The sequence below is a fragment of the Mycolicibacterium lutetiense genome, from assembly GCF_017876775.1.
In the GTDB taxonomy this organism is placed as follows: domain Bacteria; phylum Actinomycetota; class Actinomycetes; order Mycobacteriales; family Mycobacteriaceae; genus Mycobacterium; species Mycobacterium lutetiense.
Window position 1 is genome coordinate 1 of sequence record NZ_JAGIOP010000001.1, and the last position, 226,876, is coordinate 226,876.

Consider the following 226,876-nt stretch of genomic DNA (forward strand, 5'->3'; position numbering starts at 1 on the left):
GGTCCACGCTGCTGGACGTCGAGGTGCCTTCATCCGACGGTGGCGCGTCGCTGGTGCTGGAAGCATTGCGCGAAGAATGAGCGTCGCCGGCGGGTCTATATCCCGGCCTCGACCGTCAAGGCCGTTGAACTCTACCGCGGCACAGAACGCAATCCCTTGTCCGCAAGGCTCAGAATGCTCTGCGGCGGAATGCTGCCGACACTGGCAGTCGTCACACATGTTGACCCGGCGGCAGGCAAGCTCACCTACCGGTACAAAGGGATCGATAAGCGCGATGAGTTCGCTGCGATCCCTCCCGACGTGCGCCGTCTCTTGGTCAGAATCGACGAGGCTGGCTCCATCGAGCCCATGTCGCTCTTTGTGGGCAAGGGCAGGCCGCCCGCCGTCACAGCGACGCTGGCATCAGTCCTTCCAGGACGCCAACAACCGCCTCGCCGCCTTCGGCAGCGCCACGCCCACCATGCCCCCGGCCGTCACACCCCATGACCTGAGACACACATTCGCCGTCGTCATGCTGCGAAGCCTTCAACGGAGAGCGGCGCAGTTCGAGCAGTCCCGGCCGAGAACAGGATTCGGCACCATCAGCGAACATGTCGTCCACAATCCGCTGCTGACACTGCAACGCCTGCTCGGGCACGCCAGCCCGTCCACGACGATGGTCTACCTCCGCTATGTCGACGAGTCAGATGAGTTGATCCAGCGAGCTTTTGAATCCTGGAACGACGACACCCGCGACTACTCCACGTACGTTCTGGACGAGCTGGAGGCGCAATCGTCGTGACACCGATGACCGTGAACCGCGAGTCGTTATCTTCCCGCCTGGTGGTCCGATGAAGTCCGCCCGCATCAGTCCGAGTGACTATGTGGCCACGCGACTGGTCGCCGAGCTCGCCGATGCGTGGAAGGAGAGCGCTGAGACACTAGATCTCACCCCCGGAACGATCTCCCGGCAAGGCGGGGTCATCAGACGGGTCGGCGAGTTCTTAACCGATCGCGCCGACCGATTTCTCACGTTGTCCGGCGATGGGGCGGATGTTGCACGTCGGCTACACGACTGGGAATCGGCGATGATCGTGCGCTTTCCGCCGCCCAGCGTGCACGCGAAAGACCTCGGTATGGAGCTGCGCAATCACGTCGCTCGATATCTCCAATCGCACGAGATATTTGATGGAGTGCTTGCGGACTGGGCCAGCGGATGGGTCTTGGACGGCAGCGTGTGGGAGGGATTGCCGCTCGACGAGTTCAACAACAACGAACGCCTCCAGCTCGAGCAGACATGTCGAACGATCGTGCGCGATACCGAAGAACGGCTCGCCCACGGCAACGCCCTCCTGGCGGCCGGTACGGATCCTCGCCCGGACGGATGGAATCGGGTCGAGAATGTTCTGTGGGCTCTGCGGAACCTTCCCTACGACGACTCGTTCCATGTCCATCTTGCCGGGCCGCGTCGAGCGCTGAATGGATGTGACGTCGACCAAGAGTCAGGCGTCAACCGGGATGCCCGTTTGAAGGCCCGCCCGCTGGTGACGGCCGTGGGCGCCTACCTCACGCCAGAGGACGAATACCTTCTCGCCATCAGAGTGCTACTCCACCTGCAAACGGGGTGGGCACCCGAAGAGAGCCGCCGACTCCTTCGCAGCGACATCGAGTTCGGAGACTCGTCTGTCAGGGTGCGAGCGACCAAGCTGCGGGCGCAACGAATCCGTTGGCACACCCTGCCCTCGACGCAACAGCCGCCGTGGGGATGGAAGGCCGGCGACCTCATTCGACGCGCCGCACACGCGATGCAGCATGCGCACGCACTCACGCCCGACGAGCCCCTGTTCTGGGTGACAGGGATTCGCTCAGCCCGGAACCGGCGCGCCGACGAGTATCCTCAATATTTCATCCGTGCAAGGCATTTCGGCGGCCCCAACTCGCTCAACAAGCTGATCGGGCGCTATGGACTGTCAATCAGCGAACCACACGACATGCGTAGGATCCGCAAGACGGTGAAAAGCGCGCGAGCCGCGTTGCTCGGTACTCTCAACGGCGCAGCCGGCGACGACCACTCCGTCGAAGTCTTCAGGGGACATTACGCCCAGACCACCACGGTTCACACCATCGCCGCGCAGACGGTCCTGCGCGCCCAACGCAAAGTCCTCGACCGTGCATCAAATGGACCGACGTTTATCGATGCGACGGCCGCCGACGTCGCCGCCAGCCCAATTGACTCCGATGTAGCTGCCCTCGTCGCGTCAGTCGCAGAAGAATCACCGACCGAGCAGCAGCTGACACTTTCAGCGTGCCGAGACCCCTACGAACCGCCCGTGGGACAGACAGGTTCGTTGTGCCACGCATCGCCGTCGCTGTGTCTGCAGTGTCGCAACGCGGTCATCTTCCGCGACCACTTACCACGCCTCGTCATATACCGCGACCTGCTAGATGACATCGAAAAGACCATGCCACCAATACAGTTCAGTGAAATCTACGGCCAGCAACGAGTCAACATCGACGCCGTGCTCAATGAATTCACCAGTGACCACATCGAAGCAGCGCGCCAACAAACCGCTCACCTTCATCGACCGCTCGGACAGAGGGCAGAACAGTGACCCGCCAACTCACATCACCGATCTCGGCGGCGTGGGATCCACCCTTCGCCGCCGACGAACCGGTCCTACCGGCTTCCCGCCGCATTGCACCCGGCCCTGAACCGCGATTCGGTGACATGCCCCGCTGGGATCTGACCGCCGGCGGAATCGCCCCCAACTTGAGTCCGTCTCGTGCGCATCTGCGGTTCGATGGTCTCCCCGAGGCATGGGTGCCGATCGCCAAGACGTTGGCAATGGCCATGCTGCAGCCGACCCACAGCATCCTTCGGGAAGCGCACGTCTACCGGTCCAACCGGCCCTACAAGATCAAGTCGATCCAGCACACGCTCGCCGAGCTCCGATACCTCGCGAGATGGGCTGAGGACCATGATCGCACCGCTGATCTGTCGCAATGGATCGACGACGACAGCGAGGCCTATCTCGCATCGGTCCGCGCCACCCGCGCGCCCACCGCCGAGCATTCCGCCAAGGATCTGCTGCGTCACCTGGTGGAATTCGGACCCCTGATGCACAACGGTGGGTTGCGGGTGACGGTGGGGGCGTCCAAGACCGGGAGCTCGGGCGAGATCAAGACCCCGGTTATCCCCCCGGACGCATTCTGGCCGCTGATCCGCGCCTGCTGGACCTACATCGATGTATTCGCCCCCGATGTCCTTGCGGCCCGCGAAGACATCGAAACCCTGGATGCCAGTCCGCATCCCGCAAAATGGCCAGCAGCACAAACCATCGACAAAGCGATCAACTCCTGGCTGACCTCGCCCGATGCCTTCATTCCATTGCACATCTACACGCTTGGACGCGGAAAAGCCGGCGAGATCAACTGGGACGGCCTGGCACTATGTACCACGCCGCGGATCCGGGCAGTCAACTTCTACAACGGCAGCGGACCAGCCCGACGGCAACGAGTCCGCGACGCGATCGCCGGCGGCGTGCCCACCAAGTTCGGCTACTCCTCCGTTCCACCCACCGTCGTTGATCGACCCGACGGGACACGTGGGCCATGGATCAGCGGATTCGACCGCGTCATCGTAAGCAAAGAGCTCACCCAAATCCGCAACGCTGCTTATATTTTCGTCGCAATCATGACGATGATGCGGGACAGCGAAGTCCAGGGAATCGCCGCCGGAGCGATCGGCACGCACTATGGCGCCCCCGCGATCACCAGCACTGTCCATAAAGGCCAGACGGGTGCGGGTACACCACAGCGCTGGTGGGTAAGCCCGCCGGTCGTTCGCGCCCTCGAAGTCGCAGAACGCATTACCCGTGACCCAGGCAGACTGTTCGGCAGCGTCCGCACTGGCGTCAACCGTGACCTCGCCGGGTTCGACCAGCACGAACAGATCCGGTTGTTCATCAACTGGGTCAACGACCACTCACCCCGTAACGGGCTGGAACCGATCCTCGCAACAGCGTTGGCGCCGCATATGTTTCGCCGAACCATGGCCGTCATCACCGCCAACGAACCTGACGGCGAGATCGCCCTCGGAATCACCCTCAAGCACAACGCCACACGAGCACTAGCCAACGCGACTACCAGTGGGTATGGGGCACCCACACCGGAGTGGGCCAAAGAGTTTGAACACCACGCCAAGGAGGCCGCCGCCGCAGAACTCGTCGCCGACTGGGCACGGCACGCCAACGGTGACCGAGAAGTGCGCGGCCCCGGCGCGACCACATTCGTCAACAGCCTCGACAGCGTCACCGACCGTGCGGGCAGCACCGCCGCGGTAGGCAACGAACGCATGCTCCGAAACCTGCTGCGCGACGAATTCGCCACCATCCGCCTGGGCACCCTCAACCACTGCCTCGGTGACCCGAGCAAGGCACTCTGCCTGGAAGGCGCGTCCGCCGCAGTTAAAGCTGGCGGACCCATCCCGAGCATGTGCCAACCGGCCACCTGCCGAAACTCGGTCATCACCGACAAACACCTCCCGGTCTGGCGCCACGAGGAGGCCGACCTCGTCGAGAAACTCAAGGACAAGAAGATGGCCACCGTCCACCGCCAGCGCCTCGAAACCCAACTCGCCGACGTCCGACGAATCACCCAGCAGGACCCCAAGTGACCGCCGTCAGCCCTGCGACGGAGAAGAAGCTGCGCGACGCCATGCAGCGACTCCTCACAGGCCAATCCAGACGGACCGACGGGCGGCTCACCAAAGCCAACCTGCACGTCGAAGCCGGTGTCAGCCGCGCCACCATGAACCGGGCCGACGCCGTCCTCGCCGACTGGAATACCGCTGTCGGCGCCCGGGTCGCACCGCGGGACTCCCAGATCATCGAGTTGCAGGGAACAGTCACCAAGCTCAAGCAGACCATCGCGACGTTGCGGCAAAGCAACACCGACCTCGAACGCAAGAACCAAGCCGCCGTCACGGTCATCGCAGAACTTCACGCACAGTTGCGTGCAAAAAATGGAGAGGTGCCGACTGGCACCGTCACGCCCTTGGCTGCCAGACGGAATCGTAGACGCTGGTAATCCACGTGCTTGGGGACATCTCAGGTCACGACTTCAGTAGTTCTGCACGAGGATGCGCAAGTCACTTGCTAATGTCGACGTTATAGAGTCGACATCTCGGATTGGAGGTAGCCATGACTGACGAGCAACGTAGACGTCGCCCCCACGGCGAGGTGAAGAACGCGATGCGCGAATACCTGGCTGGCAAGAAGGGGGAGCCCGCCAGCATCGCCGAAATCACGGCAGCCCTCATGCCACAGATCGGTGAAGCGCCAAAATCCTCGTACCGCTCCGCACTCCAGGATGAACGGTACTTCGAGCGCGTCTCACCCGGCGTCTTCCGTATCCGTGGCTAGGCGCATCGTCACCTCCTCGTCGGTGGTAGGTGAGACGATCCCGGGTATGGGCGGCGTGAACTCTCTTAGCGACCTCGCACGTCTCTGCGTGGACCTTGGCGCGGACACCGTGGGTGAGCTGTCTTCCGACGAGAAGGCGCTTGTCTCCGCAGCGGAATCCCCGTTGGTATCCGCCGCGGTGGCGCGTGCACGTGCAGCGATCAAACGCGGGGCTGATCCACTCGGTGACACGTACTGCCGCCTGTTATCTCCCGCCGAGCGCCGTCCACTTGGGCAGACATACACCCCGTCGCCGATCATCGCCGCGATGACCGCCTGGGCATCGGCGCAGGGCACTCCCACCCGCGTCGTGGACCCCGGCGCAGGCTCTGGACGGTACCTAGTCGCGGCAGCCAAGAAGTTCCCCAGCGCCTCGGTGGTTGCCGCCGAGGTGGACCCTGTTGCCGCACTAATGCTCCGCGCCAACATCGCCGTGCACGAGCTAGGTAACCGCACTGAGGTGCGCCTCGGCGACTACCGCGCACTAGATCTCCCTGAAGTTGATGGATCGACCCTGTTTATCGGCAACCCACCGTACGTCCGTCACCATCAGATCAACTCCGAATGGAAGCAGTGGCTCGTCGACACTGCTCGGGCACGTGGCCTGAAAGCGAGCGGACTAGCGGGACTGCACGTGCATTTTTTCCTTGCCACCGCGCAACTCGGCAGGCCTGGCGACTTCGGGACATTCATCACAGGAAGTGAATGGATGGATGTCAACTACGGCAGCCTGGTTCGTCAACTCCTGCTGGACGGGCTGGGCGGCGAGTCGATCCACGTCCTGGACCCTTCAGCCGCGCCATTTGCCGATGCAGCGACCACCGGCGCGATCACGTGCTTCAAGGTGGGCGATGCCCCAGCGTCGATGAAGTTGCGTCGTGTCGAGAAAGTGAGCGACCTAGGCAATCTGAGCAAGGGGCGCAGGGTGTCCCGCCAACGGCTAACCGAGTCGAGTCGCTGGTCCGTGCTAACCCGGGTTACCCCGAAACTGCCGACCGGGTACGTCGAACTCGGAGAGCTGTGCCGAGTGCACCGCGGCGCGGTGACGGGCGCCAATGCTGTTTGGGTGCAGCGTCACACCGACATTAAGCTCCCTGAAAGTGTCCTGTTCCCGTCCATCACGAAGGCTCACGAACTGTTCAGCGCAGGTGACCGTTTGGCGTCACCCAACGGGTTGAAGGTAGTCATCGACCTGCCCGTGGACCTGGACCAGTTCGACAGCAATGATCGCAGGCAGATCGACCAGTTCCTCCGAATTGCCAAGGGACGCAAGGTGCACGAAGGATATATTGCCGCCACACGGAGAGCGTGGTGGAGCGTTGGTCTTCGTAACGCAGCACCACTACTTGCGACCTACATGGCGCGGCGCCCACCCGCGTTCGTGCGTAACGAAGCGGACGCCCGACACATCAACATTGCGCACGGGCTGTACCCGCGGCAAGAGCTGAGCACCACAGTGCTGGACAACCTTGGCGCGTACCTGCGCACTGCTGTGTCGCTTACTGAAGGACGTACGTACGCAGGCGGATTGACGAAGTTTGAGCCGAAGGAAATGGAACGCATCGTGGTGCCCAACATCGACATGCTCACAGCAGGTGTCACCGCGTGACCCCAGCACCGTCACCCCGCTGGACCAAGGAGCAGTTCGCTGCTGCCGCCGAGGCTGCGCGAAGGGAATTCGTGGAACTGCGAATGCAGGAGCCGTTGGAGCAGTACCTGGATCGCTTTGAGGAGTTCCGCTTGACCATTGAGGAGCTGATCGAAGGCACAGTTGACCTGTCACAGATAACTGAACAAGCCGTAGACCTTCTCACTAAATCTTCCGACATGCTGACCTCCATCAGGTATCTCGCCGCTCCACCCATCAGCGAGGACGACCTCAAGGAGATCGCGGATACGCGACTGAGCACCAAACAGCTCACATCTGAGGATGGTGCTGGGGCACAACGGGTCATCGAAACGGTGATGCAGGGTCTCGACCGCAACCGATTCCCTTGGGTATCGGAGAACCGCGAGCCCACACCGACAGAGCGGGAAGTCGCCGTAATCTCCACGGCAGCGCTCATCGCTGCCCGAAAGGTGGAGACGGCACGGCGCAACGAGTCGAAGAACGAGCAGGAAGACCACGTCGCCGAATACTTGATCAGTCAGGGGTTCGTCCAAGTTCCTACCCGAACGGTGACCAACCTCAGCGAGTTACCGTCGCAGGGTGAATTCTGCCGCGAGAGCCTGTTCGGAGAACGCAAGGCCGACCTGATCGTGCGCCTCTGGGACGGTCGCGCTATGCCCATCGAGTGCAAAGTTTCCAATTCCTCCACCAACAGCGTCAAGCGCCTCAACAACGATGCAGCGGTGAAAGCCGTTCGTTGGATCGAGGACTTCGGAAGGAAGCTCGTCGTGCCCGCCGCCGTGCTTTCCGGGGTATTCAAGGTGCACAACTTGGAGTCCGCGCAGCAGGACGGCCTCACGATCTTCTGGGCGCACAATCTCGATGCTCTCGGCGCGTTCCTCGACGCGACCAAGCCAAAGGGGATATGACGCTTCGCTTCTGAACCCGGGATTTCAAGTTGCGCGTTCTCCGCAGAATTAGCGCGAAACCACGTCTAGGCGCAGGCCGTTTTGATGTCTCTTGAGACGTCAAAATTTCGCATAATGAACGGGTCGAGGACGTGTACGGCGTCGTCCGTGAGTCCGCGGCCGAAGGCTTCGCGGGAAGCGTGGTCGGCGCCGCGGAGGATGAAGTCGACGATCTCGACAGGCGTGTACACGATGCCAAGCGCCTCAGCCTGCTTGGCGAACCCGACTTTAAAGAACTTCTCGTACAGTTCGGCGATCACTTGCTGCTTGCCGTCGGCAGTGGTGACTTCCGAGGCGCGAACCCGCACCGAGTCGTAAAAGCCTTGGAGGTGCCCGGTCTCAGCCTCCAAGCCCGCCCCACCGAGTTGGTCGACCATCGCCTGCATCGTCTTCGAGACAGGATTGTGGGCCGCGAACTCGTGGCCGGCGAACAGAGCGTCGAAAACCGGCGCGGTGATTAGGTGCTGCGCGAGCATCGAGATTGCGTCGTCACGGGTGATGGAATCGTTGAGGTTGTCCTGCAGCCCCTTGTGGAACTTCGCGAACGCCTCGGTTACTGCTGGGTCGGCGCCGTCGATCAGGACTTTGATCCGAGCGATTAGGGCCGCGGCGATATCGGCGACGTCCTTGGCCCAGTCCTCCCAGTAGGTGCGGGTGCCGACCTTGTCGACGATGCGGGTGTAGATCGCCTCCTGCCACTCCGACAGGGAGAACAGCGCCATCTGCGACGCCAACCGCCCACCGTCAGAGCCACCACCGTCTGCAACTCCAGCAGCAGGGTCCGAAGCGGTGTCGCCACCGCCGGTGGAGCCGGTGCTCTCACCGTTGCCGATGCTCTCCGGGTTCTCCGTCGTCGGACCGATGTGTCCACCGAGTAGTTGATCGGAACCCTGCCCGGTGGCTTGCAATTCCGAGGAGGTATTCAGTGCGATCGAGTTGACCATCGCGTTGAAGCGGTCGTCGTGGGCGCGCAGAGCGTTGAGGACCTGCCATACCACCTTGAAGCGGCGGTTGTCCGACAGTGCCTGTGACGGTGAAACACCGGCCGGGACCGCGACCGGCAGGATGATGTACCCGTAGTCCTTGCCCTCGGACTTGCGCATGACCCGGCCCACCGACTGGACCACATCAACAACGCTGTTGCGGGGATGCAGGAACATCACCGCGTCCAGTGCTGGAACGTCGACGCCCTCGGACAGGCACCGGGCGTTGGACAGGATGCGACATTCGTTCTCCGGCAGCGGCGCCTTGAGCCATTGCAGCTCTCGGTTGCGTTCCAATGCGTTGTAGGTGCCGTCGACGTGGCGGACCTGTACGGCGAGATCCAGGTTGGTGGTGTTCACATCGTGGCCGTCGTCGATGCTGTCGGTGAGCATCTCGCGGTAGGTCTCCACGACTCGGGGGAACAGATCCGCGACTTTTTTCGACGCGGCGATGTCCCTCGCGAACGCAACCGCCCGGCGCATCGGCGCCTCACCCGGAGCGAATCCCTGACCGTCCGGGGTCTTGCCGGCACGTTTGGCTAGGCCGTTCCAGGCACCGACGATCTTCGTCGCGTCGTCGAGGCGCAGTTCTCCGTCGGGGCCAGCAAGCTGGGCCTGCAACGGCGCGGCGACCATCTCCTCGTCTACGGTGAGCACCAGGACCTTGTAGTCGGTGAGCAGGCCGCGTTCGACGGCTTCCCCGAACGACAGACGATGGAACTCCGGGCCGTACTTCGTCTCGTCGTCCATCGAGGTGATCTCGGCGGAATGCTCGTCAGCCTTCGCCTTCACCGTCTCGTCGTAGATCCGCGGCGTCGCGGTCATGTACAAGCGGCGCGTCGCGTGGAGGTAGTCCTCGTCGTGGACGCGCACGAAGTTCGACTCGGCCGCGTCCTCCAGCGTGACGCCAGTGGTGCGGTGCGCCTCGTCGCAGATCACCAGATCGAACGGGGCCACACCCAGCTTCTGAGCATCGGCGATGACCGGTAGCGACTGGTAGGTGGTGAACACCACCGTCAGGCCCTTGGCCCGCTTGCGGTGCTCCATCTCGTGGACCAGCGTCGCCGCGTTCGTGGTCACTGGGATCGCCACGTCGTAGGTGTTGATGTCCTCCGCCGCGCGGGACACCTTCGTATCCGAGCAAACAGCGAACGCACGCAGGTCCAGCTGTGTTTGCGCCGTCCACTCCCGCAGCGTCTGACTCAGTAGGGAGATCGACGGAACCGCGAACAGAATCCGTGCGCTGCCACCATTCTCGGTTGTGGTGCGCTCGGCGATCTTGAGCGCGGTGAACGTCTTGCCGGTGCCGCACGCCATGATCAGCTTGCCGCGGTCGTTGCCGGCGGCGAAACCCACGAACACCTTCTCGATCGCGGTGGCCTGATGCTGACGCGGCTCGTGACGGGTCGCTTCTGAGACGTCGATCTGTAGGTCGCCGTCTACCCAGGCGATGTCCCAGTCGATCGGCGAGTCAGCGATCTCTGCCAGACCGATTCGCTGCACAGGAATCGTCTGATCCTCAAGGGCGTCCTCGGCGTTCTTTCCCCATCGGTCAGTGGTGGAGATGATGATCCGGTTGTTGAACGGGTTCTTACCCGACGCGGTGAAGAACGAGTCGATGTCCTCTTTGCGCAGCGTGTGCGTCGGCTCGTAGAACTTGCACTGGATCGCCGTGTACTCACCGCTGTCACGCTCACGGGCAACGAGATCAATTCCGGTGTCGGGCTTGCCTTTACGGCCAGGCCAGTCGATCCACCGCCACACTTCGTCGTACTGTTGCGACAGTAGCGGATCAAGGTCGAAGTAGCGGACCATGAGCTTCTCGAACTTGGTCCCGCGTTCCGAGTTCGACGGCGCTTCGCGGAACGCGTCCATCACCTCGTGGATCGAACCCATTCTTCCCCCAACCTATCGGCGCGTGCGTCAGAGAGCCTAGGCGGCGGAGGCGGTCGAGACTGAGGGTTCAAAGCGTACGCGTGTCGCGAGTTCTGTCGGCCCGCAGCGATAGCCTGCTGCGATGGCAGCGAGCACCATCGCACCGTTTGGTCACGGCTCGATCGAGAACATCGCCAGGATTATCGGAGAGCTGTACACCGGACCCGAGCTGACACGGATCCTCGCGTCGGTAGGGATGCCGGACCCTCTCGGCGAGGGCCAGACGAAGTGGAAGCGCCTCGCCGCCAGCATGCAGGAGAAGCAGTATTCGCAAGGGGATGGCCGTCCGATCGTGGCCGTTATCACCGCGGCGATGAAACCCGACATGGTCTGGGATCGCCAGCCCAAGGCCGCAGTGGCTCGTGACGAGCTGACGCAGGTGCTGTCGCTGTCGGGCTACCGTGTCCGCGATGACGGGCGCATCGGCTCCGCGAAGACCGCCACCACCGCCTCGGAAGCGTCTGCCCGAAGCGAGCGGTTGCGCAAGTTGTTGGAGGAGCGCCGTGCACACCCGGAGGTCATACGCCACTGCCGGGAGGAGCTGTTGCGTAAGGACCACTACGAAGCCGTGTTCGAGGCGGTCAAGGGACTCGGTGCCCGGCTGCGGGAGAAGTCCGGGCTCGATGAGGACGGGCGACCGTTGGTGCAGGCGGCACTGGGAGGCAATTCGCCCCGGGTGCTTTTGACCGCGTGTACGACGGTCACCGAACGCAACGAGCAGCAAGGTGTTGCGCTGCTGGCTGAAGGAATCTTCGCCGCATTCCGGAACCCAGCCGCTCACGAACCACGGCTGGTCTGGGAGGTGTCCGAGCAGGACGCGCTCGACGTGCTGGGAACCTTGTCGATGATCCACCGTCGCTTGGACGCAGCGCGTACGAACATGGTGCGCTGACGGCACGCCAGTGACGCTCAGCCGGTTGGAGCGTCCAACATTAGCGGGGCGACGGCGTCCTGAGTAACAGCCTGCAACCCCTCGCGGGTGCTGTGCACCCGGCTGTTGACCACGACTGTCTTGCGCTCGCGCGCCCACTGCCACGCCTCGTCCAGTACCTGGGGGGACACGTTTACGGAAACGCTGGCGGTCCGCCCGTTGCGGGCGATCTCCACCGTCACCCTCCCGGTGTCGGCGTCGTGGTCGCGGTGGACACCCTGGATCGGTCCGACGAACTGCTCCACTCGCGGCGTGGTTCGCGATTTCAGACGTCTGGCCACGTTCCCGATGCGCTCACTCGCCGTGGCAGGCACCGACACCGCAGTGACACCCTTCGGGGCGGGTCCACCCAACGGCGTCCACTCGAAGGTCGCGCTGAACTCTTCGACGGACTCTTCCGTGAGCACCCGGTGCAGGGCGGCCACGAACTGGTGGCTGACGCCTGAACGGATCAGGTCCGGGTCGACACTGGCACGGGGCTCACGCTCCGGCTGAACGACCTCCCTGTCCAACGTCGCGAGCGCCTCGGCGAAGGTGCGCATTACACGCCGCTCGGGTGGCTCCGGCACGGTGGTGATGCCCATGTCCGGCAGAGTCGGCGATTCCTGCTTCTTGGCTGGGGGCGGCTCGCTGAGCGGCAGCACGATTGGGATGATGAACGATCCCTTTCGCGTGTGAGCCATCCGCGCGGAGGCGATCAGCTCGTCGCCGGACTTGCTGTAGTTGCGGATCAGCGCCCGCTGTCCCAGAGCAGTCGTTGCCGAGGACCGCAGCATCGTCCAGCTCGACTGCACGAGGGTGACGCCCGCGGCGTAGGGAATTGTGTCGCGGATGACGAGGTCCTTGGCCGCGCGCAGATTGGCGATGTCTACCGCTTCGCCGCCGAGCCGCCTTGCCACATCCGCGGCGGTTGCGCCTTCGAGCATCCCGACGCGCTCCGCGATCACTTGCCAGTCGATGCCGCCCTCGACCAACTCGTTCGGTACCGGCAGCAGGTGCTGTGACTGCGGGTGGCGCCAAAGGCCCCCGACCTCACCGACCTCATCGGGTGGTAGCCAGCCAGTCGCGGCGAGGTAGCGGACGACACGGTCATGCGCTGTTGAGGTCACGCGCTCGCCGCCTTTCCCCACTCACTCGGCTGGTCGAACTCGCCGGCCCACGTTGCGAAGGTCTCGGCGGTGAGCCGATTCTGCGCTGGCAGTCTGACACTCTTGCCCTTCACCGAGTTCACCCGGGCCCACAGCGCTCGCGCGTGGACAACGGTGTGCCGGTCAGGGTGCTCAATCCACTCGGTCGGCGTCGACTTCTCCAGGCGGACGTACACGAGGAACACCGGGACTTGCGCAGCGGACCACTTCGCTTTCCAGGCTTCGGTCACCGGCACGGTGAGGCTGCCGTCCTTGTTCGTCGCCTTCGTGCCGGTCTTGATCTGGACCCGGACACCGCCAGCAATGAACTCCAGCGTCATGTCGACCGCCAGGTGGTCCTCGCCGCTGGATGTCTCGGCATGCACGACGCCAGCCTGCGCGAGCAGCGAGCGCAGGTACATGACGCCGAGACGACCAATCTGGTCCGCCGACTTGATGGACTGTGCCCCCGCCACGGCGTCAGGCTAGGTCGACACCGTGACGCGCGGATGCCACCAGCATTGATTGTGCTGGATCTGTGATCTTTCTGGCCGCCTACCGGCTGGGCGGCAGTCGTGTCCACCGGCTGTGTCATTCCTGTGTGCAAGGCTGCGTGCACATCCGGTTGTGAGGGGGCATGAAGTGGACGCTGCGGGGCTCGGCGGTTCGGTCGAGGCGGAAATCTGGGAGCTACTGGCAGACAACGAGGCGGTTACCGACGAGACCGTCTACCTCGTCGCCGCGTCGATGCGGGGAGACGACGAGTTCGCCGATCAACTCGGTGGGGACGCACCGCCACCAGAGCAGCCGAAGATCGAGACGACCAGCGCTCCGCCGCCGCTGCGCGCCTTCCTCCGGTCCATCACGGTGTCGGGGTTCCGCGGCGTGGGCCCGCGCGCCACCTTGGAGGTGAACCCCTACCGCGGGATCACAGTGATCAGCGGCCGTAACGGCTCCGGCAAGTCCAGCTTCGCCGAGGCGCTGGAGTACGCGCTCACCGGCACCAGCTACCGGTGGGAGGCCAAGAAGGGTCAGCACTGGCAGGCATCGTGGCGAAACCTGCACGCTGGCGAACCGGCATCCATCAAGGTCGATTTCGCGATGGAACCCGAGGACGGCCGCGCAGGGACCGTCGCCACCGTTGGTGTGGACTGGTCGCCGGGCTGCAACCTGAACGCGGCCGAACGCTGGTCGCAGATTAAGGGACAGAAGCGTGCGACGGTTGCCGCACTGGGGTGGGATCAGGCGCTCAAGACTCACCGGCCGCTGATGTCGTACGACGAGCTCGGCGGAGTCTTCGAGGAGGGGCAGGCCGCGTTGTACGACGCGCTCGACACGCTGCTCGGGCTCGACGACGTCGCCGCGGCCGAGGGCCGGCTCAAGGACGCCGAGAAGCGGCTCGGTGGGGCGCGCAAGACGGCGAACGACGCCCGCACTCGTCTGCGCAACTCCCTGAGCGAGGTCACCGACCCGCGCGCAGAACAGGTGAAGAAACTCACCGCACGGGTGCCGTACGACCTCGGCGCGATCAAGGCGACGACGTTGGGCACAGCGACTGAGCAGGCCGCCACCATCGCGAAGTTGCGGAAGATCGCGGCGCTCGAAGTCCCGCCGATAGCCAGGGCCACCGAGGTCGCCGACGAGTTGCGCGCGGCCATCGAGGCGCACGTGGCCGGGGCCGACTCCGCATTGAAGGCGCTGGCCTCGCGGGCGGCGCTGCTACGCGATGCTCTGCACCTGCACGCCGACACCGGCGATGGGGCCTGCCCGGTGTGCGAGACCGGAACCCTCGACGCCGACTGGCGCGCCGCGGCCGAGGAACGCCTGAGGGCGGCTGAAGCGAGCACCACGAAGCATCAGGCCCTGGCGTTGCGACTGAAGCAGGCCCGGTCGGCGGCCGACGACTTCTTCGGAGAGGTCGCCGATGTGGCCGCAGTTGAGGGAGTCGACCTGGCCGCGCTGGGACCGTTCGCCGAGGCGCTGAAGGACGCGCGCACTGCGCCGGGCACCCTTACCGACCAGCCCGGCCACGTCGAGCTGGCCGCCATGGAACTCGACGAGGCCGCCGCGGCGCTGCGCAAGGAAGCCGCAGAGCGGGCGGACAGTCTGGAGGACGCGTGGGCGCCCACCGCCGGTGCGATCGTCGCCTGGGCCGAGCTGGAGACCGCGGCGCGCAAGGACGACGCCAGCCTCGACGAGGTCAAGCGGGCGTTGAAATGCCTGCGCGAGGCAGCCGACACGCTGCGGGAGCGGCGCCTGGCACCGATGGTGGAACAGACCGGTGAGTTCTGGGAGCGGATGCGGCACGAGAGCAACGTCGATATCGGCAGTATCAGCCTCGAGGGAGTGGCCAACCGCCGTCACGTCGTCGTCGACGGTGCTGTGGACGGGGTGTCGACCGGCGCGCTGACGGTGATGAGCCAAGGCGAGCTGCACGCGTTGGCGCTCGCCATGTTCATTCCGCGTGCCACCACGCCCGCGAGTCCATTCCGCTTTCTGGTGCTCGACGACCCGATCCAGGCCATGGACCCCGCCAAGATCGCGGGGTTCCTCGACGTGCTCGTGGAGCTCGGCAAGACGCGGCAGGTGATCGTGTTCTCGCACGACGACCGGTTGCCGGCTGCGATCCGCGCACGATCGGTGCCGGCCCAGTTGCTCGACGTCACTCGCGAGCAGGGGTCGTTGGTCGTGGTGAAGGCGAACGACCTACCCGCAGACCGGTATGTCGCCGACGCCGAGGCCCTCATCCTCGACGACGACATCGACGACCTGATCAAGCGGAAGGCGGCACCAGGCCTGTTCCGGATGGCGATCGAAGCCGCCGCCCACCAGCGGTACTTCGGTGAACGCGCGAAGGCCGGCGCCGCATACCACGAGACCGACACTGCGTGGGAGGAGGCGAAGACCACCCAGCGGAGAGTGGCGTTGACTGTTACCGGGACCGCCGACGGGGACGTGTCCGGCTGGAAGTCGTATCGGGCACACAGATTCCCGACACTGGCGATTTCCGCGTCAGGCACCCACCGCGGGGCCACGCTGGACTGCGGCACCATCCAGAACCTTCGCGACACCGTCCGCGACATCGTGGAGGGACGGTGACCAGCGACGCCGAGGTCCTGCTCGCACGGGCCGACAAACTCCTCGACTCCCCGGACCGCACCGCGTTGGGCAACTCCGCCCGGTTGGCGGCGTTCCTCGCACGGCAGGCCGTGGAGGACCTGATCGACGCCCGCTGCGCAGAGCTGACGGGAGTTCAGGTAGTTGTCGGGACCGCTAAGGCGAGACTGGCCGTGCTCAAGTCCCTTGACAAGACACCGGCGGGCCCGGCGCTCATCGACGCGTGGCACCAGCTGACCGGCTTCTGTCACCACCATGCTTACCAGCTGTCGCCGACGGTGCAGGAGGTGCGGGCGCAGTGCGCCGCGGTCGAGCGGGCCTGCCTCGGCGGAATGCCGGAATCGTCGTCAGGTTCCGCGCCTGGCGATACGGTCAGCCCGTGATCGCCGCGTTCAAACGTCCCAAGCTCACAACCCAGCAGGTCGGCTCGGCTGGGGAGCATTTCGTCGCTGCCGAGATCCACCGGCGCGGTGGCTACGCCGTGACGTTCTCCGGGAACATGCACGACATCGACCTGCTAGCCAGCGACGCCGGCCACGACCGCGTGATCAGCATCCAGGTCAAGACGAAGACGGCCGGCGCGTGGCAGACGAGCACGAAGCGGGGTAAGAAGCGGAGGGCACCCGAGGTCGAGACGAAGTACTGGGTACTCGTCGACCTCGGAAAGGCATACCCCGAGTTCTACATCGTGCCGGAGTGGTGGATGGAGAACGATATCCACACAGCGCACAGCAAGTACCTCGCGGACTCCGGCGGCCACCGCGTCAAGAATGACGCGAGCACCCACCACGCGATCCCGGTGGCCCGCATCGCCGAGTGGAAGAACCGGTGGGACGTGCTGGGCATCCTCCCTGCGGAGTAAGCCGGGACGCCTATTTACGTCCCCGCTGGAACCGCCAGATCGCGTGGTCGAGGGCCGTCGCCGACATGTCGAGCTCTGGTGCCGCGGCGGTCACGATCTCGGCGGCGAACTCTGACCCAACGCTGCGGCGCGGTATCTCCAGCGCGTCGGCCACGTACCTCGTGATCATCCGGTCCGGCTTCACCCCGGGGACGCCCGCAAGCATCAGCACGTAGCGCCACGTGATCCCGGAGCGCTGGCCCTTCACCGCCCCCCACGCCTTCCGGATCTGTTCCAGCCGCACCTCGTCGTCGGCAGCTGCGCGGAGCGCGGTGGTGGTGTCGATCCCCGCCTCGGTGAGCACACGGGCCGCGTCTCGGATCGCCTCCGCCTTCAAGATCCCACCGCGGGTGGACGTGCGGTTGCGGGTGCCGATCCGGCTGGCCCACGGGTCCGGGCCACTGCACTCGTCAAAGCTGGCCAGCAGCTCTGCGGTGCCATCGGTGGCCGGTTCGCCGCCCTGTTCCCGGCGGTAGGCCCGGTAGCGGTCGAGCACCTTCCCGACGCTGGCGTAGTTGACGCCGGTGGACTGCACCGAATCGATCACGCAGAGGGCGAGTCCGTCGCGGTAACCGCCAGGCGCCTCGGCACCGCGGAACTGTTCGCAGGCGGCGATGAGGGCTTTCAGCTGGGCGTCGGTGTGGGGCATGGGCGACAGCGTCGCACGGGGCACCGACGTAGGCGGGAACCTTCTCGGATTCGCAGCCGTCGCGTCGGGGACCGGTGAGACCATTGCGACATGGCGACGGACACCAGGCGGAGGCGGTTGAACCTCATCGCCCGGCGGATCAGCACCTGCCGGCAGTGCCCGGGCATGAACCGGCCCGGGGTGACCGAGTCGGCGCCGGGACGTGGGTCGGCGCACGCGCCCGTCGCCATAGTTGGGCAGAGCCTCTGCCGCAAGTGCATGGAGTCGGGGATCCCGTTCACCGGCGGCAGCGGTATCTACATCGACCGGGCGCTGGAACTCGCCGACCGGAAAAAGCCCGAGCTATTCATCACGAATGTGGTGCACTGCCACCCCGAGGACGACAGGAAATCGCGTCCGTACGAGATCGAGAACTGCTTGCACTTCCTCCACGCGGAGCTGGACGTCGTGTCGCCGCGGCTGATCATCGGGCTGGGCGAAGACGCGGAGAAGGTGCTCGCGGAGCGCTACCCCGATGTGCGGCGCCTGCCGTGGCCGTTCGTCAAGCCGCGCACCCCGAGGCTCGCGGCGACGTACCTGCTCTTCCCGGAGCACCCCGGGTCCCTGCGGTTCAAGAAGACCGCCGACCGTGGCTACTACGCGCCGAGTCTTGCCCGCGCGATCAGGTGGGGGTTCGAGGTCGGGTAGCTGTGGTGTGCCTACTGGTCGCCCGGCGGCACCGCCGCGGCGGGACTAGCTGCGATGCCGATGACCACGTCGTATCGGAGTGCCGGATCGATGTCGAGGTGCATCCCCAGCTCGGTGATCCTGCCGTCGCGGGGGTTCCATGGGCGGAACGGCTGCTCATGGCTGAGGAGGGCGCCCAGCGAGTCGATGGTCGGCTTCCACAGGTTCTGCCAGTTCCTGCTCGGCCCGACGGTGAAGGCCAGTTCGAGCCTGACGGGTCCATCCGGCAGCGCCGGGACACCGGCGAGGGCCGAGCGGATCTGCTCCTTCGCCGCGGGTCCGTCCCATGAGGCGGTTGTCGTCGCTTGCAGAACTTCGGTCGACGGCGCGGCCACCTCGCGTGCTGCCTCGGTCCTCACGGCGGAGTGCCCACCGCTGCGCTTGGTGCACCAGACCGACACCAGCCCGTCGTCGGACAGTCGGGAGGCGAGGGGCTTCGCGTAGTTGTCTAGGTCCCGCTTGTCCAGCAGGTCCAGGTGCGGCGCCAAGCCGACGTCGAGCCGCAGCGCCCACGGGCCGTCGATCCGCGACGCCGCGAGCAGCGTGTCTGCTTCGTCCAGGAACTTCCCCAACTGCACCTGGCTGCGGTTGTCAGCCCGGTCCCAGGAGTCGAGCTGAGGCGCGAGGTTCAGCCGTGCGCAGTCACCGTCTGGGCGCGCGTACCACCGCATCAGCACACCGTAATCCGACGTACAGAGCGCAGCCGGGCGCACCGCCGCTTCCGTGCGATTTCAGTGTTTCCGCGGGGCGTGGGCAAGCGGGGTGAATACCGGTGAGACGATCGCACCATGGCCCGCCGCGCCGACTCCGACGAGCACTACGTCCTCGATTTGTGCGACGAGATCCTCGGGATTCGGGGACGGCGCCAGCAGCGGTTCGACTGGCTCCGCGGAGACCCGTCACCATCGCGACCGCGCGGTACGGAGCTTCCCGTCGACGGGTACTGGCCCAGCCTTGGGCTCGTCGTGGAGTTCCAGGAGGAGCAGCACTCAGAAGCGGTGGAGTTCTTCGACCGTCGGCAGACCGTCTCCGGGGTCGGCCGCGCCGAGCAACGCCGCCGCTACGACGAACGCAAGCGCACCGAGATCCCCGCACACGGGATGCAGCTCATCGTCATCGAGAAGTCCGACTTCACGGTGAAGTCGAAGCGGATCGCCCGTGACCGCGCCCGTGACCTCGCGGTTGTCCATGAGCACCTCGACTCGCGCTGTTGCTGATCCCGTGCTTGTCATGCAACTGGCCCACAGGCTGCACTTCCCCGCGTTAATCGGTGGGTTCACCGACCAGGTAGAGGCGGATCTGTTGAAGCTCACGAAGAGCGTGCCCGCAGACCTGTGGTGATTGCTCGCCGATTACGGCGCACGTATCCCTCGCTCTTGGGTGGTTACCTGGACGCATCCGCGACGGCAGCGAGCACATCAGCTGCAAGCGCGGCGACAGAAGCTGCCACCAGGTCGGGGTCTCCGATCCCTTCCTCTGCCCGACCTGCCATGACCGATCCAAGTGCATCGGGGCCGTCGGCGAAAAGAACGGGCAGCCAATCGAGAGCCTGCTCGGCCACCGTCTTGCAGATCGGGTCGGACAGTAGGCGCTGAAAGCTCGATCCGAGTGCCGCCGTGTCGGTTGTTGCTACGAGCAGGCGGTAGACGTCGTGAGCGTCCTTATCGTTGAGGCGGTCAGGTTGGTCGCGCCGTTCATGGATCTTGTGGACTTTCGCAATCAAGAGTGCGGCTCGCCCGGCGACTCGGGCTTCGAAAGTCCTTGTGTCGTCAGGGTCGAGCGCAGATATCGTACGGAGCTCGTTGTCCACTACGGCGGCTTCCAACCCGACGGTCCGCCTTGTTGCTTGGTTGGAGTGGGGTGGGATCCGGGCACCGCGATGAGACCTACCGCCTTGCGACAAAGCATCTGGAACCATCAGATCGACCGGGATGCCTGCCGGGTTTAGCCATGCTCCAGGCTGCCCGTTCACGTTCGGGTAGAAGCCAGCTCGTTTCATCGCTTCTTCAAGAAGTGGCTCTTCGGGGAGTCCCCGCGGGTCGACCGCCAGATCGCTGTCCTTCGTTGCCTCGGCGATCGCAACGTCTGCGTGACCACTGTGCAGATAGATGGCCTGCGCGCCGACCACGACGATCGAATCGTGTTGCTCGGTCAGGGCTTCGAGGGCGTCCAGCAGGGCTGAACGGGCTTTGATGAGTAAATCATCCACGGCGCCAATCACTTTCGTTGCGCTCCATCCATGAGATGAGTTCTTCTCCCTCGGAGGGGTTTCGGCCCGGACCCGTGAGTAGGTCTACTGCCGCCTGTTCAATCGCGACAATGACCGCACCGTCGCGATTGGTACCGGTTCCGGTGAACACGACGTCGTACTTAGGTTCGGCGAGAATCACATTCGCGCCCTTATCCGCTGGCCGTAGGCCCCATTCCTTTGCTGCGCGCGCCGCATCATCGACGTAGACCATCGCCGCGCGGGCGGGAGCGTAAGGCGCCCACTGCGCTGCCGCGATCGTTCCGGTTATTGCGTACTGCGAGTACTGAGAGTTGGCAGCTTTGCTCTGCAGCGCTTCTAGGCCGCGAGGCTCGATGTAGCTTGATGTGCGGTTGGTGCGGAAGAAGCTGTAGTCACGACTCCATCGGCGTAGGAGGGTTGGCCAGTCCTTCAGGACGTAGTCCGTTCCCATCTTCTGCACCAGCCCCTCTTCTTGAAGGAACTCCAACACCCGATACGTTGCGCCGGTGGATGCCCCGGACGTGCCGACGAGATCGCGTGCCGACCACGGACCCCGCTTTGCGATGAGTGCCCGGACTACACGAGCGGCGGGCTCACCTGCCAGCGATCCGCGTGGCCGGCCCGGGCTTCGCCATGGATCTTTATCGGCGCCCCGATCGCGAACGAATAGCGTGGGACGTGACGACTGGATCAAGACGTTGCCGGTGGCGTCGATGAACGACATGTTCTCTTGCGACAGCCGCTCGCGCACTGGGGGCGCGAGGTATCGGGACATGACCATGGTCTTGGTGTCGATGAGCTCGCGATCTGCTGCCCACCGCAACTGTTCAGAGACTCTCGGAACGTCGCGGCCGACGAGCAGCCTCTTCGCCTCCACGAGGAAACGAACCTGCTCACCTGAAGGTGCGGTGAGTGCCAGGATCGCGTCTATCGCGGCGTCCATCGGCGGTCTCTGAACGTCGACTCGCCAGTCGTCAGGTAGACGATCGCGGAGTAGCTCGGTGCACTTGGTCAAGATCTCCGCCTCCGTGCCCGGCGGTGAAGTGATTGGTTCAGTCATGAGCATCTCCTGTTCGGGAAATATATCAGTTCCGATGGTTTCGGAACAAGGGATTTACCCGAACGGGTTGAATATGCCCACGTCATAACGCATGCAGGCTGAACGAACTTCGCGCGTGTTCGCGGTATGAGGGTATTCCGTTGCCAACGGAACTGGCTCGTAACCCGAACGGTTCAGTTGCATAAGCCTGCGCTGGCACCGTCGTGCCGTAGAAGCTATGACGCCGCTTGCCGTGCATGGATATCGGTAGATCGAACCTCTGGGTGTTCAGAAACTGAACACCCGAACCAGATCCGACCTCTGGGTGTTCAGAAACTGAACACCCGAACCTCGGCCCAGGGGCTTGTCAGGAGAGGTCCTACGCGGCGCGATACACGTCGGAGACTCTTTCAGACGCCGCGGACGGTCAACGCTTGCGTTTCGCCTTGGCGAGTAACTCGGCGACCTCGTCGGCGTCGGCATTCGCGAACTCCTCCGAGCTCTCGGCGATGAACCGGTTGCGTCGGGCGGGGAGCTCCTCGCGGTAGGCAAGGACATCGGCGAGCCGCAGCTTGCGTCGGACCGCGCCGGGCACGTGCGCGTCTAACTCGCCGTCTTGGATAAGGCGAACAACCGTGGGCCGGCTGAGACCGAGGATCTCGGCGGCCTGCTGGGTGGAGATTTCCTGGTCGCGGGTCAGGATGCTGATCGACTGGCCGTGATTAAGAGCGTGCGCGACGCGCTTGAGAACGTCGTATAGCTGTTCGGTGAGTTCGACACGGTCGTGTTCGCCCGCGCCGGACAGGAAGAAGGCAGACTCGGGTGAGGCCCTGTGACGGGCCTCATGCGCCTCGATGAAGCTGAGGACATCGGCAAGTCCATTGGCATCGGCCGGAATCGGGTTAAGAATGTCCGCGGACGCGCTGCTCATGGGTCTCACTTCCTTTAATCCCACCGCAGGAACGCGACTAATCCTTGATCCACCGATGAATGGGCTGGTTGTTGGGGTGTCGGAATGAGGAAAGTGCCCTCTGAGCTGGAAAGATTGGTGTTCTCTACGCAACAATCCGACCAGCACAAGAAAGGCACTTCCAGTGCGAGTGTCCCACACGTTCGGTCCCGACTCCGCGGTGTTCGACGAGGACAACCTCGTGTCGTGCGCCGGGCTGGTCCCGGTGATGGCCCTGGCCGAGCAAGCTGGCCTGACACGGTTGTTGGACAACACAATTCACATCAGGTCGTCTCGGGTCAAGTCCGGGGCGGCTAACCCTCGATCCACCGATGAATCGCCTGTTCGGAGGGTGTTGATGTAAGGAAAGTGCCCTTTGAGCTGGGATGATTGGAGTTACCACACTTCGATCAGCCCACGTTCAGAAAGGCGCTTCCGGTGCAAGTGTCCCATAGGTTCGCCGTGTCGTCGGCGGTCTTCGATGATGCACATCTCGTGTCGTGCGCCGGGCTGGTGCCGGTGATGACCCTGGCCGACCAGACCGGTCTGTCGCAGCTATTGGCCGACAAGATCCGGTTCACCTGTGAGCGGATCCGTTCGGCCGCGGCCCATCCGTCACCGAAGCTGACCACGCTGATCGCCGGGATGTGCGCCGGCGCGGACAGCATTGATGACCTAGACGTTGTGCGCTCGGGTGGGATGAAGACCCTCTTCGGTGGTGTGTACGCCCCGTCGACGATCGGAACCTTATTGCGGGAGTTCACCTTCGGGCATGCCCGCCAGCTCGAATCTGTCCTGCGCGAACACCTGGCCGCGCTGTGCGGGCGTGTCGATCTGTTGCCCGGCGCCGACGGACGGGCGTTCATCGACATCGACTCACTACTACGCCCGGTCTACGGGCACGCCAAGCAGGGCGCCAGCTACGGACACACCAAGATCGCCGGCAGGCAGATCCTGCGCAAAGGCCTCTCACCGTTGATCACCACGATCAGCACCGACCACGGTGCGCCGGTGATCGCCGGGGCGAGGTTGCGGGCGGGCAAGGCCAACTCCGGCAAGGGCGCAGCCCGCATGATCGCTCAAGCGGCCGCTACCGCCCGTGCTGCCGGGGTCACCGGGCAGATCCTGGTGCGTGGCGATTCGGCCTACGGCAATAGCACCGTGGTCACCGCCTGCCACCGAGCAGGTGTCCGGTTCTCGCTGGTGCTGACCAAGACCGCAGCAGTTGCCGCCGCCATTGACGCAATTCCCGAGACCGCGTGGACCCCGGTGAACTATCCCGGTGCTGTGCGTGACCCCGACACCGGCGCCTGGATCTCCGATGCCGAAGTCGCCGAAACCACCTACACAGCCTTCGGTTCCACCAAGACTCCGGTGACCGCCCGGTTGGTCGTGCGCCGGGTCAAAGACGCGCGGTTCCTCGATGCGCTGTTTCCGGTGTGGCGGTACCACCCGTTCTTCACCAATTCCGACGAACCCGTCGACGCCGCTGACATCACTCATCGCCGCCACGCCATCATCGAAACCGTGTTCGCCGACCTCATCGACGGACCTTTGGCGCACATGCCCTCGGGGCGGTTCGGCGCGAACTCGGCCTGGATCCTGTGCGCCGCGATCGCCCACAACCTGCTGCGCGCCGTCGGCGTCCTGGCCGGAGGTGCCCACGCGGTCGCCCGCGGGGCGACACTGCGCCGCAAGATAATCACTATCCCGGCCCGCCTGGCCCGTCCGCAACGCCAACCTATCCTGCACCTACCAGCGCACTGGCCCTGGACAGAGCACTGGCTCACGTTGTGGCGCAACACCATCGGCTACAGCCCACCAGAAATCGCCACCACCTGACCATATGCCGAAAGGCCCGACCGGAGCGCACAGGAACAGCTGGACAGACCAGCAGATACCCCCTGCCCGCGACCAGGACCAGCCCTCAACAGCCCAGCGAGGCACACCTACCCCAATTCATCAGTGGATCGAGGCTAATCCCACCGCAGGAACGCGACTAATCCCACCGCAGGAACGCGACTAATCCCCGCAGGAACGCGACCAAGTGTAGCGGAGTTACGAAAATAGGGTAAACGTCGGGCCGTATGTGAACTGGTGCCGCACCCGGCATCAACGACGACTCGCTTTGCCGTTCTCGTTCAACGTGCAGGTCAACATGGCGCGAATCTGCTTCGTCACACGGACAGTTGCCCACCGTTAATCGTAAGTAACGCGGTCGGAGCCAGCGGCTTTCAGCAGCTCGTCGCGTGCTTCATGAAGCCTGTCGAGAGCGGACCTTAGGTCGAGAGCGGCATCGGCCAGCTGGTAGCGAGCCGCCGGGTTCCCCTGCGCGGCAAGGATTCCGGTTGCACGCCTGAGGCTCTGCACGTAGTGCAGTGCGTCGACGGTATAGCGAGCCGTCTGCATTGGGGTGGCGCCGCCGGATCGTTCGAGGTGGCTCTTCATGAGCACCGCCCAGTCGTCGATCGTGTATAGGTCAAAGTTGTGCAGCGCGTTGAGCACCCAGCGTTGCCAGGCTGGTGGCCGTCGTGCGGCTGAACGGAATTGCGATGAGGAAGTAGTCACGCTCGGAACCCTAAAACCCGTTGCGCAGGGATAGCTACGTCCCAACGGATCGAATTTCCGGATAATCCGGCAGCCAGGCGGGAAGCGAACTGCGGCCCGTCGTTCACGAGTGCATAGCCGCCGGCAAGGCCGCCTTGATTGCAGAGCGTTCGACGTCGCCGAACCCGCCGATGCTTCACAACGCCGGTGTCGCGATTGATCCGGGTAACCAGGCGCGTGGCCGTGCGCGGCACCACGGCGGTGGGGAAGTGACTGGATGGGTGGCCATACACCGCCTGGTTCCGCGACCACCGCCGCAAGATCCGGCGAGCAGCGATATATATGTCCTGGGCAACCTCCACGACTGCAAGGGCCTTCTTGAGCCCGTACACGCCCCAGAACCGGCCCGGTCCTCGACCCGGCCGCCGCCAAAGTTCAGGCACGATGTGCTGGTATTCCTTGTCGCCATGCAGGTTTGGCGATGAATGCTTGGTGAAGTAGATAGCCAACCGTTTTGGGTCGCAGGCTTTCAACCCGGTGCGCACGTCGATGGCGGTACCGGCGAGCCGGTGTCGGGCCTTCTGCTCAGGGTCAGGGTGGTCGACGATCTGTGCCCAGGTGTTGGAGAGCCAATGAGCGAAGCTGAGGCCAGAGCGCCCCGGCGACAGTGGTGGCGTCATCCACAAATGGATGTGTGGCGCGCCGCGTCGCTGAAACTCCAGCTTCCAGATGTAGCGAGCCAGCTCGCCATATTCGCGTTGAAAGCGCTTGCGCCACAGAACCATATGTCGCTTCACGCTGGCCCCATCCGGAGCGACCACCTCCCAGTGTCCGGGGTAGGTGAGTGTCACCATGGCAGGCACGCGGCCGGATTCGACGAGTGGGCTGTAATCGAGTTCGGCGAAGGTGCGGCACATGGACGACCGTGATTTCCGGGACCACTCGGTGATGACACCGCCAGTACTGAACTGGTCATCTTCCGTATGACTCCGTCCTGTCGAAGACACGACGGCCCTATCACCGTGCCTGGCGTCGCCTTCGAGGTCATTTCGGATATGGAACTTCGCGTCGTCAACATCCCGTTGGTGATGACCGACGGTCCGTTCGGCTGTTTTTTCGGCCCGGACAGGATTGGTCCACCCGAGTCGCACGACGCCGGGACCGATGGAAATGCGAAACCGTCCGGATTCAGGTTCGACGCCGCGGCGCCTAGCACCACAGGCCCACGGTGGCGCCGGTTCGAACAGTGCCGCGGCCCCGGTGACCATCTCGGGCGTCGGGAACCGAAGGCCCAACGCGTCGACGGCCCGCAGCTCGCCGGTCGAGATCCCGTCGCGAACCGACTCGCGGACATTTTCGGCACATATAACAAGCCCGTCGGCCAAAGCCGGGTTGAGGCCGGGTGCCTCGGTCGACGTACGGCCGACCGCTGTCGCTCTCCCGCCCTGCGGCCTGGCGGCCTCGGGCGCTCGCGACCTCCCGTCAACCGAGGCACCCGGGGAACCAGGCCCTAATGGCGGGCCGACAGTTGCAGATGTCGAGCCGTCCAGCGACGGTTTCGAGTCGGTGGCTGATGATGCGATGCTGGGCATCGGGGTACCTGCTCCCCGGAGCCGCTTAGGCCGCCCACAACGCAAACGGCAGCACTGAAGCTCCTGGTCAGGAGCGCAAGCATCGTGTCCGGTCTATGTCCGTTCGTCGGACAGACTGAATACGTCAGCGCAGCTCAATGCGGCGCATACGACGCATAGACTCAGATAAACCGCAGGTCAGTGGCTATTCCGTCCGCCTGAAAAGCGGAAGGTCGCCGGTTCGATCCCGGCCCTGGCCACTGAGAGAACCCACTGGAAACGGTGGGTTTTTCTGCTTTTTGGGGCAGCGAGGATCTCCCAGCGGCGGAGGCCGGGCCCCGACCCCGATGAGCTCTCGCGGGCCGACGTTCTTGTGATCGGTAGCGGTGGTCGCGGGAAACTATGTCTGACAGACGGAATGTCACACACCTTCGTCGACGTCGGCATCTTCCATGATGTCCCGTTCGACGGTTCCCAGGTGCTGACTCGAAGCGGGGGGCCAGGTCATGAGCACTGCGCCACCCGAGGAGCTTCAGGCGCGCATACGCCGCTGGTCACGAATACAGAACCTGGCCGGCGGGATGGCGCTCGTCGGAATCGCGCTCCCTTTCGCCACATTGGGGATCGCAGTACTGGTGCAGCAGGTCACCGGGGACGACGGTGTGTTTCCTGTTCTCGTCTGGATGATCTGGGTAGGCATCGCGCTGCTTGTCGTCGGTGCATTCCTGGAGACCGAAGCGCAGGACCGTGTCCGCGAGGCGAGTTTCGCCGCCGGCTACCAGTCCGTCGGCATGGTCGAGTTCCGGAACGAGGAACCCTCCTCGGATATTGGCGGACCCGATACGTTCACGCTCGTGATCAGCGCCGACGTGCCCGGACAGATAAAGCTCCACCGGCGGCTCCACAGCCAGGACTACCCGGCCGACGCTGACGTGCATATCGGGCAGATCGTGGTCTTCCGCCACACCAACCACGATCCCGACGATCTGGACGACATTCAGTTCGTGCGGTTCGCCGGCATCGGCGGCCGGAAGGGGCAGTCGTGACCGGGGCGTGCGGAATCCCGACGTACCCTCTCCAGGCATGACCGACGGGTTCCTCGAGGAACTGGAAGCCCATGCCGAAGTTCGTTTCGGATTGCCCGCGGCCAACGCATTGGGGATGCTGCGCGATCGGTGGGTGATCATCGGGGACGACCACCATGTTCTGCGCGCGCTGACCGAGCAGCTCAGCCAGGACCCCGGATACCTCGAATTCGCGCGCAGGATCCTCACGATCGCGGACTCGCGGCTGGCCGCTATCTATGAAGGAACCGAGCCGTTTGTCGCCGACAAGGCGTTCACAGCCGCCGACGCGCGGGTGATCGAGCGCGCTGCGCTCGTTGCACTCACTCTGGACGCCGACTGGGCGGAGCCGATTCCTCGAATTCTCGGCCGAGCCGCCATCGCACCCCGGGCGGCTGCCAAATCGGCGCCGTCCCAGGCGGCGGCTTTCGCGCTGGCCCGTGCGATCATGGCCGCGCCGACCCCTGAGAGTGTGGCGGGCCTCGCGGACACTACGCGCGACGTACGGCACGCCGGGATCAAGAAGAAGTTCACCAGGTATGTGAAGGAGGCCCGTCGCGCAATTGGCGGGCGCCCGGACGTCGCCTTGCGGCTGCCGTTCGACACTGCCCCCTCAAAGGCCCAATTGACCACGTGGACCAAGGCACTGGAGGCAGGGTGGCTCGTTTCCGCGTCGTGGTCGTATTCGACGTGGATCGACGCTGCATTCGCCGTTCCGGTCGCTCCGATCAGCAAGAGCCTCGTCTGGCAGATCGTCGACGGGCCGGCATTCCTCGGCGAGCCGGGCGACTTCGCTGACGCGGAGGGCCGCCCGGTCGGCGTCTTGGACAGCGCCCGGATCCGACTCTGGCACCCCGCTGCGGCGACTCACGCCGAACGGAGCGCGTGGCGTCTTCGCGTCCGAAACCTGAAACTGGTGCAGCCTTTTGCGCAGGTGTTACGCGAGCACTACACCAATGCCGACGCCGACCGGTTGATCGCCGATCACGCGATTCTGAATGTGCGACAGCTGACCGGTCTGTATCGAGCAGAGGGATGGACCAGCGGAGGCCACGAAACGATCACCCGACGGGTGGGGACGGTGGGCGCGGAGATGTGGTTCGACGGCTCGGTGTACCCGGGCTCGGGTCTGGAGACGTGCAGTGCAGCAGGCCTGCGCGTCGGAGCGCTGGGAATGGCCGCGGACGGCTCCGTGACGATCGCAGTCGAGGGATGCGACGACGTGCCTGCCGTGTCCGAGATCATTCGCTCGGCAGACCTGATCGTCAGCGCCTCAACTGTTGCGGCCCTTCGCGATTAGATCTGCCAATCGTTGGAGCCGTCGTACCGGGAGTAGGTGCCGGTTGAGTTCTGAACGATGATGGGATCGCCGGGCTTGAAGTTGTCGAAGAACCACTGCGCGTTGGCGGGGCTGATGTTGATGCAGCCGTGGCTGACGTTGCGCTTGCCCTGATCGGCCACCGACCACGGGGCGCTGTGCACGAAGTCGCCGCTGTCGTCGAAGCGGACGGCCAGATCGACCGTCAGCTTGTATCCGTTCGGCGAGTTGACCGGGACGCCATAGGTCGACGAATCCATCACCACCGAGGGCATCTTCTCTTGAACGTAGAAGGTGCCGTTCGGCGTCTGGTGGCCGCCGGATGCCTTACCCATCGACATCGGGATGGTTTTCTCCACGGTCCCGTTACGGGTCACGGTGAGTTGGTGGGTGGTGTCGTTCGCCGTGGCCACCAGCGTGTCCCCGGTGTTGAAGTTGGACACCGTGCCGCCGGCGTCGACGGTGACCGCGGTGTGGGCGGGCCAGAAGCTCAGCGGACGCCAGCGCAGTTGCGTGGGGGTGATCCAGTAGAACTTGCCGGGGACTTCCGGGACCGACGAGACATGAATGGCGTTTTCGGTTGCACCGGCGTCATCGACGGGTCCCGGGAAGTTGATGATGATCGGCTGGGCCACACCGACGGTCGAGCCGTCGGCGGGGACGAGCCTCGGCGGCTCGAACGGCGCCGGATCTGCCTGCGCGGTACCCGCACCCAGGATGAGCGCGCAGCCCACCATCGACGCCGCTCCGGCTGCTTTCACAGCGCCGAAAAGTCTTTCCCTCGTCCAGTCACCCATCTCACCATCGTGTCACCTCCGTCAGCCCTGTCTGGCGAAGCGGGCCGCAGACGAGACCACCACGGGCGTCGCCGGGTGGCAGCCCCCGAGTGCGCGTCCCGTTTGTGACGGCACACCTCGCCGGCGGCGGCCACTGCCGTCGGATCGAATCCGGGCGGCACCGGGCCATCGGCCACCAACGCCCGGACCAAGGCTTCCTGCCGCTGAGCCAGGTTGTCTGTCATGCCCACGCCTTTCGCGCGCAGGTGGTGATCGGCGCGGCCCCGGCGGCCGTGGCGATCGCGTCCAGTTCGTCGAACAGTTCGGCCGCCGGTGGGTACCGTCCGTCACGCTCGAGCATGAACGGGGTGTCCACCCGTTCACGCAGGGCGGTGACCAGGTCCAGCACCTCCGGTGGCGTCCGATCGGTGTGGGTGTCGTGATAGAAATCGTCGTCCTGCCGGCCGCCCGCGACGTGGCTGTAGGCGACCCGCTCGATAGGGAGCCGGGCGAGCTCGCGGTGCGGGTCGAGACCCCGGTTCCGGGCATTGGCATAGACATTCGCCACGTCGAGCACCAGCAGCACGTCGGTGCGCTCGATCAGCTCGGTGAGGAACTCCGATTCACTGAGATCCGACTCGGGCCATTCCACGAACGCGGCGATGTTCTCGACCGCCAGTGGTACCGGCAGCTGCCTGCAGGTCCGGGTGATGTTCCGCGCCAATACATCCACTGCCTCCCGGGTGCGGGGCACCGGCAGCAGGTGCCCCGCCTCGATCCCGCCGGCCCGCACGAAGGCGATGTGCTCGCTGACCAAGGGGGATCCCAGCGCCTCCGCGCAGGCCGCCAATCGGTGGATCCGGGCGGGCTGCACCGGTTCCACACCGCCCAGGGACAGCGCGACCCCGTGCGGGATCACCGGGACCCCGGCGGCGGCAAGCCCGGCGAGCAGGGGATCCGGCCGGGCCCGACGGCGCCGCATCGGCACGGCCTCGGCGATCACCTCACAGAACCCGGGCGTGAGGTCGGCCATCAGCCCGGCGATTTCGCGGCGCCACCCCAGGCCCACGTCGCCCAGCGCGGGCACGGTGCGGGCGGTGACCGTCATCCGCCACACCCACCGCAGCCGCCGCACCCACCACAGCCGCCACCCCCGCCGCCGTCACCGCCGCAGGAGGCGCCACAGCCGCCGCCGTCGCCGCCCCCGGAGGGATCCCCGGCCAGCTGTACCGAACTGGAGTAGTCGGGGTCTACCGCCCACAGTGCTGCGGTGCCGAACAGCGCCGCGGAAAGGGCCACCGCCGCCGGCCCATACGTTTCGAACGCCGGGCGCTTGGCCGGATCGAGGTAGGCCAGGTGCCCCTGTTCGGCGGCGAGACGTTGCCGGCCGGCTCGTGTCAGCCGGCCCACTGTGAGCAGTCGGGGCAGCACGAGGGCGCTGTAGGAGACGGTCGCCAGGGTCAGCACCACCAACGGCACCACGTAGCTCGGCTGTTCCTCGACATGGGTCGCCAGGTACACGCAGAAGGCGATGCCGACCGCCAGCACGAGAAACGACGGTGCCGCACCCCACCGCATCCGGGTCCGCTCGGACCGGCTGCGGAGCAGGCCGCGCTCACTCAGCTGTTCTTCCAGCGCGGCGAGGTCGGCCTGGGAATCGTTGTACAGGCTCGGCACGGTGTGCCCCGCGTCGGCGGCGACCCGCGCCAGCGTCTGCTCGGTGAACCGGTCGTCCTGCGGGCCGGCCGGCACCGCGCGGTCCACCCGGCCGTTGCCGGTGATCCGTCCACTGGCGCGCAGCCCGGCCAGGGCGGCGACCACCGGAGCGACCTCCGATCGCAGCAGCGCGAGCTCGGTCGGGCTGATCGGGTCCTGGTTGACCGGGCGCCGCGGCGCAGTGGCGGTCCGCCAGAGCACCGCGAAGACCGCCGCTGCGACCAGAGCGGCCAGATACCACTTCGCCTCTGCGGTCATCGCCGACGCGTACCTATCAATCATTTCCTCGATCGACATCACAGTCACCTCCTGGTGTTCGGTTCAGACCACCGTGCCGGGGCTGTGCCCGTTACCGGTCACAACTTTCAGTCAGATCGCGGTATCGCACGGCCTGGCTGAACCAGCAAGCGTGCACGGCGGAGGACAGGGGTTGATGAGGACTTGATGGCTGATGGCTGAGGAAAATCCGTGCTTCCGCGGCTAAGCTGGCACTGGTTCAGAAGATGAAAGCGTGGCGACGATGTCCCGTGCGGTTTGGTTTCCCCGACTGCTGGTCGGGTGTTGTGCCGCTGCAATGGTCTTTGCCCCGTCAGCCACCGCCGAGCCGGCAGCGTTGGATCCGACCGGGAACCGCTCCGGTGGACCGGTTCCGACCGTCAATGGGGTGCCGTGTGTGGGCGGCAATCTGGGGGTCTGTCTGAGCTTCCGGCAGAACCGGCCACCGGCCGCCAGCCCGGGTGCGCGGTCCAGCGTCGGCCATAGCCCCACCGTTCGCCGCTGACCGGCATTACCATGGCAGCCCGAGATGAACAGTCCCACGACGTCGGTTGAAACCGACAACAGCGCGTTCCGGTCGCGGTTACTCGATGCCATGATTCAGTCGGTCATCGAGGACGGATATCAGAACACCACGGTCGCCGATATCGTGCGCCGGGCCAAGACCTCGCGGCGCACCTTCTATGAGCACTTCGCCAGCCGCGAGGAGTGCTTTGTTGCCCTGCTGACCTCGGTAAACACCAAGCATGTGGGTGAAATCGCCGGAAAGGTCGAGAGACAGGCGCCGTGGCAGGATCAGGTTCGCCAGGCGGTCGAGGCGTGGATCGGTTCCTATCAGGCCCACCCCGAGTTGATGCTGGCCTGGATTCGCGATCTGCCGACCATGGGGACCGCGGCGCGGGCGCTGCAGCGCGAGTCGATGGAGAACTTCATCACGATGGTGGAGGTGATGACGAGCTCCGAGGCGTTCCGCTCGGCCGGAGTGTCGATCTCACGGCGCCGCACCATCATGATGATCGGTGGGTTGCGTGAGCTCACCGCGATGACCGTCGAGACCGGCGGCGAGGTGGGGGAGATCATCGAGGACGCGGTGCAGGCCTGCACCGCGATGTTGACCCCGCTCAGCTGACCGCGACCTGGGCCTGCTGGTGGCGGCGCTGCCGTTCGATGGTGGCGAAGTAGAACGCGAAGGCGAAGGCGAAGCTGGTGAACAGGCTCGCGACAAAGAACAACCAGGGGTGACGGATGCCGCGTCGTAGCCCGTCGATGATCGTAAACAGCGGCAGCAGAATGACATTGGCGATCGTGTAGTCGGCGCTGGCCGAGCCCGCGGCGGGGTTGGCGTACCCGAGCGTGATGAATTCCTGCCAACTTCCGGGGCCCCAGATCGGATTGCCGCCCGGTTGGGCGTACTGCGAGACGAACTGCATGTTGAAGTACCAGCAGATCGGGATCGATGCGAGGCCGACGACGTAGAAGGCCAGTTCGACCCGGGACAGTGCCGGCCCGGGCGGGCGGGCAAAGATCCCGGGGTTGAGACGGACCACGAGCGCGACGACCGTCACGCCCAGAATTGCATGAACGATGAGCGACACCATGGCGTGAGCACACTCGCGATCTGAAGTTTTGTCAATATTGACATTTCTGGCCGCCGGGCGACGGCTCGGCGATGCGGTAATTTCACTGACATGGTCAGGCCCGCGCAGACCGCGCGCAGTGAGCGCACACGCGAGGCGTTGCGGCAGGCCGCGCTGGTGCGATTCCTCGCCCAGGGGGTCGAGGACACCTCGGCCGAGCAGATCGCCGCCGACGCCGGGGTTTCCCTGCGCACCTTCTATCGGCATTTCACGTCCAAACACGACCTGCTGTTCGCCGACTATGACGCCGGCCTGCACTGGTTCCGGGCCGCGCTGGCCGAACGGCCGGCGTCCGAATCGGTCCTCGACTCGGTGCAGTCGGCGATCCTGGCCTTCCCTTACGACGTCGATGCGGTGACCAAGATTGCAAGCATGCGCGCGGTGGAACTCGACCCCGACCGGATCGTGCGCCACATCCGCCAGGTCGAATCGGACTTCGCCGACGCGGTGGCCGAACTGCTCGTGGCGCGTCGGGGCCGGGTGCCGCTGGGGGATGACCGGCTGCGGATCGTGGTGACCGCCCGATGTGTCGCGGCTTCGGTGTTCGGGGCCATGGAGTTGTGGATGATCGGCAACGAGGCGGGGGAGCGGTCACTGCCCGAGCTGGCCCGGATGTGCCGGGCCGCGCTGGAAGCGCTGCGATCGGGGCTCGATTGATGTTTTGTCATTATTGACAAAACATTGGGCTCGGTGTCAGCCTCAGTCGATGGCGGAATACGACGCGATCGTGATCGGTGCCGGGCACAACGGGCTGGCTGCGGCGGCCCTGTTGGCGCGGGCCGGAAAGCGCACCCTGTGCCTGGAGGCCAAGCGATATGCCGGCGGGATGGCATCGACCGTCGAGCTTTTCGACGGCTACCGCTTCGAAATCGCCGGGTCGCTGCAGTTCCCCACCTCGGCCGTGGTCAGCGCCGAATTGGGGTTGGATGCCTTGCCGACCGTGGACCTGGAGGTCATGTCGGTATCGCTGCGCGGAATCGGTGACCCGCCGGTCGTCTACTACGCCGACCCGATGAAGATGCTGGGCCACCTCGGTGAGGTGCACGGCGCCGACGCGGTGGCCGGAATGGCGGGCCTGATGGCCTGGAGTCTGGCGCCCACCCGGGCCCTGGGCCGGTTCGACGCGGGCCGTCCGCCTCGCACCCTCGACGAGATGTATGCCTGCGCGGCAACTGAATCCGAGCGGGCGGCCATCGATGATCTGCTGTTCGGATCGGTCAGCGATGTCCTGGACCGTTACCTGCCGGACAAGGACAAGCACGGCGCGTTGCGCGGCATGCTGGCCTTCCTGGCGGTCAACACCACCTACCGGGGACCTGAAACGCCGGGCAGCGCGGCCGCCCTGGCCTACGGCCTGGCGGTGCCCGACGAGAACGCCGTGCTGATGAAGAAGCTGGCGGGCGGGATCGGCGCTCTGACCGACCATCTGCATGCCCTGCTGACCGCCGCAGGGGGTGAACTGCGGTTGCGCAGCAGCGTCGACCGGATCACGGTCGACGCCGGCCGGATCACCGGAGTGCGACTGTCCGACGGCACCGCGATCACCGCGCCCGTCGTGGTGTCGGCGATCGCCCCGGACACCACGGTCACCAAGCTCATCGACCCCGAGGCAATACCGGCCGAGGTGCGTGAGCGGTTCACCCGGATCGACCATCGCGGAAGCTATCTGCAGATGCATTTCGCGCTCGACGGGGCACCCACCTTCGACGCTCCCTACGAATTGCTCAACGACCCGGAAATGCAGGCCGCCATCGGCATTTTCAGCACGCCGGAAGAACTGCAGCAGCAGTGGCAGGACGCCCGCCGCGGGATCGTGCCCGCCGATCCCGCGATCGCCTTCCAGATCCCCTCGGCCCACGATCCGACTCTGGCCCCGGCGGGCAAGCATGCCGCCTCGGCGTTCGCGTTGTGGTTCCCGGTCGAGGAGTCGGCCTCCGGCTACGGCGAACTCAAGGACGAGATGGGCCGGCGGGTCATCGAGAAAATCAGCCGGTTGGCACCGGATTTCGAGAAGCGGATCATCCGGCACACCACCTTCACACCGCGCCATATGGGCACGATGTTCGGTGCGCCGGGCGGCGACTACTGCCACGGCCTGATCCATCCCGAGCAGATGGGCCCCAACCGTCCCGGCCCCAAAGGGTATGTCGGTCAACCGATTCCCATTGACGGTCTGTATCTGGCCAGTGCGGGCTGCCACGGCGGGCCGGGGATCACCTTCATCCCCGGCTACAACGCCGCCAAGGCGGTGCTGGACGACTAACGGTTGTTCAGCTGGTCGACCCAGTCCTTGGGTACCTGCCCCTTCGGCCCGGGCGCCGGCTGGTCCACGGGATGATGCTGCGGCGGCGCAAGCTCGGGCCCGTCGTAGTACTGGTTGGTCTCGAAGTCCCAGAACCAGTCCTCGCCCGGCTCGAACGAGCGGATGATCGGGTGCCCGGTCTCGCGCCAATGCGCCGACGCGTGACGGGCCAACGAATCATCACAGCAACCGATATGCCCGCACGCCGCACAGCGTCGCAGATGGACCCACCAGCCCCCAGCGGCGGTGCACTCCGCGCATCCGGTTCCGCTGGGGAGGGCGGTCTGATCGACCGGATTAGTCATATCGGTGAGCGTAGCCCCGGGTAATCTCGCCGCATGGCAACCAGCGATTCCCGTGAAGTAGTGATCGAGGCGACCCCACAGGAGATCCTCGACGTCGTCGCCGATGTCGAGGCGACGCCGAGCTGGTCGCCGCAATACCAGCGTGCCGAGATCCTCGAGTCCTACGACGACGGCCGGCCCAAGCAGGTGAAGATGACGGTCAAGGCCGCCGGGCTGACCGACGAGCAGGTCATCGAATACACCTGGAGCGAGAACAAGGTCAGCTGGACGTTGGTGCGCGCCGGTCAGCTCAAGGCGCAGGACGCCAGCTACACCCTGACCCCCGATGGCGACAAGACCAAGGTTCGGTTCGACATCTCCATCGATCTGTCGGTGCCGCTGCCGGGCTTCATCCTCAAGCGGACCATGAAAGGCGGCGTCGAGACCGCCACCGAAGGCCTCCGCAAGCAGGTGCTCAAGGTCAAGAAGGGCTAGCCCGTCAGCTCGAGTTGGCTTCCGACGCGGACTGCGCCAACTCGGTCAGCAGTGGCGGGATGTCCATCCGCCCCAGCATCACCTCGACGAACACCATGCGGTCGGGCGTGGCCGCCGCGGTGCTCAGTGCATCGTCGAGTTCGCCGTAGGTGCGGGCCCGGAACGTCAGCGCATCGGAGACACCCAGTGCTGTGGGCAGTTCGGTCCAGCGCCATCCGGTGATGTCGTTGTATTCGGCGGTGACACCGTGGATTGCGCGTTCCACGGTGTAGCCGTCGTTGTTGACCACCACCACGACGGGTGCCAGGCCCTCGCGGCCGAAGCTGCCCAACTCCTGGATGGTCAGCTGCGCGGCGCCGTCACCGATGAGCAGCACCGTGCGGCGGTCCCGGTCGGCGAGTCCGGCACCGAGTGCGGCGGGCAGGGTGTAGCCGATCGAACCCCACAGGGGCTGGCCGATGAACGTCACGCCCGACGCCAACCGGTGGCCGGCCATCCCGTAGAACGACGTGCCCTGATCGGCGAGCACCACGTTGCCGGGTGTGAGGGCTTCAGAAAGCCTGTCCCACAGGATCTCCTGGGTCAACGCGACATACGGTCCGGGCGGGTCGGTGTGCGTCCGAGTGGGAAGCGGGGGCAGCGCCGGTGAGGTGATGCCGCGCTCGGTGAGGATCGCCGTGACGGCCCCGAGCGCGGCCGACATGTCCAGCGGAGCATAGACCTGCCCGGCCACCACGCTCTGGTTCACGCCGATGTCGATGGTGCGGGCCGGGTCGATGCGTTGGCTGAAGAACCCGCTGACCATGTCGGTGAACAACACGCCCGCGGTCACCAGCACCGGAGCGTCCTCGATCGCCTCGCGTACCGAATCTTCGCTGGCCGCACCGGCATAGATACCCAGATAGTTGGGTGAGCTCTCATCGACCAGGCTCTTGCCCCACATCAATGTGGCATGACCGACCGTATCGGCTGCCAACAGCGCGCTGAGTTCGTCGATGCAGTCCAGCCGGTGCACCAGGAAATCGGCGAGCACGGTCAGCCGGTGATCGCCGATCATCTCGGCGGCCGCCGCAGTGAACATCGACAGCGCGCGCGGACTGGTGCCGGCGGTGTAGCGGGGTAGCGGTGCGGTGGGAGGCTCGGTGGGGAACCGGGCCACATCCGTCGCGATCAACAGATAGCCGGGCCGCTTCTGCTCGCGCACCTCGGAGAGCACCCGGTCGATCTCGCGCGTCGCCGTCGCCGGCACCAGATTCGCCTGGGCACAGGTGATCTCGCGACTGATCCGCAGAAAGTGATCGAAGTCCCCGTCGCCCAGGGTGTGGTGAACGATGCGTCGCGCTGCCTGCGAATCCTTGGACGGCGCGCCGACGATGTGCACCACCGGCACATGTTCGGCGTAGCTGCCGGCAACCGCATTCGCCGCCGACAACTCACCGACCCCGAACGTGGTGACCAGGGCGGCCATGCCGCGCAACCGACCATAGCCGTCGGCGGCATAGCCGGCGTTGAGCTCGTTGGCGCCACCCACCCAGCGGAGTGTGGGGTGGGCGAGGATGTGGTCGAGGAACTCGAGCTGATAGTCGCCGGGCACGCCGAAAACCTCGGTCACCCCCAATTCGGCAAGCCGGTCCAGCAGGTAGTCGCCGACGGTGTAGCCGCTTTCTCCCATGCCTTAGTGTGCCTCGCATGACCAACACCGGACCGCTCGCCGGAGTGCGAGTTATCGAACTCGGGGGCATCGGCCCGGGACCGCACGCCGCGATGATGCTCTCGGACCTGGGTGCCGACGTGGTGCGGGTGCGTCGTCCCGGCGGCCTGACCATGCCCGCCGAGAACCTCGATCTGATGCACCGCGGCAAGCGCATCGTGGACCTGGACGTCAAGTCCGAGCCCGGCAAGCTGTTGGACCTGGTCGCCAAAGCCGATGTGCTGCTGGACTGTTTCCGTCCCGGCACCTGCGAACGTCTCGGTATCGGGCCGGCTGAGTGTGAGGCCGTCAATCCGCGCCTGATCTTCGCCCGGATCACCGGCTGGGGCCAGGACGGTCCGCTGGCCACGACGGCCGGTCACGACATCAACTACCTGTCGCAGACCGGCGCGCTGAGCGCGATCGGTTACCGCGACCGCCCGCCGGTGGCCCCGCTCAACCTTGTCGCCGATTTCGGCGGCGGCTCGATGCTCGTCGTCATCGGCATCGTCACCGCGCTGTACGAGCGGGAACGCTCGGGCAAGGGGCAGGTCATCGATGCCGCGATGGTCGATGGCGTCAGCATGCTGGCGCAGATGATGTGGACGATGCGGGCCACCGGATCGCTGCGCGACGAACGCGAGTCGTTCCTGCTCGACGGCGGCGCCCCGTACTACCGGACCTACGAGACGTCCGACGGCGGCTACATGGCGGTCGGGTCGATCGAGCCGCAGTTCTTCGCGCAGCTGGTGGCCGGTCTCGGTCTGGACGCCGCCGCGATCCCCGGGCAGTTCGAACTGGCGCGGTATGACGAGATGCGGGCCATCTTCACGGAGCGGTTCGCCACCAAGACCCGCGACGAGTGGACCAAGATCTTCGCGGGTACCGACGCGTGTGTGACACCGGTGCTCACCTGGGGTGAGGCTGCCGAGGGCGAGCATCTGCTGGCCCGCTCCACCCTGGTCACCGTGGACGGTGTCGCGCAGGCCGCCCCGGCCCCGCGGTTCTCCCGGACCTCGCCTTCGACACCCGGCCGGCCGCCGCAGTCGAGCACCGACATCGCCGACATCGGCTGGACCTGACCGGTGCGCAGGGCCTTTGTACCCTGGCAATCGGGCTCGGAAGCAGCCACGATGGGGGTGTGACTTCCACGGACGCACCAGTAGTAGTCGGAATCAACGGCAGTGACGGGGCGCTCGGCGCGGCCCGCTGGGCCGGCGCGGTTGCCGCGCGGTTCGGCGCGCCGCTGCGCATCGTGCACGCCCTGCCGTCCATCGGCCGCAATCTGACCCAGACCGCAGCAGCCCTGACCGCGGCGATGATGTCGTATCAGCGCGACATGGCCCAGGCGTTCCTCAAGGCCGCGGAGGAGGCCGTGCGCGCCGATCATCCCGAGCTGTCGATATCCACGGTCTCGTTCAACGAACCCGCCGACCAGGTGCTGATCGAGGCCAGCCGGGAGGCGCGGCTCGTCGTCCTCGGCGGTAAGACGGTGACCCCCGCGGCAGCCCTGTTGATCGGGTCGACGGCGCTGTCCGTGGCGACGCGGGCCGCGTGCCCGGTGGTCGCCTTCCGCGGGGATCGGGTCGCCCCGGGGGACGGCCCGGTCGTCGTCGGGGTCGACGACAGTCCCGCGGCCCAGGCCGCACTGGAGACGGCATTCCAGTTCGCCGATCGGTTCGGGTTGGCGCTCAATGCCGTGCGCTCGTTGTCGTTGGCTGCACCGGCGGAGACCGGTGTCTCCATCCCGCTGCTGATCGACTGGGACGGTGTGGAGTCCGCCGAACTGCTGGCGCTGACCGAGACCGTCGACGTCCACAACAAGAACCATCGGGGCGTCGACGCCAAATGTTTCGTCGAGCCCGACTCGCCCGGCAAGGCCCTGTTGAAGCACGTCGAGGACTCCGGACTTGTGGTGGTCGGATCCCGCGGGCGCAACGCGCTGGCCGGTGTGCTGCTGGGTTCGACGAGTCTCAACCTGCTGCACCACAGTCCGGTACCGGTGATGATCTGTCGGGCACAAGGAGATTCGGATGAGTGAGCACGGCGTCCGGCGCGGCATCGTCGTCGGGGTTGACGGGTCGCCGGCATCGGACAACGCGGTGGCGTGGGCTGCTCGGGACGCGACACTGCGGGGCGTCGAGCTCACGTTGGTGTACGCATTGCCGGGTGCCATGTCGCCGGTGTGGTTGGATGTGGCGCTGCCCCAGGAATACTGGGATTATCAGGACCAGCAGGGGCAGGACGTCCTCGATGCTGCCCGCCGGGTCGCCGTGGAAGTGGCCGGGACGCACCCGCTGGACATCATTGCCAAAGCTGTTCCTGGGCATGCGGTTGCGACGCTGATCGAGTACTCGCGGCAGGCTGAGCTGGTGGTCGTGGGTTCCCGCGGCCTGAGCAAATGGGGACGCCGACTGCTCGGATCGGTGAGCTCGAGTCTGGCGCACCACGCCCACGGTCCGGTGGCGGTGATCCCACACAACGAACGCCCGCAGACGGCGCCGGTGGTAGTCGGGGTCGACGGGTCACCTGCGTCTGAGCTCGCCACCGCGATGGCGTTCGACGAGGCGTCGCGTCGCGGTGTCGAGCTCGTGGTCCTCCACACCTGGGCGGACCTGAACTTCGAGTTCCCCGCCGTCAGGTGGGAGGACCTGAGCTCCCAGGCCGAGCGTGCGCTGGCTGAACAGCTGGCCGGGTGGGGTGAGCGGTATCCCGATGTCGCCGTCCGGCGGGTGGTCATGCCCGATCAGCCGGCCCGGCAACTACTGGCTCAGGCGGAAAACGCGCAGCTCGTGGTGGTCGGTAACCGGGGTCGGGGTGGATTCGCCGGGATGTTGCTCGGCTCGGTCAGTTCCGCGGTGGTGCATTCATCCACCGCGCCGGTGATCGTTGCGCGGCAAACCAACTGATTGTTGATAGTCCTCAACACGAAGAACCGCACACGGGACGGCACGCTTCGCTAGATTTGGGGGCGTGGCTGTGCAGGCATCACGCGAGGCGGTTTTCGACGCCTCGCCGGAGGCGATCATGGAGGTGCTCGCCGACGTCGACGCGCTGCCGTCCTGGTCGGCGGTGCACCGTCGCGTCAAGGTCATCGACCGCTATCCCGACGGCAGGCCCCACCATGTCAAGACCACCATGCGGCTGCTGGGCATCACCGACAAAGAGCTCCTCGAGTTCCACTGGGGCGACCACTGGATGGTGTGGGATGCCGAACCCAACCTGCAGCAGCGTGGGCAGCATGTCGAATACAACCTGACGCCCGAGGTGGATCGGACGCGGGTGCGGTTCGACGTCATCGTCGACCTCGCGATGCCGGTGCCGGAGTTCCTCATCAAGCGGGCGAAGACACTCGTTCTCGACGTCGCCATCGAGCGGTTGCGTCAGCGCGTCATGCGGAATCCACGGCACCGACTGCCCTAATCGGTGGGTATCCGGTCCCGCATCGCGTAGGCGACGGCGACGGCCAGTGACGGCTGCTTGGTGCCGCACACGTCGACCGCCATGACGATATTGGACTTGGCGGACAGGGCCTGCGTGCAATCCGGGGGCGCGCTCGACGAGGCCGAATCAGGCATGGACAGAATGCGTTCCTGTACTCCCAGGGTTCCGAGGGTGCGGGCCTGTGCCTCGCCGCGGCGGTTCACCGAGGCAGCTTTGCCCGTGCATTCGTTCCAGCGGTCCAGCGCGCCGGCCATGAACTCCTCGGCCTGGGTAGGGTTGTCAAATCTCATGGCGCGTTGACGTACCCACGTGCCGTCGCCGATGAACTCACGTTCCCGAGAATCCGGTGTTCTCGCCCGATAGTTTTCGGGGACACAGTCTTTGGGCGCCGCAGGGTTGTCACGGGCGGGCGTGATCGTGTCGGGGCCGGTGGCGTTGAGGCGTCCTGTGCCCACCAGTGTCTGGGTGGTCTCGGGGCTGAGCAGGACGGATTCGAGGTCGGACTGCTGGAAGACCCGCACCACCTCGGGGCACTGCCAATACGGGTCGACCGTGCCGCCTTTTGCCACCGGGGTCGAGTTCACGACGCCGGTGATGCGGTGCGACGCATCGGGTGTCACCGTGATGGCGTAGCCCTGCTCGCGCGACCACCGGGCCGGCACCAGAACATAACGACCGCCGTGCGCTTCCAGGACACGTAGGCATTGGTAGCGGTAGACCGGCGCAGCAGGCGGACCTTCGGCGGGCAGGGTCGATTTCTTGACGAGGTAGCCCGGAATGCCCAGTACCTCGGTGGTATCGAGTTGCACTGCGGTGTAATCGCCGTCAGCGGCCCACAGTCCGCCTGCGGTGAAGGCCCCGTCGCGCTTGCCCTGATCGGACGCGTAGATCCTCGTGACCCAGAACAATGCCCCGACCGTGGTTATCACCGCGAGCACGAGCACCGTTCGCTCGGCGATCCTGGGTAGCCGCCCGAGGCTGCCGAGGCCACCGGTGAGGGCCAGCACCGAATAGCCTGCGACGAGCAGCGCGATGCCCGCCACGATCAGCCCCGCCATATAGATCGGGGGAGCACCTTCGATGACCCAGTTGATCATGCTGTACTCGGACGTCAGCCAGACGACGGCCACGATCAACCCCGCTGCACCCACAGCCGCGGACAGCCACGCGATGGTGCGTAGCAATGGGATTCGACGTTCTGAGGCCGCCCACCGCCGCACGCCCACAGTCAGAACCACGAGCAATGCCATCGCGATGAGTACGCGAAAGGCTGCGAAGAAGAACACCCTGATGGTGGTGACGGCGTAGTCGGCCGACGTGTATCCCAGCGTCGACGGATCGACACCGAAGTAGTGGAGTCGGTCGTGGATGAACAGCAGACCGTAGAAATAGCACAACCCGGTGATCACTGACGTCGGTGCCACAACCAGGGCCGCCAGGCTCAGCCACCGTTCGGCGGATTGAGAGAGCGACTTCGTCTCGTCGCTCACGATGGCGGTGTCGCCGGCACGGACGGGGTCGTGGTGGTGGTCGTCGTTGTCGGAAGCGTCGTGGTTGTGGTTGGGGTTGTGGGCGCAAGCGTCGTCGTCGTTGGCGGTGTCGTCGTCGGCTGGGTGAACCCCTCACCCGTGGTCGTTGTCGGGTCCGAGTACGCGGTCGTCGTTGTCGCGGCGGTCGTCGACGGCAGCGGAACCGTCCCGGTCGTCGGGGTGTGTGTCGTCGTGGGGTCGGTGTGGGTCTCGCTATTGCAAGCCACGGCCAACACCGCCGCTGCGGTGATCGCCGCGAGCCCGATGGCCCGCCCAACCGTTGTCGATCCGAGGTTCATCACGGCCTCCCACCAGTGTCTTTACGATGGTGGCAAATTCGGCGACGTCGCGCGCGAGTATCGGGCTACTCGAAATTGAAGCCGGCGCCTGGTCAGCGTCTCCGGAGCACCTCGAGCCGGCGGATCGCCTCTTCCATGGTGTCGTCGCGTTTGCAGAATGCGAAGCGCACCAGGTGATTCCACAGATCGGCGTGCGGAGCTTCGGCGTCGCAGAACGCCGACATCGGGATTGCGGCCACTCCCGCCGTGTGCGGCAGCTCGGCACAGAACTGCGTGCTGTCCGAATAGCCCAGTGGCCGTGGGTCGGCGCACAGGAAGTAGGTGCCGTCGCTGTCGTGCACCTCGAACCCGATGTCGGCCAGTGCATTGCTCAGTCGATCCCGCTTGACCCGGAATGACTCCCGCAGGTCGGCCACCCAGCCGTCCTCGTGATTGAGGGCGTGGGCCACCGCGGGCTGGAACGGCCCGCCGCCGACATAGCTCAGGTACTGCTTGGCGGCGCGCACCCCGTTGATCAACTCGGCCGGCCCGCAGGCCCAGCCGATCTTCCAGCCGGTGACGTTGAACATCTTGGCCGCGCTGGAGATGGTCACGGTGCGTTCGGCCATACCGGGGTACCCGGCCAGCGGCAGGTGCTCGACGCCGAACACCAGCTGCTCGTACACCTCGTCGGTGATCACCAGCAGGTCATGCTCGATGGCCAGCGCAGCGATGGCGCGTAACTCGGCATCGGAGGCTACGGCGCCGGTCGGATTGTGCGGTGAGTTGAGGATCAGTGCACGGGTCTTGGGTGTGACAGCCCCACGGAGTCCGTCCACGTCGATCCCGAAGCCCGCGCCTTCGGCGACCAGCGGCACCGCGATGCGCACACACCCGGCCATTGCGATCACCGGGGAGTAGGAGTCGTAGAACGGCTCGATCACCAGAATCTCCGAGCCCGGTTCGACCAGACCGAGAACCGACGCGGCGATGGCCTCGGTGGCGCCGACGGTCACCAGAACCTCGGTGTCGGGGTCGTAATCGATACCGTAGTGCCGTTTGCGCTGAGCGGCGATGGCATGGCGCAACTCGGGGATGCCGAGGCCAGGCGGGTACTGGTTGTGGCCTTCACCGATGGCCCGCTGCGCCACCTTGAGCATCTCGGCCGGGCCGTCCTCGTCCGGGAAACCCTGGCCCAGGTTGACCGCGCCCAGTCGGCCGGCCAGCGCAGACATCTCCGCGAAGATCGTGACGGCGAAGGGCTGGAGCCGTGTGACAGTCATGTTGCATGAGGCTAATGCGGGAATGATTGCCGCGCTCACGACGCTTTAGAGCGGCGTGACCTACAAACTGAACGCCGACGCCGCACTGCTTCAGCCGATCCAGGTCGGTGACACCGCCGCCGCCAACCGTCTGTTCATGGCGCCGCTGACACGTTCGCGCGCCGATGCCGACGGCACCCCGTCGCCGCTGGCCGCGCAGTACTACACACAACGTGCCGGTGCGGGCGTGATCATCAGCGAGGCCACCGCTGTCGCCGAGACCGCCAACGGCGCCTACCTGAACACCCCGGGCATCTACACCGACCGCCATCAGCACGGCTGGGCCGAGATCGCGGATTCGGTGCATGCCGCCGGCGGCAAGATGTTCGTCCAGTTGTGGCACGTCGGCCGGATGGCGCACCCCGAGATCAGCGGGTTCGAACCTGTCGCACCGTCGGCGATCGCCGCCGAGGTGGTCACGCACACACCCACCGGCAAGAAGCCGCTGCAGATGCCGCGGGCACTCGATATCGCCGAGATTCCGGTGATCGTCGAGCAGTTCCGGGCCGCCGCGCGCCGGGCGATCGACGCCGGCATGGACGGCGTGGAGATCCACGGCGCCAACGGCTACCTGCTGCACCAGTTCGCCTCCGATGTGGTCAACCAGCGGACCGATGCCTATGGCGGTTCGCCGGAGAACCGGGCCCGGTTGACGGCCGAAGTGGTCGAGGCCGTCGTCGCCGAGATCGGAGCGGGTCGGGTCGGGCTGCGTATCTCGCCCGGCAACACCGCCGGGGACATGCACGAGAACGACACCGTCGGCGCCTATGAGGCATTGCTGGCGCGAATCGCCCCGCTGGGTCTGGGCTACCTGCACGTGCTCATCGACCCGGCCACCCGCACCTTCGGGGTCATCCGCGCCTTGTGGTCGGGGACGTTCGTCCTCAATACCGGTCGCGCCTCCGGCACCGACTTCTCGGCACTGGAGGGTTATGCGGAGTGGGGCGCGATCAGCGCGGCAGCGGTGGGGCGGGCGTACTTGGCGAACCCGGACCTGATCGACCGGCTGATCCTGGGTGCCGAACTCAACGAGCCCGACGTGTCGACCTTCTACGCTCCCGGGCCGAGCGGGTACACCGACTACCCGTCGCTGATCGAGATCGAGGAGCCCCGCTCGGCGTAAGGACTGTGCCGCGAATGTAGCGCTGTGGCGATTTTCGGCGGGCGGTTTTCCGCCACAGCGCTGCATGCGTGGCGATGAGCGACCGCCCGCCGTCTCTATACAGTGGCTTCGGATGCCCGACAGCGAAATAACAGCCGACTTGGTCCGTGACCTGCTGCGCGATCAGCATCCAGACCTTGCAGGGCTGCCCATCCGCGAGGTGGTGGGCGGCTGGGGCAACCAAATGTGGCGCCTTGGTGACGAGTTCGCCGTGCGTATGCAGCGCATGGACCCGACTCCGGAACTCCAATTCAAGGAGCGGCGGTGGTTACCCGTATTGGCCCCGCGCCTCCCGCTACCGGTACCCACCCCGGTGCGGTTCGGCGAACCTTCCGAGCGCTTCTCCAAGCACTGGACCGTGATGACGTGGGTTCCCGGAGAACCGCTGGACCGCAGCGCAATCAACCGTGGAACCCACGCGGCGGATACGTTGGCGGACTTCCTCCGGGCGCTTCATGTGAACGCGCCGGCTGAGGCGCCGATTGGCATAGACCGCGGAGCCCATCCCAGGGACTGCACGGACGGATTCGAGCATTTCTTGCAGGCTGTTGCTCCCGATGACGTCGCGACAAATGTGCGGACAGTCTGGTACGACGCTGTTGAAGCTGGCGCTTGGGAGGCTCCGCCGGTGTGGGTCCACGGCGACCTTCATCCCGCGAATGTCATCGTCTCGGATGGAACGCTGGCGGGCATCGTCGACTTCGGAGACTTGTTCGCCGGCGATCCGGCTTGGGATCTCGCTGCTGCGTGGGTGCTGCTGCCCACGGGTATGGCCGGACGGTTCTTCGACAAGTACGCCCGAGCCGACGAGTCGGTGATCCGGCGTGCTCGCGGTTTGGCTGCCATGAAGAGCCTCTTCCTGATGCTCATGGGACAGCACGGAGATCGGGGCCTTCCTGGCGGTAAGTCGAACTGGGGGCCGGCAGGCAGGGCGGCGCTTGATCGTGTTCTGGCGGGCGTTTGAGGCTCGCCCTGTCTGCGCAGAGGAGATGCTGAGCACAGGCCCAACCAACGGGTTGGGCGAGGCTGCTACGCTGCCGTCCAGAGGACTGTCCACATTCGCTGGGCGGTTCCACAACCCAACCTGAACCTGGACGCCGATACGGCAGGGGAGCAGACATGTCCGAAGAAGCCTTCATCTACGAGGCGATCCGTACGCCGCGTGGCAAGCAGCGCGGTGGCGCACTCAACGAGATCAAGCCCGTCAACCTGGTGGTCGGCCTGATCGAGGAGATCCGCAGCCGTTACCCCGACCTGGATGAGACGCTGATCAGCGACGTCATCCTGGGCGTCGTGTCCCCGGTCGGCGATCAGGGCGGCGACATCGCCCGCACCGCCGGGCTGGTGGCCAAGCTGCCCGAGACCACCGGTGGATTCCAGCTCAACCGCTTCTGCGCGTCGGGCCTGGAGGCCGTCAACCTGGCCGCCCAGAAGGTCCGTTCCGGCTGGGACGACCTGGTGCTGGCCGGCGGCGTCGAGTCGATGAGCCGCGTCCCTATGGGTTCGGACGGCGGTGCCTGGGCGTCTGACCCGGAGACCAACTACCGCATCGGCTTCGTCCCGCAGGGCATCGGCGCGGACCTGATCGCCACCATCGAGGGCTTCTCCCGCGACGACGTCGACGCCTACGCGGCGCGGTCGCAGGACAAGGCCGCCGCGGCCTGGTCCGGCGGCTACTTCGCCAAGTCGGTCATTCCGGTCAAGGACCAGAACGGCCTTGTCGTCCTGGACCACGACGAGCACATGCGTCCCGGCACCACTGCGGCTGATCTGGGCAAGCTCAAGTCGGCCTTCGAGGGCCTGGGCGCCATGGGTGGCTTCGATGACGTGGCGCTGCAGAAGTACCACTTCGTCGAGAAGATCAACCACGTCCACACCGGCGGCAACAGCTCGGGCATCGTCGACGGCGCCGGCCTGCTGCTGATCGGCAGTGAGAGTGCAGGGGCATCCCAGAACCTGACCCCGCGCGCCCGCATCGTGGCCACCGCCACCAGCGGCGCCGACCCGGTCATCATGCTGACCGGTCCCACTCCGGCCACCAAGAAGGTGCTCGACCGGGCCGGCCTGACCGTCGATGACATCGACCTGTTCGAGCTGAACGAGGCGTTCGCCTCGGTGGTGCTGAAGTTCCAGAAGGACCTCAACATCCCGGACGAGAAGCTCAACGTCAACGGTGGCGCCATCGCGATGGGTCACCCGCTGGGCGCCACCGGCGCCATGATCACCGGAACCATGGTCGACGAGCTCGAGCGCCGCGGCGCTCGGCGTGCCCTGATCACGCTGTGCATCGGCGGCGGCATGGGTGTGGCCACCATCATCGAGCGCGTGTAGGGAGACGAGACAACATGGCTGAGAACACCATTCAGTGGGACAAGGATGCCGATGGCATCGTCACCCTGACGATGGACGACCCGACCGGTTCGGCCAACGTGATGAACGAGCACTACAAAGAGTCCATGCACAACGCCGTGGAACGGCTTGTTGCGGAACAGGATTCGATCACCGGTGTGGTCATCACCAGCGCGAAGAAGACCTTCTTCGCCGGTGGCGATCTCAAGGGCATGATGGATATCGGCCCGGACGATACTGCTGAGGCATTCGAGATGGTCGAGACCATCAAGGCTGACCTGCGCAAGCTGGAGACCCTGCCCAAGCCCGTCGTCGCCGCCATCAACGGTGCGGCGCTGGGCGGCGGTCTGGAGATCGCGCTGACCACCAATCACCGCATCGCCGCGGACGTCAAGGGCAGCCAGATCGGCCTGCCCGAGGTCACCCTGGGCCTGCTGCCCGGCGGTGGCGGTGTCGCCCGCACCGTGCGGATGTTCGGTATCCAGAAGGCCTTCATGGAGATCCTGAGCCAGGGCACCCGGTTCAGCCCGGCCAAGGCCAAGGACACCGGCCTGGTCGACGAGCTCGTCGGTTCGGTCGAGGAACTGGTACCCGCCGCCAAGGCTTGGATCAAGGCCAACCCCGAGGCCCACACCCAGCCGTGGGACGTCAAGGGCTACAAGATGCCCGGCGGCACCCCGTCGAGCCCGGCGCTCGCCGCGATCCTGCCGTCGTTCCCGGCACTGCTGCGCAAGCAGCTCAAGGGCGCCCCGATGCCCGCACCGCGGGCCATCCTGGACGCCGCTGTCGAGGGTGCGCAGGTCGACTTCGACACTGCGAGCCGCATCGAGAGCCGCTACTTCGTCCAGCTGGTCACCGGCCAGACCGCCAAGAACATGATTCAGGCGTTCTTCCTGGACCTGCAGGCCATCAATGGCGGCGCATCGCGGCCCGAGGGCATCGCCAAGCAGGAGATCAAGAAGATCGGTGTGCTGGGCGCGGGCATGATGGGCGCCGGTATCGCCTACGTGTCGGCGAAGGCCGGCTATGACGTCGTGCTCAAGGACGTCACGCAGGAAGCCGCTGACAAGGGCAAGGCGTACTCGGAGGCCATCGAGGCCAAGGCGCTCAAGCGTGGCAAGACCACCGAAGAGAAGTCGGCCGCGCTGCTGGCGAAGATCACCCCGACCGCCGATCCGCAGGATCTCAAGGGCGTCGACTTCGTGATCGAGGCCGTGTTCGAGAACCAGGAACTCAAGCACAAGGTGTTCCAGGAGATCGAGGACATCGTCGAGCCCAACGCACTGCTCGGCTCGAACACCTCCACGCTGCCGATCACCGGTCTGGCGACCGGCGTGAAGCGCCAGGAGGACTTCATCGGCATCCACTTCTTCTCACCCGTCGACAAGATGCCGCTGGTGGAGATCATCAAGGGCGAGAAGACCTCTGACGAGGCGCTGGCCCGGGTGTTCGACTACACCCTGGCGATCCGCAAGACCCCGATCGTGGTCAACGACAGCCGCGGCTTCTTCACCAGCCGCGTGATCGGCACCTTCGTCAACGAGGCGCTGGCCATGCTGGGCGAGGGCGTTGCGCCCGCGTCGATCGAGCAGGCGGGTTCGCAGGCCGGTTACCCGGCGGCACCCCTGCAGCTGTCGGATGAGCTGAACCTGGAGCTCATGCACAAGATCGCCCTTGCCACCAAGGAAGGCATCGAGGCCGCCGGCGGCACCTACGAGAAGCAGATGAACGAGGTCGTCGTCGAGAAGATGATCGAGCTCGGTCGCCCGTCGCGCCTGAAGGGTGCGGGCTTCTACGAGTACGTCGACGGTAAGCGCGTCGGCCTGTGGCCGGGGCTGAAGGAGACCTTCAACTCGGGTTCGGTCGAGCTGCCGCTGCAGGACATGATCGACCGCATGCTGTTCGCCGAGGCACTGGAGACCCAGAAGTGCATCGACGAGGGCGTGCTCACCTCGACCGCTGACGCGAACATCGGCTCGATCATGGGTATCGGCTTCCCGCCGTACACCGGTGGTTCGGCGCAGTTCATCGTCGGCTACGAGGGTGCCGGTGGAGTCGGCAAGGCGGCGTTCGTCGCCCGCGCCAAGGAACTGGCCGCCCGCTACGGCGACCGCTTCCTGCCCCCGGCCTCGCTGGAGAGCTAAGCCAGAACGTCAAAAGCCCCCGGCGCAAGTCGGGGGCTTTTGCGTACCTGGGTGTTGAAATTGCACTCAGGGCTGTCGATCTCGGCATTCCACGACCCTGTGTGCAATCTCAACCGGGATTCGAGTACACCCGGGTGGGTGAGATCAGCACCGCGGTGCGACGCTCTTCGCGCATGACGCGGTCGTAGGTGTCCCAGTCGTCGTGAGTACCGCCCGCAGCTTCGAAGATCGCGCGCAACAGCAGGCGCAACGTCTCGGCGTCGGTGCCGGATTCGGGGTCGTCGGGCCCGATGATCTCGGCGGTGCCCTCGACCGTCACCCACTGCCAGCCGGAGCGGGCGACGACGGTGGCCCGGGGATCGGCGCGCAGGTGCTGGAGCTTTCGCGCCCCGCCGATGGCGACGAGGGCAACCACCGGTTCAGTGGTCCGCGGGTGCGCCATCACGCCCGCATTCACCACTGAGGACTGGATGCTGCCGTCGCGACGCAGGGTGCTCAGCACACAGAGCCCGTGGTCGCGGGACAGCATGCCGGCGAACTCGGAGACTTCGGTTCCCATCAGGCACCTCAATCCGCCACGTCGAACGCGGCATGGACTTTCGTCGGTTTGACCCGCACCACGAGTTCCCCCGGCACCCCGTTGCGCCGGCCGAATTCCTTGGCGCGGTCGGCGCCCATGTAGCGGCCGCCGGTGCGGGTGGCGATGTCGAGAAGCTCGCCGGGATCCTCGCTGATCGACGCGACGCCCTGGATCTGGACGAACCCATACGGCGGGTTGGAATCGTCGACGCACAGCACCACGCGCGGATCGCGGGCCAGAGCGTGTCCTTTGGCGGTGTCCTTGCCGGTGTTGAAGACCAGTTCGCCGTCATCCACCACGAACCACACGGGCGCCGCCAACGGCCGGCCGTCCGCCGCAACCCAACCCATCACCGCGGTGCGGCTGCCTTCGGACAGGAACGCGATCACATCGTCGGAGAGTTCGCCCATGCGGCCACGCTACGCCCGCTTGCGCGTGCCGATCACGGAAGCGTGGCGGGCCAGGTGGGCAGCGGCATCGTGTCGTAAAGCCGCACGCCCTTCGTGTTGAGCCGGGCGAGTGACTGGACCAATCCGAGCGGCAGCAGCGAGATCACCTGCCCGGCACCCACGAGTGCGCGGATGCCCCAACCGCTCATGGGGACCACGGTTCTCGCATTCACGCGGGCCAGCTTTCGGCTGCTTTGAACGGGCGCGAGCATCGTGCGTTCGTAGTTGGCGAAAGCCGCGGCGTAATCGTCACCGGCCCGGACCATCTCGGCGGCCAGGACGTAGGCGCCGTACACCGCGAGGCTGGTGCTGCCGCCGACGGCGGGTCCGGGGCAGTAGCCCGCATCCCCGACGAGGGTCACCCGTCCGCGCGACCATGTCGTCATCTCCAGCTGCGTGATGGCGTCGAAGTAGAACGTCGGCGTCCGCGGCACCTCGTCGAGCCAGCCGTCCACTTCGGAACTCATGTGCTCGAACGCGGCGCGCAGTTGCGCCTTTTGACGGTCCGCATCGCGGTAGTCGTAATCCAGCGGCCGGCTGGGGCGGAAGATGTACACCGCGCGGGCGTCGTCGAGATGGTCGGCGGTGTAGATCCCGGCCATGTGGCCCGGTTTGAAGTAGCCGGTCATCTCGCCGTCACGGGCCAGGGTTTTCGGTACCGATACCACCGACAGATAGCCGCCGAGGAAGCTCTCGGAAACGTTGTCGCCGAACGTCAGGCGGCGCACACCGGAGTGCAGCCCGTCGGCTCCCACCACGACGTCGAAGCGCCGGGGTGCGTTGTGCTCGAACGTCACGTCCCCATCGGGCGAGATCGAGGTGATGGTGTCCCCGAACAGATACTCGACGTCGTCACGGGCGGCTTGAAAATAGATCTCGCTGAGATCATCTCGCATGATCTCGACGTGCCGGTCGGACATGGCGCCGATGATCTTGAGGTAGTCGAGGCGAGCGGGGCGGGACGCACCCGGCCGATGGATAACCATCTCGGTGGTCCCGGTGGCGTGCGCCTCGATATCGGACAGCACGCCCATGCGTTCGGAGATCTCCATGGCGGGCCGGAACAGGTCGACGGCGTGGCCACCGGTCTTGCGCAGCGCGGGCGAGCGTTCGACCACGGTGACGTCGAAGCCATGTCGAGACAGCCAATAGGCGAGAACCGGCCCGGCGATGCTGGCGCCGGAGATGAGTACTTTCATGTTGCCCCCTTACTTAACGGTCGGTAAGTGCTTCGTTCGTCAGCTTACCGACCGTTAAGTAAGTTAGGGTGGCTACGTGGTCAAGCCTGCATTGGATACCCGGCAACGCATCCAGGATGTGGCGCGTGAACTGTTCGCCGAGAAGGGCGTGGTCCGCACCAGTCTGCAGGACATCGCCGACCGCCTCGGCATCACCAAACCCGCGTTGTACTACCACTTCCGGTCACGCGAGGAGCTGGTCCGCAGCATTCTGCAACCTCTCATCGACGAGGGTGAGGCCTTCATCGCGGAGCAGGAACGCAAACGCGGGGCGGCCCGGTCCACCGCCCGAGAACTTCTGGAGGGCTACTTCGACTTTCATTACCGGCACCGCGCCGACCTCATCCTGATCGTTTCCGAGCTGACCACCTTGGTTGATCTGGGATTGATCGACCAACTGCTGGCCTGGCGGGCCCGGCTCGGGGTGCTGGTGTTCGGCCGCAACCCGACCCTCGAACAATCGACCCGCGCCGTCATCGCGTTCGGTGGGCTGCAGGACTGCTGCCTGCAGTTCCCCGATGTCCCCGGCGAGCAGTTGCGCACCGCCACGGTCGACGGAGCGATGGCTGCGCTCGGGTTGTGAATCAGCCGAGATTGCCGACGAGCTGGTCGACGACTGCGGTGACGATGTTCGCCGGTGCCGTCGAGGAGGCTCCCACGATCGCGGTGCCTGCCGGCCGTTGCTTCCTGGCTCCCGCGGGTGTATCGGATCGTTTCTAGGCTCGATGACACGAACTCTGTTGTGGCAGAACCGATGTGAAGTATCTGCAGGATTTCCTGCGGGTTGTTGCCGTGGGACGTAAGGCCGCGCGGAGTAACCGCTGCGAGTCCTAGACGGTCCGTTCGAACAGATAATGCCGCGCGGGGTTCTTCCCGTTGTGATCCATCGCGGGCTCATCCCCGCTGGAAATCAGCTTCCAGCGGGCGCCGAAGAGTCGTTGCACTTCCTCGAACCCTATGCCGGGCACACCCATCGATGCGCCCGGGATGAACGCCACGATCAGCAGTTGTGCATCGGGGGAGGCAACCGCGCTGACCTCCCGGACGTAGGCGTCACGGTCGTCGGCGTCCATGCCGTGCAGACAGCCACTGTCGATGATGAGATCGAAACCGTCCCCGATGCCCGACCAGCTCAGTTGTGTCACATCGGCTTTGGCGAAGACCGCCGGCAGTCCGGTGGCCTTGGCGCGCGCTTTCTTCAATGGCTTGGCCACGTAGTCCACACCGGTGACCCGCCATCCGTGTCTGGCCAGGTACACCGCGTTGTCCCCGGTGCCGCACCCGAGATCGAGTGCGGTTCCGGGCGGCAACGGGTGTGTGGTGCCTTCGACGAGCATCGTCAGGCTGTGCGCCAACGGGTGGCCGTCCCAGGGGGTGAACCCCAGCCGGTAGAGCCACCGGAACAAGCGTTGGCGCGAGCTCACGGAGCTAGAGCGCTCCGAGGTCGGAGGACAGCCAGTGCTCGGGCTTGAGGAACACCGCGACGCTCTCGCCGTGCTCGCGGCGGGCGAACTCCAGATACGGTTCCACCTTCTCGGGAGCCAGATAGCGCTTGGTCATCTCGATGAGCTGCTCGTCGGTGCCCGGCTCGATGCGGTCGACCGCGCCGTCGACGGCCACGTAGCGCACCGTCGGCTCAAGCCGCTCGACCATCAATGACAGATGTCCGGCCGCCTCGATCAGCCGGTGCTTGCGCGACCCCGCCCCGGTCGAGAACCACGGCTGCCCACCGGGGGTGTACTGGTACCAGATCGGCACGGTCAGCGGACCGCGTTTGTCGCCTGCAAACACCGACAACGCGGCGATGTGTGGTTCGGCCAGAAACTGTTCGCGTTCTTCTTTGGATAGGGGCATGAAATCGAGGCTAGCCTCGTGCCGCGACACGCGCCTGCGTCGTAGAGTCGGGGGTCATGCGCTTCGGACTTTTCATCCCGCAGGGTTGGCGGCTCGACCTCGTAGACATTCCCGCTGAGAAGCACTGGTCGGTGATGCGTGACCTGGCCGCCTACGCCGACGCGGGTGCCTGGGACTCGCTGTGGGTGTACGACCACTTCCACACCGTTCCGGTGCCGACCGACGAGGCCACCCATGAGGCCTGGTCGCTGATGGCTGCGTACGCGGCGACGACGTCCCGCATCAAACTCGGCCAGATGTGCACCGCGATGTCCTACCGCAACCCCGCCTATCTGGCGAAAGTCGCCGCCACCACCGACATCATCTCGGGTGGCCGGGTGCAGATGGGCATCGGTGGCGGCTGGTACGAACACGAGTGGCGTGCCTACGGCTACGGATTCCCGTCGGCCGGGGTGCGGCTGGGCCGGCTCGACGAGGGCGTGCAGATCATGCGAGACGCCTGGCGTGACGGGCGGGTCAGCTTCGACGGCAAGCACTATCAGGTCGACGGCGCCATCGTTGCCCCGAAGCCACTGCAGGACAACGGTATTCCGATGTGGATCGCCGGCGGTGGGGAGAAGGTCACGCTGCGCATCGCGGCCAAGTATGCGCAGTACACCAACTTCACGTCCGAGCCCGAGGGATTCGCGCACAAGTCGGAGGTGCTCGCCGGCCACTGCCGTGACGTCGGTACCGACTACGACGCGATCGTGCGGTCGGCCAACTTCAACGCCGTCATCGGCGCATCCGAGGCCGACGTCGCCGCGCGCGTCGCACGGTTGCGGGCCCGGCAGGCGCCGGTGGCCGGGGAGGCCGCCGTCGATGCCATGCTGGCCAACGTCACCGCACCCGAATCGGCCAGTGGCACTACCGAACAGGTCATCGAGAAGCTTCAGCGGATGCGGGATCTGGGCTGCGAGTACGCCATCCTGTACTTCCCCGAGGCTGCGTACGACCGGTCCGGTATCGAGTTGTTCGAGCGCGAGGTCATCCCGGCACTGGGCTGACCTGATAGAACGCGATGTGCCAGCCGGCATTGCCAGTCAAAGGCATTGCTGCCGGGCTGAGCACCAATACGATAAGCGAAACCCGGCAGGCTGGCATCGAACGGGACAACCGGGGTGAGAATGCCCCGGCAACCGCACCCACGAGATAGCCGACGTAGTTGGCGGTGGCCAGGTGTCCGGCCGCCTGCGGGTTGAGGCCTGCGTGCGCGGTCATCAACGGCAGGATCGGGGTGTAGACGAAGCGTCCGATCCCCATCGCGGCGGCTAGCACGGCGGCCGTGCGGACGACGTGCATCCAGGGGGCTGTGGGCATTGTCCGATGATGCGTCAGGTGTGGCGGCACCTGCCACATCCAATTGTCTTGCAGCTGTGAGGTTCAACCTCCCACTCCGGGTGGGTCAGTTCGTCATTGCGTGCCGTGATCCGCGTCGTGCACCTGAACGCAGCAGTGCCCGGGACGTGGATTGAGTTCTGCCTTTGCAGTGTTCGATGAACTGGCGGCGATCGCGCCCCGGATCAGTTCCAGATTCAACCCACACACCACGTCGAGGTGATCACGGGCCACCGCGTGAAACGGGCAGTTCCGCAGCGAGATTCCCCCGTCCGGTTCTGTGCGGGGTAGGTATCCGCAGCCGCGCAGGGCATCGATCAAATCGCCGCCTGCGTCGTGAGCCGCCCGGGTACCCGCATCGCGCGCGGCCTGCTCGACCACCGCTCGCACCGCACCGTCGGTGTCCTGTTCGATCGAGGCCACGAGTATTCCGGCGAGCAACTGGTAGTCGCGTGGCGGCACGCTGATGGCCAGCTCACGTTCGGCCAGGCTGTACAGCTTGGCGGGCCGTCCGGCGCCGGGGCCCGATCGTCCGTCGGGTCGCTGGTAGGTGACCGCAAGGAGTTCGGCATCGGCGAGCTTGTCCAGGTGGTAGGCCGCCAGGGTGCGTCCGATCCCGGTTGTTGCCGCGGCGTCCTCGCGGGAAACCGGCTCGTCGCTGTCGGCGACCACTTGGTAGAGCCGGCGGCGCAACGGGTCATCGAGCGTGCTCAGGGCTGACATGGCCGCCGGGTCGGCAGGCCGGGAGAACATCACCCCATTCTAACACCAAAAACTCTTGACAAAATCTGCGAGCGGGGTCGATTCTAAAAATATCGAAGTTTATTTTTAGAAAGGAAAGGTCATGACCACCTCAAATGTTGGTATCGGTCAATCTGCCGGTTGGGCGGCCGCGGTTGAGCGGGCCCGCACGGACCCGGCGTACGGGGCCTACGCGTTGCTGCGGTTCGGCTTTACCGTGTTGCCCATCGTGTTCGGGATCGACAAGTTCACCGACCTGTTGACCAACTGGGACGGCTATCTGGCGCCGTGGATCGCCGATCTCAGCCCGTTCGGGGCGCACTCGACCATGCTCGTGGTGGGAGTGATCGAGATCGTGGCCGGCGTGGCAGTGGCCGTCAAGCCGAGATATGCGGCCTACATCGTCGCTGCCTGGCTTGCCGGGATCATCGTGAACCTGCTGAGCTATTCCGGTTTCTACGATATTGCGCTGCGCGATTTCGGGCTGCTGCTGGCGGCGCTGACCCTTGCCCGGTTGGCCTCGGTCTATGACCCGTCCTGGCATCGTGCCGGCACGCATTGATGGCGCCCGCGCCGAACGGCCGTCAAACGTACATCGCATGACTGGCAGATGACCGGAGAAGGTATGTCGGCTGAAAAGTCCGGTGGATTGGAGCAGAAATGTGCTCCATGATCCCCACGTGACGCTGACATCACGGGAATTCGGGACCGGACGCGTATCCGCCCCAACGGTCGGGGCCGGCGTGGCCGCGGTGTTCAACCCCCGGCCGCGCGTGGCCTCCCGCGCGGCTGACTCGGTTGACTGTTCCAGGCCTGTGCACAGCGCTGACATCGCTCAATCGCGCCTGTTCGAGGAGATTCTGCTCGGTGAAATCGTCGAGCTGCGAGACCATCTCGCCGCTACTGAACTCCGGTGGCGGCAGCTTCGGGAACGCAGCCGGGTGGCCGATGCGCCGATGCCGGAAGCGCTCGTCCGGCTGCACGCGCGCATCGCCGAGGCCGAACGGTTGCTCGTCCAACTGCGGTGCCGCTTCGGCTACGACGGAGATTCACTCCGGGTGATTTGAAGAATTCGATGACGCACTTGCCGGCGGCGAGCGGTCCGATCCCACACTGTCCCTGTCAATACCAGTATCGACAGGGCCGGGCCGGCGGCTCAATTGGCGGAATTGGCGACCGGTGCAGGGCGGTTGTTGGGTCCATCGATGACTACACCCCAGTTGAAAGGACCCCGCAATGTCCATCATCCGATTCCACGAGACGACCACTGCCACAGCCGAACAGTTCGTCGCCGGGCTCACCGATTTCGGGCCCGGTAGATCGCAGCTCTTCAAGAACAGCGCCGACGGGTACCTCAAGGTGCACATCTTCCGCGCTGAACCGGGAAGCGACTCAGCTGCCCGACTGGGCGATTGCGCCTGCTCTAGTGGTGCCCAAGCACGATCATTTGATGTGTCGGTGCTTCGTGGTCCCGCGCCATCTGGCCGTCGGTTACCGAGCCGGCCAGGTGGTGCGGGGTGCAGGACCCGCGGGCGGCTGCGGCTTCAGGTTCGCACCGGGCTGCGTGCCGTTCTGTGCCGCGGCCAGGCACGTTCCGAGCCGGCCGGGAATGCAGGGTGCGGTTCCGCCCGTGCTTCGCGGCGTGCCGATGATGTTCCGGTCGGTCGTCGACCAGCACATTCCGGTGCGGGGATCCAACTGTTGGTTGGCGGCGCACGCCGCGTATGCCGGTGGAGCGGTGATGACCGGGCCTGACAGGAACAGCACGAAGCCGACCAGTGCCAACAGCAGCGTGGAAGCTTTGATTCGGGTCATTCTCAGGGTCTCCATCATTTGCGGATGTGACCGCGGCCGGGCGCTAGGCGGCGGTAATCGTCGTGCGGTCATTGATCCACTGCATGGCGTCGAGCACGATCTGTGAATCGCTCTCCATCGCCGTGCCGTTCAGTTGGACGACGAAGAGTGCATCCGGACCGGGCACCACAACCGTTTTCTGGGCGACGAAACGCGTTTTGCCGTCATGGAGGTACGTTCCGGCGTAGTCAACGGAATTGAACCCGCCGATGGTGCGCTCGGTGGCCTCACCGCGCGGTTTGAAATCAGGCATGTTGTCCAAAAGTCCCGACGCATATTCGAGCACTTCGGGGGCCTCCACGTCGCCGGTGAGTTTGTTGGCGATCGCGGTAATGGTGGGGGGATCCGCGGCATCCCGGGGTTGGTCGTAGACGATGGCTCCGAAGGCCCAATCCGGTATCTCGGTGGCCAAGCTCCAGTTCTCGGGGAGGGCGAGGTCGAAGGTCGGGGCCCCGGGATCGCCTGGCGCGAAAGGAACTTCGGCGATGTTGTGCTCGACGATATAGTCATGCAGGGTTTCGTCGAGACCGTCCTCCAGCTTGGGCGGTTGATCCTGCACGGCGGTCACCGCTGTCGATTCGGAGGTTGAGGATTTCTGTTCGCCGGACGGTCCACAACCCGCGACAGCGAAACTGAGGGACGCGGCCATCAGGCCGGTCGTTGTCGCCACCAACATTTTTCTCATGGGATCGGTTCCCTTTTCGTCGTGGTAAGGCTCGAGTCGAGAGTATCGGCACCGGTGTTGCGTGAGCGTGTTTGCGCGGAATTTGATTTGCGAACTCGGAAACGGATCGGCGTCGTGGTATCGCCGTCCGGGCGGACGCGGGCTACGCGACGGGGGCGATAGTCTGCCAAGGGGTCACAAAACCGGTCGCCGGACCGGCTTCGTCAGCCCGACCCCGTCGGAAGGGAATGCACCGCCATGGAGAAGATCTCGCTCACCGCGATTGCCCGTCAACAGTTGAGCTCCGCCCGTGCGGCCAGCAGTGGACGCAGTGCAACCACGGTCTACGGCGGGCATGAGCACCAGTTGCGTCAGACGGTGATCGCTCTCAAAGGTGACACCGGTCTCGACGAGCACGAGAGCCCGGGCGAGGCGACCCTGCAGGTGATCGAGGGCCGGGTGAAGCTGGCCACGGCCGAGGCCAGTTGGGAAGGATCGCCGGGCGATCACATCGTGATCCCGCGTACCCGCCACAGCCTGCATGCACTCGAGGATTCGGTGGTGCTGTTGACCGTGGTGAAGCCACACGCCTAGATCGTTAGATGGGGGGGCCGAGCAGGTCGTCGGCGTCCTTGATGACGTAGCCGTAGCCCTGCTCGGCCAGGAAGCGCTGGCGGTGTGCGGCGTACTCGGCGTCCAACGAATCGCGTGACACCACGGAGTAGAACACCGCACCGCCGCCGTTGGCCTTCGGACGCAGCAGCCGGCCCAGGCGCTGTGCCTCTTCCTGGCGGGAGCCGAAGGTGCCTGAAACCTGAACGGCGACAGATGCTTCCGGCAGGTCGATGGAGAAGTTCGCCACCTTGCTGACCACCAGCGTGGAGATCTCGCCGCGGCGGAATGCGTCGAAGAGGGCCTCGCGCTCGGAGTTCTTCGTCGACCCCTGGATCACCGGGGCATCCAGCTCCTGGCCGAGTTCTTCGAGCTGATCCAGGTAGGCGCCGATCACCAGCGTCGGCTCGCCGGGGTGACGTTCCAGGATCGATCGGACCACCGCGATCTTGGTGTGCACCGTCGAGCACAGTTTGTAGCGTTCCTCGGGCTCGGCGGTGGCGTAGAGCATCCGCTCGTTGTCGGTCATCGTGACCCGGACCTCGATGCACTCGGCGGGCGCGATCCAGCCCTGGGCTTCGATGTCCTTCCACGGCGCGTCGTAGCGTTTCGGCCCGATCAGGGAGAACACGTCGCCTTCGCGGCCGTCTTCGCGGATCAGGGTCGCCGTCAGGCCCAGTCGCCGCCGGGACTGCAGATCGGCGGTCATCCGGAACACCGGTGCCGGCAGCAGGTGCACCTCGTCGTAGATGATCAGCCCCCAGTCACGGGTGTCGAAGATCTCCAGATGCTTGTACTCGCCCTTGGTGCGGCGGGTGATCACCTGGTACGTCGCGATGGTGACCGGCCGGATCTCCTTCTTCTCACCCGAGTACTCGCCGATCTCGTCCTCGGTCAGCGAGGTGCGGGCCACCAGTTCGCGCTTCCACTGCCGCCCGGCCACCGTGTTGGTGACCAGGATCAGCGTCGTCGCGCCGGCCTTGGCCATCGCGGCCGCTCCGACCAGGGTCTTGCCGGCGCCGCACGGCAGCACCACCACGCCGGAGCCGCCCGCCCAGAACGAATCGGTGGCCATCTGCTGGTAGTCGCGCAGCTCCCAGCCGTCCTGGGCCAGGGCGATCGGATGGGCCTCGCCGTCGACGTAGCCGGCCAGGTCCTCGGCGGGCCAGCCGATCTTGAGCAGCATCTGCTTGATGTGACCGCGCTCGCTGGCATGCACCACGACGGTGTCGTCGTCGAGGCGCGCGCCGAGCATCGGGGCGATCTTCTTGTGCCGCAGCACCTCGGTGAGCACCGCTCGATCCAGGCTCACCAGGACCAGGCCATGCACCGGACTCTTCACCAGTTGCAGCCGTCCGTAGCGGCCCATGGTGTCGACGACGTCGACCAGCAGTGGCTGCGGCACCGGGTAGCGGGAGAAGCTGACCAGGGCATCAACCACCTGCTCGGCGTCGTGGCCGGCCGCGCGGGCGTTCCACAGTGCCAGGGGCGTGATGCGGTACGTGTGGACGTGCTCGGGGGCGCGCTCCAGCTCGGCGAACGGCGCGATGGCGGCGCGGGCCGCTCCGGCCTGCTCGTGGTCGACTTCGAGCAGCACCGTCTTGTCGGACTGCACGATCAGTGGGCCGTCAGTCATTCTCGGCTCCTCGCAGGAATCATCTGGTCCATTATCCAGAAACCTAGTTATCGGCCGAAACCACCGAGGTGACGCGGTGGATGGCGAACTCGCGGACCCGCCCGGCGGCCGGATCGAATGCGGTCAGCTGACCGCCGCGCACATTGATGGGGGAGACCACCCGCTGCGTGGCCACCCCGGCCGGGTCGACGTATCCGATCACCACGGAGGTCTGGTTGATCGCGGCCTCCTGTAATTGGGTGATGGCCATCGCCGGGTCCAGGCGCACACTGGCGAACGGTCCCGACGCCACCTTGCGCAGCACCGCGACGATCGCGCCGAGAGTCTGGGCTGTCGGCGCGGTGGGTGGGCGGTAGACGCGGCGCCGGGTCGGTGCGACGACGCGCGCGCCGCGGGCCCTGATGTCGACGACGGCGCCGGTGGAGTCTTCGGCGGCGGGCGCGAACCCGGCTTCGCGTAGCGCGGTAAGCATGTCGGCGATCGGTGCCTGCGACACTGCCACCGTCGGGGCCAGCAGTCGCAGCTCGAGGCGGTCGGCGCCCGGCGAGGCGACTGCCTGGGCCAGCAGTGCCGGATCCTCACACCGCAGGAACGACGTGGCCATCCCGACGCGCAGCTGACCGTGGCGGCGGGCGACGTCGTCGATGAGATAGGTCAAGCCTTGCGGCACCGGGGTTTTCGAATGTTTCTCGAACAGGGTGTGCAGCTCGCTGGCGGTGCGCCCGGCATCGAGTGCACGCCGGATGGACGCTTCGCTGATCCGGTAGACCATCGCCGCGCCCGCCGATTCGACGGTGGCCACCTCGGCCAGATGTTCGGCCAGCTCCCGCTCCAGCGGTCCGGGCACGATTACCGTGAGGTCGGCCTGTAGCAGGAAGTGGTCGAGTGGTTTGGGGAGCGCCTTGGCCATCGCGGCCAGTACGTCCACGTCGGGGTCGCCGGCCAATATCCCGCGCGCCGGGGTGCTGATCGCACCGCGGCCCACCATGCCCAGGGCATGCGCTTCGGCGAGCAGGCCGCCGACCGTGGCCGGCTGCAGGCGCACCGCCCAGCGCGGCCGCCGCCAGACCATCGCGCGAGCGGCTTCGGCGCTGTCGACCCCGCTGCCCGGTGCCAGGTCGGCCAACACGCTCAGCAGCAGTCTGCGGTCCAGGGGAGCTGCGGTCGAATACAGCGAATCCGACAGTGCAGCAAAGGGTTTGTTGTCCGGGCCGCGGCTGCCGATCAGCGCTGGCCGGGCCGGCAGGTCCAGCCAGGTCGAGGCCAGCAGCTGCCAGCGGGTGGCAGTCGGGGATTCGACGAACCGGTCTGCGGCCACCGTCGGCGCCCAGTAGGGTCCGGTCCCGTCACCCGGGTCCGGTTCGGGCATCCCGGCCGCGATCAGCCCCGCGCCGGCAGCCAGTTCCAGGAGGAGCCCCAGCCGTGGTTCGTCGATACCGGTGGTCTTGGCCAGCCGTTTGACGTCACGCACCCCGAGCCCGCCGTTGCGCAACTCGGGAACCGGTGTGATGCCGAGGGTTTCGATGATCAGGTCAATCTCGCGCAGCAGATCGATGGCCGCACCGGCGGCCGCTGCGTTCACATCGGCAGGCGTTGTCGAGGACGTCTGGAGTACCGGCGCGGTCAACTCCGTCGGGCCGGGCGCCTCACCGCGCATCACCTGACCGATGATCCGGGGCAGGATCACGGTCTCAGCGTCGATCCGCCGCAGCAGTCCGGCCTCGAGCAGTCGCGGCACCGGCCGGTCCGGCGGGGTGTCGGGGGCCGCGTCGCGGGTGCGGCCCATGGGTGAGCCCTCCAACAGGCGGGCCAGCAGATCGTTCTGGGCGTCGTCGAGCTCCCCGAGCAGGCCGGCGATCTCGTCGGCGCTGCGGTCGGACACCTCTTCGGTGGCCTGCCCGACGAACCACGGCAGGCCGGAAGCCACCTCGGGTGCCACCCGGACCGCAGTGTCGCCCCAGACCAGGGCCCGCTCACGCAGATCGTCCAGCGCGGCCATCACGTCCCCGGCGCCGACGCGCTCGCCCAACAGTTTTCTCACCTCGGATACCGGGACGGCGTGCGTGTCGGCGTGCAGGACCAGCAGTGCGTCCAGCACAGCCAGCTTCAGGAAGTCCAGGGAATCGGTGGCAGCCTTGACCGACTGGCGTGAGGTGGCACGCGCGGCAAGCGCGGCAATCGTCCCCGGGGGTGGCTGGCTCAGGTCGGGCCGCAGTTCCAGCAGGCGGATCAGGGCCTTGTCATCGAGGTCGGACAGCCAGGCACCCAGCGGGAACCCGGGAGTCTGTGCAGCGGTCATATCCTGACCAGGGTAAAGCAGCCCGCCGGTCTCGCCACCGGATGAGGAGCCTGCCACAATGTGGGGCGTGGCTGACAACAAGAAGAACCATTACGTCGACAACGGCTGGCCCGTGCTCTCCGACGGCGATGATCACGCCGTCAGTGAGCTTGCCACCGACCGCACCGGCGCACTGTCCCCGTTCGGCGACCTGACCTTTCCGTTGCCGGCGGAAGACCTGCCATTCATCCAGTCGGCCACCGTCGTCAACAGGTAACAGTGGGACTGTCGCACCTCGACGAGTCCGGCGCGGCACACATGGTCGACGTCTCGGCCAAGGCCGTGACCAAGCGCACCGCGGTGGCCGTGGGCACGTTGCACACCAGGCCGGATGTGGTGGCCCTCATCGCCTCGGGTGGCCTGCCCAAAGGTGATGCGCTGGCCACTGCACGGATCGCCGGAATCCAGGCGGCCAAGCGGACTCCCGAGCTGATTCCGCTGTGCCATCAGTTGGCGCTGACCGGCGTCGACGTGGCCTTCGACGCCCGTGACGCCGAGGTCGCCGTCACTGCCACCGTGCGCAGCACCGACCGCACGGGGGTCGAGATGGAGGCCCTGACCGCGGTGAGCGTCGCCGCGCTGACGCTGTACGACATGATCAAGGCCGTCGACCCCGCCGCGCGCATCGACGACATCAAAGTGGTGCGCAAAGAAGGCGGTAAAACGGGATTGTGGGAAAGAACTACTCAGTGACGCGTTCGGCGCGGGTCATCATCGCCTCCACCCGTGCCGCTGCAGGGGTGTACGACGACCGGACCGGCCCGCTCATCGTCGGCTGGCTCTCCGATCGGGGATATGACGTCACCGAGCAGATGGTGGTCGCCGACGGACATGCCGTCGGCGATGCCCTGCGAGCCGCCCTGGCTGAGCGCGTCGACCTGATCATCACGTCCGGTGGCACCGGTATCTCGCCCACTGACGCGACACCGGAATCCACCTCGGCGGTACTCGACTATCAGATACCCGGCCTGGCCGATGCCATCCGGCGGGCCGGCGCACACAAGGTGCCCACCGCGGTGTTGTCCCGCGGCGTCTGCGGCGTCGCCGGACGCACCCTGATCGTCAACCTGCCCGGGTCGCCGGGCGGGGTCAAGGACGGGCTGGGCGTACTGGCCGGCGTCCTGGAGCATGCATTGGACCAGCTGGGCGGAAAGGATCACCGATGAGCGCCTGTGCGAAGAGGAGAAGGACCTGCCGGTGAGCGCATCTGTCATACGCGTCGATCTGACCGACACCCCGATCTCGCTGACCGAATACGAGGCGCTGGTGGCCCATGAGGCAGCCGGAGCCGTCGTTGGGTTCTCCGGGGTGGTGCGTGATCACGACGGTGGCCGTTCGGTCATTCGGCTGGACTACTCCGCGCACCCCCACGCGCTACAGACGTTGGAAGAAGTTGCCGCCGAAGTCGCCGCACAGGCCACCGGGGTACGTGCGATCGCGGTCAGCCACCGCATCGGCACCCTGCACATAGGAGACGCCGCCCTGGTGGCCGCTGTGGCAGCGGACCATCGCAAGGCGGCGTTCGAAACCTGTGCCCGCCTCGTCGACAGCGTCAAAGAGCGGCTACCGGTGTGGAAGCACCAGTATTTCTCCGACGGTACCGACGAGTGGGTCGGTTCGGCCTGAAAATCAGCCGTTGATAACGATGTTGCCGTCGAGGCCCTGGTTCTCGATGGCCTGCTGGATCTGATCGTAGTAGCTGACCTTCTGCGCGGGGGCAGGCGCCGCTTCGGGAGCCGGGGCCTCAGGGGCGGGCACCTGCAGTGCAGCGTCGGCGATCGGGGCGGCCTCAGGGGCCGGGGCCAGCGCGGCGTCCATCGGGGCTGCCTCGGGTGCCGGGGCGGGGGCCTCGGGTGCCGGGGGCAGGTTCTCCGGGGCAGGCGGCAGGTTCTCGGGCGCGGGCGGCAGCGGGGCGTCCATCGGGGCTGCCTCGGGTGCCGGGGCCGGAGCGTCCGGGGGCGGCGGCAGTTCGCCGTTGACCGCGGGTGCGTCCAGCGGCGCGGGGGCGGGCTCGTTGACCAGGTTGCGCGGGGTGGCGCTCGAGAGGCCGCGGCCGCAGGTGGGCCAGGCGCCCTTGCCCTGAGTGGCCAGAACGCGCTCGGCGACGGCGATCTGCTCTTCCTTGGTGGCCATGAAGGCAGTGGGTGCGTATTCACCACCGCCGTGACCGGACCACGTGCCGGGGGAGAACTGCAGGCCACCGTGGTACCCGTTGCCGGTGTTGATGGCCCAGTTGCCGCCTGACTCGCAGCGGGCGACGGTGTCCCACTCGCCGTCGGTCGCGGCCATTGCCTGGCTGGCCATCGCGAGGCCGCCGCCTGCGATGGCAACGCCGGTCACCGCGATCTTCGCGGCGTTCTTGGCTGATGAAGACGTGCTGGGCTTGCGATGCCGTCCGCTCATAAGCGTGAAGGTCCTCTCGTATGCGCCCACGAGGTCAGCTGTCGGGTTCGGGTGGGAGAGGTTACCCGGCCGTCGTCGTCGAAACTCTGACGGCTTCACCCCAAGGGGCCGCAAGCGGCTCCTGGTCCTGAGATAAATCGGTGGACCGGTTGGGTCCCCCGTCTCCATCCTTGTTGTTTGTCGTTAACCCCTGCCCGATGGATGGAGCTCGGCGCGTCGGTTCGGGGTGGGCCAACCGATTAGGGTCGGTTGACTTGGAAATGAACGTTAACTGCTGCCGGCTATCCCGTCACGTTTAGCGGCCTCGGGCGTTTTGGCTCGGAGCAAACTCTAAAAGTTGTTTAAAGGTGCAGGTTATTTTGGCGTTGTCGCAGGTGGGCGAAGGGCTCCACCGCGCCGTAGCCAGCTCGTGACCATTTCGTTATGTGATGCAAATCACGTTATCCTCCGGCGAAGGGGGGTAACACATCGATGGTCTGAGGCGTTGACACCGGCTTGTTCAGATCGCGGACGGCCACTCCGTCGCACAGGTATGAGCAGCGCTTTAGGACGTGCGCGAGGTCTGAGCCGCGGCCGCTGAGTTGCTCGACGAGCGACGCGATCGTCGCATCTTCTGCCAAATCTAACGTTTCCGTATCAACTCCGGCAGCCGCGGCCGCAGCAGCGAAATAGCGGACCGTCACGGCCACGGTGTGCCCTGTCATCTAGCCGCCGATCGCGCTCATGGGCCGCGCGGGCTGCACGAAATCCGGGTTGTTGATGCCGTGCCCCGCGGGCTTGCCCCACATCGCGGTCCGCCAGGCTGCCTCGATGGCGGCGTCGTCGGCGCCGCCGCGCAGAAGCGCACGCAGGTCACTCTCCTCGGTGGAGAACAGGCAGCTGCGGATCTGGCCGTCGGCGGTCAACCTGGTGCGGTCACAGGCGGAACAGAAGGCGTGTGACACCGAGGCGATCACCCCGACGGTGCCCGCGGGATGCTCGGCGCTCTCGGCGACCTGCCACAGCTCGGCCGGGGCCGAGCCGCGCGGCTGCGGATCGGGCCGCAGATCGAAATGCTTCTGCAGCGTGGCAAGGATGGTGTCCGCGTCGATCACCCTGCCGCGCTGCCAGGTATGTCCGGCGTCCAGGGGCATCTGTTCGATGATCCGCAGCTGGTATCCGTGGTCCAGGCAGTAGGCAACAAGGTTCACCGCGTCGTCGAGACCCGATACCGGGTCCAGTACGGCGTTGACCTTCACCGGCGCCAGCCCGGCCGCCTTGGCGGCCGCCAGACCGCCGAGCACGTCGCCCAGTCGGTCTCGACGCGTGATCCGGGCGAAGTGGGCGGCGTCGACGCTGTCGAGCGACACGTTGATCCGGTCCAACCCGGCCGCTTTGAGAGCCGCCGCCCGGCGGTCCAGCCCGATGCCGTTGGTGGTCAGCGTGATCTCCGGGCGGGGGCGCAGTGCTGCCACGGCGGCGACCACATCTTCCAGATGGCGGGTGACCAACGGTTCGCCTCCGGTGAACCGCACGCTGGTGATGCCGAGGCGGGTTACGGCGATGCGCAACAGCCGGTCCAGTTCGGGGGTGCTCAGCAGCGCCTCGCCGGGCAACCAGTCCAGGCCTTCGGCGGGCATGCAATAGGTACAGCGCAGATTGCACTTGTCGGTCAGCGAGACCCGCAGATCGGTGGCCACCCGGCCGTAGGTGTCCACCAGCGGGCCGCTGGCCGGGGCCGGCCCGGCGGCCGGGTGACTGGACCCGCCCACCGCGGGCAGGCCGAGTGAGGTCAGCGTCATGCCGGCACCTTCACCGAGTCGACCGGGACGATTTCCTTGCCCAACGGGACCAGCGAGACCGGGATCATCTTGAGATCGGCCAGCGCCAACGGGATTCCGATGATGGTGACGGCCATGGCCACCGCGCTGACCAAATGTCCCAGTGCCAGCCACCAGCCGAACAGGACGATCCAGATGATGTTGCCGACGAGGGCGCCGGGCCGGGTTCCCGGCTTGTCCACGATCGTGCGGCCGAATGGCCACAGGGCGTAGGACGCGATACGCAACGAGGCGAACCCGAACGGAATGGTGATGATCAGGACGAAGCAGATCAGTGCGGCCAGCAGATATCCCAGCGCCAGCCACAGGCCGCCGAAGATCAACCAGATGATGTTCAGTATCACTCGCATTACCGGCGCAACTCTCTCCCAGAGGTGGTTGCAAGCCTACCGAGTAATAGGGGTGAAGCACCCGGCCAGGTCCGAGTAAGATCGCTCCATCGCGTCCCGGCGCTAACGGGACGCGACCTTTATGTGTGTAGTAGTTCTGACAAGACGAGCGGGTGAGTGCAGTGCCGACCGGCAAGGTGAAGTGGTACGACGCCGAAAAGGGCTTCGGCTTTGTGTCCCAGGAGGATGGCGAGGACGTCTATGTGCGTTCCTCGGCGTTGCCCGCGGGCGTCGAGGGCCTCAAGGCCGGTCAACGTGTGGAGTTCGGCGTGGCTGCCGGCCGTCGTGGCCCGCAGGCGTTGAGCGTCAAGCTCATCGATCCGCCGCCGAGCCTGAGCCGGTCCCGGCGCGAGGCGGAGCGTCCCGAGCACAAGCACACTCCCGATGAGCTGCACGGCATGGTTTCGGACATGATCACGCTGCTCGAGGACATTGTGCAGCCCGATCTGCGCAAGGGTCGCTACCCCGACCGCAAGGTCGCGCGCCGGGTGTCCGAGGTCGTCAAGGCTGTCGCGCAGGAGCTCGACGCCTAGTACGGGCTTGTGCGACGGGGGACACTGAGGCGATGGCCCAGGGTTCCTACGTCGCAGGCACGTCGACGTCCGGTGAGTTCAACCGCGACACCAACTACATCACCACCCGCATTACGCGCGATGGCGCTGACGGCTATCCCGTCGAGGCCGGCCGGTACCGGCTGATCGTGGCGCGGGCCTGCCCGTGGGCCAACCGCACCATCATCGTGCGACGCCTGCTGGGCCTGGAAGGTGCTCTGTCGATTGGCTTCTGTGGCCCGACGCATGATGCACGCAGCTGGACGTTCGACCTCGATCCGGGCGGGCTCGACCCGGTGTTGAAGATCCCGCGGTTGCAGGACGCGTATTTCAAGCGCGACCCGAACTACCCGAAGGGCATCACCGTGCCCGCCATCGTCGAGGTGGCCACGGGTGCGGTGGTGACCAACGACTTCGCCCAGATGACACTGGACTTCTCCACCGAATGGACCGCGTATCAGCGCGACGGCGCCCCGCAGCTGTATCCGGAGCCGTTGCGCGGGGAGATCGACTCGGTGGCCAGGCGCGTCTACACCGAGGTCAACAACGGTGTGTATCGCTGTGGATTCGCCGGCTCACAGCAGGCCTACGAGGCCGCCTACGATCGGTTGTTCGTGGCGCTGGACTGGTTGAGCGACCGGCTGAGCACCCAGCGTTTTCTGGTGGGCGACACCATCACTGAGGCCGACGTCCGGTTGTTCACCACGCTTGCCCGGTTCGACCCGGTCTATCACGGCCATTTCAAGTGCAACCGGTCCAAGCTCACCGAGATGGATGTGCTCTGGGCGTACGCCCGGGATCTGTTCCAGACACCGGGCTTCGGCGACACCGTCGACTTCGTCCAGATCAAGGCGCACTACTACATCGTGCATTCGGACATCAATCCGACGCAGATCGTGCCCAAGGGTCCGGACCTGGCCGACTGGCTGACCCCGCATGGTCGGGAAGCCCTGGGCGGCAGGCCTTTCGGCGACGGCACTCCGCCCGGCCCGACGGCGCAGGGTGAGCGGGTACCGGCCGGTCACTCAGCGGGTTAGCGCGGGCTTGTCCGGCCAGACGGTGCTGATCGACCATTCGGCGTGGGGCAGCGCGAACTCCTGGCCGTCCTGGTCCTGGACCAGGGTCAGCAGCTGTACGGCCAGGCCGGTGAGCCGGCCCCGGTCGGGATCGACCGTGGGGATGGTGACGGCGAGCGTGGCTTTGGGCGGGAAGTACGTCACCGTCGTGTCGATGGGGTTCTCGTACACCCGCAGCAGCCGCCAGGGTGCGCGGGATACCGCGCTGGGCACCGAGAGCTGCACCGGACTGTTCTCGGTGACGGCCAACTCGCCCGCGTCACGCGGTTCCTTGCAGTCGTCGAGGTTGAGCACCTCGCAGTACTGGAACGGGCCGACCCGCACCGAGTGTCCGTGGGAGTACGCGCTGATCTCGGGCAGTCGATCGCCGCGCGCACTGTGCAGGCGCCAGACCCCGACCGAGGTGCCGGCGATGGCCAGCACGATCACGGCAGCCAGGACTGCCAGGGTGCGCTTCATCGGGACTCCCACTGTGTTGTCGGGGCTGCCGCGGAACGGCTGCCGCCTTCTTGTGCGGCATGGACCGGGCGATTACCGCCCAGGCCGGGAATCAGTGATTCGCCGCGGTAGCTCACGATCGTCTGCGCCAGTCCGAGTATCAGCACGGCCGTGATCGTAGTGAACCCGACCGTGAGGTCCGTATAGATCAGCACCCCGGTAGCGCCGCCGATCACCCAGGCCAGCTGCAGCACCGATTCCGACCGGCCGAATGCCGAGGCCCGCGAGGCCTCGGGGAGATCGTCCTGCAGGGATGCGTCGAGTGAGGCCTTGGCGATGGCGCTCGCACCCGAGGTGATCAGTGTCGCACCGGCGGCCACCAGCAGGTTTCCGGTGAGCGCGGCGGCCAGCGCGGCAACGGTGACGGCAGCCGCGGCCCGCACCACCAGCTGTGCGGGATGGCCGAGCTTCAGTCGGGCGGCGGCAATGTTGCCGCCGAAGTTGCCGATCCCGGCGGCCACCCCGATCAGGCCCAGGATCAGTAGCTGCTCCCAGCCGCTGGCATCTTGCGATTTGGCGACGAACGCCGGGTAGAGGAACAGGAATCCGACCATCACCTTGATGGTGCAGTTGCCCCACAGCGCGGTGATGGTGTTGCGGCCCAACGGCTGCCGTACGGGCTTGGGCTTGCCGGGGCGACGACGCACCTCACCGTGGCCGTCCGATTGACCGTGGTAACTCAGCGTGGTGGGCACCTCGCCCTCGGTGACCTCGACCCACTTCGGGATCCGCATCGACAGCACCGCGCCGGCGACGCTGACCGCGACGACGACGTACAGCGCCCCGGGCAGTTGAGCGACGTTGAACAGGTATTCGGCCCCCGCGGCGATGCCGCCACCGACCACGGTGCCGCCGAGCAGGCCGAAGGTGGTCAACCGGGAGTTCACCCGGACCAGGTCGATCGACGGGGGCAGCACGCGCGGGGTGACCGCGCTGCGCAGCACCGAGAACGATTTGGACAGCACCATCATGCCGAGCGCGCAGGGATAGAGCACCCAGGACGGGTAGCTTCCGGTGGCGCCGTCGTAGTTGGCGATCAAGATCACGATCAGTCCGGTGCGCAACGCGAACGAAGCCGCCAGCGCCATCCGGCGACCGTGCTGCAGGCGGTCCAGTGCAGGCCCGATCAGTGGGGCGATCACCGCGAACGGCGCGATGGTGATGAGCAGGTACAGCGCGACCTTGCTCTTGGACTCGCCGCTGGCCGCGGCGAAGAACAGTGTGTTGGCCAGTGCGACGGCCATGGCCGCGTCGACGGCGAAGTTCGCCACCACGGGCCAGGTCAGCGCGGTCAGTCCGGATTTGTCGGCGCCGTCGGCGGTTGCCGCGCGGTGCACGAAACCGTACATCCGAGAACCCATTTCGCGGCTGCGCGCCGCGGCGGCCCGGGTGACCGTGACCTTCTCTCCGGCCGCTGACCCGACCCCGTAGGAGCTTTGCGAGTCGTCGTGCCGTGGGTGCTCGGCCGTGTGCTGATCGTCGAGCGGTGGCAGCCAGCGGTTGGAGCTGGGCACCGATTGTCTACGTGGCCGCCGAGGCGTCTCGTCGCTGGGGTAGTTGGCCATTCCGGGATGTTCCGCGCCGTGATCGGCCGGCGGCCGCGGCGGGTAGTAGGTCACTCCCCGATTCTCTCTTATCCGGCGCGCAGTTGGCCGACAGGCAACCGGTGTGGCCTGCGGTCGTCCCGATCAGGCACTATGGAGGCGATGGAAAGCGTGACCGAATCTGCCGAGCAGACCCCACAGATCAGCCCGGCGTCACCGTCGCAGGAGCAGGAGGCGGTGCTTCTGGGCGCCGCCGAGCAGGCTCGTGCGGCGTTGATCGAGTTCAGCGACGAGGGCGCCGTGGGTGAATACCTCGGCGTGAGCATCGAGGATGCTGCCTCGGCCACCTACCGGTTCCTGGCTGACTTGCCTGGTTACCGAGGCTGGCAATGGGCCGTCGTGGTGGCGGCCTACCCGGGTGCCGACCACGTCACGATCAGCGAGCTGGTCCTGATTCCGGGTCCGACGGCTTTGTTGGCGCCGGAGTGGGTGCCGTGGCAGGACCGGGTTCGTCCCGGTGATCTCGGGCCCGGCGACCTGCTCGCCCCCGCGCCGAATGATCCACGTCTGGTTCCGGGGTATGTGGCCACCGGGGATCCGCTGCTCGACGACGCCCCGCTCGATCTCGGCTTCGGTCGGCCCCAGGTGCTCAGTGAGTGGGGTCGGGCGCAGGCGGCGCAGCGCTGGTACGACGGCGACTACGGGCCCGGTTCGGCGATGGCCCGCTCGACGAAACGGGTCTGTCGCGACTGCGGCTTCTACCTACCGCTCGGCGGTGCGTTGGGCGCGATGTTCGGTGTGTGCGCCAACGATCTGTCAGCCGACGGGCATGTGGTGGAGGCCGAATACGGTTGCGGGGCCCATTCAGACACCCCGCAACCGCCCGGCACCGGATCGCCGATGTACGAGCCGTACGACGACGGTGTGCTCGACACCGCCGACTGAGGCGCCCCTAGTTCTCGGCGGCGGCCTTGATCCGCGCCAGCGAGGAATTCATCCCGTCGACGAGTTCGTCCTCGAAGCTGGGGACTCCGCCGAACAATGCGCCGACCACAGCGTTGGACACGGCCGTGGTGCCGTTCTCGGCGTGGCGGGATTCGGTCACCCGGGTGCCGGTGGTGGTCGGCTCCAGTTCGTAGCTCCACACGGTGTTGTTGCCCTCCACCAGGAAGGCCAGCTTCTTGTTGTCGACGACCTCGGTCAGGCGTGACGTGGTGGGCCAGAACATGAACTTGCGCCGGTTGAGGTTGAACGTGCGGGTTCCCGGACGCAGCGGGCCGAGTGGCTTCATCAGCCGGCACTGTGGGCTCCACTGCGGCATCCGGCTCAGGTCTGAGATCAACCCCCAGACCTTGTCAACCGGTGCGTCGATGTCGATGGTGGCTTGCAGTAGGGGTGCGGCCATGGTGTCTCCTCAGGTCAATCCGCTCTGCGCGCCGCGGGATCCGCGGCGCACGGCGCGGCGCTGGATCAGAAAGATGGTCGTGCCGAGAACGCCGATCGCCAGTCCGGCGAGTGTGAACGGCCGCCAGTGTTGCAGACCGCCGACGGCGAAGGTCAGGACGGTCGCGATCAACCAGCCCGTGGCGATCGTGGCAATCACCGGCCAAGGCTCCAGCAGGGCGTTGGGCAGGGCCGGCGGCTGGGGGGCCGGTGTGTCGTTATTGTCCTCGGTCATCGATGACCAACGTATCCGATGCGGTGGGGATTCAATGGTCTTGGTTCTAGCCCTTTACGGTCAGTGCCTCAGTACTATTCCCGATGTGAAAGATCTGGAGTCGCGGCTCGCGAATGACCTGGCCCTGGCGATTCTGCGTCTCGCGCGTCAATTGCGCACGCGGCGTGCGGAATCCCCGGTTTCGCTGACCCAGTTCTCGGCGCTGGCAACGCTCGCCAAGGAGGGTGCGATGACGCCAGGCACCCTTGCGTTACGGGAACGGGTACGCCCCCCGTCGATGACGCGGGTGATCGCCTCACTGGCAGAGCAGGGCCTGGTGGCCCGCGCCGCGCACCCGGTGGACGGACGCCAGATCGTGGTGTCTGCCTCTCCGGCCGGGATGGATTTCGTCGAGGCGGAGCGCCGGGCGAGCCAGGAGTGGCTCCAGATGCAGCTGTCGCGACTGGATCCGGATGAGCGCCAGACTCTGCTCGATGCGACCGATCTGATGTCTGCCATGGTTCGAGAAGGCGTGTGAGTCTGCTGCAGGTAATCGACATCGAGGATCCGGCCGATTCCCGGTTGGACGACTTTCGTGATCTCAACAGTGTGGACCGGCGGCCCGATCTGCCCAGCGGCAAGGGTTTGGTGATCGCCGAGGGGGTGCTCGTGGCTCAGCGCATGCTGGCTTCCAGGTTCGTGCCGCGCGCGCTGCTCGGCACCGACCGGCGCCTGGCGGAGCTGGCGGCCGACCTCGAGGGCGTCGATGTGCCGTTCTATCGGACCGATGCGGACGTGATGGCTGCCGCGGTCGGCTTCCACCTCAACCGTGGAGTGTTGGCCTCGGCGTCGCGGGCGCCGGAATTGTCGGTGGCCGAGGTGATTTCCGGGGCGCGCACCGTGGCGGTGCTCGAAGGCGTCAACGACCACGAGAACCTCGGGTCGATCTTCCGTAACGCCGCCGGGCTCGCGGTCGACGCCGTGGTGTTCGGTGCGGGGTGTGCCGATCCGCTGTACCGGCGGGCCGTGCGGGTGTCGATGGGGCATGCTCTGCTGGTTCCGTTCGCCCGGGCCACCTCGTGGCCCGGTGATCTGGAACTATTGCGGGACAATGGGTTCAGGCTCATGGCGATGACGCCGGACCCGGCGGCCGCGACCCTGTCGGAGGCGATGACGCAGCTCGACGGGGACCGGGTGGCGGTCCTCGTCGGCGCCGAAGGCCCGGGGCTGACTGAACACACGATGCGTGCCAGTGATGTGCGCGTGCGCATCCCGATGTCGCGCGGCACAGATTCGCTCAACGTCGCCACGGCCGCGGCGCTCGCGTTCTACGAGCGCGCCCGGTTCGGAGGCTGACGTCGGGTTAGATTGACACCGTGACCGACGATTCCACGCCGTGGGGGACTGGCCTGACCGTGGCCGGTTTCGTGGCCGCGGTGCTCGGCGCGGCGATCGTGGTGCTCGGGGTGGGACTACTGCGTGTGCATCCACTGCTGGCGCTCGGGCTGAACATGGTGGCCGTCGGCGGATTGGCCCCCACTGTGTGGGGCTGGCGGAACCGGCCGGTGTGGCGCTGGTTCGTCCTCGGTGCATGCGTCGGTGTGGCGGGCGGCTGGTTGGTGCTCGTGGCCGTCGGGCTGACGCAGGGCTGACCTCGAGAGAAAGCACTACACCGAGGATCACAGCCACATGCTGACTGGAATCCTCGGTGTAAGCGGTCAGACGGTCAGGGCTGGGTGCCCGACGAGCGCACGCCCAGCAACACGTCCTCCCAGGCCGGAACCGTCGCACGTGCCTTGCGGCTGCGCTTGGGTGCCGGGGGAGCGGGAGTGGGTGCAGATTCGGCCGGTCGGCTGTACTGCTCGGGCGCTGCGGCGGGCAGCTCGTGCGCCTGATGCGTCTCGTGGTTGTCGAACAGGTGCGGAACCGCGGCGACGGGGCGCAGTGACCGGCCGAAATCAGGGTTGATCAGCTGACGGGCCGCATCGTCCGACGCGGAGACGGTGCCGCCGTGAGCCCCGGGGCTGTATCGGAAATGCGCAACATTGTCCGACCGTCCGGCCTTCCAGGCCAGTTGCACGGTCCAGCGGCTGTCCTCGTTGCGCCAGGCGTCCCACCCGATCGAATCGGGGTCGAGGCCTCGCGCCACGATGGCCTGCGTGACGGTTTCGAGCAACGTCAGCACTGCGGGTCCGTCGGCAAGCACCGGATGCGCCGCGGTGGCCAGCTCGGCAGCGCGGGCACGCTCCAGCAACACCGGATGTGCGAACCGCTCGACCCGCTCGATGGGCACCCCGGCTGCCGTGGCCAGCTGCTCGACCGACGCCCCGGCGCGGATCTTCGCCTGAATCTCCTTGGGCCGCAGCATGTTCTGCACCTCTACATCGATCTCGGGCTGATTCGAGGCGGTCTTGTCTCCACGCATCGCAGCGCGCAACCGGTCATCGACACGCAAGCTGAACGTCTCTTTGGAGTCGTCGTCTTCGCAGATGATGCGCCTGCCGTCCACGTTCAGTCCAACGACTCTGAGTTCTCGCATACCGACCTGACCTCCTTCGCGAACCCTACTGCGTTATCAGCCCGTTACCGGGCTGACACGCTGGCGGAGCCGACGGAGATCGAAGGCTGACTCAGAGCTGGCCGACGACCCAGTCGACACAGGTGGTGAGGGCGCTCACGTCGTCAGGCTCAACGGCCGGGAACATACCGATCCTCAGCTGGTTGCGGCCCAGCTTGCGGTAGGGCTCGGTATCCACGATCCCGTTGGCGCGCAGCACCTTGGCGACTGCGGCGGCGTCCACCGAATCGTTGAAGTCGATCGTGCCGACGACCTGCGAACGCAGGGCCGGATCGGTGACGAACGGGGTGGCGAACGACGTGCCCTCGGCCCATGAGTACAGCCGCTCGGAAGAATCCGCCGTCCGCTTCACGGCCCAGTCCAGGCCGCCGTTGCCGTTGAGCCAGTCGAGCTGCTCGGCGAGCAGGACGAGCGTGGCGATGGCCGGGGTGTTGTAGGTCTGGTTCTTGAGGCTGTTCTCCACCGCGATGGGCAGCGACAGGAAGTCGGGCACCCAGCGGTCCGATGCGCCGATGGCCTCGATGCGGGCCAGCGCCGCAGGGCTGACGATGGCCAGCCACAGGCCGCCGTCGCCGGCGAAATTCTTCTGCGGCGCAAAGTAATACGCGTCGGTGTCGGCGATGTCGACGGGCAGGCCGCCGGCGGCCGAGGTGGCGTCGATCAAGACCAGGGCATCGCCGGCCGGACGCTGCACCGGCACCGAGACGCCGGTCGAGGTCTCGTTGTGGGCCCAGGCGACGGCGTCCACCGACGGGTCGGACTGCGGCTGCGGCGCGGTGCCCGGGTCGGTCTTGACGATGATCGGGTCGCCGACGAACGGGTTCTTGGCCACGCACGAGGCGAACTTCGCGCTGAACTCGCCGTAGGTCAGGTGCAGTGAGCGCTTGTCGATCAGGCCGAACGCCGCGGCATCCCAGAATGCCGTCGAGCCACCGTTGCCCAGGATCACTTCGTACCCGTCGGGAACCGAGAACAGCGTGCGCAGTCCGTCGCGGACGCGACCCACCAGGTTCTTGATCGGCGCCTGCCGATGCGACGTGCCGAACAGATCCCCGGCAGCGGCCAGCGCGGTCAGTTGCTCGGGGCGGACCTTGGAGGGGCCACATCCGAATCGGCCGTCGCGGGGCTTGAGGTCGGCGGGGATGATCAATTCAGCCATGGGACCAGCCTAAAGTCGGCCGCTACCGCGTCAAAATTCGGGCATCGTCGGCGGTGGCGGCGACGGTGTGTGTGTAGCGTCCGCCGTCGGCTTGTACGGCGAGTGAGCGCAATGTTTCTGCGATTGTTTTTCCATCGCGTCCAGGGCTTTCACCTGGTCTTTTATTGTGAAATTGACCGCGTGGGGCACCTATCGGCAACCGATGCAAATCAGGCATGGACATATACTCGATACCTGCGGTACCGTTTGGACAACAAGTGGGTAGATGTAAACCTCAGTCCACTATTAGGAGGTCTGCAACATGGCTCGGACCAAGATGGTCAGGCGCTGGCGCAAGAACATGGACGTCAGCGACGACATTGAGTACGTCGACATGCTCGCAACATTGTCCGAGGGGTCGGTGCGACGCAATTTCAACCCCTACAAGGACATCGAGTGGGATTCGCCGGAGTTTGCCGTCATCCCCAACGATCCTCGGTGGGTCCTCACCGACACCGATCCGCTGGGTGGCCACCCCTGGTACCAGGCCCAGTCCCTCGACCGGCAGATCGAGATCGGCATGTGGCGCCAGGCCAACGTTGCCAAGGTCGGCCTGCACTTCGAGAACATCCTGATCCGCGGACTGATGGAGTACTCGTTCTGGGTGCCGAACGGTTCGCCGGAGTACCGGTACTGCCTGCACGAATCGGTTGAGGAGTGCAACCACACCCTGATGTTCCAGGAGATGGTCAACCGGATCGGCAAAGACGTGCCGGGCATGCCGCGGCTGCTCAAATGGCTGCAGCCGATCATCCCGCTGGCCGCGGGCCCGCTGCCCATCCCGTTCTTCTTCGGCGTGCTCGCCGGCGAGGAGCCCATCGACCACACGCAGAAGAGCGTGCTGCGCGAGGGCGCGAACCTGCACCCCATCATGGAGCGGGTGATGGCGATCCACGTCGCCGAGGAGGCCCGCCACATCTCGTTCGCGCACCAGTACCTGCACAAGCGGGTGCCGAACCTGCGCCGCCGTCAGCGCTGGATCCTGTCGATCTTCGTGCCCCTGACCATGCGCATCCTGTGCTCGGCGATCCTCGTGCCGCCGCGTGCGTTCTGGAAGGAGTTCGACATCCCGCGCTCGGTGCGCAAGGACGTCTTCTTCAATGCGCCCGAGTCGCGCAAGATGCTGCGTGACATGTTCGGCGATGTCCGTATGCTGTGCCACGACACTGGCCTGATGAACCCGATCGCCAAGCTGATGTGGCGCATCTGCAAGATCGACGGGCCGCCGAGCCGCTACCGTAGCGAGCCCCAGCGTGAGCACCTGGTCTCGGTCGCCTGAAGCTCGCCCCCGGAAAGTCGCAAGGTCTACAGAGGTTCTAGATGCCCCACGTGATCACCCAGTCGTGTTGTAGCGACGGGTCGTGTGTCTACGCGTGCCCGGTGAACTGCATCCATCCCTCACCGGATGAGCCGGGCTTCGCGACGGCCGAGATGCTCTATATCGATCCCGAGGCGTGCGTGGACTGCGGCGCGTGCGTGAGCGCGTGCCCGGTGGGCGCAATCGCGGCCGATACCCGGCTGACCGAGAAACAGCTGCCGTTCATCGAGCTCAACGCCGCCTTCTACCCAAAGCGCGAAGGTAAGCTGCCGCCGACCTCGAAGCTGGCCCCGGTGATCGCGGCCCCGAAGGTGACGGCGCGTTCCGGCGGGCCGCTGAGGGTGGCCATCGTGGGTTCCGGTCCGGCCGCCATGTACGCCGCCGACGAGCTGCTGACACAGCGCGGCGTACGGGTCAATGTCTTCGAGAAGCTGCCGACCCCCTACGGGCTGGTGCGTGCCGGTGTAGCACCGGACCACCAGGGCACCAAGCGGGTGACGCACCTGTTCGACACCATCGGTAAGCAACGCGGATTCCGGTTCTTCCTCAACGTCGAGGTCGGTAACCACCTGTCGCACGCCGACCTGCTGGAGCATCATCACGCCGTGCTGTACGCGGTGGGTGCGCCCAACGACCGTCGGCTCGACATCGACGGCATGGACCTGCCGGGTACCGGGACGGCGACCGAGATGGTGGCCTGGATCAACGGGCATCCCGAGTTCACCGGTCTACCGGTGGACCTGAGCCACGAGCGGGTGGTCATCGTCGGCAACGGCAACGTCGCATTCGACGTGGCCCGGGTGCTCACGACCGATCCGGATGTGCTGGCCCGCACCGATATCTCCGATCATGCCCTGGCGGCCTTGCGCTCATCGAAGGTTTCCGAGGTGGTGGTCGCGGCCCGTCGTGGCCCCGCCGAGTCGGCCTTCACCCTCCCTGAGCTGATCGGACTGACCGCCAGCTGTGATGTCGTGCTCGATGAGGCCGATCATCAGCTGGTGGTCGCAGATCTGGCTCGTGAGACGGATCCGCTGACCCGCAGCAAGCTGGAGATCCTGACCAAGCTGGGTGATTCGTCCGTACCGCCGACCCGGCCGAGGATCCGGCTGGCGTACCGCCTCACTCCGCAGCGCGTGCTCGGCGAGGGCCGGGTGACCGGCATCGAGTTCGGTGTCACCGGAACCGACCAGGTGCGGATGCTCGACGCCGGTCTGGTGCTGACCTCAATCGGCTACCGCGGCAAGGCGATTGCCGATCTTCCGTTCGATGACGACGCCGCGGTCGTGCCCAACGACGGCGGCCGCGTCCGCGATACGACCGGGGCCTACGTGGCCGGCTGGATCAAGCGCGGACCCACCGGCTTCATCGGCACCAACAAGTCGTGTGCGGCGCAGACCGTGCACGAGCTGGTCGACGATTACAACGCCGGTGTGCTGACCGATCCGGCGCACAAGCCGGCCGCCCTGGAGAAGCTGGTGCGGACGCGCCAGCCCGCCATGATCGACGCCGCCGGGTGGCAGGCCATCGACGCAACCGAGATCGCGCGCGGTGGCGAAGACCGGCCGCGCGATAAGTTCACCTCGGTGGACGAGATGATCGCGGTCGCCGCGACAGCGTCGAAATCGAGTGTGCGACAGAAGGTTCTGGGCAGTCTGCGCTAATCGGGCGCGGTGAATTCGAATCCGCCCGCGGTCAGTACCGCGATCAGATCGGCGCACGCACTGGGCTGGAACCGCGCGATGAACGCGTCCTCCTGGGCGGCCCACCGGTCCCAGTGCGGCCGGTAGGTCTCGCCGTCGCGTTCCAGTGCCCGACGCTTGCGCTCGGTGCCGTCGGCGTCGACCCAGATGCCCAGATCGGCCAGCGCGCGGGTGGCCGGGGTGAGCGCACCGATGCCCTCGACGATCAGACGTTGTCCGGGTGCGACGGTGTGCCAGGCGCTGGGGGCGGCGGTGTCCCAGTCCCATTGCCGCCAGCGCCCGGTATGCCCGGCCGCCCGCGGCTCGAGCAGTGATCGCCGCACATGTTCTGCGGCCCAGGACAATCCATCCCATCCCGGGTAGATGTCGTCGAGACGTACGATCGCGCTGTCGGTCCATTTGTCGTGCAGCTGAACCGCCAGCGTCGACTTGCCCGACCCGGAACGGCCGTCGATCAGGACGGTCGTCGCCGTGGGGCCCAGGCGGCCCAGGATGTCATCGAGTGCCAATGAAGTTCCAGGTTCCATAGGCCACCGACACGGCGACGGCAACTGCCGCGATGACGAATCCTGCCGCGATCAGAGCGAATTCGCGGATGCCGAACGGCGACGGGCGGGCCCAGGTGCGGGTGGGGTAGGCGCCGAACCCGCGGGCCTCCATCGCGGTGGCAAGCTTCGATCCGCGCCGCACGGCGAATACCAGCAGGGCGAAGGTCTGCCCGGCGATCCGGCGCACCCGGGCGTGGTCGGCAACTCCGCGGGCACGCCGGGCGTAACCGAGATACCGCCAGTCCTGCCCGAGTAGTCCGACCAGACGCAGGCCGGCCAGTGCCCCGAGCACGAACCGGGCCGGCAGTCGCAGAACCTGCCCCAAACCGTCTGCCAATTCGGTCGATTCGACGTCGATGAACAGGATGACCGACGGTAGCGCGATGGCCAGGACCCGCAGGAAGGTGGCTGCGGCCAGGGCGATGGATCCGTCACTGATCGTGACGAGGAAGAAGTGCCAGTACACGGTTCCGCCGGCCTGCCCGTAGAGCAGGATGGTGACCGCGGTGAGCGTGGCTGCGAGGGCGACCACCGCGCCCCGGGTCAGCGCCGCCCGCAGTTTCACACCGATCACGGCGAACAGCACGATCTCACCGACCAGCGCGGTCAGCGCCGACACCCAGTCGACCGACAGCACCAGGACGCCCGCGATGATCAGCGCGGTGAGCAGTCGCGCGACCGGGTTGATCGTGCGCGTGGTCATGGGCACGTCTCCGCGGTGGGATCCCAGTCGGGCAACACGATTCGGGCGTCGGCGAGCAGGCCGGCGAAGTCGAGATCGTGGGTGGCTGCGACGACGGCCGTACCGTCATCGGCGATTTCGGCCAGCAGCCGGGTCAATTCCTCCCACGTGCGACGGTCCTGGCCGAAGGTCGGCTCGTCGAGGATCATCACCTTGGGCGCGGTTGCCAGCATGGTTGCCACCGACAGTCGGCGCTTCTCTCCACCGGAGAGGGTGTAGGGGTTCACCGCGGCGAGATGTGCCAGGTGCAGGCGTTCGAGGAGTTCGTCGGTACGGGTGGTGATTTCGGCGGCGCCGAGCTTGATCGCCCTGGGGCCCAACGAGAGTTCGTCGCGCACCGTGGCAGCGAGGAACTGGTGCTCAGGATCCTGGAACACGCTGCCGATCCGGGTGAGCAGTTCCTTGGAACGCCATCTGACGGGATTGCGGCGTGACGGGGAGGGGGCGAAGCCGGGGTCCGCCTCAAGACGTCCGGCAGGCACGGGTAACAGGCCGCCGAGAGTGAGGGCCAGCGTCGACTTGCCTGCCCCGTTCGGACCCGTGATGACCGTGGTCTGGCCGGCCTCGATCTCGAAGTTCAACCCGACGTGCATCGGGGGATCACCCGGATGTGCCAAGGCGAGATCCACCGCATGCAGCAATGATTCACGTGCTCCGGGCCGGTGGCGGGTGATTTCGGGTAGCGGGGTGTCGGGTACCCAGACGCCTGATCGGACCAGGTAGTCGTGGTTGCGTCGGACGGTCGCGTCCGGTGATCCGTCGGCGATCACCTGACCGTCGGCACCGAGCACGACCACGCGGTCGATGACGGGCAGCCACACCTCGGTGCGGTGCTCGATGACGATGAGCGTCGCGCCGGTCCGCGCCGCCGAAGCGGCAACTGCGTCCCGCACCTCGAGGACACCGACGGGGTCGAGGTTGGCCGTCGGTTCGTCGAGCAGGATCAGCCCGGGATCCATCGCGATCACCCCGGCCAGCGCGAGACGCTGCTTCTGGCCGCCGGACAGCTCCGAGGTGGATTGGGACAGCGCCAGATTCAGCCCCACGGCATCGAGAGCCGTTGCGACCCGCGGCCAGATCTGTTCGCGCGCGACGCCGAGGTTTTCCATGCCGAAGGCGACGTCGTCACCGACCCGGGACAGGATCACCTGGGCGTCGGGATCCTGAAGCACCATGCCGATCCGGTGGCGTTGTTCGGCCGGCGCGGCGCCGTCGACCCGTATAGCGCCGGCCTGCCTGCCCTCTTCGGCGCCGCCGAGCAACCCCGCGATACCGTGCAGCAGAGTCGATTTCCCGGCGCCGGACGGACCCAGCAGCAGCACTCGCTCGCCGGGCTCGATCCGCAGATCGAGGTCGCGAACGGCCCAGGCCGCGCGGCCGGCATGGCACCAACCCCAGTTGTGCGCCGTGACGGCGGCCCCGGTGCCGTGCGGTGAGCTCATCGAGCGTCGGGGCCGATCCGCCCCGAGGCGAACCGGCTCAACGCGCCGGTTTTCGCCAGACCCCTGACCGCGAACCAGGACAGGAGCCCGGCGACGAGCGCGCCCGACACGATCGCCGAGACGGTGTAGATCGCGGCGAACGCGTTGGCCGCACCGGGATACCAGAGGATCAGGTCGTTGACGGCCAGGGCCAGCCCGGCGACGGCCCCGGCGATCAGTGCGACCGGCAATCCCCAGCGGCGGTAGAGGAACACGGCGAAGACCAGTTCGGCGGCGAGCCCCTGCACCAGTCCGGATTCGAGGGTGAGCACCCCCCACTGGTTGCCGACCAGCGCCGATACCGTGGCCGCGACGAGCTCGCCGTACAGGGCTGCGCCAGGCTTGCGGATCACCAGGGCGGTGAGCACGCCGGCGAACAACCATCCGCCGGCGAGCAACGCCTGCAACCCCGGAAGCGCCGCCGTCAACGGTGCGCCGATCGGGTTGGACGCGATGTTCCACACCACGAACACCAGCCCGGCCGCCGTCGCGAGGACGCTGGCGACGACGATGTCCACGACCCGCCAGCGCAGCGCGCGGGCGGCCGGCGTGGTGTCGGTGGGCTCGGGGGTCATCGGTCTCCTTGGTGCTCCTGCATGCCCATTGCGACGGCATGCGCGGCACTCAGTATGAACGGTGCGGAGCCGGTCAGACGTCGGCTACCAGAGGTCGCCGATACGCCAATCGCAGATCAGGGGCACGGACTTCGCGAAACTGTGCGTCGTGGCGTCCGTCGGCAGCAGGAAGATTCGGTCGGCCGCGTCGTAGGTGTCGATCACCTCGTCAGGAGTATCGGCCTGGGTCGGGCCGTCCCAGATCTGCCAGCCACGGCCGGCATAGAACGAGGCGGCGCTCTCCACGGCGTTGAGTGCACCGATGTCGTGTCGCGTGCGGATGAGGGATTCTGCGTGATCCATCAGCAGGCGGCCCAGTCCGCGGCCCTGCTGGTCGCCGCGTACGCCAACACCTTCGACGTAACCGGTGTCGAAGACCTCACCCCCATGCCGCAGCGTGCGGGTCACCACCGCAGCATGGGCCAGCAACTTGTCATCCTCGGTGATCAGCACGTGCACGCCGTCAACCCCATGCAGCCAGTCATGCTCGCGAAAGCCATCACCGAACGCCGAGCGGACCAATTTCTCCGCGGAGCTCAGGTCGTCTCGGCTCAGTTCGCCGGGCTCGGCGATCAGGACGTCGATCACCAGCTCAGGATGCCACCCTGATTCCGCGACTTCCGGGTAGCCACGCGGTCCTTCAGGCACTGCCTCACCGGCACCCGTGGTGACAGTGAGGCAGCGCCCGGAAAAGGATGGGGAAGCGGGCTACTGCCCCGACGTGATCGCCTGTGCGATCTCCTCCGGGCTGACCTCGCGCACCGGCTGCCCGAGCGACCACTGGTGGCCGAACGGATCGCGCACCATGCCGTAGCGGTCGCCCCAGAACTGGTCCTCCAGCGGCATGACGACCTCTGCACCGGCATCGACCGCCTTGGCGAAACTTGCCTCGACATCGGTCACGGTGAGGTGGATGGTCACCGGGGTGCCGCCAAGGGCCTTGGGCGTCGTCGATTTGCCGTCGTTGTACTCGGGAAAGTCGTCGTTGAGCATGACCGTGGACCCGTTGATGCCGAGCGCGGCGTGAATGAGTCTGCGGCCGTCGGGCCCGGGAACCCGGCCCAACTCGGTGGCACCGAATGCCTTGACGTAGAAGTCAATTGCCGCGGCGGCGTCGTCGACAACCAGATGCGGTAGGACTGCGGGTGTTACTTCGATCGCCATGAACTTCTCCTGGTGTTGATGAGCGGTTTCAATGCAGACCCGCGCGGCGGGCGGATCTCATCGGCGGACACCGTTCATGCAACCACCGGGGTCTGACACACGCACGAACCGCGAAACTACGCGTGCGGCGGAAATGGCCCTGATCTCGTCAGAAACCCGAGTTTCGGCGCGAGAGTCAGCGTGCGATCTTGTCCCATCCGGCGACCGACTGAACACTGCGGGGATCCGGGCCGATGTAGATCGCGGCCGGGCGCACCAGCTTGCCCAGGTGCTTCTGTTCCATGATGTGCGCGCACCAGCCCGCGGTCCGGCCACAGGTGAACATCGCCGGCATCATCGAGGCGGGCACCTCGGCGAAGTCCAGAATCACCGCGGCCCAGAACTCGACGTTGGTCTCGATGGCCCGGTCCGGGCGGCGTTCGCGAAGCTCGGCCAGTGCGGCCTGCTCCAAGGCCGCGGCCACCTCGTAACGGGGCGCCTCAAGGCGTTTGGCGGTGGCCCGCAGCACCCGGGCCCGCGGATCCTCGGCCCGGTACACGCGGTGCCCGAAGCCCATCAGTTTGTCGCCGCGATCCAGGATGGATTTCACCACGGCGCGGGCGTCGCCGGACTTCTCGACCTCTTCGATCATCGGCAGCACCCGGGCAGGAGCCCCGCCGTGCAGCGGCCCGCTCATCGCGCCCACCGCGCCCGACAGGGAGGCGGCGACATCGGCGCCGGTGGAGGCGATCACCCGGGCGGTGAACGTCGACGCATTCATCCCGTGCTCGGCGGCGGTGACCCAGTAGGCATCGATCGCCTCGACGTGCCTGGGGTCCGGGTCGCCCTGCCAGCGCGTCATGAAACGTGCTGTGACCGTGTCGCATTCGTCGATCCGACGTTGCGGCACGGCGGGCTTGTAGATGCCACGGGCGGACTGGGCGACGTAGGACAGCGCCATCACCGAGGCCCGGGCCAACTGGTCGCGCGCGGTCGTATCGTCGATGTCCAACAGCGGTGCGTAGCCCCAGATCGGTGCCAGCATCGCCAGCCCGGCCTGGACGTCGACGCGGACGTCGCCGCTGTGGATGGGCAGTGGGAACGGCTCGGCGGGCGGCAGGCCCGTGCCGAAACTGCCGTCGACCAACAGCCCCCAGACGTCGCCGAAGGTGACCCGGCGCTCCACGAGTTCCTCGATGTCCACGCCGCGGTAGCGCAGCGCGCCGCCGTCCTTGTCCGGTTCAGCGATCTCGGTGGTGAAGGCGACGACGCCTTCGAGGCCGGCAACGAAGTCTTCCGGTACAGCTGGCATGGCCAGATTCTCGCACCAAGTCCAGGCGTAGCGTTACCGCGGTGGCCATACCCTCCGGACCAGCGCCTGAGCACGACCAACACGACCTGGCTGCCATGCGTGTGGATTACGTGGAGAAGGACGGCTGCGGCGACCTGGACGTCGACTGGCTCGGCGAAGACCCGGCCGCCGGTTGGCTGACGTTGTTGCGGACCTGGCTGGCCGATGCGTACCGCGCCGGGGTGGCCGAGCCCAATGCGATGGTGGTGGCCACCGCCGACGGCGAGGGAAGGCCCGTCACCCGGACGGTGTTGTGCAAGAGCATGGATGAGGCCGGCATCACGTTCTATACGAACTATGACTCCGCCAAAGGCGCGCAGCTGGCCGCGCACCCGTACGCCTCGGCCACGTTCCCCTGGTACCGGCTGGGGCGTCAGGTCCATGTGCGCGGTCCGGTGAGCAAGGTGAGCCGTGAGGCCACCGAGGAGTACTGGTCCAAGCGGCCCCGGGGTTCCCAGCTGGGTGCCTGGGCGTCGCAGCAGTCGAGCCCGATTGCGTCGCGTCCGGCCTTGCTGGACCAGCTCGCCGAGGTCACCGCACGATTCGCCGATCTCGAAACGGTGCCGGTGCCGCCGAACTGGGGTGGATACCTGATTGCGCCGGAGAGCGTGGAGTTCTGGCAGGGCCGGGAGAACCGGGTACACAACCGAATCCGGGTGATCTTTGCCGGGGGGCCGGCATCGGGTGATGCGCGCGCCGAACGCCTCCAGCCGTAGTTGTGCAGGCCGTCGGCCGGCATGTCTAGAACAGTCTGAGGCTGACAAAGTATGACCACCGGCGAATTGCATTGACCGCCACATAGTTGCCGAAAGCGTCCGAAACCGCGGTGCGCGGGCGATAACATCACGATTCGTGGGTGACGTTATGCGGCAGGACGGTTTGCGTGAACGTAAGAAGCAACGCACCCGGGCGATGTTGATCGAGGCCGCGATCGATCTGTGCGACCGCCAGGGATTCGAGCAGACCACCGTCGAGCAGATCGCGGCGGTCGCCGATGTCTCGCCGCGCACCTTCAGCCGCTACTTCGCCACCAAGGATGCCGTCGTCCTGGCGTTCGTCGACGAGGTGATCGAGAGCGTCGCGATCGAGCTGGCGGCGCAGCCGACCGAAATCGGCCATCTCGACGCCTTGTACCGGGCTCACATACAGGCGTTCCTCAAGACCAAGACCGCGCCGCCGACCCATCTCACGGCCGACCGTCTGTTGGCGTCGGCGCGCATCGTCACCTCGTCGCCCACATTGATGAACACGGCGTCGGGGTTCCGGGCGGATGCGGTCAATGTGGCGCTGGCACGGCGGATGGGCGTGCCCGGCGACGATCGCCGGCTCAAGGTGACGGCCGTCGTATGGGGTTCGATCATCATGACTGCCATCGCTGACCTGGGATCTAGGGCAAATTGGGCCTCGGTGACCGTCGACGACATCGTCGCGTGGATCGAGTCGACCTACGCCGATTTCCTGTCGGTCATTGAGGGTGCGGGGTAGCTCAGGCCACGTTCTTTCCAACCATCAGGTGACTGCTTGGTAACCCCCCGCGGGCAGCGCCGATCGATTGCGACTACCTTTTGTAGAGCAGTTGTCGGTTCCCAGGACGAAGAAGGGATTCCCGTGGCCGAAAATCCGTCGAGTGGGCAGGAGTTTGCCACTCTGAAGTACCCCGATGGCGAGATCGATCTGGAGATCGTCCGCGCCACCGAGGGCAGTGACGGCATCGCGCTTGGCCCGTTGCTGGCCAAGACCGGCTACACCACCTTTGATGGTGGCTTCGTCAACACCGCTTCTACCAAGTCCGCGATCACCTATATCGACGGTGACGCCGGGATCCTGCGCTACCGGGGTATCCCGATCGAGCAGCTCGCCGAGAATTCGACGTTTATCGAGGTCAGCTACCTGCTGATCTACGGTGAGCTGCCGACGGCCGAGCAGTTGGAGTCGTTCACGACCCAGATTCAGCGGCACACCCTGCTGCACGAGGATCTCAAGCGGTTCTTCGACGGCTTCCCGCGCAACGCGCATCCGATGCCGGTGCTGTCGTCCGCGGTGAACGCGCTGAGCGCCTACTACCAGGATTCGCTCGACCCGCTCGACAAGAAGCAGGTCGAGCTGTCGACCATCCGGTTGCTGGCCAAGTTGCCGACGATCGCGGCGTATGCCTACAAGAAGTCCGAGGGGCAGCCGTTCCTGTACCCGGACAACTCGTTGAGCCTGGTGGAGAACTTCCTGCGGATGACGTTCGGCTTCCCGGCCGAGCCGTATGAGGTGGATCCCGAGATCGTCCGCGCGCTGGACATGCTGCTGATCCTGCACGCCGATCACGAGCAGAACTGTTCGACCTCGACGGTGCGCCTGGTCGGCTCGTCGCAGGCCAACCTGTTCACCTCGATCTCTGGTGGTATCAACGCGTTGTGGGGCCCGCTGCACGGCGGCGCCAACCAGGCCGTGCTGGAGATGCTGGAGAAGATCCGCAAGGACGGCGGCGATGTGCAGACCTTCGTCAAGAAGGTCAAGAACCGCGAAGACGGCGTGAAGCTGATGGGCTTCGGTCACCGGGTCTACAAGAACTACGATCCGCGGGCGCGCATCGTCAAGGAGCAGGCCGACAAGATCCTGGCCAAGCTCGGCGTCGAAGACGAGCTGCTCGACATCGCCAAGCAGCTTGAAGAGATCGCGTTGACCGACGACTTCTTCGTCGAGCGCAAGCTCTACCCGAACGTCGATTACTACACCGGCGTGATCTACCGGGCGATGGGCTTCCCGACCCGCATGTTCACCGTGCTGTTCGCGTTGGGCCGGCTGCCCGGCTGGATCGCGCACTGGCGGGAGATGCACTCGGAGCCCAACAAGATCGGCCGCCCGCGCCAGATCTACACGGGCTACACCGAGCGCAATTACCTGGATATCAACAAGCGCTGATATCCAATACAGCTGTCGAAAGCCCGGGAGTGACACCGCTCCCGGGCTTTTGTCACGCTGGAGTGGCTGTCGAGGTCGAGCGTCACGCTGGAGTGACGCTCGGCTTGCGGACTTGCCTGAGCAATTCTTGTAGTTTCACAATAGTTGTGTGAATACAATTGTCGGTTCGCTCAGCGCCCGGCGCAAGGCAATCATTCTCGTCTCGTGTTGTCTGAGCCTGCTGATCGTGTCGATGGACGCCACCATCGTCAACGTCGCGCTGCCGAGCATCCGCGACGATCTGGGCGCTACCCCTTCGCAATTGCAGTGGATAGTCGACGTCTACACCCTGGTCCTGGCTTCGCTGTTGGTGCTGGCCGGCGCTGCCGGCGACCGGTTCGGCCGCAGGCGGACGTTCCAGTTGGGTCTGGCGATCTTCGCGGTGGCCTCGTTACTGTGCAGCCTCGCGCCCAACATCGAAACCCTCATCGCCGCACGTTTCCTCCAGGCGATCGGCGGCTCGATGCTCAACCCGGTGGCCATGTCGATCATCACCCAGGTGTTCACCGGCCGGGTCGAACGTGCCCGCGCGATCGGTGTCTGGGGCGGTGTCGTCGGTATCTCGATGGCGCTCGGGCCGATTGTGGGTGGGGCGCTGATCGAGTACGTCGACTGGCGCGCGGTGTTCTGGATCAACCTGCCGATCTGTGTCCTGGCCGTGGTGCTCACCGCGATCTTCGTCCCCGAATCAAAGTCGGCCACGATGCGTGATCTCGACCCGCTCGGCCAGGTTCTGGGAGTGGCGTTCCTGTTCGCGGTCGTGTTCGTGCTCATCGAGGGGCCGGGATACGGCTGGACCGACCTGCGCACTCTGGCCGTCGCCCTGATCGCGTTGCTCGCCCTGGTGGCGTTCCTGCGCTACGAATCGCGTCGCACCGACCCGTTCATCGATCTTCGGTTCTTCCGTAGCGTGCCCTTCGCCGCGGCCACCCTGATCGCGGTCTGTGCGTTCGCCGCCTACGGCGCATTCCTTTTCATGATGTCGCTGTACCTGCAGACCGAGCGGGGTTACTCCGCGATGGACACCGGGTTGATCTACCTGCCGGTCGCTATCGGCGCGTTGATCTTCTCGCCGTTGTCGGGGCGGTTGGTCGGTCGGTACGGCAGTCGGCCGTCGCTGCTGGTGGCGGGGGCGACGATCACCGTGGCCACCATCCTGCTGACCCGACTGACGGCTGACACTCCGGTGTGGCAGTTGTTGGTCATGTTCGGTGTATTCGGTATCGGCTTCTCGATGGTCAACGCGCCGATCACGACGACTGCAGTCAGCGGCATGCCGTTGGACCGCGCCGGCGCAGCCTCGGCGGTGGCCTCCACCAGTCGGCAGGTCGGTGTGAGTATCGGTGTGGCGCTATGTGGTTCGGTGGCCGGGGCTGCGTTGGCGGGAACCGGTGTGGGTTTCGCCGCGGCAGCGCGACCACTGTGGTTCGTCTGTGCCGCACTGGGTTTGGCGATCTTCGCGTTGGGTGTCGTGTCCACCACGCCGTCGGCGTTGCGTTCTGCTCAGCGGTTGGCGCCGCTCATCGGAGACCACCATGTCGAGGAGGGGACTCATGTCCGTTGACCGGCCCGAGTTGGCCGACGAGGTGTGGCGGGCCTTGACCCGGTTGGTGTTCGACCATCGCGACGCATGGAAGCGGGCGGTGATCGAGGAGAGCGGCCTGCCGTTCAGCCGTATCCGCATTCTGCGGCGACTGGAGCGGGCCCCGATGACGGTCAAGCAGTTGGCGCACGCGGCGACGGTCGACGCCCCGGCGGCCACGGTTGCGGTCAACGACCTTGAGGAGCGGGGTTTGGTGGTGCGGGAGATCGACCCGGCCAACCGCCGCTGCAAGTTGGTCTCGCTGACCGACGCCGGCCGCGCGCTGCTGGCGCGGATCGACCGGGTCGAGGACCCGGCGCCGGAAGTGCTCGCAGCCCTCGATGCCGGGGACCTCGAAGCCTTGCGGGCGATCCTGCGCAAGATCCACTCGCCGTAGCGACGGCTTGGAGGCGTCAGCCTTCGAGAATTGCCATCGCCGCGTTGTGTCCGCCGATACCCGAGACTGCGCCTCCGCGCACTGATCCCGAGCCGCACAACAGGATCCGGTCATGGGCGGTGGCCACACCCCAGCGCTGCGCCGGTGTCTCCAGCTCAGTGTCGTCCTCGGCGAACGGCCACCGCAGCGCTCCGTGGAAGATATTGCCCGCGGTCATCCCGAGGGCCTGCTCAAGGTCGGCGGTGGTCTTGGATTCGATGCACAACCGGCCGGCGCCGTCCTCCATCAGAACGTCCTGGATCGGTTCGGCTAGAACTGAATTGAGCGAACTCAACACGGCCGAGGTCAGCCGGTCGCGCGTCCGGTCGGGGTCGCCCGCCGCCAATGAGTGCGGGGTGTGCAGTCCGAAGACCGTCAGCGTCTGCGCACCCGAGGCCCGCAGGTCCTCGGACAGGATGCTGGGATCGGTCAGGGAGTGGCAGTAGATTTCGCACGGCAGCGGGTCAGGGACCCGTCCGGCGGCCGCATCGTCGTAGGCCCCGGCCAGCTGGCTGAAGGTTTCGTTGATGTGGAACGTGCCGCCGAATGCCTGCTCGGGCGTGACGTGTTCGTCCCGCAGCCGGGGCAGGCGTCGCAGCATCAGGTTCACCTTCACTTGCGCACCGGGAGCGGTCTCGGCGGCCGGTTCGCCGAGCAATTCGGCCAGCACAGCCGGCGTGACGTTGGCCAGCACGTGCTCGGCGCGTACCCGCCGGGCCGATCCATCCTGCCGGTAGCGCACCTCGCCATCCGGATTGACTGCGTAAACATCGGCACCGGTGATGATTTCGGCTCCATGTCCGGCCGCGGCAGCGGCCAGGGCCCCCGTGACCGCGCCCATCCCGCCGACTGGGACGTCCCAGTTGCCGGTGCCGCCGCCGATCAGATGGTAGAGAAAGCACACGTTCTGGATCAGCGACGGATCGTCGATGTCGGCGAACGTACCGATCAGGGCGTCGGTGGCCATCACGCCGCGCACCAGATCGTGCGATACCGCGGCGGTGATCGCGTCGCCGATGGGCTGTTCGATCAGGGCCTCCCAGGCCGCGGCAGTCTCGGTGTCCTGTCCGCTCAGCACATCCCGGCGGATCTCGGCCCGGCTGCGCAACGGCTGCAGCAGCGTCGGCCAGATTCGGGTGGTGATCAGCCCGCAGCGGCGGTAGAAGTCGTTGAATCCGGCCGCGTCGTTGCCGGCGCCGACCGCGTCGAACGTCGGCTGCGGGCCGATCAGCAGCCCGGTGGCGCCGCCGGTGACCGGATCGGGCGTGTAGGACGAGATTCGGCGTCGCGACAGCCGGATTCGGGCTCCCAGATCGGTGATGATGCGTTGGGGTAGCAGGCTGACCAGGTACGAGTATCGCGACAAGCGGGCGTCCACACCGTCGAAGGCGTGCGCCGAAACGGCTGCGCCGCCTACGTGGTCGAGACGTTCGAGCACCTGAACCCGGCGTCCCGCCCGGGCCAGGTAGGCAGCGGCCACCAAGCCGTTGTGGCCGCCGCCGATGATGACGGCGTCCAACGCCCTTTCTGTCACGTCACGCCCGACCGGTCAGCCTCGATAGCCTTCGACCTCGTCGGCCCCACGTTTCTCGGCGAGGCCCGGATCCTGTCCCGTGTCACGCAGCGCACGGCGCTGCCGCAACAGGTCCCAACACTGGTCGAGGGCGACTTCCAGCGATCTCAGTCGTTGTTGCTCTTCGGTTTCATCGATTTCCCGCTGCTGCAGTTTGGTCCGGAGCTCCTGCTCTTCGGCAACGAGCCGGTGAACTTCGGCGAGGATGTCCTGATCTTTGGCCACACAACCAGTCTGCCGGACTACCGTTGATCCGGTGAGTACAAAACCTGACATCGAGTTTCCGGACGGACCCGCTCCTGCTGAATTGGTCATCACCGACCTGGTGGTCGGCGATGGCGCCGAGGCAGTGCCCGGCGGCACGGTCGAGGTGCACTACGTGGGCGTCGAATATGACTCCGGTGAGGAGTTCGACAGCTCCTGGAATCGCGGAGAATCCATTGAATTTCCGTTGCGGGGCCTAATTCAGGGCTGGCAGGACGGAATTCCCGGGATGCGGGTCGGCGGTCGGCGCAAGCTCGTCATTCCGCCGGCACAAGCCTATGGTCCAGCGGGTTCGGGGCATCGGCTTTCGGGCAAGACGCTGATCTTCGTGATCGATCTGCTCGCCACCCGTTGACGTTTCCATGGGTTCGGAGAGTATTGGCCGAACCTAACCGTTGATTTCCATTTGCTGCTACCGTCAACCTGTTTCGCTGCTGTAGATAACTGTTCGTCGACTTCAGGGAGTGCCCACAATGTCGGGTTCGGACGAATCTCGGACAATCACAGGCTGGCAAACAGCCTCCAAGTTATATCGACGACCACCCGGCTTGGGGTGGTTGCTAGCGTTGGCGGCAGTTCCATTGTTGCTGGGGCTGATCGGCTGGGGCGGGCTCGACCGCTCTGGAAAGGACATCGATCTCACGCGACCGGATGTCAATCCCACGGCCACGTTGACCGCACCGGATGTGAATGCACCGGACATCAACGCTCCCGGTGTGAATCTGCCGAACCTTTCGTTCGCGCCGTTGTCGATTACCCGTAACGGCAATGACTTCACTCTCACCGGTGATCTGCCCGACGCGGCTGCCAAGACCTCGCTGCTGGACTGGCTGCGTGGAAAGTTCGGCGCGGACGTCAATCTGGTCGACAACCTGAATCTGGGTGCGGGTGTGAGTACCCCCGATGTTTCGGCGCTGGGCAAGGTGTTCGACGCCGCTGCGGGCATTCCGGATTTCAGCTTCAGCATCGACGGGGACACCCTGACGCTGACCGGGACCGCTCCGTCGGCTGAGGTACGCGACGCCGTCGAGGCGGCCGCCAAGGCGGCTTGGCCGAACATCAAACTCGTCAACAACATTCAGATCACCCCGGCATCTGCCGCCCCGGCTCCGCCGGCGACGCCCGGTACCCCCGGACCCTGTGCGGTACTGCAGGACGATGTGAGTGCACTGTTGCGCACGCCGATCAACTTCAGCACCGACGGGTTCGTTCTGGCCCCGGCATCGCAGCAGTTGCTCTCGCAGGTGGCCGACAAGCTCAAGTCCTGTGCAGGCGCACAGGTGGTTGTCACCGGCTACACCGACAACTCGGGCAATGACGCGATCAATGTCCCGCTGAGCAGCAATCGTGCGAAAGCTGTTGCCGATTATTTGGTTTCGCAGGGACTGGCGGCCGATCACGTGACGTCGTCCGGTGCGGGTTCGGCGAAGCCGATCGCCAGCAATGACACACCCGAAGGCAAGGCGCAGAACCGCCGCGTCGAGATCACGGTCAACTAGGGAGATTCGACATGGACTTCGTAATCCAATGGTTGTGGTACCTGCTCGCGTTTGTGGTGGGGTCGCTGGTGGCCTGGCTGATCTCAGTGGTGGCCGTCAAGCCCACCAGTGAGGAAGAGGCGTTCGCTGAACTGCCTGGCTCACGTGAGATTGGAGCACGACGATGAACGACGTGAACTGGTGGTTGATGGCCCTGGCCTTCGTGCTCGGGCTGGTGCTGACACTGGCGTTGACCCTGCGCCGGGTGAAGCGGGAGGTGCCGGTGTACGGCGCCCTGGGCCGTCGTCCCGAGGCTAAGGCCACAGGCGGCGGAACTGCCGCCGCCGCAACGGCTGTCGCCGATGACGCCACGACCCGGCTGCCTCGGGCCGGTGCCGTCGACGAGCCCACCACGCGGATACCCAAGGTCAGCGGCAGCGGTGCCGCGGCGGGTGCGGCGGCCGTGGGTGCGGCCGGTGCTGCCGGTGCGGCCAAGTTCGCCTCCGGCGGGGGCGCCCATGAGGCTGCTGACGACGACGACGGCGTGGATGTCAGCGTCGTCGAGGAGACGCCTTACGGTGCCGGTTCGGTGCGGGTCTCGGGTGCGGGTACCCCGACGGGTTATCTGATCAAGGGCAACGAGGATTCGATGCTCTATCACTCGCCGGAGAGCCCGTCCTATGTGGTGACCATCGCCGAGATCTGGTTTGCCGACGTGGAAACCGCCGAGAAGGCGGGCTTCAACCGGTGGGACAGCGGTAAGTCTCAGCGCGACAAGAAGTAACCCTCTCGCCCAGCAGACACAAAACTGCCCCAAATCAATGGATTTGGGGCAGTTTTGTGCCTCAGTGTCAGTCTGGCAATTGCCGCGTTGCGGTGGTTGGGTCTGGATCATCTGGTGTCTGGCTCATTTTGTGTCTGCCGCCCCTTTGGTGGGTTGGCGTTGAGCAGTAGTGCCGGCATCAGATGTGAAGGACCGGACGGCGTGACTTGATAGGAGCGTGGCATCGCCCCCGACTGAGAAGTGTCCGCCGACCGGCCCAACCTCAACACACCCTCTTCATGACTGAAGGAGGCAACCATCATGGTTGTTGTTGGAGCCGATGTACACAAGTCCACCCACACCTTTGTCGCGGTCGATGAGGTCGGGTGCAAGCTCGGCGAGAAGACCGTCAAGGCCACCACTGATGGGCATCGCAAGGCCATCATGTGGGCCCGCGAGCAGTTCGGTGTCGAGTTGATCTGGGGCATCGAGGACTGCCGCAACATGTCGGCACGGCTGGAGCGTGACCTGCTCGGTGCGGGGCAGAAGGTGGTGCGGGTACCCACCAAACTGATGGCCGCCACCCGCAAGTCCGCGCGCGCTCGAGGCAAGTCCGATCCGATCGATGCGCTTGCGGTGTCGCGGGCAGTGCTGCGCGAACCTGATCTGCCGGTGTCGACCGTCGCGTAATTCCCCCGGGGTGTCCGTCACGTAATTCCGCCACCGGTGGGCCTCGGTGTAGGTCTACCGGGATGGCTTGGTGTTGTCTACCGGCGCGCTAGCGCCGGGTCTTTTTCGGGGTCTGTAGCTAGGGCCGTCCATCAGGATTTGGTGGCTGGTATTGATCAACCGGTCGAGCAGTGACTCGGCGACGACGGGGTTGGGGAACAGGTTGTACCAGTCCTTTGGTGATCGGTTGGAGGTCAGGATGAGCGGTTTGCCGTTGACGGCGCGGTCGGAGATCAACTCGTAGAGGTCGTCGGCGTGCATCGCGGTGTGCTCGCGCATGGCGAAGTCGTCGAGGATGAGCACGAGCGGTTTGGTGTATTCGCGGATGCGTTGACCCCAGGTGCGATCGGCGTGACCGCCGGCGAGGTCGGAGAGCACCCGGGAGGTCTTGGCGAAGCGGACGTCGCCGCCGCGGCGGGCTACGGCGTGGCCAAGTGCTTGTGCCATATGGGTTTTCCCGACGCCGACGGGTCCGTAGAGGATGACTGATTCGGCGGCGTCGAGCCACCGCAGTGCGGCCAGGTCTCGCAGCATCGCGGCGGGCAGTTTGGTGTTGGCGGTGAAGTCGAAGGATTCGAAGGTCGATTGTTCCTCGAAGCGGGCTCGGCGGATGCGCCGGGTGAGGGCGGCGGATTCGCGGCGGGCGATCTCGTCTTCGCAGAGAACTTGGAGGAAGTCGAGGTGTCCGAGGGTGCCGTCGCGGGTTTGGGCCAGCCGGGTGTCGAGGGTGTCGAGCATGCCGGTGAGTTTGAGGGTGCGTAGCGCATTGCGCAGGGCGGGGTCGAGAATGCTGCTCATAGGTTGATGTCCTTGGTTCTGATCGAATGATGTTGATTGACAGTCAGATACGATGCGGTGGTTACGCGGTCTCGCCGGTGGTGGTGTCGAATGCTTGCGGTCCGCGCAGATGGGCCGCGGCCTGCGGGGCGGCGGATTCGGGAATGCCGTCGAGTTCGGTGCCGGCGACCAGGATCCCCTTGACGGTGCGGTAGCTCGGATCGCCCACAGCTATCGAACGGGCGCAGGCGGCCTCCAGGCGGACGTCGCCGACGGTCTTGCGCAGTGCGAGGACGCCTTGGGCGCTGCGCAACCGGTGGATGGCGTTGACTTCCATGAACTCGGCGATGACCTGGGTGCAGGCCGGTCCGACCTCGGCGGCCACCCGGCGGCACCAGGTCGGGTTGCGCATCGTGAAGGCGATCTTCTCCGGCGGGTAGTGCTCAAAGTCGGTGGCCCGCCCGCGGTGATGGGTGACGTGGGTGGCCACCACGTCACCGCCGTGCACGATCTGCACGATGTCACCGCAGGTGCGAGCATGGACCTGCTGGCCCATCAGCCGCCACGGAACCGAGTACAGCGCCTTGCCGACCTTGACGTGGCAGTCGGTGGCGACCTTGCCCGTCGACCACACCGCGAGCTGAAATGCGTTCTGAGGCAACGGTAATAATGCACGTCGTTCGACGGTGGCGAAGACGAACCCGGGTTGCTCACCGTCCAGCGCCCGCGACTGTCGCACCCCGGCGACCTCACGGCACCACGCCACCGCGGCGGCCTGCATCTGCTCCAGCGAGGTGAACTCCCGACCCCGCCAGAACGAGTCCCGAACGTATTGCATCGGCCGCTCGACGCGTGGTTTGTCCTTCGGCTTGTTCGCCCGCGCCGGATCGACCAGGCAGCCGTAGTGCGCACCCAGCTCGGCGTAGGCCTTGTTGATCTTCGGGTCATAGAGATCCGGTCGAGTGACACCGGTCTTCAGGTTGTCCGGGACCAGCCGGGCCGGGACACCCCCGAAGAACTCGAACGCCGCCACATGCGAAGCGCACCAGGAGGATTGATGCATCTTCAGGACCGGTTGGACGAACAGGTGCCGTGAGTGAGCCAGCACCATCACGAACGCCCACACCGTGACGCGTCGACCGCTGACCGGGTCGAACCACATCCCGAGCTTGCCGTAGTCGATCTGGGCTTCGCTGCCCGCCGGCACCGGCCCGCGCGGCACGGTCACCTTGTTGCGGGCCGCCTCCTCGGAAAGGTTCCCCGAGATCCACCTGCGCACTGAGGATTCCGAGGCGGCAACGCCATGCTCGTCGCGCAGCCGCTGCGCCACCGTCGCCGCACTGACCTCGGCTTTGAGCCAGTCACGGATCCGGTCGCGGTGCACCTCGATCCCGGGCCAGGTCGTGGCCCGCAGGCCGGGGTCGGCGATCTCGGGGAACCACCGGCCGACATGGGCCGCCCACGCCGTCTCGGTGATCGGCACTCCGCCGGGGGTCAGTGACTCCGCGATCGCCGGCGCCAGATACTTTGCGATGGTCTTGCGGTCGATGCCCAAACTCTCCGCGAGCTGGCGCTGGGACCGACCCGCATGCCAATGGGTCAACAACTCGATCAGGTCGAACACGTCGAAACTTCTCCTCGCCATCGGCGCCCTTCCTCACGAGTCGAACCGTGAGTCGAGCGAACCTGCCTACGAGGCCCACGAGCGGCTGCCACACCGCCCGGGTGGCGGAATTACGTGACAGACGGGGTGGGGGAATTCCGTGACGGACGACCCTCAAGCTGGGGGAATTACGTGACCGCTGACACTGCCGGTCGCTTCGCACGACGAAGTGTCGCGGGAGTTCAAGTTGTTGACTGATCGTCGTGATGTTCTTGTGGGACAACGGACCTCGGCGATCAACCGGGTGTTGTGGCATGTTCATGACCTCGATCCCGAGTGGGCCGCCGCGTTGGGCTCACTGACTGCTCTCAAGCATCAGAAGGCCCTGATGGTGTGGCTGGCCGAGCGGCCCGGTGTGGTCGCTGAAATCGCCCGCGCTGAGGTGGGCGACATCATCCGGCTCACCAGTGAGATCAACACCTTGACCAACCGCTTGGCGGCCAGCATCGGCCAGGTCGCACCGACGCTGCTGGCGATTCCTGGCTGCGCGGAGCTCTCGGCGGCCAAGATCGTCGGCGAGGTCGCCGGCATCGGCCGGTTCACAAGTGAGGCAGCGTTTGCCTGCCATACCGGGGTTGCGCCCATCCCGGCGTGGTCTGGGGCCAGTGCCGGGCAGATGCGGTTAAGCCGGGCCGGCAACCGTCAACTCAACGCCGCCATCCACCGCATCGCCCTGACCCAGATTCGGATGACCGGCAGCCTCGGGCAGATCTACTTCCAAAAACTGATCGAGACCGGGAAAACCAAACGCGCGGCGCTGCGCTGCGTCAAACGCCGAATCGCTCGCCGCGTCTACCAAGCCCTACGCCGCGACGCCCACGACCACCAAAACCCAGTCAAGCCGCCACAATCAGTGGCGGCTTGACATAGGAGCTATTGCTCGCGGGAAACTAGTGCGGGCCGGGCAGGCGTAGCAGCAGGCGTGCCCCGCCCAGTGGGCTGGATTCCAGGGTGGCTGTGCCGCCGTGCAATTCGGCTTGCTGGGCCACCAGTGCCAACCCCAGTCCGGAACCCAATCGGGACGCTGTCGACCCACGCGAGAAGCGGTCGAACACCATTTCGCGTTCTTCCTCGGGTACGCCTACTCCGTCGTCGTCGATCGAGATCTCCACGCCTTCGCGGGAGCTCACCGCCGACAACTGCACCCGGGTGGCGCCGCCGTGCTTCACCGCGTTGGCGATCGCGTTGTCCACTGCCAGCCGCAAGCCGGTCGGCAACCCGATGATGATCACGGTCGGTGACGGCGCCAGCGAGACCTCGAGGTCGGGGTAGACCCGGACCGCGTCGTGGGCGGCGCGGTCGAGCAGTTCGGTGATGTCGACGGTGACGTGGTCGTCGGTGGTGGTCAGCTCGCCCTGCGCGAGCCGCTCCAGGGCGCCGAGGGTGGCCTCGATCCGCGACTGGGTGCGGATGACATCGCCGACCACTTCCTCGCGTTGATCGTCGGGCAGGTCGAGCGTGGACAGGACCTCCAGATTGGTCCGCATCGCGGTGAGCGGGGTGCGCAGTTCGTGGGCCGACACCGAGGCGAAGTCGCGGGCCGACGTCAACGCGGCCTTGGTGCGGCCCTGTTCGGACCAGATGCGTTGCAGCATGCCGTTGACGGCGTCGGCGATCTCGACGGCTTCGCTTGCGCCGCGGACCTCGACGTCGGGGGCCTCGTCGCTGACCTCGATCTCGCGGGTCTGCTCGGCCAGTCGTTTGAGCGGGCGGACCGCGAATGCGGCCAGTACCCAGCCCAGTACGGTGGCCGCGCCGACGGCGAACACGCAGATGATGAGGACGCGGCGGTGCAGGTTGTTGGTGTCGGCGATGGTGGCGTCGTAGGTTGCGCCGACCGCCACCGACATGGGGCCCGGCGCGGGGATCTGCACGGTGCGTACCCGCCAGCGCACGCCGTCGATGTAGGTGTCGGCGTAGCCGTCGGGCAGTTCGGGGAGGATCACGTTCGAGTTCGACGAGATGTCGCCGGCCCGGCGGACGGTGATGACCGCGTCCTGATCGCTGGGGGAGCGGGGGATCTCGCCGAGTCCGCGTGGCAGGAATGGGATGGCGAATCCGGCGGCCTCGTCGAGGCGGCGGTCCAGCCGTTCCTTGCGGTCGTTGGTGATGCCGACCCAGACGATGGTGCCGACGATGACGACGACGATCGCCGCGCCGATGGCGGTGGCGAACGCGACCCGGGTCCGCAGCGATGGTGTGCGGCGGAACATCCGGGTCAGCGGTTTCATGTCGCTATTGCCGTTGGTTTCTCGGGCGAGCGCTCATTACTGCGTCCGGAGGACGAATCCGACCCCGCGGACCGTGTGCAGCAGTCGTGGTGCGCCGCCGGCTTCGAGTTTGCGGCGCAGGTACCCGATGAACACGTCCACCACGTTGGTGTCGGCGGCGAAGTCGTAGCCCCAGACCAGCTCCAGCAACTGTGCTCGGGACAGCACCGCGGTCTTGTGCTCGGCCAGGACGGCCAGGAGGTCGAACTCGCGTTTGGTCAGATCTACGTCGACACCGTTGACCCGGGCGCGGCGGCCGGGGATGTCGACCTCCAGCGGGCCGACCTGGATGGTCTCGGACGAGAAGGTGGCCGATGCCCCACGCCGACGCAGCAGGGCCTTGACCCGGGCCACCAGCTCTTGCAGCACGAACGGCTTGACCAGGTAGTCGTCGGCACCGGCTTCGAGGCCGGCGACACGGTCGTCGACGCTGCTGCGGGCCGAGAGCACGCAGACCGGCACGTCGTTGTCCATCGCGCGCAGTGCGGTCACCACACTCACACCGTCGAGCACGGGCATGTTGATGTCGAGCACGATCGCGTCTGGTCGGGTCTCGGTGGCGCTGCGCAGCGCCTCGGCCCCGTCCACGGCCGTCGATACGGTGAACCCGGACAGCCGCAGCCCGCGTTCCAGCGAGGCGAGCACGTCGGGGTCGTCGTCTACGACGAGGACCCGGGGCGAGGCCGTGCCACCGGTAGCGCTATCCATGACCGCCATCTTGCCCGATGAACGCCGGTGAATCGCGTAGGCACCCTGGGAAGTCTTTGACCTCAATTATTGTTCAGGTTTTACGGTGATGTCTATGAGTATGGAAACGGTGGCCAGGCAGTCGCTGTACCGGCAGACGCATGCGCGCGACGGTGACCTGCGAGCACTGGCCGACCGGCGGCTGTTGTCGCGGATCTGGCGGTTCTCCGCGCGCCACCATCACAGGCTGGGTGGGTTCGTGGCGATCAGCGTGGTCAGCGCGCTGCTGACGGTGACGACGCCGCTGTTGGCCGGCCGCGTCGTGGACGTGATCACCCGGGGCGGCCCGTCCTCGACGGTGGTGCTGCTGGCCTGCACCATCGCTGCGATCGCGGTCGCCGAGGCGGCGGTGGCCCTGGTGACCAGGTGGTTGTCGTCGAATATCGGTGAGGGCCTGATCCTGGATCTGCGCACCGCGGTGTTCGACCACGTGCAGCGGATGCCGGTGGCGTTCTTCACCCGCACCCGGACCGGCGCGTTGGTGAGCCGGTTGGGTAACGACGTGATCGGGGCCCAGCGGGCGTTCTCGGACACGTTGTCGGGGATCGTCGCCAATGTCGTGACCTTGACCTTGACGTTGGTGGTGATGCTCAGCATCTCCTGGCAGATCACGCTGCTGTCGTTGGCCTTGCTGCCGTTGTTCGTGTTGCCCGCGCGTCGCATCGGCACCCGGATGGCCGGGCTGTCGCGGGAGGCGGCCATCCACAACGCCACGATGAACACCCAGATGACCGAGCGGTTCTCGGCCCCGGGCGCCACGCTGGTCAAGTTGTTCGGCAGTCCGGAACGTGAGTCCGGTGAGTTCGCGGAGCGGGCCGACCGGGTGCGCAATATCGGGGTGCGCACGGCGATGCTGCAGTCGACGTTCATGAACTCGCTGACGCTGATGTCGGCGCTCGCCCTGGCCCTTGTGTATGGGCTCGGCGGGCTACTCGCGATCGGCGGCCAGCTGCAGGCCGGTGCCGTGGTGTCGTTGGCGCTGCTGTTGACCCGGCTGTATGCGCCGCTGACCGCACTGGCCAACGCGCGGGTCGAGATCGCCAGTGCACTGGTGTCGTTCGAGCGGGTTTTCGAGGTGCTGGACCTGGTGCCGTTGATCGCCGAGAAACCCGATGCTGTCGGAGTGCCGGCCGGGCCTGTTGATATCGAGTTCGACCACGTCCAATTCTCCTACCCGTCCGCGGACAAGGTGTCGCTGGCCTCGCTGGAAGAGGTGGCGGCGTTGTCCGAATCCGACCTCGCCGGCGGGGACGAGGTGCTTCACGGGATTTCGTTCACCGCGGAGCCCGGGCAGATGGTGGCGCTGGTCGGTTCGTCGGGAGCGGGCAAGTCGACCATCGCGTCGCTGCTGGCCCGGCTTTACGACGTCGACTCCGGTTCCATCAAGCTCAACGGCGCCGACGTGCGGGACGTGACGTTCGCGTCGCTCAAGGACACCGTGGGCATGGTGACCCAGGACGGGCACCTGTTCCACGAGTCCATCCGCTCGAACCTGTTGCTTGCCAACCCGGACGTGCGTGAAGACGAGCTGTGGGACGCGCTGCGCCGGGCCCGGCTCGACGATGTGGTCGCGGCGATGCCCGACGGCCTGGACACGGTTGTCGGTGAGCGCGGATACCGTCTGTCCGGAGGGCAGCGGCAGCGGTTGACCATCGCGCGTCTGCTGTTGGGACGATCACGGGTGGTGGTGCTCGATGAGGCGACGGCGTCGCTCGACTCGGCTTCGGAAGCCGCCGTGCAGCAGGCGCTGGCCGAGGCCCTGGAAGGGCGCACCTCGATCGTCATCGCCCACCGGTTGTCCACGGTCCGCGCCGCCGATCTCATCCTCGTCGTCGAGGACGGGCGCATCGTCGAACGCGGCACCCACCGCGAACTGCTCGCCCGCGATGGCCGCTATGCCGAGCTTTACGACACGCAGTTCTCCGAGGAGGCGCCTGCGGCGTGAGGTTAATCGCTTGCCTGTGATGGGAGGATTGATCCAGTGAGTGTCCAGTGAGCGAGCCTGCGATCGCTTCCCCCGCCACGCCGATCCGGACCAGTTCAGATCTGCGGCGGCTGCTGCCCTATCTCCTGCCGTACCGGGCCCGCTGGATCGTGATGCTCGTGGTGTCGGTGGTCAGCCTGGCTGCCACGGTGGCGATTCCGCTGATGACCAAGGCCGTGATCGACGGTCCGGTGCGTCATCAGGACCCGCACGGGTTGTGGGTCCTGGGTTCGGCCGCGGTGGCGGTCGGTGTCACCGAGGCGGTGCTGTGGTTCATCCGGCGCTGGATGGTCGCGCGGGCCACCATGGGCGTCGAGGCCGATATCCGCAAGGATCTCTATGGGCGGCTGCAGATCCTGCCGATGAGTTTCCACAGCCGCTGGCAGTCGGGGCAGCTGTTGTCCCGGGTGATGAACGATCTGTCCACGATCCGCCGGTTCCTGTCGTTCGGGTTGGTGTTCCTGATCCTCAACACCCTGCAGATCATCGTGGTGACATCGATCCTGCTGGCGATGTACTGGCCGCTGGGCGTGGTGGTGCTGGTGTCGATCGTGCCGATCACGCTGACCGTGCTGCATTTCGAGCGGGAGTACAGCCGGTTGTCGCGGCTCGCGCAGGACCAGACGGGCCACGTCGCAACCCATGTGGAGGAGGCCGCGCTCGGGATGCGGGTGGTCAAGGCCTTCGGCCGGGAGGACTACGTGTTCGACCGCTTCGACGAGCAGGCCACCCACCTGTACGACACCCAGTTCGCCAGGGTGAGTGTGTCGGCGAAGTTCTGGACCGTGCTGGAGGTCATCCCCAATCTCACGTTGATCGTGGTGCTGGGTTTCGGTGCGTACGCGGCGGGCCACGGCCACGTCACCATGGGCACCCTGGTCGCGTTCATCACGATGATGCTGTCGTTGGTGTGGCCGATCGCCTCGTTGGGCTTTCTGCTGTCGATGACCCAGGAGTCATTCACCGCGGCCAACCGGATCGCCGAGATCTTCGATGCCCCGGTCGATATCACCGATGGTCCGGTATCCCAACCGCCCCTCGGCGGCCGGCTGGAACTGCGCGACGTGGGGTTCCGATTCCCCGACGCGGAGGACTGGGCGCTGCGCCATGTCGATGCCGTCGTCGAACCGGGGCAGACGCTGGCGTTGGTCGGAGCCACCGGCTCGGGTAAATCGGCACTGGCCGCGCTGTTCTCACGGCTCTACGACGTCACCGAAGGCCAGATCCTGATCGACGGCCGCGATATCCGGGAGCTGAGCCTGCCTGCGCTGCGGCAGACGGTGGCCACGGCATTCGAGGATCCGACGTTGTTCTCGATGTCGGTTTCCGAGAACTTGCGGCTCGGCCGGGGTGATGCCACAGACGAGCAGATGGCACAGGCCATCGAGATCGCGGCCGCGCAGTTCGTCTATGACCTGCCGTTCGGCCTGGACACCCGGATCGGGGAGCAGGGCATGAGCCTGTCCGGCGGGCAGCGCCAACGCCTTTCGCTGGCCCGGGCCATCCTGGCGGCGCCCAAGATCCTGGTGCTCGACGACACCCTTTCGGCGCTGGACGTCCACACCGAGGCCGTCGTGACCGAAGCACTGGGCCGGGTTCTGCGTGGGGTGACGGGCATCATCGTCGCGCACCGCGCGTCGACGGTGCTGCTGGCCGACCAGGTCGCACTGCTGCACAAGGTGGGTTCCGCTGGGGCAACCATCACCCACATCGGCAGTCACTCGGAATTGCTGGCGCAGGTACCGCAATACCGTTACCTGCTGGCCGCCGATGACCAACTCGACGATGCCAGTGAGCGCAGCTGCGAGTGGGAGGACGACGAGGAGCTGGGCCGTTTGCAGCGCGGGCACGCCGAGCGTACGGCCATCGATGAGGTGGGAGAACCGCCGCGTTTCGGTGCGGAGGTGCAGCGCAGATGACGACGACGCAGTGGCGCGGACAGATCACCGACGACGATGATCACGCCGGAAGCTCTGGTTCGTCCGCCCTCCCGATCGACGAAAGCGTGCCCCGGCGCCGGGAGGCCCGGGCGTTGCTCCTGTCGCTGCTGAGCCCCTTCCGGTGGACGGTCGCGGTGCTCGCGCTGGTGGTCGTGGTGGAGAACGCTGCCCGGCTGTCGGTTCCGATCCTGGTGCAGCGCGGCATCGATCGCGGTATCCCGCCGATTCTCGAGGGCGGCCCGGCCCGTGAGCTGATGCTCATCGTCGCGATGCTGTGCGTCGTGGTGATCGTGCAGGCGATCAGCAGGCTGTTCTTCCTTCGGCGCTCCGGGCGGGTCGGGCAGCGCGTGCTGCTGGAGTTGCGCCGCAGGGTGTTCCGGCATTTCGGTCGGCTCGATGTGGCCTTCCACGATCGCTATACCTCGGGCCGGGTGGTCAGCCGCTCCACCAACGATGTCGAGGCCATCCAGGACATGCTGGAAACGGGTTTCGACAGCCTGATCACCGCGGTGCTGACGTTGTTCGGCACGGCGGTTCTGTTGGTGGCTCTGGATTGGCAGCTGGGCCTGATGTGCCTGGCGGCGTTCCCGATCCTGGTCGCCCTGGTGTGGTGGTTCCGCAACGAGTCGGGCAAGACGTACCGGCTGGTGCGCGAAAGCGCGGCGCTGGTGATCGTGCAGTTCGTCGAGACCATGACCGGTATCAAGGCGGTGCAGGCCTACCGTCGCGAACCGCGCAATCAGGAGATCTTCGACGACGTCGCCGATGAGTACCGGGCGATCAACGAGAAGACTTTCAAGCTGCTGGCGATCTTCATGCCCGGGGTCAAACTGGTCGGCAACCTCACCACCGGTGTGGTGCTGCTCTACGGCGGTTACCGGGTGTTGAACGGTGAGATGACGATCGGCACGCTGACCGCTTTCCTGCTGTACCTGCGGATGTTCTTCGAGCCGATGCAGGAGATCTCGCAGTTCTTCAACACCTTCCAGTCGGCGTCCTCGGCGCTGGAGAAGCTGGCCGGGGTGTTGGCGCAGCAGCCGGCCATCGCCGATCCGAAGACACCGGTTGCCTTATCGGACCTCAAGGGAGACATTGCATTTCACGATGTGCAGTTCGAGTACACGCCGGGCCGTCCGGTGTTGCCGGGGCTTGAGCTTTCGGTGCCGGCCGGTCAGACCGTGGCGCTGGTGGGCACCACCGGTGCGGGCAAGACCACCATCGCCAAGCTGATCGCCCGGTTCTACGACCCCACTGCCGGATCGGTGACACTCGATGGTGTGGATCTGCGTGAGCTGGCGCAGTCCGAGTTGCGCCGCCACGTCGTGATGGTCACCCAGGAGAACTTCATGTTCTCCGGGACGGTCGCCGACAACATCCGGTTCGGGCGGCCCGGGGCCAGCGACGCCCAGGTCCGGGACGCCGCCGCCGCGGTCGGTGCGGACCGCTTCATCGAGACACTGCCCGACGGGTATGACACCGATGTGGCCAAGCGCGGTGGCCGACTTTCGGCGGGGCAGCGTCAGCTGGTGGCGTTCGCTCGGGCGTTCCTGGCCGATCCGGCGGTCCTGATCCTGGATGAGGCGACGTCCTCTTTGGACATCCCCAGTGAACGAATGGTGCAGCGCGCGTTGGAATCCGTGTTGGCCGATCGCACCGCGCTGGTGATCGCGCATCGGCTCTCCACGGTGCAGATCGCCGACCGGGTGCTGGTGCTCGAGCACGGCCGCATCATCGAAGACGGCGCACCGGCGGATCTGATCGGCCGGGCCGACGGGGCCTACGCGGCGTTGCACCGGGCCTGGGTGGATTCCCTGGCCTGACATCTCTCGGCGAGCAGACACAAAAATGCCCAAAATTGCTCGAAAATAGGCACTTTCGTGTCTGCTCGCGGCCGCTACCGTTTCGCGGTGATGTCCCATTGCCGCGGCGCGGACAGGTCGATGTCTGCGCGGTAGTCGTCCTCACCGATGGGCGTGGCCTCGACGGCGGGTGCGGTCAGGCCGATCTGCGGCATGCGTGGTTCGAACCGCACCAGGTAGGGCCCCGCGGTGGCTTCGGCGACGATGGGGGGCCGTGGTTGCGGCCACAACAGCCACAACATGCCGGCGCCCACGGCGAGGACGATCACGACGATGCCCAGCCAGCGTAGGCGTTTCATGGTGGCTTTGACGCTAATCGCCGAGCAGACGCGGAGGTACCCAATTCCGAGGGTTTTCGGGTACTTTCACGTCTGCTCGCGCGGGTAACTCAGCGCACCGTGTCGAAGAACGCCTTCACATCCTCGACGAAAAGTTCCGGTTGCTCGAAGGCCGCGAAGTGTCCGCCGCGGGGCATCGTGGTGAAGTGGGTGACGTTGTAACCCGTCTCGCACCAGCTGCGCGGGGCGCGCAGGATTTCCAGCGGGAACGACGCGATGCCGGTGGGCAGGCTGACGTATTCGCCGGCGGCGAAGGTGTTGGCGCTCTCCCAGTACAGCCGGGCCGCCGACGCCGCCGATGCGGTGAGCCAGTAGAGCATGACGTTGTCGAGTAGCTCGTCGCGGTGCACCACGTTTTCGGGGTTTCCGTCGCAGTCCATCCAGGACCAGAATTTCTCCACGATCCAGGCCAGTTGGCCGGCAGGGGAGTCGACCAGGCCGTAGCCGAGCGTCTGCGGCCGAGTGGACTGCTGCTTCATGTAGCCGGAGTCCGATTTGCGGTAGTAGTCGATGCGGGCCAGGGCCTTCTGCAGTTCCTCGGTCATCTCGCCGATGCCCTCGGCGGGAGGCTGCGCGATCGGCATGTTGACGTGAATGCCCACGCACGAGCCGACGTTGCGGCCTATCTGCGTTGTCACCGCGGCACCCCAGTCACCGCCCTGGGCGCCGTAGCGGTCGTAGCCCAACCGCGTCATCAACGTGTCCCAGGCCTGCGCGATCTTCCCGATGCCCCAGCCTGTCGCGCTCGGCTTCCCGGAGAACCCGTAGCCGGGCAGCGACGGGCACACCACGTCGAACCCGGCCTCGGTCAGCGGCTCGATCACCTTGTGGAACTCGACGATGGATCCGGGCCAGCCGTGGGTGATCAGCAGCGGGAACGCATCCTCACGCCCGGAGCGCTGGTGGATGAAATGGATGTCCAGTCCGTCGATCTCGGTGATGAAGTGGTCGAAGCGGTTCAACGCGGCCTCACGGGTGCGCCAGTCGTACTCGTTGGCCCAGTAGGCGGCCAGGTCCTTCGTGTATTCCAACGGGATGCCCTGGGTCCAGTCCTCGACGCACTCGGCCTCGGGCCAGCGAGTCCGGTTCAGTCGCTGCTTGAGGTCGTCCAGGTCGGCGTCGGGGATTGCGATGCGGAATGGGCGGATCGAGGTCATGTGGGCCATCCTCCCAGTGCGAGGTGGTTTGCGGTGCCGAGCATTACGCTGAAGATTACTGCCACCTGGTGACCGCAATCTTCAGCGCAAGTGTCCCGGGCGATCCGCGCTTGTCAGGGGATCTGGCGCAGCCGCCGGGCCTTGGACACCGCTTCGTGGCGGTTGCGGGCCCCGAGTTTGGCTGCCGCGCTGCGCAGGTAACTCTTCACCGTTTCGGGCTTGAGGGAAAGCCGCTGGGCCGCTTCGGCATTGGTGCACCCCAGGGCGACCTGTGCCAGCACGTCGACCTCGCGGACCGTCAGCGGGGCGCTGGCCGGCGGGTCGCCGCGCAACGCCACCGCCAACCGGTCGGCGAGCTCGCGCAACGGCCCGGCCAGGTCCGGGGTACCCGCGGCCAGCCGGCGCAGGTCGGCGTGTACCTCACGGATCTGCTCGGCGTCGGCCGGCACGTCGGTGAAGTTGGTCAGCGCAGCCTCGCGCATCCGCATGCGGCGGTCCACTTCGTCGCGCACGCGTAGCTCGTCGCTCAACCGCTGCGCCGAGGCCACCATCGCGGCGGCGGTGCGGCCCCCGATCGGCGCGCTGGTGCGGTGGGCCCCGTAGAGCACGGCCCGGGCCGTGCCGTCGACGACCACCGGCACCGCCAGGATCGAACGGATGCCCTCGGACAGCACGGGCTCGTCGTAGTCGTGGGTGATGGTCGAGGCCCGCCGGTAGTCGGGCACCGAGATCGGGCGACGCGACACCAGGCTCGCCCCGCCCAGTCCGGCGCGGGGTAGCACCGCGAGCCCGCGCATCGCGCCGGTGCGGGTGCCGAAGAACTCGCTCAACAGCAAGGTGTCGTCTTGCACCTGCCCGCCGAAGGTCAGCGGAAGACCGGTGTCGGTGGCCATCCGGCGCAGCTCGGCGCGCATCGCATCGGCGTCGCGCGGCCGCAGCAACCAGGGGCGCATCGTAGGTACACACTTTCGGGGGTAGCGGACAGGCAAGTGTGACGTAGAGCATAACTGTCATGAATGTCGTCGCGAGCAACACGGACCGCTACCGCGGTGCCCGTGACCAGCTGGTTGCCACCATCGCGGACTACGGCCGGGCCGTCGAGGAGTTCGCGTGGCCGCAGATCAGCGGCACTTTCAACTGGGCGATCGACTGGTTCGACGCCATCGCCGGGGGTAATGACCGCACGGCGCTGTGGATCGTCGAGGAGGACGGTTCCGAACAGCAGGTCACCTTTGCCGAGATGGCGCAGCGGTCCGACCGCGTCGCGGCCTGGCTGCAGGGCCTCGGGGTGGGCAAGGGGGACCGGGTCTTGTTGATGCTCGGCAATCAGGTCGAATTGTGGGAGGCCATGCTGGCCATCGCCAAGCTGGGCGCGGTCATCATGCCGACCACCGGGGCGCTGGGGCCGGCGGATCTGGCCGACCGCATCACGCGCGGCGGCGCGCGGTTCGTCATCGCCAACACGGCCGACGCAGTCAAATTCGCCGAGGTGCCGGGCGACTATGTGCGGGTCGCGGTGGGCCAGGCTCCCGTCGGCTGGCACCGCTACGCCGACGCGTACGCGGCGACGCCGCGTCGCTTCGAGGCGTGCACCACCGTCGATGACCCGATGCTCATCTACTTCACCTCGGGCACCACGAGCAAGCCGAAGCTGGTCGAGCATTCCCAGGTCTCCTACCCGGTCGGGCACCTGACCACGATGGCCTGGATCGGCGTCAGGCCCGGCGACGTGCATCTGGCGATCAGCTCACCGGGTTGGGCCAAGCACGCCTGGAGTTGCTTCTTCGCACCGTGGATCGCCGAGGCGACGATCTTCGTCTACAACTACGCGCGCTTCGATGCGGCGGCGCTGCTGAACCAGTTGCGGCGGGCCGGGGTCAACACTTTCTGCGCCCCGCCGACGGTGTGGCGCATGCTCATCCAGGCGGACCTGGGCGAGCGGCCCGAGGGGCTGCGGGAAATCCTCGGCGCCGGTGAGCCGTTGAACCCCGACGTGATCGCCCAGGTCGAGAAGGCCTGGGGGCTGACGATCCGCGACGGCTTCGGGCAGACCGAGACCTCTCTGCTGGTCGGTAACACCCCGGGACAGCCGGTGAAGCCCGGCTCGATGGGCCGGCCGATGCCCGGTGTGCCGGTGGTGCTGGTGGATCCGATCACGTCGACCCCCGCCGAGGAGGGGGAGATCTGCCTGGACCTCGCGGCGCAACCGCACAACCTGATGACCGGCTATCTCGGTGACCCGCAACGCAATGCGGCCGTGATGGCCGGCGGTTACTACCACACCGGTGACGTCGCGGCCCGCGATGACGACGGCTACATCACCTACATCGGCCGCACCGACGACGTGTTCAAGTCGAGCGACTACAAGGTGTCGCCGTTCGAGTTGGAGAGCGTGCTGATCGAACACCCGGCCGTGGTCGAGGCCGCGGTGGTGCCGCAACCCGATGACACCCGGCTGGCGGTACCCAAGGCGTACGTCGCACTGGCCGACGGCTGGGAAGCCAACGCGCAGACCGCGAAAGACGTCATGGCCTATGCCCGTGACCATCTCGCGCCCTATCTCAAGGTGCGCCGGGTCGAGTTCTTCGAACTGCCCAAGACGATCTCGGGCAAGATCCGTCGCGTCGAGCTCCGCAATCGTGAGGATGCGGCGCATGAAGCAGGCGAACCGATTTCCACTGAATACCGATACGAGGACTTGCTGGGATGAAATCGTATGACGCCGGCCCTACGGATGTACCCGTGCTCGACGAGACCATCGGGGCGAACTTCGAGCGCATGGTGGCGGCCGGCCCGGACGCCGACGCGCTGGTCGAGGTGGAAACCGGGCGGCGCTGGACCTACGCCGGGCTCAACGATGAAGTCGACGCGGTGGCAAGGGGACTCATCGCCTCAGGCGTCGAGAAGGGCGACCGTGTCGGCATCTGGGCGCCCAACTGCGGTGAGTGGGTGATCCTGCAACTGGCGACGGCCAAGATCGGCGCGGTCCTGGTCAATATCAACCCGGCCTACCGCACCCACGAATTGGGCTACGTACTCAAGCAATCCGGGATACGAACCCTGGTGTCGGCTACCGCGTTCAAGTCCTCCGACTACGTGACGATGGTGGCCGAAGTGCAGGCGGAGTGTCCCGCGCTGAAAGACATCATCTACCTCGGCACCCTGGACTGGGATCGGTTGCGCACCGAGCAGGCCGACGAGGGGCAGTTCCGCGCCCGGTTCGACGAGTTGTCCCACACCGATCCGATCAACATCCAATACACCTCGGGAACAACCGGATTCCCCAAGGGAGCGACGCTCAGTCATCGCAACATTCTCAACAACGGGTTCTTCGTGGGCGGGCTGATCAATTTCGGCCGTGGTGACCGGGTGTGTATCCCGGTGCCGTTCTATCACTGCTTCGGCATGGTGATGGGCAATCTCGGGGCGTTGACCCATGGTGCGACGATCGTGATCCCGGCACCGGGATTCGATCCGGGGATCACGTTGGCCGCCGTCGAGTCTGAGGGCTGCACCGCGCTGTACGGGGTGCCGACGATGTTCATCGCCATGCTGGGTCATCCCGACTTCGCCCAGTTCGACCTGTCCTCGCTGCGCACCGGGATCATGGCAGGTTCGGTGTGCCCGGTCGAGGTGATGAGGCGTGTGGTGGCGGACATGCACATGGCCGAGGTGGCCATCTGTTACGGCATGACCGAGACGTCACCGGTGTCGTGCCAGACGCTGGTCGACGACGATCTGGACCGTCGCACCGCCACCATCGGGCGGGCACACCCGCATATCGAGGTCAAGATCGTGGACCCGGAAACCGGTGAGACCGTCGAGCGCGGTCAGTCGGGGGAGTTCTGCACCCGCGGGTACTCGGTGATGCTCGGCTATTGGAACGACGAGACCAAGACTCGCGAGGCCATCGACCCCGACGGCTGGATGCACACCGGCGATCTGGCGGTGATGCGTGAGGACGGCTACTGCACGGTGGTCGGCCGGATCAAAGACATGGTGATCCGGGGTGGGGAGAACGTCTATCCGCGAGAGATCGAGGAGTTCCTCTACACCCACCCCGACATTGACGATGCGCAGGTAATCGGGGTTCCCGATGCCAAGTACGGGGAAGAGCTATGCGCCTGGATCCGGATGAAGCCGGGCCGCACCCCGTTGGATGCGCAGGCGGTACGCGCTTTCGCCACGGGCAAACTGGCGCACTACAAGATCCCGCGCTATGTGCACGTGGTGGACGAATTCCCGATGACGGTCACCGGCAAGATCCGCAAGGTCGACATGCGCGACGAAACCGTCAAGCTGCTCGGGCTCGACCCCGGCCCTGCTGGCGGGTAGGCGCCGACGAACGCCGATCCCCGTCGATCGTCGCCAACGTAGAACGAAGCAACCTCGGTAATTTGGCGCGGAGCTGCGACGTTGACGCCGGCCTCCGGCGAGGACAGGAGCGGGTCCATCGCCGGAGATGCCGCGGTGACCGGCCGATTTGATTAGTGGGTCCTCTCTGCCGTAACTTATTGCAAGTCAGAGCGACACGGACAAGCGCCGGGGAGCGAAGACGAAATCCGAGTGAGACGCCCATTACGGTGGGTTTTCTCAGTGTCCGTACTAAAGTTCAGCGGCTTTTCGCCGCGGGGTTTGTGTGCGGCAAGCTCGGGCGTGTTGTTTGAGAACTCAATAGTGTGTTTGGTGGTTTTTGTTTGTTGTTTTTGGCCACGCTCTTTTTCCCGTTTAGGGTGTGGCTTTGTTGTTTTTTTGATGCCAGTTTGTTGGTGTCTTTTGTTTGTGATCGGATTTTTCTGATTGAATTCTGCCTGGTTTTTGGACTGGGAAGTTTTTGTTTGGAGAGTTTGATTCTGGCTCAGGACGAACGCTGGCGGCGTGCTTAACACATGCAAGTCGAACGGAAAGGCCCTTCGGGGTACTCGAGTGGCGAACGGGTGAGTAACACGTGGGTGATCTGCCCTGCACTTTGGGATAAGCCTGGGAAACTGGGTCTAATACCGAATATGACCGCGCACTTCCTGGTGTGTGGTGGAAAGCTTTTGCGGTGTGGGATGGGCCCGCGGCCTATCAGCTTGTTGGTGGGGTAATGGCCTACCAAGGCGACGACGGGTAGCCGGCCTGAGAGGGTGACCGGCCACACTGGGACTGAGATACGGCCCAGACTCCTACGGGAGGCAGCAGTGGGGAATATTGCACAATGGGCGCAAGCCTGATGCAGCGACGCCGCGTGAGGGATGACGGCCTTCGGGTTGTAAACCTCTTTCAATAGGGACGAAGCGCAAGTGACGGTACCTATAGAAGAAGGACCGGCCAACTACGTGCCAGCAGCCGCGGTAATACGTAGGGTCCGAGCGTTGTCCGGAATTACTGGGCGTAAAGAGCTCGTAGGTGGTTTGTCGCGTTGTTCGTGAAAACTCACAGCTTAACTGTGGGCGTGCGGGCGATACGGGCAGACTAGAGTACTGCAGGGGAGACTGGAATTCCTGGTGTAGCGGTGGAATGCGCAGATATCAGGAGGAACACCGGTGGCGAAGGCGGGTCTCTGGGCAGTAACTGACGCTGAGGAGCGAAAGCGTGGGGAGCGAACAGGATTAGATACCCTGGTAGTCCACGCCGTAAACGGTGGGTACTAGGTGTGGGTTTCCTTCCTTGGGATCCGTGCCGTAGCTAACGCATTAAGTACCCCGCCTGGGGAGTACGGCCGCAAGGCTAAAACTCAAAGAAATTGACGGGGGCCCGCACAAGCGGCGGAGCATGTGGATTAATTCGATGCAACGCGAAGAACCTTACCTGGGTTTGACATGCACAGGACGCCGGCAGAGATGTCGGTTCCCTTGTGGCCTGTGTGCAGGTGGTGCATGGCTGTCGTCAGCTCGTGTCGTGAGATGTTGGGTTAAGTCCCGCAACGAGCGCAACCCTTGTCTCATGTTGCCAGCACGTAATGGTGGGGACTCGTGAGAGACTGCCGGGGTCAACTCGGAGGAAGGTGGGGATGACGTCAAGTCATCATGCCCCTTATGTCCAGGGCTTCACACATGCTACAATGGCCGGTACAAAGGGCTGCGATGCCGTGAGGTGGAGCGAATCCTTTCAAAGCCGGTCTCAGTTCGGATCGGGGTCTGCAACTCGACCCCGTGAAGTCGGAGTCGCTAGTAATCGCAGATCAGCAACGCTGCGGTGAATACGTTCCCGGGCCTTGTACACACCGCCCGTCACGTCATGAAAGTCGGTAACACCCGAAGCCGGTGGCCTAACCCCTTGTGGGAGGGAGCCGTCGAAGGTGGGATCGGCGATTGGGACGAAGTCGTAACAAGGTAGCCGTACCGGAAGGTGCGGCTGGATCACCTCCTTTCTAAGGAGCACCATTTTGATTCCCCCGCCCCCACGACTGTGGGATCAGTGCGGTTGGGATATTTCAGTCAGGGATCTGTAGTGGATTTCTGGTGGGTGCAGTCAACAAACTTTGCGTGGGATGCGGGAAAGCGTCCTGGGGAAAATCATCGAACACACTATTGGGCTTTGAGACAACAGGCCCGTTTTTCCCTGGCCCCTGTGTGGGGTGGGAGGCGTGTTGTTGCTCCATCTTTGGTGGTGGGGTGTGGTGTTTGATTTGTGGATAGTGGTTGCGAGCATCTAGCACGCAAAATGTGTGGTCACATTCCTTCGGGGGTGGGGCCTGGTTTTGTGTGCAATTGATGTGCAATTTCTTTTGAAACTCATTTTTGGTGTTTGTGTTGTAAGTGTTTAAGGGCGCATGGTGGATGCCTTGGCACTGGGAGCCGATGAAGGACGTTGGAGGCTGCGATATGCCTCGGGGAGCTGCCAACCGAGCGTTGATCCGAGGATGTCCGAATGGGGAAACCCAGCACGAGTGATGTCGTGTTACCCACTACTGAATACATAGGTAGTGGGAGGGAACGCGGGGAAGTGAAACATCTCAGTACCCGTAGGAAGAGAAAACAAAAGTGATTCCGTGAGTAGTGGCGAGCGAAAGCGGAAGATGGCTAAACCGTATGCATGTGATACCGGGTAGGGGTTGTGTGTGCGGGGTTGTGGGACCTGTTTTTCCAGTTCTACCTGACTGGAGGGTAGTAAGAAAATGTCGTGGTTAACGGAAGTGGTTTGGGATGACCTGCCGTAGACGGTGAGAGCCCGGTACGTGAAAACCTGACATCTGCCTTGAACAGTGTTCCCGAGTAGCAGCGGGCCCGTGAAATCTGCTGTGAATCTGCCGGGACCACCCGGTAAGCCTGAATACTTCCCAGTGACCGATAGCGGATTAGTACCGTGAGGGAATGGTGAAAAGTACCCCGGGAGGGGAGTGAAATAGTACCTGAAACCGTGCGCTTACAATCCGTCAGAGCCCTCCTTCGTGGTGGGGTGATGGCGTGCCTTTTGAAGAATGAGCCTGCGAGTCAGGGACATGTCGCGAGGTTAACCCGTGTGGGGTAGCCGCAGCGAAAGCGAGTCTGAATAGGGCGTATCCAATCCAGAGGGGTTGGTGTAGTGGTGTGTTCTGGACCCGAAGCGGAGTGATCTACCCATGGCCAGGGTGAAGCGCGGGTAAGACCGCGTGGAGGCCCGAACCCACTTAGGTTGAAGACTGAGGGGATGAGCTGTGGGTAGGGGTGAAAGGCCAATCAAACTCCGTGATAGCTGGTTCTCCCCGAAATGCATTTAGGTGCAGCGTCACATGTTTCTTGTTGGAGGTAGAGCTACTGGATGGCCGATGGGCCCCACAGGGTTACTGACGTCAGCCAAACTCCGAATGCCGACAAGTCTAAGAGTGTGGCAGTGAGACGGCGGGGGATAAGCTCCGTGCGTCGAGAGGGAAACAGCCCAGATCGCCGGCTAAGGCCCCTAAGCGTGTACTAAGTGGAAAAGGATGTGCAGTCGCGAAGACAACCAGGAGGTTGGCTTAGAAGCAGCCACCCTTGAAAGAGTGCGTAATAGCTCACTGGTCAAGTGATTGTGCGCCGATAATGTAGCGGGGCTCAAGTACACCGCCGAAGCCGCGGCAACGAACTAGTTTCGTTGGGTAGGGGAGCGTCCTGCATCCGGTGAAGCAGCAGAGTGATCTAGCTGTGGAGGGTGTGGGAGTGAGAATGCAGGCATGAGTAGCGAATAGGCAAGTGAGAACCTTGCCCGCCGAAAGACCAAGGGTTCCTGGGCCAGGCCAGTCCTCCCAGGGTGAGTCGGGACCTAAGGCGAGGCCGACAGGCGTAGTCGATGGACAACGGGTTGATATTCCCGTACCCGTGTATGTGCGTCCATGATGAATCCATTGTGCTAACCATCCAAAACCGTCGTGACCGATCCCTTCGGGGTGAGGCGTTGACGGGGCTGCGTGGGACCCCGGTGGGTAGTAGTCAAGCGATGGGGTGACGCAGGAAGGTAGCCGTACCAGTCAGTGGTTGTACTGGGGTAAGCCGGTAGGGAGTCAGATAGGCAAATCCGTCTGGCATTAATCCTGAGAGGTGATGCATAGCCGTTTGAGGCGAATTCGGTGATCCTATGCTGCCAAGAAAAGCCTCTAGCGAGGACATACACGGCCCGTACCCCAAACCAACACAGGTGGTCAGGTAGAGAATACTAAGGCGTACGAGTGAACTATGGTTAAGGAACTCGGCAAAATGCCCCCGTAACTTCGGGAGAAGGGGGACCCCCATATCGTCAAGGCTTTTGCGGCCGGCAGCGGGAGGGGGTGGCACAAACCAGTGAGAAGCGACTGTTTACTAAAAACACAGGTCCGTGCGAAGTCGCAAGACGATGTATACGGACTGACGCCTGCCCGGTGCTGGAAGGTTAAGAGGACCCGTTAACCCTTCGGGGTGAAGCGGAGAATTTAAGCCCCAGTAAACGGCGGTGGTAACTATAACCATCCTAAGGTAGCGAAATTCCTTGTCGGGTAAGTTCCGACCTGCACGAATGGCGTAACGACTTCTCAACTGTCTCAACCATAGACTCGGCGAAATTGCACTACGAGTAAAGATGCTCGTTACGCGCGGCAGGACGAAAAGACCCCGGGACCTTCACTACAACTTGGTATTGGTGCTCGATACGGTTGAGCAATGATCAGAACCTGTGGATGAGCCTCGGCGAGGCGGCGTAGGAAAGGGCGCACCTTCCCGAGGATGATCTGAATGTCGAAGGTCTGATCAAGAGCCGGCGTTGGCGCGCTGGTTCGGGAAGGTACGCCCATGCTCACGGTAGTTCACGATGCGGATTCATCCAACGAGGATGCTGGCTCGTCGCGGTCGTTGCTCGATGAGATTGTCCGCGACGGTGCCCGCCAGATGCTGGCCGCAGCGTTGCGGGCTGAGGTCGCCGCCTACATCGAGGCTCATGCCGGTGAGCTTGATGAGAACGGGCACCGGCTGGTGGTGCGCAATGGCTATCACCGCGAGCGCGAGGTGCTCACCGCGGCGGGCGCGGTGAGTGTGACCGCGCCGCGGGTCAATGACAAACGTGTTGACCCGGACACTGGTGAGCGGCAACGGTTTTCCTCGGCGATCCTGCCGGCGTGGGTGCGCAAGTCGCCGCAGATGACCGAGGTGTTGCCGTTGCTGTATCTGCATGGCTTGTCGACCAGTGATTTCGGTCCGGCGTTGGAGCAGTTCCTGGGCTCGGGTGCCGGCTTGTCGGCCACGACGATCACCCGACTCACCACGCAGTGGCAGGACGAGGCCAAGGCCTTCGAGGCCCGTGATCTGTCGGGCACCGACTACGTCTACCTGTGGGTCGACGGCATCCATCTCAAGGTGCGCCTGGAGCAGGAGAAGCTCTGTTTGCTGGTGATGATCGGTGTGCGCGCTGACGGCCGCAAGGAGCTGGTCGCGCTCACCGACGGGTACCGGGAGTCGGCCGAGTCGTGGGCTGATCTGTTGCGGTCGTGCCGACGTCGCGGGATGACCGCACCGGTGCTGGCCGTCGGCGATGGGGCCCTGGGGTTCTGGAAGGCCGTGCGTGAGGTGTTCCCGGCCACCGGCGAGCAGCGGTGCTGGTTTCACAAGCAGGCCAATGTTCTTGCCTGCCTGCCAAAGTCGGCTCATCCGGGGGCGATCGCGGCGATGCGGGAGATCTACAACGCCGAGGATATCGACCACGCGCAGGTGGCGATCAAGGCGTTCGAGGTGGACTACGGCGCCAAGTACCCCAAGGCGGTCGCCAAGATCGTCGATGACGCCGATGTGCTGCTGGAGTTCTATAAGTACCCGGCCGAGCACTGGGTCCATCTGCGCACTACCAACCCGATCGAATCAACGTTTGCCACGGTACGTTTGAGGACCAAGGTGACCAAGGGGCCGGGTTCACGCGTCGCCGGAATGGCCATGGCTTACAAGCTGATCGACGCCGCGCAAGCCCGCTGGCGAGCCGTCAACGCACCGCACCTGGTCGCTCTGGTCCGGGCCGGCGCGATCTTCCACAAAGGCAAACTGCTCGAGCGACCCACCGACATCACCCCGTCGGCGGACTCGGCACCGACCGAATCAACTGGAACGGAGGTCGCCTGAAACAAGCCGATCCACAGGTATTGACAATTCCTCCGATACGGTTTGTGTAGGATAGGTGGGAGACTGTGAAATTCACACGCCAGTGTGGGTGGAGTCATTGTTGAAATACCACTCTGATCGTATTGGGCCTCTAACCTCGGACCGTATATCCGGTTCAGGGACAGTGCCTGGTGGGTAGTTTAACTGGGGCGGTTGCCTCCTAAAATGTAACGGAGGCGCCCAAAGGTTCCCTCAACCTGGACGGCAATCAGGTGTTGAGTGTAAGTGCACAAGGGAGCTTGACTGCGAGACATACATGTCGAGCAGGGACGAAAGTCGGGACTAGTGATCCGGCACCTCTGAGTGGAAGGGGTGTCGCTCAACGGATAAAAGGTACCCCGGGGATAACAGGCTGATCTTCCCCAAGAGTCCATATCGACGGGATGGTTTGGCACCTCGATGTCGGCTCGTCGCATCCTGGGGCTGGAGCAGGTCCCAAGGGTTGGGCTGTTCGCCCATTAAAGCGGCACGCGAGCTGGGTTTAGAACGTCGTGAGACAGTTCGGTCTCTATCCGCCGCGCGCGTCAGAAGCTTGAGGAAATCTGTCCCTAGTACGAGAGGACCGGGACGGACGAACCTCTGGTGTACCAGTTGTTCCACCAGGAGCACGGCTGGATAGCCACGTTCGGACAGGATAACCGCTGAAAGCATCTAAGCGGGAAACCCCCTCCAAGACCAGGCTTCTCACCCTTTTAGAGGGATAAGGCCCCCCGCAGACCACGGGATTGATAGGTCAGACCTGGAAGCCCAGTAATGGGTGAAGGGAACTGGCACTAACCGGCCGAAAACTTACAACAACCAACAAACAACCAATGTTTGATGAGTTTCAGTAAGACGCACATCTGCTACGCAACCACACCACAAACCACACACGACACTTGTGTCGGGACATGGTTCCCCATGCCCCACCACCAAAACACAAGGTTTACACTCAATAACGAGTGAATAGAGTTACGGCGGTCCATAGCGGCAGGGAAACGCCCGGTCCCATCCCGAACCCGGAAGCTAAGCCTGCCAGCGCCGATGATACTACCCTGTCGGGTGGAAAAGTAGGACACCGCCGAACACAAATTAAGACCCGAGCCCTCCAATTCCGATTGGAGGGCTCGGGCATTTTTGTATCCAAATACACGCCTAATTCGGCTCTTCCGACTTGATGGGGGTCTGGTGTGACCGATTGGGTTCGTGTCGGTGACTGATTGAGGGCTCGCGCCCTTGTCAACTGGGTGTTCTCTACGCATCCAGAGCAAAGGCGCGAGCATGTCTGACAATAGTGGTTCCCTGCTGCTTGGACTCGACGGCATCACCGTGGAGTCCGTGCAAGTCGATGACGGCGATGTCCGCATCGTTGAGGTGGGCACAGCGCTCGAGTGGGTCGGGATCTGCCCGGACTGCCGAACCAGATCGTCGCGGTCGAGGGGTTGGGTCACGACTCGGCCCCGGGACATCAAGATCGGTGCGGACCGGCCGCTGATCATGTGGCGAAAGCGGAAATGGTTGTGCACCAACACCTCCTGCGAACGCAGGTCATTCACTGAGTCGACGCCGTCGATCCCGCCGCGGGCTCGGGTGACGGTGCGAGCCAAGGCGGAGATGGCCCTGGCGGTCCTCGACGACGACCGCTCGGTCAAGGCCGTCGCCGCCGCGTATGGCTGTAGCTGGAACACCTGCCATGACGCGGTGATCGCCACCGCGGATCCGGTCCTGGCCGGTGAACCGCCCCCGGTGCGGGTGCTGGGCATCGATGAGACCCGCCGCGGGAAGGCCAAGTGGGAGACCTGCCCGGAGACCGGGGCCCGGGCGTGGGTGGACCGCTGGGACAGCGGCCTGGTCGACATCACCGGCGCCGGCGGGTTGCTGGTCCAGGTCAACGGGCGTGCCGCGCGGCCGGTGACCGACTGGCTGACCCAGCGCGAGCAGGCGTGGAGGGACGGGATCGAGTTCGTCGCGATCGACATGTCGGGGGCCTACGCCAAGGCCGCCCGCGAGGCGTTGCCGCACGCGAAGCTGATCGTGGATCGCTTTCATCTCGTGAAGAAGGCCAACGAGATGGTCGATCGGGTTCGCCGCCGCGTCACCCAGACCTACCGCGGACGCCGCGGGCACAAGAGCGATCCGGAGTGGATCAACCGCCGCCGGCTGCTGCGCGCCGCCGAACGGCTGACCGACGATCAACGCCACACGCTGTTCGAGAAACTGACCTGCGCAGACCCCAACGGGGACATCGCGGCGGCCTGGATCGCCAAGGAACTGCTGCGAGATGTGCTGGCCTGCACCGACCGTGGCGGTCTGCGCTACGAGATCGGCGACGCGCTGTACCGGTTCTACACGTTCTGCGCGGCGTGCTCGGTACCCGAGATCGTCAAGCTCGCCGAAACCATCTCCGCGTGGCAGGAACCGATGATCCTGGCCATCACCACCGGGCTGTCCAACGCCCGCAGCGAGGGCTACAACAGAATCGTCAAACACGTCGGCCGAATCGCGTTCGGATTCAGAACACCGGACAACCAACGCCGCCGCGTACGGTGGGCCTGCACCCGCCAATCACGGCGAGCGCCATCCAGAACCAGGCTCCGCCCCTGCTAAGTCGGAAGAGCCCCTAATTCAGGCACCAATTCCATTGATATTCGATCCGCCGGCCCCGGCGTGGAGTGATTTCGACGGCGCAGCCGTTCTACCGGGGTGTGAAGCTATTGCGTGGGGTTCCGGCCGCGGCCGACACCAAGGGCTGCGACGATAGAGGTATGTCGACCGCACACGCCTGCAGCATCCTGGGGCGGCGGATGTGTGCGCTGCTGGCAGCGGCCTCGGCGCTGCTGCATGTGGTGATGCTCGGCGTGGCTGCCAACCTGGCGGCCGGGGTGGTGCTCGCGGCGATGATCGTGGGTTGTCTGTACTGCGCTGCTCATCTATGGCAGCGCGGCACCTCTGGGGGCTGGTGCGCGGTGGCATTGATGAGCTTGGCGATGGTGGCGCTGCACACGCCGATGCCCGCGCATCACCACGGCGCTGGTGTTGCCCCGGTCTCGGCCCCGGTGATGTCGTCGGTGATGGCCCTGGCCGTGGTGCTGGCGCTCACCGAAGCCACGATCGCCGCTGCGGTGCTGTATTACCGCACCCGGCACCGCTCCGTCATCTGATCAAGCGTTCAATATTCGTTGACGGCGGTGGCGTCACCACCGAACACGTCGTTGACCACCCCGGCAAAACACGTATTCCGTTCTCGCCCAGGATGGTTTCTCCCATAGGAAAGACCTGTCCTAACCCGGGGAGTCTCGCGACGTCGTTGGATCAGTGGCCTGTGTTCGCGTAAGCGGTCGTCCGAGAAGCAGGGATTGCGGTTGCCGGTGCGTGACGACCGGATGTGTTGTGATGGGCCTATGCCTGAGCAAACTCCCGAGCCTGACACCGGCGAGGACGAGCAGAAGCCACCGGCAATCACCGCGCGTGCGATCGCCATGCACGGCCCATGGGGCCCGGTGTACGGGCCGATCGACCTCGACATCGACGAGGGCGGTGTCACGGTGTTGGTCGCCGCGGCGGGTACCGGTCGCACCGCCTTGCTGATGACGTTGGCCGGGCGGATGAGAACGGCGCGCGGGCAGCTGACCGTGTTCGGGCGTACCCGGGCACCCGACATCTTCCGCTCCGCGGCGCTGGCCGGGATCGACGAGCTCGACACGGTGTCGGAGTCGGTGACGGTGCGCGACCTGGTGACCGAACAATGCCGCTGGGATGCGCCCTGGTACTCGCTGGTCGCCCGTGCCGACGAAGGCACCCTGGCCGCTCTGTGTGCTCCGGTGTTCGGGGATCTGCCGTTGCCTTCGCTGACGTCGTACTTCGACGGGCTCACCGAGCTCGACCAGATCCTGCTGCGTATCGCACTGGCCAATACCGGCAGCCCGCCGCTGCTGGTGGTCGGAAACCTCGACTACCTCACCGATGACCGCAACCGCGACATCCTGCTGGGCCGTCTGATCGCGTTGGGGGAGAAGCAGACCGTGGTCACCGCGACGGTCAACGGGGTGCCCGGTCATCTGGCCCCGGCCGTACGTGCGCAGGTGACAGTGCCCAACACGACGCTGGCCGAGCTGGCCGGTTCGCAGAAAGGTGGCAAGTAGCCGTGCTAGCCGGAATGTCGTTGGGTACCGACCTCAAACGTTTCTCGCGCGGCACGATGCCGCGTATCGCGCTGGTGACGGTGATCCTGCTGCCGCTGCTGTACGGCGCAATGTATCTGTGGGCGTTCTGGAACCCGTTCGGTGAGGTGAACAAGGTTCCGGTGGCGTTGGTCAACGAGGACCGGGGCACGGTCGCCGAAGGGCAGCTGATCAAGGCCGGCGATGAGGTCGCCGATGCGTTGGTCGACTCGGGTCAGCTTCAGTTACACCGGGTTTCGGCGCAGGAGGCGGCCGATGGCGTGGCCGGCGGCAAGTACTACTTCTCGATCACGCTGCCGGAGGATTTCAGCACCAGCATCTCGTCACCGTCGGGTGGATCCCCGCACCAGGCCAACATTCGCTTCACCTTCAACGACGCCAACAACTACCTGGGTTCGATCATCGGGCAGAACGCGGCTCGTGAGGTGATCAACCAGATCAACGCGAACATCGGCGAACGCACAGTCGGCACGGTGCTGACCGGGCTGACCGATGCCGGGGCGGGCCTGGTCAAGGCGGCTGACGGCGCGCAGCAGTTGGCGACCGGGAGCGCGGCGGCCAATGACGGTGCGCACCGGTTGTCGGCTGGAGCGGACGCCCTGTCTGCTGGCCTGGTCACCGCGCGCGACGGGTCCGCGCAATTGGCGGCCGGCACCAGGCAACTGTCGACGGCGGTCGATACCGCGACCGATCCGCTGCTCACGGTGCTGGACCGGGTCAGCGGGCTCGGCCTGGATCCCAATGAGGTCGGCATGGCCGCGCAGCGGTTGTCGGGTGCGGTGCGCTCGACAACCGACCGGATCGCGGCGTTGAACATCGACCAGGCGCAGGCGGCGGCGATTGTCGATCAGGCCGTCGGCATGCTGCGCAACAGCCCTGATCCCACGGTGCGCGACACCGGGGAGTTCCTGGCCGGTGCGCAGCGGCTGCTGCAGTCCCGGGGACTCGACCCCACCACCGATGAGGGTCTGATCCGGTTGCGGGACAACGCCGCCCAGTTGGAGAACGATCTGGGTGACCCGAACAGCAAGCTGCGGGTGTTCATCACCAAGGCGCTCAACGGCGGCCTGCGTTCCGACGTAGTCAAGCTGCGGGACGGCGCGCATCAGCTCAACACCGGTGCCCAGCGGCTCAACGGCGGTCTGGTGCAGCTGAGCAACGGGGGCCGTCAACTGTCCGGCGGGGCGGGCGATCTCGCCGCCGGCACCGAGAAGCTCCAGGCCGGCAATCAGCAACTGGCCACCGCGCTCAAACAGGGCTCCACCCAGGTTCCGTCGTGGACCCCGCAGCAGCGCACCGAGGTGGCGCGCACCCTGGCCGCGCCGGTGGCACTGGATATCCAGACCCACAATCCGGCTGCCACGTTCGGCACCGGTTTCGCGCCGTTCTTCCTGCCGCTGGCACTGTTCATCGGTGCGCTCATCATCTGGATGTTGTTGAAGCCGTTGCAGTCCCGTCCGGTGGTCAACGGACTGGGGGCGCTGAGGGTGGTGTTGGCCTCCTATTGGCCCGCCCTGCTGGTCGTGTTCTGCCAGGTCGTGGTGATGTACGCGGTGGTGCATTTCGGGGTGGGTCTGCAGGCCAAGTATCCGTTGTCCACCGTGGCGTTCCTGCTACTGGTGGCGGGCACGTTCCTGGCTCTGATCCAGGCGTTCAACGCCTTGTTCGGGGTGTCGGTGGGCCGGGTGGCGACACTCGCTTTTCTGATGTTGCAACTGGTTTCGGCCGGTGGCATCTATCCGGTGGAGACCACGGCCAAGCCTTTCCAGATCTTGCACCCGGTCGATCCGATGACCTACGCGGTCAACGGGCTCCGGCAGCTGATCGTGGGCGGCATCGATTCACGGTTGTGGATCGCGGTCGCGGTGCTGGCCGGTGTGCTGGCGGTGTCGCTGGCCGCCAGTTCATGGGCGGCGCGGCGAGATCGGCAGTACACCATGGACAGGTTGCATCCGCCGATCGAAGTGTGAGGAGCGATTTGTGCACCTCCGGTAACGGTCAGCGTTACGCAACGCACACAAATCGCTGGTGTCAGAGCCCGATCCGCCGGTAGCGGTCCAGCCGGGTCTGCAGCCGCTGCTCGCCTGGCACCGCATGCAATTGGGCAAGCTCGCCGGCGATGGCCGCCGACAGCCGCTCGGTGAAGGCTCGTGGTTCGTCGGCTGCATCGGGATGTTCGGGAACGATCACGTCGACGATGCCGTGGCGCTGCAGGTCCGTCGAGCGAACCCCTTGCGCGGCAGCCAGTTCCGGGGCATGCGCGGTATCGCGGTAGACGATGGCACTGGCGCCCTCGGGTGGCAGTGGCGCCAGCCAGCCGTTGGCGGCGGCCAGTACCCGGTCGGCGGGCACCATCGCCAGTGCGGGGCCGCCGCTGCCCTGACCCATCAGTACCGACACCGTGGGGGTGTCCAGCGTGACCAATTCGGCCAGGCACCGGGCGATCTCGCCGGCCAGCCCGCCCTGCTCGGCCTCGATCGACAGGGCCGGGCCCGGGGTGTCGATCACCAGAACCAGTGGAAGCTGCAGTCCGGCCGCCAAGGCCATGCCGCGCCGGGCCTCGCGCAGTGCACCGGGCCCGACCAGTCCACCCTCACTGCGGCGCTGGCCGACCACCACCGCGGGCTGCCCACCGAAGCGGGCCAGCGCGAGCAGCATCGTGGCGGCCTCGCCCCGCTCGGTACCCGACAGCAGCACCCGGTCGGTGGCACCGTGCCGCAACAGATACCCGACGCCGGGCCGGTCCGGCCGCCGCGAGGCCAGCACCGATTCCCAGGCCGGTACATCGGGCAGGGGCTCAGGGGCCGGCGCGGGAGGAAGCGGAACTGGAGTATCCAAGACCACCCGCAGGGTGCGGTCGAGCGTGTCGCGCAGCAGAGCCAGCGGCACCACCCCGTCGATGACGCCGTGGGCGTGCAGGTTCTCGGCGGTCTGCACACCGGAGGGGAAGGGTTCGCCGTACAGGTGCTCGTACACCCGTGGGCCGAGGAAGCCGATCAGCGCGCCGGGCTCGGCAGCGGTGACGTGTCCGAGTGAACCCCAGGACGCGAACACCCCGCCGGTGGTGGGGTGACGCAGGTACACCAGGTAGGGCAGGTGGGCCTGCTTGTGCAGTTCGACGGCTGCGGCGATCTTGACCATCTGCAGGAACGCCACCGTGCCTTCCTGCATGCGGGTTCCGCCCGAGCTCGGCGAGGCCAACAGCGGCAGCCCCTCAGCAGTGGCGCGGGTGACCGCGGTGGTGATCCGCTCGGCGGCGGCAACCCCGATCGACCCGGCGAGGAAGTCGAACTCGCAGGCCACGACGGCCACGCGGCGACCGAAGATGGTGCCCTCGCCGGTCAGCACGGACTCGTCGAGCCCGGTCTTCGACGACGCCTCGGCCAGTTCGCGCTGGTAATCCTCGGAACGGGCGACGTCGAGGGGCGGGGCGTCCCAACTGCGGAACGAGCCCTCGTCGAGCACTGCATCGCGAAGCGCGCGGGCGCCGATCCGACTCACGGCTCGAGCCTATATAGGCTGGCCGCATGATTGGTATCACCAGAGACGGCGATGTCCTGACCCTGGAACTGCAACGTGCCGAGCGGCGCAACGCGCTGAACTGCGAGCTTGTCGATGGCCTGCGGGAAGCGGTCGAGCATGCCGCCGAGCAGGATGTCCGCGCCATCGTGGTGACCGGGGCCGGATCGGTGTTCAGTTCGGGTGCAGACCTGACCGACGCCGCCGGAATGGCCGAGAAGCTCCCCGACAAGGCGTTGGCGCTGAACCTGGCGATCGACAAGGCCCCGGTTCCGGTCATCGGCGCGATCAACGGCCCGGCGATCGGCGCGGGCGTCATCCTGTCGATGATCTGCGATCTGCGCGTCGTCGCCCCGGAGGCCTACTTCCAGTTCCCGGTCGCCCGGTACGGGCTGGCTTTGGACAACTGGAGTATCCGGCGGCTGACCTCACTGGTCGGCCACGGCCGGGCGCGGGGCATGCTGCTCGGCGCGGAGAGGCTCACCGCCGAGACCGCGCTGCAGACCGGCTTGGCCAACCGCATCGGCACGCTGGCCGACGCGCAGAAGTGGGCCGCCGAGTTGGCCGGGTTCGCGCCACTGGCATTGCAGCACGCCAAGCGCGTGCTCAACGACGACGGCGCCTACGAAGAGTCATGGCCGGCCCACAAGGAACTGTTCGACAAGGCGTGGAGCAGCCAGGACGTCATCGAAGCCCAGGTGGCCCGGATCGAGAAGCGGCCGCCGAACTTCCACGGGGCCTGACATGCTGCGCGCCGCGCTGGGGTTCGGAGCCAGGTCAGCCTCCCTGCTGGCCGGTGGTTGGTTGTTGCGCGCGCTGAACGGGACCTATGCCTCGGTGGGTGCGCTGCCCCGCGATATCCGCCCGGTGGCTCAGCGGTCCCTGCAGTACGCCGACGGTGTGTTCGTCAACATCGAGTCGGCCTCGCCCGGAATCAGCATGGGCCGCGAAGAGCGGCGCATGTTGATCGCCGAGCTGCTCGGCTCGGGTTCGGTGAGTCGGCCGAGCGGGCCGATCCCGCTGGTCGAACCTACTGAAAATGACGGCGGGGAAGCGGCCGTGTGCGCGGTGTCCTGGTACGGGCACTCGACCGCGATGGTGGAGATCGACGGTTACCGGGTGCTGACCGATCCGGTGTGGAGCAAACGCTGCTCGCCGTCGCGGGTGGTGGGCCCGCAGCGGCTGCACGAGCCGCCGCTGCCCCTGGAGGGGCTTCCTGCCGTCGACGCCGTGGTGATCAGCCACGACCATTACGACCACCTCGACATCGAGACGATTCTGGTGTTGGCCCGCACCCAGCGCGCGCCGTTCGTGGTGCCGCTGGGCATCGGGGCGCATCTGCGCAAGTGGCGGATCCCCGAAGACCGCATCATCGAGCTGGACTGGAACGAGAGCCACCAGATCGGCGAGCTGACCCTGGTGTGCACGCCGGCCCGGCACTTCTCTGGGCGGCTGTTCCAACGCAACACGACGTTGTGGGCGTCGTGGGCTTTCATCGGGCCGCAGCACCGGGCGTTCTTCGGCGGGGATACCGGCTACACCAAGAGTTTCTCCGAAATCGGTTCGGAGTACGGGCCTTTCGACCTGACGCTGCTGCCGGTCGGGGCGTATCACCCGGCCTGGCCCGATATCCACATGAATCCCGAGGAAGCGGTGCGCGCCCATCTGGACGTCACTGATTCCGGGTTGCTGGTGCCGGTCCACTGGGCGACGTTCCGGCTGGCGCCCCATCCCTGGGCCGAGCCGGTGCGACGCCTGCTGACGGCCGCCGACCCGGCCGGCGTGCAGATCGCCGTGCCGCGCCCGGGGCAACGGGTGGACGCCGAGTCTGCGGCGCGCGACCCGTGGTGGGAGTTCTGACCGCCCGCGGATGGCAAACTGACCTCTGATCAGGACGACTTCGACGGGACGAGGACTTTCGCGGATGACGACGATCAATGTCACCGGTCTCACCGACGCCGAGGTGGCCCAGCGGGTAGCCGAGGGCAAGAGCAACGACGTTCCGACGCGTGCTGCGCGCAGCATCTCGGAGATCATCCGCGGCAACGTGTTCACCCGGATCAACGCGATCCTCGGTGTGCTGTTCCTGATCGTGATGTCCACCGGGTCGTTGATCAACGGGGCGTTCGGCCTGCTGATCATCGCCAACAGCGCGATCGGCATCATCCAGGAGATCCGGGCCAAGCAGACCCTGGACAAGCTGGCCATCGTCGGGCAGGCCAAGCCCACCGTGCGCCGGGAATCCGGTAGTCGCGCAGTGCTGCCCAGTGAGGTGGTGCTCGACGACATCATCGAACTCGGGCCCGGCGACCAGATCGTGGTGGACGGCGAGATCATCGAGGAGTCCAATCTCGAGGTCGACGAGTCGTTGCTGACCGGTGAGGCCGATCCGATCGTCAAGGATGTCGGCGACGCGGTGATGTCGGGCAGCTTCGTGGTGGCAGGTTCCGGCGCCTACCGGGCCACCAAGGTGGGACACGAGGCCTACGCGGCCAAGCTGGCCGAGGAGGCCTCCAAGTTCACCCTGGTGAAATCCGAACTGCGCAACGGCATCAACAAGATTCTGCAGTTCATCACCTACCTGCTGGTGCCGGCCGGCCTGCTGATCATCTACAGCCAGCTGTTCACCGTCGACCCCGAGATCCAGGACTCGCTCAAGCAGACCTACCACGACATCGTCGACAACGAAGGCGGTTGGCGGGAGTCGCTGGGAATCATCATGAGTCAGATCTTCACCACCGATGCGGTGTGGCATGAGCCGGTGCTGCGCATGGTCGGTGCGCTGGTTCCCATGGTTCCCGAAGGCCTGGTGCTCATGACGTCGCTCGCGTTCGCGGTCGGTGTGGTGCGGTTGGGCCGGCGTCAGTGTCTGGTCAATGAGCTTCCCGCGATCGAGGGTCTGGCCCGGGTCGACGTGGTGTGTGCGGACAAGACCGGCACGCTGACCGAAAACGGTATGCGCGTCAGCGATCTGAAGACTTTCGCCGAGGGTGACGTGGCTGACGTGCTGGCCCAGTTGGCCGCCGACGACGCCCGCCCCAACGCCAGCATTGCGGCGATCGCCGAGGCCTTCGCGACACCGCCGGGATGGCAGGCCACCGCGACGGCGCCGTTCAAGTCGGCCACCAAGTGGAGTGGCGCGTCGTACGGCGAGCACGGGAACTGGGTGATCGGCGCCCCGGATGTGCTGTTGGATCCGAGCTCACCGGAGGCCGAGCAGGCTGAACAGATCGGTGCGCAGGGGCTGCGGGTGCTGCTGGTCGGGTCGTCCGATCTGGCGGTCGACGCGCCGAAGGCGCCCGGCACCGTCACGCCCGTCGCGCTGGTGGTGTTGGAGCAGCGGATCCGCCCCGATGCCGGTGCCACGATCGATTACTTTGCCTCCCAGGACGTTACGGTCAAGGTGATCTCCGGTGACAACGCCGTGTCGGTAGGTGCGGTGGCAGGCAAGCTCGGCCTCCACGGCGAGACGATGGATGCCAGGAAGCTGCCCCAGGAACCGGAGAAACTGGCCGCGACCCTGGATGAGTACACGACGTTCGGCCGGGTGCGTCCGGATCAGAAGCGCGCCATGGTGCACGCCCTGCAGTCACGCGGGCACACGGTGGCCATGACCGGTGACGGTGTCAACGACGTGCTGGCACTCAAGGACGCCGACATCGGCGTCGCGATGGGTTCGGGCAGTTCGGCTTCGCGTGCAGTGGCGCAGATCGTGTTGTTGGACAACAAGTTCGCCACGTTGCCGTATGTGGTGGCCGAGGGCCGGCGGGTGATCGGCAACATCGAGCGTGTCTCGAACCTGTTCCTCACCAAGACCGTGTACTCGGTGCTGTTGGCGACCCTGGTGGGGCTGGCCGGGTTGTCGTCCGTGTGGTTCGGCACCGACCCGCTGTTGTTCCCGTTCCAGCCGATCCACGTGACCATCGCGGCCTGGTTCACCATCGGCATCCCGGCGTTCATCCTGTCGTTGGCCCCGAACACCGAACGGGCACATTCGGGTTTCGTGCGCCGCGTGATGACGGCAGCGCTGCCCTCGGGCCTGGTGGTCGGCACCGCCACGTTCGTCTCCTACCTGGTGGCCTATCAGGGCCGTGCGGCCAGTTCGGTGGAGCAGACCCAGGCTTCGACGGCGGCGCTGATCACCTTGCTGGTGGCGTCGCTGTGGGTGCTGTCGGTGGTGACCCGACCGTACGAGTGGTGGCGGGTGGCATTGGTCGCAGTGTCGGGCCTGGCGTACGTGCTGATCTTCTGTTTGCCGCTGACTCGACGTCTGTTCATGTTGGATCCGTCGAATCTGAAGGCCACCGCGGTTGCGCTGGGCATCGGCCTGATCGGAGCCGCGTTGATCGAGGTGGTGTGGTGGGTGCAGGGCAGGATGTTGGGGGAGAAACGGCGGTTGTGGAGATAGCTGGCTGCGGGGACAATGGCCAGCGTTCGGTCGAAAATCGAGAAGATAGGGTGGGCTGATGGGATTCCTGGACAAGGCCAAGAGCCTGTTGTCGCAGAACGCTGACAAGGTTGAGCAGGCCATCGAGAAGGCCGGCGACATCGTCGACGAGAAGACGCAGGGCAAATACTCCGGCGCGGTCGATAAGGCGCAAGAAGCGGCGAAGAACGCCATCAACAAGGAAGAACCGCAGCAGTAGCTTATGGCCAAATTGTCTGTCTCCGTCGATGTCCCGTTGCCGCCGGAGAAGGCGTGGGAGTACGCCTCTGATCTCTCCCGTTTCGACGAGTGGCTCAGCATCCACCGGGCCTGGCGGTCGAAGTTGCCCGAGACCCTCGAGAAGGGCTCGGTCCTCGACTCGATCGTTGAAGTCAAGGGCATGCTGAACCGGGTGAAGTGGACGCTGGTGAGCTACAAGCCGCCGCAGTCGCTGACCCTCAACGGCGACGGCCGTGGCGGGGTGAAGGTCAAGCTGATCGGAAAGATCACGCCGGCGCCGGTCGATGGTGTCGACGGCGCGAAAGTGTCCTTCGACGTGCACCTCGGCGGGCCCGCCCTTTTCGGTCCGATCGGCATGGTGGTCGCCGCCGCGCTCAAGGGCGATATCCAGCAGTCGCTGAACAAGTTCAAGGCGCTCTACGCGTCGTAGTTCCTCCCACGTTTCTCCCACCTTCCTCCCGCGAGCAGACGTGAAAGTCCCCGGAAATACCTGTTTTGGGGTGCTTTCGCGTCTGCTCGCGCTATGAGGTGAGGCGGTCGCGCAGTTCGCGCTTGAGCACCTTGCCGTAGCTGTTCTTCGGTAGCGCGTCGATGAACTCGTAGCGCTTGGGTCGCTTGAACCGGGCGATGCGTTCCAGCAGATGGGCGTCGAGGGCTGCGGCGTCGACTTCGCTTGAATCGCCGGCGACGACGAACGCCACCACCACCTCGCCCCAGTCGGCGTCGGGGGTGCCGACGACACCGGCCTCGACCACACCGGGGTGTTCGAGGAGTGCTTCTTCCACCTCGCGCGGGTAAATGTTGCTGCCGCCGCTGATCACGACGTCCTTGGATCGGTCGCGCAGGGTGAGATAGCCGCGGGCGTCGAAGGAACCCATGTCGCCGGTGTGCAGCCACTCGTCTTTGAGGGTGGCGGCGGTGGCGGTGGGGTTGTTCCAATAGCCGGACATGACGACGTCGCCGCGGCAGACGATTTCGCCGATCTCGTCAACCGCGGCCGGGATTCCGTCCTCGGCGAGGACGGCGACCTCCACGCCTGAACGCGGATAGCCCACCGAGCCGAGCGTCGCATCGTCGGCATCTATGTGATCGGCCCGGCGCAGGCCGGTGATCGTCATGGGGGCTTCGCCCTGCCCGTAGAGCTGAACGAAGATCGGGCCGTAGGCGGCCAGCGCCTTCTTGAGGCTGTCGACGTACATCGGCCCGCCCCCGTAGACGACGGTCTTGAGGTTCTCGGGACGGGGCCTGCCGGTCTGGATCAGGCGTTGCACCATGGTCGGTGCCAGAAAGGCGGCGGTGCCGGGGTGATGGCCGCACAGGTCCAGGAACTCGTCGGGCTCGAACGCCGCGGATTCGGGCACCACCTGCCGGGCGCCGCGCAGCACATAGGGCGGGATGTACAGGCCGGAGCCGTGGGACATCGGGGCGCCGTGGATCAGGCTGCAGTTCTCGTCCGGGTCGTCGAAATCGGCCAGGTGCGCCACCGTCATCGCCATCAGGTTGCGGTGGGAAAGCATGGCGCCCTTGGATTTTCCGGTGGTGCCACTGGTGTAGAAGAGCCAGGCCAGGGCGGCCGGATCGGTCGACGGCGGGGTCGCAGGGGCCGTGGCGAACCGGGCCGTGTAGTCCGGGCTGCCGATGGTTTCGACCGGGATGTCGGTGCCGGCGGTCAGGCCTTCGGCGATCTTGGCCGACGCGAACACCTGCGCCGCACCGGAATCGACCAGGATGTCGGCCATCTCGCGGGGATGCAGCTTGTAGTTGATCGGTACGAAAACGCATTCAGCGGCCCAGATGGCGAACATCAGCTCGACGACCTCGGGCCGGTTCTCGCTGGCGACGGCGATGCGGGTACCGCGATCGCCGAGGGCCTTCAGCGTGGTGGCCAGCCGCAGGGCCCGGTCGCGCAGCTGCGCCCACGTCAGCAGCTGGCGTTCGCCGCAGTACACCGCCCCACGGTCGCCGAAGCGTGCGGCGGCCTGATCGAGCACCGCGAAAACGTTCATGACGGAAACCCATCCTCAATCCACTTGGAGCGCAGCGCGAAATCAGACAGGTACTTCGTCGAGCTCCACCCGCCGTCGACGACGATGGTCTGTCCGTTGATGAAGCTGCCGCCGTCGGAGCACAGGAACGCCACGGTGGCGGCGATGTCCTCGACCCGGCCCAGTCGGGTGTGCGGGGTCATCTCGGTCTGCATCTTGCGGAAGCCCGGGTCGTTGAGGCGTTGTTCGACCATCGGGGTGACGGTGACGCCGGGGGCCACCGCGTTGCAGCGGATGCCCTGGGCCCCGTACTGGCAGGCGATGTGCGTGGTCAGTGCCGTCAACCCGCCCTTGGCCGCGGAGTACGCGCCGCCGCGCAATCCGCCGACAACCGCAAATGTGGAGGTGATGTTGATGATGGCCGAACCCGGTCCCATGTGCGGTATCACGTCTCGGGCCAACCGAAATGGTGCGCGCAGCATGATGCCGAGGAAGTGGTCAAGGGTTTCATCGTCGGTCTCGTGCAGGGGCTTGGGGCTGCCCACACCGGCATTGTTAATCAGAAAGTCGATACGGCCCCAGCGGGCCAGCGCGCCCTCGACGATGCGTTGAGTGGCATCGTCGGCGGTCAGGTCGACGGCCAGCGTGGCGATGAGGTCCGGATCGCGGACAGTCTTGGCCAGGTCGCCGAGTCGTTCCTCATCGCGTCCGGTCCCGAGTACGGCTATTCCGGATTCGGCTAGCGCGGTGGCGCAGCCGAATCCGATGCCGCTACTGGCCCCGGTGACGATCGCAACCTGCATCTCTAGGCACCTTTCAGCTGTGCTCGGATGTGATGTTTCAACACTTTTCCTGCGTCGTTCTTCGGCAGGGCATCCCAGATCTCCACCCGCTCGGGCGATTTGAACCGGGCCAGCCCGTGTTCGGCCAGCACCCGGCCCACATCGGCCACGTCGGGGTGCTGACCATCGGCCGTCACCAGCACCGCGCAGGCGCGTTCCCCGGTGCGTTCGTCGGGCAGGCCGACGACGGCCACCTCGGTGATGCCGAGTTCGCCGACCAGGATGTCCTCGACTTCTTTGGGGGAGATGTTCTCGCCGTTGCGGATGATGAGGTCCTTGGCGCGTCCGGTCACCTGCAGGTAGTCGCCGTCTACCCAGCGGCCGAGGTCCCCGGTGCGGAAAAAGCCGTCCTCGTCGAAGGATTCGATCTCGTCTTCGGAGTGCAGATAACCCCGCAGCATCTGCGGGCCACGGGCCCGGATCTCGCCGGAGACGAGCCGGACCTCAGCGATGCCGGTGCGGCCGTCGGTCTCGGCGGCGTGCTCGATCCTTCCCGGGTCCAGTGAGCCGACCGTGGTGACCGGTACCTCCGTGGAGCCGTACACCCGGCTGACGACGGCCCGGTCGAAGTAGTCAGCTGCGCGCCGGATGAGCGATGGTGGCACCGACGCGCCACCACAGATGAACACCTTGAGATCGGGCAACCGGGTGCCGGCCCGTTCGGCGGCGCCGAGCAGTTGTTCCAGAAACGGTGTCGCCCCGGCCATGTGGGTGCAGCCGTGTTCGGTCATCAGTGTTGCGCCGTTCTCGGCATTCCAGCGCTGCATCAGCACCGCGGTGCTGCCCAGCAGCAGCGGGCATTCGAAGGCGTAGATCGAGCCGCCGATGTGCGCGATGGGTGAGGGCACCAGGAAGGTGTCACCCGGGTCGACCCTCCAGTGCTCGCCCAACTGGCGGATCAGTGCGTTGATCGAGTTATGGCTGTGTAGTACGCCTTTGGGGCGCCCGGTGGTGCCAGAGGTGTACATGATCATCCGGATGTCATCGGGGTCGAGCGTCGGAAGGTCCCGATCCGGAGCGTCGCGTAGCGCGGTGAAGGCACGGTGCGGTCCCGGATCCCCGCGCAGCACCACCACTTCCGGCGGGGTGTCCAGCTGGCTGCACACCCGGGTGAGCATGGCCGCGTAGTCATGGTTGCCGAATTGGGCGGGTATGAAGATCGCCCGGCTCTGCGCGTCATCGAGGATGAAGCGCAGTTCGCGGTCCCGCAGTGAGGGCAGGATCGGGTTGACCACCATGCCGGCCAGCGTGGCGCCCAGATAGATGACCGCGGCCTCGTGCCAGTTGGGCAGCATGAAGGACACCACGCTGCCCGGTGGCATCCACGCGGCCAACTGCAGGGCCAGAGCCTGTGCCCGGGTGTGCAATTCGTGGGTAGTGAGCCTGGTGCCCGCGTCGACCAGCAGCACCCGGTCGGGCGAGCCATGCGCCGCTTCGGTCAGCGCGTCGGCCAGGGTGGTGGACACCCACAGCCCGCGGGCGTAGGCGTCCGCCGCGCGGTCTTCGTCCCATCGCACCGAGTTTCGCACCACGACTCAGCCCTTGACCCGACGCATCGTCATGGCATGCCGGAACCGGCCCGACGGATGGGTGTTGACGGTGACCTGGGCGACCTCCCCGTCGGAGGTGGTGTACGTCCGTTGCATCTGCAGGGCTGCGGTACCGGGGACGACCTTGAGGCCCGCAGCCAGTTCGGGGGACGTGACGATCGCTGAGATCTCCTGGTGTACCTCGATGATGCTGACCCCGAACAGATCCTCGATCAGCGGGAAGATCGGGCCGGAATGCCGTTGCAGCAACCGGCCGACCCCGGCGAAGCTGCGGTTGATGTAGTACTCGGTGCGGCACACCGGCGCCGCGTCGTCATCGGCCTGGCGGTAGCCGCGCACCGCCAGCCACTGCTCCCCGAGGGGGAGTCCGGTCCGCTCGGCCAACTCGCCGTCGATCGTGACCATGGCATTGGACTCGATGGTGAACTGTGCCCCGGTGGCGAACGCCAGCAGGTCGTTGATCGAGACCACGTCTTGGGCATAGGTATTCGCTGCGGCTCGCGGTGCCACTGTGGTTCCGGCGCGCGGTCGCGAGGTGACCAGGTTGTCGTCGCGCAACCGTCGCAGTGCTTCGCGCACGGTGTAACGGCTCACCTCGAAGCGCTCGCAGAGTTCGTATTCGGTGGGCAGTTGGGAGCCCACGGGGTAGACCCCGTCGACGATCTCCTTGCGCAGGGTGCGCGCCACCTGAAGGTAACGGTGGTCGGCCGGACTAACTGTCATGCGGGATCCGCTCCGCTTCTCGCTGGCCTGTCATGTTCTCGCTCAGGCCCGGCGCAGCGCCAGCACGCTGCCGTCGCCGTCACCCGAGATGTAGAGCGTCCCATCGGCTCCCGCGGCGATCCCGGCGAACGGGCCCTGCGGGCCGGAGAACGGGGGCATGCCCTTCAGCGGCTTGGGGGTCACTCCTGGCGGCGGTCCGACCGGCAGTCCGGAGACAAGGACGGAGCGGGACGCTGTGTCCAGGTCGTAGCTGATGAGCTCCTTGCTGCCGGCGTCGACGATGTAGACGGCGCCGTCGCGCACGAGAATGCCGTGTGGCGTGTGCAATCCGTCGACCAGTGGGGCGGCGCCTCCGCTGCTCACGCGGACGACTGCGCCGGCCACCGACACCAGCGGTGCATCGTCGGGTCCGATCACCACGCCCACCGGGGTGTCGAGGCCCGAAGCCAGCACGTCGACGGAGCCGTCGCGCACCGACAGCAGCCGTCCCGCGCCCTGTTCGACCACCAGCGCAGCGCCGTCGGGTGCCAGGGCCACCCCGCAGGGCTGGTCGATGCCGCTGGCCAGAATCTGGCTCACCCCTTCCGCGGAGCCTTCCTGGCCGCCCGGGGAATAGCGGGCCACGGTGTCGGCGGCGGTGGTGACGATGAATTCTCCTGGGCCCGAGGCGATCACCCCGCGCAGGAAGCCCGGATATCCAGGAGAGAACAGCATCGCGACGGTCTGCAGGGCACCGTCCGGGCCGACCCGGTAGAAGTAGGTGCCGTCGGCGATGTACAACTCGCCGTCCGCGCCCACGGTCAGATCCAGCGGCCAGTTCAGGCCGCCAGGCAGTAGCGACCGGGTGCTGCCATCGAGGATCTCGGTGATCTCACCGGTGAAGTTGGAGACGAACAACCGGTCGCCGACGAAGGTGCAGTTGTCCAGGCCGGGAGTCAGCTGGGCCAGCAGTGTCTGCTCACCGTTGCGCGGGTCGATGCGCAGCACCTGGCCGCTGGCCACCTGGGTGGAGACGATGAAGCCGTCGGCGTCGAACTTGACCGAGTCCGGTACCCCCAGTCCGCCGGCCACCACCTCGGGTTGCCCGCCGTTGGGGTCGATGCGCCAGATCTCGTTGGCACCCATCACCGGGAAGTAGAGCAGCCCGTCGGGGCCGACCTCCATGGCGTTGGGGGAGGGCACGTTCTCCAACAGGATGCGCGGGGCGCCACCGGCGAGGTCGAATTCCATGAGCCGGCCGCCTTCGCGGCATTCGCCGACGAACAGCCGACCCTGGTGAAACGTGATGCCGTTGGCCGAGGGGATGTCGTCGCGCAGCACGCGGGTGCGGCCGTCGGCCCCGCGCACGCTGACCCGGCCGTCCATCACTTCGGTGGCATACAGGTTGCCGTCGGCGTCGAACGCGACGTCGTCCGGAGCGACGATGTCGCCGCCCTTGGCGCTGACGGTTTCCAGTCGCCCGGTCACCAGGTCGAGGGCGCTGATCTGGCTGCCGGTCACCTGCGCGACGTAGATCCGCCCATCCGCGCCGGTGCGCAGGCCGTTCGCGCCGAAAAGCCGGCTGGGCGCGGTGACCTGCTCCAGCGTCCAACTCCCGGCGACCGTGGGGTTTGCGGTGTACCTGGCATCGGATACCGATAGCGCGCTCATGACCTCGGACGTTAGCAAGTTCGCGTAGTCCAGACAATAGTGGTCTGAGTGTTCAGATCTCCCCTTGACGGTGCATAAGTGCTGGGGAATAGTGTTCTCCAATATGGAAATCGCAATATTTTGTCCGGACAAATAGGCCGATAGGGGTTGAGCATGGAGAGCTCCCTGAGCCTTGACGGCCGGGTAGTGGTGGTGTCGGGTGCCGGAGGTGGCGGCATCGGTACCACCGTCACTCGAATGGCGGCCGAGGCCGGGGCCACGGTCGTGGCCGTGAGCCGGTCGCAGGACAACCTCGACACCCACGTCGCGCCGTTGGCCGACAAGGGGTTGAACGTCGTGGCGGTGGCGGCCGACGCGTCGACGGACGAGGGTATTGCGACCGTGCTGAAGAAGGTGCGCCGGCTCCAATCTGACGGACAGGGGACGCTCTACGGACTGGTCAATGTCGCCGGTGGAGCGGCCCCGTCGACCTGGATGCCGGCCACCCGGGTGTCACGGGCCGACTGGCGCGAGTTGTTCACCGCGAACCTCGAAACCATGTTTTTCATGAGCCAGGCGGTGGCCTCGGAGATCCGCGCGCAGGGCAATCCCGGCTCGATCGTGTCGGTGTCCTCGATCAGCGGAATGAACACCGCGCCGTATCACGTCGCCTACGGCACCGCGAAGGCCGCGATCGTCGCGGCCACCAGAACCATGGCCGTCGAACTGGCGGATGCCGGCATCCGGGTCAACGCGGTCGCCCCCGGCGTGACCGAAACCGCCGCCTCGGCAACCTATGTCGACGCCGACCCCGACCGTGACCAGCGCGCGATCGCGATGGGCCGGCGTGGCACACCCGAGGAACAGGCCGGCGCCATCCTCTTTCTGCTCTCCGACCTGTCGACCTACATCACCGGCCAGACCATCCTGGTCGACGGCGGACTCAACCTCCGCTGGACCCATCTCGGCGGCGACAACACCTCGCTGTTCCTCAAGGACGAGAACTTCCGCGCGGCCATCAGGAGGCATGAGTGACCGAACCAGAAGAATTGTCGGGCCCGACAACTATCGGGGTCGACGCCTACATCTCACCGGAATACGCCCGCAACGAACGGGATCGCCTGTGGCGCAAGGTGTGGCAGCAGGTGGGCCGGATCGAGGACCTACCGGAGGTAGGCGGCTACCTCACCTACGACATCCTCGACGATTCGATTCTGGTGGTGCGCACAGCCGCCGGATCCGCTGCGGAATCCTTTGCCGCCCATCACAACGTGTGCATGCACCGAGGTCGGCGCCTCATCGACACACCGGACGGTGCCAAGAATGCCTGCGAACGCACTCGCAAGTCGTTCATGTGCGGGTTCCATGGCTGGACCTACGACCTCAAAGGGGCCTGCACCCACATCCGCGAGCAGGACGACTGGCAGGGCGCTCTGACCCCGGAGAACACCCATCTGGCCGGCGTCCGCGTCGACACCTGGGGCGGCTGGCTGTTCATCAACATGGACCCCGACTGTGAACCATTGGCCGACTTCCTGTTTCCCGCCGCCAAGATCCTCGATCCGTTCGGTCTGGAGAACATGCGCTACAAGTGGCGCAAATGGTTGAAGTTCGACTGCAACTGGAAGGTCGCGATGGAGGCCTTCAACGAGACCTACCACGTGTTCACCACCCACCCCGAGTTCAACAAGTTCGGCGAGTTCAAGGGTTGGGCCAAGGCGCAGGGCAAGCACTCCAACATCGGCTACGACGCGCCGAAGGACATGGAGGAGACCAAGTCCAAGATCCGGCTCGGCACGGGCGATCCGCGCATCTCCACCGCTGAGATGCAGGTCTACACCATGGAAGAGACCAACGCGACAACCACGCAGACCCTGGTCAACGCCGCCAAGCGCCTGGTCGACGAACTGCCCGAGGGCACGCCCGCCGACAAGGTGCTCGAGCACTGGCTGTCCTCGGCCCGCCGCGACGACGAGGCCCGTGGCGTGACCTGGCCGACCATCCCGCCCGACATCCTCGGGCAGAGCGGCACCGCGTGGCAGATCTTCCCGAACTTCCAGATCGGCCAGGGCCTGACCAGTGCGCTGTGTTACAGCGCCCGGCCTGACCCGAGTTACGACCCGGACAAGTGCATCTTCGAGGTGTCGGTGTTCGAGCTCTATCCCAAAGGTCAAGAGCCGCAGACCGAATGGGAGTACACCCCGCCGGACAGTCCGAACTGGCGCTCGGTGCTGCCCCAGGACTTCTCGAACATGGCCGCCGTTCAGCAGGGCATGAAGTCGGCCGGATTTCCGGGCACCAAGCCCAATCCGTACCGCGAACGCAGCACCGTCAACCTGCACTACCAACTTTCCAAGTACATGGGCGTCGGAGAACCCCAAGACATCCAGTGATTTGGGTGCATCCAGCGGCGGTCAGCGCCGCCAACCGCACACAAATCGCCCGATAAGGAGCGAACCATGAAGGTCAATTTGGGTACGGGAGCACAGAACTCCCACGATTGGGACCGCGTGCTCGCGGGGGATTTCAGCACCCCGCCGGCCACACCGGACTACCAGTGTGTCGAGGCCGCGCTGGCACTCGGTGACCTCGCCGAGCCGCTCGGCTTCGACGGGATCTGGTTCCCCGAGCACCACGGCACGCCATACGGCATGACGCCCAACCCGATTCAGGCCCTGACCTATTTCGCCGGACGGACCGAGCGGGTCAGCCTGGGTACCTTCGTGGCGGTGGTGCCGTGGTGGAACCCGATCCGGTTGGCTACCCAGATCGCCTATCTCGACATCGTATCCAAGGGCCGCTACACCACGATCGGCCTGGGCCGCGGTGTGTCCAAGGGTGAGTTCGCCGCTGTCGGCGTGCCACGTGAGGAGAGCCGCGACCGCTTCAACGAGACGCTGGACATCCTCAAGCTGGCCTTCTCCGGCGAGCGGTTCTCCTACGAGGGCAAGATCTTCTCGTTCCCCGAGATGTCGCTGCGTCCCGAGCCGATCAGCACCGACCTGTTCGACCGGATCTACAGCTCGTCCTCGACCGCCGAATCTCTGGAGATCCTGTCCCGGCGCGGCATGGTGCCGCTGTTCGTCGGCAACAAGCCGATCACCGATGCCGGCGAGGAAGTCCGCAAGGTCAACACCTTCCGTGCCGAAGAGGGCCTGGGACCGTGCCAGCCCAAGAACGTGATGTTCATGTACTGCGTGGGATCCGAGGACGAGGTCGCTCAGACCGAGGAGTGGATCTGGACCGCCAACCGGGACGTCAACGTGCACTACGGTTTCGCCGACGCGTCGAACTTCCAGGGTGTCAAGGGGTATGAGGCCTACGCTGCCCGCGAGGCGAGCGCGACGGCCGTGCTGGCCTCAGAGGTCGGCAACCAGAAGAAGGGCGGCCCGCCCGGATACCACGCCTCCAACCTGTTGATCGGCACGCCCGAGACGGTGTTCGAGAAGCTGAAGGCCGCGCAGGAGGCGTGCTCGTTCTGCGAGGTCACCATCGTCCCGCAGTTCGGCACCATGCCCTACGAGTTGGCCATGGAATCCACCAAGCTGTTCGCCGCCGAGGTGCTGCCCGCAGTGCACGAGATGGAAGCCCCGCTGCACGCTGCCGCGCTGCCGGAGAAGGCCAACGCATGACCCAGCCGGACACGTGCGGGCCCACCGACACTCCCACCGATTTCGACATCGACGCGATCCGGGAGAAGTACGCCGCCGAGCGGGCCAAGCGTCTGCGGCCCGAGGGTGCCGACCAGTACCTGGAACTGGAAGGCGATTTCGCCGACTTCTATGAGGTCGACCCGTACACGACGGCGACCGAGCGGGACCCCGTCAGCGAGGACGCCGACGTTGTCATCCTCGGCGGTGGGTTCGCCGGCCTGCTGGCCGGTGCGTACTTGAAGAAGGCCGGTGTCGAGGGGATCCGCGTCATCGAGATGGCCGGCGACTTCGGTGGCGTGTGGTACTGGAACCGCTTCCCGGGGATCCAGTGTGACAACGACGCGTACTGCTATGTCCCGCTGCTCGAAGAGCTCGACTTCATGCCGAGCAAGAAATTCGCCGACGGCGCCGAGATCTTCCAGCACTGCCGCAACATCGGCAAGTATTTCGGCCTGTACGACGGTGCCTTGTTCTCCACCCAGGTTCGTGAAATGTGTTGGGACGACGCGACACAGCGCTGGCAGATCAGCACCGACCGCGGCGACGATATCCGGGCCCGCTTCGTGGTCATGGCGCAAGGCTCCTACAACCGTCCGAAATTCCCAGGAATCCCGGGGATCAACGACTACCGGGCTTCTGGTGGCCACGTGTTCCACTCCGCACGGTGGGATTACGACTACACCGGCGGAGATGCCGACGGTGGCCTGAACAAGCTGGCGGACAAGCGCGTCGCCCTGGTCGGCACCGGTGCGACAGGTATCCAGTTGGTGCCGCACCTCGGTCGCGATGCCCAGGAGCTCGTCGTCTTCCAGCGGACTCCGTCGTCGGTTGACGCGCGAACGAACCCGCCGACCGATCCGGCGTGGGCGGCGTCCCTGGAACCGGGCTGGCAGGAAGAGCGGAAACGTAACTTCCACAACTGGTCGCCGTTCGTCGGCGTGGTGTTCGGCGAGCCAGATCTGGTGTGTGACTTCTGGACCGAGCTCGGGCGCAATCTGACTGCCCGGATTGCGGCCAGCGATGACCCGGCCGCGGTGACCATCGAGCAGATCATGGCGTTCCGGGAAGAAGAAGACTTCAAGATCATGGAGCGGCTGCGGCGGCTCGTCGGCGACATCGTGGAGGATCCCGCGACTGCCGAGGCGTTGAAGCCCTACTACCGCTTCATGTGTAAGCGGCCGACGTCGAGTGAGCAGTACCTGGCGACGTTCAACCGTCCCAATGTGACCCTTGTCGACGTCTCGGCTTCGAAGGGGGTGGAGAAGCTGACCGAGAAGGGCATCGTGGCCGACGGTGTCGAATACGAGGTCGACTGCGTGATCTTTGCGAGCGGCTTCGAGATCTCCACCGAGATCAGCCGTCGGTTCGCGATCGATCGGATCACCGGGCGTGACGGGCTCGAGCTGTTCGACTACTGGCAGAACGACTACAAGACCCTGCACGGCATGACCAGCCGCGGATTCCCCAATCAGTTCTTCATGGGTTTCATCCAGGGCGGCGTGTCGGCCAATACCACGGCGATGTTCGAACAGCAGGCCAAGCACATCGCCTACATCATCGCCGAGGCGCAGGCCCGGGGTGCCACCACGGTCGAGCCGAGTCAGGAGGGTCAGGACCACTGGGTCTCGACGGTCCGCGAACTGGCGATGGACAACTCGGCGTTCGAATTGTCCTGCACGCCTGGCTACTACAACAACGAGGGCCGCGGTGGCGCGGAACGCAACGGTGCGTTCCTGGGTGATTTCTATTCACCCGGGTTCTACGCCTTCGACGAGCTGATCGCGCAGTGGCGGGACAATGGTGATCTCGATGGATTGGAGCTCACCTCATGACCACGTCAACTGCACTCGACACCCGGGATATCAAACCGCGCATCGGAACCGAGATCCGTGCCGACAAGGCGACGCTGCTCTCCGGCGAGCATGCCGGACAGATCCGGGAACTGCTAGAGCAGCGCGGGGTTCTGGTGTTCCCGCAGGTCGGGTTCAGCGACGACGAGCAGATCACCTTCACCGAAACCCTCGGTACGTTCGCCGCCGAGCATCAAGGCGAGAGGCTTTACAAGGTCTCACTCGATACCGAGGTGAACAAGCATGCCGACTACCTCAAGGGTTCGCTGTACTGGCACATCGACGGCACGATGAACGAGGTGCCGATCCGGGCCTCGCTGCTGCAGAGCGTAGCGCTGGGTAACCCGGAGGAAGGCGACACCGAGTTCTGCAATACCTACGCCGCCTACGACGACCTGTCCGATGAGGACAAGGCGGACATCGAGGGACTGCGGGTCATGCACTCGGCGTGGAACACGTTGTTCTACTACGACCCCGAACCGAGTGCGAAGACGCTGCGGCGCATGATGGCGATCGGTGATCGCGAGCTGCCGTTGGTGTGGACGCACCAGTCCGGCCGCAAGTCGCTGGTGCTGGGTGCCACCGCGCGCCACATCGTCGACACCGACGGCCCGATCGACTTCAGGAAGAGCATCGAACTGCTGGTGCGGCTGCGGGATTGGGCCACCCAGCCCGATTTCACCTATCGGCACAAGTGGACCGTCGGCGATTTGGTGATCTGGGACAACACCGGAACCATGCACCGGGCCACACCTTATGACCCGATGTCGGGCCGGCTGCTGCAGCGCACCAAGCTCGAGGGCGAGGAGCCCTTCGCTTGAGTACTCAGCACAGGTTCGACGACCGGGTCGCCGTCATCACCGGCGGCGGCCGGGGACTGGGCCGTGAATACGCGCTGCTGCTGGCATCGCGGGGCGCGAAGGTCGTCGTCAACGATCCGGGTGGCAGTGTCACCGGCGACGGCGCTGATTCCGCGCCCGCACAAGACGTTGTCGACGAAATCGTCTCGGCGGGTGGACAAGCCGTAGCGGTCACCGATTCGGTGGCCACACCTGAAGGCGGCCAGGCCATCATCGACGCCGCCCTCGAGCGCTTCGGCCGGGTAGACATCCTGATCCACAATGCCGGCACGGTGCGTCGCGGCTCGCTCAAGGACATGAGCTACGACGATTTTGACGCGGTGCTCGACGTGCATCTGCGCGGCGCATTTCACGTGGTTCGCCCCGCATTTCCACTCATGTGCGAGGCCGGTTACGGCCGGGTGGTGCTGACCTCGTCGATCGGCGGGCTGTACGGCAACCATGAGGTGGCCAACTACGCCGCGGCCAAGGCCGGGACCCTGGGGTTGTGCAACGTGGCGGCGCTGGAGGGCGCCGCCGAGGGTGTCCTGTGCAATGCGATCGTGCCGGGTGCGGTGACCCGCATGGCCGAGGGGCTGGACACCTCGGCATATCCGCCGATGGGCGCGGACCTGGTGGCCCCGGCCGTGGGCTGGCTGGCGCACGAATCCTGTTCGGTCACCGGTGAATTCTTTGTGGCGATCGCCGGAAGGCTGGCCCGTGCGGTCGTCGCCGAATCGCCTGGGGTGTACCGACCGTCGTGGACCGTGGAGGAGGTCGGGGAGCAGATGGACGCGATACGCGATCTTTCCGAGCCGGTGATCTTCCCGGTGGTTCCCGACGGGCACGCCGATCACATCCGCTACAGCTTCGGGGCCGCTCAGGGGGTCCGATCATGACAACGGGTCCACTGCACGGGGTTCGGGTCATCGACCTCACCGCGATGGTGATGGGGCCGTACTGCACGCAGATCATGGCCGACATGGGTGCCGACGTCGTCAAGATCGAGACACCGGCGGGCGACAACACCCGCTACATCTCGGTCGGACCGGCCCCGGGCATGAGCGGGGTGTTCGTCAACGTCAACCGCGGCAAGCGCAGCGTGGTGCTGGATCTGCGATCGGAGCAGGGCAAGGCGGACCTGCGTGCACTGATCGCCGACGCCGATGTGTTCATCCATTCGATGCGGGCCAAGGCCATCGCCAAACTCGGGTTCGGTTACGACGACGTGGCGGCTGTCAACCCGGGCATCGTCTACACCAACTGCTATGGCTACGGCCGGCGTGGCCCGGACGCCGACCGCCCCGCCTACGACGACACCATTCAGGCCGAATGCGGATTGCCTGCCGCGCAACAGCAATTGACCGGTGAGGCGTCCTATGTCGGCACGATCATGGCCGACAAGGTGGCCGGGCTGACTGCGCTCTACGCGACCACGATGGCGCTGTTTCACCGGGAGCGCACCGGCGAGGGCCAGGAGGTCGAGGTCAGCATGTTCGAGACCATGGCCTCCTTCATGCTGGTCGAACATGCCAACGGCGCCATGTTCGACCCACCCTTGGGTCCTGCGGTGTACCCGCGGGCGGTCACCCCGAACCGCAGGCCGTATGAGACCAAGGACGGTCACATCGCGGCGTTGATCTACAACGACAAGCACTGGAACGCGTTCATCGATCGGGTGCAACCCAGCTGGAACAGCCCCGAGTACGCCACTTTGGAGCAGCGGGCCCGCCAGATCGACACGGTGTACGGGTTGCTGGCCCAGACTCTGAAGGATCGCACCACAGCCGAGTGGCTGGATCTGTTCACGGAGTTGGAGATTCCGGCGGCTCCGATGCTGACCCCCGATGCGTTGTTCGAGAACGAGCACCTGAATGCGGTCGGCTTGTTCGAGACGCTGGACACCCCGCACGGCCGGGTGCGGATGCCGGGTGTACCGACCTGGTTCTCCCGCACCCCCGGTCATATCGCCGGGTATGCACCGGAACTGGGAGCCGACACCGATGCGGTGCTCGCTGAGCTCGGCCCGCGATAGACGCGATAGAAAGGCCAGGAGTGGATTTCGATTTTGGTGAGGCGGCTGACACGCTGCGCGGTGAGTTGCGTGCGCTGATCGCCGACCAGGTGCCTGCCGATTTTCTCGGCGCGTTCACCGATGACCCTGCCGATCTTGCGGTGGCCCAGCAGTTCTGCCGGACGCTGGCGCAGCAGCACTTGCTATGCAAGGCGTGGCCGGAGGAGTTCGGCGGCGGCGATGCCTCGGTGTGGGAGCAGACCGTGGTGCGCGAGGAGATGTGGGCGCACCACGAGCCGCGTGGTGCGCAGTACATGGGCGTCAACTGGGTGGGCCCGATCATCATGCGGCATGGCACCGAAGAGCAGCAGCGTAAGCACCTGCCGCCGATCGCCAACGGCGAAGTGATCTGGTGCCAGGGCTTTTCCGAGCCGGAGGCCGGTTCCGACCTGGCCTCGCTGCGCACGTTCGCCCGTCGGGAGGATGACGGCTGGCGGGTCAACGGCCAGAAGATCTGGACGTCGTACGCCACCATGGCGCAGTGGATCTTCCTGTTGGCCCGCACCTCCAAAGGTGAGAAAAAGCAGCAGGGTATGACCATCTTCCTGGTGCCGATGGATTCGCCGGGCATCACGGTTCGCCCGATCCGCACCATGATGGGCCCGCACCATCTCAACGAGGTGTTCTTCGATGACCTCTTGGTCACCGAGGCCGATGTGCTCGGCACGGTGGACCAGGGTTGGTCGATGGTGCAGGACGTGGTGTCGTTCGAGCGTGTCGGCATCGCCCGCTACGCGCGCTGCGAGCGGTTGTTGCAGTCTGCCCCCGAGGTGCTCGGTGACACCTGGGACCGGCTTCCCGCCGAGTTGCGCGGCCGGTGGACCCGGATGCTCACGCACTGCCGCCGGGCTCGGCTGATGGCTTACCGGGTGGTGTCGATGCAGGCCACCGGGCGGGTGAATCCCGGTGACTCCGCGGCATATCGGATCGCAGTGACCCGACTGGATCAGGAGAGCGCCGAGGTGCTCATGGAAATTGCTGCCGCCCTGCCGCGGGGCGGCAGTACCGCAGCCGAGTACTTCCGTGCCGAGGTCGAGGACCACTGGCGGTACTCGCAGGCGTCGACGGTGTCCTCGGGGAGCATCGAGATGCAGCGCATCCTGCTGTCCCGCACCATGTTGGCCGGAAAGGCGTGACGGCGATGATTCTCGATCTCAACGACGACGCCAAAGAGTATGGCCGCCAAGCACTCAAGGCCTTCGAGGCTGCCGGTGGTGACCAGCTGCTGGTCCAGGCCGACGCCAAACCCGATACCCGGGCCGGCCTGATCACCCCCGTCCTGGAAAGCCTGGGGGTCTTCGAGCTCGAGCCGCGCAGCGATGCGGATTCGCTGGAAGCCGCGGCCGCAGTGTGCCGCAGCGCCGGTTATTGGGCGCTGCCCTATCCGGTGGCCGAGCGGTTGGCGCGTTCGGAGGGTCTCGACGTCGACGGCCTGGTCGTGGTCGACGCCGATGTTCCCGAGGCGGCACTGCAGGGCTTGGACAACCGTTGGGCCGCAGTCACATTGGACGGTGAGCGCAGCACGGTGGCCAAGCTCGGCGGATCCGGGCCCGCGTTCGCCACCGCCCTCGAACTCTCCGCGGTAGACAGCGCAGGGGCGGGAGATGTGGCACTGGCCCTGACACTGCCGTCGTGGACGCTGCTCGGCATGTTGGACCGGGCCATCGACCTGACCGTCGCGCACGTGAGCCTGCGCAAGCAGTTCGGTCAGCCGCTGTCGTCGTTCCAGGGCGTGCAGTTCCAGTTGACCGATGCCGAGGTGGAACGCAGTGGCGTCGACATCCTGGCCAAGTATGCGCTGTGGAGCCTTGGCGCGAACCCGGCCGACGAGGCGATCAACGATGCGTTGGCGTTGCGGCTGGCCGCCGTCGAGGCCGCCGAGGTGGTGTTCCGGGTGTGCCATCAGCTGCACGGGGCAGTCGGCTTCTGCGATGAGACCGTGCTGTCCTGGCTGTCGCGCTACAGTCAGCCGTTGCGTCGCTTGCCATTCGGGGTCTCCAAGACGCGCGACACCCTGACCGCGCGGCTGGGTCGGCACGGACTCACCGGGTTGTTCTCATGAGCGAGCTCGACGATTTCCGGGCCACCGTAAAGGACTGGTGCGCAAAACACGTACCGAAAGACTGGCGTCCCAACCAGACCGGCGTCGGCGACGACGAGTTCGCAGCGTTCCAGAAATCCTGGTTCGCCGAGCTGCTCACCGCCGGATACGCCGTGCCGCACTGGCCCGCCGAATGGGGCGGCGGCATGTCCGTACCCCAGCAGATCGTGCTGTACCAGGAACTGGCGGCCCACGATGCGCCGCGCCTCGTGTTGGCGTTCGTCGGGATCCACCACGCCGCCTCCACACTGCTGGCCGCAGGTACAGACGAGCAACGCAGAAAGCACCTGCCGGCGATCCTCGACGGCGAGATCTGGGTGCAGGGCTTCTCCGAGCCGGAGGCCGGATCCGATCTGGCGGCGTTGCGCACCACGGCCCGCGCCGAGGGCGAGAACTTCGTCGTCAACGGCCAGAAGTTGTGGGCCAGTGGCGCGTTGCACGCCGACTGGTGTCTGCTGTTGGCGCGTACCGACCCGGATGCGCCCAAGCGGCACGGTATCTCGTATTTCCTGATGGACATGACCACGCCCGGCATCGATGTGCGACCGATCAGAAATGCCGTGGGGGATTCGCATTTCTGCGAGATCTTCCTCAACGACGTCGAGGTGCCCGCGGCCAACCTGATCGGCCCGGTGAACAAGGGCTGGCAGGTCGCCCAGGCCACGCTGGGTGCCGAGCGCGGCATGACCATGCTGGAATTGTCCGAGCGTCTGGGTAATGCGGGCTTCAGGTGGCTGCTCGAAGCTGCCCCGACAGACGATCCGGTCGTGGCAGATCGGCTGGCACAGTTCGAGATCGAGTTGACCGGACTGCGTGGCTTGTGCCGGGATCTGGTGGAGCGCACGGAGGCCGGGTCGGCCGGGCCGGCCGACGCCTCGATCGTCAAGCTGTACTACAGCGAACTGTTGCAGCGGATGACCGGCTTCGGTGCCGAGATCGGCGGCCTGCACGCCCACACCGTGATCGCCAAACCGGCCTCCAGCGGCTGGGAGTCGGGCGCCTGGATGCTCGATTTCATCGGATCGTGGGAATGGACCATCCCCGGCGGGGCCAGCGAGATCCAGCGCACCATCATCGGTGAGCGCGGCTTGGGCCTGCCCCGAGAACCGAGTGCGGTGTGATGAGCGAATTCTCTGACATTCATGACGAGCTGCGTTCGGTGGCAGCCGATCTGCTTGCCAAGGACCTCAACAATGACCCGGGCGACTGGGCATTGTTCGTCTCGGCAGGCTGGGTCGGACTCGACACGCCCGAGGATGCTGGTGGGGCCGGCGCCACGTTCGCCGAAGTCGCGGTGATCTGCGAGGAGCTGGGCCGGGCCGTTGCGCCCACCGGTTACCTGGGCGGCGCGGTGCTGGCCATTGGTGCCCTGAATGCGGTGCAATCCAATGATTCTCGTGACACGCTGCTGCAAGACGTGGTGTCGGGAAGTATTCGCTCCGCACTCGCCGTGCCCGGAGCGGCGGAGCCGGCGCCCTTCGAACTGGCCACCACCAGGCTGGGCTGGCGTGTCCACGGCCGGGCTGCGTTTGTGCCCGACGCGGCCGGAGCTCAGCGACTGCTTCTGCCTGCCCGTGACGCCGACGGTGTCGCGGTGCTCGTCGACGTGAGCGCCGACTCACCCGGGCTGACGGTCTCCGAGCAGTCGGTGCTCGATGAGACCCGCCGGCTGGCGACCGTGACGGCCGAGGGTGTCGAGGTCGACGCCGATGCGGTGTGGCGATTCGACGGTGACCCCGAGGAACAGTTGCGCAAGCTCACCGAACGGGCCGCGCTCGCGGTGGCCTGCGACAGCGTGGGCGTCGCGCAGGCGATGCTCGACGCCACGGTGGCCTACACCGGGGTTCGTCAGCAGTTCGGCCGTCCGCTCGGCTCGTTCCAGGCTGTCAAGCACGCCTGTGCCGACATGCTCGTGACGATCTCGGTGGCCCGTCAACTCGTGAACGCGGCCATTGAATCTCCGGGGCCTCGCGCAGTATCAATGGCCAAGGCCTATGCCACGGAGGCAGCCGTCGAGGTGGCCGGCAAGGCGATGCAACTGCACGGCGGCATCGGCTACACCTGGGAGAGCGGAGTGCACGTCTACCTCAAGCGAGCCGCGCTCAACCGGTCGCTGTTCGGGTCACCCGCCGAGCACCGCGCCAGGATCGCCCAGCGCTGGCATTGAGCTGCGTACAGTGGCCGCGTGCGCGCGGTGGCTGGGCTGTTGGCGGTGTGTGGCGTCTTCCTCTGGGGCCTGGTCCTGTCCGGATTCTTGTTGTCCGACTACTACCGGTTACGTCCGTTTCTGTTCCATCCGGTGATCTTCGGCGTCGTAGGCAGCATGGCGCTGGCGGCGGCACTCGGCCTGGTCATTCGAAATCAGGTGCTGAAGTGGTCGGCCGTCGTTCTGGTGGTCCTGGCAGGCCTGGGATGGGGCGGCATCGTGGTGTTTGCGTTGTTGGTTGCCGGCGGGCACGAGAGCGAGGAGAGACGCCTCCCGTCACCTGACGGCGGCATGGAACTGGTCGTGTTCACCGGCGGCGGGTTCACGATCGACCCGATCGCGACAGTGCGGGTGTACACCAACAACGGTCTGCTGTCGCGGGAGAGCTATCTGGGTTGCTTCAACGGCAAACGTGACGGGCTCAAAGAAGTCGAATGGACGGGTCCGCGGACGGTCCGGATCGGACGGTGGAGCGGCGGGACGACCACCATCACGCTGGACGACGGCGGGCGACCGGACCAAACGACCAGTTGTTGACCCGCGATGAGTTTTCCGCGCGGAGGTGGTCAGACCTAGCGACTGTCCATTCCGTGAAGGAGAAATATCGTGGTTACTCGTCAGAGCGCCCCGCTGGGCGCCCCCAACTGGATCGACCTGGCCACGTCCGACCTTGAGCGCGCCCAGCAGTTCTACGGTGCAGTGTTTGGTTGGACGTTCGAAACCGGCGGCCCCGAGTACGGCGGCTACGTCACCGCGGCCGTCGACGGCCAGGTGGTGGCCGGGTTGATGACCAATGACCCACAGTGGAACGCACCCGATGCCTGGACCACCTATCTGCACACCGCCGATGCCGACGCCACGGTGGCGGCGACCATTGCGGCCGGCGGGAGCAACTGCGGTGGCGTGATGGACATCCCGGCGAAGGGCCGGATGGCGATGATGACCGATACTGCGAACGGATTCTTCGGTATCTGGCAGCCGGGCGGGCATGAGGGTTTCGCGGTGTTCAACGAGGCGGGTGCGCCGGTGTACCACCAGCTGACCACCAGCGACTACGCCAAGGCGTTGGACTTCTACCGGACGGTGTTCGGCTGGACCACCCAGAAAGTGTCGGATACTGACGAATTCCGGTACAGCACAGCATCATTCGATGGAGCGGAATTGGTCGGCGTGATGGACGGATCCGCGTTCATCCCCGAGGGGGCACCGTCGGACTGGGCGACGTTCTTCGGAGCCGACGATGTGGACAAGACCATCGAGGTGATCGTCGCCAATGGCGGCTCGGTGGTGCGCCCGGCTGAGGACACTCCGTACGGGCGGTTGGCCGCGGTGACCGATCCGACCGGCGCCGGTTTCAACCTGTCGTCGCTGCAGGGCTGAGGGCGCGGTCGGCTACGCGGTCCTACCTGGATTCGGGGCGGACCGCGGCCGGTCAGCGTCGGCACAGCCGGCGCTGTGTGTTTAGCCCGTCTCATCACGATTCTGAGCTGGGATTTTCCGGCGACATTATCTCAGCTCCCGATTCCGGCAAACATGGTCCTGATCGGGTCTAGCGTGAGTTGCACCAGAGAATTCCGCGCCGTGGGCAGTGCCCGCGGCAGAGAAGGGAGTGGTCGCGCTATGGAAACAGCTGCCGAGCGCACACAGCGGCTCGCACTCATCTCCAGGCTGAAGACGACGTTCCAGGAAGACCCGGAATGGCCGATGCCGGACCAGGTCACCAGTGAACACTTCTGGGCCTACATGAAGACCTCGCACGATGTCGGCGGTGAACTGGACTTCCCGAAGGTCTATGAGAACAAGGAGGAGGAGCACTGGGAGCTGATGACCTATGTGCTCTGCGAAGTCCTTGGGTGGCAGGGGATCTGGGTTTCCGAGGAACGGCGTCGGCTGGCCAACGTCGACGTCGGGCGGCCCATCTACCTGGGGCTTCCCTACTACTGCCGTTGGCTGTGGTCGGTGGGTCGGTTGTTGATCGAGAAGAAGCACATCTCCTGGGGTGATCTGACCGACCGCCTGGCAGAGGTGCAGGCGCGCCAGCCGACGGGCACACATCTCGATGCCCAGCCGAAGTTCGAGGGTGACGGCGCGGATGTCGTCCGCAACAAGCACCACATCGAGGCCAAAGGCATCGGTGATCCGCAGGTTTTTGCCGGCAAGGCCGATCCGGCGAAGTTCAAGGTCGGGGATCCGGTGGTCGTGCGGGATCTGCCGGCGATGTTCTACACCCGCACCCCGGAGTATGTGCGCGGTGCCACCGGAGTGATCGCGGAGTGTGCCTACGAAAGTCCCGCCCCGGAAGACGAGACCTGGAACATCGAGGACGCCAAGCCGGAGTGGTTCTACATCGTGCGTTTCAAGCAGACCGAGTTGTGGGGGGAGTCCTACACCGGTCCTGCGAACGACACCCTCCAGACGGAAATCCCCGAGCGCTGGCTAGCGCCGGCCTGACCGTATCTGCCAACCGACATACCCGGAGACGATAGGAACTGCTTATGTCCGCACATGGGCACGATCACGACCACGCCCGCACCGTCAAACCGATGGTCGACGAGATCACCGAATTCGAGGTCCTCGAGATCGCCCTGCGTGAGTTGTGTATCGAAAAAGGCTTGTTCACCGCCGCGCAGCATCGCCACTTCACCGAGTTCGCCGAGCACATCGGTACTACGCCGGCTGCCCGGCTGGTTGCCAAGTCCTGGTTGGACCCGAAGTTCAAGGCGCTGGCGCTGAGCGACCCGATCGCGGCTTGCAAGGAGGTCGGTGTCGACTGGCTCGAACCCACCGGGTTCGGTACGCCGAGTGACTTCGTGGCCTTCAAGATCCTGGAAGACACCCCGACGGTCCATCACGTCATCGTCTGTGCACTCTGCTCCTGCTACCCGCGGCCGATTCTCGGCAACTCGCCGGAGTGGTACCGGACCCCGAACTATCGGCGTCGTATTGTGCGCTGGCCCCGGCAGGTGCTGTCCGAGTTCGGCCTCGAACTGCCCGAGGGCGTCGAGGTGCGGGTGGAGGATTCCAACCAGAAGCATCGCTTCATGGTGATGCCGGTGCGACCGGAGGGCACCGAGGGCTGGACCGAGGACCAGTTGGTCGAGATCCTCACCAGGGACTCGCTGATCGGCGTTGCCCTGCCCAAGGCTGGAGTGACCACCAACGTCATCACCAAGGCCCGGCCGGCGAACAATCCGATCGCCGCTGCCGGGGCCCCGTCGTGAGTGCTGCCCTGGAAGATCCCTCTCCCGAGGGGATGATGAACAAGCCCATCGAGATTCTTGAGGAGATCAGCGGGAGCAACCAGGCCTGGCCGGCGATGGCGGCCAAATATGGTGTGGAGAACCCGCTCCCGCCGTGGAAGACCAGCCTCGACGCGTTGTGCGATGCGCTCGACACTGCCTCGTGCGAAGTCGAAGACCTGGACTTCACCTTCAAGGACCGGCGCGACGAGGAAGACGAACTGTCAGCGACCCGGTATCGGAACCTTCCGTACCCGGAGAACCAGCTCGTCTCGCTGGCACATTCGCTGCTCGCCCGCGGCGTGATCGACGAAGCCGATCTGCGGCAACGGTTAGCCGATATTCGCGCCCGACTGGAAGCCGAATAGCCACATCGGCGAATTCAGCGCGACTGGCTGAGCGCGAAGTCGGCGAAGTCGAAGCCGGGCACCACCACGCAACTGACCAGGGCGGGTTCGTCGTCGCGAGGTTTGGCGCGCTGCCAGTGGCCGGGCGGTACGAGTAGCTGGGGTTGCTGGCGGGAAGTGATATCCGGACCCAGCAGGTGTGTTGTCGCGGTGTCTCGTTCCGCGCCGATCTCCAGGACCAACGGGCTGCCCCGGTGGTGGAACCAGAGTTCGGCACTGCGGACGGTGTGCCAGGCCGACTGTTGGCCGGGCATCAGCAGGAACAGGATCGCGGTGCCTGCGCTGCGTGGTCCGGCGTAGCCGGGCGGCAGCGACGACTGCGTCACCGTCAGTTCGCTGCGCCACGTTTCTCGGTACCACCCGCCCTCGGGGTGCGGGGCGAGGTCGAGTTGTTCGGCCCAGTCGGGAAGTTCGGTCACACCCGATAGTCTCGTCGGCATGGTTCGTCTGCGTCCAGGGTGGCTGGTGGCCCCGGGGTGGCTAATGGCCCTGTGTGCTGCGGTCCTGGTGGTGGGCGCCTGGCTGCCGTGGCTGACCACCAGCGCCCACGGTGGCGGCCGGGCCAATGCGATCGGCGGGGCGGTGGGAAGCATCGTGCCGCCCCGTGGTTTCGGCGCCGGGCAGCTGATCGTCTTGTTGGGCGCCGGGCTGATCGTGGCCGGTGCGATGGCCGGGCGCGGGTTGTCGCAGCGTTGGGCTTCGGCTGCGGGGCTGCTGATTTCGCTGGCCGTGGTGGCGCTGACGGTGTGGTACTACACGCTGAACGTCAAGGGGCTGGTCGCCGCGGGTTACGGGCTGTATGTCGGCGGTGCCATGGCGGTGCTGGCCGGCTTGTGTTCGGTGTGGTCGCTGTTGTCGACGTTTGGTCCGACGAGCGCTCGCGGAAGAGTATGAGATAGCGCATGAGCGAATTCGTCACGCCGGTGACATTGACCGGGCAGCGTTGGGTGACGCTGGAGCCGTTGACGATGGGCCACATCGCTGAGATCGACGCCGCCGCCGCGGACGGTGAGTTGGGTTCGCTCTGGTACACGATGACGCCACGGCCCGGCGGTGCCGCCGAGTGGGTACAGCGCATATTCGAGCTGCGAGCTGCCGATCACGGCGTGACCTTCGTGGTGCGCAATCTCGAGGGCAGGCTGGTGGGGTCTTCCAGCTACCTGCATGTCGACGGGCCCAACCGGCGGCTGGAGATCGGGCATACCTGGTACACGGCTGCAGCCCGGCGCACCGGCATCAACGCCGAGACCAAACTGCTGATGCTCGGCCACGCCTTCGATGAGTTGAATTGTGTGGCAGTCGAATTCCGGACCCATTTCTTCAACTTCGCCAGCCGTGCGGCGATCGAACGGCTCGGTGCCAAGCTCGACGGGATACTGCGCAGCCAACAGTTGCTGCCGGACGGATCCCGTCGTGACACGGTCGTCTACTCGATCCTGGACATCGAATGGCCCGCTGCGCGCAATAACCTGAGGTTCCGGCTGGATCGCTGGTAGGCGGCCTGCCGGCTGCTGAACGAAACCCTGCATGACTGGGCATTCTTATTGGCCGGCGGGTTCACCTGTGTCGTTTTGACCTAGAACTGGAGGCGGAAGTTGTTGGAAGCAATAGCGCTTTCGACACGTCGGATTGTCCGGTGCGCCATGTCTGTTGAGGTGTCAAGAACGTGCGGCTCGTAGTCACCTAGGGATGCGAATTGGTCCCACATCGTGACAATCGGCTGCTCGTCGACAAGTGCGTCAGGTTCGGTTCGAGCCTGGGCTCGCGCAAGGGTGGTGTCGCGGCTCGGCCGCAGTACGACGTAGTGGATGGTGATGTCAGGCGGGTGACTGTGAAAGTGATCGAGCATCCACGGCCCCACGATGCCGTCCAGCACGGTGGTGAATCCACCTGCCGCATAGGTGAAGGCAGCTCGTGCGATAACTTCCATCACGGTCTGATTCTGGGCGGCAGATGCAGGCTCGTATGGTGGGATCGCTCCGGCGACGATGTAGTGCCAGAAGTCATCGGTGTGCAGGTGCACTCCCCGGTCGAAGCCTCGGGCGAGTGCGGCAGCAATGGTGCTTTTCCCTGCTCCGGGTGGGCCCGTCAGAATGATCACGGTTCCGCTCATCTGAAAACCCGTCGTTGTATTCCGTGCTCGGTCAGCTGGCCACTCTTCTTCGAGTCGGATGACTCTGTCAACTGGAATTCATTTCCGGGTGGGGACGTGCGTGTCCCCTTCGACACCGGCAGATTTCGGTTGCGCGATGGGGGAGAGTCTTTAGTAGGGTGGCGGCATGTCGAGCCCTGAAGCGCACAAGATGGGGGCTTTCGGTCACGCCGTCAGCCCCCTGAATCACTGACTCTTCAGTTTTCTCCGCACCTATGGGGTGCTGGCCGTGGTGACGAGACGCCTCCCGTTCGTTCTCTTACCTCGGAGTCCTCGATGCCTCTTGCCCTATATCTTCTTGCCCTGGCTGTTTTCGCCATGGGTACCTCGGAATTCATGCTCGCCGGACTGGTTCCGGACATCGCCGTCAGCCTCGGCGTCACGGTCGGCGCCGCCGGCTTATTGACCTCAGCCTTTGCCGTGGGGATGGTCATCGGCGCACCGGTCATGGCGGTCCTCGCGCGGCGGTGGCCGGCGCGGGCCAGCCTGCTCGGCTGTGTGGCAGTTTTCGCGCTCTGCCATGTCGTCGGCGCGGTGACGACGAACTTCGCGGTCCTGTTCGGCACTCGCGTGATCGCTGCGCTCGCCAACGCCGGGTTCTTGGCGGTGGCGCTCAGCACCGCCGCCACGCTGGTGGCGGCGGATCAGAAGGGCCGAGCGCTGTCGGTCCTGCTCGGTGGGACGACAGTGGCCACCATTGCGGGCGTGCCGGGCGGCGCAATGCTCGGTGCGCTGTTGGGCTGGCGGTCGGCGTTCTGGGCGATTGCATTGCTGTGCCTTCCCGCCGCAATCGGCATTCTGAAGGCGATACCCGGTGGTGATGAAGGGATTTCGGGTGGTGCCGCCGTTGGCCCGTCGTTGCGTCATGAGCTGGCGCAGCTCACGTCGCGAGCGCTGGGCGTTGCGATGCTGCTGGCCGCCTTGGTCAATGCCGGCACGTTCGCCACATTCACATTCCTGGCCCCCATCGTGACCGATACTGCCGGCCTGCCAGAGCTGTGGGTCCCGGTGGTCCTGGTGCTGTTCGGGTCCGGGTCCTTCATCGGTGTCACCGTGGCCGGCCGGTACTCCGACCACCGGCCCGGCTTCGTCATCGCCGTGGGTGGCCCGCTGCTGCTGATCGGGTGGGTTGCGTTGGTGGTACTGGCAGCCCATCCTGTGGCGCTACTGATTCTGGTGTTCGTCCAAGGGATGTCGGCCTTTGCCGTCGGAAGCACCCTCATCGCGCGGGTGCTCTACGCGGCTTCGGGCGCGCCGACCATGGGCGGTTCGTACGCTACGGCCGCGCTCAACATCGGGGCCACCTGCGGTCCCGCGCTGGCCGCTGCGTCGCTCCCCGGGCCCGCAGGCAACCTCGGCCCGGTGTGGGTTGGCGTCGTGCTCACCGGGCTCGCACTGCCGGGGATGCTACTGATGGCAGCTAGACAACGGACACCGTGGCTCCGGTGAGCCGCTCACCGCACTGATCGCACTGCAGCGCCGGGGAGAATCCGTGTCCGCCGGTGTGGGTGAGGATCACCGCGGGGCCTTGGGCGGAGGGGAACGATCGTTGTGCCCACGCCAGCGCCGTCACCAGAACGGGCAGGAATGCCGCGCCTTTCTGGGTCAGCCGGTATTGCGGGTCTTCGTCGGCGGTGGCGAGAATCTTGTTGTCCCGGAACGTCTGCAAGCGGTCGGCGATCGACGCGGGTGGGGCGGTCAGCGCCCGTTGAAACTCGGAGAACCGGGTGGTGCCGGTGAAAGCGGCGACCAGGATCGCGAACGCCCAGCGGTTACCCAGCACGCTCATGGTCTGGGGGAACAATCCCGAAGGGGAGTCGAGCCGATCGTCGGAGGACCGGCGCCGCGTCGTCACCGTCGGCAGCGACCGCTGCCAGCCCCCGCTCGGCCCCCACCCGGCAGTCACGTCTCCGGACACCGTTGGGTCACCGCAACCCGCGCAGGTGAGGACCGGCGTGAAATCGGCGCCGCAGCGCAGGTGCCGCATCGCGGGCAGTGGCTCACGGTGCTCGGTCACCCAGTGGCGTTCCCACTCCCAGATGGATACCAGCACCGGCCACAGCGAGCTTCCGCGCACGGTGATCAGGTATTCGTCACGCGGGGGCCGCTCCTGATAGCGATGACGGGCCAGCAACCCCTCCTCGGTCAGGGAGCCCAGGCGGTTGGTCAGCACCGAGTTGGAGATCGGCAGCCGGGCCTTGAATTGTCCGTAGCGGGTAGCGCCCAGCATGGCCTGCTGCATGACGAGCAGCGTCCACTCGTCACCCACCAGCCCCAGCATCTGCGCGACGGCGTTGGGGCCGCCGGCCGACGCTGGGGTGCTAGTCACGCACCAGCCATCGGCGCAGCGCGTCGCCCGGCGCCCAGGTGGAGTGGGTTCCGCTGGAAACCCGTTCCGGCAGAGCCAGTTTGCATACCGGTCCGTCAGTTACTCGGGCTGCGTCGAATATCAGGCAGTAGGACGCGTCGTCGTTCATGTCGGTGGTGATGGTGACCAGGTAGCCATCGTCCTCGGCGGCGCTGCCCACACGAGGCGCCATCGCGGTCTCGCTGCCGTACACGCCGTCCCCGAATTCGTAGCGCTCCTCGGATCCGGTGTGCAGGTCGTGGCGGACCAATCCGTCGAACAGGAACCAGCCCGGCTTTCCCGTGGCGGCATAGGCGTAGCGGTAGTCGCGTCCGGTGTAACCGGGGTTGATCATGCCGAATTCGGTGATGCTGTCCGACAATTGCTCCTCACGGGTTTGGCCGGTGACGAGGTTGAACCGCCAGCGGTGCAGCCTGGTCTGCATCTTGTCCAGCGCCAGCGCCGGCACCGCGTTGCCCTGGAAGAATCCGTCGAGCACGATCTCGTCGCCGTCCTCGTAGGCGTTGGTGAAGTGCAGAACATAGGTGGTGTCGGCCTCGAACCACTTGACGTCGCCGGGTGCGCCGCGGCGGGGGAGTACCGCAAACCGGGACGGCAGGTCCCGGTGCAGCTTTGGCAGGTGCACGTTGGCCTTGAGGAACTCGGGATCCCAGAACAACGGAAAGTCGTTGAGAATCACATAGTTTTCGGTGAACGCCATATCGTGGGGCATCCGCGGCCCGGGCAGTTCGACGTCTACGTAGTGCGCCAGTCGGTTGTCGGAATCCACCACTCCGTAGTGCATGAAGGGTGCCTGCTTGGAGTAGTTGAAGAACAGCAGTTCGCCGGTGGCGTCGTCGGCCTTGGGGTGCGCTGAGACGCCCCACTCGGCGGGAAAGTCTCCGCCCCAGTTTTCCTTGCCGAGGGCGTCGCCGGTGAACGGGTCGACGCGGTACAGATCGCCGCACTGGTAGAAGCTGGTGAGCGCGACGCCGCGGTGCACTGTCACATCAGTGCTGGAGGCATCCTTCATCAGGGTGCGCGCACCCCAGCCGTAGTCGCGCTGGGCCAGTTCGATCGGCTCGGCGATACCCGGCCAGAGCGGCCCTCCTGCCTCGATCTCGGCCAACAGGCCATCGGTGCGGATGAACCTGTTGCGGTAGAACGCTTTTCCGTCGCGGAACCCGACGATGTGCAGCATGCCGTCACCATCGAACGGGTGGTAGGTCTGCAACGCCGGATGCAGTGGGTTCTCGGTATTGCGGAGGTAGACACCGTCGAGGTCGGTCGGGATTTCGCCGTCGATCACCCGCAGGTCGTCGGCATCCCATTCGGTGGTCTGTGGCCGCCACGCCCCGGTGCGGTAGGGATGGTCGTCGTCCTCGGGCAGGGTGGACAGGTACTTGGCCACGACTTCGGTGTTCATTGCTGGGCTCCTCCTACGACGAAGCTGACGGTGGTGGCGGTGCTGCCGCCGAAGTTCAAGGTGCCGAACGTCTTTGCGCCCTCGACCTGGTAGGGCCCCGCGGTGGCGCTGACCTGCTTGGCGGCGTCGAGCAGCATCCGCACCCCGGACGCACCGACCGGGTGCCCGCCGCCGATCAGGCCGCCGCTGGGGTTGATCGGCAGCCGCCCGCCGATCTCGATCTCACCGTTCTCGATGGCCTTCCAGGATTCGCCGGGGCCGGTCAACCCGATGTGATCGATGGCCAGGTACTCGCTGGGGGTGAAGCAGTCGTGGACCTCGAACCCGTCCAGATCGTCGAGCGTCACCCCGGCACGGCCGAAGGCGTCCAGCACGGCGTGGCGCACGTGCGGCAGCAGGTACGGATCTGCGGCGCTGCGGTCGAGTTTCTGTCGTAGACCCAGACCGACGGTGCGGTGGCCCCAGCCGTCGATGCGGGCGATCGGTCGGGTGTGTGGATGTGCACGCAGGTAGGCGTCGCTGACCAGCACCAGGCCTGCCCCGCCGTCGGTCATCTGACTGCAGTCGAGCCGGCGTAGTCGTCCCTCCACGACCGGATTGCTGGCGTCGTCGTCTCCGATCGGATCGGGCACCGTCCAGTCCCGGGTCTGGGCGTGGGGGTTGGCCTTGGCGTTGCGGAAGTTCAGCGCGGCGATGGCGCGCAGATGTTCGGCATTCAGGCCGTAGCGCTGGTCGTAGGCGTCGGCCACGTCGGAGAACATCGATGGCCAGACGAACTTGGCGTTGTCGGCTTCGTGACCCGTCCACGCGGCTGCGCCGAGGTGCGCGGCGGCGGTGTCGCCGGGCACCGTCTTCTCCAGTTCCACCCCGATGACCATGGCGCTGTCGTAGGCACCCGAGCGGAGGTCGGCGATAGCCGCCAGGGTCGCGACGCTGCCCGACGCGCACGCGGCCTCATGGCGAGATGCCGGCGTTTCCCACAGGTCGGGATGCACGGTGGCCGGCATGGCGCCGAGATGGGCCTGACCGGCGAACAGGTCGCCGAAGGCGTTTGCGACGTGGACGACGCCGACGCCGGTGGCGTCGACCCTGGCGCTGTTCAGCGTGTGGTCGACGACCTCGCGCGTGAGTCCCGCGAAGTCGACCTGCTCGCGGCTCAGGTTGCGGGCGAAATCGCTCTGATAGCCGCCGAGAATCCAGACGTCCTGCATGCCGGAGAGGTTACTACAACTAAGAGAGTGACTGGAGCGGTTCAACGAGAAAACGCCGTGGCGGGTATCCGAGTTTGGATTCCCGCCACGGCGTCAACCGTGGTTAAGCCGACTTAGTCGTCGCCGTGTCCGTGGCCGTGTCCGTGGCCACGCCCGCGCCAGTTGTCGCCGTACCAGGGGCGGGCCCATCCGGGACCCTCCGCGCAGGCGCTGACGTAACCGTACGGTCCGGTCGCGCAGATCTGAGGACCTGCCGAAGCCGGAGCGGCACCTGCCACTGCGACACCGACCGGCACTGCCAACGCACCCAGCCCGACAGCAGCGGCCTTCATCAGTTTCGAACGGATCATTTGCACCTCCGGGTTGTTTGCTGAGTTCAAGCTCAAGACCCCCGTCTGTAGATAACATTAGTGCATCTCACGATGTTCCTGGGAGCCGCCTGGGATGCCACGGTGCAGCCAATTTGCTCTCATCGAAGCCTTCCCGGTCAGGGCGTTGAATTCATTTGCCAACGGAAATAGGGTTCCGTGGCGTCGCCCTGGAGTGTTGCCAGCTGGCCCGTGTGACACGCGTGTCGCGTGGTGCGAACGGCGATGTCGACGAGTTTTGCCGACGTTGGCGGTCTGTATCCAAGGACCGAACGACAGGAAGGGCAGGTATGGGAGCGCTGGACGGCAGGACGGCTTTGATCACAGGGGGAGCGCGTGGGCAGGGGCGTGCACACGCCCTCACGCTTGCGCGTGAAGGCGCCGACATCGTGGTGTGCGACATCGCTGCGCCGGTCGAATCGGTCGAGTACCCGCTGCCCACGCCGGCCGACCTGGAACAGACCGTCGAGGAGGTGTCCGCGCTGGGTCGGCGCTGCCTGGCCGTGACCGCCGATGTCCGGGATCTGGTGGCCATGCAGTCGGTGGCGGACGCGGCGGTCGCGCAGTTCGGCGGTTTCGACGTGGTGCTCGCCAATGCCGGGATCGCCAGCAGCGAGCCGATCGCGACGATGTCCGAGCAGCGGTGGCAGACCATGATCGACATCAACCTGACCGGGGTGTTCAACACATTCCGGGCGGTGCTGCCGCATCTGATCGAACGGCGGGCGGGGCGCATCGTCGCGACCTCGTCGATCGTCGCGGGCACCGGCGCAACCAACTCGGGTCATTACGCAGCGGCCAAGGCCGGGGTGGTGGCGCTGGTGAAATCGGTGGCATTCGAGGTGGCCGAATACGGCATCACGGTCAACGCGGTGCTGCCGTCCGGGGTGAACACCCCGATGATCCACAACCCGCACACCTACAAGGTGATCCGGCCCGACCTGGAGAACCCGGGCCGCGATGACGTCGAGGAGATGTTCGCTCAGGGGCGCCCCCGGCCTGGCCTGCTCGAGCCGCAGGATGTCGCAGATGCAGTGCTGTACCTGGTGTCGGATCGCGGGCGGCTACAGACCGGCGAGTCGATGATCCTGTCGAACGGATTGAATTAGCCCGCGGGGCAACGTGATGTGGTGCCGGCGGGCTGCTCCGTGTGAGAGCTCCTGGGCGAAACTGCACGGGCAAGTAACTTGCAGCCGAGCATCGCTTGAGGGTGGAGAGCGAGTACCCTATGGGGGTATTCTTTCGGCATGTTCACCAGGATGCGCATCGGTGCGCTGGCGGTCGTTGTCGCCGTGTCCCTGGCATCGTGTGGCTCAACGGCCGAGGCGCCGTCGGCCGCGCCTGCCGGATCGGGGACGGTGGGCGTTACCCTCCACCGGCTGGTAAGCCCTGACGAATTCGCCACTGCCATAGCCGAATCCGGCCGGGTGACGATCAACGTCCATGTGCCCTTCGAAGGGCGCATTGCCGGCACGGACCTGTCGATCCCGTTCGATCGGATTGTTGAGCAGGCTGACCGACTGCCCGCCGACCGCGGTGTGCCGATCGCGATCTACTGCCGAACCGGCCCCATGAGCGCGACAGCCGCCGAGACGCTGAGATCGCTCGGGTACACCGACGTTGTCGAACTCCAGGGCGGAATGAAGGCCTGGCAGGCCAGCGGACGACCGCTGGTGGCAAGTTGAGGGGTATGACGAACTGAGGCGCTACTCGACACCATCGCGCTCGCCGACAAGCAGCAGTTGAGATTGCCCAAGGATCTGCTGCGTGACGTGCGGGCAGAATGCGAGCACCGGCTGTATTTTCGGCCTGAATCGAAAATGCGCGCCCTCGTCGACGAAACCCTCAGGCGCGTCGAGCGACGCGCCGACGGCTGAGTCGATCTACGCGAGTGTCAAGGATCAGTCGACACCGATGTAAAGCATCAACCGAAACACTGTCAGTCATCAATCGAAGCCAAAACGTCAAGCATCACCCGAGATAATACAAACAAAGAGTGCCCCCGGCAGGATTCGAACCTGCGACACCGGCTTTAGGAGAGCCGTGCTCTATCCCCTGAGCTACGGGGGCGGGGACCCGTCGAAATAGACCGATGGACGATTCATAATAGTCGGCCCATCGTCAGTCGGTGGCATGGGGCTGGCGTGAGGTGAAACTCGCGCCGTTGCCGTGCTCCAACAGGCCACCGACGGCTCGGGGCGGTGGAATTCGGCGACGGTGACATTTCGTTTCGGGTATCGAGATGGCGACGGCGCACGCAGCCAGCTGTTGAATGGGTCGCTCCAAGCGATCTGTGCCGGCGGTCCGAGATTAGTGAACTTGATCGGTACCGGTGCTTTTGGCGCCAGTCGTGCACGGCGGGCTTCACGAGCTCGATTTGTCAACGAAGCCTCTGTCCTGGGTGGTTGTGGACGACCCCAAGGCGCCGGCAACCCCGCCGGCGCGGATGATTACCACACCCGCGGGCTAGGTAACATGGCCACGTGACGCTGGCCGACCTCTTGCGCTGTCCCTCGGTCATGGCCCCTCGGTGGTCATCGTTGGAGTGTGCAGTCGGTGATCGGTTACGACTTGGCCCTATCGGGGCGATCATTGCGGTCGAGGCTGCCCGGTAGGGAGGAACGCCGGGAGGCTAAATGGGAACCACGCACGGATACTCGGCGCAGAAGGAAAACCACGCTAAGCGGCTGCGCCGTATTGAAGGCCAGATTCGCGGCATCGCCAAGATGATCGATGACGACAAGTACTGCATCGATATCCTGACCCAGATCAGTGCGGCAAACCGGGCGATGCGCGCGGTCGCACTGAGCCTCCTCGATGACCACCTGGACAACTGTGTGACCCGGGCGGCCTCTCGAGGCGGCGACGAGGCCAACGAGAAGCTGGCCGAGGCTTCCGCTGCCATTGCACGCCTCGTACGTTCCTGAACGCTGCGGCACGATAGGGCTGGTCTCACTTCTCAACCCGTGTGAGGACTGCCGGGACGGCGCCACTCTGGCTCGGTGCATTGCGCACCGGGCCAAGCCATCGCCTCACCAGACCCAGACCGACATGTCGTCAGGGGGATAGTTCATGCAGACCGAGGTGGATGCAGCGGCGACGCCCTTGTTGTTGAAGAAGATCTTGGCCCAGTTGGGCCAGTTCCAGGCCAGCTGTTCGTAGAAGGCGTTGGTGGCGGTGGCCTCGGAGTACTGACGCCGGCCGGCGTAGTCCATGGCAAAGAACCAATGGATGCGGTCCTGGACGGCGCGATGGACCTCGGAGGACTTGTTGTTGTAATCGATCATGTAGCGCTCGTAGTAGACCGGGTTGGTGTCACGGGTGGCGGCCAGGATTTGCTCGGCCGTGCACAGGGTGTGCAGGATTCTGCGCGGGATCGGGTAGTCCTCCGTCGAGTCGGCGGATGCGGTCGCTGGGGCGAGGATCAGGGTCGCGCCGAGCAGTGCGGCCAAGCTCAGCCTTTTGTGTTTCATTAGTGTTCCCCTACTGTTGGGTGAGCAGGACGCGCTTGTCCGGGCAGTAGTAATTCATTGCCGCACTGAGGAATTGGTAGGCTTGCTCAGTGCTGGAATCGCGCTGTAGTTGGTCGGCGACGAACTTGGCCGAGTCCCTGGCAGTGGCATCGACGCCGCGGTCGAGGCGTTTGCAGGCGATCTTGCCAATCCAGGCGTTGGAGTCCCTCTGCCCGTAGATCCCGTGGCCGTGCAACTCCCTGGCGAAGTCGCTGTCGGGATCGGCCTGCGCAGGTGCCGCGGAGGCAAACACAGCCATACCGGCGAGCAACAGGGCCCATGTCTTCTTCAGCATCATCAACTCGTTTCTTGCGGAGGAGTTTCCGGCCGCCATCGGCTCGGACTTCGGCCACGACACCGCGGTGTGCTTTTGTCGAATGCTCAGGTGTGCAGGGTGTCGGTCTCCGGGTTGCTCGACCGCTGGCGCGCCGAAACGACTGCCTCGGACGGCACGACCATGGTTGGTCGTCTTGCGTGATGGAGGACGTTTACTGAGGTGCTACCGAGCACGGCTGACCACAGCCCGCCGCGTCCGCGGGAGCCGAGAACGATTAGAGCTGCGTCGATTTCGTCGGCAGCCTGCACGATCGCCTCCGATGCGGTGGACATCCGGGACAGCACTCGTGGCTCGGCGTCCAAACCGGCGGCGCGCGCATACTCCGCGCCTTCGAACGCGATTCGTTCGGAGGCGTCGAGGCTGGCTTTTTCAACGCCCCGAAGGTCCTCGAGGACGCGATGTCCCTCAAGGTGAGCAGCGAGGCCTTCCAACGGCTGGCGGGCATAGAGGACAATCGCTTGGGCGCCCGGGAGCAGCCTGGCAGTTTCTGTAATCGCCGTGCGCGCGTCAGGAGAGCCGTCGTAGGCGATGAGAAGACACGCTGTGGTCATGGTGATCCTGTCTTTAGAGGTGTGGGGTTCGGATTGGTCGCACCTTCAGGCGTGGTCTGCAGCCGATTTGCCTTCGGTAACGGGACTTTCGAGCCGCGGTGTGCGGAGTGTCAGCGCAGCGATCACTGCGCCCGCCAAGGCAATCAGACTGGCTCCCAGGAATGCGGACGAGAAGCCGTCAGTGAGCGCGGACGGGTCGCCGAGCTGGTCGGCACCGTACGAAGCGGCAACGGCAGTCATGGCCGCTAGGCCGAGTGCGGAACCGATCTGGTAGCTGGTGTTGACGATCCCAGACGCGAGGCCCCCCTCTTCGGGCCGGGCGGACGAGATGGCGGTTCCGAGCGAGGGGATGAAGGCGAGCGACATACCAAGGGCCGCCACGAGCGATGCGGGCAGCACGTCGGCCCAGTAGTTGCCATCCGGCCGGATGAGGGACAACCAACCCATGCCGATGGCGAGAATCACCAGTCCGGCCACGATCATTGCCTTGGGCCCGAAGCGGTTGATCGCTCGCGGTGCGAGGGCGATCATTCCGATCATGATGAGGAGGGTCATCGGCAGCAGGGCGGCACCGGACGGGAAAGCGCTGTAGCCGAGAACCTGCTGCAGGTACAGGTTCAGGAAGAACCACATCGGGATCCATGCACCGCCAAGCAGCAGCTGTGCGATATTGGCCGCACCCAGGTTCGGCGTACGGAAGATGGTCAGGCGCATCAATGGTTCACGACGGGATGCCTGCATTCCGACGAAGATTCCGAGAAAGACGACGGCGAGCGCGAGCACGCCCCACGTCTCAACTGAGTCCCATCCGATTTCCGGAGCCCGGACGATGGCGTACACCGCCGCGCCAAGACCTCCGGTGACCGTGAGTGCGCCCGATACGTCGACGGTGCCCCTCGCGCCGGTGCCGCCAGCCGGCATCAGCATCGGCACGGCGACCAGCGCGAGTACAGCGACTGGAATGTTGAGATAGAAGACCCATGGCCACGACATGTACTCGGTGATCACGCCGCCGAGAAACACGCCCGCCGTGCCACCGGCCGGGGCCGCAGCGCCGTAAAGCGCGAGGGCCTTGGTCAGCTCCCGCGGGTCTGAACCGAAGAACATCATCAACAGAGTCAGGGCTGACGGCGCGATGAGAGCTGCGCCGGCCCCCTGCACGGCACGACCGGCGAGTTCGACGCCTACGTTGCCAGCGAGGCCGGCCACTGCAGATCCGACCAGAAGGATGACCCACCCCGCGCTGAACATCCGGCGAGCCCCGAAGAGGTCAGACAGTCGGCCGCCTAGTAAGAGCAGACCACCGAGTGCGACCACGTAGGCGTTGAACACCCAGGACAGATTCTCTTGCGAGAAGCCGAGGTCCTCCTGGATGCGGGGCAATGCGACACCAATGATCGAGGTGTCCATGATGACGATGAACTGAGCTGTGGCGATCAATGCGAGCGCCCACCAACGTCGGGAGTGGGGCGGTGATTCGACTGACATTCCGTTACCTCGTACTGGTAATGGGTATACGGCCATCGCTGGCCAGATACCGGGAGTTCGAAAAGGTTTGTGTTGGCGTCGATCACAACTCGTAGCAGGACACCGTAAAATACCCTACCAGGGTATGGTACCCAGGCAATAGCTGCTACCGGTGGACCCTGTTGCAAGTCATGCGAATGAAGTTGGGCCGCGCCACATACCGCGGGTAGGCCCAAAGACCTTGGTGCACTGATGTTCAGCTGGCCAGCGGCGTGCCGCATTCGAGCGCGACGGGGCTGACCGCAGTGGTCGGCAAGATGGTGGCTAGGCCGGACTGCCGGCCGAGAATCCGAGGGTAAGACCGTGACGGGCGCCAGTTTCAGTAGGGACACCATTTGTGTTCCCCGGCAAGCCGGGACGACGCACGACGTGCTCGGACTATCGTGTGTTGTTTTCGTTGTGCGGCTTTGCTTTTGGCTTAGGACTGCTTGGGCGACGCAGTATGGCGGATTGCTGAGGCAGCTGCGTGGGTAGCCGGTGAGCCAGCGGGTGTCTGTGTGGTGCGCGGCTTGTCGAAAGTGAGGAGAACAACGCCGGTGCTGATGATTAGCAGTCCCAGCAACAGGGCTGGGGTTAGGGGTTCGCCGAGCCAACTCACCCCGAGTCCGGCGCCGGCCACCGGAACCAGGAGAGTAACGGTGGAAGCGGCGACGGGACCGGCGTGGCGGATGATCCAAAAGTAGAGCAGGTAGCCGCCTGCAGTGGCACCCAGTCCGAGCACCGCGACCGCCGTGATCGCCGCTGCTGTCACTGGTCCTGTCGGCGCCGCCGCCCAGGTGGCGCCCACGGTCACCGGAATCAACAAAAGGGTGGCGGCTACTTGCTGGCCCAGTGCCAGGGTCATCGGTGCGGTGTCAGGGAAGGCTCGGCGGGCATAGGTGCCGCCCAGGGCATAGGACAGTGCTGCGGCCAGGGATGCCGCCGCAGCCAGGGTGGTGCCGGTGCCTGACGGCAACGGCGCTCCGCTGAGCAGGATGACAACGCCAAAGACCCCCGCGGCGACACCGAGTGTCCGGCTCCAGGTAACCCGCTGACCGAGCCAGGCCGCTGCGACCAGGATGGTGAACATCGGGGTGGTGGCGTTCAGGATCGCTGCCATCGAGGCATTGAGCCCGACGATGGCGGTGGCCACCAGCGTCAGCGGGATCGCGACGTTGAGGGCGGCCAGCAGCGCAAATGCTCCGAATCGTTGGGGCACCCCGCGCCAGAGGCCGCGGCGGACGGCGGCGAGCAGGGCGAGCACGACCGCAGCCACCGCCAACCGGATGTGGGTCGTTCCAACAGGACCGAAAGCTGGTGCCGCGACCTTGATCAGCGGGAAGGCGCTGCCCCATAAGGCGCCAAGCACAAGCAGGGCGCCGAGGATCAGTGCCCAATGGGGCTTGCCGGCGGTGCCGGAGGTGGCACCGATGGCGCGACCGCCATGGCCTCCCGGCGAGGTGCTTGGGTGTGTTGTCGACATGTCAGCGTCCTAAGCCATTGGTGGTGCCGTGATGAAGTCGGCTGTTCGCGACGGCAGGGGCGCGGTCGGCGCGGGTGCGCCGCTGTAGGAGAAGCCGACTGCAGTGCGCTGGACCACTGTCTGGCGCTCAATGCGCCGTATCCGCCGCACATAGTCCTCCTTGCGGTGGATGTGGTCGTGCGAGATGTGGTGTTCGCGGGCTTGCATCTGCTGCCTCTCGATCATGGGCAGGGCCGTAGCCGTACCGCGACACCGTAAGCCTCCTATAGCATTACGGTACATACCGTACCAGGGTATGGTAATCGGAGACTGGCAGTGGCTTCGCCGCTCTTCGAAAGGACCTCGCATGGGCACTATTCGTTCTTTTCTCATCGCCGTCGGGCGATCCACCACCACCCGGCGCGTCCTGCGTTGCGTAGCGACTTGCGCCGTCAACATCGTGGCGGCCGAGCGTCCGACGCAGGGTCATTGCTCGTCCGACAACTGCCGCTGATCCGGGCCGGTGCGGTCGACGCGCCTGCACGACGTTGACTACGAGGAGGATCGGCAGATGTTTCCCGGTCGGCCCAGACGCCTGACGAACATCGAGAAGTTAGCCGCCATCGCCAGGCCTCGACATGAAACCAGTCAAGATGCTTGTCGCCCAACCTTTTGATGGCATCGCGGTGTCCAGTGGGCATCAACGCGGTCAGGCTTCCCTCGCCACGTTGGATTGTGAAACCGTGCTGTCAAAGTGAGCGAAGGCACCCTGGGCTGAGAGGGCGGTCGATGGCGCCGCAACCGATGGAGGGTGGCCGGGACGGACAAGTCGGCCGCCACGTTACCTCTCGTATGCCACGATCGGTTGGCGGCAAACATCTCCACATGATACCCATACCGGGTATATGGCATCCTTCCTGCGATCGGAGAACAAGTCGGCTCCGGTTGTCAATCCACGCGTAAGGACCTGCCCCCGGCGCCTGAGGGTCCGGGAGCGGACTTCGGGTGACGAAGACTGTGGAAGAAGGTTGCCGCGTCATCGGCGGATTTGTGGCTGGATTGAACACTGTATCCGCCTTGCGGCGGGTCTTGTGCTCGATAACTATTTGTCTTGCAGCACAACGGTGTTCGGTGACAAGCCGGAAACTTACCTGCCTCCCGCTGGTGCGATGATTCTTGACCCTGGCGACGCGAATGGAGAGCCGCGCGCAGCCTTCTTCGGCTGGCATCGCCATCAACGTGGCCAAATGCCGTCGCAGTAATGGGTTGCGGGCAGATATGCATCTCACGGTGCGCGATTTCGAGGCTCACCCATATACTCCCTAGGGGTATGGGGTGTACGCTCCCGGCAGGCGGTGAAACACCATGGCGCCGGAGAACGGCGCGCCAAATACTGCTGTTGTTCACGTCGGTATGGCCGACGCATTGAAGGGACGAGAGATGTTTAGGGTCGTGCAGCGAATATGGATACCAGTGGTGGTGGTGATGGTGGTCGCGATCGCAGTGTTCGCGGTATCGCGGTTGCAGGGGGTGGCCGGTTCGCCTGATCAGGTTCCGGGCGCCATCAGGGATGGATCTGAGCCCGTGATTCCCAAAGACGTGACGTATGAAGTGTTCGGTCCGGCGGGAACGACGGGCCAGGCTAACTTCCTCGACGAGCATGCTCAGCCACAGCGCGCAGATTTCGCGACACTGCCGTGGTCGCACACCATCTCAACGAAACTGATGTCGGTTTTCGCGAATGTGGTCGCGCAGGGGGACAGCGGCACGCTTGGCTGCCGGATCACCGTCAACGGCGTGGTCCGCGACGAGCAGTCGGTGACCGCCCATAACGGCCAGGTGTTCTGCTTGGTGAAGTCCGCATGAGAACCGTCATGGCCGCTGCCAAGCCGTCCCGCGTCGCGTCGGCCATCCGCCGGGTGCCCGGACTGATGATCGTGGCGTGGCTGGTGGCGATGGTGGCGGTGAGCGTCGTTGTGCCGTCGCTCGAAAAGGTGGGGCAGGCGAACTTGGTCTCGCTGGCGTCCCAGGATGCGCCGTCCTACAAGGCGCTCAAGAAGCTGGGCGAAGAGTTCGATCAGTTCGGTTACGACAGCATGGTCATGGTGTTGCTGGAAAGCGATACCGAGCTCGGCGACGAGGCGCGCGACTATTATCGCGGCCTGGTCGCTCAGTTCAAGGATGACCGTGAGCACGTCGACCACGTTCAGGACTTCTGGGGCGACCGCGTCACCGCGGGCGGGTCGCAGAGCATGGACGGCAAGGCAGCCTATGTGCTACTGAATATGGTTGGCGACCAGGGGACTACGCCGGCCAAGAAAGCTGTCGAGTCGGTACGCGATATCATCGATCGAAGCAATCCGCCGTCCGGGCTGAAGGTCTACGTCACCGGTCCGGCCGCGCTCACGATGGACTTGAATTCCGCCGCTGACGATAGCCAGCTGATGATGACGTTGATCACCTTCGCGATCATCGCTCTCATCCTGTTGATCATCTATCGCTCCTTCGCGACGATGTTGCTCGTCACGATCACGGTCTTCGTCGAGCTCAGTGCCGCGCGCGGAGTGGTTGCCATCCTCGGGCATTACCAGGTCATGGAACTGTCGAACCTCGCGGTGAACCTGCTGACGATGCTGGGGATCGCGGCAGCTACCGACTACGCAATCTTCTTTCTCGGCCGATACCACGAGGCGCGAGCGGCCGGCCAGGATCGTATTGCGGCGTATTACACGACATATCACAGCGTTTCGCACGTCGTCCTCGGGTCGGGTTTGGCGATTGCGGGTGCGACGCTCTGCCTGACGTTCACCCGGCTGCCTTACTTCGCAGCGGTGGGTATTCCCAACGCCGTGGCCATGCTTGTCATCGTCGCCGCGGCACTCACGCTCACTCCGGCGGTGCTGCTGGTGGGCACCCGCTTCGGGTTGCTCGAATCGAAGCGCAAGATCAAGACTCGGGGATGGCGCCGGATCGGCACCGCCCTCGTGCGCTGGCCGGGACCGATTCTGGTCGTGACGATGATTGTCTCGCTGATCGGTCTAGGGGTGCTGCCGTCGTACACGGTCAACTACAACGACCGGTATTACGTCCCAGACAGGATGCCTTCCATTCAGGGCTATCAGGCGTCGGATAGGCATTTCTCGAAGGCCAAGATGGACCCGGACATCCTGCTGATCGTGGCCGATCAGGATCTGCGCACCCCCGCCAACATGCTGATCCTGGACAGGATCGCGAGAAACATCCTCCGCGTCGAGGGAATCAACAAGGTGCAGAGCATCACTCGGCCCTTGGGGGCGCCGATCGACCACAGTTCGATCCCGTTCCAGGTGAGTATGCAGTCGGTGTCGATGACCGAGAACCTGCAGTTTATGAAGGACCGCATGAGCGACATGCTCGGGATGACCGACGAACTCGGTTCGATGATCCGCATCATGGAACGCATGCACGGCCTCATGCAGCAACAGGCCGGCATCACCCACGACATGGTCGGCGATGCGAAGGACTTGCAGGCGACATCCGACGAAATGCGCGACCACATGGCCAATTTCGACGATTTCTGGCGCCCGATGCGGAATTACCTGTACTGGGAACCGCATTGCGCCAACATCCCGATCTGTTTCTCGACGCGGTCGTTGTTCGACGGACTCGACGGGATCGACAAGCTCAGCGAGAACATGGATTCGATGCTGGTCAATCTGGAGAGAATGGACGAGCTGATGCCGCAGCTGGTTGCCCAGTTGCCGCCGATGATCGCAATCTCCAAGAGCATCCAGTCCACCATGCTGACCATGCACAGCAGCTTCAGCGGGCTGATCGAGCAGATCAGTCGTATGACCGACACGGCGACCGTGATGGGTCAGGCCTTCGACGCCGCGAAGAACGACGACTACTTCTACCTGCCGCCGGAGGCCTTCGACAACGCGGACTTCCAGAAGGGCCTCAAGCTGCTGGTGTCACCGGACGGCAGGTCCGCGCAGATGATCATCACGCATGAGGGTGATCCGGCGGGACCTGAGGCGCTCGCCACGACGCCTGCGGAGCTGACTGCGGCGAAGGAAGCCATCAAGAGCACGCCGCTGGAGGGATCCGAACTCTATCTCGGCGGTACCGCCGCGACCTATCACGACATCGAGGAGTTCACGAAATACGACCTGATGATCGTCGTGATCGCGGCGCTCAGTCTCATCTTGATCATCATGCTGGTCATGACGAGAAGCATCGTCGCGGCCACGGTGATCGTCGGAACGATCGCGATCTCGCTGGGTTCGTCGTTCGGGCTCTCGGTGCTCTTGTGGCAGCACATTCTCGGCCAGCAGCTGCACTGGTTCGTGCTGCCGATCACGGTCATCATCTTGTTGGCGGTGGGATCGGACTACAACCTGCTGCTGGTGTCCCGGTTCAAGGAGGAGCTGCACGCCGGCCTGAACACGTCGATCATCCGCGGGGTCGCCGGTTCCGGGAGCGTGGCCACGCAGGCGGGTCTGGTGTTCGCGATCACCATGGGCTCGATGGTCACCAACGACCTGATCGCCATCGGTCAGGTGGGATCCGCGATCTGTCTGGGCCTGTTGTTCGACACCTTCGTGATCCGCGCGTTCATGACCCCAACCGTTGCAGCGCTTTTGGGTCGCTGGTTCTGGTGGCCGATAAAGGTGCTTCCCACCTCGGCGATCAATCGGAGGGCTACGAAACCTAACGATTCCGCCGGCGAGGACACCACCGAGATCCCGGTTCCGGCTCGCTGAGTTCGTTCCGGTCCGGCCAGGGTACCTGCGGGCCCTGGCCGGTCAGCCAGCGGTTCGGATTGCTGATACGAGCGGAATTGATCTGGGGCACTGGTGATTACAGAGTGGTTTGCGCCAAACCACCTTGGACGCCCCGGCCGTGAAACTCACGGCCGGGGCGCGGCCATCGACTGTTGCACCAGGGACGGGTTACAAACGGCCATCCGCTTGAAACGCGATGCTCACCATCGCTTCTGTGACGGTGATCCGCGAGGGCCGATAACCGAACGTCATCTCGCACGGTAGGTCCATTGCCTCAGTCGTGCGCACTTGACGAAATACCTTACGGGGGTATGGTGGTGCTAGACCATATACCCCTGGGGGGTATAACGAAATACGTAAACGCGAAGGGAACTCTATGACTACCACCACGTACCAGGTGACCGGGATGACTTGTGGCCATTGCGAGGGAGCGGTCACCCGGGAAGTCAGCCAGGTGGCCGGGGTTGAGCGGATCGACATTTCCGCAACCACCGGCAGGCTCTCGGTGACCAGCGCGGGCGAACTTGACGACGCCGCGGTCTTGGCTGCCGTCGAGGAAGCCGGATACAGCGGAGTGCGCGCCTGACATGCGCGCACCGCTAAGACTCGGGTTGTACGTCGTAGCTCTGGTTGCGATATTCGTCGCCGGCTTCGTCGGGGCCCGAGCACTCATCCCCGCAGACGCATCCGCGTCGTGGAAAAGACAAACGGAGGCAACACAAATGGATCACGGAGCACACAACCACGCCGGCACCTCAGGATCGCACTCGTCGGCTGAGATGCCGGGCCTGTCGATCGAACGTAGCGGGTATCAGATCCGCGACGTGGCAGCACCCGACGTAGTCGGAGAGGACGGCACGCTGTCGTTCCGATTGACCGGCCCCGGCGGCGTTGCGCTCACCGAGTACGACACCGCCCACGACAAAGACCTCCACCTGATCGTCGTCCGTAACGACGGCGCCGAATTCCGGCACGTGCACCCCCACAACGACGGTGACGGCCGATGGTCGATGCCGTGGCGGTGGAATGCGGCAGGCTCCTACCGAATCTTCGCCGACGTCGTTCCCACCGATCTTGGCAGCAACGTGACGCTGACCTCGACCACGTCGGTCGCCGGCGACTTCGTGCCGAGGCCGCTGCCGCCGGACTCCACCGTCGCCACCGTCGGCGATCTCACCGTCACCCTCGACGGATCGCTCGGCGTCGGCACAAGCTCGACCCTGACGTTCACCGTGACCCGCGCGGGGCAGCCGGTGGATACGCTCGAACCATATCTTGCCGCCTACGGGCACCTGGTGGCGCTGCGCGTCGGTGACCTCGGGTACCTGCACGTGCACCCGATGGGGGAGCCCGGTGACGGAGTCACCCAGCCCGGTCCCGACATCGAGTTCATGGCATCCGCGCCCACCGACGGCACGTACCTGCTGTACCTGGACTTCAAGGTCGATGGACAGGTCCGCACCGCAGAGTTCACGGTCACCGCGGCACCGGCCGCGGCTCCCGGCAATGCCACCGCCGGCTCGCCCGAGCACGGACACGCCGGCGCCGGTCACTGACCGGCAGCACGAGGAAGGACTGATCACATGACGACATCGCCCGCTCGGCCGCAGACGTCGGATGCAGAGAGCATCGAGCTCGACATCAGCGGCATGACCTGTGCGTCATGCGCCATGCGGATCGAGAAGAAGCTCAACAAGCTCGACGGCGTCTCGGCGACGGTGAACTACGCCACCGAGAAGGCCCGCGTCAGTACCCCGCCCGGATTCGACACCGCGGTCCTGATCGCCGAGGTCGAGAAGACCGGTTACGGCGCCGCCGTGCCGTCCGCTAAGAACTCAGTGTCGAATGCCGACGAACAGCGCGAGGATCCGGAGCTGACGACCCTGCGCAACCGTCTCATCGGCTCGATCGTGCTGTCGGTGCCGGTGATCGTCCTTGCGATGGCTCCGGCGCTGCAGTTCACCTACTGGCAGTGGGCGTCGCTGGCGCTCGCCGCGCCGGTGATCGTCTGGGCCGCATGGCCGTTCCACAAGGCCGCGTTCGCCAACCTCCGGCACGGCGCCGCGACGATGGACACCCTCATCTCGGTGGGCACCTCCGCGGCGTTCCTGTGGTCGCTTTATGCGCTGTTCTTCGGCACTGCCGGGGTACCCGGGATGACGCACGCGTTCGAGTTAACAATCGCCCCCGGGGACGGATCCGCCAACATCTACCTGGAGGTCGCCGCCGGCGTCACCACGTTCGTCCTGGCCGGACGCTACTTCGAGAAGCGATCGAAGCGCCAAGCCGGCGCGGCCATGCGGGCACTTCTGGAGTTGGGCGCCAAAGACGTTGCGGTACTGCGCAATGGCGTAGAGACCCGAATCCCAACCGAGGACCTGGCAGTCGGCGACGAGTTCATAGTGCGGCCAGGCGAGAAGATCGCCACCGACGGCGTCATCGTCGACGGCACCTCCGCGGTCGACGCGTCAATGCTGACCGGTGAATCGGTGCCGGTCGAAGTCACCGAAGGCGACACCGTGGTCGGCGCAACCGTGAACGCCGGCGGACGCCTGCTAGTGCGCGCCACCCGGGTCGGATCGGACACGCAGCTCGCGCAGATGGCCAAGCTGGTCGAGGACGCTCAATCCGGCAAGGCCGAGGTCCAGCGCTTGGCGGACAAGATCTCCGGCGTCTTCGTACCGATCGTGATCGGTATCGCTGTCGCCACCCTTGCGGTGTGGCTCGGCGGTGGGTTCGGAATCTCGGCCGCTTTCACCGCTGCCGTCGCAGTGTTGATCATCGCGTGCCCCTGCGCACTCGGCTTGGCGACCCCGACCGCGCTCTTGGTCGGGACTGGCCGCGGCGCCCAGCTGGGCGTTCTGATCAAGGGCCCCGAGGTGCTGGAGTCGACGCGCAAGATCGACACCATCGTGCTCGACAAGACCGGAACGGTCACCACCGGCAAGATGACCCTGCTCGGTGTCACGACGACCGCTGACACCACCGACGACGAGGTGTTGCGGCTTGCCGGCGCCGTCGAGGACGCATCCGAACACCCGATCGCCCAGGCGATTGCCAAAGGCGCAGCACAGCGGGTTGGTACTCTGCCCACCCCGGAGTCCTTCAAGAACATCGAAGGCAGGGGCGTGCAGGGGATCGTCGACGGACACCTCTTGGTCGTGGGTCGAGCGTCGTTGCTCGAGGACTGGTCAATCACAATGAACGCAGACCTGACCGCCGCCAAGGAGGCTGCCGAGAAGGCCGGGCAGACCGCGGTTGTGGTCGCCTGGGACGGAGCCGCCCGCGGCGTGCTGGTGGTCGCCGACGCAGTCAAGGACACCAGCGCCGAAGCCATCCGCCAATTCAAGGCGCTGGGATTGACCCCAGTCCTGTTGACCGGCGACAACCGGACCGTCGCCGAGCAGGTCGCCGAGCGGGTCGGGATCGAGCAGGTCATCGCCGAGGTCCTGCCACGGGAAAAGGTCGACGTCGTGACCCGCCTGCAAGCCGAGGGCAAGGTCGTCGCAATGGTCGGCGACGGTGTCAACGACGCAGCCGCACTCGCGCAAGCAGATCTCGGCCTGGCGATGGGCACCGGAACCGACGCTGCAATCGAAGCCGCGGACCTGACCCTGGTGCGGGGTGACCTTCGATCGGCGGCCGACGCAATACGGTTGGCACGCAAGACATTGTCGACAATCAAGGTCAACCTGTTCTGGGCGTTCGCCTACAACGTCGCCGCGATCCCACTGGCCGCGCTGGGGCTACTCAACCCGATGCTCGCCGGCGCCGCGATGGCGTTCTCGAGCGTCTTCGTCGTCAGTAACAGCCTGCGACTGCGAACCTTCCGCTCCGAAGCTGACAGCACCACGAGTTTCGAGCCGCTGCCTACTCCGGCTGTCCGATGAAAGTGCGTTCACCGGTGGCGGCCGGGGCTGCCCTGACACTTCGGCCCCTTCTGTGACCGGGCCCCGATCGCCAGCATCCCCGAGCCATAGGGTTCGGGCACCGGGTACAGGTCGGGGGCGCGCACTCATGGTCCGATGCGAATAGGGCCGGGATTCCAGAGTCCACTTCGAACGGCGGTCCCGAGCTGCAGGTGGGCTTCGGGCGCGTTGACGACGGGGGTGAAGCGGCGCAGGGAACCCCAGTCGCGGCCCCAGTCCCGCGACAGGTACGTGGGCATGACATGAGCCCGCAGCATCAGATCGGTGATACCCAACGGACCGCCGTTGTCGCCGGACTGCCAGGTGTCCGGCATTTCGATCTTGGCGGGGTAATCCGGCGAGATTCGATAGTTGGGGATCTGCATGACGCCGTTGGCGTGCAACATGGGCTGTTGGCACGGAAACGCCAATCCCACAGCCCAATCCAGCAGCACCGGCTTCGTGGAGCCGAGATATTCCTGCACTGATCTGAGCTCGGGCAGCCGGGGCGGGGTGACGGCGACCCAATCTCCCGGGTCCAGGGAGCGGTCGTCGGCGACTATCCGGACGTAGGAGGCGTCAGCGGGGATGGCGCTGCGGGGGAAACGTAGGTTGCGCCAGGCTGGTTGCGGGCCGATGTCGGAAGGGATGAGCCGCCCGTCGGGTTGAGGTGCGCCGTCGGGGCCGGGTGTGCCGTATTCCAGGGCGACGGTCTGGGCGGTGGTGTGCCCGGAGAGGACGCTGTTGCCGGTGATGGTGCCGGCCGCGGTGATCACGATGAGTGGGTGGGCGCTGTCGGCGGCGGGAAGTCGATACCACGCGGAGGTGAGCGTGCTGACCTGTTGGGGGCCGGCTGTGAAGCTACCGGCCACTGGCACGCGGGTGGGATCAAGACCGTACGGCAACACGACGCTGGAACCGTTGACCCCGGGCTGATCCAGAGCGGTTGGCGCATCCCAGTCGTAGTCGGTTCCGGATTTCGCCTGACTCTGCCAAATAGCCTCTGCCAGTGTGTGTTCAGGTGCGCCGTTCGGGTCGAAGCCGATCGGCTCGGTGCCGCCCAATGGCCCCAGGGGGCCGTAGCGTTCGGGCAGCGGCGGGAGGAATCCGGCATTGGCGTCGGGTTCGACGAGAACATCGTCGGCCAGCCCGCAGCCACCGGTCAGCTCGCGCAGATTGGCCCAGCCGTTGGAGTAGCTGGGGTATTGCTTGACCGCTCCGGTCAGCATCGATCCGGTGCACACCAGCACCATCAGCCCGGCCGCCACGGGGACCGGTGCTGCGGTCAGCATCCGGGTCAGACGCGCGGGAGGTTGTCGCGGTGGGACCAGGTGCAGCCAGCCGGCATAGCCCGCGGCCGCCAGACACAGCCAGAGGAACACCGCGCTCGCGGTGACCGGTCCCCAGTGCGGACTGCTGTCGTTGAACGGCACCCCGTAGCTGGAGACGTACCAGAATCCGTTGGTGGACGCGAAGCACAGGGCGAGAATCAGCAGCACGATGGAGAGAAACGCCGCCTGATTGCGTCGTGAACGCAGCACCGTCGGGCCGAAGAGCACCGTGGCCACTGCGGCCATCGCCGCGCCGGCGGCGGCGAACAGCCCGAAATGGTGTATCCACTTGGTCGGGGCGAACGTCAGCAGGAAGATGGTGGCGAAGATAACTCCCATCAATCGCCACACCGGCCCGACTGCGATTCCAGGTATTCGCTTGCGGCGCAATATCAGCAGCATCGAGGCGAACAGGCACGCGATGGTGATCAAGATTCCGAAGCGGCGCGACAAGGCGGCATCGGTGGTCGGCAGGAACAGGTAGAAATAGCGCAGGTTCTCGGTGTACCAGGGCTGCGCGGGCCCGATCGCGGTGCGCACCGCGGTGGCTTCGCGTACCGCAGCCAAGGTTTGGTCGGCGAAGATCACTGTGAGGACCACGAACCCGGCTGCCGCCAAGGGCAGCAGCACCGGCCAGATCCCCACCGATTTCGCGCGAGTGACAATGATCCGCACGATCGGGCGACCACCCGCCAGCAGGACAGCCACAGCGATGATTCCGGTGGGCTGGATGCCGAGGGTGAACGCGGCCACCACGATCGCCAGCCCGACCGGTGTGGCGCGGCGTGTCGCAATGGCGCGTTCGACAAGGACGTAAGTGATGAGGGCGCCGGTGGCGATCTGACCTTCCGGCCGCAATCCGTTGTTGAACGGCATCCACGCCGCGATGAACACCAGCGCCGCCGTCCACACCGCGGCGCGGTTTCTCATTACCGCTCGTCCGAGCCGGGGCAGAACTTCCCGGGAGAGCAGCAGCCAACACACCAGCGCACAGACCAAGTCCGGCAGTCGCAACCACAGGCTGGCATGACTGACGTGGGTCATCGCCGCGATCAGCTCGTAGTACCAGCCGAAGGGATCTTCGGGGCTGCCGTACCAACGGAAGTAGTTGGCCATGTAGCCGGCATGACTGGAGGTGTTGGCCATGCCGAATTGGTAGCCGTCATCGGAGGATCCAGCGCCGGCGATAAACCAGACCACCGATACCACGATGACCGCGGCGTCCACCGCGGTGAAGGTGCGCCAACGGGTCGGAATGAGGCGTTGCATGCGGCGCCCGTCGAGGCGGTCAAGTCGCCACAGCGCCAGCAGCGCGATAATCGTGCCGAGGATGCCGGCGACCATCGCAGCAGTCTTCAGCGGTGAAGGGGAGCTGGTGTATCGGGTGTCGATGGTCGCGGCGAACGACAATCCGGCCGGGGCGGGACCAGCGAGGTCGGTGAACACCCCGACGATCTGGGGCCGCAAGTTCGCATCGCCGAAGCCGCTGCGCAACGGGCCGCCGGTGTCCGGATCGATCAGTCCTTCGACTGCGGCGAAGGTACCGGCTGTCGAGGAGGACAGCTCCAACCGCTGACACTGCGGGTCGATCATTCGGCTGCGTGGCACGCTGAGGATCACCACGTTGCGGGCAATCACATCGACCCGTTGGGCGGTAACTGTGATGAAGAGCCCGTTGAGCATCGCCTGCTTGCCGGCCGCCGGCACCGTGCTCAACACCACCCCGCCCGAGGTGGGCATCTCGCGAAAGACGCTGCAGGGCACCGACGCTTCCAACGACTCCGGGGCCAGTGCGATCAGCGGCGCGGTCACATTACCCAGGCGTCCATCCTGTGGCCACTGCAGCGACGCGGTGGTCTGCACCACCGGCAACACCGGAATCAGAGCACTGGCCACGAACCCCACCAGTCCCGCGATGATTGCGACCCATCGGGTCACCGGCAACGGTCGGCGGCTTCGCGCTGCCGGCGCCTCGGAGAGTTCGCTTCCAGGCGCCGGGGCGACGTCCTCGACCAGGCTCACCGAGCGTCCCTCGCCCTCGTGTTCGCGCGCATCACATCATCAATATCTGAAGCAAATGTTACAGTCAAGCGTGCCGCGACCGTTCGACCGCGATAAACGCGAAGCGCTATTGGCCACTGCGGGAGCGATTTTGGCGCGCACCGGGGTCGTTGACACCTCATTGCGTGAGCTGGCCTCCCAGATGGAGACCAGCGCTCGGATGTTGGTGTACTACTTCGGCACAAAAGAGCAACTCATGCTTGAAGTGTTGAACCGCCAGCAGCGTGCCGCGATACCGGAGACCGAGGATCTGGACCTTCCGGAGTCGATTGCGGCACACCGTGAATGGTGTTTCGAAGACTGGTACGAATGCACGCGCGGTGAGCGTCGTGACAGCCTGCGTGTCGTGCTGCAGATTTTCGGTGCCGCGTGTGGCGTCGACAGTCCGTACCGCGAATACACCTGGGACACCTTGTCGCTGTTGACGCGCAACTCCAAGGCCCGCCTTCTCGCGCTCGGGATGCCTGCCCGCGTCGCCGAGACCCGCTCGCGCATCGCGCTGGCAGCGTTCCAGGGCTTCATCATCGAATTTTTCACCGCGCCCGATCCGACCTTCGTCGACGACACGTTCGCCAGGTTCGTCGACGAATTCCTGCTTGCGCCTTTCTAGGTCGTCAACAGCTTGTCGGTTACCCGCGACCCGAACACATCGGTGGCGGGCACTTCGGCCCCTTCGGCGACGCGGGCTCCGATCTCGGCTGCTCCGAACGCTGCTGAGGAGCCTGCCGCGGGGCCGGAGCCTCGCGGGCCGGCGGCTCCTGCCGAGCGGGCGCCTCCCGCTCAGGTCGTTGCCGGGCGGGCGCCTCTCTCGGGGGTGCCTGCTGAGCGGGTTCCTGCCAGACGGGAGCCTGGCGTTCGGGGGTCCGATACGTGGGAGCCGGGGCCTCCTTGGGTGCCTCGCGCTCGGGCGCGGGCGCGGGTTCCTGCCACACCGGTGCCTCGCGAACCGGAGCCTGGGTCTCAGGCGTCGGTGCCTCGGGCTCAGGGACCTGAACCTTGGGAGCCGGATCGCGCTGCACCGGAGACTCTTCCGGCTTCTTCTGTTGCTGCGGAGGCTCCTGCTGTCTCGGTGCCTCCGGAGGCGCTGCAGGTGCCTCCGATACCGGCGCCTGCGGATGGGGAGCGGTCTGTCGCGGCGCCGGGTCCTCCCGGGAACGATCGAGTGCAGGGTTGGGTGGGCTCGCCGGTTCCGGTTGGTCCGGAGATACTGCGTCGGCCGGATTCGGCCGGTCGGCCGGCGGTGGTGGTGTCGCCGGTAGCCCCGGGGAAAGATCCAGGTCCTTCTCCGGCGCCGGTGCGGTCTCGGGCTTTTCGCGCGGTTCGTCGATCGTCGGCGGCGTGTAGGCGGGCACCGGCGACAGCTTGGGCGCACTGAACGTGGGTGACACCTTCGACGGCGGCGCGGTCGGTGCGGGTGCCGCCAAGGCCGGTGGCGCGGTTGCCGCCGCCGGCTCGAACGGTGTTCGGTGTTTTTCCTCGGGCGTATCGGGTCGTTGTCCGAGCGCCGACACCGGCTGCCACCCGTCGAGGGGATCGGTCCGCGGAGTGAGGTCCCTGGCGAAGTTACGTGCGGACTTGTCCGCGAGGTCCTTCATCAGGTGCCCGGAGTTGCGTGTCGCGGTGTCGTTGGAGATGAACTGTGTCAGTGAGGTATTCAGGCTCACCACCGGGGACGAGACGTGGATGTTGACGGACGTGTTCACCGTGACAGCCGGGGGCGCCCAATCGCGCTTGCGCGGATTGTGCCAGTCCCGGTTCCTGTTCCAGTTCTGATACAGGTGCGGGTTGAATCCGTGGGCCCGGTCCCACTGCGTACGGCGGTAGACCGGGTTGTAGTTTCGGAACTTCCACCGGTAGTGCTGCTGGTACGGGTGGTGACGGTCGTACCAGCGCTGGTTGCGCGGGTCGCCTGGGCGGTCGCGGTGTTGGCCCCATTCGTTGCGGCCATTGCGGTCCCAGCCGTGGCGGTCGTAGCCCGCCCAGTTGTAGCCGGACCAGTTGTAGCCCCAGCGGTCGTATCCCCACCTGTCATAGCCCCAACGGTCATATCCCCACCGGTCGAAGCCGATGAAGTCGTAACCGTACTGGTTGTAGCCACTGAGGTCGTAGTTGTACCAACCGCCGGAGTTGTAGCCGTAGAGCTGGCCCCAGGACTGGTCGTAGTAGCCCAGGTTTGTGAGGTTGGGCGTCGGCGGCGGATCAATGGGCTGCGGCCAATCGGCCATCGGGGAATCGGGAACGCCGAGCGGTGCCGGAACGTAGTCGTCGGACGCGCCATATCCCCAGGTCGGCGCGGTCGCGCTGGTCAGTGCCACGACGTCCTGCTGCGGGTCGGCCGGGGCAGAGGCTGGGGCGGCGGCCGGTGACTCCGGAGACGGGGCGGGCAACGGTGCGAGTCGTAGCACCGAATCGGGCGTGTACTGCAGAAGTTGTTGTGTCAGTTGAAGATAGAGGTTCTGCAGACTGGTTCGCTCAGGTGACGACGACAAGTAGTCCAGGTCCTGCTTGGCTTGATTGAGCGCGGTGCGGGCGTCAGTCAGCTGATCGGCGGTGGGCTGCTGCCCGCTGCCGAGAATGTCCTGCGCCGTCTTCAGGTCAGCTACGACAGCGGTCAAAGCGACGTCTTGGGCGTGTCCCGGAAACACCGTCCGCGTGACGCCCCACAGAGAACCGCCGGGTGAGGTCTCATAGGCCGCGCCGAGTAAGCCGACGACGAGTACTCCGGCCATGGCGGCGGCGACGGTTGCCTTGCCTCGGCGTGAGCCGGGAACGAATCTTCGTCGTCGCGGCAAAGGCTCGGCAAGCTCCACGACATTCTCGCGGACCGGTCGGGGGCCGAGCATCGTCATGTCGTTCTCCTCAGCTACGGCCGGTGTGGCCGTGATCGCGCCGCTCCCGACCGCGCGGATTCAGATGTCCCGGTGCTCAGTGGTTCAGCCCGGTACCTAATGCCTACCACAACTGCTAAGTACGACTAAATTTTATTTATTCCCACCACGCGCGCCGGCATCGCGCCGACATTCTCGTCAACGCGTAGCTGTCGCACAGGGATTCACTGGAAGGCGGTGTATCCGGCTATTGCTCGCCGGCCTCCACGACGTCCTTGATCCGTTCGAGGGTCTTGCGCATATCGCGGATGTTCCGGCGCCGGCGGAGCTGCCCGCCGAGCATCGAGAACACGGCGGTGAAGGCTCCCGGCGACATCCGGAAGGATTCGGTGACATCGGTCTCGGGTCCGGCCGGTTCCAACCGGTAGTGCCAGTTGTTGACCGGCCGGTCGCCGACCAGGACCGCGAACCCGAACTCACGTCCGGGTTCGCAGGCCGTCACCTCGCACGTCGTCCAGTAGATGGGGCCGATCTCGTTCCGTTTTACGTGCCCGCGGAACCGCGCGCCGAGGGCGGGGCCGGTGGCGCCGCCGAGCCATTCGGCTTCCATCACCTCCGGTGAGAACTTCCCGGTGTTGCGCACGTCGGCGATGAGATTCCAGATGCGGTCCGCCGGCGCGGCCATCCGCACGGTTACCGAGCCTTCCATGGACATGGCGTCCGCCTCCTCGGGGCAATGGCGTCAAGGTAACACCGGCCTGGGCCAGGACTGCGGGTTTTCCGGGCCGCGCTAAGCATCGGTGCTTGCATGGGTGTCGGCGATCTCGCGCATCTGGTCGACCAGTCGTCCCGCGACCTGGGCAGCGAGCCACAGCGCCATTTGGTCGTCATCCGACAAGCCCGCCAACAGTTCGGCGATGCGCTGCTTGCGTAGAACGGCCCGCTCTTCCCACAGGCGCCGGCCGCCCTCGCTGACCTTGACCAGGCAAGCCCGCCCGTCATCGGGGTCGCTGCACCGCTCCAGCAGGCCTTGCTGTTCCAGGCGCTGGACCAGTTGCGTCATGCCCGACTGGCTTGCGCCCTCGGCCTCCGCGAGCGCGGTGACCCGCATCGGCCCTTCGCGGTTGAGTCGGACGAGGACGAGCGTCGCGCTCGCGCTCAAGCCCTTGCGATCGGCGAGATGCCGCCACATCAGGTCGGCGCTCGCCACGAGCATCGACGATACGGCTTCCACGTTGCTGTCGAAGGGTTCGCTGCTCACCGTTCATTTATATCAGTTGGAGGATGTAATTGGGCGAAAGCGGTGCGGCTGGCCTACTGGTGGCGCGGATGCCGGCCGTGGCGTTCATCTGCAGTTGTACGCACTGCTAAACGCAGTAACCCAAGTAGTCATCGCGCTTGACTCAGCTGTCAATCTGCTGTGAATGCAAGGCGGTTGTTCATGTACGGCTTGAGAAGTACATCCCATATGCGATATATCTGTCGGTCATGATCGGGGAGCAGCGCGCGGGCGATCGCAGACGACGAAACCGAACGCTCCTGCAGATCGGATGGCTTCCCGTCGTCACGGTCGTCGCAGTGGGCATGGGAGCGTTGGGTGTCTGGAAGGTCCACCAGATGTCGGAGCCCGGCCCTGTGCCCACCGTTCTTGCCGCGCAGGCGCCCGAACAGTTCACCCCCAAACAACTCACCTACGAGGTGTTCGGCTCCGTCGGCGACGGCGGGATGCTGAGCTACGTCGACATCGACGGGCACCCGCACAAGGTCGATGTCACCGAGCTGCCCTGGACACATACCGAGACGACGACCCTCACTGTGGTCTCCGGCAGCATCTCGGTACAGGTCAACGGCGGCGAAGTCGGGTGCCGAATGCTGGTCAACGGCGTTGTGCGCGACGAACAATCGTCCACCCATGCCGAAGCTGACGTCACCTGCCGGGTGAAGTCCGCATGAGCACTCATCGGACCAACCGACCCTTCGTCGCGCGGACCGTGCGCATCCTGGCGGTGCCGATCATCGTGTTCTGGGCGCTGCTCGCCGTCGCCACCAATACGTTCATCCCGCAGGTCGAGCGGGTCGCCGAGGAACTCGCGGGCTCGATGATCCCGAGCTACGCACCGTCACAGGTCGCGATGCTGCGCATCGGGGAGAAGTTCCAGGAGTCCACGTCCACCAGCCTCACCATGCTGGTGTTCGAGGCCGATCGCCCGCTCGACGACGGTGACCACCGGTACTACGACGACTTGATGAACCGGCTCAAGCAGGACCCCGGGCACGTGCAATACGTGATGGACCTGTGGGGTAAGCCGATCACCGCTGCCGGAGCCCAAAGTGTCGACGGCAAGTCGACTTTCGTGCTGTTGCGACTCGCCGGAAACATCGGCCAGCTTCAGGCGAACGAGTCCGTGAACGCCGTGCGGGACATCATCGCCAACGACACCCCGCCACCGGGCCTCAAGGTCTACGTCAGTGGTGCTGCGCCACTGGCGGCGGACACCCTCGCGATCGCCAACTCCAGCCTCAACAACATCACGATCCTGACGATCATCCTCATCGTGATCATGCTGCTGGTGGTCTACCGGTCGGTCGCCAACGTACTCGTGCCGCTCGTCAGCGTTCTGATCGAAATGCTTGTCGCCAAAGGCGTCATCGCGACGCTCGGCCACTTCGGCGCCATCCCGCTGTCGTCGTTCGCGGTGAACATCGTCGTCGCACTGACATTGGGGGCCGGAACCGACTACGGCATCTTTTTGATGGGGCGGTATCAGGAGGCCCGGCAGGACGGCGAGAGCCGTGAGGATGCGTTCTTCACCGCGTACCGCAGCGTCGCGCCCATCATCATCGGCTCCGGGCTGACGATCGCCGGCGCGTGTTACTGCCTGAGTCTGGCGCGGCTGGACTACTTCCACACCATGGGGCCGGCGGTCGCCATCAGCATGCTGTTCACCATCGCTGCCGCGCTGACCCTCGCGCCCGCGCTGCTCACCTTGGGCAGCCTTTTCGGTTTGTTCGACCCAAAGCGCATGATCAAAGGGCACCTGTACCGGCGGATCGCGACGAGCGTGGTGCGTTGGCCGAAACCCGTCTTCGTCGCAAGTACCGCCGTCGTGATGATCGGAGCGGTGTTCGTCCCCACCTTCCAGGTCAGCTACGACGACCGCGCCTACCAACCTGCCGATGGCGCAGCCAATCTCGGTTTCGAGGCCTCCGATCGGCATTTCTCGCAGAGCAAGTTGTTCAGCGAGATGTTGATGGTCGAGAGCGACCATGACATGCGGAACTCGGCCGACTTCATCTCCCTGGACCGGGTCGCCAAGAGTCTCATCCGGCTCCCCGGCGTCGCCATGGTGCAGAGCATCACCCGGCCACTGGGCCGGCCGTTGGAGCACGCCACGATTCCCTACCTGTTCACGACCCAGGGCAGCGGAAGCGGCCAGCAGCTGCCGTTCACCCAGCAGCAGAACGAGAACACCGACAAACAGGCGGAGATCCAGGCGCGTTCAGTCGGGGTTCTGCAGCAGGTGATCGGGCTGACCCAGCAGATGGCCGATGAACTGCATTCAACGGTGCTGACGCTGGAGAACCTCAAGCAGGTCACCGACGACATGAACGCCGGAATCTCCAATCTCGACGACTTCCTGCGGCCCCTGAAGAGCTATTTCTATTGGGAACCGCACTGTTTCGACATACCGGCGTGCTGGGCGATGCGATCACTGTTCGACTCGCTCGACGGCATCGACAGCCTCGACGCCCAGATCGCCGACGCCGTCACGTCCTTCGAGGCCATCGATCGGCTGCTGCCGCAGATGATCTCGCAGCTGGAGCGGATGATGGCCGACAGTCAGTCCCTGCTGGGCGTCATCACGAACAACTACGGACCTGCGCATCTGCAGTCCACCCAGACCGACCAGACCTACTACGACCTGATCAACGTGGGCAACGACTTCGACAAATCGCGCAGCGACGACTTCTTCTACATTCCGAGAGAGGCGTTCGACAATGAGGACGTCAAGACCGGCATGCAGCTGATGATGTCGCCGGATGGCAAGGCCGCCCGGCTCATCGTCACTCACGAGGGCAATGCCATGGGGCCGGAAGGAATCGACCACGTCGAACAATTCCCGGATGCGATCAAGGCGGCGCTCAAGGAAACCTCGTTGGCCGGTTCCAGGATCTACATTGGCGGCGCGGGGTCGAACAACAAAGACATCAAGGCCTATGCCGCGTCCGATCTGCTCATCGTGGCGATCGCCGCGTTCGTGCTGATCTTTCTGATCATGCTGTATCTGACCCGGAGCCTGGTGGCGGCGATGGTGATTCCCGGCACGGTGGCGTTCTCGTACGCGGGCGCCTTCGGACTGTCAATCCTGGTGTGGCAGCACCTGATCGGACTGCACCTGCACTGGCTGGTGCTGCCGCTGACCTTCATCATCCTGGTCGCTGTCGGCTCGGACTACAACCTGCTGCTGATCTCCCGGGTCAAGGAGGAGTCCGGCGCGGGATTGAACACCGGGCTGATCCGTGCGCTCGGGAGCACCGGTGGTGTGGTGACCTCGGCGGGTCTGGTGTTCGCGTTCACCATGTTGGCCATGCTGATCAGCGATCTGCGCACCATCGGCCAGGTGGGTTCGACCGTGTGCATCGGGCTGCTGCTCGACACCCTGATCGTGCGTTCGTTCATCGTGCCGTGTCTGCTGCGCTTCCTCGGTCCGTGGTTCTGGTGGCCCACATTCATCCGGCAGCGACCATTGAGACAGCGACCATCGCGGCAGCGATCAGAGGTGTGACATGACGACATCGAGTCTGTTCGGCATCCTGGCGATCATCTCCTTCGCGCTGATCGGGGTGTTCGCCGCCGTCGCTTTCCTGTACACGAGGCGGTTGATGGGCCACGCCCACGTCACCTCGAAACTCCGTATCGGCACCGTGCCGGCGATCTTGCGTAAGGTCCGCGCACGCGAGGCGCTCTCGGACGCGGAACTGAACCTCGCACGGCGGGTGCTCACCGACCGTGGCAGCATCCTTGCGCTCGCCGTTCCCGCCACCCTGTTCTCCATCGGATGCTTCTTTGTCTTCGGCAGCCTCGAACAGCTGCACGGACGCACCCCGTCGGAGCGAACATTCCTCGGCGTCTTCCCGATGCTCACCTCGACAAACATGGCGATGCAGATACTGCGGAGCGCGCGTCTGAAGCGGCGGATTCCGAATCCGGCTCCGCCGGCGCCGACATCCGCACCCTGACTGAGCAGCCCAGCGTGGGGTCGGTGGCAGCATCGTGGGCATGACGTCGACGGAACGGCCCGTGCCGCCACTGAATGCCGATGAACGCACGATGCTGGAGAGCTGGCTGGAGTTCTATCGCGCCACGTTGGCGCTGAAATGCCAAGGCCTGGATGAGGAGCAGCTGCGGTCGGCCTCAGTGCCGCCCTCGGGGTTGACCTTGCTGGGTCTGGTGCAGCACGCGGCCGAAGTGGAACGGAACTGGTTTCGTCAGGTGCTGACCGGCGACGAAGCGCCACCGATCTTCGGGCCACGCGATCCCAACGGCCATGACGGTGGTTTCGAGGTGTCTGGGCAATCGTCATTCCGCGTCGCAGAACAGATCTGGCAGGACGAGATCAAGCAGGCCCGACTCAACTGTGCGGCGCGGGGCCTCGATGACACCGCCGCGTTCATGGGCGGCGAGGTCAGCTTGCGGTGGATCTACACGCACATGATTGCCGAGTACGCCCGCCATTGTGGGCACGCGGATCTGGTCCGCGAGCGCATCGACGGGCAGGTGGGTGTCTGAGGCGGACGCTGGTCAGGTCTGGCGCTCCAGCCCGAGCGCGTCGAGTAGGCAGTTGACGGCCAGCTTGCCCAGCGCATCGGACGCCAGTGGGCTGTCGCCGGTGAGCAGGCGGCGGTCCTGGTGCACGGTGCCGGCCATCGTGTCGTTCACGATGGTGAGCCCCTGCTTGGCCAGCAGATCGGCGACGAGCCATTGCAGGCGCCCGGGTAGATAGCCGATCTCGATGTTGGGGCCCTCGTCGAGCGAATCAGGGAACACGCACACCGAGTACCCGGCCAACGGTGACTGCGCTTTACCGAGGTCGGCGGCCAGCAGTGCCGCCGGACCGTGGCACAGGGTGATGATGAACCGGCCGTGGTCCACGGCCGGTTCAGCGTCTGGCCCACCGTCACGCTGCCCGGTAGCCCGACGACGGCACCGTGGCCGCCGGGAACGAAGACCGCGAGGTAGTCGGAGGATGGATGGAGATCCGCGACCACTTCGGACAGCTTGCGGGGTTGTTTGAGCTTGGGTTTGAGGGCGTCGAAGGTCGCCATCACGGCGGCATCCTCGCGGGGCAGGGCCCACAATGCCAGTTTGGCGGGGTACCCGGAGATGGTCGCGACCTCGACGCCGAACCCGGCCTCCATCAGATGGTGCAGCGGTAGCAGCATTTCCACCGGATGGTTGCCGGTGGAGAACATCTTTCCGTTCTGGCACAACACATATCGCTCTTCGGTGGCGATCATGAGTACCTTCCACCGGCCCTCGGTGTAGGCGTCCTTGTGTTCGACGCCGGCGAAGTCGGTCTTGGCGGAGGTGTACTGGCTCAACGAGTAGGGCGACGGGAAGAAGGCATTGTCCTCGGCCTGATCGGGGGTGAGCTCCCTGCTGAGGTCTGCGTCGGTTGACATCTGGTTCACAACTTCCTGCTCGCCGTTGTGTGGTCGAGGTCAGTGATACCCGGCTTTCGCCCACCTCATGCCTGTCACCGCAAGGGCAGTTGGGCGAAGATCGGGGTGGTGGGAGCCGTCGAACCGCTACCCGGCTCGACCGTGAAGGCCAGGGCCGATGCGTCGCCGAGGTTGGGTAGCACCGCGGTGGTCGACGGAGCCACGGCGGCCTGGTCCATCGTGCCCGCTGATTCCGGCCCGGCCTCGCGTAGCAGCCACATCTGATAGACGGTGCCGGGTTCGGGCGGCGCGACACCATTCATCACCAGTACGCCGGCGTTGCGCTGCCTGGAGAACACCACTGTGGCGGTACCGCCGGTGGGAATCTCGCCGGAGACGGTCTGCACGTCGGGCGCGGCGAATATCTGTTCGGCGGCCGACGGTGCGGAGGTCGGCCGCAGCGCGATCCCCACTCCGACACCTGCGACCGCGAGCACGACGGCGGCCGCGGCCGCCAGGGCCGCCGTGCGCCACCGGGGCGGTTTCGGCCGTAGCTCGCGGACCGACGCCGACGCAGCGGCCAGCACCTGATCACGCAGATGGGCCGGCGGTTCGAGGGCGGTGCCGGCCGCCAGCACGGCCATGGTTTCGTGGGTATCCCGCACCTCGTCGGCGAACTGTGCGGCGATCTCGGGCGGAGCGGCGGCAACGCGCCGTTCGATGTCGGCGTGTTCGGCGTCGGACACCGCGTGCAACGCAAACGGTGTGGCCAGCGTGATCAAATCGGCGTCCAGCGGGTCGGTCATGCGGCCCCCAAACAGTTGCGCAGGCCGCGGATGGCATCGCGCATCCGGGACTTGATGGTGGCCAGGTTGGCGGTGAGGCGTTGGGATACCTGGCGGTAGGTCAAGCCCTCGTAGTAAGCGAGGTGGATGCACTCCCGTTGGGCATCGGTGAGCGAGGACAGGCAGTCCGTCACCCGGCGCCGTTCGTCCTCGGTGATCACCGAATCGGCGACGTGATCGACGGGCGGCTCCACGGTGCTCGCCCCATAGCGCGACTCCCGTTGGGTGGCGGCCTGCTCGGTGCGTACCCGGTCCACCGCGCGCCGGTGTGCCAACGTCATCAGCCAGGCCATCGGAGAACCCGCTGTCGGGTCGTACCCGTCGGCGGAGCGCCATACCTGCAGATAGATCTCCTGGGTGGTTTCCTCGCTGTATCCCGGGTCCCGCACCACCCTCGTGACCAGGCCGAACACCCGCGACCTGGTGTGGTCATAGAGTTCGGCGAAGGCGTCGACGTCGCGTCGAGCCACCCGGCGCAGCAACGCGTCGAGGTCGGTGGTCACGCACCGTAGCCTAGCCACCGGCGCCAGTGCGGTCACGGTTATCGATACTTCGGTGGCATCGGGATGAAAAATGAAGTGCGCGAGCAGTATTCGGCGAACCCGGGACGCCCGGCCATGAACTTCTCGGCCAGCCTCGCCCCGGTCGCGTACACCAGGAAGTACGTCATGAGCACCGGGGAGAGCACCGTCAGCAGCGACAGCCAGTCGCAGAGGGTCACCAGCCACAGCCCCCACCACACGCAACTGTCGCCGAAGTAGTTGGGGTGGCGGGTCCAGGCCCACAGGCCGCGATCCATGATCAGCCCCTTGTGGGCCGGATCGGATGTGAACCGGCGCAGTTGGTGGTCACCGACCGCCTCGAACACCAGCCCGACGGACCAGATCACCACCCCGGCAATCAGAACCGGCCGCAGCGCCGTAGGTGTCGGTCCCAGCGTCGAGGACAACTGCACCGGCAGGGAGACAAACCAGGTTGCGGCGGCCTGGATCCCGAACACCTTGCGCAGCACGTGGCCGGCCGAGTAGTCGCCGCCCAGCAGTTCTCGGTAGCGCGGATCCTCACCCTTGCCCGCTGATTTGAGCACCATGTGCCAGGACAGCCGCCCAGCCCACACGGTGATCAGCATCAACAGCAGCAGACGGCGGAAGAGATCGCCGGTGCCGAGCAGCGCGGACACCACGGCGACGACGATGAACCCCACGCCCCAGGCCACGTCGACGACGTTGTACCGCCCGATCGTCCGGCCGATCAGGAACGTCGCTCCATGCACGACGACAAGTGCAGCCAGCGATACCGCGGCGACGATCAGCAGATTCATCGTGAACCTCCGGTCGCTGCGAACGTCCACTGGTAGACGTCGAGATAGCCCGAGCTGAAACCCGCCTCGGAGTAGGCCAGGTACAACTCCCACATGCGTTGGAAGACATCGTCGAAACCGGACAGTGCCAGCTCCTGCCGGCGTGAGACGAAGCGTTCACGCCACAGCCGCAGCGTTTCGGCGTAGTGCGGGCGCAGTGACAGCATGTCGACTGTGCGCAGCCGGGTGGCGCGTTCGGTGGCGCCGATCACCGCCTTGGTCGAGGGGAGTGATCCGCCGGGGAAGATGTACTTCTGGATCCAGGTGAAGGTGTCTCGCGAGGCGCGCATGCGGTCGTGCGGCATGGTGATGGTCTGGATCGCCACCCGTCCGCCCGGATTGACCAGCCGGTCCAATGTCTGAAAGTAGGTGGGCCAGAACTGATATCCGACGGCTTCGATCATCTCGACCGAGATCACGGCGTCGTAGCAACCGTCGACGTCGCGGTAGTCGAGCAGGTCGATCGTGACCCGATCGGACAGGCCCGCCGCCGCCACGCGTTGCCGCGCCAGTTGCTGTTGTTCGCCTGACAGGGTGACCGAGCGGATCTGGGCACCGCGGCCGGCGGCGCGGATGCACAGCTCACCCCAGCCGGTGCCGATCTCCAGCACGCGGCTGCCCGGCCCGACACCAGCGGTGTCGAGCAGCCGGTCGATCTTGTGACGCTGCGCGCCGGCCAGTTCCTCCGGGGTGGCAGGCAACCGGCCGAACAGCGCGCTGGAATATGTCATCGTCTCGTCGAGAAACTCGGCGAACAACTCGTTGGACAGGTCGTAGTGGGCCGAGATGTTGCGCCGGGACTGTGCGGGGTCGTTGTATTGCGATCGCGGTGCCCGCGGCAGCACCAGGCTTCGGAACCGTTGCAGCGGTGCGGGAATCAGCTCGCCCATGGACCGGCAGAACTCGGTCAGCAGACCGACGAGGTCGGTGGAGCTCCACTCGCCGGCCATATAGGACTCGCCGAATCCGATCAGGCCGTGCCTGCCGATCCGGCGCGCCAGCGCCACGGGGCGATGGATCACCATGGTGGGCAGGGTCGGGTCGGCTGCCCCGACCACCGTTCCGTCGGGAAAGGCCAGTCGTAGCGGCAGCGAGGCTGCGGCGCGCCGCAGCAACTGATCGGCCACGACTCCGGCCAGTGCCGCCAGCGGTCCGCTCGGCAGGCGTCCCACATCGGGCCAGCGGTCGGTGTCGACGGTGCCGGGCGCCTCGATCTCAATGCTCACAGTGAATTCCTTCGATATCGGCGGCCCGGGGGATCACGGGGACTCCGCGCAGCCACAACCTGATTCCCTCGATCCGGATGGCCATGGCCCCGGCCAGTGGGGCCAGCGGGGCAGTCAGTTGAAGCCGGAGAAGCACCCTGGCCGTCGCCGGCCTGCGCTCGCCTCGCAAGATCGCGACGAACGCCGGTTGTCCTTCGCGGTGCAGGGAAACCGTCACCGCCAGGTGTTCGTCGGGTTCGGGAGCCCGCAGGAGGTAGTGCCCGTCGACGGCGTTGAACGGTGACACGTACAGGCGCTTGGGTATTCGGGCGGGCCCAGGCGCGGGCAGCAGATAGGCGTGACGGCGGCCGTAGGTGTTGTGTACCTCGGCGACCACGTAGCGCAGCGTGCCGGCGGCATCGTGGCACCAGTACAGGCTCAGCGGGTTGAACACGTAGCCCAGCACCCGCGCCTGCAACAGGGCGGTGACCCGTCCGCCGCCCAGATCCACCTCATGCGACGCCAGGAACGCATCGATACGTTGCCGCAGTGAATCTTTCGGTCCTCCCGAGAAATGGTCGCGAACATCGAACCGGGCGAACGGTCCGAGCCAGCGGGGCAGGCGTGGCATCCGGTCGAGATCGACGTACCAGCTGTATCCGCGGTAGCTGAAGCGATGGTGCACGGGTGCCCGGCGAACATGGGTGATCCGGGTGCGGTACAGGGCGGGCGTCAGCATGGCAGCGCCTCCGGAGCCGCGTCGCCGGCCCAGCTGGCACCCAGTCGCTGGGCGGCCCGCCACCCCGACACTGCGCCGTCCTCGTGAAATCCCCACCCGTGGTAGGCGCCGGCGAACACCACCTGGTCGTCGTTGAGAGTGGGCAGGAGTTGTTGAGCCGCAACAAATTCGGTGGTGTAGACCGGATGGCAGTAGACCATCTCGGCCAACACCGTCGACGGGTCGACCCGATGGGCTCCACCCAGCGTCACCAGGTAGCGCCGATCTCCGCCCAGCCGCATCAGCCGGGTGATGTCGTAGGTGACCGTGACGGCCCGATCAGTGGGATCGACCAGATAGTTCCACGAGGCCCGCGCCCCCGCGCGCTGTGGCAGTACCGATTCGTCGGTATGCAGTTGAGCCTGGCTGAGGCTGTAGCGCAGGGCGCCGAGTATGCGTCGCTCGGCCTCGCTGGGGTGGGCCAGCATCAGCAGCGCCTGGTTGGGGTGCGTGGCGATGACCGCGGCGTCGAACCGCCGGGGTGTCTCACCGTCGACCGTCACCAGCACGCCGTCGGCGCTCCGCTGCACCGATCGCACTGCGGCACCCGCGACGGCCTCGTCGAGCCGGGACACGATCGCGTCGACGTAGGTGGCGGACCCGCCGAGGACGGTGCGCCACGTGGGCGAACCGAAGACCGAGAGCATGCCGTGGTGCTGCAGGAAGACGAACAGGTAGCGAGCCGGATAGCCCAGCGCCTCACCCGGCGGGCAGGACCAGACCGCGGCCACCAGCGGTGTCATGAACCGGTCGATGAAGTACTGGGAGAACCCGTGCCGCCGTACGAAGGCACCCAACGTGTCCTCATCCGCGCCGGGCGGGTGGTTCAGCAGATGAGTGGCCAACCGGTGGAATCGGATGATCTCGCCCAGCATCAGCAGGTAACGCGGCCGGGCCAGGTTGGACCACGTCGGGAACAGGCCGGCCACCCCGCGCGCACCCGCATACTCCAGGCCGCAGCCGTCGTCGCGTACCGACATCGACATATCGGTGTCCTGCGTGCGGATCCCGAGTTCGTCGAACAGTCGGCACAGGGTCGGATATGTCCGGACGTTGTGCACCAGGAAGGCCGTGTCGACGGCGACGGCGCCCCTGTCCTCGATGACGTGATGGGTGTGGGCGTGCCCGCCGAAGCGGGTATCGGCCTCCAGCAGCGTGATCCGGTCGCGCGCCGACAGGACGTACGCCGCGGTCAGTCCGGCGACGCCGCTGCCGATCACCGCGATGGAACGCCCGCCGGGATGAATGGTTTCCACATCCGGTATTCGGAGCCGATCCGGATCCGGATGGGTGGGCGGCTACCGAAGTTCGGCGATCACCTTTCCGAATGCCTCGGCGTGGGCGATCTGCACGATGATGTAGGTGATCCCGTACTTCTCCCGCAGACCGCGAATGTGGTCGGCGATGGCGCTCACCGAACCGGACAGCACGCCGGGGTGGCGGAGGAGCTGTTCGTCGCTCAGCCCCGGCAGGAAATGGCGCGGGACGTTGAGGATGGGCATTTCACTACCAGGTGCGGGCATCGCGGTGACGGCGATGTTGAGCGTCAACTTGTCGAACCGGTCCCCGGCGGCGGTGCGCAGGAACGCAATTCGGTCGGCCAGCGGATCCCCGTCGACGTGATCGCCACCGGTGAGGCCGATGATATCGGCGGTCTGCGCGGCCACCGTCAGCAGTCGGTCGCCGTTGCCCGCGATGAGGATCGGGATGTCCGGTGCATGCTCACGTAGGTACTCGGTGTGGTGGCGCAGATAGTCGATGCGATCGCGCGCCCCGGGGAACGGAAGCTCGGCGGCCTCGAACTCCTCGCGCACGTAGCCGGCGCCGAGCCCGAGGTCGAACCGGCCGCCGGACAGATCCCGCAGGGCAGTGGCGTCGCGCGCCAGCAGGGCCGGCTTGTAGAAGCCGGCATTCAGCACGAACGTCCCGACGCGCAGCGTGCTCGTCGCCGCGGCGATCGCGGTCAGAGTCGGGAACGGTGCGGGTGCCCCCAGATGGTCGGGCACGTTGAGCACGTCGAAGCCGAGGTCTTCGGCACGCCGGGCCGCGTCGGCGATCTGAGACTGGGATTCGGCGACGCGCAGGCTGACACCAAAACGGAAATCGTTGGGCATCACCCGATGCTAATGATTCAGCCCGTGACGGTCAGATAGATCAGCACCACGTTGAGCACACTGATCAATCCGGCCACGGTCCAGCCGAGCATCGTGGTGATGCGGTGGTTGACGTCCTCACCCATCAGGGTCGCGTTACCGGTCAGGCGGATCAGCGGGATCAGCGCCAGCGGTATGCCGAACGAGAGCACGACTTGCGAGAGGACCAGGGCCCGGCTGGGGTCGACGCCGATGGCCAGGATGACCAGGGCCGGAATCAGGGTGACCAGCCGGCGGAGCAGCAGCGGATAGGAGCGCCGCAGCAGCCCCTGCATGATCATCGCGCCCGCATACGCACCGACCGAGGTGGATGCCAGGCCCGACGCCAGCAGCCCGATCGCAAACAGCAGCGCGACCGTCGGACCCAGGGTGTCGCGGACCGCGGCGTGGGCGCCCTCGATGGAATCGGTGTTGTCGCGTCCCTGCAGGTTGGTTGCGGCGACCAGCAGCATGGCCAGGTTCACGGCGCCGGCGACCAGCATGGCTAGTCCGACGTCATAGCGGGTGATCCGAAGTAGCCGCCGCCGCGGGGCGCCGGGTGCGGGGTGGCCGTGGCGGTCGCGGGCCAGGCCGGAGTGCAGGTAGACCGCGTGCGGCATCACGGTGGCGCCGAGCATCGCGGTGGCCAGCAGCAGGCTTTCGGCGCCTTGGAACCGGGGAATCAGCCCGGCCGCAACGTCGGCCGCGGGGGGAGCCTCGACGAACAGGCTGGTGAGAAAGCCGATCGCGATGATCATCAGCAGTCCGGTGATCACCCGTTCGAACGCGCGCTGCCCACGACGGTTCTGCAGGCTGAGCAGCAGTAGTGACACCACGCCGGTGATCGCCCCACCGAGCAGCAGCGGCAGATCGAACAGCAGATACAGGGCGATGGCCCCGCCCACCACCTCGGCGAGATCGGTTGCGACGGCCACCAATTCGGCCTGTATCCAGTAGACGATGCGCGTCGGGGTGCGGGTGTGGTCGGCAACCACCTCGGGCAGCGAGCGGCCCGTGACCAAGCCGAGCTTGGCGGAAAGGTACTGCACCAGCCCGGCCATGGCGTTGGCCACCACGATCACCCAGACCAGCAGGTACCCGAACTGTGCGCCCGCACTGACGTTGGCGGCGACGTTGCCCGGATCGACGTAGGCGATCGCGGCGACGAATGCCGGCCCGAGCAGCGTCCAGCTCGGCGTCGTGCGTGTCTTGGTGTCCTCCAGCAACTGCCCAGCTCTCCATCCGGGTATACGAATAGAAAAGTTAGGGTAGCCGAAATCTGTCGACGGAGCCAGCGTCGGGGGTGGTCAACGCGGTGGTGGGCCGTCCCGATGAGGCCTAACCGGCAGCGTAAAGACCCTTACCGGTGATCAACGGCAGATCGAGCGTGGTCCGGATACCCGGCTTGGCCTCCACTACGGCCGGGATCGCGTTGACGACCCGCGCCGCCGTCGCAACCAGACCCGCATGGTTGTGATCACCGTTCGGGCTGCTCAGGCGCAGATCCAGGATGTAGGACGGTTCACCGGTCACCACGACCCGGTATGAGCCACCTTCCTGTGCGGGCTGCGGCCACTCGGGGCACAGATCGTCGCGCAGCCGTGTCACGTGCTCCAGCACCACGGCCGCCTTGCCGTCGCGCATGCCGCGCACCTCGAAACGCAGGGCGGCGGTGGTGCCCGCCGGGATGTGCCCGGCGGCGATGTCGAAGTCCTCGGGTGCCGGTACCCGGGTGTGTTCCTCGGTCACGGCGTCGAGTTCGATGCCGAGTCCCGCGGCCAGCTGCCGTACCACCGAACCCCAGGCCAGAGTCAGTACGCCGGGTTGCAGCAGCATCGGAGTTTCGTCGATCGGCTTGCCGAAGCCCATCACGTCGAACATCACCGCCGCGCTGTCATAGGTGGCGTAGTCGACGATCTCCATGCACCGGACCTGTTCGATCTGCTGGCAGGTACCGGAAAGGGCAAGGGGAAGAAGGTCATTGGCGAAGCCGGGGTCGATCCCGTTGACAAAAATACTGGCTCCGCCTGCCTCGGCCGCGGTGGCAATGGGCTCGATCAGTTCGGCCGGCAGTACCTCCCACGGGTACTGAAGAAACACCGCGGAGCTGGCCACCACGTTGACCCCGGCCGCCAGGATGCGCCGGTAGTCCTCAAGGGCCTCGGGCAGCCGGTTGTCGGCAAGGGCGGTGTAGACCACGCAGTCCGGCTTGTCGGCCAGGATCGCGTCCAGGTCGTCAGTGGCCAAGACGCCCGTCGAAACATCAAGTCCGGCAAGCTCTCCGGCGTCTTTACCGGCCTTGGCCGACGAGGACACCCACACACCGGTGAGCTCGTAGGCCGGATTGGTGACAAGTTGCTTGAGCGCGTGCTTGCCGACGTTGCCGGTACCGATCGCCGCTACCCGAATGGTCATGCTGCTCCTCAGAGGTCAGGGATGGGCAGGTCAAGATTGGGCGCGTTCAGGCCGCCGTCGACCTCGAGCACCTTGCCGGTCAGGTAGCTACCGGCGGGGGAGGACAGGTACACCGCGGCCGCGGCGATGTCGGTCGGATCGCCCAGGCGGCGCAGGGGTGTGGCCTTCTCCATCGGGTCACGCAGCGCGTCATTGGACGCAACGATCTCCAACGCCGAGGTGAGGATCGAGCCGGGGGCGATGGCGTTGACGCGGATGCGTGGGCTCAGATCCAGGGCGGACAGCCGGGTGTAGTGCGCGAGGGCGGCCTTCGCGGTGCCGTACGCGGCGAACCCGCGTCCGGCCAGACGCCCCACCGTGGAGGTGATGTTGATGATGCTGCCGCCGCCGGAATGCTCGAGCATCAGCGGCGCTGCCGCACAGGTCAGCGCGTGCGCGGTCGACACATTGAAGGTGAAGGCGTCGCGCAGATCCTTGGTGGAGGTGTTCATCAAGGGTGCCGGCATGGTGCCGCCGACGTTGTTGACGACGATGTCTAGTTTCCCGAACGCTTCCACTGCGATGGCCGCGAGTTCGGCGGTGGCCTCGGGGTGGGCCAGGTCGGCGGCGACGACGTGGGCCCGCCGCCCGGTCGCGGCGATCTGCTCGGCAACTTCGTCGAGTTGGGCCTGGGTACGAGCCGCGATAACCACGTCGGCACCGGCTTCCGCGAAGGCCAGGGCGGTAGCCGCGCCCAGTCCTCGGCCGGCTCCGGTGACGATCGCAACCTTGTCGTCCAGTCGGAATCTGTCCAGAATCACGCGCACTCCGTTCGCTTGCTCGGCGCCACGCTAGCAGGGTGAGTGGACGCGTGTCCGGTGTTTCTGAAACACGTTCTAGTTGTGCTGAGGTCCGCCACCGCGTGGCGTGGAGTGTGCGCAAAGCCGTCCGCGTCGGCGGTGGCGGGCGCACAATTGAGGGGTCAGTTCAACGTGGGGAGCCGCGATGACCCAGCAGCGTTATGACTTCTTCGGCGATGTCTTCGCACGGTATTTCAGCCCCGCGATCGGTCGGTACCCCTCGGCGGCGGGCGGCCTCGTCCATCGACTGCTCGCGTGTACCGACGACGTGCAGGACCGGTTGGCCCAAGCCCGTCTCGCGGCGTGCGCGTGGGGCGAGGAGGAGATCGGCCTCCCCGGCCACCTGTACCCGTCGTCCGAACTGTTCGTCTTCACCCAGTGCGGTCTGATCTACGGCGCGCGTTTCGCCGACGCCCGGCACGGGCTGTACTACCTGGCCACTCCGCACCCGATGTTCGACGCGTTCGTCGACCAGATCGAGCACACGCCGCTGCGTCCGGGGGCGGTGGTGGCGGTGGATCGCCGCTGCAGCCACGATCTCGAATCGGCCCATCCGATGGATGCCGCGTTGCGTCGCATCCTCGATGAGCACGAGGCCTTGCGCGTCGACGTCCCTGCTTAGAGACGCTCCGCAGGGGCTGATGTTAACGCCGTGTTTCGGCGGTGTGTGCTGCGCATTACCCCGTATGTGTTCAGTATGAGTCTGTCGCACAACGGATTTCGGCGATTTACCTTTAGTCCACTTCACCGAAACCGAAGGGCGGGCTGAACCCAGTGAAACGGAACTTGAAATGCTTGTGCGCCGCAGGTGCCGGACTGTGTGGGCTCGGGACGGCGTTGGCCGCGCCGGCTGCCGCCGCACCCACCGAGTCGACGGCGAGCCAAACCATCAGTGACCTCGAAAGTAAGGGCTTCCGGGTGATCTTGAGCAAGGTCGGCACCAAGGCCATCGATGATTGCACGGTGACCGCAGTGCGCCAGGGCCGTTCGGTCACCGCACCGCAAGTACCGGCTGGTGCGGCCAGTATCACGTCGTTCAATCCGGGACAGAATCTGCAGTACACCACGGTGTACGTGGATCTGGACTGCCGACGCTGAACTACTTCTTGGCGGCAGCCTTCTTGGCCGCTTTCTTGGCAGGCGCCTTCTTCGCGGGCGCCTTCGCCGGCTCTTTCGATGCGCTGCCACGGGCCTTCACGCTGGCCTCCAGTTTGGCCAGCAGGTCCGAGACATCCTCGGTCTCATCGAGCTCGGTGGGCTGTTCTTCGACCGAGAACGCCTCTCCGCCTTCGAGTTTGGCCTGGACGAGTTCGTTGAGTTGTTCCTGATAGTCGTCGCGGAACTGATCGGGCTTGAAGTCGTCGGTCATCGACTCGACCACCTGGCCGGCCATCTTCAGCTCGGCCGGCTTGATCTCGACCTCCTTGTCCAGCACGGGGAAGTCGGGATCGCGGATCTCGTCGGGCCACAGCAGGGTATGGATCACCATGACGTTGCGCTTACTGAAATCTTTGACCCGCAGCGCCGCCAGCCGCGTCTTGTTCCGCAGTGAGAAATGCACGATGGCCACGCGTTCGGTTTCAGCGAGCGTCTTGGCCAGCAGCACGTAGGACTTCGATGACTTGGAGTCGGGCTCCAGGAAATAGCTCTTGTCGTACATCAACGGGTCGAGTTGGTCGGCCGGGATGAACTCGACGACCTCGATCTCGCGGCTGCGTTCCTCGGGCAGCGTGGCGATGTCCTCATCGGTGATCACCACCATCTGCCCGTCGTCAGATTCGAAAGCCTTGTTGATGTCTCGGAACTCGACGACCTCGCCACACACTTCACAGACCCGCTTGTAGCGGATGCGCCCGTTGTCCTTGGCGTGGACCTGATGGAACTTGATGTCGTGGTCCTCGGTGGCGCTGTAGACCTTGACCGGCACGTTCACCAGGCCGAAGGCGATCGAACCCTTCCAGATGGATCGCATTTGCCCAGTATGGCTTGAACTCGGCGACTGTGCGAAGAACCACCGGATCGGTGCGTCGGGTCAGGTGCCGTTGACGAGGCGGTGTACAGACTTCGGCGCCTCGATATCCGCGCTGACCCACGGTGCGGGAATCGGGTCGCCGGCCACTGTCCGTAGGGGCACGACGCCGGCCCACCCGCCGGAGTCGGCCTCGTCGTCCGGCGGCGGTGGCGGTGCGTCGCGCACCTTGACCGTCCAGCCGTCGGGCGTGATCGGCAGGGCGATGGCGAGCGTCGCGGCGAGTTCTCTCTTCGTGTTGGACCGCACCTCCGAACTGCGGCCGGGAATCAGCGAATCGCTCATCAGGTCGAGGGCGTACGCCGCATCCCGCGGGTCGATCACGGTCAGGTGCCCACGCACCACGGCTGACCGGTAGTTGGCCGTGGAGTCGAAAAGTGTGTTTGCCACGACGATTCCGTCGAGGAGCGTCACGCAGAACCCGGCGGGAGCCCCGGCCGCGACGTGCCGCAGCGCACCCGCTCCCGTCGACCCGTGCAGGACGACCCGGTCACCGTCCCGGGCGTAGAGCATGGGCACGATCCACGGCTGTCCGTCCACGACCGTCGCGAGCGTGCCCACCGCCGCGGCGTCGAGCACCGAGTCAAGGGCGGCCCGGTCGGTGCGGGCAAGCTGGTGTTCTCTCCTGATCTGCTTCACGGAACGAATTCTGCGGGTATTCCGGCCTGCTCAGAAGATCCAGAACTAGAGTGAAAGTGCAGACCACTATTGTGGCGTCATGGCGCGCCACGCACCCGAGCTCAACTTGGCACTGCAGCTGCCCACCGACGAGTCGCCGCTGAGGCAGCGCATCGCGGCCGCCGTCATCGAGCAGATCCGGCTGGGCAGGCTGGGTCCCGGCGACGCGCTGCCGTCGACCCGGAGCCTGGCTGCCGAACTTGCCGTGGCCCGGTCATCGGTGGTCGACGCGTACGACGAGCTCGCCGCGGCCGGCTACACCACCGCGCTGCCCGGATCAGGCACGCGGATCGCTGCCGGGGCAGATGCCGCCGCGCACGCAAATGCGGCGTCACACGTGACCGCGAGCGGTGTCATGCCCGCCGCACGGCGAGCCCCGCGTGATCAATCGCCGGCCTGGGACCTCATGCCCGGGCACCCTGATCCGGGCCTGATCTCGACCACCGACTGGCGCCGCGCCTGGCGGGCGGCCGCCGCTGCGCCGATATCCTCCGCGGCTGCGGGGCCGCACGGCCACGCCGGACTCCGCCAAGCCCTGGCCGGGCATCTGCGTCGTACCCGCGGAATCGTTGCCGACCCGAGCGAGCTGATCATCGTGCCCGGCGTGGCCTCCGCGTTGCGCACCATCACCCAGGCGGCCGGGCTGGCCGGGCGCGACATCGCTTTCGAGGAGCCCGGGTACGCCGAGGCGCGGGAAGTGTTCCAGATGTCCGGCGCCCGAACGCGTGCCGTGCCGGTCGACGGGGACGGCCTCGATCCGGGCTCGCTGCGCGAGTCCGATGCGGCCGTGTATTGCACTCCGGCACATCAGTATCCGCTCGGGGCGCGGCTGCCCGTGTCCCGACGTGCTCAGCTCGTGCAGTGGGCCGCCCGGACCGGCAGCCTGCTCATCGAGGACGACTACGACGGTGAATTTCGCTATGACGTGTCTGCGCTGCCCGCGCTGCGCGGCATCGACGGCGGGCGTGACTGCGTGGCCTACATCGGGACGGCGTCGAAAATCCTCACACCCACGCTGCGGGTCGCCTGGATGATACCGCCGCCGCGGTTGCGGGATGCCGTCGCCGACGCGCTGGAACGCAGCGGTGAATCCGTCTGTGGGGTAACGACTCTCGCGTTGGCCCGATTCATCGATTCGGGTGCGCTGACCCGACACCTCGCCAGGGCGGCACGCACCTACTCGGCGCGGCGGGCGGCGCTTGTCAGTGCGCTCGGTCGCCGGTGCGCAGGTATTCAGCTGGCCGGCGTCGAGGCCGGCTTGCACATGGTGGTGCGGCTGCACGACACGATCGACGACATCGCGATGGCTGCCACGCTCCGCGACCGAGGAGTCACCGCGTCGCCGCTGTCCTCATTCTTTTCGGACTTCTCGGACATCGCCGGCACCCGGGGGCTGGTGTGTGGGTACGCGCGGCTTCCCGAGACCCAGGCGGACGCGGTGGCCGAGCTCATCGCGGATGCGATCCGTCAGCCGTGAGCGCCGCTCAGGACTGCGCTGCAGCGTCTCGTGCCGCACGATCCGGCAAGTCGGCGCCGGGCCGAGCCACCGTCAACGCCGCCGACAACGCAGCGGACCTCAGGACACCTTCGAGACTCTCAGTACCGATCCGGGACAGGTCACGACGACGGTCCGCGCCGAGCAACCCCAACGACCACAGCGCATCGAGCAGGCCTGTCATGAAGGCGTCACCGGCCCCGACGGTGTCCACTACCTGCACCGACCGGGCGGGGACCGACACCGAACCGGCCCGGCAGACCGCGAACGCGCCGCCCTCACCCGACGTCACGGCGACGATTGACGGGCCGACCTCCAGCCAGGCCCGTGCGATCTGCTCGGGGGAGTGGCGGGGGTCCATCCAGCGCAGGTCGTCCTCGGAGGCTTTGACGATGTCGGCGCGTTCGATGAGTCGGTCGATGCGCCCGCGAGCGATGTCGTCGTCCCGGATCACGTCCGGCCGGATATTCGGATCGAAGCTGATGGTCGCCGACATCCGGTAGGCATCCAGCAGAGAGGCGGCGGCGCGACATCCTGGCTCCAGCACGGTGGCAATCGATCCGGTGTGCACCAGCAGCGGGGTCGCCACCTCGGGCGTGCCGGAAAGCTGCCAATCGATGTCGAATTGATAGTGCGCCGACCCTGCGGCGTCCAGGGTGGCCATCGCGGTCGGTGTCCGCCGGGCATTCCTGCTGCCCGAAACGAGTTGTACCCCAGACCTTTCCACGTACTCGACGATGAGCTTGCCGCGGTCGTCGTCGGCGATGTGAGTGAGGAAGTCGACGTCGCGGCCCAGCCGTCCGAGACCGACGGCGACATTGAGTGCGCTGCCGCCGACGTACTCTCCGACGACGTTGCCATCCCGCTCGACGATGTCGATCAGTGCCTCGCCGATGACCAGGGCCCGGCTCATAGCTCCATGGTAGGTGGCTTGGGCTAGAGCTGTCCGGCGATGAACCCAGCCGCCTGATCGGGATATGGCGGGAGCTCATATGCGCTGTGCGCCGCGCGGGCACGCCCACCCTCGACACAGATCGGATCGCCGGCGCTGCACAGGTCGATCGCCCGCCCGGCGAACTGTCCGGTGCTCGACAGCGGCGTGCCGAATCGATTGCCGGGATTGCCGAACACCGCGACCGCAGCGACCCGGTCGGCGCTGTAGGACGGTAACGCCGGAGCCGAGCCGATCGTGCCGATCCGGTCACCGATCGGCGGTACGCCCGCCAACATCGAAACTGCCGCTGCGCCTTGCGAGAATCCGCCCAGCACCACTTGGGTGCCGGGGCATTGGTCGGCCAGCCAGGCGATGTGCCCGGCGGCGTCATTCGCGCCGTCTGCGGTGGTCAGGAAGTTGAGCCCGGCCGGATAGTTCACTGCGTACACGCCGAGGCTGCGCGGCGCGATCCTGGACCCGAGTTGGTCGACCAGCGTCTGGCCCACCCGGCCGATCCCGGGCGGCTCACCGGTGCCGCGGGCGAAGACCACCTCGACGTCCGAGCAGGGATCGGCCGATGCCGCGGGTACCGGGCTGATGAGAACGGCCGTCGCAATCGATGCAGCGATGGCCCACCGGAGGACTGCGGTGTTCAGCGACATCAGTCCATGTTCACATTTTGACGGCAGATCAGCTTGGCTCATCGTCGAACTGCTTTGAGACGCTGTCGCACAGCTTCCACGCCCCGTCCTTTTGCAGGAAGTACAGCGCCCCCTTCGGAGTGGATCGGACCGGGTGAACCCGGCCTGCGCTACGTCCCCCGAACGGTCACGTCGGTTATGGTGATCGGCTTCTTTCGCGACGGGTCAGGCGACTGGGGCCCAATGGGTCGTCCCAGATATCGTGCTGCAGAAGCTCGTCAGCCTCCTCCGCGCGCATCATGTCCAGAACCTTTTGCTGATCGTCCGTGTCGACCGCGTCGGTGAAACTCACTGCCTTGGAGCGGATTTCCCTTTCCGTCGAGTTCGGACCGCCGGCGATCGGGAAGTACGCCAACACCCCAGTACGGCGGTTCAGATGGCGGCCGGGGTGGTGGTTGTGGCGGAGACGTTGTTATTGCTCGTCCCAGCGACGCATCAGGAGGTTGTCGAGTTCCGCTGCGAAATCGCCGGGCGGATCGAAATTTGCTTCGTAGGCGAGGGTCACCTTCCCGGGGAGGCGGCTGTTCACGCAGTAATACAGTTGCCCTGAATCCTTCGTGAACCACATCAATTGCGAGGGTTTCGACTCGATCTCGTCAAAACTCTCGCTCGGAAACCAGTCATATCCTTCAAAGCTCTCCCAGGCGTCTGGGCGCCTGATTCCATAAGACTCCCAATCCTGGGCGGTAAACCCCGGATGCACCTCGCGCAGGAACGTCTGTACGGCATCGGGAAAGCAATCGAAGAATTCTGCTTCGGGCTGTCTGAGGATGGCCGGATCCCAGCCGAGCCACAATGCTGGAAAGTCATCTCTAGCCTGTCCCGCCGCATAAATGAGAACATTTTCGAACAACCCGCCCGATTGTCGGCGAAAGACCCTGACATCCGAGAGTTTGTCCTGAAATCGTCGGGCAAAACCGGGAAGTAGGTCGGTGAAATCCGCGCCCCACAAGGACAAGGCGTGGCGACATCTTTCCGATGAGGTGGAGGCGGATGCGATCGGTCGCCATTTCTGCGGTATCTCTGCCAGTTCCGGTGATTGTGGCCCGACCGGGGTCCACGTGGCACGCCCGCCGGTGACCTCGGCGAGGATATCGCCGACTTCATATTCTGCCACTGTGACCTCCCAAGGCCCTCGCTCGCCAGGAGCGCATTTATCGGCCTTCCCCCGAGGTCGCATCCGCGCCCGAGCATTACGTCCCTTGCGGCACTTGGATCGGCATTATTCTATGGCCGTTCATACCAAGTGGCGACCGTGAAACGTGTGCCCTTGGAAGGATGACTGATCAGGCATCTGATTCTTGATGTCCGCGTATAGGTTGGGAAGATGGAGCGCTACGAGCGGGTTCGGCTGACGAATCCCGACAAGGTGCTCTATCCCGCCACCGGCACCACCAAGGCCGAGGTCTTCGACTATTACCTGAGCATCGCCGAGGTCATGCTGCCGCACATCGCCGGGCGTCCGGTGACCCGGAAGCGCTGGCCCAACGGGGTCGCAGCGGCATCGTTCTTCGAAAAGCAGTTGGCGTCATCGGCCCCGGACTGGCTGGAACGCGGCAGCATCGCGCACAAGTCCGGGACCACCACGTACCCGATCATCAATACTCGTGAGGGCCTGGCCTGGATCGCCCAGCAGGCCGCGCTGGAAGTGCATGTGCCGCAATGGCGGTTCTCCGCCGACGGCAGCCAGGGCCCGGCCACCCGCATCGTGTTCGACCTCGATCCGGGTGAGGGCGTCGCGATGCCGCAGTTGTGCGAGGTGGCCCAGGCGGTGCGCGATCTCATGGGCGATATCGGGTTGACGACGTATCCGCTGACCAGCGGCAGCAAGGGCCTGCATCTGTATGTGCCTCTGGGCGAGCTGATCAGCTCACAGGGAGCGTCGGTGCTGGCCAAGCGGGTGGCCCAACAACTGGAACAGTCGACGCCGGAACTGGTCACCGCCACCATGGCCCGCAGTGTGCGGGCCGGGAAGGTGTTCCTGGACTGGAGCCAGAACAGCGGGGCCAAGACCACGATCGCTCCGTACTCGCTGCGCGGGCGGGACCACCCGACCGTCTCCGCGCCCCGAACCTGGGACGAGATCGCCGACCCGGAGCTGCGTCACCTGCGATTCGATGAAGTGTTGCAACGGGTTTCCGAGGATGGTGACCTGCTGGCCGGACTCGACGAGGGCCCGCCCCGGGCCGACAAACTCACCACCTACCGCAGCATGCGCGACGCGGCCAAGACTCCCGAGCCGGTGCCCCAGGACATTCCGGCGACCGGCAACAACGACCGGTTCGTGATCCAGGAACACCACGCTCGACGGCTGCACTACGACCTGCGGCTGGAACGCGATGGCGTGCTGGTCAGTTGGGCGGTGCCCAAGAACCTGCCCGAGACCACCGCAGTGAATCACCTTGCCGTGCATACCGAAGACCATCCGATCGAGTACCTGACCTTCCACGGCCCGATCCCGAGGGGCGAGTACGGCGCCGGGGAGATGGTCATCTGGGACACCGGCACGTACGAGGCGGAGAAGTTCCGGGTCACTGACGATCCCGAGGCCCGCAATGGCGAGGTCATCTTCACCCTGAGCGGCCGGAAGATCGATGGCCGCTACGCGCTGATCCAGACCGAGGGCAAGAACTGGCTGGCGCATCGGATGAAGGACCAGAAATCGGTCACGCCCGAGCCCAAGGATTTCGCGCCGATGCTGGCAACCGAGGGGTCCGTCGCGAAACTCACTGCCGGTCAATGGGCGTTCGAAGGGAAATGGGACGGCTACCGGTTGCTGGTGGAAGCCGATCATGGCCGCCTGCAACTGCGTTCACGCAGTGGACGCGACGTCACCGCCGAGTACCCCCAGTTGGAGGTGCTGGCGGCCGATCTCGCCGACCATCACGTGGTGCTCGACGGTGAGGTGGTGGCACTCGACGACTCCGGGGTGCCCAGCTTCGGCGAGATGCAGAACCGGGCCCGCTCCACCCGCGTCGAGTTCTGGGCGTTCGACATCCTGTGGCTCGACGGCCGATCTCTGCTGCGCGCCAAGTACTCCGACCGGCGAAAGCTGTTGGACGCGTTGGCTGCCGGCGGCGGGCTGATCGTGCCCGAACCGCTGCCCGGCGACGGCCCGGAAGCCATGGAGCATTCCCGCGAGCACCGGTTCGAAGGCGTCGTCGCCAAGAAACGCGACTCGACCTATCAACCGGGCCGGCGGTCGGCATCGTGGGTCAAGGACAAGATCTGGAACACCCAGGAAGCGGTGATCGGCGGGTGGCGCCAGGGGGAGGGCGGGCGCAGCAGCGGCATCGGTGCGCTGCTGCTCGGTGTGCCCGGCCCTGACGGGCTTCAGTTCGCCGGCCGGGTCGGCACCGGGTTCACCGAGAAAGAGCTGGCCAAGCTCAAAGACATGCTGGCGCCGCTGCACACCGAGGAGTCACCTTTCGACAAACCGCTGCCGAAGCTCGACGCAAAAGGGGTCACGTTCGTGCTCCCCGAACTGGTGGGGGAGGTTCGCTACAGCGAGCGCACCAGTGACCACCGGCTGCGCCAGCCCAGTTGGCGGGGTCTGCGGCCCGACAAGTCGCCGAATGACGTGGTGTGGGAATCGTGAATCAGACGCGGGAACCGTCGAGCGCTTCACGCAGCCCGCGGGTCGCGAGTTCGTCGGCCAATTCGTTGTCGGCGACGCCCGAATGGCCTTTCACCCAGAACCACTCGACCTGATGCCGCTCGCAGGCAGCCTGAAGTCGCTGCCAGAGGTCGACGTTCTTCACGGGCTGTTTGGCGGCGGTCAGCCAACCGTTGCGCTCCCAGCCGAGGACCCATTTGGTGATGCCGTTGCGGACATAGGTGCTGTCGGTGTGCAGGTGCACCACCACAGGTCTGGTGAGTGCCTCGAGCGCCATGATGGGGGCGGTCAGCTCCATTCGGTTGTTGCTCGTGGTTTCGGGGTCCCCGCCGTACATCTCGCGCACGTGTTCGCGGCGGCGCAGCACCGCGCCCCAGCCGCCGGGGCCGGGATTCGGCCGGCACCCGCCGTCGGTGTAGATGACGACGACGTCGTCCTGCAGGTCCCCGGGGTCGGTCATGCGCTGAGGATAGGGAACTGTTTCGAGCGACCGGCGTCCCGACACACGTCAACGACGGGGAGTCGTGGAGATCACCGCCGTGTGCACCGATATGCCGAGGTCGCGGTGTCGGAGCGTGGTGATCCGGCGCCCGGGCTGGACCGCGTCCTTCACCGGAGCGGTGTGGTCGCCGAAGAACGCGGCGCTCGCGTCGATGTCGTCGACGACGTAGGTGATTCCCCAGAGCTTCGAGGGACCGTCACTCGTGGTCTCCGGTGAGCCCACGACCTCGATGATCACCTGTCCGAAGCGGAAGAAGATCTGTCGCATCCGTCGTCCGCCGAGTTCGGTGTCGCGTTCCCGGCGCGGAGTCACACCGATGGCTGCCAGTGCGGCGACCGTGCGGTCCAGGTCTGGAGACAGCAGCACGACGTGGTCGATCGCGGTGACGCCGTTCGGGTGGACCGCCGACGGTGCGGTGACCGCATCCGATCGCGATGTCGGGATGCCGTCGAGATCGTCCAACGGATCGTGTGACGGCAGGCCGCGCAACGACCACCCGATGATGCCGGTGCCGCGGTCGCTTCCGACCAGCCGGATGCCAACCTCACCCACCCGGCAGACGGCATCGGAGTCGACGAAAAATCCCGCTCGCTTCCAGGCATCCGGCGGGTCGGCGACTTCGAGTTCGTCGACGGTGACGGTCATGGACGTGGAATCTAGCCGTCCCGTCGGTCCGCCGGGTGGACCTCAGTCGGACGTTCGGCCGGCGTCGGCGATTCGCCGTCGCGCTTCCGCCGGCGAGATGCGGAGCCTCCTGGCGAGCACCCCGGCCGGGTCGAACCGTGGCGGCGACGCGGTGTCGGTGGCGACCATCCGCCCGAGTAGCCGTTGTTGAGCGGTCGCCAGCCGTTTCTCCCCGGCGTCGAGCCGGCTCAGCACCTCGTGGAGCTCCGACCGTGTCAGAGCGTGCACCGACAGCGCGTCGATCTCTTTGCAGGCGGCATTCAGATGATCGAGGGCATCACCGACGATTGTCCGCTCGATGTCCCTCTCGGAAACCAATATCGAACTCATGTTCGGTACCGTACGCCGACCCACCGACAAGCTCACCGCTCGCGCGAATGCATCATTAAAAACAATCGGCCGCACAGATTCTGCGGCCGTCTCCAGCCAATGTATTTGTGCTGTTTGTTTCAGCTCAGCAGGCGACGTCGACGTATGCCGTCTTGGAAATAATGGTCGTGTTGATCGAACTGCCACCCCGGGAGTCGTTGGTGGCGATGGTCTGCCCCTGGCGGACACCGAGCACCTTGCAGCTGGCCAGCGGTGCAGTGCCCGTGCGGTTGACGATGACGTGATAACCACTGGTCTGGAGGCTTTTCACGGTCTGCTCGGCCGACTGTCCGGTCGGAGCGGCAGCGGCGACGCCCCCGAGGAACGCGCCGGCGGCCAGCGTGCTGGCGGCTAATGTGGCGATGGCATATGACTTCATTTTCCAACCCTCCGGTTGCTACCTATTACGTGCAATCGGGAGTTGAGTTCAAAAATTCCAGAATTCTCAGCTGGAAATGCGGAATTTCTCAGGGTGGGGTGGAGCTGTCTTCGACGGTGATCCGCAGCCGTGGCTTGTGCTCGGCGTCCGAACCGTCGACGCGATCCCACACCACATCCACCAGCGGCGCCAACAGCATTTCGCCCATCTGGCGAACCAGGACCGCCACGATCTGGGTGGACTCGCGGCGTTTGGTCGATGCACGACCAGATTTCCGTAGTGCGCTGACCTCTCGCTCGGTCAGGTCGACCAGGACGTCGAGGAGGTGCAGATTTTCGCCTGAGGGGTCCAGCAGCGCGCGGCGGACGTAGTTGGCCACCGGGGGGTTCGCGTCCAGCATCTTGCGCACGGCCTCATCGCGGGCCGCGGCCAACTGGGCGGGGCTGCCGGAATCCGGTGCCTCCGAGAGCGCCGCGGCGATGTGATCCACCACCAGCTGGTCGACGGCATCGCGCAGTCCGGCTTTCGTCTTGTAGTGGTGCTGTACCAGGCCGAGCGTGACACCTGCTTCGGAGGCGATGGCGCGCAACGAAATTCGGTCTTGTCCGTACTTCGAATACAGGTCCAGTGCGGCGTTGCGAATGCGGGCCTTGGCTGTCAGGTCCTCGTTCGTGGCCCGCGGGTTGACCATGTCGCGCTCCTCCGGTACACCTGACTCTAGAACAATACAGTTGTATCGTAATTCGTTCTTGCATGACAACAGATGAGGTAGCGACGATGTCCGAACTGTTCCCCGAGTATCGGGCGTCCTGGGAAACCGATCAGCATCGTGAACTTCGCCGCCACGCCGCGGAGTTCTTCCGCAAGGAGGCCACGCCCCATCAGGAACGCTGGGCCCGCAACCATCAGGTCGACCGCGAATTCTGGAACAAGCTCGGCGACGCCGGGTTGCTCGGTCTGGACCTGCCGGAGGAGTACGGCGGTGCCGGTGGGGACTTCGGATTTTCGGCCGTAGTCGCCGAGGAGCTTGCGCTGGCCCATGATTCGGCGTCGGGCTGGGTGGTCCACTCGCCGATCGTCGGGCACTACGTCAACACCTATGCCAATGCCGAACAGAAGCAGCGCTGGATGTCGAAGATCATCAGCGGTGAGGCGGTGCTGGCCATCGCGATGACCGAACCCGGCACGGGCTCGGACCTGCAGGCGGTACGGACCACGGCCGTGCGCGACGGCGACGATTACGTCATCAACGGATCGAAGACGTTCATCTCCAACGGAACCCATTGCGATCTACTGGTGATCGTCGCGAAGACCGATCCGTCGCAAGGCGCGGCGGGAATCTCGCTGATCGTCGCCGAGACCAACGACGAACTGCAGGGCTTCGAACGTGGACGGGTGCTGGAGAAGGTCGGTCAGCACGGTCAGGACACGCGGGAGTTGTTCTTCTCCGACATGCGGGTCCCGGTCAAGAACCTGCTCGGTGAGCAAGAGGGCCGAGGCTTCTATCAGCTGATGGACCAGTTGGCCCGAGAGCGGCTGGCCATCGCATCGGTGTGCTCCGGTATGGCTGAGGCCGCCGTGGTGGAGGCGATCCACTACACGAAGGAACGCGAAGCGTTCGGCAAGCCGCTGATCGGCTTCCAGCACAACCGGTTTGCCCTGGCCGAGCTGAAAGCTGAAGTGCTGTCGATCAAGACGACCGTCGATTACTGCGTGCAGTCCTACATCGACGGGCGCATCGACTCGGCCACCGCGTCCATGGCCAAGCTGATCGCGGCCGACAAGGGTGTCGCCGTGGTGGACCGCTGTGTGCAGTTCTTCGGCGGGTACGGCTACATGATGGAGTACCCCATCGGACGGGCCTACGCGGCCGCGCGGGTCAACAAGATCTACGGCGGTACCAGCGAAATCATGAAAGAGATCATCAGTCGGTCCCTGTGATGCCCGGGCTGTGACATCGTTGAAGGATGAGTAGTGACGGGTACAGCGTCGATGACGACGACCAGTTGACTCAGGAGGACACCCTGATCGATCGGGGTGTCGACGACTTGCTCGACGAGGGTTATTCGCCGCCTGATCACTGGCGGGAACCGCGTGACCACGAGACCCTCGATGAGCTGCTGGCCGAGGAAGAACCCGACCCCGCGATGCAGCTCGACGATCCCGCCTATCTCGACGAGCAGGGCGGCGACGACGAGGTCGGGGACTTGCGGTCAGGTCGCCTGGTGGCCCCCAATGCGGGCTTCGGCGCGGACGACGAGGCAGAGCTGCTCGGGACCGACGTCGGCATCGATGGTGGTGCGGCCTCCGCTGAAGAGGCCGCGATGCACATCATCCCGCCGTCGTCACTGGATGGCGGTCCGTCGTTCTAGCGCCACCGACACGGTGAACACCAGCAGTCCGCCGACGGCCAGCAGTGCCCCTGCCGCGGCCGGGGCCGTGTAGCCGAGGCCGGCTGCGATCACCAGGCCGCCCACCCAGGCGCCGGTGGCATTGCCGATGTTGAGCGCGGAATGGTTGAGTGCGGCGGCCAGCGTCTGGGCATCGTGGGCGACGTCCATCAGCCGGGTCTGCAACGCCGGGCCGACGGCCGAGCCGGCCACCCCGACGCCGAACAGCAGCGGCAGCGCGGTCCACGGGCTGTGCGACCCCAGCGAGAACGCGGCCAGCAGCACCGCCAGGGAGCCCAGCGCCAGATACAACGCGCGGACCACCGAGGTGTCGGCCAACCGGCCGCCGATCAGGTTGCCGACCACCATGCCGAGGCCGAACACCATGAGCGCCACCGGAACCATGGACCGGGACAGGCCGGTCACATCGGTCATCGTGGTGCTGATGTAGGTGTACACCGCGAACATGCCGCCGAAGCCGATCATGCCGACAAGCACGGCGAGCCACACCTGCGGTCGGCGTAGCGCTCCGAGTTCGGTCAGTGGACTGGTGACGTGCATGGACCGCAGCTGTTTCGGTAGCCAGCGCCACTGGGCGGCCAACGTGATCAGGCCGACGCCGACCACCAGGCCGAATGCGCTGCGCCAGCCGAGGGCCTGGCCGAGCCAGGACGCCAGCGGGACACCCAGCACGGTCGCGACGGTCAGGCCGCAGAGCACGTAGGCCACGGCCTTGGCCCGGTTCTGTGGACCCATCAGGTGGGCGGCCGCCAGTGCGGCGATCCCGAAGAACGCGCCATGTGGCAGGCCGGCGACGAACCGGGCGATGACCAGGGTCGGATAGGTCGGCGCCAGCATGCTGGCCACGTTGCCGAGGGTGAAGACCGCCATCAGCGTGAGCAGCAGTGCCTTGCGCGGCCAGCGCGCGGTGAGCGCGGCGATCACGGGCGCACCAACCACCACGCCCAGCGCATAGGCGGAAATCACGTGGCCCGCGGTGGGCTCGGAGATGCCGAAGCCGGTGGCGATGTCGGGCAGCAGGCCCATCGCGACGAATTCGGTGGTGCCGATCCCGAAGCCGCCGAGGGCCAGGGCGAACACTGCGAGCATGCGCACCGTGGGGTCGGGAGCGACGATTGAGCGTGCACGTTCGAGGGAGGTCGTCATTCGCAGGCTTTCCGAGGGGGCACGGACTGAAGCTCTCGGACAGCGTTGGCGAGAACGGCGGGTGCAACGCTAACGCCGCGCCCGCTGTTCCCTCAACCTGTTCTCTCGACCCGCGTCAACAATCTTGACGATCTCCCAAACAACATCCGACCTGCAGAGGTTGGCGGACGCGCGCAGAGTCAGACCTTGGCGATGACGTTCTCGGCAAACTTCTCCAGGTGGCGGATCTTGCGGTCCAGCGGCTCGGGGTCGTCGCCCTTGATGTAGGGCAGACGGAAGCCCACGATCACGTCGGTGACGCCCTTGTCCTCGAGTCGTTTGATGCCGTCGGGCGTGTACGCGTCGGCCGAGATCACGTGGACCTCGAACGGCCCGGTCCGACCCTCCTCTTCACGGATCTCGTTGAGCCGTTTGAGGAGGAGGTCGAGGTCGTCGGTGCCGCCGCCGTGCATCCAGCCGTCGTTGCGGGCCGCGCGACGCAGGGCCGCCTCGGCGTGCCCGCCGACGAGGATGGACACCGGCTTCGAGGGTGCCGGGCTCATCTTGGTCTTGGGAATGTCGTAGAACTCGCCCTGGTACTCGAAGTAATCACCGCTGGTCAGTCCACGGATGATGTCGATGCACTCGTCCATGCGCTTGCCGCGCCGCGCGAACGGCACACCCATCAACTCGTAGTCCTCGGGCCACGGGCTGGTGCCGACCCCGAGCCCCAGTCGGTTGTCGAACAGCGCATTGAGTGAGCCGACCTGCTTGGCCACCAAGGCCGGTGGGCGGATCGGCAGCTTCAGGACGAAGAAGTTGAACTTGAGCGTGGTGGTGACGGCGCACAGGGCCGACGCCATCACGAAGGCTTCGATGAAGGGTTTGCCGTCCAGGAACTCACGGTTGCCGTCAGGGGTGTACGGGTACTTCGAATCGGATTCGAAGGGGTAGGCGACGCTGTCGGCAATGGTCATGGCGTGATAGCCGGCCGCCTCGGCCGCCTGGGCCAGCGGGATGTAGTAGGTGGGATCGGTCATGGCTTCGGCATAGGTGAACCGCATGGTGTACACACTAGAACGTGTTCTAGTTCTGTGGGGCTGATCGGGCAGGCATGATGACCCCATGCCGGCCTGGCTGACCCGCAACGTCCGGGTCCTGTCGGCGGTGTCCTTCCTGCAGGACACCGCGAGTGAGCTGCTCTACCCACTGCTGCCGATCTATCTGACGACCGTGCTCGGCGCCCCACCCGCAGTGGTCGGTGCGGTGGAGGGCGTCGCCGAGGGCGCCGCCGCGATGACCAAACTGGCCGCCGGCCCCCTTGGCGACCGATTCTCCAAGCGGCCCTTGATCGCCACCGGCTACGGCATGGCGGCCCTGGGCAAGGTCATGGTCGCCGCCGCCGGGGGGTGGTCCGGTGTGCTCGCAGGTCGCGTGGTGGACCGGCTGGGCAAGGGGGTTCGCGGTGCGCCGCGCGATGCCCTCCTGGTCACCGACATCGACGCCGCCGCCCGCGGCCGGGTGTTCGGGTTCCACCGCGCCATGGACACATTCGGGGCAGTTGTCGGTCCGCTGCTGGGTCTGGCCGCCTATGAATTGCTCGACCATCAGATCGCGCCACTGCTGTGGGTGGCCGTGGTACCCGCGGTGCTCAGCGTTGCCCTCGTGTTCCTGGTTTCGGAAAAGGGCAGAGGGAAGGGCCGCACCCAGCCGCGCGCGGAGCGTCAGCCGGTATTCGCCCGGGTGCGCGACCTACCGGGCCGGTTCTGGCGGGTGACAGCCGTGCTGGTGGCATTCGGCCTGGTGAATTTTCCCGACGCGCTGCTGTTGTTGCGGCTCAACGAGATCGGCTTCTCCGTCGTCGAGGTGATCCTGGCCTACGTCACCTACAACGCGGTGTACGCCATCTCCAGTTTCCCGGCCGGGCTGCTGGCCGACCGGATCGGCCGGCTGCCGGTATTCGGTATCGGCCTGGTGTTCTTCGCGATCGGCTATGCCGGGCTGGGTTTGACGACCGATCCGCTGACGGCCTGGCTGCTGATCGGGGCCTACGGCCTGTTCACCGGCTGCACCGACGGGGTCAGCAAGGCCTGGGTGTCCTCGCTCGTCGGCTCTGACCTACAGGGCAGTGCACAGGGAGTGTTCCAGGGGCTCAGTGGTTTTGCCGTGCTGGGCGCCGGGGTGTGGGCCGGGCTGGCATGGACTGCGATTCCAGGTCAGCCCGGCCAACTGCCGCTGGTGATCTCCGGGATCTGTGGTGCGGTGTTCGCGGTCGGGTTGCTCGGCCGTTCGGCGCTTACCCGGCGGCGCTGACTTCCGACTCGTCGGCACCGTCCAGTTCGAAGGGCGGTTCACCGACGCCGGCGACGGAGTGCGTGCCCTGCGAGGTGCGCTCGGTGATGCGGGCGTCGACGGTTCGGGTGCCGATGGTCAGGCGTACGGGCCCGGAGGCGACGGTGCTCGGTGCATCGAGAATCGTTCCGCGCCAGTGGTAGCGGCCGTCGATCGGATCCAGGTGGCCGGCCAGCCGCACATGCACCCGGCGATCGCCGTCACCGTTGTCGAGGATCGCGAGCCCGTCGAACACCTCTTCGGTGACGCCGGTCCCGGAAATCTCGGGAGTACCCGCTGAGCCGGTGAGGCCACGCGGGGCCTTCGCCGGAAGGAAGCCGGAGCGACGCCACATCCGCCGCCCGATGCGTCCCATCAGCCCGACCTCTTCGAGGAAAGCTGCCAGTGGGGCGAATCCCGAGATCTGCACCTCGTGACGGTGTGCGCTGGCCCGGGCCATCCGGCGCGCGGCGCGGGCGTTCAGGCCAACGCGCGCGTACTGCACCTTGTTGGTGAACAGATATCGGAAGAAGAACCCGCCGACCCCGTTGAGGTTGGCCACCCACACCCGCTGGTACCAGCGCATCGACGGCGTGCGCTGGCGCAGTCCGTCACGTGCGAACTGGATGTGGCGGGCCTCCTCGGTGACGTGAATGCGCATGAGGCGCTGCACCATCGGCTGCAACTCGGGGTCGTCCATCATCTGCCGCTGCAGCGAGTCGAAGATCTCCTCACCGATCAGCGCGGCCACCCACAGCACCGAGCCGCGGAAGAAGAACGGCAGCGTGTTGATGATCATGCGTTGGTACAGCCGCGGCCGTACCGGTTTGGCGCCGATCTTGTCGATGGCCTTGCCGAACATCACCATGTGACGGGTCTCGTCGCCGAGTTCGGTGAGCTCGTAGTGCGTGGAATTCGAGGTGGGGTCTTGGTGCATCATCTTGCGCAGCAGTGCCTGGTTGAGGATGTTTTCGAACCAGATGCCCGCCGAGAGGGTGTTGGCCAGCTCCTCGCGGGACAGCTCGATCTGCTCTTTGCGGGACATGCCGTCCCACAATGGGGTTCCGTACAGCGACACGATCGTCGGCGGCAGGAAGAACTTGTCCGGATCGATCGGCGCCTGCCAGTCGATGTCCACCACCGGCGCGTATGACTTGCGAACCGAACCCTTGAGCAGACGTTCGGAGAACGCGTCCCGCCGCGCGGCGTTGGCCGAGCCTTCGCCGGGTCTGATCGAAGTTGTCACCGTTGACGTTCCCTTCGTTTGTGGTCCCACTCACTTCGACGTTAGGTACCGACAATGCATGATGTCAATACCCCGGGTACCGGATACCTGGGGTCCCCGATTTCGGTTCGGTTAACCTTCGACAGTGCGTCGTATCCATGTCATCGGAATAGGTGCCGGTGATCCGGACTTCGTCACGGCCCAGGCCGTTTCCGCGCTCAATGACACGCAGGTGTTCTTCGCGATGGACAAGGGTCCTCGTCGAGGCGCGGCGGACGAACTGGTCGCGGTGCGCAAGCTGATCTGCGACCGTTTCATCCGGGTCGAATCCGGGGAACCCGGCTACCGCTTCGTCGAATTGGTCGATCCGCCGCGCGCCGCGGCCGGCGACACACCGGGCTACCGCCAGGTGGTGGCGGACTGGCATGCCGAGCGGGCCCGGATCTGGGCCGCGGCCATCGAAACCGAACTGGACGACGGTGCCACCGGGTCGTTTCTTGCCTGGGGGGATCCGTCGCTGTACGACAGCACGCTGCGGATCCTGGAGAAAGTGGCCGAGTACCTCGACATCCAATACGACGTGATCCCCGGCATCACCGCAATCCAGGTGCTGACCGCCCGGCATCGCATCCCGCTCAACGACGTCGGCGAACCGGTGCTGATCACCACCGGGCGTCAGTTGCGTGAGCACGGGCTGACCGGAAGCGCCGTGGTGATGCTGGATGCGGACTGCTCATTTCAGCAGTGCGCACCGCAGACCCGCATCTGGTGGGGCGCCTATCTGGGCACCGCCGACGAGTTGCTCTATGCCGGAACGGTGGGCGAGATCGGCGACGAAATCGTTGCCGCACGTACCGAAGCGCGAACACGCCATGGCTGGATCATGGACACATACCTGCTGCGCTCGGCAGACTAGACATCCATGAGCTCATTTCTCCTGCGCGCCGCGATAACCGGATTCGCGCTCTGGGTGGTCACTCTCATCGTGCCGGGGATCTACTTCATCGGAGGTGACTCGACCATCGCGAGGGTCGGCATCATCTTCGTCGTCGCGGTGATCTTCGGTCTGGTCAACGCCTTCATCAAGCCGATCGTGCAGATCCTGTCGATCCCGCTCTACATCCTCACCCTCGGCCTGATCCACATCGTGATCAATGCGCTGATGCTGTGGATCACGTCGTGGATCACCGACAACACCACCCACTGGGGTCTGCACATCGACGAGTTCTGGTGGACCGCCATCTGGGCGGCCATCGTGCTGTCGCTGGTGAGCTGGCTGTTGTCGTTCGTCAAGGCGCTCGCCTAGGACGCGCCATGCCTGAGCTGCCCGAAGTCGAGGCGTTGGCCGATCATCTGCGCCGGCATGCGACCGGCCGGGTGGTCACCCGGATCGATGTGTCCGCATTGTCGGTGCTCAAGACGTTCGATCCGCCGACGACGGCGTTGCACGGCCAGACCGTCACCGGGGCGAACCGCTGGGGAAAGTACCTCGGTCTGGAGGTGGGCCCCTGGCACCTGATCACACACCTGTCCCGGGCGGGTTGGTTGCGTTGGTCGGACAAGCTGGCGACGACGCCGCTCAAGCCCGGCAAGGGTCCGATCGCCCTGCGCGTGCACCTGGATGGGGAGGGTTTCGACCTGACCGAGGCCGGGACGCAGAAGCGGTTGGCGGTGTGGATCGTCGCCGATCCACTCGATGTCCCGCAGATCGCCTCGCTGGGACCCGATGCGCTGTCGCTGGATTCGGCCGGGCTTGCCGGTGTACTGGCCGGGCAGGGCGGACGGATCAAGACCGTGATCACCGATCAGAAGGTGATCGCCGGCATCGGCAACGCCTACAGCGACGAGATCCTGCATGTGGCCAAGCTGTCGCCGTTCGCGACCGCGGGCAAGCTGACCGATGCCCAACTGGCCGCGCTGCATGACGCGATGATCTCCGTGCTCACCGATGCAGTGACGCGGTCGGTGGGGCAGCAGGCCGCCACGCTCAAGGGGGAGAAGCGGTCCGGCCTGCGGGTACATGCCCGCACCGGGTTGCCGTGTCCGGTGTGCGGGGACACCGTGCGGGAGGTGTCTTTCGCCGAAAAATCGTTCCAGTACTGCCCGACGTGTCAGACCGGCGGCAAGGTGCTGGCCGATCGTCGGATGTCGCGGCTGCTCAAATAGACCGCATTTTTGACAGTTGTTTAACTCGGTTATCCTGCAGCGATGACCCGTCAGAAGATCCTCATCACCGGCGCCAGCTCCGGACTGGGCGCGGGCATGGCCCGGCAATTCGCGGCCAAGGGCCGTGACCTGGCGCTGTGTGCCCGCCGCACCGAGCGGCTCGACGAGCTCAAGGCCGAGCTGGCCGCCCGGCACCCGCACGTCAAGGTCGCGGTCGCCGCGCTGGACGTGAACGACCATGAGGCCGTGCCGCGGGTGTTCGGCGAGATGTCCGAGGAACTCGGCGGTATCGATCGCGTGATCGTCAACGCCGGCATCGGCAAGGGCTGGCCGTTGGGTGAGGGCAAGCCGTGGGCCAACAAAGCGACCATCGAAACCAATCTGATCGCCGGCCTGGTGCAGATCGAGACCGCGCTGGAGATGTTCAAGAAGTCCGGCAGCGGACACCTGGTGCTGATCTCGTCGGTGCTGGGCAACACCGGTGTCCCCGGCGGTAAGGCCGCCTACTGCGCGTCGAAGGCCGGAATGACCTCGCTGGGCGAGTCGCTGCGCGCCGAGTACGACAAGGGCCCCATCCGGGTGACGGTGATCGAGCCGGGCTACATCGAGTCGGAGATGACCGCCAAGTCGGCGACCACGATGCTGATGGTCGACAACGAGACCGGAGTGCGCGCGATGGTCGAGGCCATCGAGAAGGAGAAGGGCCGGGCGGTGGTGCCGCGCTGGCCGTGGGCGCCGCTGACCCAGGTGATGCGGCTGCTGCCGCCGAAATACACCAAGCGTTTCGCGTAGGGCTATCCGACGTCATGCCGCGGTCGCGACGAGAAACCTGAGTTGTGCGGCCGTGACAGAAGAAACTGCAGCTCACCCCCGTGGCTGGTGTGGATTGCATGGTGTCAAAACATCAGCGTGACGTGACCGTGTGTTTCGAATCCCGGCGATCGTGGGTAGACCCCCGTCATGACCACAAAATTGATTGCCTCGATGTTCTTTGCAGGCGCCGCGGCAGGTGCTGTCGCCTTTGGCCCGGTGGCCATGGCTGAGCCTGCTCCGCCGCCGTGCGTCAACGCTGATGGCACGGCCTGCTCCGACCTCGGCACGGCCGGTCCCGGCGGTGCCACGGGCGCCATCCCAGGTGGTCCCGGTGGGACGGCAGGCCCGGGCGGGGCTTCCGGCGTGATCCCGGGTGGTCCGGGCGGCGCGGCCGGACCTGAGGGTGCGACCGGCGTGATCCCCGGTGGCCCGGGCGGAACTGCCGGACCCGGGGGTGCCACCGGCTCCATCCCGGGCGGGCCGGGCGGCACAGCGGGTCCCGGCGGAGCCAGTGGCTGTATCCCGAACGTGGGCTGCGCGTCTATTCCGGGACAGTAGGCTCGGGGCCGCAGCTCTAGACCGAGCGCCCGCGCTCGACGCGGTACCGGCGCACCAGCGCGTCGGTCGACGAGTCCGACTGCTTGCCCGGTGATTCCGATTCGGTGATCACCGGCAGCAGGGCCTTGGCCTGGGTCTTGCCCAGTTCGACACCCCACTGATCGAAGGAGTCGATCCCCCACACCACTCCCTCGGTGAACACCTGATGTTCGTAGAGGGCGATGAGCTGGCCCACCACCGACGGCGTCAACCTGCTTGCCAGGATTGACGTCGTCGGTCGGTTTCCGGGCATCACCTTGTGCGGCACCACCTCGGCCGGGGCGCCTTCGGCCGCAATGGCTTCGGCAGTCTTGCCGAACGCCAGCACCTGGGTCTGGGCGAAGAAGTTGCTCATCAGCAGATCGTGCATGCTGCCGGTTCCGTCGGCCGTGGGGAGGTCGTCGGTGGGTTGCGAGAAGCCGATGAAGTCGGCCGGCACCAACCGGGTGCCCTGGTGCAGCAGCTGATAGAACGCGTGCTGGCCGTTGGTTCCCGGCTCGCCCCAGAAGATCTCGCCGGTGTCGGTGGTGACGGCGGTGCCGTCGGCGCGCACCGACTTGCCATTGGACTCCATGGTCAACTGCTGAAGATATGCCGCGAACCGGGACAGGTCGTTGGAGTACGGCAGCACCGCGCGCGATTGTGCGCCAAAGAAATTCGAGTACCACAGGCCGATCAGCCCCAGCAGCGCCGGAGCATTCTCGGACAACGGCGCGGTGCGGAAGTGCTCGTCGACGAGATGGAAACCGGACAGGAATTCGCCGAACCGCTCACGGCCGATCACGGCCATCACCGACAATCCGATCGCCGAGTCCACCGAGTACCGGCCGCCGACCCAGTCCCAGAACCCGAACATGTTGTCGGTGTCGATGCCGAATTCATCCACCAGCTTCGCGTTGGTGGACACCGCCACGAAATGCTTGGCGACGGCGTCATCACCGAGGGCGTCGACCAGCCAGCGGCGCGCGGCGGTGGCGTTGGTCAGCGTCTCCAACGTGGAGAACGTCTTGGAGGCCACGATGAAAAGTGTTGTGGCCGGGTCCAGATCGGCCAGTGTCGCCACCAGATCGGCGGGGTCGACATTCGATACGAAGCGGGCGCTGATCCCGGCGTCGGCGTAGTGGCGCAGCGCGTCGTACACCATCACCGGGCCCAGATCCGAGCCGCCGATGCCGATGTTGACCACGGTCTTGATCCGCTCGCCGGTGGCGCCGGCCCACTCGCCGCTGCGCAGTCGGTCGGTGAACCCGCCCATGCGATCGAGGACCTCGTGCACATCGGCCACCACGTCCTGCCCGTCAACGGTCAACGTCGCATCGGCGGGCAAGCGCAACGCTATGTGCAGCACCGCGCGGTCCTCGGAGGTGTTGATGTGCTTCCCGGCGAACATCGCGTCGCGGCGGGCCTCCAGATCGGCGGCGCGGGCCAGATCGGCCAGCAGTTCCAGGGTCCGGCGGGTGACGCGGTGCTTGCTGTAGTCGATGTAGAGATCGCCGACGGTCAACACCAGTTCGGTTCCGCGGGCCGGGTCCTCGGCGAAAAGCTCCGTCAGATGGAGGTCGCGGATCTCGTCGTAGTGCTTCGACAATGCCTGCCATGCGGGGGTTGCGGTGATGTCAGCACTCATTCCGCCGACCTTAGTGTGACGCTCGGCTCAAGGGTGTACATGATGGATGTATGGCCATCGAAGACTTGATTGCATCCGTGCCCACCGGCCTGTGGATCGGTGGTGAGGAACGTCAGGCCACCTCGACGTTCGATGTGCTGGATCCCAGCGACGATCAGGTGTTGGCCGCCGTGGCCGACGCGACCGCCGCCGACGCCGTCGCCGCACTGGACGCCGCATGCGCGGTCCAGGCCGAATGGGCCGCAACCGCCCCGCGCAAGCGAGGCGAGATCCTTCGCTCGGTGTTCGAGAAGATCACCGAACGCGCCGACGACATCGCCGCGCTGATGACCCTGGAGATGGGCAAGGTCGTCGCCGAGAGCAAGGGAGAGGTCGCCTACGGCGCCGAGTTCTTCCGCTGGTTCTCCGAAGAAGCGGTGCGCATCGCCGGTCGTTACACCCCGGCGCCGGCGGGCACCGGTCGGATTCTCGTCACCAAGCAGGCCGTCGGCCCGTGCTACGCGATCACGCCGTGGAACTTCCCGCTGGCCATGGGCACTCGCAAAATGGGGCCCGCCTTCGCCGCGGGCTGCACCATGATCGTCAAACCCGCGCAGGAAACTCCGCTGACGATGCTGCTGCTCGCCAAGCTGATGGATGAGGCCGGCCTACCCAAGGGCGTGCTGTCGGTGTTGCCGACCAGCAACCCGGGTGCGGTGAGCACCGCGCTGATCGACGATGGCCGGCTGCGCAAGCTCACCTTCACCGGCTCGACCGGGGTGGGCAAGGCACTGGTGAAACAGTCCGCCGACAAGCTGCTGCGCACGTCGATGGAGCTGGGCGGCAACGCCCCGTTCATCGTGTTCGACGATGCCGACGTGGACGCGGCGGTCGACGGCGCGATCCTGGCCAAGATGCGCAACGGGGGAGAGGCGTGCACCGCCGCCAACCGCTTCCATGTGGCGAACTCGGTGCGCGAGGAGTTCACCGAGAAGCTCGTCAAGCGGATGAGCGAGTTCACCCTCGGCAAGGGCATCGACCCCGCGTCCACGTTGGGCCCCCTCGTCAATTCCAAGCAGGTTGCCACGGTCACCGAACTAGTCTCTGACGCGGTGTCCAAAGGTGCGACCGTCGCTGTCGGCGGCGTCGCTCCCGGCGGTCCCGGCAACTTCTACCCGGCCACGGTGCTGGCCGATGTGCCGGCCGACGCCCGCATCCTCAAGGAGGAGATCTTCGGCCCGGTCGCCCCGATCACCGGGTTCGACACCGAGGACGAGGGGGTGGCGGCCGCGAACAACACCGAATACGGCTTGGCTGCTTACGTTTACACCCAGTCGCTGGACCGGGCGTTGCGGGTGGCCGACCGTATCGAATCCGGCATGGTCGGGATCAACCGTGGTGTCATCTCCGACGCGGCCGCCCCGTTCGGCGGCATCAAGGAGTCCGGATTCGGTCGCGAGGGCGGGTCTGAGGGTATCGAGGAATACCTCGATACGAAATATATTGCGCTGACGAACTAGCTCTCAGTGAAAGTCCCCCGACACGCCGGTGTCGGGGGACTTTGACGTCTGCCCGCCGGGGATAGTCTTGGCGTTCAACATAAGACGGGAGGGCATGACGTGACTGCGGCGCCAGTCCGTGCTCCCAGTCGGCGTCTGCGTGCCTCCATCCGGCGTGACATCCCGGCACTCGACGGAATCCGCGCGATCGCGGTGGCCTTGGTGCTGGCCGGTCACGGCGGAGTGCCCGGTGTGGCCGGAGGTTTCATCGGCGTCGACGTCTTCTTCGTGCTCAGCGGATTTCTGATCACCTCGTTGCTGCTCGACGAGTTCCGACGCACCGAACGCATCGACCTCAAAGGCTTCTGGATCCGCCGCGCGAAGCGTCTGCTGCCGGCGATGGTGCTGATGACCTTGGCCGTCGTGATCGCCCGGCCACTGTTCCCGTCCGATGCGGTGACCTCACTCCGCGACGACGCGGTCGGGGCGTTCTTCTGGATGGCCAACTGGGTGTTCGTCGCCGCGGACACCGACTACTTCAGCCAGGGCGCCACGCCCTCACCGCTGCAGCACACCTGGTCGCTGGCGGTCGAGGAGCAGTACTACCTGCTCTGGCCACTGTTGGTGCTGGGCGCCGCGCTGCTGGTGCGTCGCTCGCCGATAGGCGGTGTCCGCAGCAGTTCGACCGTCGTTGTCCGTTTCACGGTCTTCGTCCTGGCGGTGCTCGGTGTCATCGGCT

At 65.6% G+C, this 226,876-nt stretch carries 213 protein-coding genes, 2 tRNA genes, 3 rRNA genes, 8 pseudogenes and 1 riboswitch (1 of these 227 cut by a window edge); of the genes and pseudogenes, 123 read left to right on the forward strand and 103 right to left on the reverse strand.

Annotated features, from left to right (window positions below; genetic code table 11):
* The 8 genes and pseudogenes from JOF57_RS00005 to JOF57_RS00040 all read left to right on the forward strand — a co-directional run.
* Positions 1-486, forward strand: a pseudogene (locus JOF57_RS00005) (hypothetical protein); the annotation flags it as partial.
* Positions 487-511: 25 nt separating this feature from the next.
* The gene (locus JOF57_RS00010; RefSeq protein WP_209912439.1) at positions 512-781 is read left to right on the forward strand and encodes a hypothetical protein; all 270 of its coding nucleotides are present in this window, start codon (positions 512-514) and stop codon (positions 779-781) included.
* A gap of 49 nt (positions 782-830) precedes the next feature.
* On the forward strand, positions 831-2,591 hold the full coding sequence (locus JOF57_RS00015) for a hypothetical protein (protein WP_209912441.1): 1,761 nt from the start codon (positions 831-833) through the stop codon (positions 2,589-2,591).
* Entirely contained in the window at positions 2,588-4,654 is a 2,067-nt protein-coding gene (locus JOF57_RS00020) for a hypothetical protein (protein ID WP_209912443.1), read from the forward strand. The genes JOF57_RS00015 and JOF57_RS00020 overlap by 4 nt, the downstream gene beginning before the upstream one ends.
* Complete coding sequence (locus JOF57_RS00025) at positions 4,651-5,067, forward strand: hypothetical protein (RefSeq protein ID WP_209912445.1); 417 nt, start codon at positions 4,651-4,653, stop codon at positions 5,065-5,067. The genes JOF57_RS00020 and JOF57_RS00025 overlap by 4 nt, the downstream gene beginning before the upstream one ends.
* Positions 5,068-5,180: 113 nt before the next feature.
* Complete coding sequence (locus tag JOF57_RS00030; protein WP_209912447.1) at positions 5,181-5,402, forward strand: hypothetical protein; 222 nt, start codon at positions 5,181-5,183, stop codon at positions 5,400-5,402.
* Positions 5,395-7,050 (forward strand): Eco57I restriction-modification methylase domain-containing protein, encoded by a 1,656-nt coding sequence (locus tag JOF57_RS00035; RefSeq protein ID WP_307869928.1) that lies wholly within the window; start codon positions 5,395-5,397, stop codon positions 7,048-7,050. The genes JOF57_RS00030 and JOF57_RS00035 overlap by 8 nt, the downstream gene beginning before the upstream one ends.
* On the forward strand, positions 7,047-7,979 hold the full coding sequence (locus tag JOF57_RS00040) for a XamI family restriction endonuclease (protein WP_209912449.1): 933 nt from the start codon (positions 7,047-7,049) through the stop codon (positions 7,977-7,979). Before JOF57_RS00035 ends, JOF57_RS00040 begins: the two co-directional genes overlap by 4 nt.
* A 116-nt stretch (positions 7,980-8,095) precedes the next feature.
* Here the strand turns inward: JOF57_RS00040 and JOF57_RS00045 are convergent.
* Positions 8,096-10,897: pseudogene (locus JOF57_RS00045) on the reverse strand (restriction endonuclease); the annotation flags it as partial.
* Positions 10,898-11,018: 121 nt separating this feature from the next.
* Between JOF57_RS00045 and JOF57_RS00050 the strand changes: the two are divergent.
* Positions 11,019-11,828, forward strand: coding sequence for a TIGR02391 family protein (locus tag JOF57_RS00050; RefSeq protein ID WP_209912453.1), 810 nt, complete (start codon positions 11,019-11,021; stop codon positions 11,826-11,828).
* Positions 11,829-11,845: 17 nt separating this feature from the next.
* On the opposite strand, the gene JOF57_RS00055 is transcribed toward JOF57_RS00050, so the two are convergent.
* Positions 11,846-12,976 carry a hypothetical protein gene (locus JOF57_RS00055; protein WP_209912455.1) on the reverse strand — a complete coding sequence of 377 codons (1,131 nt, stop codon included), beginning with the start codon at positions 12,974-12,976 and terminating at the stop codon, positions 11,846-11,848.
* The gene (locus tag JOF57_RS00060) at positions 12,973-13,470 is read right to left on the reverse strand and encodes a DUF4365 domain-containing protein (protein WP_209912457.1); all 498 of its coding nucleotides are present in this window, start codon (positions 13,468-13,470) and stop codon (positions 12,973-12,975) included. Before JOF57_RS00060 ends, JOF57_RS00055 begins: the two co-directional genes overlap by 4 nt.
* A 166-nt stretch (positions 13,471-13,636) precedes the next feature.
* Between JOF57_RS00060 and JOF57_RS00065 the strand changes: the two genes are divergently transcribed.
* The 3 genes from JOF57_RS00065 to JOF57_RS00075 are packed head-to-tail and all read left to right on the forward strand — an operon-like array spanning position 13,637 to position 16,973.
* Positions 13,637-16,093 (forward strand): AAA family ATPase, encoded by a 2,457-nt coding sequence (locus JOF57_RS00065; RefSeq protein WP_209912458.1) that lies wholly within the window; start codon positions 13,637-13,639, stop codon positions 16,091-16,093.
* The gene (locus JOF57_RS00070) at positions 16,090-16,494 is read left to right on the forward strand and encodes a hypothetical protein (RefSeq protein WP_209912460.1); all 405 of its coding nucleotides are present in this window, start codon (positions 16,090-16,092) and stop codon (positions 16,492-16,494) included. Before JOF57_RS00065 ends, JOF57_RS00070 begins: the two co-directional genes overlap by 4 nt.
* On the forward strand, positions 16,491-16,973 hold the full coding sequence (locus JOF57_RS00075; protein WP_209912462.1) for a hypothetical protein: 483 nt from the start codon (positions 16,491-16,493) through the stop codon (positions 16,971-16,973). Before JOF57_RS00070 ends, JOF57_RS00075 begins: the two co-directional genes overlap by 4 nt.
* 10 nt (positions 16,974-16,983) lie before the next feature.
* Here the strand turns inward: JOF57_RS00075 and JOF57_RS00080 are convergent, their stop codons facing one another.
* The gene (locus JOF57_RS00080) at positions 16,984-17,661 is read right to left on the reverse strand and encodes a DUF8548 family protein (RefSeq protein WP_209912464.1); all 678 of its coding nucleotides are present in this window, start codon (positions 17,659-17,661) and stop codon (positions 16,984-16,986) included.
* A 90-nt stretch (positions 17,662-17,751) separates the two neighbouring features.
* On the opposite strand from JOF57_RS00080, the gene JOF57_RS00085 reads away from it, so the two are divergent.
* Complete coding sequence (locus tag JOF57_RS00085) at positions 17,752-18,348, forward strand: uracil-DNA glycosylase family protein (protein WP_209912466.1); 597 nt, start codon at positions 17,752-17,754, stop codon at positions 18,346-18,348.
* 11 nt (positions 18,349-18,359) lie between these two features.
* Here the strand turns inward: JOF57_RS00085 and JOF57_RS00090 are convergent, their stop codons facing one another.
* Complete coding sequence (locus JOF57_RS00090; protein WP_234937657.1) at positions 18,360-19,058, reverse strand: hypothetical protein; 699 nt, start codon at positions 19,056-19,058, stop codon at positions 18,360-18,362.
* Positions 19,059-19,175: 117 nt separating this feature from the next.
* Here JOF57_RS00090 and JOF57_RS00095 point away from each other — a divergent pair, with 117 nt between their 5' ends.
* On the forward strand, positions 19,176-19,604 hold the full coding sequence (locus JOF57_RS00095) for a hypothetical protein (RefSeq protein ID WP_209912471.1): 429 nt from the start codon (positions 19,176-19,178) through the stop codon (positions 19,602-19,604).
* A gap of 167 nt (positions 19,605-19,771) precedes the next feature.
* On the opposite strand, the gene JOF57_RS00100 is transcribed toward JOF57_RS00095, so the two are convergent.
* The 3 genes from JOF57_RS00100 to JOF57_RS00110 form a co-directional block, all read right to left on the reverse strand.
* Positions 19,772-20,596, reverse strand: a complete 825-nt coding sequence (locus JOF57_RS00100; protein WP_209912473.1) for a hypothetical protein — start codon at positions 20,594-20,596, stop codon at positions 19,772-19,774.
* Positions 20,589-21,677: a hypothetical protein gene (locus JOF57_RS00105; protein ID WP_209912475.1), complete on the reverse strand. Its 1,089-nt coding sequence runs from the start codon at positions 21,675-21,677 to the stop codon at positions 20,589-20,591. The genes JOF57_RS00100 and JOF57_RS00105 overlap by 8 nt, the downstream gene beginning before the upstream one ends.
* 406 nt (positions 21,678-22,083) lie before the next feature.
* On the reverse strand, positions 22,084-22,587 hold the full coding sequence (locus JOF57_RS00110; RefSeq protein WP_209912477.1) for an excisionase family DNA-binding protein: 504 nt from the start codon (positions 22,585-22,587) through the stop codon (positions 22,084-22,086).
* A 163-nt stretch (positions 22,588-22,750) separates the two neighbouring features.
* On the opposite strand from JOF57_RS00110, the pseudogene JOF57_RS31485 reads away from it, so the two are divergent.
* Positions 22,751-22,927 (forward strand): annotated as a pseudogene (locus JOF57_RS31485) (IS1380 family transposase); the annotation flags it as partial.
* 116 nt (positions 22,928-23,043) lie between these two features.
* Positions 23,044-24,447 (forward strand): IS1380 family transposase, encoded by a 1,404-nt coding sequence (locus tag JOF57_RS00115; RefSeq protein ID WP_065204061.1) that lies wholly within the window; start codon positions 23,044-23,046, stop codon positions 24,445-24,447.
* Positions 24,448-24,804: 357 nt separating this feature from the next.
* Here the strand turns inward: JOF57_RS00115 and JOF57_RS00120 are convergent, their stop codons facing one another.
* Both JOF57_RS00120 and JOF57_RS00125 read right to left on the reverse strand, forming a co-directional pair.
* Complete coding sequence (locus JOF57_RS00120) at positions 24,805-25,173, reverse strand: hypothetical protein (protein WP_209912479.1); 369 nt, start codon at positions 25,171-25,173, stop codon at positions 24,805-24,807.
* Complete coding sequence (locus JOF57_RS00125) at positions 25,170-26,744, reverse strand: rolling circle replication-associated protein (protein ID WP_407666523.1); 1,575 nt, start codon at positions 26,742-26,744, stop codon at positions 25,170-25,172. The genes JOF57_RS00120 and JOF57_RS00125 overlap by 4 nt, the downstream gene beginning before the upstream one ends.
* A 174-nt stretch (positions 26,745-26,918) precedes the next feature.
* On the opposite strand from JOF57_RS00125, the gene JOF57_RS00130 reads away from it, so the two are divergent.
* From JOF57_RS00130 to JOF57_RS00140, 3 genes are all read left to right on the forward strand, one after another.
* A tRNA-Phe gene (locus tag JOF57_RS00130) sits at positions 26,919-26,983 on the forward strand.
* Positions 26,984-27,229: 246 nt separating this feature from the next.
* A complete protein-coding gene (locus tag JOF57_RS00135) occupies positions 27,230-27,769 on the forward strand; it encodes a hypothetical protein (protein WP_209912481.1) in 540 nt (179 codons plus the stop codon).
* 37 nt (positions 27,770-27,806) lie between these two features.
* Entirely contained in the window at positions 27,807-29,087 is a 1,281-nt protein-coding gene (locus tag JOF57_RS00140) for a DUF4132 domain-containing protein (RefSeq protein ID WP_209912483.1), read from the forward strand.
* Here the strand turns inward: JOF57_RS00140 and JOF57_RS00145 are convergent.
* The 3 genes from JOF57_RS00145 to JOF57_RS00155 all read right to left on the reverse strand — a co-directional run bounded on the left by JOF57_RS00145 (position 29,084) and on the right by JOF57_RS00155 (position 31,894).
* On the reverse strand, positions 29,084-29,842 hold the full coding sequence (locus JOF57_RS00145; protein WP_407666547.1) for a L,D-transpeptidase: 759 nt from the start codon (positions 29,840-29,842) through the stop codon (positions 29,084-29,086). The genes JOF57_RS00140 and JOF57_RS00145 overlap by 4 nt on opposite strands.
* Positions 29,843-30,122: 280 nt before the next feature.
* On the reverse strand, positions 30,123-30,989 hold the full coding sequence (locus JOF57_RS00150; RefSeq protein WP_209912487.1) for an MbnB/TglH/ChrH family RiPP precursor modification enzyme: 867 nt from the start codon (positions 30,987-30,989) through the stop codon (positions 30,123-30,125).
* Positions 30,986-31,894 (reverse strand): TIGR04222 domain-containing membrane protein, encoded by a 909-nt coding sequence (locus tag JOF57_RS00155; protein ID WP_209912489.1) that lies wholly within the window; start codon positions 31,892-31,894, stop codon positions 30,986-30,988. The genes JOF57_RS00150 and JOF57_RS00155 overlap by 4 nt, the downstream gene beginning before the upstream one ends.
* 508 nt (positions 31,895-32,402) lie before the next feature.
* On the opposite strand from JOF57_RS00155, the gene JOF57_RS00160 reads away from it, so the two are divergent.
* Positions 32,403-33,002, forward strand: coding sequence for a TetR/AcrR family transcriptional regulator (locus tag JOF57_RS00160; protein WP_209912491.1), 600 nt, complete (start codon positions 32,403-32,405; stop codon positions 33,000-33,002).
* Here JOF57_RS00160 and JOF57_RS00165 read toward each other — a convergent pair.
* Positions 32,995-33,471, reverse strand: a complete 477-nt coding sequence (locus JOF57_RS00165) for a DUF2834 domain-containing protein (protein ID WP_209912493.1) — start codon at positions 33,469-33,471, stop codon at positions 32,995-32,997. The two genes, JOF57_RS00160 and JOF57_RS00165, sit on opposite strands and share 8 nt — an antisense overlap.
* Positions 33,472-33,561: 90 nt before the next feature.
* Here JOF57_RS00165 and JOF57_RS00170 point away from each other — a divergent pair, with 90 nt between their 5' ends.
* Entirely contained in the window at positions 33,562-34,167 is a 606-nt protein-coding gene (locus tag JOF57_RS00170; RefSeq protein ID WP_209912495.1) for a TetR/AcrR family transcriptional regulator, read from the forward strand.
* Positions 34,168-34,216: 49 nt separating this feature from the next.
* A complete protein-coding gene (locus JOF57_RS00175) occupies positions 34,217-35,773 on the forward strand; it encodes a phytoene desaturase family protein (protein ID WP_209912497.1) in 1,557 nt (518 codons plus the stop codon).
* On the opposite strand, the gene JOF57_RS00180 is transcribed toward JOF57_RS00175, so the two are convergent.
* Complete coding sequence (locus JOF57_RS00180; protein WP_209912499.1) at positions 35,770-36,117, reverse strand: UBP-type zinc finger domain-containing protein; 348 nt, start codon at positions 36,115-36,117, stop codon at positions 35,770-35,772. The genes JOF57_RS00175 and JOF57_RS00180 overlap by 4 nt on opposite strands.
* Positions 36,118-36,150: 33 nt before the next feature.
* On the opposite strand from JOF57_RS00180, the gene JOF57_RS00185 reads away from it, so the two are divergent.
* Positions 36,151-36,591 carry an SRPBCC family protein gene (locus tag JOF57_RS00185; RefSeq protein ID WP_064884881.1) on the forward strand — a complete coding sequence of 147 codons (441 nt, stop codon included), beginning with the start codon at positions 36,151-36,153 and terminating at the stop codon, positions 36,589-36,591.
* A 4-nt stretch (positions 36,592-36,595) separates the two neighbouring features.
* On the opposite strand, the gene JOF57_RS00190 is transcribed toward JOF57_RS00185, so the two are convergent.
* Entirely contained in the window at positions 36,596-38,263 is a 1,668-nt protein-coding gene (locus JOF57_RS00190; protein ID WP_209912501.1) for an alpha-keto acid decarboxylase family protein, read from the reverse strand.
* Between the two features lie 17 nt (positions 38,264-38,280).
* Between JOF57_RS00190 and JOF57_RS00195 the strand changes: the two genes are divergently transcribed.
* The 4 genes from JOF57_RS00195 to JOF57_RS00210 all read left to right on the forward strand — a co-directional run bounded on the left by JOF57_RS00195 (position 38,281) and on the right by JOF57_RS00210 (position 41,704).
* A complete protein-coding gene (locus JOF57_RS00195) occupies positions 38,281-39,363 on the forward strand; it encodes a CaiB/BaiF CoA transferase family protein (RefSeq protein WP_209912504.1) in 1,083 nt (360 codons plus the stop codon).
* A 59-nt stretch (positions 39,364-39,422) separates the two neighbouring features.
* The gene (locus JOF57_RS00200; RefSeq protein ID WP_209912506.1) at positions 39,423-40,322 is read left to right on the forward strand and encodes a universal stress protein; all 900 of its coding nucleotides are present in this window, start codon (positions 39,423-39,425) and stop codon (positions 40,320-40,322) included.
* Entirely contained in the window at positions 40,315-41,190 is an 876-nt protein-coding gene (locus JOF57_RS00205; protein ID WP_209912508.1) for a universal stress protein, read from the forward strand. Before JOF57_RS00200 ends, JOF57_RS00205 begins: the two co-directional genes overlap by 8 nt.
* A 64-nt stretch (positions 41,191-41,254) precedes the next feature.
* The gene (locus JOF57_RS00210) at positions 41,255-41,704 is read left to right on the forward strand and encodes an SRPBCC family protein (RefSeq protein ID WP_209912510.1); all 450 of its coding nucleotides are present in this window, start codon (positions 41,255-41,257) and stop codon (positions 41,702-41,704) included.
* Here JOF57_RS00210 and JOF57_RS00215 read toward each other — a convergent pair.
* A complete protein-coding gene (locus JOF57_RS00215) occupies positions 41,701-43,215 on the reverse strand; it encodes a sensor domain-containing protein (RefSeq protein WP_209912512.1) in 1,515 nt (504 codons plus the stop codon). The genes JOF57_RS00210 and JOF57_RS00215 overlap by 4 nt on opposite strands.
* A gap of 78 nt (positions 43,216-43,293) precedes the next feature.
* Here JOF57_RS00215 and JOF57_RS00220 point away from each other — a divergent pair, with 78 nt between their 5' ends.
* Positions 43,294-43,632: a hypothetical protein gene (locus tag JOF57_RS00220; protein WP_209912514.1), complete on the forward strand. Its 339-nt coding sequence runs from the start codon at positions 43,294-43,296 to the stop codon at positions 43,630-43,632.
* A gap of 13 nt (positions 43,633-43,645) precedes the next feature.
* Here JOF57_RS00220 and JOF57_RS00225 read toward each other — a convergent pair whose 3' ends face one another.
* On the reverse strand, positions 43,646-44,815 hold the full coding sequence (locus tag JOF57_RS00225; protein ID WP_209912516.1) for a pyridoxal phosphate-dependent aminotransferase: 1,170 nt from the start codon (positions 44,813-44,815) through the stop codon (positions 43,646-43,648).
* A gap of 55 nt (positions 44,816-44,870) precedes the next feature.
* Between JOF57_RS00225 and JOF57_RS00230 the strand changes: the two genes are divergently transcribed.
* The 4 genes from JOF57_RS00230 (at position 44,871) to JOF57_RS00245 (ending at position 50,509) form a co-directional block, all read left to right on the forward strand.
* Positions 44,871-45,977 (forward strand): alkene reductase, encoded by a 1,107-nt coding sequence (locus JOF57_RS00230; RefSeq protein ID WP_209912518.1) that lies wholly within the window; start codon positions 44,871-44,873, stop codon positions 45,975-45,977.
* Between the two features lie 112 nt (positions 45,978-46,089).
* Positions 46,090-46,980: an aminoglycoside phosphotransferase family protein gene (locus tag JOF57_RS00235; RefSeq protein WP_209912521.1), complete on the forward strand. Its 891-nt coding sequence runs from the start codon at positions 46,090-46,092 to the stop codon at positions 46,978-46,980.
* Positions 46,981-47,135: 155 nt separating this feature from the next.
* Positions 47,136-48,347: an acetyl-CoA C-acetyltransferase gene (locus tag JOF57_RS00240; protein WP_209912523.1), complete on the forward strand. Its 1,212-nt coding sequence runs from the start codon at positions 47,136-47,138 to the stop codon at positions 48,345-48,347.
* 14 nt (positions 48,348-48,361) lie between these two features.
* A complete protein-coding gene (locus JOF57_RS00245) occupies positions 48,362-50,509 on the forward strand; it encodes a 3-hydroxyacyl-CoA dehydrogenase NAD-binding domain-containing protein (protein ID WP_209912525.1) in 2,148 nt (715 codons plus the stop codon).
* Between the two features lie 109 nt (positions 50,510-50,618).
* Here JOF57_RS00245 and JOF57_RS00250 read toward each other — a convergent pair whose 3' ends face one another.
* Genes JOF57_RS00250 through JOF57_RS00260 form a run of 3 tightly spaced genes read right to left on the reverse strand, consistent with a single transcriptional unit; the run spans position 50,619 to position 52,737 of the window.
* Positions 50,619-51,068 (reverse strand): TIGR03618 family F420-dependent PPOX class oxidoreductase, encoded by a 450-nt coding sequence (locus JOF57_RS00250; RefSeq protein ID WP_209912527.1) that lies wholly within the window; start codon positions 51,066-51,068, stop codon positions 50,619-50,621.
* A gap of 8 nt (positions 51,069-51,076) precedes the next feature.
* A complete protein-coding gene (locus tag JOF57_RS00255) occupies positions 51,077-51,499 on the reverse strand; it encodes a PPOX class F420-dependent oxidoreductase (RefSeq protein WP_209912529.1) in 423 nt (140 codons plus the stop codon).
* 32 nt (positions 51,500-51,531) lie between these two features.
* Complete coding sequence (locus tag JOF57_RS00260) at positions 51,532-52,737, reverse strand: FAD-dependent monooxygenase (protein WP_209912531.1); 1,206 nt, start codon at positions 52,735-52,737, stop codon at positions 51,532-51,534.
* A gap of 76 nt (positions 52,738-52,813) precedes the next feature.
* Here JOF57_RS00260 and JOF57_RS00265 point away from each other — a divergent pair, with 76 nt between their 5' ends.
* A complete protein-coding gene (locus JOF57_RS00265) occupies positions 52,814-53,359 on the forward strand; it encodes a TetR/AcrR family transcriptional regulator (protein ID WP_209912532.1) in 546 nt (181 codons plus the stop codon).
* 247 nt (positions 53,360-53,606) lie between these two features.
* On the opposite strand, the gene JOF57_RS00270 is transcribed toward JOF57_RS00265, so the two are convergent.
* The gene (locus JOF57_RS00270) at positions 53,607-54,200 is read right to left on the reverse strand and encodes a class I SAM-dependent methyltransferase (protein WP_209912534.1); all 594 of its coding nucleotides are present in this window, start codon (positions 54,198-54,200) and stop codon (positions 53,607-53,609) included.
* Positions 54,201-54,204: 4 nt separating this feature from the next.
* Entirely contained in the window at positions 54,205-54,630 is a 426-nt protein-coding gene (locus JOF57_RS00275; RefSeq protein ID WP_209912537.1) for a pyridoxamine 5'-phosphate oxidase family protein, read from the reverse strand.
* Positions 54,631-54,686: 56 nt separating this feature from the next.
* On the opposite strand from JOF57_RS00275, the gene JOF57_RS00280 reads away from it, so the two are divergent.
* Positions 54,687-55,676: an LLM class F420-dependent oxidoreductase gene (locus JOF57_RS00280; protein ID WP_209912539.1), complete on the forward strand. Its 990-nt coding sequence runs from the start codon at positions 54,687-54,689 to the stop codon at positions 55,674-55,676.
* A 19-nt stretch (positions 55,677-55,695) separates the two neighbouring features.
* On the opposite strand, the pseudogene JOF57_RS00285 reads toward JOF57_RS00280, so the two are convergent.
* Positions 55,696-55,971: pseudogene (locus JOF57_RS00285) on the reverse strand (YbfB/YjiJ family MFS transporter); the annotation flags it as partial.
* A 111-nt stretch (positions 55,972-56,082) separates the two neighbouring features.
* Positions 56,083-56,760, reverse strand: coding sequence for a helix-turn-helix transcriptional regulator (locus JOF57_RS00290; RefSeq protein WP_234937661.1), 678 nt, complete (start codon positions 56,758-56,760; stop codon positions 56,083-56,085).
* Positions 56,761-56,851: 91 nt separating this feature from the next.
* Between JOF57_RS00290 and JOF57_RS00295 the strand changes: the two genes are divergently transcribed.
* On the forward strand, positions 56,852-57,310 hold the full coding sequence (locus JOF57_RS00295) for a hypothetical protein (RefSeq protein ID WP_209912544.1): 459 nt from the start codon (positions 56,852-56,854) through the stop codon (positions 57,308-57,310).
* Between the two features lie 118 nt (positions 57,311-57,428).
* The gene (locus JOF57_RS00300) at positions 57,429-57,815 is read left to right on the forward strand and encodes a hypothetical protein (protein ID WP_209912547.1); all 387 of its coding nucleotides are present in this window, start codon (positions 57,429-57,431) and stop codon (positions 57,813-57,815) included.
* Between the two features lie 424 nt (positions 57,816-58,239).
* Here JOF57_RS00300 and JOF57_RS00305 read toward each other — a convergent pair whose 3' ends face one another.
* Positions 58,240-58,563 carry a hypothetical protein gene (locus JOF57_RS00305; RefSeq protein WP_209912548.1) on the reverse strand — a complete coding sequence of 108 codons (324 nt, stop codon included), beginning with the start codon at positions 58,561-58,563 and terminating at the stop codon, positions 58,240-58,242.
* 43 nt (positions 58,564-58,606) lie between these two features.
* Entirely contained in the window at positions 58,607-59,170 is a 564-nt protein-coding gene (locus JOF57_RS00310; protein ID WP_307869929.1) for an LpqN/LpqT family lipoprotein, read from the reverse strand.
* A gap of 354 nt (positions 59,171-59,524) precedes the next feature.
* Here JOF57_RS00310 and JOF57_RS00315 point away from each other — a divergent pair, with 354 nt between their 5' ends.
* Entirely contained in the window at positions 59,525-59,860 is a 336-nt protein-coding gene (locus tag JOF57_RS00315) for a cupin domain-containing protein (RefSeq protein WP_209912552.1), read from the forward strand.
* A gap of 4 nt (positions 59,861-59,864) precedes the next feature.
* Here the strand turns inward: JOF57_RS00315 and JOF57_RS00320 are convergent, their stop codons facing one another.
* Positions 59,865-61,514 carry a DNA repair helicase XPB gene (locus JOF57_RS00320; protein ID WP_209912554.1) on the reverse strand — a complete coding sequence of 550 codons (1,650 nt, stop codon included), beginning with the start codon at positions 61,512-61,514 and terminating at the stop codon, positions 59,865-59,867.
* A 43-nt stretch (positions 61,515-61,557) separates the two neighbouring features.
* Positions 61,558-63,813 carry a helicase-associated domain-containing protein gene (locus tag JOF57_RS00325; protein WP_209912556.1) on the reverse strand — a complete coding sequence of 752 codons (2,256 nt, stop codon included), beginning with the start codon at positions 63,811-63,813 and terminating at the stop codon, positions 61,558-61,560.
* 58 nt (positions 63,814-63,871) lie between these two features.
* Here JOF57_RS00325 and JOF57_RS00330 point away from each other — a divergent pair, with 58 nt between their 5' ends.
* Genes JOF57_RS00330 through JOF57_RS00345 form a run of 4 tightly spaced genes read left to right on the forward strand, consistent with a single transcriptional unit; the run spans position 63,872 to position 65,478 of the window.
* Positions 63,872-64,069 carry a hypothetical protein gene (locus JOF57_RS00330; protein ID WP_209912558.1) on the forward strand — a complete coding sequence of 66 codons (198 nt, stop codon included), beginning with the start codon at positions 63,872-63,874 and terminating at the stop codon, positions 64,067-64,069.
* Between the two features lie 2 nt (positions 64,070-64,071).
* Positions 64,072-64,545, forward strand: coding sequence for a cyclic pyranopterin monophosphate synthase MoaC (gene moaC / locus JOF57_RS00335; protein WP_209912559.1), 474 nt, complete (start codon positions 64,072-64,074; stop codon positions 64,543-64,545).
* On the forward strand, positions 64,542-65,018 hold the full coding sequence (locus JOF57_RS00340; RefSeq protein ID WP_209912561.1) for a MogA/MoaB family molybdenum cofactor biosynthesis protein: 477 nt from the start codon (positions 64,542-64,544) through the stop codon (positions 65,016-65,018). The genes moaC and JOF57_RS00340 overlap by 4 nt, the downstream gene beginning before the upstream one ends.
* A gap of 31 nt (positions 65,019-65,049) precedes the next feature.
* A complete protein-coding gene (locus JOF57_RS00345) occupies positions 65,050-65,478 on the forward strand; it encodes a molybdenum cofactor biosynthesis protein MoaE (RefSeq protein ID WP_209912563.1) in 429 nt (142 codons plus the stop codon).
* A 3-nt stretch (positions 65,479-65,481) separates the two neighbouring features.
* On the opposite strand, the gene JOF57_RS00350 is transcribed toward JOF57_RS00345, so the two are convergent.
* From JOF57_RS00350 to JOF57_RS00365, 4 genes are all read right to left on the reverse strand, one after another.
* The gene (locus tag JOF57_RS00350; RefSeq protein ID WP_209912565.1) at positions 65,482-66,255 is read right to left on the reverse strand and encodes a transglycosylase family protein; all 774 of its coding nucleotides are present in this window, start codon (positions 66,253-66,255) and stop codon (positions 65,482-65,484) included.
* 8 nt (positions 66,256-66,263) lie between these two features.
* Positions 66,264-66,448, reverse strand: a riboswitch (cyclic di-AMP (ydaO/yuaA leader).
* 247 nt (positions 66,449-66,695) lie between these two features.
* Positions 66,696-66,959, reverse strand: a complete 264-nt coding sequence (locus JOF57_RS00355) for a MoaD/ThiS family protein (protein ID WP_209912567.1) — start codon at positions 66,957-66,959, stop codon at positions 66,696-66,698.
* Entirely contained in the window at positions 66,960-68,036 is a 1,077-nt protein-coding gene (gene moaA / locus JOF57_RS00360; protein ID WP_209912568.1) for a GTP 3',8-cyclase MoaA, read from the reverse strand.
* Positions 68,033-68,425, reverse strand: a complete 393-nt coding sequence (locus JOF57_RS00365) for a YccF domain-containing protein (RefSeq protein WP_209912570.1) — start codon at positions 68,423-68,425, stop codon at positions 68,033-68,035. Before JOF57_RS00365 ends, moaA begins: the two co-directional genes overlap by 4 nt.
* Positions 68,426-68,586: 161 nt before the next feature.
* Between JOF57_RS00365 and JOF57_RS00370 the strand changes: the two genes are divergently transcribed.
* Together JOF57_RS00370 and JOF57_RS00375 are read left to right on the forward strand one after the other, a co-directional pair.
* Positions 68,587-68,997, forward strand: a complete 411-nt coding sequence (locus tag JOF57_RS00370) for a cold-shock protein (protein ID WP_209915639.1) — start codon at positions 68,587-68,589, stop codon at positions 68,995-68,997.
* Positions 68,998-69,029: 32 nt separating this feature from the next.
* A complete protein-coding gene (locus tag JOF57_RS00375; protein ID WP_209912572.1) occupies positions 69,030-70,052 on the forward strand; it encodes a glutathione S-transferase family protein in 1,023 nt (340 codons plus the stop codon).
* On the opposite strand, the gene JOF57_RS00380 is transcribed toward JOF57_RS00375, so the two are convergent.
* A complete protein-coding gene (locus tag JOF57_RS00380) occupies positions 70,041-70,550 on the reverse strand; it encodes a DUF2771 domain-containing protein (protein WP_209912574.1) in 510 nt (169 codons plus the stop codon). The two genes, JOF57_RS00375 and JOF57_RS00380, sit on opposite strands and share 12 nt — an antisense overlap.
* Positions 70,547-72,154 carry an MFS transporter gene (locus tag JOF57_RS00385; protein WP_234937769.1) on the reverse strand — a complete coding sequence of 536 codons (1,608 nt, stop codon included), beginning with the start codon at positions 72,152-72,154 and terminating at the stop codon, positions 70,547-70,549. The genes JOF57_RS00380 and JOF57_RS00385 overlap by 4 nt, the downstream gene beginning before the upstream one ends.
* Positions 72,155-72,295: 141 nt before the next feature.
* Here JOF57_RS00385 and JOF57_RS00390 point away from each other — a divergent pair, with 141 nt between their 5' ends.
* Positions 72,296-73,078 carry a DUF3027 domain-containing protein gene (locus tag JOF57_RS00390; RefSeq protein WP_209912578.1) on the forward strand — a complete coding sequence of 261 codons (783 nt, stop codon included), beginning with the start codon at positions 72,296-72,298 and terminating at the stop codon, positions 73,076-73,078.
* Positions 73,079-73,085: 7 nt separating this feature from the next.
* Here the strand turns inward: JOF57_RS00390 and JOF57_RS00395 are convergent, their stop codons facing one another.
* Positions 73,086-73,538, reverse strand: coding sequence for an SRPBCC family protein (locus JOF57_RS00395; protein ID WP_209912579.1), 453 nt, complete (start codon positions 73,536-73,538; stop codon positions 73,086-73,088).
* Between the two features lie 9 nt (positions 73,539-73,547).
* Entirely contained in the window at positions 73,548-73,811 is a 264-nt protein-coding gene (locus JOF57_RS00400; RefSeq protein WP_209912581.1) for a DUF2530 domain-containing protein, read from the reverse strand.
* A gap of 85 nt (positions 73,812-73,896) precedes the next feature.
* On the opposite strand from JOF57_RS00400, the gene JOF57_RS00405 reads away from it, so the two are divergent.
* From JOF57_RS00405 to JOF57_RS00415, 3 genes are read left to right on the forward strand one after another with little or no spacing between them, the layout of a single operon-like run.
* On the forward strand, positions 73,897-74,328 hold the full coding sequence (locus tag JOF57_RS00405; RefSeq protein WP_209912583.1) for an Rv0880 family HTH-type transcriptional regulator: 432 nt from the start codon (positions 73,897-73,899) through the stop codon (positions 74,326-74,328).
* Positions 74,325-75,146, forward strand: a complete 822-nt coding sequence (locus tag JOF57_RS00410) for a TrmH family RNA methyltransferase (RefSeq protein WP_209912585.1) — start codon at positions 74,325-74,327, stop codon at positions 75,144-75,146. Before JOF57_RS00405 ends, JOF57_RS00410 begins: the two co-directional genes overlap by 4 nt.
* A 20-nt stretch (positions 75,147-75,166) precedes the next feature.
* Positions 75,167-75,442, forward strand: coding sequence for a DUF2537 domain-containing protein (locus JOF57_RS00415; RefSeq protein WP_209912587.1), 276 nt, complete (start codon positions 75,167-75,169; stop codon positions 75,440-75,442).
* A gap of 74 nt (positions 75,443-75,516) precedes the next feature.
* Here the strand turns inward: JOF57_RS00415 and sepH are convergent, their stop codons facing one another.
* Positions 75,517-76,329, reverse strand: a complete 813-nt coding sequence (gene sepH, locus JOF57_RS00420; protein ID WP_209912588.1) for a septation protein SepH — start codon at positions 76,327-76,329, stop codon at positions 75,517-75,519.
* Positions 76,330-76,420: 91 nt separating this feature from the next.
* Positions 76,421-77,527: a phosphoserine transaminase gene (gene serC / locus JOF57_RS00425; RefSeq protein WP_209912590.1), complete on the reverse strand. Its 1,107-nt coding sequence runs from the start codon at positions 77,525-77,527 to the stop codon at positions 76,421-76,423.
* A 301-nt stretch (positions 77,528-77,828) separates the two neighbouring features.
* Here serC and JOF57_RS00430 point away from each other — a divergent pair, with 301 nt between their 5' ends.
* Together JOF57_RS00430 and JOF57_RS00435 are read left to right on the forward strand one after the other, a co-directional pair.
* On the forward strand, positions 77,829-78,845 hold the full coding sequence (locus JOF57_RS00430; RefSeq protein WP_209912592.1) for an AurF N-oxygenase family protein: 1,017 nt from the start codon (positions 77,829-77,831) through the stop codon (positions 78,843-78,845).
* 41 nt (positions 78,846-78,886) lie between these two features.
* Positions 78,887-80,545: a 4Fe-4S binding protein gene (locus JOF57_RS00435; RefSeq protein WP_209912594.1), complete on the forward strand. Its 1,659-nt coding sequence runs from the start codon at positions 78,887-78,889 to the stop codon at positions 80,543-80,545.
* Here JOF57_RS00435 and JOF57_RS00440 read toward each other — a convergent pair.
* From JOF57_RS00440 to JOF57_RS00470, 7 genes are all read right to left on the reverse strand, one after another.
* Complete coding sequence (locus JOF57_RS00440) at positions 80,542-81,093, reverse strand: nucleoside/nucleotide kinase family protein (RefSeq protein ID WP_407666548.1); 552 nt, start codon at positions 81,091-81,093, stop codon at positions 80,542-80,544. The two genes, JOF57_RS00435 and JOF57_RS00440, sit on opposite strands and share 4 nt — an antisense overlap.
* A complete protein-coding gene (locus tag JOF57_RS00445) occupies positions 81,080-81,835 on the reverse strand; it encodes an energy-coupling factor transporter transmembrane component T family protein (protein WP_209912597.1) in 756 nt (251 codons plus the stop codon). The genes JOF57_RS00440 and JOF57_RS00445 overlap by 14 nt, the downstream gene beginning before the upstream one ends.
* The gene (locus JOF57_RS00450) at positions 81,832-83,316 is read right to left on the reverse strand and encodes an ABC transporter ATP-binding protein (protein ID WP_209912599.1); all 1,485 of its coding nucleotides are present in this window, start codon (positions 83,314-83,316) and stop codon (positions 81,832-81,834) included. The genes JOF57_RS00445 and JOF57_RS00450 overlap by 4 nt, the downstream gene beginning before the upstream one ends.
* Positions 83,313-83,930: an ECF transporter S component gene (locus JOF57_RS00455; RefSeq protein ID WP_209912601.1), complete on the reverse strand. Its 618-nt coding sequence runs from the start codon at positions 83,928-83,930 to the stop codon at positions 83,313-83,315. The genes JOF57_RS00450 and JOF57_RS00455 overlap by 4 nt, the downstream gene beginning before the upstream one ends.
* A gap of 84 nt (positions 83,931-84,014) precedes the next feature.
* A complete protein-coding gene (locus JOF57_RS00460; protein ID WP_209912603.1) occupies positions 84,015-84,617 on the reverse strand; it encodes a GNAT family N-acetyltransferase in 603 nt (200 codons plus the stop codon).
* A gap of 60 nt (positions 84,618-84,677) precedes the next feature.
* Positions 84,678-85,133: a VOC family protein gene (locus JOF57_RS00465; RefSeq protein WP_209912605.1), complete on the reverse strand. Its 456-nt coding sequence runs from the start codon at positions 85,131-85,133 to the stop codon at positions 84,678-84,680.
* Between the two features lie 175 nt (positions 85,134-85,308).
* Positions 85,309-86,424, reverse strand: a complete 1,116-nt coding sequence (locus JOF57_RS00470) for a citrate synthase 2 (protein ID WP_209912607.1) — start codon at positions 86,422-86,424, stop codon at positions 85,309-85,311.
* 95 nt (positions 86,425-86,519) lie between these two features.
* Here JOF57_RS00470 and pdxH point away from each other — a divergent pair, with 95 nt between their 5' ends.
* The 5 genes from pdxH (at position 86,520) to JOF57_RS00495 (ending at position 91,394) form a co-directional block, all read left to right on the forward strand.
* Positions 86,520-87,179, forward strand: a complete 660-nt coding sequence (pdxH, locus tag JOF57_RS00475) for a pyridoxamine 5'-phosphate oxidase (protein ID WP_209915641.1) — start codon at positions 86,520-86,522, stop codon at positions 87,177-87,179.
* Positions 87,180-87,315: 136 nt separating this feature from the next.
* Entirely contained in the window at positions 87,316-87,948 is a 633-nt protein-coding gene (locus tag JOF57_RS00480; RefSeq protein ID WP_407666524.1) for a TetR family transcriptional regulator, read from the forward strand.
* A gap of 123 nt (positions 87,949-88,071) precedes the next feature.
* The gene (locus JOF57_RS00485; protein ID WP_209912609.1) at positions 88,072-89,376 is read left to right on the forward strand and encodes a citrate synthase; all 1,305 of its coding nucleotides are present in this window, start codon (positions 88,072-88,074) and stop codon (positions 89,374-89,376) included.
* Positions 89,377-89,524: 148 nt separating this feature from the next.
* Positions 89,525-90,979: an MFS transporter gene (locus tag JOF57_RS00490; RefSeq protein WP_209912611.1), complete on the forward strand. Its 1,455-nt coding sequence runs from the start codon at positions 89,525-89,527 to the stop codon at positions 90,977-90,979.
* A complete protein-coding gene (locus tag JOF57_RS00495; RefSeq protein WP_209912613.1) occupies positions 90,969-91,394 on the forward strand; it encodes a MarR family winged helix-turn-helix transcriptional regulator in 426 nt (141 codons plus the stop codon). The genes JOF57_RS00490 and JOF57_RS00495 overlap by 11 nt, the downstream gene beginning before the upstream one ends.
* A gap of 16 nt (positions 91,395-91,410) precedes the next feature.
* On the opposite strand, the gene JOF57_RS00500 is transcribed toward JOF57_RS00495, so the two are convergent.
* Positions 91,411-92,967 carry a phytoene desaturase family protein gene (locus JOF57_RS00500; protein ID WP_209912615.1) on the reverse strand — a complete coding sequence of 519 codons (1,557 nt, stop codon included), beginning with the start codon at positions 92,965-92,967 and terminating at the stop codon, positions 91,411-91,413.
* A gap of 15 nt (positions 92,968-92,982) precedes the next feature.
* Positions 92,983-93,231, reverse strand: a complete 249-nt coding sequence (locus tag JOF57_RS00505; protein ID WP_209912617.1) for a DUF2630 family protein — start codon at positions 93,229-93,231, stop codon at positions 92,983-92,985.
* Between the two features lie 31 nt (positions 93,232-93,262).
* Between JOF57_RS00505 and JOF57_RS00510 the strand changes: the two genes are divergently transcribed.
* The 5 genes and pseudogenes from JOF57_RS00510 to JOF57_RS00530 form a co-directional block, all read left to right on the forward strand.
* Positions 93,263-93,625 (forward strand): FKBP-type peptidyl-prolyl cis-trans isomerase, encoded by a 363-nt coding sequence (locus JOF57_RS00510; protein ID WP_209912619.1) that lies wholly within the window; start codon positions 93,263-93,265, stop codon positions 93,623-93,625.
* Positions 93,626-93,743: 118 nt separating this feature from the next.
* Positions 93,744-94,769, forward strand: coding sequence for a channel-forming protein ArfA/OmpATb (arfA, locus tag JOF57_RS00515; protein WP_209912621.1), 1,026 nt, complete (start codon positions 93,744-93,746; stop codon positions 94,767-94,769).
* Positions 94,770-94,780: 11 nt separating this feature from the next.
* Positions 94,781-94,936, forward strand: coding sequence for a channel accessory protein ArfB (gene arfB, locus JOF57_RS00520; RefSeq protein WP_170309418.1), 156 nt, complete (start codon positions 94,781-94,783; stop codon positions 94,934-94,936).
* The gene (gene arfC, locus JOF57_RS00525) at positions 94,933-95,532 is read left to right on the forward strand and encodes a channel accessory protein ArfC, sunset domain variant (protein WP_209912623.1); all 600 of its coding nucleotides are present in this window, start codon (positions 94,933-94,935) and stop codon (positions 95,530-95,532) included. Before arfB ends, arfC begins: the two co-directional genes overlap by 4 nt.
* Before the next feature lie 300 nt (positions 95,533-95,832).
* Positions 95,833-96,192 (forward strand): annotated as a pseudogene (locus JOF57_RS00530) (IS110 family transposase); the annotation flags it as partial.
* A 63-nt stretch (positions 96,193-96,255) separates the two neighbouring features.
* On the opposite strand, the gene istB reads toward JOF57_RS00530, so the two are convergent.
* A complete protein-coding gene (gene istB / locus JOF57_RS00535; protein WP_209912624.1) occupies positions 96,256-97,038 on the reverse strand; it encodes an IS21-like element helper ATPase IstB in 783 nt (260 codons plus the stop codon).
* A 61-nt stretch (positions 97,039-97,099) separates the two neighbouring features.
* Entirely contained in the window at positions 97,100-98,641 is a 1,542-nt protein-coding gene (gene istA / locus JOF57_RS00540; protein ID WP_209915645.1) for an IS21 family transposase, read from the reverse strand.
* Between the two features lie 184 nt (positions 98,642-98,825).
* On the opposite strand from istA, the pseudogene JOF57_RS00545 reads away from it, so the two are divergent.
* Positions 98,826-99,545: pseudogene (locus JOF57_RS00545) on the forward strand (transposase); the annotation flags it as partial.
* A gap of 25 nt (positions 99,546-99,570) precedes the next feature.
* Here the strand turns inward: JOF57_RS00545 and JOF57_RS00550 are convergent.
* Positions 99,571-100,911, reverse strand: coding sequence for a sensor histidine kinase (locus JOF57_RS00550; RefSeq protein ID WP_209912626.1), 1,341 nt, complete (start codon positions 100,909-100,911; stop codon positions 99,571-99,573).
* Positions 100,912-100,947: 36 nt separating this feature from the next.
* Positions 100,948-101,658, reverse strand: coding sequence for a two-component system response regulator PrrA (gene prrA, locus JOF57_RS00555; protein WP_055117444.1), 711 nt, complete (start codon positions 101,656-101,658; stop codon positions 100,948-100,950).
* 94 nt (positions 101,659-101,752) lie between these two features.
* Here prrA and JOF57_RS00560 point away from each other — a divergent pair, with 94 nt between their 5' ends.
* The 3 genes from JOF57_RS00560 to JOF57_RS00570 are packed head-to-tail and all read left to right on the forward strand — an operon-like array spanning position 101,753 to position 107,441.
* Positions 101,753-103,642 carry an ABC transporter ATP-binding protein gene (locus tag JOF57_RS00560; RefSeq protein WP_209912628.1) on the forward strand — a complete coding sequence of 630 codons (1,890 nt, stop codon included), beginning with the start codon at positions 101,753-101,755 and terminating at the stop codon, positions 103,640-103,642.
* Positions 103,643-103,689: 47 nt separating this feature from the next.
* The gene (locus JOF57_RS00565) at positions 103,690-105,600 is read left to right on the forward strand and encodes an ABC transporter ATP-binding protein (RefSeq protein ID WP_209912630.1); all 1,911 of its coding nucleotides are present in this window, start codon (positions 103,690-103,692) and stop codon (positions 105,598-105,600) included.
* Positions 105,597-107,441, forward strand: coding sequence for an ABC transporter ATP-binding protein (locus tag JOF57_RS00570; RefSeq protein WP_209912633.1), 1,845 nt, complete (start codon positions 105,597-105,599; stop codon positions 107,439-107,441). The genes JOF57_RS00565 and JOF57_RS00570 overlap by 4 nt, the downstream gene beginning before the upstream one ends.
* A 74-nt stretch (positions 107,442-107,515) precedes the next feature.
* Here the strand turns inward: JOF57_RS00570 and JOF57_RS00575 are convergent, their stop codons facing one another.
* The 3 genes from JOF57_RS00575 to JOF57_RS00585 all read right to left on the reverse strand — a co-directional run bounded on the left by JOF57_RS00575 (position 107,516) and on the right by JOF57_RS00585 (position 109,928).
* Positions 107,516-107,779 (reverse strand): hypothetical protein, encoded by a 264-nt coding sequence (locus JOF57_RS00575; protein WP_209912635.1) that lies wholly within the window; start codon positions 107,777-107,779, stop codon positions 107,516-107,518.
* A gap of 89 nt (positions 107,780-107,868) precedes the next feature.
* Complete coding sequence (locus JOF57_RS00580; RefSeq protein WP_209912636.1) at positions 107,869-108,975, reverse strand: epoxide hydrolase family protein; 1,107 nt, start codon at positions 108,973-108,975, stop codon at positions 107,869-107,871.
* Between the two features lie 113 nt (positions 108,976-109,088).
* On the reverse strand, positions 109,089-109,928 hold the full coding sequence (locus JOF57_RS00585) for a helix-turn-helix transcriptional regulator (protein WP_209912638.1): 840 nt from the start codon (positions 109,926-109,928) through the stop codon (positions 109,089-109,091).
* Positions 109,929-109,987: 59 nt separating this feature from the next.
* Between JOF57_RS00585 and JOF57_RS00590 the strand changes: the two genes are divergently transcribed.
* The 9 genes and pseudogenes from JOF57_RS00590 to JOF57_RS00630 all read left to right on the forward strand — a co-directional run bounded on the left by JOF57_RS00590 (position 109,988) and on the right by JOF57_RS00630 (position 125,661).
* Positions 109,988-111,685, forward strand: a complete 1,698-nt coding sequence (locus JOF57_RS00590; RefSeq protein WP_209912640.1) for an AMP-binding protein — start codon at positions 109,988-109,990, stop codon at positions 111,683-111,685.
* Complete coding sequence (locus JOF57_RS00595; RefSeq protein ID WP_209912642.1) at positions 111,682-113,310, forward strand: AMP-binding protein; 1,629 nt, start codon at positions 111,682-111,684, stop codon at positions 113,308-113,310. Before JOF57_RS00590 ends, JOF57_RS00595 begins: the two co-directional genes overlap by 4 nt.
* A gap of 500 nt (positions 113,311-113,810) precedes the next feature.
* Positions 113,811-115,330, forward strand: a 16S ribosomal RNA gene (locus JOF57_RS00600).
* Positions 115,331-115,712: 382 nt separating this feature from the next.
* Positions 115,713-120,328: ribosomal RNA gene (locus tag JOF57_RS00605) — 23S ribosomal RNA — on the forward strand.
* A 155-nt stretch (positions 120,329-120,483) separates the two neighbouring features.
* Positions 120,484-120,597, forward strand: a 5S ribosomal RNA gene (gene rrf / locus JOF57_RS00610).
* Together the 16S, 23S and 5S rRNA genes form the textbook arrangement of a ribosomal RNA operon.
* Positions 120,598-120,730: 133 nt before the next feature.
* Positions 120,731-122,117, forward strand: a pseudogene (locus JOF57_RS00615) (ISL3 family transposase).
* Positions 122,118-122,275: 158 nt separating this feature from the next.
* On the forward strand, positions 122,276-122,671 hold the full coding sequence (locus JOF57_RS00620; RefSeq protein WP_209912645.1) for a hypothetical protein: 396 nt from the start codon (positions 122,276-122,278) through the stop codon (positions 122,669-122,671).
* A gap of 240 nt (positions 122,672-122,911) precedes the next feature.
* Positions 122,912-123,652: a hypothetical protein gene (locus JOF57_RS00625; RefSeq protein WP_209912647.1), complete on the forward strand. Its 741-nt coding sequence runs from the start codon at positions 122,912-122,914 to the stop codon at positions 123,650-123,652.
* Positions 123,653-123,666: 14 nt separating this feature from the next.
* Positions 123,667-125,661, forward strand: coding sequence for a YhgE/Pip family protein (locus tag JOF57_RS00630; RefSeq protein WP_209915647.1), 1,995 nt, complete (start codon positions 123,667-123,669; stop codon positions 125,659-125,661).
* 61 nt (positions 125,662-125,722) lie between these two features.
* Here the strand turns inward: JOF57_RS00630 and JOF57_RS00635 are convergent, their stop codons facing one another.
* Positions 125,723-127,192, reverse strand: a complete 1,470-nt coding sequence (locus JOF57_RS00635) for an acetyl-coenzyme A carboxylase carboxyl transferase subunits beta/alpha (RefSeq protein ID WP_209912648.1) — start codon at positions 127,190-127,192, stop codon at positions 125,723-125,725.
* A 26-nt stretch (positions 127,193-127,218) separates the two neighbouring features.
* Between JOF57_RS00635 and JOF57_RS00640 the strand changes: the two genes are divergently transcribed.
* The 5 genes from JOF57_RS00640 (at position 127,219) to JOF57_RS00660 (ending at position 132,306) form a co-directional block, all read left to right on the forward strand.
* Positions 127,219-127,953 (forward strand): enoyl-CoA hydratase, encoded by a 735-nt coding sequence (locus JOF57_RS00640; protein ID WP_209912651.1) that lies wholly within the window; start codon positions 127,219-127,221, stop codon positions 127,951-127,953.
* A gap of 1 nt (position 127,954) precedes the next feature.
* Complete coding sequence (locus tag JOF57_RS00645) at positions 127,955-129,070, forward strand: MBL fold metallo-hydrolase (RefSeq protein ID WP_209912653.1); 1,116 nt, start codon at positions 127,955-127,957, stop codon at positions 129,068-129,070.
* 64 nt (positions 129,071-129,134) lie between these two features.
* A complete protein-coding gene (locus JOF57_RS00650; protein ID WP_209912655.1) occupies positions 129,135-131,618 on the forward strand; it encodes a cation-translocating P-type ATPase in 2,484 nt (827 codons plus the stop codon).
* Between the two features lie 58 nt (positions 131,619-131,676).
* Complete coding sequence (locus JOF57_RS00655) at positions 131,677-131,856, forward strand: antitoxin (RefSeq protein ID WP_209912657.1); 180 nt, start codon at positions 131,677-131,679, stop codon at positions 131,854-131,856.
* Positions 131,857-131,859: 3 nt separating this feature from the next.
* Positions 131,860-132,306 carry a type II toxin-antitoxin system Rv0910 family toxin gene (locus JOF57_RS00660; protein ID WP_209912659.1) on the forward strand — a complete coding sequence of 149 codons (447 nt, stop codon included), beginning with the start codon at positions 131,860-131,862 and terminating at the stop codon, positions 132,304-132,306.
* Positions 132,307-132,397: 91 nt separating this feature from the next.
* On the opposite strand, the gene JOF57_RS00665 is transcribed toward JOF57_RS00660, so the two are convergent.
* The 5 genes from JOF57_RS00665 to JOF57_RS00685 are packed head-to-tail and all read right to left on the reverse strand — an operon-like array spanning position 132,398 to position 138,626.
* The gene (locus JOF57_RS00665; RefSeq protein WP_209912661.1) at positions 132,398-133,882 is read right to left on the reverse strand and encodes an acyl-CoA synthetase; all 1,485 of its coding nucleotides are present in this window, start codon (positions 133,880-133,882) and stop codon (positions 132,398-132,400) included.
* Entirely contained in the window at positions 133,879-134,664 is a 786-nt protein-coding gene (locus tag JOF57_RS00670; RefSeq protein ID WP_209912663.1) for an SDR family NAD(P)-dependent oxidoreductase, read from the reverse strand. Before JOF57_RS00670 ends, JOF57_RS00665 begins: the two co-directional genes overlap by 4 nt.
* Positions 134,665-134,666: 2 nt before the next feature.
* Entirely contained in the window at positions 134,667-136,220 is a 1,554-nt protein-coding gene (locus JOF57_RS00675) for an AMP-binding protein (RefSeq protein WP_209915649.1), read from the reverse strand.
* A gap of 18 nt (positions 136,221-136,238) precedes the next feature.
* Positions 136,239-136,976 (reverse strand): GntR family transcriptional regulator, encoded by a 738-nt coding sequence (locus JOF57_RS00680; protein ID WP_209912664.1) that lies wholly within the window; start codon positions 136,974-136,976, stop codon positions 136,239-136,241.
* A 42-nt stretch (positions 136,977-137,018) separates the two neighbouring features.
* Positions 137,019-138,626, reverse strand: a complete 1,608-nt coding sequence (locus JOF57_RS00685; RefSeq protein WP_209912666.1) for an SMP-30/gluconolactonase/LRE family protein — start codon at positions 138,624-138,626, stop codon at positions 137,019-137,021.
* A gap of 153 nt (positions 138,627-138,779) precedes the next feature.
* Here JOF57_RS00685 and JOF57_RS00690 point away from each other — a divergent pair, with 153 nt between their 5' ends.
* The 16 genes from JOF57_RS00690 (at position 138,780) to JOF57_RS00765 (ending at position 154,935) form a co-directional block, all read left to right on the forward strand.
* A complete protein-coding gene (locus tag JOF57_RS00690) occupies positions 138,780-139,640 on the forward strand; it encodes an SDR family NAD(P)-dependent oxidoreductase (protein ID WP_209912668.1) in 861 nt (286 codons plus the stop codon).
* On the forward strand, positions 139,637-140,998 hold the full coding sequence (locus JOF57_RS00695; RefSeq protein WP_209912670.1) for an aromatic ring-hydroxylating oxygenase subunit alpha: 1,362 nt from the start codon (positions 139,637-139,639) through the stop codon (positions 140,996-140,998). Before JOF57_RS00690 ends, JOF57_RS00695 begins: the two co-directional genes overlap by 4 nt.
* A gap of 66 nt (positions 140,999-141,064) precedes the next feature.
* Positions 141,065-142,237, forward strand: a complete 1,173-nt coding sequence (locus JOF57_RS00700) for an LLM class flavin-dependent oxidoreductase (RefSeq protein ID WP_209912672.1) — start codon at positions 141,065-141,067, stop codon at positions 142,235-142,237.
* Positions 142,234-144,090 (forward strand): flavin-containing monooxygenase, encoded by a 1,857-nt coding sequence (locus JOF57_RS00705; RefSeq protein WP_209912674.1) that lies wholly within the window; start codon positions 142,234-142,236, stop codon positions 144,088-144,090. The genes JOF57_RS00700 and JOF57_RS00705 overlap by 4 nt, the downstream gene beginning before the upstream one ends.
* Positions 144,087-144,929: a TauD/TfdA dioxygenase family protein gene (locus JOF57_RS00710; protein ID WP_209912676.1), complete on the forward strand. Its 843-nt coding sequence runs from the start codon at positions 144,087-144,089 to the stop codon at positions 144,927-144,929. The genes JOF57_RS00705 and JOF57_RS00710 overlap by 4 nt, the downstream gene beginning before the upstream one ends.
* The gene (locus JOF57_RS00715; RefSeq protein WP_209912678.1) at positions 144,926-145,846 is read left to right on the forward strand and encodes an SDR family NAD(P)-dependent oxidoreductase; all 921 of its coding nucleotides are present in this window, start codon (positions 144,926-144,928) and stop codon (positions 145,844-145,846) included. The genes JOF57_RS00710 and JOF57_RS00715 overlap by 4 nt, the downstream gene beginning before the upstream one ends.
* Complete coding sequence (locus JOF57_RS00720) at positions 145,843-146,982, forward strand: CaiB/BaiF CoA transferase family protein (protein WP_209912680.1); 1,140 nt, start codon at positions 145,843-145,845, stop codon at positions 146,980-146,982. Before JOF57_RS00715 ends, JOF57_RS00720 begins: the two co-directional genes overlap by 4 nt.
* Positions 146,983-147,002: 20 nt before the next feature.
* Positions 147,003-148,157 (forward strand): acyl-CoA dehydrogenase family protein, encoded by a 1,155-nt coding sequence (locus JOF57_RS00725; RefSeq protein WP_209912682.1) that lies wholly within the window; start codon positions 147,003-147,005, stop codon positions 148,155-148,157.
* A gap of 5 nt (positions 148,158-148,162) precedes the next feature.
* Positions 148,163-149,083, forward strand: coding sequence for an acyl-CoA dehydrogenase family protein (locus tag JOF57_RS00730; protein WP_209912684.1), 921 nt, complete (start codon positions 148,163-148,165; stop codon positions 149,081-149,083).
* On the forward strand, positions 149,080-150,243 hold the full coding sequence (locus tag JOF57_RS00735) for an acyl-CoA dehydrogenase family protein (RefSeq protein WP_209912686.1): 1,164 nt from the start codon (positions 149,080-149,082) through the stop codon (positions 150,241-150,243). Before JOF57_RS00730 ends, JOF57_RS00735 begins: the two co-directional genes overlap by 4 nt.
* Positions 150,243-151,289, forward strand: a complete 1,047-nt coding sequence (locus tag JOF57_RS00740) for an acyl-CoA dehydrogenase family protein (protein ID WP_209912688.1) — start codon at positions 150,243-150,245, stop codon at positions 151,287-151,289. Before JOF57_RS00735 ends, JOF57_RS00740 begins: the two co-directional genes overlap by 1 nt.
* 18 nt (positions 151,290-151,307) lie before the next feature.
* Positions 151,308-151,865, forward strand: coding sequence for a hypothetical protein (locus JOF57_RS00745; RefSeq protein ID WP_209912690.1), 558 nt, complete (start codon positions 151,308-151,310; stop codon positions 151,863-151,865).
* A gap of 69 nt (positions 151,866-151,934) precedes the next feature.
* Positions 151,935-152,708: a VOC family protein gene (locus JOF57_RS00750; protein WP_209912692.1), complete on the forward strand. Its 774-nt coding sequence runs from the start codon at positions 151,935-151,937 to the stop codon at positions 152,706-152,708.
* 240 nt (positions 152,709-152,948) lie between these two features.
* Positions 152,949-153,779 carry an SH3-like domain-containing protein gene (locus JOF57_RS00755; protein ID WP_209912694.1) on the forward strand — a complete coding sequence of 277 codons (831 nt, stop codon included), beginning with the start codon at positions 152,949-152,951 and terminating at the stop codon, positions 153,777-153,779.
* Between the two features lie 44 nt (positions 153,780-153,823).
* Positions 153,824-154,549 (forward strand): thiocyanate hydrolase subunit gamma, encoded by a 726-nt coding sequence (gene scnC, locus JOF57_RS00760; RefSeq protein ID WP_209912696.1) that lies wholly within the window; start codon positions 153,824-153,826, stop codon positions 154,547-154,549.
* A 35-nt stretch (positions 154,550-154,584) separates the two neighbouring features.
* Complete coding sequence (locus JOF57_RS00765) at positions 154,585-154,935, forward strand: thiocyanate hydrolase (RefSeq protein ID WP_209915651.1); 351 nt, start codon at positions 154,585-154,587, stop codon at positions 154,933-154,935.
* A gap of 14 nt (positions 154,936-154,949) precedes the next feature.
* Here JOF57_RS00765 and JOF57_RS00770 read toward each other — a convergent pair whose 3' ends face one another.
* A complete protein-coding gene (locus JOF57_RS00770; protein ID WP_209912698.1) occupies positions 154,950-155,393 on the reverse strand; it encodes a cupin domain-containing protein in 444 nt (147 codons plus the stop codon).
* Positions 155,394-155,412: 19 nt separating this feature from the next.
* On the opposite strand from JOF57_RS00770, the gene JOF57_RS00775 reads away from it, so the two are divergent.
* Both JOF57_RS00775 and JOF57_RS00780 read left to right on the forward strand, forming a co-directional pair.
* Complete coding sequence (locus tag JOF57_RS00775; RefSeq protein WP_209912699.1) at positions 155,413-155,868, forward strand: hypothetical protein; 456 nt, start codon at positions 155,413-155,415, stop codon at positions 155,866-155,868.
* Between the two features lie 8 nt (positions 155,869-155,876).
* A complete protein-coding gene (locus JOF57_RS00780; RefSeq protein ID WP_209912701.1) occupies positions 155,877-156,470 on the forward strand; it encodes a GNAT family N-acetyltransferase in 594 nt (197 codons plus the stop codon).
* Between the two features lie 80 nt (positions 156,471-156,550).
* On the opposite strand, the gene JOF57_RS00785 is transcribed toward JOF57_RS00780, so the two are convergent.
* Positions 156,551-157,087: an AAA family ATPase gene (locus JOF57_RS00785; RefSeq protein ID WP_209912703.1), complete on the reverse strand. Its 537-nt coding sequence runs from the start codon at positions 157,085-157,087 to the stop codon at positions 156,551-156,553.
* A gap of 315 nt (positions 157,088-157,402) precedes the next feature.
* Here JOF57_RS00785 and JOF57_RS00790 point away from each other — a divergent pair, with 315 nt between their 5' ends.
* Entirely contained in the window at positions 157,403-158,575 is a 1,173-nt protein-coding gene (locus tag JOF57_RS00790; protein ID WP_209912705.1) for a Cmx/CmrA family chloramphenicol efflux MFS transporter, read from the forward strand.
* On the opposite strand, the gene JOF57_RS00795 is transcribed toward JOF57_RS00790, so the two are convergent.
* The 4 genes from JOF57_RS00795 to JOF57_RS00810 all read right to left on the reverse strand — a co-directional run bounded on the left by JOF57_RS00795 (position 158,547) and on the right by JOF57_RS00810 (position 162,460).
* Positions 158,547-159,407 carry a winged helix-turn-helix transcriptional regulator gene (locus JOF57_RS00795; RefSeq protein ID WP_209915653.1) on the reverse strand — a complete coding sequence of 287 codons (861 nt, stop codon included), beginning with the start codon at positions 159,405-159,407 and terminating at the stop codon, positions 158,547-158,549. The two genes, JOF57_RS00790 and JOF57_RS00795, sit on opposite strands and share 29 nt — an antisense overlap.
* Before the next feature lie 40 nt (positions 159,408-159,447).
* A complete protein-coding gene (locus tag JOF57_RS00800; RefSeq protein WP_209912707.1) occupies positions 159,448-160,899 on the reverse strand; it encodes a carotenoid oxygenase family protein in 1,452 nt (483 codons plus the stop codon).
* A complete protein-coding gene (locus JOF57_RS00805) occupies positions 160,896-162,110 on the reverse strand; it encodes an acetyl-CoA acetyltransferase (RefSeq protein WP_209912709.1) in 1,215 nt (404 codons plus the stop codon). The genes JOF57_RS00800 and JOF57_RS00805 overlap by 4 nt, the downstream gene beginning before the upstream one ends.
* A gap of 113 nt (positions 162,111-162,223) precedes the next feature.
* Positions 162,224-162,460 (reverse strand): hypothetical protein, encoded by a 237-nt coding sequence (locus JOF57_RS00810; protein ID WP_209912711.1) that lies wholly within the window; start codon positions 162,458-162,460, stop codon positions 162,224-162,226.
* 308 nt (positions 162,461-162,768) lie between these two features.
* Here JOF57_RS00810 and JOF57_RS00815 point away from each other — a divergent pair, with 308 nt between their 5' ends.
* The gene (locus JOF57_RS00815) at positions 162,769-163,587 is read left to right on the forward strand and encodes a mycofactocin-coupled SDR family oxidoreductase (RefSeq protein ID WP_209912713.1); all 819 of its coding nucleotides are present in this window, start codon (positions 162,769-162,771) and stop codon (positions 163,585-163,587) included.
* Positions 163,588-163,725: 138 nt separating this feature from the next.
* Complete coding sequence (locus JOF57_RS00820) at positions 163,726-164,163, forward strand: rhodanese-like domain-containing protein (protein ID WP_209912714.1); 438 nt, start codon at positions 163,726-163,728, stop codon at positions 164,161-164,163.
* 312 nt (positions 164,164-164,475) lie between these two features.
* Here the strand turns inward: JOF57_RS00820 and JOF57_RS00825 are convergent.
* Positions 164,476-164,548, reverse strand: a tRNA-Arg gene (locus JOF57_RS00825).
* Between the two features lie 566 nt (positions 164,549-165,114).
* Between JOF57_RS00825 and ricR the strand changes: the two genes are divergently transcribed.
* The gene (gene ricR / locus JOF57_RS00830; protein ID WP_209912717.1) at positions 165,115-165,405 is read left to right on the forward strand and encodes a copper-sensing transcriptional repressor RicR; all 291 of its coding nucleotides are present in this window, start codon (positions 165,115-165,117) and stop codon (positions 165,403-165,405) included.
* A 105-nt stretch (positions 165,406-165,510) separates the two neighbouring features.
* On the opposite strand, the gene JOF57_RS00835 is transcribed toward ricR, so the two are convergent.
* The 6 genes from JOF57_RS00835 to JOF57_RS00860 form a co-directional block, all read right to left on the reverse strand.
* Positions 165,511-165,951, reverse strand: coding sequence for a DUF5078 domain-containing protein (locus tag JOF57_RS00835; RefSeq protein ID WP_209912718.1), 441 nt, complete (start codon positions 165,949-165,951; stop codon positions 165,511-165,513).
* A 10-nt stretch (positions 165,952-165,961) separates the two neighbouring features.
* On the reverse strand, positions 165,962-166,288 hold the full coding sequence (locus tag JOF57_RS00840) for a DUF732 domain-containing protein (protein WP_209912720.1): 327 nt from the start codon (positions 166,286-166,288) through the stop codon (positions 165,962-165,964).
* Positions 166,289-166,371: 83 nt separating this feature from the next.
* Positions 166,372-166,878, reverse strand: a complete 507-nt coding sequence (locus JOF57_RS00845) for a universal stress protein (RefSeq protein ID WP_209912722.1) — start codon at positions 166,876-166,878, stop codon at positions 166,372-166,374.
* Between the two features lie 45 nt (positions 166,879-166,923).
* Positions 166,924-168,366, reverse strand: coding sequence for an MFS transporter (locus tag JOF57_RS00850; protein WP_209912724.1), 1,443 nt, complete (start codon positions 168,364-168,366; stop codon positions 166,924-166,926).
* Positions 168,367-168,823: 457 nt separating this feature from the next.
* The gene (locus JOF57_RS00855; protein ID WP_234937667.1) at positions 168,824-169,867 is read right to left on the reverse strand and encodes a DMT family transporter; all 1,044 of its coding nucleotides are present in this window, start codon (positions 169,865-169,867) and stop codon (positions 168,824-168,826) included.
* Between the two features lie 9 nt (positions 169,868-169,876).
* A complete protein-coding gene (locus JOF57_RS00860; RefSeq protein ID WP_209912726.1) occupies positions 169,877-170,092 on the reverse strand; it encodes a hypothetical protein in 216 nt (71 codons plus the stop codon).
* 1,194 nt (positions 170,093-171,286) lie between these two features.
* Between JOF57_RS00860 and JOF57_RS00865 the strand changes: the two genes are divergently transcribed.
* The 5 genes from JOF57_RS00865 to JOF57_RS00885 all read left to right on the forward strand — a co-directional run bounded on the left by JOF57_RS00865 (position 171,287) and on the right by JOF57_RS00885 (position 178,502).
* Positions 171,287-171,712 (forward strand): MmpS family transport accessory protein, encoded by a 426-nt coding sequence (locus tag JOF57_RS00865; protein WP_209915659.1) that lies wholly within the window; start codon positions 171,287-171,289, stop codon positions 171,710-171,712.
* Positions 171,709-174,591, forward strand: a complete 2,883-nt coding sequence (locus tag JOF57_RS00870; RefSeq protein ID WP_234937668.1) for an MMPL/RND family transporter — start codon at positions 171,709-171,711, stop codon at positions 174,589-174,591. The genes JOF57_RS00865 and JOF57_RS00870 overlap by 4 nt, the downstream gene beginning before the upstream one ends.
* 397 nt (positions 174,592-174,988) lie before the next feature.
* Positions 174,989-175,198, forward strand: coding sequence for a heavy-metal-associated domain-containing protein (locus tag JOF57_RS00875; protein WP_209912728.1), 210 nt, complete (start codon positions 174,989-174,991; stop codon positions 175,196-175,198).
* A gap of 136 nt (positions 175,199-175,334) precedes the next feature.
* Entirely contained in the window at positions 175,335-176,168 is an 834-nt protein-coding gene (locus JOF57_RS00880; protein WP_209912729.1) for a DUF8832 domain-containing protein, read from the forward strand.
* A 27-nt stretch (positions 176,169-176,195) separates the two neighbouring features.
* Complete coding sequence (locus JOF57_RS00885) at positions 176,196-178,502, forward strand: heavy metal translocating P-type ATPase (RefSeq protein ID WP_209912732.1); 2,307 nt, start codon at positions 176,196-176,198, stop codon at positions 178,500-178,502.
* 125 nt (positions 178,503-178,627) lie between these two features.
* Here JOF57_RS00885 and JOF57_RS00890 read toward each other — a convergent pair whose 3' ends face one another.
* Complete coding sequence (locus JOF57_RS00890; RefSeq protein WP_209912734.1) at positions 178,628-181,873, reverse strand: arabinosyltransferase domain-containing protein; 3,246 nt, start codon at positions 181,871-181,873, stop codon at positions 178,628-178,630.
* A gap of 70 nt (positions 181,874-181,943) precedes the next feature.
* On the opposite strand from JOF57_RS00890, the gene JOF57_RS00895 reads away from it, so the two are divergent.
* Positions 181,944-182,522, forward strand: coding sequence for a TetR/AcrR family transcriptional regulator (locus tag JOF57_RS00895; RefSeq protein ID WP_307869930.1), 579 nt, complete (start codon positions 181,944-181,946; stop codon positions 182,520-182,522).
* A gap of 19 nt (positions 182,523-182,541) precedes the next feature.
* Here JOF57_RS00895 and JOF57_RS00900 read toward each other — a convergent pair whose 3' ends face one another.
* The 3 genes from JOF57_RS00900 to JOF57_RS00910 all read right to left on the reverse strand — a co-directional run bounded on the left by JOF57_RS00900 (position 182,542) and on the right by JOF57_RS00910 (position 186,001).
* Entirely contained in the window at positions 182,542-184,761 is a 2,220-nt protein-coding gene (locus tag JOF57_RS00900; RefSeq protein WP_209912736.1) for a hypothetical protein, read from the reverse strand.
* Between the two features lie 226 nt (positions 184,762-184,987).
* On the reverse strand, positions 184,988-185,449 hold the full coding sequence (locus JOF57_RS00905) for an SRPBCC family protein (protein WP_209915665.1): 462 nt from the start codon (positions 185,447-185,449) through the stop codon (positions 184,988-184,990).
* Positions 185,450-185,530: 81 nt separating this feature from the next.
* The gene (locus tag JOF57_RS00910; protein ID WP_307869931.1) at positions 185,531-186,001 is read right to left on the reverse strand and encodes a MarR family transcriptional regulator; all 471 of its coding nucleotides are present in this window, start codon (positions 185,999-186,001) and stop codon (positions 185,531-185,533) included.
* A gap of 227 nt (positions 186,002-186,228) precedes the next feature.
* Between JOF57_RS00910 and JOF57_RS00915 the strand changes: the two genes are divergently transcribed.
* The 4 genes from JOF57_RS00915 to JOF57_RS00930 are packed head-to-tail and all read left to right on the forward strand — an operon-like array spanning position 186,229 to position 190,531.
* A complete protein-coding gene (locus JOF57_RS00915; protein ID WP_209912739.1) occupies positions 186,229-186,693 on the forward strand; it encodes an MmpS family transport accessory protein in 465 nt (154 codons plus the stop codon).
* Complete coding sequence (locus JOF57_RS00920) at positions 186,672-189,527, forward strand: MMPL/RND family transporter (RefSeq protein WP_407666549.1); 2,856 nt, start codon at positions 186,672-186,674, stop codon at positions 189,525-189,527. Before JOF57_RS00915 ends, JOF57_RS00920 begins: the two co-directional genes overlap by 22 nt.
* Position 189,528: 1 nt before the next feature.
* Positions 189,529-189,981: a hypothetical protein gene (locus tag JOF57_RS00925; protein ID WP_209912743.1), complete on the forward strand. Its 453-nt coding sequence runs from the start codon at positions 189,529-189,531 to the stop codon at positions 189,979-189,981.
* 40 nt (positions 189,982-190,021) lie between these two features.
* Positions 190,022-190,531, forward strand: coding sequence for a DinB family protein (locus tag JOF57_RS00930; RefSeq protein ID WP_209912745.1), 510 nt, complete (start codon positions 190,022-190,024; stop codon positions 190,529-190,531).
* Positions 190,532-190,543: 12 nt separating this feature from the next.
* Here JOF57_RS00930 and hchA read toward each other — a convergent pair.
* From hchA to JOF57_RS00985, 11 genes and pseudogenes are all read right to left on the reverse strand, one after another.
* A pseudogene (hchA, locus tag JOF57_RS00935) lies at positions 190,544-191,424 on the reverse strand (glyoxalase III HchA).
* A gap of 74 nt (positions 191,425-191,498) precedes the next feature.
* Positions 191,499-192,209: an anti-sigma factor gene (locus JOF57_RS00940; protein WP_209912747.1), complete on the reverse strand. Its 711-nt coding sequence runs from the start codon at positions 192,207-192,209 to the stop codon at positions 191,499-191,501.
* Positions 192,206-192,787, reverse strand: coding sequence for a sigma-70 family RNA polymerase sigma factor (locus JOF57_RS00945; RefSeq protein ID WP_209912749.1), 582 nt, complete (start codon positions 192,785-192,787; stop codon positions 192,206-192,208). Before JOF57_RS00945 ends, JOF57_RS00940 begins: the two co-directional genes overlap by 4 nt.
* Before the next feature lie 2 nt (positions 192,788-192,789).
* Positions 192,790-193,569, reverse strand: a complete 780-nt coding sequence (locus tag JOF57_RS00950) for a DUF1295 domain-containing protein (RefSeq protein ID WP_209912751.1) — start codon at positions 193,567-193,569, stop codon at positions 192,790-192,792.
* Positions 193,566-194,834 carry a class I SAM-dependent methyltransferase gene (locus JOF57_RS00955; protein ID WP_209912753.1) on the reverse strand — a complete coding sequence of 423 codons (1,269 nt, stop codon included), beginning with the start codon at positions 194,832-194,834 and terminating at the stop codon, positions 193,566-193,568. The genes JOF57_RS00950 and JOF57_RS00955 overlap by 4 nt, the downstream gene beginning before the upstream one ends.
* A complete protein-coding gene (locus JOF57_RS00960) occupies positions 194,824-195,552 on the reverse strand; it encodes a DUF1365 domain-containing protein (RefSeq protein WP_209912755.1) in 729 nt (242 codons plus the stop codon). The genes JOF57_RS00955 and JOF57_RS00960 overlap by 11 nt, the downstream gene beginning before the upstream one ends.
* Positions 195,546-196,847, reverse strand: coding sequence for an NAD(P)/FAD-dependent oxidoreductase (locus tag JOF57_RS00965; protein ID WP_307869932.1), 1,302 nt, complete (start codon positions 196,845-196,847; stop codon positions 195,546-195,548). The genes JOF57_RS00960 and JOF57_RS00965 overlap by 7 nt, the downstream gene beginning before the upstream one ends.
* 42 nt (positions 196,848-196,889) lie before the next feature.
* Positions 196,890-197,705: an LLM class F420-dependent oxidoreductase gene (locus JOF57_RS00970; protein ID WP_209912757.1), complete on the reverse strand. Its 816-nt coding sequence runs from the start codon at positions 197,703-197,705 to the stop codon at positions 196,890-196,892.
* A 17-nt stretch (positions 197,706-197,722) separates the two neighbouring features.
* Positions 197,723-198,949, reverse strand: a complete 1,227-nt coding sequence (locus tag JOF57_RS00975; RefSeq protein WP_209912759.1) for an Nramp family divalent metal transporter — start codon at positions 198,947-198,949, stop codon at positions 197,723-197,725.
* Positions 198,950-199,061: 112 nt separating this feature from the next.
* On the reverse strand, positions 199,062-200,138 hold the full coding sequence (locus JOF57_RS00980) for an NAD(P)H-dependent amine dehydrogenase family protein (RefSeq protein WP_209912761.1): 1,077 nt from the start codon (positions 200,136-200,138) through the stop codon (positions 199,062-199,064).
* A gap of 8 nt (positions 200,139-200,146) precedes the next feature.
* A complete protein-coding gene (locus JOF57_RS00985) occupies positions 200,147-200,938 on the reverse strand; it encodes an SDR family oxidoreductase (protein WP_209912762.1) in 792 nt (263 codons plus the stop codon).
* 184 nt (positions 200,939-201,122) lie between these two features.
* Between JOF57_RS00985 and JOF57_RS00990 the strand changes: the two genes are divergently transcribed.
* Positions 201,123-201,599: a glucose-6-phosphate dehydrogenase gene (locus JOF57_RS00990; RefSeq protein ID WP_209912764.1), complete on the forward strand. Its 477-nt coding sequence runs from the start codon at positions 201,123-201,125 to the stop codon at positions 201,597-201,599.
* 152 nt (positions 201,600-201,751) lie between these two features.
* Positions 201,752-202,075: a hypothetical protein gene (locus JOF57_RS00995; RefSeq protein WP_307869933.1), complete on the forward strand. Its 324-nt coding sequence runs from the start codon at positions 201,752-201,754 to the stop codon at positions 202,073-202,075.
* Position 202,076: 1 nt separating this feature from the next.
* Here JOF57_RS00995 and ku read toward each other — a convergent pair whose 3' ends face one another.
* Positions 202,077-202,949, reverse strand: a complete 873-nt coding sequence (gene ku, locus JOF57_RS01000) for a non-homologous end joining protein Ku (protein WP_209912766.1) — start codon at positions 202,947-202,949, stop codon at positions 202,077-202,079.
* A 60-nt stretch (positions 202,950-203,009) separates the two neighbouring features.
* The gene (locus tag JOF57_RS01005) at positions 203,010-203,645 is read right to left on the reverse strand and encodes a pyridoxamine 5'-phosphate oxidase family protein (protein ID WP_209912767.1); all 636 of its coding nucleotides are present in this window, start codon (positions 203,643-203,645) and stop codon (positions 203,010-203,012) included.
* Between the two features lie 79 nt (positions 203,646-203,724).
* Between JOF57_RS01005 and pdxR the strand changes: the two genes are divergently transcribed.
* Positions 203,725-205,161, forward strand: a complete 1,437-nt coding sequence (gene pdxR, locus JOF57_RS01010; protein ID WP_209912769.1) for a MocR-like pyridoxine biosynthesis transcription factor PdxR — start codon at positions 203,725-203,727, stop codon at positions 205,159-205,161.
* Positions 205,162-205,168: 7 nt separating this feature from the next.
* Here the strand turns inward: pdxR and JOF57_RS01015 are convergent, their stop codons facing one another.
* From JOF57_RS01015 to JOF57_RS01025, 3 genes are all read right to left on the reverse strand, one after another.
* Positions 205,169-206,092 carry a carbohydrate kinase family protein gene (locus tag JOF57_RS01015; RefSeq protein WP_209912771.1) on the reverse strand — a complete coding sequence of 308 codons (924 nt, stop codon included), beginning with the start codon at positions 206,090-206,092 and terminating at the stop codon, positions 205,169-205,171.
* A gap of 23 nt (positions 206,093-206,115) precedes the next feature.
* A complete protein-coding gene (locus JOF57_RS01020) occupies positions 206,116-206,775 on the reverse strand; it encodes a cutinase family protein (RefSeq protein WP_209915672.1) in 660 nt (219 codons plus the stop codon).
* A 451-nt stretch (positions 206,776-207,226) separates the two neighbouring features.
* Positions 207,227-207,931 (reverse strand): hypothetical protein, encoded by a 705-nt coding sequence (locus JOF57_RS01025; RefSeq protein WP_209912773.1) that lies wholly within the window; start codon positions 207,929-207,931, stop codon positions 207,227-207,229.
* A gap of 210 nt (positions 207,932-208,141) precedes the next feature.
* On the opposite strand from JOF57_RS01025, the gene JOF57_RS01030 reads away from it, so the two are divergent.
* The gene (locus tag JOF57_RS01030; protein ID WP_209912775.1) at positions 208,142-210,412 is read left to right on the forward strand and encodes an ATP-dependent DNA ligase; all 2,271 of its coding nucleotides are present in this window, start codon (positions 208,142-208,144) and stop codon (positions 210,410-210,412) included.
* Position 210,413: 1 nt separating this feature from the next.
* Here the strand turns inward: JOF57_RS01030 and rnhA are convergent, their stop codons facing one another.
* The 5 genes from rnhA to JOF57_RS01055 all read right to left on the reverse strand — a co-directional run bounded on the left by rnhA (position 210,414) and on the right by JOF57_RS01055 (position 213,055).
* Positions 210,414-210,890 carry a ribonuclease HI gene (rnhA, locus tag JOF57_RS01035; RefSeq protein WP_407666525.1) on the reverse strand — a complete coding sequence of 159 codons (477 nt, stop codon included), beginning with the start codon at positions 210,888-210,890 and terminating at the stop codon, positions 210,414-210,416.
* Positions 210,891-210,938: 48 nt separating this feature from the next.
* Positions 210,939-211,577 carry a VOC family protein gene (locus JOF57_RS01040; protein ID WP_209912777.1) on the reverse strand — a complete coding sequence of 213 codons (639 nt, stop codon included), beginning with the start codon at positions 211,575-211,577 and terminating at the stop codon, positions 210,939-210,941.
* 42 nt (positions 211,578-211,619) lie between these two features.
* Positions 211,620-211,946 (reverse strand): hypothetical protein, encoded by a 327-nt coding sequence (locus tag JOF57_RS01045; RefSeq protein ID WP_209912780.1) that lies wholly within the window; start codon positions 211,944-211,946, stop codon positions 211,620-211,622.
* Positions 211,947-212,070: 124 nt separating this feature from the next.
* Entirely contained in the window at positions 212,071-212,364 is a 294-nt protein-coding gene (locus tag JOF57_RS01050) for a hypothetical protein (protein ID WP_209912782.1), read from the reverse strand.
* 88 nt (positions 212,365-212,452) lie between these two features.
* Positions 212,453-213,055, reverse strand: coding sequence for a TetR/AcrR family transcriptional regulator (locus JOF57_RS01055; protein ID WP_209912784.1), 603 nt, complete (start codon positions 213,053-213,055; stop codon positions 212,453-212,455).
* A gap of 86 nt (positions 213,056-213,141) precedes the next feature.
* Here JOF57_RS01055 and JOF57_RS01060 point away from each other — a divergent pair, with 86 nt between their 5' ends.
* Both JOF57_RS01060 and JOF57_RS01065 read left to right on the forward strand, forming a co-directional pair.
* On the forward strand, positions 213,142-214,305 hold the full coding sequence (locus JOF57_RS01060) for an acyl-CoA dehydrogenase family protein (protein WP_209915677.1): 1,164 nt from the start codon (positions 213,142-213,144) through the stop codon (positions 214,303-214,305).
* Between the two features lie 26 nt (positions 214,306-214,331).
* The gene (locus JOF57_RS01065) at positions 214,332-214,736 is read left to right on the forward strand and encodes a DUF5709 domain-containing protein (protein ID WP_209912786.1); all 405 of its coding nucleotides are present in this window, start codon (positions 214,332-214,334) and stop codon (positions 214,734-214,736) included.
* Here the strand turns inward: JOF57_RS01065 and JOF57_RS01070 are convergent.
* Positions 214,710-215,921: an MFS transporter gene (locus JOF57_RS01070; RefSeq protein ID WP_209912789.1), complete on the reverse strand. Its 1,212-nt coding sequence runs from the start codon at positions 215,919-215,921 to the stop codon at positions 214,710-214,712. The genes JOF57_RS01065 and JOF57_RS01070 overlap by 27 nt on opposite strands.
* A gap of 179 nt (positions 215,922-216,100) precedes the next feature.
* Positions 216,101-216,964: an LLM class flavin-dependent oxidoreductase gene (locus tag JOF57_RS01075; RefSeq protein ID WP_209912791.1), complete on the reverse strand. Its 864-nt coding sequence runs from the start codon at positions 216,962-216,964 to the stop codon at positions 216,101-216,103.
* Between the two features lie 61 nt (positions 216,965-217,025).
* On the opposite strand from JOF57_RS01075, the gene JOF57_RS01080 reads away from it, so the two are divergent.
* Positions 217,026-218,213 (forward strand): MFS transporter, encoded by a 1,188-nt coding sequence (locus JOF57_RS01080; RefSeq protein WP_209912793.1) that lies wholly within the window; start codon positions 217,026-217,028, stop codon positions 218,211-218,213.
* Here JOF57_RS01080 and JOF57_RS01085 read toward each other — a convergent pair.
* On the reverse strand, positions 218,197-219,477 hold the full coding sequence (locus JOF57_RS01085) for a diiron oxygenase (RefSeq protein ID WP_209912795.1): 1,281 nt from the start codon (positions 219,475-219,477) through the stop codon (positions 218,197-218,199). The two genes, JOF57_RS01080 and JOF57_RS01085, sit on opposite strands and share 17 nt — an antisense overlap.
* Before the next feature lie 124 nt (positions 219,478-219,601).
* Between JOF57_RS01085 and cobF the strand changes: the two genes are divergently transcribed.
* The 5 genes from cobF (at position 219,602) to JOF57_RS01110 (ending at position 222,993) form a co-directional block, all read left to right on the forward strand.
* Positions 219,602-220,372 (forward strand): precorrin-6A synthase (deacetylating), encoded by a 771-nt coding sequence (cobF, locus tag JOF57_RS01090; RefSeq protein ID WP_209912797.1) that lies wholly within the window; start codon positions 219,602-219,604, stop codon positions 220,370-220,372.
* Between the two features lie 6 nt (positions 220,373-220,378).
* Positions 220,379-220,762, forward strand: coding sequence for a phage holin family protein (locus JOF57_RS01095; protein WP_209912799.1), 384 nt, complete (start codon positions 220,379-220,381; stop codon positions 220,760-220,762).
* Positions 220,763-220,770: 8 nt separating this feature from the next.
* Positions 220,771-221,622, forward strand: coding sequence for an Fpg/Nei family DNA glycosylase (locus tag JOF57_RS01100; RefSeq protein ID WP_209912801.1), 852 nt, complete (start codon positions 220,771-220,773; stop codon positions 221,620-221,622).
* 42 nt (positions 221,623-221,664) lie between these two features.
* Positions 221,665-222,414: an SDR family oxidoreductase gene (locus JOF57_RS01105; RefSeq protein ID WP_209912803.1), complete on the forward strand. Its 750-nt coding sequence runs from the start codon at positions 221,665-221,667 to the stop codon at positions 222,412-222,414.
* Positions 222,415-222,606: 192 nt separating this feature from the next.
* Positions 222,607-222,993 carry a hypothetical protein gene (locus JOF57_RS01110; protein ID WP_209915679.1) on the forward strand — a complete coding sequence of 129 codons (387 nt, stop codon included), beginning with the start codon at positions 222,607-222,609 and terminating at the stop codon, positions 222,991-222,993.
* 16 nt (positions 222,994-223,009) lie between these two features.
* Here JOF57_RS01110 and pgi read toward each other — a convergent pair whose 3' ends face one another.
* Positions 223,010-224,659, reverse strand: a complete 1,650-nt coding sequence (gene pgi, locus JOF57_RS01115; RefSeq protein WP_209912805.1) for a glucose-6-phosphate isomerase — start codon at positions 224,657-224,659, stop codon at positions 223,010-223,012.
* A gap of 50 nt (positions 224,660-224,709) precedes the next feature.
* On the opposite strand from pgi, the gene JOF57_RS01120 reads away from it, so the two are divergent.
* Together JOF57_RS01120 and JOF57_RS01125 are read left to right on the forward strand one after the other, a co-directional pair.
* Complete coding sequence (locus JOF57_RS01120; protein WP_209912807.1) at positions 224,710-226,158, forward strand: NAD-dependent succinate-semialdehyde dehydrogenase; 1,449 nt, start codon at positions 224,710-224,712, stop codon at positions 226,156-226,158.
* A gap of 99 nt (positions 226,159-226,257) precedes the next feature.
* Positions 226,258-226,876: the 5' portion of an SGNH/GDSL hydrolase family protein gene (locus JOF57_RS01125; protein ID WP_209912810.1), read on the forward strand. It continues 1,415 nt past the right edge of the window; the window shows 619 of its 2,034 coding nt (coding positions 1-619); it begins with the start codon at positions 226,258-226,260; its stop codon lies beyond the right edge, outside the window.

Excerpts from the sequence above, each read along its gene's own strand:
- JOF57_RS00720 (WP_209912680.1), top strand. The coding sequence starts at position 145,843 with ATGACAACGGGTCCACTGCACGGGGTTCGGGTCATCGACCTCACCGCG.
- JOF57_RS00580 (WP_209912636.1), bottom strand. The coding sequence starts at position 108,975 with ATGACCTCGATCCGCCCATTCCGCATCGCAATCCCCGACGCCGACCTG.
- JOF57_RS00450 (WP_209912599.1), bottom strand. The coding sequence starts at position 83,316 with ATGAGCTCACCGCACGGCACCGGGGCCGCCGTCACGGCGCACAACTGG.
- JOF57_RS00465 (WP_209912605.1), bottom strand. The coding sequence starts at position 85,133 with ATGGCGATCGAAGTAACACCCGCAGTCCTACCGCATCTGGTTGTCGAC.
- rnhA (WP_407666525.1), bottom strand. The coding sequence starts at position 210,890 with ATGACCGACCCCGGGGACCTGCAGGACGACGTCGTCGTCATCTACACC.
- JOF57_RS00685 (WP_209912666.1), bottom strand. The coding sequence starts at position 138,626 with ATGAGCGCGCTATCGGTATCCGATGCCAGGTACACCGCAAACCCCACG.
- JOF57_RS00930 (WP_209912745.1), top strand. The coding sequence starts at position 190,022 with ATGACGTCGACGGAACGGCCCGTGCCGCCACTGAATGCCGATGAACGC.
- JOF57_RS00205 (WP_209912508.1), top strand. The coding sequence starts at position 40,315 with ATGAGTGAGCACGGCGTCCGGCGCGGCATCGTCGTCGGGGTTGACGGG.
- ricR (WP_209912717.1), top strand. The coding sequence starts at position 165,115 with ATGGGAACCACGCACGGATACTCGGCGCAGAAGGAAAACCACGCTAAG.
- JOF57_RS00145 (WP_407666547.1), bottom strand. The coding sequence starts at position 29,842 with ATGGTGGGCTGCGCGCTCATCCTGGGTGCGGGTACCGCGCAGGCAGAT.
- JOF57_RS01020 (WP_209915672.1), bottom strand. The coding sequence starts at position 206,775 with ATGTCGCTGAACACCGCAGTCCTCCGGTGGGCCATCGCTGCATCGATT.
- JOF57_RS00665 (WP_209912661.1), bottom strand. The coding sequence starts at position 133,882 with ATGAACGTTTTCGCGGTGCTCGATCAGGCCGCCGCACGCTTCGGCGAC.
- istB (WP_209912624.1), bottom strand. The coding sequence starts at position 97,038 with ATGAGCAGCATTCTCGACCCCGCCCTGCGCAATGCGCTACGCACCCTC.
- JOF57_RS01015 (WP_209912771.1), bottom strand. The coding sequence starts at position 206,092 with ATGAGCCGGGCCCTGGTCATCGGCGAGGCACTGATCGACATCGTCGAG.
- JOF57_RS00730 (WP_209912684.1), top strand. The coding sequence starts at position 148,163 with ATGATTCTCGATCTCAACGACGACGCCAAAGAGTATGGCCGCCAAGCA.
- JOF57_RS00585 (WP_209912638.1), bottom strand. The coding sequence starts at position 109,928 with ATGCGCCCCTGGTTGCTGCGGCCGCGCGACGCCGATGCGATGCGCGCC.
- JOF57_RS00255 (WP_209912529.1), bottom strand. The coding sequence starts at position 51,499 with ATGGGCGAACTCTCCGACGATGTGATCGCGTTCCTGTCCGAAGGCAGC.
- JOF57_RS00960 (WP_209912755.1), bottom strand. The coding sequence starts at position 195,552 with ATGCTGACGCCCGCCCTGTACCGCACCCGGATCACCCATGTTCGCCGG.
- JOF57_RS00990 (WP_209912764.1), top strand. The coding sequence starts at position 201,123 with ATGACCCAGCAGCGTTATGACTTCTTCGGCGATGTCTTCGCACGGTAT.
- JOF57_RS00350 (WP_209912565.1), bottom strand. The coding sequence starts at position 66,255 with ATGAGCGGACGGCATCGCAAGCCCAGCACGTCTTCATCAGCCAAGAAC.
- JOF57_RS00095 (WP_209912471.1), top strand. The coding sequence starts at position 19,176 with ATGGCCCGCCGCGCCGACTCCGACGAGCACTACGTCCTCGATTTGTGC.
- JOF57_RS00325 (WP_209912556.1), bottom strand. The coding sequence starts at position 63,813 with ATGACCGCTGCACAGACTCCCGGGTTCCCGCTGGGTGCCTGGCTGTCC.
- JOF57_RS00905 (WP_209915665.1), bottom strand. The coding sequence starts at position 185,449 with ATGGAAGGCTCGGTAACCGTGCGGATGGCCGCGCCGGCGGACCGCATC.
- JOF57_RS00365 (WP_209912570.1), bottom strand. The coding sequence starts at position 68,425 with ATGCGAGTGATACTGAACATCATCTGGTTGATCTTCGGCGGCCTGTGG.
- JOF57_RS00245 (WP_209912525.1), top strand. The coding sequence starts at position 48,362 with ATGGCTGAGAACACCATTCAGTGGGACAAGGATGCCGATGGCATCGTC.
- JOF57_RS00400 (WP_209912581.1), bottom strand. The coding sequence starts at position 73,811 with ATGACCGAGGACAATAACGACACACCGGCCCCCCAGCCGCCGGCCCTG.
- JOF57_RS00125 (WP_407666523.1), bottom strand. The coding sequence starts at position 26,744 with ATGCCCAGCATCGCATCATCAGCCACCGACTCGAAACCGTCGCTGGAC.
- JOF57_RS01100 (WP_209912801.1), top strand. The coding sequence starts at position 220,771 with ATGCCTGAGCTGCCCGAAGTCGAGGCGTTGGCCGATCATCTGCGCCGG.
- JOF57_RS00355 (WP_209912567.1), bottom strand. The coding sequence starts at position 66,959 with ATGACAGGGCACACCGTGGCCGTGACGGTCCGCTATTTCGCTGCTGCG.
- JOF57_RS01045 (WP_209912780.1), bottom strand. The coding sequence starts at position 211,946 with ATGAGTTCGATATTGGTTTCCGAGAGGGACATCGAGCGGACAATCGTC.
- JOF57_RS00445 (WP_209912597.1), bottom strand. The coding sequence starts at position 81,835 with ATGACCACGCGCACGATCAACCCGGTCGCGCGACTGCTCACCGCGCTG.
- JOF57_RS00940 (WP_209912747.1), bottom strand. The coding sequence starts at position 192,209 with ATGACCGACCCGCTGGACGCCGATTTGATCACGCTGGCCACACCGTTT.
- JOF57_RS00160 (WP_209912491.1), top strand. The coding sequence starts at position 32,403 with ATGAACAGTCCCACGACGTCGGTTGAAACCGACAACAGCGCGTTCCGG.
- JOF57_RS00560 (WP_209912628.1), top strand. The coding sequence starts at position 101,753 with ATGAGTATGGAAACGGTGGCCAGGCAGTCGCTGTACCGGCAGACGCAT.
- ku (WP_209912766.1), bottom strand. The coding sequence starts at position 202,949 with ATGCGATCCATCTGGAAGGGTTCGATCGCCTTCGGCCTGGTGAACGTG.
- JOF57_RS01060 (WP_209915677.1), top strand. The coding sequence starts at position 213,142 with ATGTCCGAACTGTTCCCCGAGTATCGGGCGTCCTGGGAAACCGATCAG.
- JOF57_RS00395 (WP_209912579.1), bottom strand. The coding sequence starts at position 73,538 with ATGGCCGCACCCCTACTGCAAGCCACCATCGACATCGACGCACCGGTT.
- JOF57_RS00680 (WP_209912664.1), bottom strand. The coding sequence starts at position 136,976 with ATGACAGTTAGTCCGGCCGACCACCGTTACCTTCAGGTGGCGCGCACC.
- JOF57_RS00870 (WP_234937668.1), top strand. The coding sequence starts at position 171,709 with ATGAGAACCGTCATGGCCGCTGCCAAGCCGTCCCGCGTCGCGTCGGCC.
- JOF57_RS00550 (WP_209912626.1), bottom strand. The coding sequence starts at position 100,911 with ATGAAACCGCTGACCCGGATGTTCCGCCGCACACCATCGCTGCGGACC.
- JOF57_RS00225 (WP_209912516.1), bottom strand. The coding sequence starts at position 44,815 with ATGACTGTCACACGGCTCCAGCCCTTCGCCGTCACGATCTTCGCGGAG.
- JOF57_RS00150 (WP_209912487.1), bottom strand. The coding sequence starts at position 30,989 with ATGACGGTCACCGCCCGCACCGTGCCCGCGCTGGGCGACGTGGGCCTG.
- JOF57_RS01095 (WP_209912799.1), top strand. The coding sequence starts at position 220,379 with ATGAGCTCATTTCTCCTGCGCGCCGCGATAACCGGATTCGCGCTCTGG.
- JOF57_RS00330 (WP_209912558.1), top strand. The coding sequence starts at position 63,872 with ATGTGGGGCGTGGCTGACAACAAGAAGAACCATTACGTCGACAACGGC.
- JOF57_RS00620 (WP_209912645.1), top strand. The coding sequence starts at position 122,276 with ATGTCGACCGCACACGCCTGCAGCATCCTGGGGCGGCGGATGTGTGCG.
- JOF57_RS00090 (WP_234937657.1), bottom strand. The coding sequence starts at position 19,058 with ATGCGGTGGTACGCGCGCCCAGACGGTGACTGCGCACGGCTGAACCTC.
- JOF57_RS00375 (WP_209912572.1), top strand. The coding sequence starts at position 69,030 with ATGGCCCAGGGTTCCTACGTCGCAGGCACGTCGACGTCCGGTGAGTTC.
- JOF57_RS01105 (WP_209912803.1), top strand. The coding sequence starts at position 221,665 with ATGACCCGTCAGAAGATCCTCATCACCGGCGCCAGCTCCGGACTGGGC.
- JOF57_RS00595 (WP_209912642.1), top strand. The coding sequence starts at position 111,682 with ATGAAATCGTATGACGCCGGCCCTACGGATGTACCCGTGCTCGACGAG.
- JOF57_RS00250 (WP_209912527.1), bottom strand. The coding sequence starts at position 51,068 with ATGGGAACCGAAGTCTCCGAGTTCGCCGGCATGCTGTCCCGCGACCAC.
- JOF57_RS00850 (WP_209912724.1), bottom strand. The coding sequence starts at position 168,366 with ATGTCAGTCGAATCACCGCCCCACTCCCGACGTTGGTGGGCGCTCGCA.
- JOF57_RS01065 (WP_209912786.1), top strand. The coding sequence starts at position 214,332 with ATGAGTAGTGACGGGTACAGCGTCGATGACGACGACCAGTTGACTCAG.
- JOF57_RS00015 (WP_209912441.1), top strand. The coding sequence starts at position 831 with ATGAAGTCCGCCCGCATCAGTCCGAGTGACTATGTGGCCACGCGACTG.
- JOF57_RS00860 (WP_209912726.1), bottom strand. The coding sequence starts at position 170,092 with ATGATCGAGAGGCAGCAGATGCAAGCCCGCGAACACCACATCTCGCAC.
- JOF57_RS00820 (WP_209912714.1), top strand. The coding sequence starts at position 163,726 with ATGTTCACCAGGATGCGCATCGGTGCGCTGGCGGTCGTTGTCGCCGTG.
- JOF57_RS00625 (WP_209912647.1), top strand. The coding sequence starts at position 122,912 with ATGCCTGAGCAAACTCCCGAGCCTGACACCGGCGAGGACGAGCAGAAG.
- JOF57_RS00320 (WP_209912554.1), bottom strand. The coding sequence starts at position 61,514 with ATGACTGACGGCCCACTGATCGTGCAGTCCGACAAGACGGTGCTGCTC.
- JOF57_RS00630 (WP_209915647.1), top strand. The coding sequence starts at position 123,667 with ATGTCGTTGGGTACCGACCTCAAACGTTTCTCGCGCGGCACGATGCCG.
- JOF57_RS00290 (WP_234937661.1), bottom strand. The coding sequence starts at position 56,760 with ATGTTCTCCCGGCCTGCCGACCCGGCGGCCATGTCAGCCCTGAGCACG.
- JOF57_RS00275 (WP_209912537.1), bottom strand. The coding sequence starts at position 54,630 with ATGCCCCTATCCAAAGAAGAACGCGAACAGTTTCTGGCCGAACCACAC.
- JOF57_RS00470 (WP_209912607.1), bottom strand. The coding sequence starts at position 86,424 with ATGCCAGCTGTACCGGAAGACTTCGTTGCCGGCCTCGAAGGCGTCGTC.
- JOF57_RS01050 (WP_209912782.1), bottom strand. The coding sequence starts at position 212,364 with ATGAAGTCATATGCCATCGCCACATTAGCCGCCAGCACGCTGGCCGCC.
- JOF57_RS00085 (WP_209912466.1), top strand. The coding sequence starts at position 17,752 with ATGGCGACGGACACCAGGCGGAGGCGGTTGAACCTCATCGCCCGGCGG.
- JOF57_RS00195 (WP_209912504.1), top strand. The coding sequence starts at position 38,281 with ATGACCAACACCGGACCGCTCGCCGGAGTGCGAGTTATCGAACTCGGG.
- JOF57_RS00785 (WP_209912703.1), bottom strand. The coding sequence starts at position 157,087 with ATGAGCGGAACCGTGATCATTCTGACGGGCCCACCCGGAGCAGGGAAA.
- JOF57_RS00855 (WP_234937667.1), bottom strand. The coding sequence starts at position 169,867 with ATGTCGACAACACACCCAAGCACCTCGCCGGGAGGCCATGGCGGTCGC.
- JOF57_RS00315 (WP_209912552.1), top strand. The coding sequence starts at position 59,525 with ATGGAGAAGATCTCGCTCACCGCGATTGCCCGTCAACAGTTGAGCTCC.
- JOF57_RS00845 (WP_209912722.1), bottom strand. The coding sequence starts at position 166,878 with ATGACCACAGCGTGTCTTCTCATCGCCTACGACGGCTCTCCTGACGCG.
- JOF57_RS00280 (WP_209912539.1), top strand. The coding sequence starts at position 54,687 with ATGCGCTTCGGACTTTTCATCCCGCAGGGTTGGCGGCTCGACCTCGTA.
- JOF57_RS00180 (WP_209912499.1), bottom strand. The coding sequence starts at position 36,117 with ATGACTAATCCGGTCGATCAGACCGCCCTCCCCAGCGGAACCGGATGC.
- JOF57_RS01080 (WP_209912793.1), top strand. The coding sequence starts at position 217,026 with ATGCCGGCCTGGCTGACCCGCAACGTCCGGGTCCTGTCGGCGGTGTCC.
- JOF57_RS00690 (WP_209912668.1), top strand. The coding sequence starts at position 138,780 with ATGGAGAGCTCCCTGAGCCTTGACGGCCGGGTAGTGGTGGTGTCGGGT.
- JOF57_RS00880 (WP_209912729.1), top strand. The coding sequence starts at position 175,335 with ATGGATCACGGAGCACACAACCACGCCGGCACCTCAGGATCGCACTCG.
- JOF57_RS00435 (WP_209912594.1), top strand. The coding sequence starts at position 78,887 with ATGCCCCACGTGATCACCCAGTCGTGTTGTAGCGACGGGTCGTGTGTC.
- JOF57_RS00925 (WP_209912743.1), top strand. The coding sequence starts at position 189,529 with ATGACGACATCGAGTCTGTTCGGCATCCTGGCGATCATCTCCTTCGCG.
- JOF57_RS00380 (WP_209912574.1), bottom strand. The coding sequence starts at position 70,550 with ATGAAGCGCACCCTGGCAGTCCTGGCTGCCGTGATCGTGCTGGCCATC.
- JOF57_RS00800 (WP_209912707.1), bottom strand. The coding sequence starts at position 160,899 with ATGAACACCGAAGTCGTGGCCAAGTACCTGTCCACCCTGCCCGAGGAC.
- JOF57_RS00305 (WP_209912548.1), bottom strand. The coding sequence starts at position 58,563 with ATGACCCGAATCAAAGCTTCCACGCTGCTGTTGGCACTGGTCGGCTTC.
- JOF57_RS00235 (WP_209912521.1), top strand. The coding sequence starts at position 46,090 with ATGCCCGACAGCGAAATAACAGCCGACTTGGTCCGTGACCTGCTGCGC.
- JOF57_RS00260 (WP_209912531.1), bottom strand. The coding sequence starts at position 52,737 with ATGAAAGTACTCATCTCCGGCGCCAGCATCGCCGGGCCGGTTCTCGCC.
- JOF57_RS00570 (WP_209912633.1), top strand. The coding sequence starts at position 105,597 with ATGACGACGACGCAGTGGCGCGGACAGATCACCGACGACGATGATCAC.
- JOF57_RS00575 (WP_209912635.1), bottom strand. The coding sequence starts at position 107,779 with ATGAAACGCCTACGCTGGCTGGGCATCGTCGTGATCGTCCTCGCCGTG.
- JOF57_RS00640 (WP_209912651.1), top strand. The coding sequence starts at position 127,219 with ATGATTGGTATCACCAGAGACGGCGATGTCCTGACCCTGGAACTGCAA.
- JOF57_RS00950 (WP_209912751.1), bottom strand. The coding sequence starts at position 193,569 with ATGAATCTGCTGATCGTCGCCGCGGTATCGCTGGCTGCACTTGTCGTC.
- JOF57_RS00170 (WP_209912495.1), top strand. The coding sequence starts at position 33,562 with ATGGTCAGGCCCGCGCAGACCGCGCGCAGTGAGCGCACACGCGAGGCG.
- JOF57_RS00815 (WP_209912713.1), top strand. The coding sequence starts at position 162,769 with ATGGGAGCGCTGGACGGCAGGACGGCTTTGATCACAGGGGGAGCGCGT.
- JOF57_RS00755 (WP_209912694.1), top strand. The coding sequence starts at position 152,949 with ATGGAAACAGCTGCCGAGCGCACACAGCGGCTCGCACTCATCTCCAGG.
- JOF57_RS00495 (WP_209912613.1), top strand. The coding sequence starts at position 90,969 with ATGTCCGTTGACCGGCCCGAGTTGGCCGACGAGGTGTGGCGGGCCTTG.
- JOF57_RS00810 (WP_209912711.1), bottom strand. The coding sequence starts at position 162,460 with ATGATCCGTTCGAAACTGATGAAGGCCGCTGCTGTCGGGCTGGGTGCG.
- moaA (WP_209912568.1), bottom strand. The coding sequence starts at position 68,036 with ATGACGCTGACCTCACTCGGCCTGCCCGCGGTGGGCGGGTCCAGTCAC.
- JOF57_RS00590 (WP_209912640.1), top strand. The coding sequence starts at position 109,988 with ATGAATGTCGTCGCGAGCAACACGGACCGCTACCGCGGTGCCCGTGAC.
- JOF57_RS00135 (WP_209912481.1), top strand. The coding sequence starts at position 27,230 with ATGAGCACTGCGCCACCCGAGGAGCTTCAGGCGCGCATACGCCGCTGG.
- arfC (WP_209912623.1), top strand. The coding sequence starts at position 94,933 with ATGAACGACGTGAACTGGTGGTTGATGGCCCTGGCCTTCGTGCTCGGG.
- scnC (WP_209912696.1), top strand. The coding sequence starts at position 153,824 with ATGTCCGCACATGGGCACGATCACGACCACGCCCGCACCGTCAAACCG.
- JOF57_RS00705 (WP_209912674.1), top strand. The coding sequence starts at position 142,234 with ATGACCCAGCCGGACACGTGCGGGCCCACCGACACTCCCACCGATTTC.
- JOF57_RS01110 (WP_209915679.1), top strand. The coding sequence starts at position 222,607 with ATGTTCTTTGCAGGCGCCGCGGCAGGTGCTGTCGCCTTTGGCCCGGTG.
- JOF57_RS00700 (WP_209912672.1), top strand. The coding sequence starts at position 141,065 with ATGAAGGTCAATTTGGGTACGGGAGCACAGAACTCCCACGATTGGGAC.
- JOF57_RS00765 (WP_209915651.1), top strand. The coding sequence starts at position 154,585 with ATGAACAAGCCCATCGAGATTCTTGAGGAGATCAGCGGGAGCAACCAG.
- JOF57_RS00185 (WP_064884881.1), top strand. The coding sequence starts at position 36,151 with ATGGCAACCAGCGATTCCCGTGAAGTAGTGATCGAGGCGACCCCACAG.
- JOF57_RS00030 (WP_209912447.1), top strand. The coding sequence starts at position 5,181 with ATGACTGACGAGCAACGTAGACGTCGCCCCCACGGCGAGGTGAAGAAC.
- JOF57_RS00155 (WP_209912489.1), bottom strand. The coding sequence starts at position 31,894 with ATGTCGATCGAGGAAATGATTGATAGGTACGCGTCGGCGATGACCGCA.
- JOF57_RS00110 (WP_209912477.1), bottom strand. The coding sequence starts at position 22,587 with ATGAGCAGCGCGTCCGCGGACATTCTTAACCCGATTCCGGCCGATGCC.
- JOF57_RS00645 (WP_209912653.1), top strand. The coding sequence starts at position 127,955 with ATGCTGCGCGCCGCGCTGGGGTTCGGAGCCAGGTCAGCCTCCCTGCTG.
- JOF57_RS01040 (WP_209912777.1), bottom strand. The coding sequence starts at position 211,577 with ATGACCGTCACCGTCGACGAACTCGAAGTCGCCGACCCGCCGGATGCC.
- JOF57_RS00900 (WP_209912736.1), bottom strand. The coding sequence starts at position 184,761 with ATGACGATGCTCGGCCCCCGACCGGTCCGCGAGAATGTCGTGGAGCTT.
- JOF57_RS00175 (WP_209912497.1), top strand. The coding sequence starts at position 34,217 with ATGGCGGAATACGACGCGATCGTGATCGGTGCCGGGCACAACGGGCTG.
- JOF57_RS00865 (WP_209915659.1), top strand. The coding sequence starts at position 171,287 with ATGTTTAGGGTCGTGCAGCGAATATGGATACCAGTGGTGGTGGTGATG.
- JOF57_RS00660 (WP_209912659.1), top strand. The coding sequence starts at position 131,860 with ATGGCCAAATTGTCTGTCTCCGTCGATGTCCCGTTGCCGCCGGAGAAG.
- JOF57_RS00805 (WP_209912709.1), bottom strand. The coding sequence starts at position 162,110 with ATGCAGGACGTCTGGATTCTCGGCGGCTATCAGAGCGATTTCGCCCGC.
- JOF57_RS00740 (WP_209912688.1), top strand. The coding sequence starts at position 150,243 with ATGAGCGAATTCTCTGACATTCATGACGAGCTGCGTTCGGTGGCAGCC.
- JOF57_RS00795 (WP_209915653.1), bottom strand. The coding sequence starts at position 159,407 with ATGCTGGGGCTGGTGGGTGACGAGTGGACGCTGCTCGTCATGCAGCAG.
- JOF57_RS00390 (WP_209912578.1), top strand. The coding sequence starts at position 72,296 with ATGGAAAGCGTGACCGAATCTGCCGAGCAGACCCCACAGATCAGCCCG.
- JOF57_RS00980 (WP_209912761.1), bottom strand. The coding sequence starts at position 200,138 with ATGACCATTCGGGTAGCGGCGATCGGTACCGGCAACGTCGGCAAGCAC.
- JOF57_RS00105 (WP_209912475.1), bottom strand. The coding sequence starts at position 21,677 with ATGACTGAACCAATCACTTCACCGCCGGGCACGGAGGCGGAGATCTTG.
- JOF57_RS00875 (WP_209912728.1), top strand. The coding sequence starts at position 174,989 with ATGACTACCACCACGTACCAGGTGACCGGGATGACTTGTGGCCATTGC.
- JOF57_RS00455 (WP_209912601.1), bottom strand. The coding sequence starts at position 83,930 with ATGACCCCCGAGCCCACCGACACCACGCCGGCCGCCCGCGCGCTGCGC.
- JOF57_RS00970 (WP_209912757.1), bottom strand. The coding sequence starts at position 197,705 with ATGCCCAACGATTTCCGTTTTGGTGTCAGCCTGCGCGTCGCCGAATCC.
- JOF57_RS01030 (WP_209912775.1), top strand. The coding sequence starts at position 208,142 with ATGGAGCGCTACGAGCGGGTTCGGCTGACGAATCCCGACAAGGTGCTC.
- JOF57_RS00835 (WP_209912718.1), bottom strand. The coding sequence starts at position 165,951 with ATGAAACACAAAAGGCTGAGCTTGGCCGCACTGCTCGGCGCGACCCTG.
- JOF57_RS00775 (WP_209912699.1), top strand. The coding sequence starts at position 155,413 with ATGGTTCGTCTGCGTCCAGGGTGGCTGGTGGCCCCGGGGTGGCTAATG.
- pgi (WP_209912805.1), bottom strand. The coding sequence starts at position 224,659 with ATGAGTGCTGACATCACCGCAACCCCCGCATGGCAGGCATTGTCGAAG.
- JOF57_RS00840 (WP_209912720.1), bottom strand. The coding sequence starts at position 166,288 with ATGATGCTGAAGAAGACATGGGCCCTGTTGCTCGCCGGTATGGCTGTG.
- JOF57_RS00240 (WP_209912523.1), top strand. The coding sequence starts at position 47,136 with ATGTCCGAAGAAGCCTTCATCTACGAGGCGATCCGTACGCCGCGTGGC.
- JOF57_RS01070 (WP_209912789.1), bottom strand. The coding sequence starts at position 215,921 with ATGACGACCTCCCTCGAACGTGCACGCTCAATCGTCGCTCCCGACCCC.
- JOF57_RS00295 (WP_209912544.1), top strand. The coding sequence starts at position 56,852 with ATGACCACCTCAAATGTTGGTATCGGTCAATCTGCCGGTTGGGCGGCC.
- prrA (WP_055117444.1), bottom strand. The coding sequence starts at position 101,658 with ATGGATAGCGCTACCGGTGGCACGGCCTCGCCCCGGGTCCTCGTCGTA.
- JOF57_RS00790 (WP_209912705.1), top strand. The coding sequence starts at position 157,403 with ATGCCTCTTGCCCTATATCTTCTTGCCCTGGCTGTTTTCGCCATGGGT.
- JOF57_RS00050 (WP_209912453.1), top strand. The coding sequence starts at position 11,019 with ATGGCAGCGAGCACCATCGCACCGTTTGGTCACGGCTCGATCGAGAAC.
- serC (WP_209912590.1), bottom strand. The coding sequence starts at position 77,527 with ATGGCTGAATTGATCATCCCCGCCGACCTCAAGCCCCGCGACGGCCGA.
- JOF57_RS00885 (WP_209912732.1), top strand. The coding sequence starts at position 176,196 with ATGACGACATCGCCCGCTCGGCCGCAGACGTCGGATGCAGAGAGCATC.
- pdxH (WP_209915641.1), top strand. The coding sequence starts at position 86,520 with ATGCGTGTGGATTACGTGGAGAAGGACGGCTGCGGCGACCTGGACGTC.
- JOF57_RS00430 (WP_209912592.1), top strand. The coding sequence starts at position 77,829 with ATGGCTCGGACCAAGATGGTCAGGCGCTGGCGCAAGAACATGGACGTC.
- arfB (WP_170309418.1), top strand. The coding sequence starts at position 94,781 with ATGGACTTCGTAATCCAATGGTTGTGGTACCTGCTCGCGTTTGTGGTG.
- JOF57_RS00735 (WP_209912686.1), top strand. The coding sequence starts at position 149,080 with ATGAGCGAGCTCGACGATTTCCGGGCCACCGTAAAGGACTGGTGCGCA.
- pdxR (WP_209912769.1), top strand. The coding sequence starts at position 203,725 with ATGGCGCGCCACGCACCCGAGCTCAACTTGGCACTGCAGCTGCCCACC.
- JOF57_RS00655 (WP_209912657.1), top strand. The coding sequence starts at position 131,677 with ATGGGATTCCTGGACAAGGCCAAGAGCCTGTTGTCGCAGAACGCTGAC.
- JOF57_RS01120 (WP_209912807.1), top strand. The coding sequence starts at position 224,710 with ATGGCCATCGAAGACTTGATTGCATCCGTGCCCACCGGCCTGTGGATC.
- JOF57_RS01055 (WP_209912784.1), bottom strand. The coding sequence starts at position 213,055 with ATGGTCAACCCGCGGGCCACGAACGAGGACCTGACAGCCAAGGCCCGC.
- JOF57_RS00080 (WP_209912464.1), bottom strand. The coding sequence starts at position 17,661 with ATGCCCCACACCGACGCCCAGCTGAAAGCCCTCATCGCCGCCTGCGAA.
- JOF57_RS00190 (WP_209912501.1), bottom strand. The coding sequence starts at position 38,263 with ATGGGAGAAAGCGGCTACACCGTCGGCGACTACCTGCTGGACCGGCTT.
- JOF57_RS00915 (WP_209912739.1), top strand. The coding sequence starts at position 186,229 with ATGATCGGGGAGCAGCGCGCGGGCGATCGCAGACGACGAAACCGAACG.
- JOF57_RS00385 (WP_234937769.1), bottom strand. The coding sequence starts at position 72,154 with ATGGCCAACTACCCCAGCGACGAGACGCCTCGGCGGCCACGTAGACAA.
- JOF57_RS00650 (WP_209912655.1), top strand. The coding sequence starts at position 129,135 with ATGACGACGATCAATGTCACCGGTCTCACCGACGCCGAGGTGGCCCAG.
- JOF57_RS01075 (WP_209912791.1), bottom strand. The coding sequence starts at position 216,964 with ATGCGGTTCACCTATGCCGAAGCCATGACCGATCCCACCTACTACATC.
- JOF57_RS00670 (WP_209912663.1), bottom strand. The coding sequence starts at position 134,664 with ATGCAGGTTGCGATCGTCACCGGGGCCAGTAGCGGCATCGGATTCGGC.
- JOF57_RS00780 (WP_209912701.1), top strand. The coding sequence starts at position 155,877 with ATGAGCGAATTCGTCACGCCGGTGACATTGACCGGGCAGCGTTGGGTG.
- JOF57_RS00710 (WP_209912676.1), top strand. The coding sequence starts at position 144,087 with ATGACCACGTCAACTGCACTCGACACCCGGGATATCAAACCGCGCATC.
- sepH (WP_209912588.1), bottom strand. The coding sequence starts at position 76,329 with ATGCGAGAACTCAGAGTCGTTGGACTGAACGTGGACGGCAGGCGCATC.
- arfA (WP_209912621.1), top strand. The coding sequence starts at position 93,744 with ATGTCGGGTTCGGACGAATCTCGGACAATCACAGGCTGGCAAACAGCC.
- JOF57_RS00165 (WP_209912493.1), bottom strand. The coding sequence starts at position 33,471 with ATGGTGTCGCTCATCGTTCATGCAATTCTGGGCGTGACGGTCGTCGCG.
- JOF57_RS00010 (WP_209912439.1), top strand. The coding sequence starts at position 512 with ATGCTGCGAAGCCTTCAACGGAGAGCGGCGCAGTTCGAGCAGTCCCGG.
- JOF57_RS00140 (WP_209912483.1), top strand. The coding sequence starts at position 27,807 with ATGACCGACGGGTTCCTCGAGGAACTGGAAGCCCATGCCGAAGTTCGT.